This is a genomic window from Enterobacter cloacae complex sp. P27C (genome assembly GCF_014895705.1).
GTDB classification, from domain to species: Bacteria; Pseudomonadota; Gammaproteobacteria; order Enterobacterales; family Enterobacteriaceae; genus Enterobacter; species Enterobacter bugandensis.
In genome coordinates this window covers 1-230,686 of record NZ_JADBQB010000002.1, presented here as the reverse complement: position 1 = coordinate 230,686, position 230,686 = coordinate 1, and the positions used below count along the sequence as shown (strand labels likewise).

The 230,686-nt window shown below is 56.3% G+C and carries 204 protein-coding genes, 9 tRNA genes and 1 riboswitch; of the genes, 104 read left to right on the top strand and 109 right to left on the bottom strand.

Features of this window, described 5'->3' with window-relative positions; all coding sequences use genetic code 11:
• Positions 1 to 93: 93 nt before the first annotated feature.
• Entirely contained in the window at positions 94 to 999 is a 906-nt protein-coding gene (locus tag IM291_RS04555; RefSeq protein ID WP_048999858.1) for a LysR substrate-binding domain-containing protein, read from the bottom strand.
• Positions 1,000 to 1,617: 618 nt separating this feature from the next.
• On the opposite strand from IM291_RS04555, the gene ahpC reads away from it, so the two are divergent.
• The 6 genes from ahpC to IM291_RS04525 all read left to right on the top strand — a co-directional run bounded on the left by ahpC (position 1,618) and on the right by IM291_RS04525 (position 8,232).
• On the top strand, positions 1,618 to 2,181 hold the full coding sequence (gene ahpC, locus IM291_RS04550) for an alkyl hydroperoxide reductase subunit C (RefSeq protein WP_192971417.1): 564 nt from the start codon (positions 1,618 to 1,620) through the stop codon (positions 2,179 to 2,181).
• A 126-nt stretch (positions 2,182 to 2,307) separates the two neighbouring features.
• On the top strand, positions 2,308 to 3,873 hold the full coding sequence (gene ahpF, locus IM291_RS04545) for an alkyl hydroperoxide reductase subunit F (protein ID WP_028012318.1): 1,566 nt from the start codon (positions 2,308 to 2,310) through the stop codon (positions 3,871 to 3,873).
• Between the two features lie 258 nt (positions 3,874 to 4,131).
• The gene (locus IM291_RS04540) at positions 4,132 to 4,638 is read left to right on the top strand and encodes a molecular chaperone (RefSeq protein WP_050590012.1); all 507 of its coding nucleotides are present in this window, start codon (positions 4,132 to 4,134) and stop codon (positions 4,636 to 4,638) included.
• The gene (locus IM291_RS04535) at positions 4,635 to 6,911 is read left to right on the top strand and encodes a molybdopterin-dependent oxidoreductase (RefSeq protein WP_063154718.1); all 2,277 of its coding nucleotides are present in this window, start codon (positions 4,635 to 4,637) and stop codon (positions 6,909 to 6,911) included. Before IM291_RS04540 ends, IM291_RS04535 begins: the two co-directional genes overlap by 4 nt.
• A complete protein-coding gene (locus IM291_RS04530) occupies positions 6,908 to 7,465 on the top strand; it encodes a 4Fe-4S dicluster domain-containing protein (protein ID WP_028012321.1) in 558 nt (185 codons plus the stop codon). Before IM291_RS04535 ends, IM291_RS04530 begins: the two co-directional genes overlap by 4 nt.
• Complete coding sequence (locus IM291_RS04525) at positions 7,465 to 8,232, top strand: DmsC/YnfH family molybdoenzyme membrane anchor subunit (RefSeq protein WP_041910926.1); 768 nt, start codon at positions 7,465 to 7,467, stop codon at positions 8,230 to 8,232. Before IM291_RS04530 ends, IM291_RS04525 begins: the two co-directional genes overlap by 1 nt.
• Positions 8,233 to 8,271: 39 nt before the next feature.
• Here the strand turns inward: IM291_RS04525 and uspG are convergent, their stop codons facing one another.
• On the bottom strand, positions 8,272 to 8,700 hold the full coding sequence (gene uspG / locus IM291_RS04520) for a universal stress protein UspG (RefSeq protein ID WP_192986224.1): 429 nt from the start codon (positions 8,698 to 8,700) through the stop codon (positions 8,272 to 8,274).
• A 181-nt stretch (positions 8,701 to 8,881) separates the two neighbouring features.
• On the opposite strand from uspG, the gene IM291_RS04515 reads away from it, so the two are divergent.
• Positions 8,882 to 10,120, top strand: coding sequence for a zinc-dependent alcohol dehydrogenase (locus IM291_RS04515; RefSeq protein WP_028012324.1), 1,239 nt, complete (start codon positions 8,882 to 8,884; stop codon positions 10,118 to 10,120).
• 123 nt (positions 10,121 to 10,243) lie between these two features.
• On the opposite strand, the gene rnk is transcribed toward IM291_RS04515, so the two are convergent.
• Positions 10,244 to 10,654: a nucleoside diphosphate kinase regulator gene (gene rnk, locus IM291_RS04510; protein WP_045261020.1), complete on the bottom strand. Its 411-nt coding sequence runs from the start codon at positions 10,652 to 10,654 to the stop codon at positions 10,244 to 10,246.
• 270 nt (positions 10,655 to 10,924) lie between these two features.
• Between rnk and IM291_RS04505 the strand changes: the two genes are divergently transcribed.
• Positions 10,925 to 11,545, top strand: coding sequence for a flavin reductase family protein (locus IM291_RS04505; protein ID WP_192971415.1), 621 nt, complete (start codon positions 10,925 to 10,927; stop codon positions 11,543 to 11,545).
• On the opposite strand, the gene rna is transcribed toward IM291_RS04505, so the two are convergent.
• Together rna and dcuC are read right to left on the bottom strand one after the other, a co-directional pair.
• Positions 11,539 to 12,348 (bottom strand): ribonuclease I, encoded by an 810-nt coding sequence (gene rna, locus IM291_RS04500; protein WP_060573635.1) that lies wholly within the window; start codon positions 12,346 to 12,348, stop codon positions 11,539 to 11,541. The two genes, IM291_RS04505 and rna, sit on opposite strands and share 7 nt — an antisense overlap.
• Positions 12,349 to 12,442: 94 nt before the next feature.
• Entirely contained in the window at positions 12,443 to 13,810 is a 1,368-nt protein-coding gene (gene dcuC, locus IM291_RS04495) for an anaerobic C4-dicarboxylate transporter DcuC (RefSeq protein ID WP_192986223.1), read from the bottom strand.
• 393 nt (positions 13,811 to 14,203) lie between these two features.
• Between dcuC and pagP the strand changes: the two genes are divergently transcribed.
• Positions 14,204 to 14,821, top strand: coding sequence for a lipid IV(A) palmitoyltransferase PagP (gene pagP / locus IM291_RS04490; RefSeq protein WP_080339189.1), 618 nt, complete (start codon positions 14,204 to 14,206; stop codon positions 14,819 to 14,821).
• Positions 14,822 to 15,010: 189 nt separating this feature from the next.
• Entirely contained in the window at positions 15,011 to 15,220 is a 210-nt protein-coding gene (cspE, locus tag IM291_RS04485) for a transcription antiterminator/RNA stability regulator CspE (protein ID WP_002439184.1), read from the top strand.
• Between the two features lie 218 nt (positions 15,221 to 15,438).
• Here cspE and crcB read toward each other — a convergent pair whose 3' ends face one another.
• Positions 15,439 to 15,822, bottom strand: coding sequence for a fluoride efflux transporter CrcB (gene crcB / locus IM291_RS04480; protein ID WP_041910922.1), 384 nt, complete (start codon positions 15,820 to 15,822; stop codon positions 15,439 to 15,441).
• A gap of 67 nt (positions 15,823 to 15,889) precedes the next feature.
• Between crcB and IM291_RS04475 the strand changes: the two genes are divergently transcribed.
• Positions 15,890 to 16,678 carry a deaminated glutathione amidase gene (locus IM291_RS04475; protein WP_192971412.1) on the top strand — a complete coding sequence of 263 codons (789 nt, stop codon included), beginning with the start codon at positions 15,890 to 15,892 and terminating at the stop codon, positions 16,676 to 16,678.
• 125 nt (positions 16,679 to 16,803) lie between these two features.
• Positions 16,804 to 17,004 (top strand): twin-arginine translocase subunit TatE, encoded by a 201-nt coding sequence (gene tatE, locus IM291_RS04470; RefSeq protein WP_028012332.1) that lies wholly within the window; start codon positions 16,804 to 16,806, stop codon positions 17,002 to 17,004.
• A gap of 81 nt (positions 17,005 to 17,085) precedes the next feature.
• Here tatE and lipA read toward each other — a convergent pair whose 3' ends face one another.
• From lipA to leuS, 14 genes are all read right to left on the bottom strand, one after another.
• Positions 17,086 to 18,051, bottom strand: coding sequence for a lipoyl synthase (lipA, locus tag IM291_RS04465; protein ID WP_028012333.1), 966 nt, complete (start codon positions 18,049 to 18,051; stop codon positions 17,086 to 17,088).
• Positions 18,052 to 18,258: 207 nt separating this feature from the next.
• Positions 18,259 to 19,212, bottom strand: coding sequence for a YbeF family transcriptional regulator (locus IM291_RS04460; RefSeq protein WP_032644843.1), 954 nt, complete (start codon positions 19,210 to 19,212; stop codon positions 18,259 to 18,261).
• Positions 19,213 to 19,503: 291 nt separating this feature from the next.
• Positions 19,504 to 20,145: a lipoyl(octanoyl) transferase LipB gene (lipB, locus tag IM291_RS04455; RefSeq protein WP_028012335.1), complete on the bottom strand. Its 642-nt coding sequence runs from the start codon at positions 20,143 to 20,145 to the stop codon at positions 19,504 to 19,506.
• 91 nt (positions 20,146 to 20,236) lie between these two features.
• The gene (ybeD, locus tag IM291_RS04450) at positions 20,237 to 20,500 is read right to left on the bottom strand and encodes a DUF493 family protein YbeD (RefSeq protein WP_003858718.1); all 264 of its coding nucleotides are present in this window, start codon (positions 20,498 to 20,500) and stop codon (positions 20,237 to 20,239) included.
• Between the two features lie 105 nt (positions 20,501 to 20,605).
• Positions 20,606 to 21,817 (bottom strand): D-alanyl-D-alanine carboxypeptidase DacA, encoded by a 1,212-nt coding sequence (gene dacA, locus IM291_RS04445; RefSeq protein ID WP_028012336.1) that lies wholly within the window; start codon positions 21,815 to 21,817, stop codon positions 20,606 to 20,608.
• 139 nt (positions 21,818 to 21,956) lie between these two features.
• Positions 21,957 to 23,066 (bottom strand): endolytic peptidoglycan transglycosylase RlpA, encoded by a 1,110-nt coding sequence (gene rlpA, locus IM291_RS04440; protein ID WP_192986221.1) that lies wholly within the window; start codon positions 23,064 to 23,066, stop codon positions 21,957 to 21,959.
• A 16-nt stretch (positions 23,067 to 23,082) separates the two neighbouring features.
• Positions 23,083 to 24,195: a peptidoglycan glycosyltransferase MrdB gene (gene mrdB / locus IM291_RS04435; protein WP_013097590.1), complete on the bottom strand. Its 1,113-nt coding sequence runs from the start codon at positions 24,193 to 24,195 to the stop codon at positions 23,083 to 23,085.
• A 2-nt stretch (positions 24,196 to 24,197) separates the two neighbouring features.
• On the bottom strand, positions 24,198 to 26,099 hold the full coding sequence (gene mrdA / locus IM291_RS04430) for a peptidoglycan DD-transpeptidase MrdA (protein WP_192971411.1): 1,902 nt from the start codon (positions 26,097 to 26,099) through the stop codon (positions 24,198 to 24,200).
• Positions 26,100 to 26,127: 28 nt separating this feature from the next.
• Positions 26,128 to 26,595, bottom strand: a complete 468-nt coding sequence (rlmH, locus tag IM291_RS04425) for a 23S rRNA (pseudouridine(1915)-N(3))-methyltransferase RlmH (RefSeq protein ID WP_003858701.1) — start codon at positions 26,593 to 26,595, stop codon at positions 26,128 to 26,130.
• A 3-nt stretch (positions 26,596 to 26,598) separates the two neighbouring features.
• A complete protein-coding gene (rsfS, locus tag IM291_RS04420; protein ID WP_003858696.1) occupies positions 26,599 to 26,916 on the bottom strand; it encodes a ribosome silencing factor in 318 nt (105 codons plus the stop codon).
• A gap of 268 nt (positions 26,917 to 27,184) precedes the next feature.
• The gene (gene nadD, locus IM291_RS04415; RefSeq protein ID WP_028012339.1) at positions 27,185 to 27,850 is read right to left on the bottom strand and encodes a nicotinate-nucleotide adenylyltransferase; all 666 of its coding nucleotides are present in this window, start codon (positions 27,848 to 27,850) and stop codon (positions 27,185 to 27,187) included.
• Positions 27,843 to 28,874 carry a DNA polymerase III subunit delta gene (gene holA / locus IM291_RS04410; RefSeq protein WP_126345157.1) on the bottom strand — a complete coding sequence of 344 codons (1,032 nt, stop codon included), beginning with the start codon at positions 28,872 to 28,874 and terminating at the stop codon, positions 27,843 to 27,845. Before holA ends, nadD begins: the two co-directional genes overlap by 8 nt.
• The gene (lptE, locus tag IM291_RS04405) at positions 28,874 to 29,443 is read right to left on the bottom strand and encodes an LPS assembly lipoprotein LptE (RefSeq protein ID WP_041910796.1); all 570 of its coding nucleotides are present in this window, start codon (positions 29,441 to 29,443) and stop codon (positions 28,874 to 28,876) included. The genes holA and lptE overlap by 1 nt, the downstream gene beginning before the upstream one ends.
• Before the next feature lie 14 nt (positions 29,444 to 29,457).
• Positions 29,458 to 32,040 carry a leucine--tRNA ligase gene (leuS, locus tag IM291_RS04400; protein ID WP_048338851.1) on the bottom strand — a complete coding sequence of 861 codons (2,583 nt, stop codon included), beginning with the start codon at positions 32,038 to 32,040 and terminating at the stop codon, positions 29,458 to 29,460.
• 216 nt (positions 32,041 to 32,256) lie between these two features.
• On the opposite strand from leuS, the gene IM291_RS04395 reads away from it, so the two are divergent.
• Positions 32,257 to 32,739, top strand: coding sequence for a zinc ribbon-containing protein (locus IM291_RS04395; protein ID WP_028012343.1), 483 nt, complete (start codon positions 32,257 to 32,259; stop codon positions 32,737 to 32,739).
• A 54-nt stretch (positions 32,740 to 32,793) separates the two neighbouring features.
• On the opposite strand, the gene rihA is transcribed toward IM291_RS04395, so the two are convergent.
• From rihA to miaB, 10 genes are all read right to left on the bottom strand, one after another.
• Positions 32,794 to 33,735 (bottom strand): pyrimidine-specific ribonucleoside hydrolase RihA, encoded by a 942-nt coding sequence (rihA, locus tag IM291_RS04390; protein ID WP_192971409.1) that lies wholly within the window; start codon positions 33,733 to 33,735, stop codon positions 32,794 to 32,796.
• A gap of 120 nt (positions 33,736 to 33,855) precedes the next feature.
• Positions 33,856 to 34,581: an amino acid ABC transporter ATP-binding protein gene (locus IM291_RS04385; RefSeq protein WP_014883001.1), complete on the bottom strand. Its 726-nt coding sequence runs from the start codon at positions 34,579 to 34,581 to the stop codon at positions 33,856 to 33,858.
• Positions 34,581 to 35,255 (bottom strand): glutamate/aspartate ABC transporter permease GltK, encoded by a 675-nt coding sequence (gltK, locus tag IM291_RS04380; RefSeq protein ID WP_028012346.1) that lies wholly within the window; start codon positions 35,253 to 35,255, stop codon positions 34,581 to 34,583. Before gltK ends, IM291_RS04385 begins: the two co-directional genes overlap by 1 nt.
• The gene (locus IM291_RS04375) at positions 35,255 to 35,995 is read right to left on the bottom strand and encodes an amino acid ABC transporter permease (protein ID WP_028012347.1); all 741 of its coding nucleotides are present in this window, start codon (positions 35,993 to 35,995) and stop codon (positions 35,255 to 35,257) included. The genes gltK and IM291_RS04375 overlap by 1 nt, the downstream gene beginning before the upstream one ends.
• A 156-nt stretch (positions 35,996 to 36,151) precedes the next feature.
• Entirely contained in the window at positions 36,152 to 37,057 is a 906-nt protein-coding gene (locus IM291_RS04370; protein WP_014831086.1) for an amino acid ABC transporter substrate-binding protein, read from the bottom strand.
• Positions 37,058 to 37,412: 355 nt separating this feature from the next.
• On the bottom strand, positions 37,413 to 38,951 hold the full coding sequence (gene lnt / locus IM291_RS04365; RefSeq protein ID WP_045630864.1) for an apolipoprotein N-acyltransferase: 1,539 nt from the start codon (positions 38,949 to 38,951) through the stop codon (positions 37,413 to 37,415).
• Between the two features lie 5 nt (positions 38,952 to 38,956).
• A complete protein-coding gene (gene corC / locus IM291_RS04360) occupies positions 38,957 to 39,835 on the bottom strand; it encodes a CNNM family magnesium/cobalt transport protein CorC (RefSeq protein ID WP_021242574.1) in 879 nt (292 codons plus the stop codon).
• Between the two features lie 84 nt (positions 39,836 to 39,919).
• Complete coding sequence (gene ybeY, locus IM291_RS04355; protein WP_003858677.1) at positions 39,920 to 40,387, bottom strand: rRNA maturation RNase YbeY; 468 nt, start codon at positions 40,385 to 40,387, stop codon at positions 39,920 to 39,922.
• Positions 40,384 to 41,430 carry a PhoH family protein gene (locus tag IM291_RS04350; RefSeq protein WP_028012349.1) on the bottom strand — a complete coding sequence of 349 codons (1,047 nt, stop codon included), beginning with the start codon at positions 41,428 to 41,430 and terminating at the stop codon, positions 40,384 to 40,386. The genes ybeY and IM291_RS04350 overlap by 4 nt, the downstream gene beginning before the upstream one ends.
• 163 nt (positions 41,431 to 41,593) lie before the next feature.
• Positions 41,594 to 43,018 carry a tRNA (N6-isopentenyl adenosine(37)-C2)-methylthiotransferase MiaB gene (gene miaB, locus IM291_RS04345; protein ID WP_028012350.1) on the bottom strand — a complete coding sequence of 475 codons (1,425 nt, stop codon included), beginning with the start codon at positions 43,016 to 43,018 and terminating at the stop codon, positions 41,594 to 41,596.
• A 135-nt stretch (positions 43,019 to 43,153) separates the two neighbouring features.
• Between miaB and ubiF the strand changes: the two genes are divergently transcribed.
• Entirely contained in the window at positions 43,154 to 44,329 is a 1,176-nt protein-coding gene (gene ubiF, locus IM291_RS04340) for a 3-demethoxyubiquinol 3-hydroxylase (RefSeq protein WP_192986219.1), read from the top strand.
• Between the two features lie 108 nt (positions 44,330 to 44,437).
• On the opposite strand, the gene IM291_RS04335 is transcribed toward ubiF, so the two are convergent.
• The 11 genes from IM291_RS04335 to nagB all read right to left on the bottom strand — a co-directional run bounded on the left by IM291_RS04335 (position 44,438) and on the right by nagB (position 51,196).
• Positions 44,438 to 44,512, bottom strand: a tRNA-Gln gene (locus tag IM291_RS04335).
• Between the two features lie 35 nt (positions 44,513 to 44,547).
• Positions 44,548 to 44,622: transfer RNA gene (locus IM291_RS04330), tRNA-Gln, on the bottom strand.
• A gap of 39 nt (positions 44,623 to 44,661) precedes the next feature.
• Positions 44,662 to 44,738: transfer RNA gene (locus IM291_RS04325), tRNA-Met, on the bottom strand.
• A 17-nt stretch (positions 44,739 to 44,755) separates the two neighbouring features.
• A tRNA-Gln gene (locus IM291_RS04320) sits at positions 44,756 to 44,830 on the bottom strand.
• A gap of 23 nt (positions 44,831 to 44,853) precedes the next feature.
• Positions 44,854 to 44,938 (bottom strand) — tRNA-Leu (locus IM291_RS04315).
• A 7-nt stretch (positions 44,939 to 44,945) separates the two neighbouring features.
• Positions 44,946 to 45,022, bottom strand: a tRNA-Met gene (locus IM291_RS04310).
• Positions 45,023 to 45,249: 227 nt separating this feature from the next.
• Positions 45,250 to 46,914, bottom strand: a complete 1,665-nt coding sequence (asnB, locus tag IM291_RS04305) for an asparagine synthase B (protein ID WP_048999768.1) — start codon at positions 46,912 to 46,914, stop codon at positions 45,250 to 45,252.
• 250 nt (positions 46,915 to 47,164) lie between these two features.
• A complete protein-coding gene (nagD, locus tag IM291_RS04300; RefSeq protein WP_003858667.1) occupies positions 47,165 to 47,917 on the bottom strand; it encodes a ribonucleotide monophosphatase NagD in 753 nt (250 codons plus the stop codon).
• Positions 47,918 to 47,962: 45 nt separating this feature from the next.
• Entirely contained in the window at positions 47,963 to 49,183 is a 1,221-nt protein-coding gene (locus IM291_RS04295; protein ID WP_028012354.1) for an N-acetylglucosamine repressor, read from the bottom strand.
• Positions 49,184 to 49,191: 8 nt separating this feature from the next.
• Positions 49,192 to 50,340 (bottom strand): N-acetylglucosamine-6-phosphate deacetylase, encoded by a 1,149-nt coding sequence (gene nagA / locus IM291_RS04290; RefSeq protein WP_192971407.1) that lies wholly within the window; start codon positions 50,338 to 50,340, stop codon positions 49,192 to 49,194.
• Positions 50,341 to 50,395: 55 nt separating this feature from the next.
• Positions 50,396 to 51,196 (bottom strand): glucosamine-6-phosphate deaminase, encoded by an 801-nt coding sequence (gene nagB / locus IM291_RS04285; RefSeq protein WP_028012356.1) that lies wholly within the window; start codon positions 51,194 to 51,196, stop codon positions 50,396 to 50,398.
• A gap of 328 nt (positions 51,197 to 51,524) precedes the next feature.
• Between nagB and nagE the strand changes: the two genes are divergently transcribed.
• From nagE to chiQ, 4 genes are all read left to right on the top strand, one after another.
• Complete coding sequence (nagE, locus tag IM291_RS04280) at positions 51,525 to 53,477, top strand: PTS N-acetyl glucosamine transporter subunit IIABC (protein ID WP_028012357.1); 1,953 nt, start codon at positions 51,525 to 51,527, stop codon at positions 53,475 to 53,477.
• A 179-nt stretch (positions 53,478 to 53,656) separates the two neighbouring features.
• Positions 53,657 to 55,324 carry a glutamine--tRNA ligase gene (glnS, locus tag IM291_RS04275; RefSeq protein ID WP_041910779.1) on the top strand — a complete coding sequence of 556 codons (1,668 nt, stop codon included), beginning with the start codon at positions 53,657 to 53,659 and terminating at the stop codon, positions 55,322 to 55,324.
• Positions 55,325 to 55,771: 447 nt separating this feature from the next.
• Positions 55,772 to 57,169: a chitoporin gene (gene chiP, locus IM291_RS04270; protein WP_028012359.1), complete on the top strand. Its 1,398-nt coding sequence runs from the start codon at positions 55,772 to 55,774 to the stop codon at positions 57,167 to 57,169.
• Between the two features lie 47 nt (positions 57,170 to 57,216).
• Positions 57,217 to 57,543, top strand: coding sequence for a ChiQ/YbfN family lipoprotein (chiQ, locus tag IM291_RS04265; RefSeq protein ID WP_028012360.1), 327 nt, complete (start codon positions 57,217 to 57,219; stop codon positions 57,541 to 57,543).
• A gap of 91 nt (positions 57,544 to 57,634) precedes the next feature.
• Here chiQ and fur read toward each other — a convergent pair whose 3' ends face one another.
• The 4 genes from fur to ybfF form a co-directional block, all read right to left on the bottom strand.
• Positions 57,635 to 58,081, bottom strand: coding sequence for a ferric iron uptake transcriptional regulator (fur, locus tag IM291_RS04260; protein ID WP_028012361.1), 447 nt, complete (start codon positions 58,079 to 58,081; stop codon positions 57,635 to 57,637).
• A gap of 288 nt (positions 58,082 to 58,369) precedes the next feature.
• Positions 58,370 to 58,900 (bottom strand): flavodoxin FldA, encoded by a 531-nt coding sequence (gene fldA, locus IM291_RS04255; RefSeq protein ID WP_008501067.1) that lies wholly within the window; start codon positions 58,898 to 58,900, stop codon positions 58,370 to 58,372.
• A gap of 155 nt (positions 58,901 to 59,055) precedes the next feature.
• Positions 59,056 to 59,343, bottom strand: coding sequence for a LexA regulated protein (ybfE, locus tag IM291_RS04250; protein WP_014883017.1), 288 nt, complete (start codon positions 59,341 to 59,343; stop codon positions 59,056 to 59,058).
• Between the two features lie 128 nt (positions 59,344 to 59,471).
• Complete coding sequence (ybfF, locus tag IM291_RS04245) at positions 59,472 to 60,245, bottom strand: esterase (protein ID WP_045261091.1); 774 nt, start codon at positions 60,243 to 60,245, stop codon at positions 59,472 to 59,474.
• A 183-nt stretch (positions 60,246 to 60,428) separates the two neighbouring features.
• Here ybfF and seqA point away from each other — a divergent pair, with 183 nt between their 5' ends.
• Both seqA and pgm read left to right on the top strand, forming a co-directional pair.
• Entirely contained in the window at positions 60,429 to 60,977 is a 549-nt protein-coding gene (seqA, locus tag IM291_RS04240) for a replication initiation negative regulator SeqA (protein WP_041910775.1), read from the top strand.
• Between the two features lie 24 nt (positions 60,978 to 61,001).
• Entirely contained in the window at positions 61,002 to 62,642 is a 1,641-nt protein-coding gene (gene pgm / locus IM291_RS04235; protein WP_028012364.1) for a phosphoglucomutase (alpha-D-glucose-1,6-bisphosphate-dependent), read from the top strand.
• 104 nt (positions 62,643 to 62,746) lie between these two features.
• Here the strand turns inward: pgm and potE are convergent, their stop codons facing one another.
• The 9 genes from potE to kdpF all read right to left on the bottom strand — a co-directional run bounded on the left by potE (position 62,747) and on the right by kdpF (position 74,678).
• Complete coding sequence (gene potE, locus IM291_RS04230; RefSeq protein WP_045630860.1) at positions 62,747 to 64,060, bottom strand: putrescine-ornithine antiporter; 1,314 nt, start codon at positions 64,058 to 64,060, stop codon at positions 62,747 to 62,749.
• Positions 64,057 to 66,255, bottom strand: a complete 2,199-nt coding sequence (speF, locus tag IM291_RS04225) for an ornithine decarboxylase SpeF (RefSeq protein ID WP_192971405.1) — start codon at positions 66,253 to 66,255, stop codon at positions 64,057 to 64,059. Before speF ends, potE begins: the two co-directional genes overlap by 4 nt.
• Before the next feature lie 254 nt (positions 66,256 to 66,509).
• Positions 66,510 to 66,614, bottom strand: coding sequence for a leader peptide SpeFL (gene speFL, locus IM291_RS04220; protein ID WP_003858645.1), 105 nt, complete (start codon positions 66,612 to 66,614; stop codon positions 66,510 to 66,512).
• 278 nt (positions 66,615 to 66,892) lie between these two features.
• On the bottom strand, positions 66,893 to 67,570 hold the full coding sequence (gene kdpE / locus IM291_RS04215; protein ID WP_192986218.1) for a two-component system response regulator KdpE: 678 nt from the start codon (positions 67,568 to 67,570) through the stop codon (positions 66,893 to 66,895).
• Positions 67,567 to 70,254: a two-component system sensor histidine kinase KdpD gene (gene kdpD / locus IM291_RS04210; protein WP_192971403.1), complete on the bottom strand. Its 2,688-nt coding sequence runs from the start codon at positions 70,252 to 70,254 to the stop codon at positions 67,567 to 67,569. Before kdpD ends, kdpE begins: the two co-directional genes overlap by 4 nt.
• A complete protein-coding gene (gene kdpC, locus IM291_RS04205) occupies positions 70,255 to 70,830 on the bottom strand; it encodes a potassium-transporting ATPase subunit KdpC (protein WP_192986217.1) in 576 nt (191 codons plus the stop codon). It abuts the gene before it with no gap.
• 12 nt (positions 70,831 to 70,842) lie between these two features.
• Positions 70,843 to 72,891: a potassium-transporting ATPase subunit KdpB gene (kdpB, locus tag IM291_RS04200; protein ID WP_028012370.1), complete on the bottom strand. Its 2,049-nt coding sequence runs from the start codon at positions 72,889 to 72,891 to the stop codon at positions 70,843 to 70,845.
• Between the two features lie 18 nt (positions 72,892 to 72,909).
• Complete coding sequence (kdpA, locus tag IM291_RS04195) at positions 72,910 to 74,589, bottom strand: potassium-transporting ATPase subunit KdpA (protein ID WP_048999779.1); 1,680 nt, start codon at positions 74,587 to 74,589, stop codon at positions 72,910 to 72,912.
• Positions 74,589 to 74,678, bottom strand: a complete 90-nt coding sequence (kdpF, locus tag IM291_RS04190) for a K(+)-transporting ATPase subunit F (RefSeq protein WP_014069365.1) — start codon at positions 74,676 to 74,678, stop codon at positions 74,589 to 74,591. The genes kdpA and kdpF overlap by 1 nt, the downstream gene beginning before the upstream one ends.
• Positions 74,679 to 74,987: 309 nt before the next feature.
• Here kdpF and IM291_RS04185 point away from each other — a divergent pair, with 309 nt between their 5' ends.
• From IM291_RS04185 to nei, 7 genes are all read left to right on the top strand, one after another.
• On the top strand, positions 74,988 to 75,194 hold the full coding sequence (locus IM291_RS04185) for a YbfA family protein (protein ID WP_014069366.1): 207 nt from the start codon (positions 74,988 to 74,990) through the stop codon (positions 75,192 to 75,194).
• 597 nt (positions 75,195 to 75,791) lie between these two features.
• Positions 75,792 to 77,204, top strand: a complete 1,413-nt coding sequence (gene phrB, locus IM291_RS04180; RefSeq protein ID WP_192986216.1) for a deoxyribodipyrimidine photo-lyase — start codon at positions 75,792 to 75,794, stop codon at positions 77,202 to 77,204.
• Positions 77,205 to 77,214: 10 nt separating this feature from the next.
• Positions 77,215 to 77,958 (top strand): type 2 GTP cyclohydrolase I, encoded by a 744-nt coding sequence (locus IM291_RS04175; RefSeq protein WP_028012373.1) that lies wholly within the window; start codon positions 77,215 to 77,217, stop codon positions 77,956 to 77,958.
• A gap of 14 nt (positions 77,959 to 77,972) precedes the next feature.
• On the top strand, positions 77,973 to 78,629 hold the full coding sequence (gene pxpB, locus IM291_RS04170; protein WP_048999786.1) for a 5-oxoprolinase subunit PxpB: 657 nt from the start codon (positions 77,973 to 77,975) through the stop codon (positions 78,627 to 78,629).
• Positions 78,623 to 79,555: a 5-oxoprolinase subunit PxpC gene (gene pxpC, locus IM291_RS04165; RefSeq protein ID WP_048999788.1), complete on the top strand. Its 933-nt coding sequence runs from the start codon at positions 78,623 to 78,625 to the stop codon at positions 79,553 to 79,555. The genes pxpB and pxpC overlap by 7 nt, the downstream gene beginning before the upstream one ends.
• Complete coding sequence (pxpA, locus tag IM291_RS04160; RefSeq protein WP_192986215.1) at positions 79,542 to 80,282, top strand: 5-oxoprolinase subunit PxpA; 741 nt, start codon at positions 79,542 to 79,544, stop codon at positions 80,280 to 80,282. Before pxpC ends, pxpA begins: the two co-directional genes overlap by 14 nt.
• Before the next feature lie 18 nt (positions 80,283 to 80,300).
• Positions 80,301 to 81,092 carry an endonuclease VIII gene (gene nei, locus IM291_RS04155; protein ID WP_192986214.1) on the top strand — a complete coding sequence of 264 codons (792 nt, stop codon included), beginning with the start codon at positions 80,301 to 80,303 and terminating at the stop codon, positions 81,090 to 81,092.
• A 99-nt stretch (positions 81,093 to 81,191) separates the two neighbouring features.
• On the opposite strand, the gene IM291_RS04150 is transcribed toward nei, so the two are convergent.
• A complete protein-coding gene (locus IM291_RS04150; RefSeq protein WP_028012378.1) occupies positions 81,192 to 82,475 on the bottom strand; it encodes a citrate synthase in 1,284 nt (427 codons plus the stop codon).
• A gap of 638 nt (positions 82,476 to 83,113) precedes the next feature.
• Here IM291_RS04150 and sdhC point away from each other — a divergent pair.
• From sdhC to sucD, 8 genes are all read left to right on the top strand, one after another.
• A complete protein-coding gene (gene sdhC, locus IM291_RS04145; RefSeq protein ID WP_026080740.1) occupies positions 83,114 to 83,518 on the top strand; it encodes a succinate dehydrogenase cytochrome b556 subunit in 405 nt (134 codons plus the stop codon).
• Entirely contained in the window at positions 83,512 to 83,859 is a 348-nt protein-coding gene (gene sdhD / locus IM291_RS04140) for a succinate dehydrogenase membrane anchor subunit (RefSeq protein ID WP_003858621.1), read from the top strand. The genes sdhC and sdhD overlap by 7 nt, the downstream gene beginning before the upstream one ends.
• Positions 83,859 to 85,625 carry a succinate dehydrogenase flavoprotein subunit gene (gene sdhA / locus IM291_RS04135; RefSeq protein WP_041910764.1) on the top strand — a complete coding sequence of 589 codons (1,767 nt, stop codon included), beginning with the start codon at positions 83,859 to 83,861 and terminating at the stop codon, positions 85,623 to 85,625. The genes sdhD and sdhA overlap by 1 nt, the downstream gene beginning before the upstream one ends.
• A 15-nt stretch (positions 85,626 to 85,640) precedes the next feature.
• A complete protein-coding gene (gene sdhB, locus IM291_RS04130; protein ID WP_008501090.1) occupies positions 85,641 to 86,357 on the top strand; it encodes a succinate dehydrogenase iron-sulfur subunit SdhB in 717 nt (238 codons plus the stop codon).
• 223 nt (positions 86,358 to 86,580) lie between these two features.
• A complete protein-coding gene (sucA, locus tag IM291_RS04125) occupies positions 86,581 to 89,388 on the top strand; it encodes a 2-oxoglutarate dehydrogenase E1 component (RefSeq protein ID WP_045261080.1) in 2,808 nt (935 codons plus the stop codon).
• A 14-nt stretch (positions 89,389 to 89,402) separates the two neighbouring features.
• Positions 89,403 to 90,623, top strand: a complete 1,221-nt coding sequence (odhB, locus tag IM291_RS04120; RefSeq protein ID WP_041910762.1) for a 2-oxoglutarate dehydrogenase complex dihydrolipoyllysine-residue succinyltransferase — start codon at positions 89,403 to 89,405, stop codon at positions 90,621 to 90,623.
• A gap of 95 nt (positions 90,624 to 90,718) precedes the next feature.
• Positions 90,719 to 91,885: an ADP-forming succinate--CoA ligase subunit beta gene (sucC, locus tag IM291_RS04115; protein WP_006809579.1), complete on the top strand. Its 1,167-nt coding sequence runs from the start codon at positions 90,719 to 90,721 to the stop codon at positions 91,883 to 91,885.
• A complete protein-coding gene (gene sucD, locus IM291_RS04110) occupies positions 91,885 to 92,754 on the top strand; it encodes a succinate--CoA ligase subunit alpha (RefSeq protein WP_008501094.1) in 870 nt (289 codons plus the stop codon). Before sucC ends, sucD begins: the two co-directional genes overlap by 1 nt.
• A gap of 83 nt (positions 92,755 to 92,837) precedes the next feature.
• On the opposite strand, the gene IM291_RS04105 is transcribed toward sucD, so the two are convergent.
• Positions 92,838 to 93,557 (bottom strand): GntR family transcriptional regulator, encoded by a 720-nt coding sequence (locus tag IM291_RS04105; RefSeq protein ID WP_028012382.1) that lies wholly within the window; start codon positions 93,555 to 93,557, stop codon positions 92,838 to 92,840.
• Positions 93,558 to 93,728: 171 nt separating this feature from the next.
• On the opposite strand from IM291_RS04105, the gene mngA reads away from it, so the two are divergent.
• The 18 genes from mngA (at position 93,729) to pnuC (ending at position 110,363) form a co-directional block, all read left to right on the top strand.
• Entirely contained in the window at positions 93,729 to 95,645 is a 1,917-nt protein-coding gene (gene mngA, locus IM291_RS04100; RefSeq protein ID WP_048999149.1) for a PTS 2-O-a-mannosyl-D-glycerate transporter subunit IIABC, read from the top strand.
• A 24-nt stretch (positions 95,646 to 95,669) separates the two neighbouring features.
• Positions 95,670 to 98,300 (top strand): mannosylglycerate hydrolase, encoded by a 2,631-nt coding sequence (mngB, locus tag IM291_RS04095; protein WP_192986213.1) that lies wholly within the window; start codon positions 95,670 to 95,672, stop codon positions 98,298 to 98,300.
• 680 nt (positions 98,301 to 98,980) lie between these two features.
• Positions 98,981 to 100,549 carry a cytochrome ubiquinol oxidase subunit I gene (cydA, locus tag IM291_RS04090; RefSeq protein WP_028012385.1) on the top strand — a complete coding sequence of 523 codons (1,569 nt, stop codon included), beginning with the start codon at positions 98,981 to 98,983 and terminating at the stop codon, positions 100,547 to 100,549.
• 15 nt (positions 100,550 to 100,564) lie between these two features.
• Positions 100,565 to 101,704, top strand: coding sequence for a cytochrome d ubiquinol oxidase subunit II (gene cydB / locus IM291_RS04085; protein ID WP_028012386.1), 1,140 nt, complete (start codon positions 100,565 to 100,567; stop codon positions 101,702 to 101,704).
• 14 nt (positions 101,705 to 101,718) lie between these two features.
• On the top strand, positions 101,719 to 101,832 hold the full coding sequence (gene cydX, locus IM291_RS04080) for a cytochrome bd-I oxidase subunit CydX (protein ID WP_003858598.1): 114 nt from the start codon (positions 101,719 to 101,721) through the stop codon (positions 101,830 to 101,832).
• Complete coding sequence (ybgE, locus tag IM291_RS04075; RefSeq protein ID WP_008501100.1) at positions 101,832 to 102,122, top strand: cyd operon protein YbgE; 291 nt, start codon at positions 101,832 to 101,834, stop codon at positions 102,120 to 102,122. The genes cydX and ybgE overlap by 1 nt, the downstream gene beginning before the upstream one ends.
• Before the next feature lie 148 nt (positions 102,123 to 102,270).
• Complete coding sequence (gene ybgC, locus IM291_RS04070) at positions 102,271 to 102,675, top strand: tol-pal system-associated acyl-CoA thioesterase (RefSeq protein WP_003858593.1); 405 nt, start codon at positions 102,271 to 102,273, stop codon at positions 102,673 to 102,675.
• The gene (gene tolQ / locus IM291_RS04065; RefSeq protein ID WP_008501101.1) at positions 102,672 to 103,364 is read left to right on the top strand and encodes a Tol-Pal system protein TolQ; all 693 of its coding nucleotides are present in this window, start codon (positions 102,672 to 102,674) and stop codon (positions 103,362 to 103,364) included. Before ybgC ends, tolQ begins: the two co-directional genes overlap by 4 nt.
• Before the next feature lie 3 nt (positions 103,365 to 103,367).
• Positions 103,368 to 103,796 carry a colicin uptake protein TolR gene (gene tolR / locus IM291_RS04060; protein WP_003858589.1) on the top strand — a complete coding sequence of 143 codons (429 nt, stop codon included), beginning with the start codon at positions 103,368 to 103,370 and terminating at the stop codon, positions 103,794 to 103,796.
• A 28-nt stretch (positions 103,797 to 103,824) separates the two neighbouring features.
• Positions 103,825 to 105,078 carry a cell envelope integrity protein TolA gene (gene tolA / locus IM291_RS04055; protein WP_028012388.1) on the top strand — a complete coding sequence of 418 codons (1,254 nt, stop codon included), beginning with the start codon at positions 103,825 to 103,827 and terminating at the stop codon, positions 105,076 to 105,078.
• A 134-nt stretch (positions 105,079 to 105,212) separates the two neighbouring features.
• Positions 105,213 to 106,505, top strand: a complete 1,293-nt coding sequence (gene tolB / locus IM291_RS04050; protein WP_048999144.1) for a Tol-Pal system beta propeller repeat protein TolB — start codon at positions 105,213 to 105,215, stop codon at positions 106,503 to 106,505.
• Positions 106,506 to 106,540: 35 nt separating this feature from the next.
• Positions 106,541 to 107,062: a peptidoglycan-associated lipoprotein Pal gene (gene pal / locus IM291_RS04045; RefSeq protein ID WP_003858578.1), complete on the top strand. Its 522-nt coding sequence runs from the start codon at positions 106,541 to 106,543 to the stop codon at positions 107,060 to 107,062.
• Positions 107,063 to 107,071: 9 nt separating this feature from the next.
• Complete coding sequence (cpoB, locus tag IM291_RS04040; RefSeq protein WP_028012389.1) at positions 107,072 to 107,866, top strand: cell division protein CpoB; 795 nt, start codon at positions 107,072 to 107,074, stop codon at positions 107,864 to 107,866.
• Between the two features lie 161 nt (positions 107,867 to 108,027).
• Positions 108,028 to 108,103: transfer RNA gene (locus IM291_RS04035), tRNA-Lys, on the top strand.
• 127 nt (positions 108,104 to 108,230) lie between these two features.
• Positions 108,231 to 108,306, top strand: a tRNA-Val gene (locus IM291_RS04030).
• A 3-nt stretch (positions 108,307 to 108,309) separates the two neighbouring features.
• Positions 108,310 to 108,385 (top strand) — tRNA-Lys (locus IM291_RS04025).
• Positions 108,386 to 108,576: 191 nt separating this feature from the next.
• Positions 108,577 to 109,620, top strand: coding sequence for a quinolinate synthase NadA (gene nadA / locus IM291_RS04020; RefSeq protein ID WP_049001182.1), 1,044 nt, complete (start codon positions 108,577 to 108,579; stop codon positions 109,618 to 109,620).
• A gap of 23 nt (positions 109,621 to 109,643) precedes the next feature.
• Complete coding sequence (gene pnuC / locus IM291_RS04015; protein WP_049001180.1) at positions 109,644 to 110,363, top strand: nicotinamide riboside transporter PnuC; 720 nt, start codon at positions 109,644 to 109,646, stop codon at positions 110,361 to 110,363.
• Here the strand turns inward: pnuC and zitB are convergent.
• Positions 110,360 to 111,295 carry a CDF family zinc transporter ZitB gene (gene zitB / locus IM291_RS04010; protein WP_049001179.1) on the bottom strand — a complete coding sequence of 312 codons (936 nt, stop codon included), beginning with the start codon at positions 111,293 to 111,295 and terminating at the stop codon, positions 110,360 to 110,362. The genes pnuC and zitB overlap by 4 nt on opposite strands.
• A gap of 105 nt (positions 111,296 to 111,400) precedes the next feature.
• Entirely contained in the window at positions 111,401 to 111,781 is a 381-nt protein-coding gene (locus IM291_RS04005) for a protein YbgS (RefSeq protein ID WP_045259933.1), read from the bottom strand.
• A gap of 303 nt (positions 111,782 to 112,084) precedes the next feature.
• Between IM291_RS04005 and aroG the strand changes: the two genes are divergently transcribed.
• Entirely contained in the window at positions 112,085 to 113,137 is a 1,053-nt protein-coding gene (gene aroG / locus IM291_RS04000) for a 3-deoxy-7-phosphoheptulonate synthase AroG (RefSeq protein WP_028012394.1), read from the top strand.
• Positions 113,138 to 113,199: 62 nt separating this feature from the next.
• Here aroG and gpmA read toward each other — a convergent pair whose 3' ends face one another.
• From gpmA to modE, 7 genes are all read right to left on the bottom strand, one after another.
• Positions 113,200 to 113,952, bottom strand: coding sequence for a 2,3-diphosphoglycerate-dependent phosphoglycerate mutase (gpmA, locus tag IM291_RS03995; RefSeq protein ID WP_008501111.1), 753 nt, complete (start codon positions 113,950 to 113,952; stop codon positions 113,200 to 113,202).
• 206 nt (positions 113,953 to 114,158) lie between these two features.
• Complete coding sequence (galM, locus tag IM291_RS03990) at positions 114,159 to 115,199, bottom strand: galactose-1-epimerase (RefSeq protein ID WP_059357964.1); 1,041 nt, start codon at positions 115,197 to 115,199, stop codon at positions 114,159 to 114,161.
• Entirely contained in the window at positions 115,193 to 116,341 is a 1,149-nt protein-coding gene (galK, locus tag IM291_RS03985; RefSeq protein WP_192986211.1) for a galactokinase, read from the bottom strand. Before galK ends, galM begins: the two co-directional genes overlap by 7 nt.
• 2 nt (positions 116,342 to 116,343) lie before the next feature.
• Positions 116,344 to 117,390 (bottom strand): galactose-1-phosphate uridylyltransferase, encoded by a 1,047-nt coding sequence (gene galT / locus IM291_RS03980; protein ID WP_045630843.1) that lies wholly within the window; start codon positions 117,388 to 117,390, stop codon positions 116,344 to 116,346.
• 9 nt (positions 117,391 to 117,399) lie between these two features.
• Positions 117,400 to 118,416, bottom strand: a complete 1,017-nt coding sequence (gene galE / locus IM291_RS03975; protein WP_041910754.1) for a UDP-glucose 4-epimerase GalE — start codon at positions 118,414 to 118,416, stop codon at positions 117,400 to 117,402.
• Between the two features lie 200 nt (positions 118,417 to 118,616).
• Entirely contained in the window at positions 118,617 to 120,089 is a 1,473-nt protein-coding gene (gene modF / locus IM291_RS03970) for a molybdate ABC transporter ATP-binding protein ModF (RefSeq protein WP_192986209.1), read from the bottom strand.
• A 67-nt stretch (positions 120,090 to 120,156) separates the two neighbouring features.
• Positions 120,157 to 120,945: a molybdenum-dependent transcriptional regulator gene (gene modE, locus IM291_RS03965; RefSeq protein WP_192986207.1), complete on the bottom strand. Its 789-nt coding sequence runs from the start codon at positions 120,943 to 120,945 to the stop codon at positions 120,157 to 120,159.
• Positions 120,946 to 121,072: 127 nt separating this feature from the next.
• Between modE and IM291_RS03960 the strand changes: the two genes are divergently transcribed.
• The 4 genes from IM291_RS03960 (at position 121,073) to modC (ending at position 123,924) form a co-directional block, all read left to right on the top strand.
• The gene (locus tag IM291_RS03960; protein WP_041910751.1) at positions 121,073 to 121,222 is read left to right on the top strand and encodes an AcrZ family multidrug efflux pump-associated protein; all 150 of its coding nucleotides are present in this window, start codon (positions 121,073 to 121,075) and stop codon (positions 121,220 to 121,222) included.
• Between the two features lie 178 nt (positions 121,223 to 121,400).
• Complete coding sequence (gene modA, locus IM291_RS03955; RefSeq protein WP_041910750.1) at positions 121,401 to 122,174, top strand: molybdate ABC transporter substrate-binding protein; 774 nt, start codon at positions 121,401 to 121,403, stop codon at positions 122,172 to 122,174.
• Positions 122,174 to 122,863, top strand: a complete 690-nt coding sequence (modB, locus tag IM291_RS03950) for a molybdate ABC transporter permease subunit (protein ID WP_041910749.1) — start codon at positions 122,174 to 122,176, stop codon at positions 122,861 to 122,863. The genes modA and modB overlap by 1 nt, the downstream gene beginning before the upstream one ends.
• 2 nt (positions 122,864 to 122,865) lie before the next feature.
• Positions 122,866 to 123,924, top strand: a complete 1,059-nt coding sequence (gene modC, locus IM291_RS03945; RefSeq protein ID WP_192986205.1) for a molybdenum ABC transporter ATP-binding protein ModC — start codon at positions 122,866 to 122,868, stop codon at positions 123,922 to 123,924.
• Here the strand turns inward: modC and IM291_RS03940 are convergent, their stop codons facing one another.
• Positions 123,925 to 124,743, bottom strand: a complete 819-nt coding sequence (locus IM291_RS03940) for a pyridoxal phosphatase (RefSeq protein WP_192986204.1) — start codon at positions 124,741 to 124,743, stop codon at positions 123,925 to 123,927. It lies immediately after the preceding gene.
• A 140-nt stretch (positions 124,744 to 124,883) separates the two neighbouring features.
• Between IM291_RS03940 and pgl the strand changes: the two genes are divergently transcribed.
• Together pgl and tisB are read left to right on the top strand one after the other, a co-directional pair.
• A complete protein-coding gene (gene pgl, locus IM291_RS03935; protein ID WP_041910746.1) occupies positions 124,884 to 125,879 on the top strand; it encodes a 6-phosphogluconolactonase in 996 nt (331 codons plus the stop codon).
• 443 nt (positions 125,880 to 126,322) lie between these two features.
• On the top strand, positions 126,323 to 126,412 hold the full coding sequence (gene tisB / locus IM291_RS03930) for a type I toxin-antitoxin system toxin TisB (RefSeq protein ID WP_023332440.1): 90 nt from the start codon (positions 126,323 to 126,325) through the stop codon (positions 126,410 to 126,412).
• A gap of 55 nt (positions 126,413 to 126,467) precedes the next feature.
• Here tisB and IM291_RS03925 read toward each other — a convergent pair whose 3' ends face one another.
• Complete coding sequence (locus IM291_RS03925) at positions 126,468 to 127,751, bottom strand: putative acyl-CoA thioester hydrolase (protein WP_192971390.1); 1,284 nt, start codon at positions 127,749 to 127,751, stop codon at positions 126,468 to 126,470.
• 224 nt (positions 127,752 to 127,975) lie between these two features.
• Here IM291_RS03925 and hutI point away from each other — a divergent pair, with 224 nt between their 5' ends.
• The 5 genes from hutI to hutH all read left to right on the top strand — a co-directional run bounded on the left by hutI (position 127,976) and on the right by hutH (position 134,218).
• Entirely contained in the window at positions 127,976 to 129,196 is a 1,221-nt protein-coding gene (gene hutI / locus IM291_RS03920; protein ID WP_226840260.1) for an imidazolonepropionase, read from the top strand.
• Positions 129,193 to 130,131, top strand: a complete 939-nt coding sequence (hutG, locus tag IM291_RS03915) for a formimidoylglutamase (RefSeq protein ID WP_192986202.1) — start codon at positions 129,193 to 129,195, stop codon at positions 130,129 to 130,131. The genes hutI and hutG overlap by 4 nt, the downstream gene beginning before the upstream one ends.
• A gap of 19 nt (positions 130,132 to 130,150) precedes the next feature.
• On the top strand, positions 130,151 to 130,885 hold the full coding sequence (locus tag IM291_RS03910) for a histidine utilization repressor (RefSeq protein WP_192986378.1): 735 nt from the start codon (positions 130,151 to 130,153) through the stop codon (positions 130,883 to 130,885).
• Positions 130,886 to 131,012: 127 nt separating this feature from the next.
• Positions 131,013 to 132,701 carry a urocanate hydratase gene (gene hutU / locus IM291_RS03905; RefSeq protein ID WP_028012410.1) on the top strand — a complete coding sequence of 563 codons (1,689 nt, stop codon included), beginning with the start codon at positions 131,013 to 131,015 and terminating at the stop codon, positions 132,699 to 132,701.
• Positions 132,698 to 134,218 (top strand): histidine ammonia-lyase, encoded by a 1,521-nt coding sequence (gene hutH, locus IM291_RS03900; RefSeq protein WP_192986201.1) that lies wholly within the window; start codon positions 132,698 to 132,700, stop codon positions 134,216 to 134,218. The genes hutU and hutH overlap by 4 nt, the downstream gene beginning before the upstream one ends.
• An 84-nt stretch (positions 134,219 to 134,302) precedes the next feature.
• On the opposite strand, the gene IM291_RS03895 is transcribed toward hutH, so the two are convergent.
• Positions 134,303 to 134,779, bottom strand: coding sequence for a kinase inhibitor (locus IM291_RS03895; RefSeq protein ID WP_192986200.1), 477 nt, complete (start codon positions 134,777 to 134,779; stop codon positions 134,303 to 134,305).
• Positions 134,780 to 134,827: 48 nt separating this feature from the next.
• Positions 134,828 to 136,135, bottom strand: a complete 1,308-nt coding sequence (bioA, locus tag IM291_RS03890) for an adenosylmethionine--8-amino-7-oxononanoate transaminase (protein WP_192986199.1) — start codon at positions 136,133 to 136,135, stop codon at positions 134,828 to 134,830.
• A 68-nt stretch (positions 136,136 to 136,203) separates the two neighbouring features.
• On the opposite strand from bioA, the gene bioB reads away from it, so the two are divergent.
• Genes bioB through bioD form a run of 4 tightly spaced genes read left to right on the top strand, consistent with a single transcriptional unit; the run spans position 136,204 to position 139,831 of the window.
• Complete coding sequence (gene bioB, locus IM291_RS03885) at positions 136,204 to 137,244, top strand: biotin synthase BioB (RefSeq protein WP_192971386.1); 1,041 nt, start codon at positions 136,204 to 136,206, stop codon at positions 137,242 to 137,244.
• The gene (gene bioF / locus IM291_RS03880; RefSeq protein WP_192986197.1) at positions 137,241 to 138,398 is read left to right on the top strand and encodes an 8-amino-7-oxononanoate synthase; all 1,158 of its coding nucleotides are present in this window, start codon (positions 137,241 to 137,243) and stop codon (positions 138,396 to 138,398) included. Before bioB ends, bioF begins: the two co-directional genes overlap by 4 nt.
• Entirely contained in the window at positions 138,382 to 139,137 is a 756-nt protein-coding gene (gene bioC, locus IM291_RS03875; protein ID WP_045259949.1) for a malonyl-ACP O-methyltransferase BioC, read from the top strand. Before bioF ends, bioC begins: the two co-directional genes overlap by 17 nt.
• Positions 139,130 to 139,831 (top strand): dethiobiotin synthase, encoded by a 702-nt coding sequence (gene bioD, locus IM291_RS03870; RefSeq protein ID WP_041910735.1) that lies wholly within the window; start codon positions 139,130 to 139,132, stop codon positions 139,829 to 139,831. The genes bioC and bioD overlap by 8 nt, the downstream gene beginning before the upstream one ends.
• Here bioD and IM291_RS03865 read toward each other — a convergent pair.
• Positions 139,794 to 140,516: an ABC transporter ATP-binding protein gene (locus tag IM291_RS03865; protein WP_047363785.1), complete on the bottom strand. Its 723-nt coding sequence runs from the start codon at positions 140,514 to 140,516 to the stop codon at positions 139,794 to 139,796. The two genes, bioD and IM291_RS03865, sit on opposite strands and share 38 nt — an antisense overlap.
• A 749-nt stretch (positions 140,517 to 141,265) precedes the next feature.
• On the opposite strand from IM291_RS03865, the gene uvrB reads away from it, so the two are divergent.
• On the top strand, positions 141,266 to 143,281 hold the full coding sequence (uvrB, locus tag IM291_RS03860; protein WP_028012419.1) for an excinuclease ABC subunit UvrB: 2,016 nt from the start codon (positions 141,266 to 141,268) through the stop codon (positions 143,279 to 143,281).
• A gap of 74 nt (positions 143,282 to 143,355) precedes the next feature.
• Here the strand turns inward: uvrB and yvcK are convergent, their stop codons facing one another.
• On the bottom strand, positions 143,356 to 144,264 hold the full coding sequence (gene yvcK, locus IM291_RS03855; protein ID WP_028012420.1) for a uridine diphosphate-N-acetylglucosamine-binding protein YvcK: 909 nt from the start codon (positions 144,262 to 144,264) through the stop codon (positions 143,356 to 143,358).
• Positions 144,265 to 144,489: 225 nt separating this feature from the next.
• A riboswitch (molybdenum cofactor riboswitch) is annotated at positions 144,490 to 144,623 on the top strand.
• Here yvcK and moaA point away from each other — a divergent pair.
• From moaA to IM291_RS03825, 6 genes are all read left to right on the top strand, one after another.
• On the top strand, positions 144,611 to 145,600 hold the full coding sequence (gene moaA, locus IM291_RS03850; protein ID WP_192986195.1) for a GTP 3',8-cyclase MoaA: 990 nt from the start codon (positions 144,611 to 144,613) through the stop codon (positions 145,598 to 145,600). It overlaps the preceding riboswitch by 13 nt.
• A gap of 24 nt (positions 145,601 to 145,624) precedes the next feature.
• Positions 145,625 to 146,137 carry a molybdenum cofactor biosynthesis protein B gene (moaB, locus tag IM291_RS03845; RefSeq protein WP_028012422.1) on the top strand — a complete coding sequence of 171 codons (513 nt, stop codon included), beginning with the start codon at positions 145,625 to 145,627 and terminating at the stop codon, positions 146,135 to 146,137.
• A 3-nt stretch (positions 146,138 to 146,140) separates the two neighbouring features.
• On the top strand, positions 146,141 to 146,626 hold the full coding sequence (moaC, locus tag IM291_RS03840; protein ID WP_008501142.1) for a cyclic pyranopterin monophosphate synthase MoaC: 486 nt from the start codon (positions 146,141 to 146,143) through the stop codon (positions 146,624 to 146,626).
• Positions 146,619 to 146,864, top strand: a complete 246-nt coding sequence (gene moaD / locus IM291_RS03835) for a molybdopterin synthase sulfur carrier subunit (protein WP_126300424.1) — start codon at positions 146,619 to 146,621, stop codon at positions 146,862 to 146,864. The genes moaC and moaD overlap by 8 nt, the downstream gene beginning before the upstream one ends.
• Before the next feature lies 1 nt (position 146,865).
• Entirely contained in the window at positions 146,866 to 147,318 is a 453-nt protein-coding gene (gene moaE, locus IM291_RS03830) for a molybdopterin synthase catalytic subunit MoaE (RefSeq protein WP_028012424.1), read from the top strand.
• A gap of 64 nt (positions 147,319 to 147,382) precedes the next feature.
• Positions 147,383 to 148,090 carry a Bax inhibitor-1/YccA family protein gene (locus tag IM291_RS03825; protein ID WP_010428846.1) on the top strand — a complete coding sequence of 236 codons (708 nt, stop codon included), beginning with the start codon at positions 147,383 to 147,385 and terminating at the stop codon, positions 148,088 to 148,090.
• A 105-nt stretch (positions 148,091 to 148,195) separates the two neighbouring features.
• On the opposite strand, the gene IM291_RS03820 is transcribed toward IM291_RS03825, so the two are convergent.
• The 3 genes from IM291_RS03820 to IM291_RS03810 are packed head-to-tail and all read right to left on the bottom strand — an operon-like array spanning position 148,196 to position 151,154.
• Positions 148,196 to 149,158, bottom strand: coding sequence for a YbhN family protein (locus IM291_RS03820; RefSeq protein WP_028012425.1), 963 nt, complete (start codon positions 149,156 to 149,158; stop codon positions 148,196 to 148,198).
• The gene (clsB, locus tag IM291_RS03815) at positions 149,158 to 150,396 is read right to left on the bottom strand and encodes a cardiolipin synthase ClsB (RefSeq protein WP_045259955.1); all 1,239 of its coding nucleotides are present in this window, start codon (positions 150,394 to 150,396) and stop codon (positions 149,158 to 149,160) included. Before clsB ends, IM291_RS03820 begins: the two co-directional genes overlap by 1 nt.
• Positions 150,393 to 151,154, bottom strand: a complete 762-nt coding sequence (locus IM291_RS03810) for an endonuclease/exonuclease/phosphatase family protein (protein WP_041910727.1) — start codon at positions 151,152 to 151,154, stop codon at positions 150,393 to 150,395. Before IM291_RS03810 ends, clsB begins: the two co-directional genes overlap by 4 nt.
• 133 nt (positions 151,155 to 151,287) lie before the next feature.
• On the opposite strand from IM291_RS03810, the gene IM291_RS03805 reads away from it, so the two are divergent.
• Complete coding sequence (locus tag IM291_RS03805) at positions 151,288 to 151,698, top strand: YbhQ family protein (RefSeq protein WP_028012428.1); 411 nt, start codon at positions 151,288 to 151,290, stop codon at positions 151,696 to 151,698.
• Here IM291_RS03805 and IM291_RS03800 read toward each other — a convergent pair.
• Genes IM291_RS03800 through cecR form a run of 5 tightly spaced genes read right to left on the bottom strand, consistent with a single transcriptional unit; the run spans position 151,660 to position 157,300 of the window.
• Positions 151,660 to 152,766: an ABC transporter permease gene (locus IM291_RS03800; protein WP_041910726.1), complete on the bottom strand. Its 1,107-nt coding sequence runs from the start codon at positions 152,764 to 152,766 to the stop codon at positions 151,660 to 151,662. The two genes, IM291_RS03805 and IM291_RS03800, sit on opposite strands and share 39 nt — an antisense overlap.
• Before the next feature lie 9 nt (positions 152,767 to 152,775).
• Positions 152,776 to 153,909, bottom strand: coding sequence for an ABC transporter permease (locus IM291_RS03795; RefSeq protein ID WP_192986193.1), 1,134 nt, complete (start codon positions 153,907 to 153,909; stop codon positions 152,776 to 152,778).
• Positions 153,899 to 155,638: an ATP-binding cassette domain-containing protein gene (locus IM291_RS03790; RefSeq protein ID WP_192986191.1), complete on the bottom strand. Its 1,740-nt coding sequence runs from the start codon at positions 155,636 to 155,638 to the stop codon at positions 153,899 to 153,901. Before IM291_RS03790 ends, IM291_RS03795 begins: the two co-directional genes overlap by 11 nt.
• Positions 155,631 to 156,626 (bottom strand): secretion protein HlyD, encoded by a 996-nt coding sequence (hlyD, locus tag IM291_RS03785; protein WP_048999197.1) that lies wholly within the window; start codon positions 156,624 to 156,626, stop codon positions 155,631 to 155,633. Before hlyD ends, IM291_RS03790 begins: the two co-directional genes overlap by 8 nt.
• On the bottom strand, positions 156,626 to 157,300 hold the full coding sequence (cecR, locus tag IM291_RS03780; protein ID WP_028012433.1) for a transcriptional regulator CecR: 675 nt from the start codon (positions 157,298 to 157,300) through the stop codon (positions 156,626 to 156,628). The genes hlyD and cecR overlap by 1 nt, the downstream gene beginning before the upstream one ends.
• 205 nt (positions 157,301 to 157,505) lie before the next feature.
• On the opposite strand from cecR, the gene rhlE reads away from it, so the two are divergent.
• Both rhlE and dinG read left to right on the top strand, forming a co-directional pair.
• The gene (gene rhlE / locus IM291_RS03775; protein WP_028012434.1) at positions 157,506 to 158,888 is read left to right on the top strand and encodes an ATP-dependent RNA helicase RhlE; all 1,383 of its coding nucleotides are present in this window, start codon (positions 157,506 to 157,508) and stop codon (positions 158,886 to 158,888) included.
• Between the two features lie 97 nt (positions 158,889 to 158,985).
• On the top strand, positions 158,986 to 161,163 hold the full coding sequence (gene dinG, locus IM291_RS03770; RefSeq protein WP_192986189.1) for an ATP-dependent DNA helicase DinG: 2,178 nt from the start codon (positions 158,986 to 158,988) through the stop codon (positions 161,161 to 161,163).
• Here the strand turns inward: dinG and IM291_RS03765 are convergent.
• From IM291_RS03765 to IM291_RS03745, 5 genes are all read right to left on the bottom strand, one after another.
• The gene (locus IM291_RS03765) at positions 161,150 to 161,653 is read right to left on the bottom strand and encodes a fimbrial protein (protein ID WP_047368144.1); all 504 of its coding nucleotides are present in this window, start codon (positions 161,651 to 161,653) and stop codon (positions 161,150 to 161,152) included. The genes dinG and IM291_RS03765 overlap by 14 nt on opposite strands.
• A 5-nt stretch (positions 161,654 to 161,658) precedes the next feature.
• Positions 161,659 to 162,648 (bottom strand): fimbrial protein, encoded by a 990-nt coding sequence (locus IM291_RS03760; RefSeq protein WP_192986187.1) that lies wholly within the window; start codon positions 162,646 to 162,648, stop codon positions 161,659 to 161,661.
• A 22-nt stretch (positions 162,649 to 162,670) separates the two neighbouring features.
• On the bottom strand, positions 162,671 to 165,214 hold the full coding sequence (locus IM291_RS03755; RefSeq protein ID WP_192986185.1) for a fimbria/pilus outer membrane usher protein: 2,544 nt from the start codon (positions 165,212 to 165,214) through the stop codon (positions 162,671 to 162,673).
• A gap of 25 nt (positions 165,215 to 165,239) precedes the next feature.
• Positions 165,240 to 165,914 carry a molecular chaperone gene (locus IM291_RS03750; RefSeq protein ID WP_048999193.1) on the bottom strand — a complete coding sequence of 225 codons (675 nt, stop codon included), beginning with the start codon at positions 165,912 to 165,914 and terminating at the stop codon, positions 165,240 to 165,242.
• A 69-nt stretch (positions 165,915 to 165,983) separates the two neighbouring features.
• The gene (locus IM291_RS03745; protein ID WP_028012440.1) at positions 165,984 to 166,520 is read right to left on the bottom strand and encodes a fimbrial protein; all 537 of its coding nucleotides are present in this window, start codon (positions 166,518 to 166,520) and stop codon (positions 165,984 to 165,986) included.
• A 255-nt stretch (positions 166,521 to 166,775) separates the two neighbouring features.
• Between IM291_RS03745 and ybiB the strand changes: the two genes are divergently transcribed.
• Positions 166,776 to 167,738, top strand: a complete 963-nt coding sequence (ybiB, locus tag IM291_RS03740; protein WP_048999192.1) for a DNA-binding protein YbiB — start codon at positions 166,776 to 166,778, stop codon at positions 167,736 to 167,738.
• 119 nt (positions 167,739 to 167,857) lie between these two features.
• Here the strand turns inward: ybiB and ybiJ are convergent, their stop codons facing one another.
• The 3 genes from ybiJ to mcbA form a co-directional block, all read right to left on the bottom strand.
• Positions 167,858 to 168,118: a DUF1471 family protein YbiJ gene (ybiJ, locus tag IM291_RS03735; protein WP_014883102.1), complete on the bottom strand. Its 261-nt coding sequence runs from the start codon at positions 168,116 to 168,118 to the stop codon at positions 167,858 to 167,860.
• Positions 168,119 to 168,404: 286 nt separating this feature from the next.
• Positions 168,405 to 168,671, bottom strand: coding sequence for a DksA/TraR family C4-type zinc finger protein (locus IM291_RS03730; protein ID WP_028012442.1), 267 nt, complete (start codon positions 168,669 to 168,671; stop codon positions 168,405 to 168,407).
• A 124-nt stretch (positions 168,672 to 168,795) separates the two neighbouring features.
• Complete coding sequence (gene mcbA, locus IM291_RS03725) at positions 168,796 to 169,062, bottom strand: DUF1471 family periplasmic protein McbA (protein WP_028012443.1); 267 nt, start codon at positions 169,060 to 169,062, stop codon at positions 168,796 to 168,798.
• 243 nt (positions 169,063 to 169,305) lie between these two features.
• Between mcbA and rlmF the strand changes: the two genes are divergently transcribed.
• Positions 169,306 to 170,217 carry a 23S rRNA (adenine(1618)-N(6))-methyltransferase RlmF gene (rlmF, locus tag IM291_RS03720; RefSeq protein WP_041910718.1) on the top strand — a complete coding sequence of 304 codons (912 nt, stop codon included), beginning with the start codon at positions 169,306 to 169,308 and terminating at the stop codon, positions 170,215 to 170,217.
• A gap of 45 nt (positions 170,218 to 170,262) precedes the next feature.
• On the opposite strand, the gene ybiO is transcribed toward rlmF, so the two are convergent.
• The 6 genes from ybiO to rhtA form a co-directional block, all read right to left on the bottom strand.
• Positions 170,263 to 172,476, bottom strand: a complete 2,214-nt coding sequence (ybiO, locus tag IM291_RS03715; RefSeq protein ID WP_192986377.1) for a mechanosensitive channel protein — start codon at positions 172,474 to 172,476, stop codon at positions 170,263 to 170,265.
• Positions 172,477 to 172,600: 124 nt separating this feature from the next.
• Positions 172,601 to 173,323, bottom strand: coding sequence for a glutamine ABC transporter ATP-binding protein GlnQ (glnQ, locus tag IM291_RS03710; RefSeq protein WP_192986184.1), 723 nt, complete (start codon positions 173,321 to 173,323; stop codon positions 172,601 to 172,603).
• Positions 173,320 to 173,979: a glutamine ABC transporter permease GlnP gene (gene glnP / locus IM291_RS03705; RefSeq protein ID WP_003858462.1), complete on the bottom strand. Its 660-nt coding sequence runs from the start codon at positions 173,977 to 173,979 to the stop codon at positions 173,320 to 173,322. Before glnP ends, glnQ begins: the two co-directional genes overlap by 4 nt.
• 93 nt (positions 173,980 to 174,072) lie before the next feature.
• Positions 174,073 to 174,816, bottom strand: coding sequence for a glutamine ABC transporter substrate-binding protein GlnH (glnH, locus tag IM291_RS03700; protein WP_014831177.1), 744 nt, complete (start codon positions 174,814 to 174,816; stop codon positions 174,073 to 174,075).
• A gap of 361 nt (positions 174,817 to 175,177) precedes the next feature.
• Positions 175,178 to 175,681: a DNA starvation/stationary phase protection protein Dps gene (dps, locus tag IM291_RS03695; RefSeq protein ID WP_008501171.1), complete on the bottom strand. Its 504-nt coding sequence runs from the start codon at positions 175,679 to 175,681 to the stop codon at positions 175,178 to 175,180.
• A 299-nt stretch (positions 175,682 to 175,980) separates the two neighbouring features.
• Entirely contained in the window at positions 175,981 to 176,868 is an 888-nt protein-coding gene (gene rhtA, locus IM291_RS03690) for a threonine/homoserine exporter RhtA (protein ID WP_041910716.1), read from the bottom strand.
• A gap of 355 nt (positions 176,869 to 177,223) precedes the next feature.
• On the opposite strand from rhtA, the gene ompX reads away from it, so the two are divergent.
• Positions 177,224 to 177,742 carry an outer membrane protein OmpX gene (ompX, locus tag IM291_RS03685; RefSeq protein ID WP_028012448.1) on the top strand — a complete coding sequence of 173 codons (519 nt, stop codon included), beginning with the start codon at positions 177,224 to 177,226 and terminating at the stop codon, positions 177,740 to 177,742.
• 117 nt (positions 177,743 to 177,859) lie between these two features.
• Here ompX and IM291_RS03680 read toward each other — a convergent pair whose 3' ends face one another.
• On the bottom strand, positions 177,860 to 179,443 hold the full coding sequence (locus IM291_RS03680) for a phosphoethanolamine transferase (protein WP_192986182.1): 1,584 nt from the start codon (positions 179,441 to 179,443) through the stop codon (positions 177,860 to 177,862).
• A gap of 269 nt (positions 179,444 to 179,712) precedes the next feature.
• Positions 179,713 to 179,841: a manganase accumulation protein MntS gene (mntS, locus tag IM291_RS03675; protein WP_014831181.1), complete on the bottom strand. Its 129-nt coding sequence runs from the start codon at positions 179,839 to 179,841 to the stop codon at positions 179,713 to 179,715.
• 183 nt (positions 179,842 to 180,024) lie between these two features.
• Between mntS and mntR the strand changes: the two genes are divergently transcribed.
• The 7 genes from mntR to iroN all read left to right on the top strand — a co-directional run bounded on the left by mntR (position 180,025) and on the right by iroN (position 189,557).
• Entirely contained in the window at positions 180,025 to 180,498 is a 474-nt protein-coding gene (gene mntR, locus IM291_RS03670) for a manganese-binding transcriptional regulator MntR (protein ID WP_028012450.1), read from the top strand.
• Positions 180,495 to 181,604: an anion transporter gene (locus IM291_RS03665; RefSeq protein ID WP_028012451.1), complete on the top strand. Its 1,110-nt coding sequence runs from the start codon at positions 180,495 to 180,497 to the stop codon at positions 181,602 to 181,604. The genes mntR and IM291_RS03665 overlap by 4 nt, the downstream gene beginning before the upstream one ends.
• Positions 181,605 to 181,705: 101 nt before the next feature.
• Positions 181,706 to 182,800, top strand: coding sequence for an HlyD family secretion protein (locus tag IM291_RS03660; RefSeq protein WP_041910714.1), 1,095 nt, complete (start codon positions 181,706 to 181,708; stop codon positions 182,798 to 182,800).
• On the top strand, positions 182,797 to 184,368 hold the full coding sequence (locus IM291_RS03655; protein WP_028012453.1) for a DHA2 family efflux MFS transporter permease subunit: 1,572 nt from the start codon (positions 182,797 to 182,799) through the stop codon (positions 184,366 to 184,368). Before IM291_RS03660 ends, IM291_RS03655 begins: the two co-directional genes overlap by 4 nt.
• On the top strand, positions 184,368 to 185,891 hold the full coding sequence (locus IM291_RS03650; protein WP_192986180.1) for an efflux transporter outer membrane subunit: 1,524 nt from the start codon (positions 184,368 to 184,370) through the stop codon (positions 185,889 to 185,891). The genes IM291_RS03655 and IM291_RS03650 overlap by 1 nt, the downstream gene beginning before the upstream one ends.
• 104 nt (positions 185,892 to 185,995) lie before the next feature.
• Positions 185,996 to 187,036 carry an aldo/keto reductase gene (locus IM291_RS03645; protein WP_192986178.1) on the top strand — a complete coding sequence of 347 codons (1,041 nt, stop codon included), beginning with the start codon at positions 185,996 to 185,998 and terminating at the stop codon, positions 187,034 to 187,036.
• A gap of 346 nt (positions 187,037 to 187,382) precedes the next feature.
• Positions 187,383 to 189,557 carry a siderophore salmochelin receptor IroN gene (gene iroN / locus IM291_RS03640; protein WP_192972092.1) on the top strand — a complete coding sequence of 725 codons (2,175 nt, stop codon included), beginning with the start codon at positions 187,383 to 187,385 and terminating at the stop codon, positions 189,555 to 189,557.
• A gap of 44 nt (positions 189,558 to 189,601) precedes the next feature.
• Here the strand turns inward: iroN and IM291_RS03635 are convergent, their stop codons facing one another.
• The 4 genes from IM291_RS03635 to iroB form a co-directional block, all read right to left on the bottom strand.
• Positions 189,602 to 190,558, bottom strand: coding sequence for an alpha/beta hydrolase (locus IM291_RS03635; RefSeq protein ID WP_028012457.1), 957 nt, complete (start codon positions 190,556 to 190,558; stop codon positions 189,602 to 189,604).
• Positions 190,559 to 190,641: 83 nt separating this feature from the next.
• Entirely contained in the window at positions 190,642 to 191,871 is a 1,230-nt protein-coding gene (locus IM291_RS03630) for an esterase family protein (RefSeq protein WP_032102662.1), read from the bottom strand.
• 101 nt (positions 191,872 to 191,972) lie between these two features.
• A complete protein-coding gene (gene iroC, locus IM291_RS03625) occupies positions 191,973 to 195,632 on the bottom strand; it encodes a salmochelin/enterobactin export ABC transporter IroC (protein WP_192986176.1) in 3,660 nt (1,219 codons plus the stop codon).
• A gap of 141 nt (positions 195,633 to 195,773) precedes the next feature.
• Positions 195,774 to 196,889 carry a salmochelin biosynthesis C-glycosyltransferase IroB gene (iroB, locus tag IM291_RS03620; RefSeq protein ID WP_017384908.1) on the bottom strand — a complete coding sequence of 372 codons (1,116 nt, stop codon included), beginning with the start codon at positions 196,887 to 196,889 and terminating at the stop codon, positions 195,774 to 195,776.
• A gap of 670 nt (positions 196,890 to 197,559) precedes the next feature.
• On the opposite strand from iroB, the gene IM291_RS03615 reads away from it, so the two are divergent.
• From IM291_RS03615 to IM291_RS03590, 6 genes are all read left to right on the top strand, one after another.
• The gene (locus tag IM291_RS03615; RefSeq protein ID WP_023303343.1) at positions 197,560 to 198,747 is read left to right on the top strand and encodes an efflux RND transporter periplasmic adaptor subunit; all 1,188 of its coding nucleotides are present in this window, start codon (positions 197,560 to 197,562) and stop codon (positions 198,745 to 198,747) included.
• Positions 198,744 to 200,684, top strand: a complete 1,941-nt coding sequence (locus IM291_RS03610; RefSeq protein WP_192972089.1) for a MacB family efflux pump subunit — start codon at positions 198,744 to 198,746, stop codon at positions 200,682 to 200,684. The genes IM291_RS03615 and IM291_RS03610 overlap by 4 nt, the downstream gene beginning before the upstream one ends.
• Before the next feature lie 3 nt (positions 200,685 to 200,687).
• A complete protein-coding gene (locus tag IM291_RS03605; RefSeq protein WP_192972088.1) occupies positions 200,688 to 202,058 on the top strand; it encodes an efflux transporter outer membrane subunit in 1,371 nt (456 codons plus the stop codon).
• A 184-nt stretch (positions 202,059 to 202,242) separates the two neighbouring features.
• Positions 202,243 to 203,619, top strand: coding sequence for a glycoside hydrolase family 1 protein (locus IM291_RS03600; RefSeq protein WP_192972087.1), 1,377 nt, complete (start codon positions 202,243 to 202,245; stop codon positions 203,617 to 203,619).
• A gap of 51 nt (positions 203,620 to 203,670) precedes the next feature.
• Complete coding sequence (locus tag IM291_RS03595; RefSeq protein WP_048999183.1) at positions 203,671 to 204,993, top strand: PTS sugar transporter subunit IIC; 1,323 nt, start codon at positions 203,671 to 203,673, stop codon at positions 204,991 to 204,993.
• 15 nt (positions 204,994 to 205,008) lie between these two features.
• Positions 205,009 to 205,725, top strand: coding sequence for a GntR family transcriptional regulator (locus tag IM291_RS03590; RefSeq protein WP_025912880.1), 717 nt, complete (start codon positions 205,009 to 205,011; stop codon positions 205,723 to 205,725).
• Between the two features lie 41 nt (positions 205,726 to 205,766).
• Here the strand turns inward: IM291_RS03590 and ldtB are convergent, their stop codons facing one another.
• On the bottom strand, positions 205,767 to 206,687 hold the full coding sequence (ldtB, locus tag IM291_RS03585) for a L,D-transpeptidase (RefSeq protein ID WP_008501186.1): 921 nt from the start codon (positions 206,685 to 206,687) through the stop codon (positions 205,767 to 205,769).
• Positions 206,688 to 206,909: 222 nt separating this feature from the next.
• Here ldtB and IM291_RS03580 point away from each other — a divergent pair, with 222 nt between their 5' ends.
• Positions 206,910 to 208,505 (top strand): ABC-F family ATPase, encoded by a 1,596-nt coding sequence (locus tag IM291_RS03580; protein WP_047368156.1) that lies wholly within the window; start codon positions 206,910 to 206,912, stop codon positions 208,503 to 208,505.
• Positions 208,506 to 208,692: 187 nt separating this feature from the next.
• On the opposite strand, the gene IM291_RS03575 is transcribed toward IM291_RS03580, so the two are convergent.
• Positions 208,693 to 211,056 (bottom strand): TIM-barrel domain-containing protein, encoded by a 2,364-nt coding sequence (locus tag IM291_RS03575; RefSeq protein WP_192986174.1) that lies wholly within the window; start codon positions 211,054 to 211,056, stop codon positions 208,693 to 208,695.
• 17 nt (positions 211,057 to 211,073) lie between these two features.
• Positions 211,074 to 212,375 (bottom strand): MFS transporter, encoded by a 1,302-nt coding sequence (locus IM291_RS03570; protein ID WP_028012467.1) that lies wholly within the window; start codon positions 212,373 to 212,375, stop codon positions 211,074 to 211,076.
• Between the two features lie 288 nt (positions 212,376 to 212,663).
• Between IM291_RS03570 and IM291_RS03565 the strand changes: the two genes are divergently transcribed.
• Positions 212,664 to 213,737, top strand: coding sequence for a LacI family DNA-binding transcriptional regulator (locus IM291_RS03565; RefSeq protein ID WP_047368158.1), 1,074 nt, complete (start codon positions 212,664 to 212,666; stop codon positions 213,735 to 213,737).
• Here the strand turns inward: IM291_RS03565 and IM291_RS03560 are convergent.
• The 4 genes from IM291_RS03560 to IM291_RS03545 form a co-directional block, all read right to left on the bottom strand.
• Positions 213,734 to 214,990: a DUF1479 domain-containing protein gene (locus tag IM291_RS03560; RefSeq protein ID WP_048957029.1), complete on the bottom strand. Its 1,257-nt coding sequence runs from the start codon at positions 214,988 to 214,990 to the stop codon at positions 213,734 to 213,736. The two genes, IM291_RS03565 and IM291_RS03560, sit on opposite strands and share 4 nt — an antisense overlap.
• 149 nt (positions 214,991 to 215,139) lie before the next feature.
• A complete protein-coding gene (locus IM291_RS03555) occupies positions 215,140 to 215,955 on the bottom strand; it encodes a Cof-type HAD-IIB family hydrolase (protein ID WP_192986172.1) in 816 nt (271 codons plus the stop codon).
• A gap of 119 nt (positions 215,956 to 216,074) precedes the next feature.
• Entirely contained in the window at positions 216,075 to 218,507 is a 2,433-nt protein-coding gene (locus IM291_RS03550) for a formate C-acetyltransferase/glycerol dehydratase family glycyl radical enzyme (protein ID WP_163332971.1), read from the bottom strand.
• Positions 218,508 to 218,511: 4 nt separating this feature from the next.
• The gene (locus IM291_RS03545) at positions 218,512 to 219,411 is read right to left on the bottom strand and encodes a glycyl-radical enzyme activating protein (RefSeq protein ID WP_192986170.1); all 900 of its coding nucleotides are present in this window, start codon (positions 219,409 to 219,411) and stop codon (positions 218,512 to 218,514) included.
• Between the two features lie 127 nt (positions 219,412 to 219,538).
• Here IM291_RS03545 and fsa point away from each other — a divergent pair, with 127 nt between their 5' ends.
• Positions 219,539 to 220,201, top strand: a complete 663-nt coding sequence (gene fsa / locus IM291_RS03540) for a fructose-6-phosphate aldolase (RefSeq protein WP_048999332.1) — start codon at positions 219,539 to 219,541, stop codon at positions 220,199 to 220,201.
• Positions 220,202 to 220,290: 89 nt separating this feature from the next.
• Here the strand turns inward: fsa and moeB are convergent, their stop codons facing one another.
• Positions 220,291 to 221,043, bottom strand: coding sequence for a molybdopterin-synthase adenylyltransferase MoeB (gene moeB, locus IM291_RS03535; RefSeq protein WP_048999333.1), 753 nt, complete (start codon positions 221,041 to 221,043; stop codon positions 220,291 to 220,293).
• Position 221,044: 1 nt separating this feature from the next.
• Positions 221,045 to 222,277 carry a molybdopterin molybdotransferase MoeA gene (moeA, locus tag IM291_RS03530; RefSeq protein ID WP_192986168.1) on the bottom strand — a complete coding sequence of 411 codons (1,233 nt, stop codon included), beginning with the start codon at positions 222,275 to 222,277 and terminating at the stop codon, positions 221,045 to 221,047.
• A 188-nt stretch (positions 222,278 to 222,465) separates the two neighbouring features.
• On the opposite strand from moeA, the gene iaaA reads away from it, so the two are divergent.
• From iaaA to gsiD, 5 genes are read left to right on the top strand one after another with little or no spacing between them, the layout of a single operon-like run.
• Positions 222,466 to 223,404: a beta-aspartyl-peptidase gene (gene iaaA, locus IM291_RS03525; protein WP_048999392.1), complete on the top strand. Its 939-nt coding sequence runs from the start codon at positions 222,466 to 222,468 to the stop codon at positions 223,402 to 223,404.
• Between the two features lie 11 nt (positions 223,405 to 223,415).
• A complete protein-coding gene (gsiA, locus tag IM291_RS03520) occupies positions 223,416 to 225,287 on the top strand; it encodes a glutathione ABC transporter ATP-binding protein GsiA (protein ID WP_048999335.1) in 1,872 nt (623 codons plus the stop codon).
• A 23-nt stretch (positions 225,288 to 225,310) separates the two neighbouring features.
• Positions 225,311 to 226,849, top strand: coding sequence for a glutathione ABC transporter substrate-binding protein GsiB (gene gsiB, locus IM291_RS03515; RefSeq protein ID WP_047362754.1), 1,539 nt, complete (start codon positions 225,311 to 225,313; stop codon positions 226,847 to 226,849).
• Positions 226,850 to 226,854: 5 nt separating this feature from the next.
• Positions 226,855 to 227,775, top strand: coding sequence for a glutathione ABC transporter permease GsiC (gsiC, locus tag IM291_RS03510; RefSeq protein ID WP_045630942.1), 921 nt, complete (start codon positions 226,855 to 226,857; stop codon positions 227,773 to 227,775).
• 1 nt (position 227,776) lies between these two features.
• Positions 227,777 to 228,688, top strand: a complete 912-nt coding sequence (gene gsiD, locus IM291_RS03505; protein ID WP_028012480.1) for a glutathione ABC transporter permease GsiD — start codon at positions 227,777 to 227,779, stop codon at positions 228,686 to 228,688.
• Between the two features lie 63 nt (positions 228,689 to 228,751).
• Here gsiD and rimO read toward each other — a convergent pair whose 3' ends face one another.
• The gene (gene rimO / locus IM291_RS03500; protein WP_192986166.1) at positions 228,752 to 230,077 is read right to left on the bottom strand and encodes a 30S ribosomal protein S12 methylthiotransferase RimO; all 1,326 of its coding nucleotides are present in this window, start codon (positions 230,075 to 230,077) and stop codon (positions 228,752 to 228,754) included.
• Positions 230,078 to 230,298: 221 nt separating this feature from the next.
• Here rimO and IM291_RS22080 point away from each other — a divergent pair.
• Positions 230,299 to 230,686, top strand: a 388-nt coding sequence (locus tag IM291_RS22080) for a PAAR domain-containing protein (RefSeq protein WP_192986164.1), incomplete at its 3' end; no start/stop codon positions are given.

Genomic DNA, 230,686 nt, shown 5'->3' with positions numbered 1-230,686 from the left:
CCATCATGTTATTATATGTTCTCATTCTCAACTAATTATTTTACGCCTTCACTTTATTCTTGCTGGGAATACCTTCGCGATGACGCGTCCATTCTATTGAGCCAGCTTATGCATTTTTTCAATAAAGCTGGCGAATACGCTGCTGTTTAACGACGCGCGGTTGTAGACCATATAGATGTCCACTTCAGGTAATTTAAAGGGAGTGTTAACGATTTTTAATTTTAAGGCCGCTTTATAGGTTTCAAAAATGGACACAGGAATATAACCAACTAAATCAGACATGGCGATCATGGAGAGAAGCGAACTGAGGGAGTCTGACCGAAACGCGATGTTTCTTTCCGGGAACGCCTCGTTGACTTCAGCCTGACGCTCCTTCACGCCACTGTTGGTGCTTTGATACATCGTGAACTTTTCCTGGTACAACTCCTCGACGGAGACTTCTGTACCTATTCTGGGATGGTCTTCGCGGCAGATCATGACTGTGGGAATTGTGGTGAAATGCGAGCAGACAACGGAGCGATTATTAACGGGCGCCACGGTAAAAATGAGATCGGCTTTACGGTAGGCCAGTAAATCCTCTGCTGACTCCGCAGAAACAAGCATATCACGTTGTTCTACTGAGCAATTTTCCTGATTCATCAACAACTGAATAGGGTTGAGAAGGTAGCCTGGCGTCACCATCTGAGAACAATAAATGACAAAGTTTTTATTGATATCGGTGCTATGCATCAGGTTGATGGTCTGCTCAATCTGATTGAGGTTTTGCTCAAGATGCAGGTGCAGGTTAGTCCCGACGGTCGTGGGGGAGATCCCCTTGCCGGAACGGATAAACAGCGGATCGTTAAGCTGGCCACGCAGGCGTTGCAAAGACTGACTGACGGCTGAAGGGGTAATGTAAAGCGTTTCAGCGGCCTTGCTGATGCTAAGATGTTGATAGATACACTCAAAAATGACCAGTAAATTAAGGTCGAATTTTTTAAGGTCATAAAGATTTGCCATGTGTCATCCTGTTTGCCGTGAGTCTGTTGTTAACATATTGATGATAACTATAGATTAAAGCTAACCATTTACAATCCTTGTGGTTAACTAACTTAAAGTGTTATTTAAGTTATCTTAATATATCACGCCATCGGATTATTGAAATAGAATTACATGTGAGATTAAGATAATTTTATCTTTGAATGGGCTGGGTTTAATTTAATAAATGTTGACATTTATATATTGCCGTAAATTGATTACGTAAAGTTAATTTACGAGCGTAATGTATTTCTCTCAGTCAAAACCTATCACAGCCATAGGCAGGAACGCGCTTTTGATGGATTGCTCTCGATGGGTGCTGGTGGTGTAATCAACTTGCTGTTACGACCTTGATACAAGGTATGTAGAGCGCAACGCAACGCCAGCCTCGGCTGGCACTGAATGTACCTGCGGGCATTCAGGTATCAGGGCCGCCCGTTGAGGCGGCCTTTATACTTTCTGGAGTACCGCAGCAGGTTCACCTTGCTGTCTTGTTGAAGTTGTAAGGTTTGGCTGATTGATTTGATAAAGCATACGCATTAGCCCCGATGAGCAAAGTTGGTTACCTTAGCTCTCAACGAAAACACGGAGGAAGTACAGATGTCTTTGATTAACACTAAAATTAAACCTTTCAAAAACCAGGCGTTCAAAAACGGTGAGTTCATTGAAGTAACCGAGAAAGATACCGAAGGTCGCTGGAGCGTCTTCTTCTTCTATCCGGCTGACTTCACCTTCGTTTGCCCGACCGAACTGGGCGACGTGGCTGACCATTACGACGAACTGCAGAAGCTGGGCGTAGACGTTTACTCTGTGTCTACCGATACCCACTTCACCCACAAAGCGTGGCACAGCAGCTCTGAAACCATCGCGAAAATCAAATACGCGATGATCGGCGACCCGACTGGCGCCCTGACCCGTAACTTCGACAACATGCGTGAAGATGAAGGCCTGGCCGACCGTGCAACCTTCTTGGTTGACCCGCAGGGCATTATCCAGGCTATCGAAGTTACCGCTGAAGGTATCGGCCGTGATGCTTCTGACCTGCTGCGTAAAGTGAAAGCGGCTCAGTACGTGGCTTCTCACCCAGGTGAAGTGTGCCCGGCTAAATGGAAAGAAGGCGAAGCGACCCTGGCTCCATCCCTGGACCTGGTCGGTAAAATCTAAGTTTTCACCATCCGGCAATCAATGGGCGCCCCCGCGCCCATTTCATTCCAGCACCATGATGCAAGTTGCATTCAGGCCGCCCGCAAAGGCAGCTTGCATGATGACGTCTTAAGAGAGGGAAGAACTATGCTCGACACCAATATGAAAACCCAGCTCAAGGCCTACCTTGAGAAACTGACTAAACCCGTTGAGCTGATTGCCACGCTGGACGACAGCGCGAAATCGGCAGAAATCAAAGAGCTGCTGGCAGAGATCGCTGAACTGTCTCCGAAAGTGACCTTCAAAGAAGACAATTCGCTTGCGGTTCGTAAACCCTCTTTCCTGATTACTAACCCGGGCTCGGACAAGGGACCGCGTTTTGCCGGCTCCCCGCTGGGGCATGAATTTACCTCACTGGTGCTGGCGCTGCTGTGGACCGGCGGTCATCCGTCAAAAGAAGCGCAGGCGCTGCTGGAGCAGATCCGCGATATCGACGGTGATTTTGAGTTTGAAACCTATTATTCGCTCTCCTGCCACAACTGTCCGGACGTGGTGCAGGCGCTGAACCTGATGTCGGTCCTTAACCCGCGCATCAAACACACGGCGATTGACGGCGGTACCTTCCAGAATGAAATTACCGATCGCAACGTGATGGGCGTTCCGGCGGTGTATCTGAACGGCCAGGAGTTCGGCCAGGGCCGCATGACGCTGACGGAAATCGTCGCGAAAGTGGATACCGGCGCGGAAAAACGCGCGGCGGAAGAACTGAACAAACGCGATGCGTACGATGTGCTGATTGTCGGCTCTGGCCCTGCGGGCGCGGCGGCAGCGGTTTACTCTGCACGTAAAGGTATTCGTACCGGTCTTATGGGCGAACGCTTTGGCGGACAGGTGCTGGATACCGTGGACATTGAAAACTACATTTCCGTACCAAAAACCGAAGGTCAGAAGCTGGCCGGTGCGCTGAAGGCTCATGTCAGCGATTACGAGGTAGATGTGATCGACAGCCAGAGCGCCAGCAAGCTGATTCCGGCGGCGGTGGAAGGGGGCTTACACCAGATTGAAACCGCCTCTGGCGCGGTGCTGAAAGCTCGCAGCGTGATCGTTGCCACCGGGGCAAAATGGCGCAACATGAATGTGCCGGGCGAAGATCAGTACCGTACCAAAGGCGTGACCTATTGCCCGCACTGTGATGGCCCGTTATTTAAAGGCAAACGGGTGGCGGTGATCGGCGGCGGTAACTCCGGCGTGGAAGCGGCTATCGACCTGGCGGGTATTGTTGAACACGTGACGCTGCTGGAGTTTGCGCCAGAAATGAAGGCCGACCAGGTGCTGCAGGATAAAGTTCGCAGCCTGAAAAACGTCGACATCGTGCTGAACGCGCAGACCACGGAAGTGAAGGGCGACGGCAGCAAAGTGACCGGTTTGGAGTACCGTGACCGCGTAAGCGGCGACGTTCATAGCGTTCAGCTTTCGGGGATCTTCGTACAAATTGGCCTGCTGCCGAACACCACCTGGCTGGAAGGCGCGATTGAGCGCAACCGCATGGGCGAGATTATCATCGATGCGAAATGTGAAACCAGCGTGAAGGGCGTATTTGCCGCGGGTGACTGCACCACCGTGCCGTACAAGCAGATCATCATCGCGACTGGCGAAGGTGCAAAAGCGTCCCTGAGCGCGTTTGACTACCTGATCCGCACCAAAACCGCATAATAAAAGAAAGTAAGACATACCTGCAGTAGCCACCTCTTTATGAGGTGGCTTTTTTTTTGGATTTTTTTACCCTCAATTATCCTCGTTATTAACCCCTTCATGCGTTAATTACCTGCTTCGATCAAAGAAAATAATAAGCCTGCTGATAATATCTTGTCGTTTTTATAGCGATAAATATTTATATTTAATATGAATGGCAAAGATACATCTACTTCTTCAATATATGAGACGTTAACCCCATTTGAAATAAAGGGATTGATGTTTCGTGATTTCTTTAACGCGGCGGACATGGCATCGCGATGCGCTTCGTTACATCCTTTATTCCCGGAAAGTGAAACCTGGCAGCAGGATGAGGCGTTAGAGGTTGAGTATGATTTCAACGCCCTGTTTGTCGGCCCTGCAACGCTATTGGCGCCGCCTTATGCCTCGGTGTATCTGGACGAAGAGCCTCTGCTGATGGGCGCTACAACGCTGAGCGTACGCGAATTCCTGCGCAGCATCGGGCTTTTTGTGACCGGGGAAAATAGCGTTCCCGACGATCACGTCAGCTATGAAATGGAGCTGGTGGTGATGCTCTCCGCGCATGCCAGACATTCGCCGCAATATCATGACGCACTCGCCCGCTTTGTGCAGGGGCATCTTGAATTATGGCTCCCCGCATTTATCGCAAAAATAAAGGATTGCGCGAAAACATCCGCAATTAAATGTCTCGCGTTGCAGATGACTAATTGGTTTGATGAATTAAAGACGAGAGTAATATTATGAGTATTGATAAAGGGCAGCTAAATCGGCGATCCTTTTTAAAAGGACTGATTGCGCTGGGTACCGTTGCCGCATTACCCGGCGGACTCTTATCATCCCGATGTGCCATGGCACAGCCCCCCATTCCGTTTAACCCAAAAACCTACAAAATTTTCCGTAACGCTTGCCCGCGTAACTGCTACGACACCTGCAGCTTAAAAACCTGGGTCAAAGATGATGTCATCACCTTCGTTGACGGGGCAAGCGAGTCCACGTTTACACACGGTGCCCCGTGTGTGAAAGGGCTGACCTACCCGCGCCGGGTCTACTCCCCGGACCGTATTAAATACCCGATGATCCAGGATGGGCGCGGCAGCGGTAAATGGCGTCGCATCTCCTGGGATGAGGCCATGCAGCGCATTGCCAGCAAGATGCTGGAGATTAAAAAGAAAGACGGATCGATGCTCGGTCTGGCGCTGTCGAAATACTCCGGCAACCTCGGCGTGATGAGTTATGCCGTGGAGGGGATGATGTCTTCTCTCGGTTACACCACGCGGTTCGCCGGTACGCCATGCTGGCCAGCAGGGATCGATGCCCAGCACTACGATATGGGCGACATGTGGTGTAACGACCCGGAAGATTTGGTGAAAGCCAAATACATCATTATCTGGGGCGCAAACCCGGCCTGGTGCTCCATGCATACCATGAAGTACATCTATCAGGCGCGTGAGAAAGGGGCGAAAGTGGTGGTCATTGATCCGCTGTTCTCGCAAACCGCCGCGAAAGCCGATTTGTATCTGCGCGTGCGCCCGGGATCGGACGGCGCATTGGCGCTGGGAATGGCGCGGCACCTGCTGGATATTGGCCGCGTCGACCAGGAGTTTGTGAACAACTTCGCGCACGGCTTCCCGGAATTTGAACAGTATCTGCGCAGCAATATTACCGTGGAGTGGGCATCTGAAATCTGTGGCCTGTCGGCAGAGGTGATTCGCCAGCTGGCGGAAGAGTTCACCGCGGTAAAACCTGCCACCGTCTGGATCGGCTACGGGATGCAGCGCCACGTCAACGGTGGGGCGAACGTGCGCGCCATTGACGCTTTTGTTGCCATGACAGGCAACATCGGTGTGGAAGGCGGCGGTGCCCGCTACGGCCATCTGCAGACCTGGGGCTACAACTATCATGCGATGACGCAGAAGCCACCGGTCGGATCTGTTGGCATGGTGGGAGAAAGCGGCCCGGTAGGGGAGTTCGTCAGCGACAGCGGCGAAAAGAGCCACTATTCCGACCGCGCGCTGAACCTGAACCAGACCGCGCAGAGCATTCTTGATGCCAACGATCCGCCCATTCGTATGCTGTGGGTGGCGTGCAAGAACCCGTTCGCGCAGGACTTTGACCGCAACAAAATGGAAAAAGCCTTCAGCAAGCTGGAGATGGTGGTCTGCGTCGATCAGTTCTTCAACGAGACGGTGCAGCATGCCGATATTGTGCTGCCGGTGACCACCACCTTTGAGCACTGGAACCTGTCGTCGTCTTACTGGCATTACTGGCTTTCGGTGAATGAACCGGCCATTAAACCGATGTACGAGTGCAAGAGCGATTTGGATATTGCCGTGCTGCTCTCGCGTACCATCAACAAAATGGAGCCGGGCTCCTGTACCTTCCCGCAGGACATTGACCAGAAAAAATGGCTCGACCTTGAGTTCAATGAGGGCATGGCGAAGCAGTTCGGCATCCGCTCCTGGGACGATCTGCTGGATGGGCCGGTGAAAGCCAAAATGGTCAGCTCGGCGGCCTGGCACGACCGCAAGTTTAAAACGCCATCGGGCAAGTATGAGTTCCTCTCCGAGCTGTGTGAAAAGAACGGCCATAAAGCGCTGCCGGAGTATCTGCCTGCCGCGGAGGGCAAGCTGCCGTTCCATCTGTTTACTCCGCATTTGCAGTACGGCCTCCACTCTCAGTTCGTCAACCTCGACTGGATGCAGGTCTTCTGGCCGGAGCCGTTTGTCTATATCCACCCAGCCGCCGCGCACAAGAAGGGGATTCGCGAGCTGGCGAAAGTCCGCGTGTTTAACGACGTTGGCGAAGTGGAGCTGCGGGCGAAGATTACCACCAACGTGCCGGAAGATTTCCTGGTGATGTATGAGTCCTGGTTTAACAAGCTTAAGTACAACGTGCAGAACGTCGTGAAAGATACGCCAGCCGATATGGGCAAGATGGCAACCGGCGCGCCTGGCGCGGCGATCCACAGCCAGTTTGTCGACATTGCCCTTATCGCGAATGAAGGAGCAGACGCATGAGACGCGCATTTTTAGTGAACAGTGATAAATGTATTGGCTGCCGCGGATGCGCCATGGCCTGCAAGAGCTTTAACCAGCTTGAGCCGGATCGCTTCTGGCGCTATGTCTATCCGCTGGATAAAGAAATTTATCCGCATGAGGAGCGTGCGTTTTTCTCGCTGGCCTGTAACCACTGTGAAAACCCGGCCTGTCTGGCGGCATGCCCGGTGGAAGCCTACACCAAACGTGATGACGGCGTGGTGGTCCATAACCCTGAACGCTGTATCGGCTGTAAAAACTGCATCCGTAACTGCCCGTACGGCGCGCCGCGCTTCAATGAAGAGACGCAAAAGGCGGAGAAGTGCAGCATGTGCTATGAACGTCTCGATATCGGTATGGCCCCGGCCTGCGTGAACGCGTGTCCGGTCGGTGCCCTGTCGATTATCGATCTGGATGCCGATCCGCTGCCGAACAATGCCGTGCAGTATCCGCCGGGCTTCCCGAAGATGCCTCAGCTTAATCCGGGTACGCGCTTCATTCTGGCCCGTCAGCCAAAACAGCCGGGGGATAAATAATGGAAAAGTATGAATTACCGCTCGTTATCTTTACCGTGCTAAGCCAGATGTCCGTCGGGATGACGCTGCTTCTGACCTGGCGCACGCTGCGTGGTGAAGTGCATGGCACCCGCCTTCACTGGCTAATTACTGGGCTGATTCTGGGCGTTGCCTCCATTGCCGCCGTGCTGCATCTGGCGCACCCGGAACACGCATACAACGCGTTGATTAACCTGAAACATGCCTGGCTGAGCCGCGAAATTCTGGGCGCGACCCTGTACGGCGCCATGATTGGGCTGGCCTTCCTGAGTAAGGGAAACAAAGGCGCAGCGCTGCTGGCGTCCCTGTTCGGGATCCTGCTGGTGGTGGTGCAGGGAATGACCTACGCGGCACCGGCGATGCAGGCCATTGCCAACGGCATCACCATGATGCTGTTCTTTGCGACGGTCTGGGTGATGGGCTGTGCCGCAACGCCGCTGCTCGGGCTGAAAGGATCAAACGCCGCGCTGCGCCAGGGGATTATCGCCCTGATGGCGCTGCTGATTGCCGCGCCGGTGATGTGGCTCAGCGGCGGTACCATCATGAAAATGACCGCTCACGCCTGGTTAAGCTCGCCGCTCTATCTGGGCAGCCTGCTGTGCTGCGTTGTGGGTGGCGCGTTATCGCTGAAGCGCCAGCCGATGCAGAAAGCGGTGTTTGCGCTCCTGCTGGTGGGCGTGGTGCTCAGCCGCCTGACCTTCTTCGGCGATACCGTCAGCACCATCGTCAATATTGGTCACCTGTACTGATAAACAAAACCCCGCGAAAGCGGGGTTTTTTGTTGGTATTTACCGGACCACCATCACCGGAATATGGGTGTGGCGGATCACGCTGGAGGCGTTCGACCCCAGCAGGTGAGTGGTAATGGAAGGATTACGTGAACCGATCACCACCACGTCTGCATTCAGCTCCGCGGCCAGTTCATTGACGGCATCGCGCACGCTACCGAACCGGACGTGGGTTTTGATGCGGGAAGGGTCGACGCTGAAATGCCCGACCATGGTCTGCAGCCGCGTTTCGGCTTCGTGCTGTAAGTGCTCCTCAAAGCGACGCACGTCGGCGGCAAAGCGGTGCAGGCTCAGGCTGGCAGAGCCCGGTAAGACGTGTAAAAGATGAATAATTCCGTCCTGCTGCGCGAGGAATTCCGCGTGGCGAACAGCTTTGTCGCTCAGTTCCATTTCGAAAACATCAACCGGCATAATGATTGTCTTATACATAACCGTTTCTCCTTGTTTATAAACGCTGGATACATTCAACCACAAAATATGAATGGTTTCTGTAAGCGCTTCGGCACTTTTCCTCTCTCGCCAGGATAAATCTCAAAAGGCGCGTATTTCCCGGCAGACTTTCAGGGGTAGCTACCCTTTATAAACTTACCTGAAACCTTTCGGAGGTCGCATGAAAGCACTCACGTACCACGGTCCGCACCATGTTCGCGTTGAGAATGTCCCCGATCCCATCATTGAACAGCCCGACGATATCATCCTGCGCGTCACGGCCACGGCGATTTGCGGCTCCGACCTGCATCTCTATCGTGGAAAGATCCCAAAGGTGCAGCACGGCGACATTTTTGGACATGAATTTATGGGCGAGATCGTCGAGTGCGGTCGAGAGGTGAAGGACCTGCAAAAAGGCGATCGCGTGGTGATCCCCTTTGTCATCGCCTGCGGTGACTGCTTCTTTTGCCGTCTGCAGCAGTACGCTGCCTGTGAGAATACCAATGCCGGGCAGGGCGCTGCGCTGAACAAAAAGCAAATTCCCGCGCCGGCAGCGCTGTTTGGCTATAGCCATCTCTACGGCGGCGTGCCGGGAGGGCAGGCGGAATATGTGCGCGTGCCGAAAGGCAACGTCGGACCGTTTAAGGTGCCGCAGCTGCTCTCCGATGATAAGGCCCTGTTTCTTTCTGATATTTTACCCACCGCCTGGCAGGCGGCAAAAAATGCGCAGATTGAAAAAGGCTCCAGCGTCGCCGTTTTCGGTGCCGGTCCGGTGGGGTTGTTGACGATTGCCTGCGCACGGCTGTTAGGGGCTGAGCAGATTTTTGTTATCGACCATCACCCCTATCGGCTGCGGTTTGCCGAGGCGCGCTACGGTGCTATCCCCATCAATTTTGATGATGATAACGACGCGGCGGAAAAGATAATCGAGCAAACCGCCGGGCAGCGGGGTGTCGATGCCGTCATTGATGCCGTCGGGTTCGAAGCCAAGGGCAGCACAACGGAGACGATCCTCAGCAACCTTAAAATTGAGGGCAGCAGCGGCAAAGCGCTGCGTCAGTGTATCGCTGCCGTCCGGCGCGGCGGGGTGGTCAGCGTACCCGGCGTGTATGCCGGGTTTATTCATGGCTTCCTGTTTGGGGATGCCTTCGATAAAGGGCTAACGTTTAAGATGGGCCAGACGCACGTCCACGCTTGGCTGGGCGAACTGTTACCGCTGATCGAAAAAGGGTTGCTGACGCCGGAAGAGATTGTGACGCATTATCTCCCCCTGGCGGATGCGGAACGTGCCTATAAGATTTTCGAAAAACGGGAGGAGGAGTGCCGGAAGGTGATTCTGGTGCCCGGCGCGGAAACGCCTGAGGCCGCTGAGCAAAAAGTGAAGGGCCTGGTAAATGCGTTCCCGGGCGGCGTGGTATGAGGTCACTTGTCGGTGGCGCTCAAGTTACTGTCCTGCGATGTAGCGCAATCGGGTGAAGATGTTCGGAAAGAGGATGCAGGCGCATCCTCTGTGCAACGCGGGTCGCGTTTGTTCAGAATGACATTAACGCAGGTAATCGCCCGCGGCTTCTGGCTGGTAGAGCAGCTCCAGCACTTCCAGATGGGTGGAGGCACCGCCCGGCAATTCCCAGTGGATGGTATCGCCCGTGCGCAGCCCCAGCAGTGCGGCCCCCACCGGCGCAAGAACCGAAAGTTGCGCGCTGCTGTCCGTCATCTGGGCCGGGTAAACCAGCGTGCGGGTTAGCTCTTCACCGGTGGTCAGGTTGCGGAATTTCACCTGGCTGTTCATGGTGACCACGTTATGCGGCATCGTCTCAGGCGTGCACATCTGCGCCCGGTCGAGTTCCTCATTCAGAGCATCGGCCACCGGAAGTGAGGCGAATTCTGCTTTTTCCAGCAGCCTGTCGATACGTTCTGCGTCGAGCTCGTTGATGATGATTGTAGGTCTGGACATTTTTTACTCCATGTCGTTAATGCTGCGTCTAACGCAGAAACCAATCCAAAAGAAAACCCTCGCCGTCTGGCAGCGAGGGTTTAACTCTCCCGATGATACTGGCTGAACGCGCAAGTTTGAAGTGATGAAGGTCACATTCATGTGCCATATGAATTTTCACTGAAATTTATTCAGTCTTCATTCCTGGCGGATTGCGTTACGCTGTATGTTCTGAACCCGGGCGCTGCGCGAAACATCATTCGCCGCAGCCCTTACCAACGAGAGAGCGCTATGTACTTCTACCAACCGTCTCAGGGGCATGGCCTGCCGCATGACCCGCTGAACGCCATTGTCGGCCCCCGTCCGATTGGCTGGATCTCCTCTTGCGACCAGGCCGGTCAGCTCAACCTTGCGCCGTATAGCTTCTTCAACTGCTTTAACTATCGCCCGCCGATCATTGGCTTTTCAAGCAACGGCTGGAAGGACAGCGTGCATAATATTGTTGAAACAAAGGAGTTTGTCTGGAATCTGGCAACGCGCGATCTTGCGGAAGCGATGAATCAGACCTCTGCCATGCTGCCTCACGACCAGGACGAATTTACCTTTTCCGGATTAACGCCTGCGGCAAGCCAGCTGGTGAGCGCCCCCCGCGTGGCGGAAAGCCCGGTCAACTTTGAGTGCCGCCTGTCTCAGTGCATTCAGCTTACCGGCGCCGACGGTACGCCGGTGGATACCTGGCTGGTGCTGGGAGAAGTGGTCGGGATCCATATTGCCGAAACGTTGCTGGAAGAGGGCATATACCAGACGGCGAAAGCGCAGCCCATCCTGCGCGCGGGTGGGCCGACGGCTTACTATGGCATCAGTGACGAACACCGGTTTGACATGGTGCGACCGGTGGTGGGCGATCAGTAACCGGCCTTATCAATGACAAATTGTTTTCCGCAGTTGCCTGGATGCGGCTGCGGAGCAAAGGATGTCGCAGAAAGCGGGGCGTTAATGGTGTCTGCTTTGAGTGAAATTTGCATTTCGGTCAGATACGCCGGATTACCGTTGCAGGTCAGCTTGAAGGCTTTGATATTTTCCTTGCCCCAGCTTTTGGCAACGGCGTTGTCAAAATCACTCCGGCTGACGGTTTTACCGTAATTTTCCGCAAGGAAATGACCGACGGCGCTGTTTTTCATTTCCTGATTCATTCTCACCATGGTGCCGAAATAGGCATCGGGATCAAAACCAAAGCAGACGCCATGTTTGGCATATTCGTAACGTTCCAGACAGGAGTTTCCACCCGCGCCCGGCATGACCTCGTTCAGCTTAGCCGCGCCGGAAAGCGACAGCCCGGTTTCGGCTGCTGCGCATTTGCGGCTGGCCTTCACTTCCGGCATGTTCGGGATAGGGCGCGTGGCGCAGCCAAACCGCATCCATCGACGTTCATCCACGCCGCGTGCGGCAATGGATTTCGGCAGGCCGGGCCATAGCCCGTGAACGGTCAGAAAATCGGTTTTATTGTCGCGCTCTTTTTGCAGACGACATTCATCCGGTTCATTGCGGTTACGCTCGACCATGCTTTGACAAAATCCCGTTTGCCAGGATAAAGCCAGCACATAGCGATCGAAATCGCCGTACTGCGTGGCCTTGAGGGGTTCGGCCTGTGCTGAGAAGAGACTGAGTGCAAGCGCTACTGCGCCAGACGGGATAACAATATCCTTCCTGAACATGTGATTTCCTGATTGGTTGTGCGCAATTCATTTTTGTGGGTTATTAAAGCACAAAAAGCGCCCGCAGGCGCTTTTAGGTAATCAGGAATTTCACTTAGGCGGCGCCGGGAACCAGCACTTCGGTAGCAATAATGACGATGATCAGCCCAACCAGCACCGGCACTGACGTGCGTTTCACCACTTCAAACGGCGAGAATTTGGCCATCCCGGCAACCGCCACCACCACGCCTGAGACAGGCGAGATGGTACGACCCAGGTTTGAGGCCTGGAGCATGGGAATGGAAAGATAAGCCGGGTTGATACCGGACGAGTGAGCCAGCTTAGGGATCATCTCAACGAAGGCGTAAAATGGCGCATTCCCGGAACCGGTGGTCATTGCCGCCAGCATGGTCAGTACCACCAGGACCAGCATCAGGATAATACTGGCCGAGCCAAACGAGGTGGCGATGGAGATCAGGCTCTGGATAAAGCCGATCGTGCTCAGACCCTGGGCAAAGACACCTGCTGCAACCAACAGCATCACCACGCCAGCAAACGCATCTGCCATACCGCGATACGCGACCTCAAGGCCGGAGAAGACTTTTTGGGTGTTGAAACCGCGCACTAACTCCAGCACAGCGGCTAACAGCATACAGATAACCAGGATAGTAATAATGTGCAGCTGCGGGCCCCATTTCCCGTCAAAAATGAGCACGCCGATAATTGGCGTGAACGGCAAAATGGCATAGAACGCCGGCGCGGTGGTGGTGATTTCGCTTACATCCATCATTTCATGGCTGATGTTCTCTTTCTTATCGAGATAGCGCTGCCAGAAGAAATGCGCGATACCCATTCCCACAATGGCGACAATCGAGATCGGCAGCGTGGTTTTAAAGGCGAAGTCGATAAGCGACATTTCGGCTGCTTTCGCTGCCAGCACAACGTCTCCTGACGTCGGGGAGAGAATAATGGCCGCCGGGGAGGCGCAAATTGCCGCCGCTGCCCCACGGCTGATGCCCACGTTTACCATCACCGGGAACAGCGTGGCCATTAACAGTACGCCAAGCCCGGTTGCCGATGAAACGGCCAGCGACATCAGGCAGGCGAGGAAATAGGCGGCAACCATCAACAGATACGGCGAGTTAATGTGCTGCAGGGGTTTCGAGGCAAGCTTCACAACCATGTCGTTCGCGCCGATATGGGTCATATAGGCTGCAAAACCGCACAGCATCATGATCATCATACCCAGATCGCCACCGCGGCTCATGAGCAGGATTTTAATATATTCAACAATATCCGTGGCGGTGTAGCCCGTGCTGGCTGCGCTGGCAGGTAAAACCTGATGACCCATTACTGCGCTGATTATCAGCAGCGTTAAACCACCGACAAATAAAACGCCCGTGGCTGAGTATCCTTTAATGATGTAGCGAGCTACACCCACAATGACGACGACCCCAATTAGGAGTTCGATAAACGTAAGCATGATTTCCCCTGTGTCTTTCTGCCCTGAGATATAAAAAATTAATATAAAAATGAAGGATGAAAATGTGCCGAATTAATGGCCCGCCCTTGCTGATTAAAATCAATAAACAGACGACTAACGAACAGCATAACAGCGTTTTTGCCATGGCTAAGGCATTTATGTCATAAGGATCTTGACCGGCAAAGACAGCGTAACATGTCTATGTAATGATAACAAAATGTTAAACTTTTGTGTGGTCTGGCCTGTTAGTACTGGAGACGGTTAACAGACATTAGGCGTACATGATGAGGGTTTATTCGGGATAAGCAGAACGCCGCTTTAAGAATATTCCCGAAAAGTGTCCTGATATTTAAGAGTAGGGGTGATGCCGTTAAGGCTTGGTTCAATTATTCTATGTTAAACTTTGCCTCGAATATCAAGAATGGTAATTGCATTGTGATTGTACGTAATACTTTTTTCTCTATTTTATTGTTTATTATTGGCCAGTTAACGTTTTCTTCTGTTGCACAGGCAGAGAACAACGCGACGGACAAAGGTTGGTTCTCTACTTTTACGGATAATGTTTCGCAGACCTGGTCAGCGCCTGAACATTATGATCTCTATGTCCCGGCAATAACGTGGCATGCGCGCTTTGCTTACGACAAAGAGAAAACGGATAAATACAACGAGCGTCCCTGGGGAGCGGGTTTTGGTCAGTCGCGCTGGGATGATAAAGGAAACTGGCATGGCATCTATCTGATGGCCTTCAAAGACTCCTTTAACAAGTGGGAACCGATTGGCGGCTACGGCTGGGAAAAAACCTGGCGCCCGCTGGCGGATGAGAACTTCCACGTTGGTCTGGGTTATACCGCCGGGGTGACCGCGCGCGACAACTGGAAGTACATTCCGATCCCCGTATTGCTGCCTCTGGCCTCTGTTGGATACGGCCCTGCAACGTTCCAGATGACCTACATTCCGGGAACCTATAACAACGGTAATGTTTACTTCGCCTGGATGCGTTTTCAGTTTTAACTGACAAAACATTACTGGTGGTGAAAAAACGTGCAGCCGTTGATTCGTAAGCGATAAAAATCTGTCAGTGAAAATTAACGCGACTTTAGTCACTTTTTGTCAAAGATCCGCTGGACAAAAGGTCCCACAATTGATGTACTGGTAACCGACACAGCATTTGTGTCGTTTTTTAATGTAAAGGTAATTTTGATGTCTAAGATTAAAGGTAACGTTAAGTGGTTTAATGAGTCCAAAGGATTCGGTTTCATTACTCCTGAAGATGGCAGCAAAGACGTGTTCGTACACTTCTCTGCAATCCAGTCTAATGGTTTCAAAACTCTGGCTGAAGGTCAGCGTGTAGAGTTCGAAATCACTAACGGTGCCAAAGGCCCTTCTGCTGCTAACGTAATCGCTCTGTAATTCAGACGCGTCAGCAAGAATTTCAAAACCCGCTCATTGAGCGGGTTTTTTTCGTTATGAATCAGCCAAGCAGGTAAATTTTCAGGAAGCTGGCCACGATCAGTACGCTCAACAACACCATGCCTGCGCTCATCAGACTCTGTTTCATTTGTCACCCTCGTTCAGTATTGCCTTCAGAGTGACAGAGAAAAATTAAGCCAACATTAACGCTCCGGCAGTTAATGCGTGCTTACAGAGGAAAAAAGCCAAAATGCGATCCCCGTCATCGCGAAAGATCCGATCATGTTGATCGCGATATTCACCAGCGCCCAGCCGATACGACCTTCCTGAAAGAGAAAAACCGTTTCCGCGGAAAAGGTTGAAAATGTGGTCAAACCGCCGCAGAAGCCGGTGGTAATTAAGACTTTCCACATGGGATCGATGTGCGTCATCCGGTTAAACCAGGCCAGCCCCATACCAATAATAAAAGCACCAATCAGGTTGGCGGCCAGCGTTCCTAATGGAATCGCCTGGTGCAGGGGATTAAACCGCATACTCAGTAACCACCTCGCAACGCTCCCCGTGCCTCCACCAATAAAAACAGCTAAAAGGAGTTGTAACACGCTAAATACCTGCTATTTGATGTGTAAGAGTAGCGAGTTTAACGCTGTTTATAATGAGGGGACAAATATGTATGTTGCGGTAGGGCAGTTTGCGGTCACGCCTGACTGGCGGGTTAACGCAGTGCAGTGCGTTAACCTGATGATACTGGCCCGACAGAAAGGCGCGTCGCTGCTGGTGCTTCCTGAGGCGTTGCTGGCAAGGGATGATAACGACCCGGATTTGTCCGTGAAGTCCGCACAGGCCCTTGACGGCGAATTTTTACAACAGCTGCTCGCTCAGAGCGTAGGCAGTACGATGACCACCGTCTTAACCGTGCACGTTCCCTCAACGCCGGGTCGCGCAGTGAATACGCTGGTGGCTATTCGTGACGGTGCCATTGTTGCGCGCTACGCCAAGCTTCATCTCTATGATGCGTTCAGCATCCAGGAGTCGCGACGCGTTGATCCGGGAGATGTCGTCCCACCGCTCATTGATATCGACGGGTTTAAGGTGGGGTTGATGACCTGCTATGACCTGCGTTTCCCGGAGCTGGCGGTGCATCTGGCGCTGCAGGGGGCGGAGGTGCTGGTATTGCCCGCCGCATGGGTTAAGGGGCCGCTAAAAGAGCAACACTGGGCTACGCTGCTTGCGGCACGCGCGCTGGACACGACCTGTTATGTTGTTGCCGCCGGGGAGTGCGGCAATAAAAACATCGGGCAGAGCAGGGTGGTTGATCCCCTGGGAGTGACGATTGCCGCCGCAGCGGAAGCGCCGGTTCTGCTGATGGCGGAGATAATTTTAGAAAGAGTTGCGCTTGCGCGTCAGCAATTACCTGTTCTTCGCAACCGTCGCTTTGCGCCACCGCAATTATTGTGATGTTTTTTTCAACAATGCTTGATTCACCTTGTTACAGATTGCTATTGTGTGCACGCGCCAAATGACCGTTAATACGATCGGGTTTTGGCGCTGAATGCAGCCTGTTTTAAGTAAAGAAGGTATCTATGGGTGAGATTAGTATTACCAAACTGCTGGTGGTTGCCGCACTGGTCGTCCTGCTGTTTGGTACCAAGAAGTTACGCACGCTGGGTGGTGACCTGGGGGCTGCCATCAAAGGCTTCAAGAAAGCGATGAACGACGATGACGCAGCCGCGAAGAAAAGCGCTGACGACATCCCGGCAGAGAAGCTTTCCCACAAAGAGTAACGGCAATGCCTGAGGGCTTGCGAAAAAAAACCGGCTCATGAGGCCGGTTTTTTTGCATTACTGTAAATGAATATTACGGCGTTATTTGACTTCTTCGCCTTTCGCCTGCATATCCGCATGGTAAGAAGAACGAACAAATGGACCACAAGCCGCGTGGGTAAAGCCCATCGCCAGCGCTTCGGCTTTCATCTCGTCAAATTCATCCGGGCTCACGTAGCGCTGTACCGGCAGGTGGTGACGGCTTGGCTGCAGATACTGGCCGAGCGTCAACATGGTCACACCGTGGCGGCGCAGATCGCGCATGACGTCGATGATTTCGTCATTGGTTTCACCCAGACCAACCATCAGACCTGACTTGGTCGGGATATGCGGATGTGCTTCTTTAAAGCGCTCCAGCAGCTTCAGAGACCAGTTATAGTCGGCTCCCGGACGCACCTGACGGTAAAGACGCGGAACGTTCTCCAGGTTGTGGTTAAACACATCTGGCGGCGTCGCGGTCAGGATATCCAGCGCGCGGTCCATACGGCCGCGGAAGTCAGGAACCAGCGTCTCGATTTTGATGTTCGGGCTTTTTTCGCGAATGGCAGTAATGCAGTCAGCGAAGTGCTGAGCACCGCCATCACGCAGATCGTCGCGGTCAACGGAGGTGATAACCACATAACGCAGCGCCATGTCGGCGATGGTTTGCGCCAGTTTTTGCGGCTCGTTGGCATCGGGGGCCACCGGGCGGCCATGCGCTACGTCGCAGAATGGGCAGCGGCGGGTACAGATGGCACCCAGAATCATAAACGTCGCGGTGCCGTGATTGAAACATTCAGCAAGGTTCGGGCAAGAGGCTTCTTCACAAACAGAGTGAAGGCCATTCTTACGCATCGCCGCTTTGATCCCCTGGATACGCGAAGAGTCTGCCGGAAGTTTGATTTTCATCCATTCCGGTTTTCTTAACAGCGCCTCGCGCTCTGTAGCCACGTTTTTAACCGGGATAAGGGCCATTTTATCGGCATCGCGGTATTTAACACCGCGTTCCATCACAATGGGTTTACTCATAGCGTGCGTGTTCCAGTTGCGAATATCGAAGGAAAGCGTTTCAATTCAAGGGAATGTTGTATTTATCAACTATTTTTGAACGAACGACAGGCAGTATATCATTTATAGGGGCGTTAAAGCAGCCTGCCAGGTCGCCAATTTGTAAAATAGTTGTTGTTTTGTGCCTTTTGCCCTGCGAGCGGCAGGGACGTGTACGGGTACGCTCTGTCAGAAGGCCTGACGGATAATGCGGATGACGTTTTCCAGTACCGGATCGCGCAAGCTGAGCTTGTTGTAATGCAGTGAAATCTCGATAGATTCTGCATTGAGCTGGCTTAGCGGAATACTCTCCAGCGGCCAGCATTTCCGCAGCAGGTTATACAGGCGTGAAGGCATGATGCACAGCATATCGCTGCTGCCAATCAGGGATGCGGTGGTGAACATATTGTAACTGCTGAAACTGATCTGACGTTCCGGGAAAATTTCGTCAATACGCTGACGCAGAGCGTGGTTAGACTGTCCTTCGGTCATGAAAGACGAGTGGTCGTAGTTGCGCAGGTTTTCAATGGATAACGGCTCGCTGAGGACGGGGTGCTGCCTGCGGCAAACCAGCACCAGGTTATCGGCGTAAAGCACATTTTGCCCCAGCGCTCGGGCGCTAAAGCTGCCGCTTTCGATGACCAGGTCCGTCTGGAACTGAGCAAGCTGAACGTCAGGTTCGTTAAGAGGCACATTGCGAAGCAGAAGCTGAGGCGCTTGCTCTTTCACGGCCTGGAAGATCGCGGGCATCACCAGCACGCCGACAGAAGGGGAGCAGCCGATGGTGATGGTTCTCTGTTTGTCATAGCTTCCGGTTAAATCCAGCGCACCCAGAATCGACTCCAGCCCCTGGCTGATGTATTCGTGGAGATGTGTCGCATAGGCCGTTGGCGTGACGCCCTGGCCCTTACGGATAAATAAGGGGTCGGGAAATATAGCCCGTAGCTTTTGAATTGACTGACTTATTGCCGATGGCGTGAGATTAAGAATTTTCGCAGCATTAACGATACCCTTATGGACATATACTGCCTCAAAAATAGTCAGTAAATTGAGATCAATATTACGTAAAGTCCGAAAAATTTGCGGCTTATCTTCGCCACCGGGGTCATTCAGGCGTTTGGCTGGTAAATTATTATACTCCACGCTTTCACTCCGTATACATTCACAACATGAATGATAGTTCAATTTATTTATTATGCTTGTAGAGATTCGTAAAGTGTTGCTTTTGTTCCACTTGTTTATCAAAAACAAACAGTTGTGTGATTATCACTCAAGTTACTTAGCCTGTGTATGCCGTGCTGTCCGGAGGCTAAATAATATGTAAGGGCAATATTCGGGCGCTTCGAAAATATAGAATCTGCGGATTATTGTAAAGCGTAAAAGCGGTAAATAAACAGTGGCCCGTCAAATTATCGAGCCATTCTGGATGATATATTAAGCAGGGATATATTCGTGCGGGGGATTGTTAAGTAGCGCTAACACATTCTTCAGAAGCACGGGACGTATATTTTCTGGCGTAGCGGTATCGACCCACTGGCGCATTTGCGTCATTTCCATGCCGGCGTAGCCGCAGGGGTTTATGCGCTGGAAAGGCGTAAGATCCATATTAATATTCAATGCCAGACCGTGGAAGGAACAACCTTTACGAATACGTAGCCCCAGAGAGCAGATCTTCATTTCGCCAACGTAGACGCCCGGCGCATCGGCACGCGGATGCGCGTCAATACCATACTCCGCCAGCGTGTTGACGACGGTCTGTTCCAGTAACGTCACCAGCTCACGTACGCCAAGCTTTCTGCGCTTCAGATTAAGCAGGACGTACATCACCTGCTGCCCGGGCCCATGGTACGTGACCTGACCGCCGCGGTCGCTCTGGATCACCGGGATATCGCCCGTCATTAATAAGTGTTCCGCTTTTCCCGCCTGGCCCTGCGTAAATACCGGCAGATGTTCGACCAGCCAAATCTCATCAGGTGTTGTGTCATCGCGTGAATCGGTGAACTCGTGCATAGCCTGAGAGACAGGCTCATAAGGTTGCAGCCCGAGATGACGGACCAGAATTTTATCCTGATACAAAACGCGTCTCCGAAGACGAGAAAAAGATGAGGGGGAGTATATCACAGCGGGGAAGAGGGGTTACCCGGTAAACCGGGTAACCGCAAAGGGGCTACAGCACCATACGAACGATTTCGATATTGCCGAGCTCTTCGTACAGCGTCTCAACCTGCTCGATATGTGTGGCAGTGATGGTAATAGAAACCGAGTGGTAGTTGCCCTTGCTGCTTGGTTTTACTGACGGAGAGTAGTCACCCGGCGCATGGCGCTGTACCACTTCAACCACCTGATCAACCAGCTCAGGTTTCGCCAGACCCATTACTTTGTAGGTAAACGGGGTAGGGAATTCAAGCAGTTCGTTAAGTTTGGTTTTCATGTCAGCTCCGGCGTAACGTCAAAAAGAATAACTCCCACGTCAGGTGGGAGTTATCAGGATACTTAGTATATGGGGATCAAAATCACACTTTCAAGTGTTCGATTTTTAGCCAAACCAGTGATGGAACATCAGTTTAATGTAATCAATGATTTTGCCGAAGAAATTGCCTTCAGGAATTTCTTCCAATACCACGAGTGGACGCTGGTCGATCGTTTTACCGTCCAGCTGGAAGTTGATGGTACCCACCACCTGGTTTTTATGCAGCGGGGCATGCAGTTCGGTGGTGTTGAGCACATAGCTTGCTTTCAGATCCTTCATACGACCGCGTGGAATGGTCAGGTAGAGGTCTTTATCCACGCCCAGAGAAGCACGATCGTTATCGCCGAACCAGACGGGTTCAGAAGCAAATTCTTTGCCTGCTTTCAGCGGGTTCACGGTTTCGAAGAAACGGAAGCCCCAGGTCAGCAGCTTCTTACTTTCGGTTTCGCGACCTTTAAAGGTGCGACCGCCCATCACGGCAGAGATCAGGCGCATCTGGCCTTCAGTGGCAGAGGCCACCAGGTTGTAACCGGCTTTGTCGGTGTGGCCGGTTTTGATGCCGTCAACGTTCAGGCTGTTATCCCACAGCAGGCCGTTACGGTTGGTCTGACGAATGCCGTTGAAGGTGAACTCTTTCTCTTTGTAGATAGAGTACTCGTTAGGTACGTCGCGGATCAGCGCCTGACCGATCAGCGCCATATCACGCGCGGAGCTGTACTGACCGTCTGCATCGAGACCGTGTACGGTCTGGAAGTGGCTGTTCTTCAGACCCAGGGCATTTACGTAGCTGTTCATCAGGCCCACGAACGCATCCTGACTACCGGCGGCGAAATCGGCCATGGCCACGCAGGCATCGTTACCGGACTGCAGGTTAATGCCACGAATTAACTGAGAAACCGGAACCTGCATTCCCGGTTTCAGGAACATCAGCGAGGAACCTTTGAAAACCGGGTTCCCGGTAGCCCACGCATCGTTGCCGATGGTGACCAGATCCGTCTCTTTGAACTTACCGGCTTTCATTGCCTGGCCGATGACGTAGCTGGTCATCATTTTGGTCAGGCTGGCCGGATCACGGCGGGCATCGGCATTCTGTTCTGCCAGCACTTTGCCAGAGTTGTAATCGATCAGGATGTAGGATTCCGCGTCGATTTGCGGAACGCCAGGGATCATGGTCTTGATATTCAGGTCATCAGCATGAGCTGCAGAGAGTGCAGCCGCGCAAAGGGCCGTGGTCAGCGCCATGCGCTGCACAAAACGAGCAGAAAAAGTGGTCTTCATGGTCAGAACTACGACATCCGTGATGGAATTAAAAAAAGTGCCTTACTATAGCAAATGCTATTCAGGCAGGCATCCGACTTTAAGCATGAGTTTGTGAATGTGTTTTACACAAACTGACATTTCGGATACCGCCGATTAATTACTTCGTAACAGCGATAAAGGACTGCAGCTGTGCCTCGCTCTGCAAACGCTGCTGCAGGGATGCCGCCTGCGACTTGCTGGCAAACGGCCCCATCTGAATACGCCAGACCGCGCCGTTTTGCTCAACGCGTCCTGGCACGCCAAACTGCTGGCTTAGACGCTGCTGATACTGCTGGGCACGGGCCCGATCGCTCACTGCGCCCACCTGGACGACAAAGCCGCCGCTGGCTGCTGCGGGAGCGGCAACGGCTGCGCTCTGGGTCGTGACCGGAGCCGTTACCGGGGCAGGCTGCTGCACGACGGGAGCGGCAAGAGGGGCTGGCGTCGGCTCACTGCTCTCCAGCACGCCCGAGGCTAAGTTCGTTGGTGCGCCAAGGAAGCCGCTGCTTTTTACCGGTGCGCCAGTGGCATCATCGCTTTGCAGGGTGTCATTGCTGATCGGGCGTATTTCTCCCGCCGGCTGAGAAGGCTCTGCCGGCGAGGAGACGCTTCCCATGCCGCCGTCCAGATTTGGGCGGTCGGGGAGGGCATAGGTCTGTTTCGCCACCGTGGTACACGCGGTTCCCGGCCCGGAGAGCGAACCATCCTGCGCCACGATAATTGGGTCAATGCGAACTTTGGTGTTGTTCGAGGTATTCAGGCGATCGGCAGACGCGCGGGACAGGGAAATCACCCGGTCATTACCGTACGGGCCGCGGTCATTAATACGCACGACGATCATACGGCCGTTCGCCAGATTGGTGATACGGGCGTAGCTAGGGATAGGTAGCGTCGGGTGCGCCGCAGTCAGCTGCATTGGGTCAAATGTTTCACCCGATGCCGTCAGGTTACTGCCCGGCTCAGCATCATAAATGGCGGCAAAGCCAGCCTGGCTAAAGCGGGACGGATCCTGCACAATTTTGTAGCTTTTGCCGTCGCGCTCGTAATCCTGATTCGCGCTGGCATTCAGCGGTTCATAAACGGGATCGGCACCGCTAATTTCAACGATTGGGCCATTACACACCGCAGGCTGCGGCGGCGCGACGGTTGCCTGTTGCTGACCATCATCACTTGTACAGGCCGCAAGTAAACTTGCCGCAATGCAGATACCCAGCCACTGCTTACGCATTCCGATCCCCTTATTTTTATACGCTTTTTGACAACATTTTTCTGTGGGTGTGGATCGACATCACGATACCAAACCCGGCCATCAACACGATCAGTGCCGAGCCTCCGTAACTCACCAGCGGCAGCGGTACGCCTACCACCGGCAGAATACCACTCACCATACCAATATTTACGAAGACATAAACGAATAAAATCAACATCAGTCCGCCTGCCATGACGCGGCCGAAGGTGGTCTGCGCGCGGGCCGCAATCCACAAACCTCGCATGATGAGCAGCACGTAGAGCGCCAGCAGGATCAGGATGCCAACCAGTCCCAGCTCTTCCGCCAGTACCGCAAAGATAAAGTCGGTGTGGCGCTCCGGTAAAAACTCCAGCTGCGACTGGGTACCGTGCAGCCAGCCTTTACCGCGCAGGCCGCCGGAGCCAATCGCAATCTTGGACTGAATAATATGATAGCCCGCACCGAGCGGATCGGTTTCCGGATCGAGAAGCATCATGACGCGCTGGCGCTGGTAGTCATGCATCAGGAAGAACCACAGGATAGGGATAAACGCTGCAACCAGCACCACCGCGATACCAATCAGACGCCAGCTTAAGCCCGACAGGAACAGGACAAACAGGCCGGAGAGGGCGATAAGGATCGAGGTGCCGAGGTCAGGCTGCGCCGCAACCAGCAGTGTCGGCAGGAATATCAGCACCAGGGCGATAGCGGTATTTTTCAGCGACGGCGGACAGACGTCGCGGTTGATAAAGCGCGCCACCATCAGCGGGACTGCGATTTTGGCAATCTCCGAGGGCTGGAAACGGACTACGCCGAGATCCAGCCAGCGCTGTGCCCCTTTTGAGATGGCACCGAACGCATCTACCGCCACCAGCAAAATAATACAGAAAATGTAGAGATAGGGCGCCCAGCCTTCATAGACGCGCGGCGGGATCTGCGCCATTACCACCATAATGACCAGACCCATCGCGATCTGGCCGATCTTGCGTTCCATCATGCCGATGTCCTGGCCGCTTGCGCTCCAGATAACCAGGGCGCTGTAAACCAGCAGGGCCAGCAGGATCAGCAGCATGGCTGGGTCGATGTGAATTTTATCCCACAGCGATTTTTTATTTGGATTATCCGTCATGATTATTGGTCCTCCGCCGCAGCGGCGGCCGGATTTTCAGCCGGCAGTTCGGTGTTGTTATCACCCAGCATAATGTGGTCCAGGATCTGGCGCATGATGGTCCCTACCGCCGGGCCAGCGCCGCCGTTCTCCAGAATCATTGCCACCGCCACCTGCGGGTTATCATAAGGGGCAAACGCCGTCATTAGCTTATGGTCACGCAGACGTTCGGCAATGCGGTGTGCGTTATAGGTTTCATTGGCTTTCAGGCCAAAGACCTGCGCCGTACCGGATTTCGCGGCCACTTTATATGGCGTACCGGCGAAATACTTGTGCGCGGTTCCGTTTGGACGGTTTGCCACACCGTACATACCGTCTTTCGCTATTTCCCAGAAGCCGGAATGGATGTCGCCTACCGGCGCTTCATGGGGCTGCACCCACGGCACTTTTTTGCCATCTTCAACGGTGCTTTGCAGCAGATGCGGAACTTTCACCACGCCGTCGTTAATGAGGATCATCATCGCTTTGTTCATCTGAAGCGGGGTGGCCGTCCAGTAACCCTGGCCGATACCCACCGGTATGGTATCACCCTGATACCACGGCTTCTTGAAGCGCTTTAGTTTCCACTCGCGGGTTGGCATGTTGCCTGACCGTTCCTCAGCCAGATCCACGCCGGTGTAGTGCCCGTAGCCGAATTTGCTCATCCACTCTGACAGGCGGTCAATGCCCATGTCATACGCCACCTGATAGAAGAAGGTATCCGCAGATTCTTCCAGAGATTTCGTAACGTTCAGATGGCCGTGGCCCCATTTCTTCCAGTCGCGATAGCGTTTTTCAGAGCCCGGTAGCTGCCACCAGCCCGGGTCAAACAGGCTGGTATTGCGGTTGATGACGCCCGCGCTCAGCGCTGAGACCGCCACGTACGGTTTAACCGTTGATGCCGGTGGGTAAACGCCTTGCGTGGCGCGGTTCACCAGCGGGGTGTTAGGGTCATTCAGCAGGCCGGAGTAGTCTTTGCTGGAGATGCCGTCAACAAAGAGGTTCGGGTCATAGCTTGGCATGGAAACCATGGCCAGAATGCCGCCGGTGCGTGGGTCGGTGACCACCACGGCGGCGCGGCTGCCCGCCAGCAGGGTTTCAATATACTGTTGCAGTTTGAGATCGAGCGTCAGATAGACGTCGTGCCCCGCCTGAGGCGGCACTTCCTTAAGCTGGCGGATGACGCGGCCACGGTTGTTAACCTCAACTTCTTCATAGCCGGTCTGCCCGTGCAGGACATCTTCGTAGTAGCGTTCAATCCCCAGCTTGCCGATATCGTGCGTCGCGGCGTAGTTCGCCAGCTTGCCGTCTTTATCGAGGCGCTCGACGTCTTTATCGTTAATCTTGGAAACGTAGCCAATCACATGCGTCAGCGCGGATCCGTAAGGATAGTAGCGACGCTTGTAACCCTTCACTTCCACACCGGGGAAGCGGTACTGGTTCACCGCAAAACGGGCGACCTGGACTTCCGTCAGATTGGTTTTAACCGGAATGGAGGTGAAACGGTGAGAGCGGGCGCGCTCTTTTTTGAAGGCGGCGATATCGTCGTCGTTCAGGTCGACAACGCTTTTCAGCGCTTCCAGCGTATCCTGAACGTTATCGACTTTTTCCGGCATCATCTCGACTTGATAGATGGTGCGGTTTAACGCCAGCGGGGTGCCGTTACGATCGTAAATAATGCCGCGGCTGGGTGCGATAGGGACCAGCTTGATACGGTTTTCGTTGGAACGCGTCTGGTAATCGGTAAAGCGGACAATTTGCAGATTATAAAGGTTGGCGATCAGCACGCCGGTAAGCAGCAAAATCCCGGTGAAGGCGACCAGCGCCCGGCGCACAAACAGCGCGGACTCAGCCGTATAGTCGCGAAAAGAATTCTGTAGTTTCATCCGCTGCTTAATCTACCCTGGTCAGTCATTACTCGCGGTGATAGGGGTGGTTGGTAGTAATGCTCCACGCGCGATACAGGCTTTCTGCCACCAGTACCCGAACGAGCGGGTGGGGAAGCGTCAGCGCGGAGAGGGACCAACTTTGTTCTGCTGCCGCTTTGCAGGCAGGGGACAACCCTTCGGGGCCGCCAATCAACAGACTGACGTCACGACCGTCCTGCTTCCAGCGCTCCAGTTCGTGCGCCAGCTGCGGCGTATCCCAGGGTTTTCCTGGAATATCGAGGGTGACGATGCGGTTTTTGCCTGCGGCAGCAAGCATCAGTTCGCCCTCTTTATCGAGAATACGTTTGATATCGGCGTTCTTGCCGCGCTTCCCGGCGGGGATCTCCACCAGTTCGAACGGCATGTCTTTGGGAAAACGACGCAGATATTCAGTAAAACCGGTTTGTACCCAGTCCGGCATTTTGGTGCCGACGGCGACCAGCTGCAACTTCACGCATTAACCCCAGAGTTTTTCCAGCTCATACAGGCGACGGCTCTCTTCCTGCATGACGTGGACAATCACATCGCCGAGGTCAACAACCACCCAGTCAGCGGTCGCTTCACCTTCAACGCCAAGCGGTAAGAGTCCTGCTGCGCGCGATTCCTGAACCACATGGTCGGCAATCGAAACAACATGACGCGTAGAGGTACCGGTGCAGATAATCATGCAGTCGGTAATACTGGATTTACCCTTAACGTCGATAGCGATGATGTCCTGACCTTTCAGGTCATCAATTTTGTCGATAACAAAATCCTGGAGTGCTTTACCCTGCAAGTTTTCCCCCTGGGTGAATGAGATTGTACAACTATGAATTCGTGGCCAGACAGTATACCTGAACTGACGCCCCTGTCGGGACAAATGTCACCGTCCGGGCTTTTGAAGGCGGGTATCATCCCACCCTCCGCCTGAGATTGCATCGCCATTTTTGTAAAACAATTTCTGTAAAGCAACGATCGGCGGGAAAGTCTGGCAGCGGAGGATAACAGTATGGCTTAACCTGTCAAGGCAGGATAATCAATATGCTGCTTTTTATGCCCTCCGGCTATTTATCTGCGGTTTTCTGATACAACCCGTGCGTATGAATATACGCCAGCACCGGGGCAGGCAGCAGATCGTCACAGGCTAAACCCTGCTGTAAACGTTCGCGAATAACGGTCGCAGAGATGTCGAACCACGGCGTCTCCGCCAGATAAATCTTCCCGGCGGGCTGGTTGTGAAGATCTTCAACGTTATCGGTGAGATGGTCTTCAAGCCACTGCTGATATTGCGCTTCGCGCATGGTCAGCGGGTAGCCCGGACGGCGGCAGACGAGCAGGTGGCTGTTCCCCAGAATGGTTTCATACTTGTGCCACGTGGGGAAGTTGAGCAGGGAGTCCTGACCGATGATAAAGGCGAGCGGCTGGTCAGGCCCTTGCTCGGCCCGCCACTCCTGCAGCGTTTGCGACGTCCACGAGGGGGTGTCGCGACGCAATTCCCGTTCATCCAGCCTGAAGAGCGGCTTATCCGCGATAGCCAGAGCGAGCATCTCTTTGCGCTGCTCGCTGGTTGCTTCAGGCTGGGGGCGGTGCGGCGGAACATTATTGGGCATGATGGTAACGCGCTGCAGGCCGATCAGATTTGCCAGAATTTCTACCGGCTTCAGATGCCCGTAGTGTACCGGGTCAAAGGTGCCGCCATACAGGGCCTGTAAAGAGTGCATACTATCCATCAATAAATACGTCAGCCAGCGCCTTGTGGCAAAGCAGCAGGGAAAGGCTTTCCAGCTCCGCCCACACCGACTGGCCGTAATCTTGTTTTAGGGTGAGCTCGGCGCGCATCAGAAGCTGCACCGCCTGGCGCAGCTGTTCATGGCTCAGGCGGTTGATGGCCTCGGTGGTCATTGCCCGCCGGTTTTGCCACACCCGGTGTTTATCAAACAGGGAGCGTAACGGCGTATGGGCCGACTGGCGCTTGAGCGTTATCAGCAGCAACAGCTCGCGCTGCAGCGTGCGCAGCAGGATGACGGGTTCACTGCCCTCCAGGCGCAGCTGCTGGAGAATATGCAGGGCGCGTTTGCTTTTCGCCGACAACAGAGCATCCACCCAGTGGAACGGCGTGAAGTGTGCGGCATCGTTAACGGCCTGCTCAACGCGCGGTAAAGTCAGCTTGCCGTCCGGCCAGAGCAGGGAGAGCCTGTCCAGCGCCTGTGCCAGGGCCAGCAGGTTGCCTTCATAGCAGTAGCAGAGCAGTTGGTTCGCCGCATCGTCCAGTTGAAGGTTGTGCTGCTTCGCTCTCGCGGCGACCCATTTAGGCAGATGCGCCTGCTCAGGCGTCTGGCAGGTGACCAGCACCGCGTGGGTCGCGAGCTGGGTGAACCATGCCGCGTTTTCCTGCGCTTTGGTGAGCTTGCTGCCGCGCACAATTAACAGCAGATCGCTGTGTAACAGGCTGACCAGTGTGGCGAGTTGCTCATTGATGGCCGCGTTAGGGCCGTTCTCCGGCAGCAGGATCTGGATTGTCTGGCGCGACGCAAAAAGGCTCATCGCCTGACAGAGTGAGAAGAGGGCGTTCCAGTCGGTGGCGTTATCCACCTGAAAGGTATGGTGTTCATCAAAGCCCTGAGCCGCGGCCGCATGCCGCACGGCATCCAGGCTTTCCTGAAGTAGTAACGGGTCGTTTCCGAGCAGCAGATACGCCGCGCGCAGCCCTTCATTGAGCTGCGCGCGGAGTTGTTCAGGATACAGCCTGATCATCATTTACCCAGAGAGGTAGAAACAGGAGGCGTACTGGCATCCGGTTTTTCAATAATGTCAGAGCCTTCTCGGTTAGACGCTGCAATACCCGGCAGTTTGCGGATCAGCTGTTCCGCCGCCTTGTCGTACATTTCGTTGATGATAATTTGCTGTTCGGCATCTTTTGCCAGCGCGGTTTGCGGGTTATCAAAGAACGAACGATACACTTTTGCGCTGATCGGATAGATGTCTTTACCCGGGATCAGTACAGCCGCATTGACCGACAGCACCATCTGATATTCAGCCGTGCGGCCGTCCTGGAAGATGGACGCCGTATCCTGGCCCAGCGTCATTCCCAGTACGCGCAGAGACGGTACATCCTGGCGCAGCGTACCTTTCTCAACAAGCTCAACGCCGTTCAGGCGCAGCTGATTACGAATGGCCCGGCTGAGCGGTCCGTTTGGATCCCCGGAATCAAAGATCATTGTTTTCATCTCAGCAGGCACCGCCGTGGTATTGCGCAGGTGCCAGCCACAGCCAGCGGTGACAAGCACCGCCAAAGATAAGAGTATTGTTGCCAGTTGTCGCACGTTTCCTCCCGCGCTTAGCCAACGACCAGATTGAGCAGTTTACCCGGTACGTAGATCGCTTTACGTAAGGTAACGCCCTCAAGATATTTCGCAACCAGAGGTTCCTGGCCCGCGCGCTCGCGAACCTGATCTTCAGTTGCATCGACCGCCACGGTAATTTTACCACGGACTTTGCCGTTGACCTGGACCACCACCAGCGTGGTGTTTTCCACCATCGCTGCTTCGTCAGCCACCGGCCACGGCGCGTTGTCGATATCGCCTTCGCCTTTCAGCTCCTGCCACAGGGTGAAGCTGACGTGTGGCGTGAACGGGTTAAGCATGCGAACCACGGCCAGCAGCGCTTCACGCATGATGGCACGATCCTGCTCGCCGTCCTGCGGGGCTTTCGCAAGCTTGTTCATCAGTTCCATAATAGCCGCAATTGCGGTATTGAAGGTCTGACGACGACCAATATCATCGGTCACTTTCGCGATCGTTTTATGAACATCACGACGCAGCGCCTGCTGATCTTCGCTCAGCGCAGCGGCGTTCAGTGCCGGAGCATCACCCTGTGCGGTATGTTCGTACACCAGCTTCCAGACGCGTTTCAGGAAGCGGTTCGCGCCTTCTACGCCGGATTCCTGCCACTCAAGGGTCATATCAGCCGGAGAAGCAAACATCATGAACAGACGTACGGTGTCCGCGCCGTAACGCTCAACCATCACCTGCGGGTCGATACCGTTGTTTTTAGACTTGGACATCTTGCTCATGCCGGTATAAACCAGTTCATGGCCTTCAGCGTCTGTCGCCTTCACGATACGGCCTTTCTCGTCGCGCTCAACGATCGCATCAACTGGAGAAACCCAGTTACGCTCTCCGTTCGCGCCAACGTAGTAGAAGGCGTCTGCCAGCACCATACCCTGGCACAGCAGCTGTTTAGCGGGCTCGTCAGAGTTCACCATGCCGGCATCGCGCATCAGCTTATGGAAAAAGCGGAAGTAGAGCAGGTGCATGATGGCGTGTTCGATACCACCAATATAGATATCTACCGGCAGCCAGTAGTTGGCGGCGTCAGAATCCAGCATGCCTTCTTTATACTGCGGGCAGGTGTAGCGCGCGTAGTACCAGGAGGACTCCATAAAGGTATCGAAGGTGTCGGTTTCACGCAGCGCAGGCTGGCCGTTGACGGTGGTTTTAGCCCACTCAGGATCGGCTTTGATCGGGCTGGTGATGCCGTCCATAACCACGTCTTCCGGCAGGATCACGGGCAGCTGATCTTCAGGCGTTGGCATGACGGTGCCGTCTTCCAGGGTCACCATTGGAATTGGCGCACCCCAGTAACGCTGACGGGACACGCCCCAGTCGCGCAGACGGAAGTTCACTTTACGCTCGCCCACGCCCAATGAGGCCAGCTTATCGGCGATGGCGTTGAAGCCCTCTTCGAAGCTGAGGCCGCTGAACTCACCGGAGTTGAACAGGGTGCCTTTTTCGGTCAACGCCTGCTCGGACAGGTCAGGTTCAGAACCATCGGCGGCCAGAATAACGGCTTTAATCGGCAGGTTGTATTTGGTGGCAAACTCGTAGTCGCGCTGATCGTGGCCCGGAACGGCCATGACAGCACCAGTACCGTACTCCATCAGAACGAAGTTTGCAGCCCAGACCGGGATCGCTTCGCCCGTCAGCGGGTGCTTAGCATAGAAGCCCGTCGCAACGCCTTTTTTCTCCATCGTCGCCATGTCGGCTTCGGCCACTTTCGTGTTGCGGCATTCGTCGATGAAGGTCGCCAGTTCCGGGTTGTTCTCTGCCGCTTTCTGCGCCAGCGGGTGACCTGCGGCCACGGCCAGATAGGTCGCACCCATGAAGGTATCCGGACGGGTGGTGTAGACGGTCAGGGTCTGGTCGTAGTTCTCAACGTTGAAGGTAATTTCCACGCCTTCAGAACGGCCGATCCAGTTGCGCTGCATGGTCTTAACGGTGTCAGGCCAGTGATCCAGTGTATCCAGATCGTTCAGCAGTTCGTCAGCGTAAGCGGTGATTTTGATAAACCACTGCGGGATCTCTTTACGCTCAACTTTGGTGTCGCAGCGCCAGCAGCAGCCGTCGATAACCTGCTCGTTCGCCAGAACGGTCTGGTCATTCGGGCACCAGTTAACGGCAGAGGTCTTCTTGTACACCAGGCCTTTTTTGTACAGCTCGGTGAAGAACTTCTGCTCCCAGCGGTAGTATTCCGGGGTGCAGGTCGCCAGCTCGCGGCTCCAGTCATAGCCGAAGCCCAGCATTTTGAGCTGGTTTTTCATGTACGCGATGTTGTCGTACGTCCACGGTGCCGGAGCGGTATTGTTTTTTACCGCTGCGCCTTCTGCAGGCAGGCCGAACGCATCCCAGCCGATTGGCTGCAGAACGTTTTTGCCCAGCATGCGCTGGTAACGGGCGATCACATCACCGATGGTGTAGTTACGCACGTGGCCCATGTGTAGTCGACCAGAAGGATAGGGAAGCATCGACAGGCAGTAATACTTCTCTTTGCTCTCGTCTTCGGTTACTTCAAAGGTGCGCTTCTCGTCCCAGTGTTGCTGGACTTTTGATTCTATCTCTTCCGGGCGGTATTGCTCTTGCATGGCAGCCAGTGGTCCTGTGTTCAATACAGCTACAAAAATGTAGCCAATGGATGTGGTAATTCAGATCCGCATAGCATAGCCCAAACGCCCGCGTCAAAACAGCCTTTCGCGCAATTGCACTTTGCAGGAATTTACCGGGTCTGTGCTTCACCTGACAAAGCGGCGGCGAAATAAGGTCTATTATTAGAAATAGTTACTTACCCGGGAGGCAAAATGATGAACAAGGTTGCTCAATTTTACCGCGAACTGGTGGCGACACTGACGGAACGGCTGCGTAACGGCGAGCGCGATATTGACGCGCTGGTCGAACAGGCGCGTGAACGGGTGACGCAAACGGGTGAGTTAACGCGAACCGAAGTGGAAGAGGTGACGCGCGCCGTACGCCGCGATCTGGAAGAGTTCGCGCGCAGCTACGAAGAGAGCCAGGATGAGATCGCCGACAGCGTCTTTATGCGGGTGATCAAAGAGAGCCTGTGGCAGGAGCTGGCGGATATTACCGATAAAACCCAGCTGGAGTGGCGCGAGGTGTTCCAGGATTTAAATCATCACGGCGTGTACCAGAGCGGTGAAGTGGTGGGGCTGGGGAATCTGGTGTGCGAGAAGTGCCATCACCATATTGCGGTATATACGCCGGATGTGTTGCCGCTGTGCCCGAAGTGCGGGCACGATCAGTTCCAGCGTCGCCCGTTTGAGCCATAAGTAAAAGCGCAGTTTAGTTCCCTCTCCCCGTGGGAGAGGGCCAGGGTGAGGGCGTCAGGCCGCACAATAGTAAGCAAGTCTTTCCGCCAGCAAATCCACAAACGCCGCCCGGTCGATATCCACCATCAGCGTCGTATTCGGTTTATTTCCCGTCAGCGAATAGTAATCCACCACCGTCATCCCCTGGGTATATTTCCCCTGCGTCTCCACGCCAACCCATCTGTCCACCGTGGTAAACATTTCAGGCTTCAGCAGCCAGGCGATGGTGCACGGGTCATGCAGCGGCGCGCCGTGAAAGCCCCATTTCTCGGCTTTGTGATACTCCATAAAGAAGTCGAGCAGCTCGGCTACGGTTGTCGCAACCGGGTTGCCCACGGCGCGGAAGCGGTCAATATCGTCTGCCATAATCTGTGCCCGATGCGTCACGTCCAGCCCCGCCATCACAATCGGCAGGCCCGACTGGAAGACGATCTCCGCAGCCTCCGGATCAACAAAGATGTTGAATTCGGCCGCAGGCGTCCAGTTCCCCAGCCCCATTGATCCGCCCATGATGACGATACGGGCGATGTTGCTGTGCAGTTCAGGATGGCTGTTCAGCAGAAGCGCAACGTTGGTCTGCGGGCCGGTAGCCACCAGCGTCACGGGCTCTGCGCTTTCACGCAGCACCTTCGCCATTAGCTCGACGGCGGTGCAGTCTTGCGGTGTGAAACCTGGCTCCGGCAGCGCCGGGCCATCCAGCCCGCTTTCACCGTGAACGTTGTCGGCAATGATCAGCTCGCGCATCAGCGGCTTAACGGCGCCGCCTGCGACAGGAATATCGGTGCGTTTCAGCAGCGTCAGCATTCGTAAAACGTTGCGCAGGGTTTTGTCCGGCGTCTGATTTCCGGCGGACGAGGTGACCGCTTTCACGTCCAGTTCAGGTGAGGCAAGCGCGAGGACGAGCGCGATCGCGTCATCATGACCCGGATCGCAGTCGAGAATTATAGGGTGTGCCATAGCGTTCTCCATTCTTAGCATTATTTTGTGACAAGGTTAACGCTGCGATGTGACGCCGAATAGAAAAAGAGATCTAAAGCGTGAAGCAGTGCGCAATCCGCAGATTGCGCACCGAGAAGATTAGTGCAGAATTTTCGCGAGGAAATCTTTGGCGCGTTCGGATTTCGGATTGGCGAAGAACTCTTCTTTCGGTGAGTCTTCGACAATTTTCCCTTCGTCCATGAAGATCACGCGGTTGGCCACTTTACGGGCGAAGCCCATTTCGTGCGTCACCACCATCATGGTCATCCCTTCGTGCGCCAGCTCGACCATCACGTCCAGCACTTCGTTGATCATTTCAGGATCGAGCGCTGACGTGGGCTCATCGAACAGCATCGCCACCGGATCCATGCACAGCGCGCGCGCAATCGCCACACGCTGCTGCTGGCCGCCGGAAAGCTGTGCCGGGAACTTATCGGCATGTGCAGAAAGCCCCACGCGTTCCAGAAGCTTGAGCCCCTTTTCGCGCGACGCTTTTTTATCACGCTTGAGCACTTTGACCTGAGCCAGCGTCAGGTTCTCAATAATGGACAGATGAGGGAACAGCTCAAAATGCTGGAACACCATGCCGACGTGAGAGCGAAGCTGGGCCAGGTTGGTTTTCTTGTCGTTCACTTTCGTGCCGTTAACAACAATTTCGCCCTGCTGCACAGGCTCCAGACCATTAACCGTTTTGATCAGCGTAGACTTACCGGAACCGGACGGCCCGCACACCACCACCACATCGCCTTTTTTGACTTCGGTGGAGCAGTCGGTCAGCACCTGAAAGTGCCCATACCATTTAGAAACATTTTTCAGGGAAATCATTATACCGTCCTTTTCTTCAGCCAGCTGACCAACAGCGACGCGCTTAAACTAATCACAAAATAGACCGCACCCGCGAAGAGTACCATCTCGACCTGCGTACCATCACGTTCACCTATGGTCGACGCGGTACGGAAGAAGTCCGCCAGACTCAGAACGTAAACCAGAGAGGTATCCTGGAACAGCACGATACCTTGGGTCAGCAGGAGCGGAACCATGGCGCGAAACGCCTGAGGCAGAATGATGAGCTGCATGGACTGCCAGTGCGTCATTCCCAGCGCCAGCGCGGCGCTGGACTGCCCACGGGAGATACTCTGGATACCCGCACGGATAATCTCTGAATAGTAAGCGGCCTCAAACATCGAGAACGCCACCATCGCAGAGATCAGGCGGATGTCGGTTTTCGGCGACAGTCCCAGCACATTCTGTAAGAAGCCTGGAACAATCAGGTAAAACCACAGCAGCACCATCACCAGCGGGATGGAGCGGAAGACGTTAACGTAGGCAGTCGCAAACCAGGCGAGCGGCTTAAAGCTCGACAGGCGCATGACGGCCAGCAGGGTGCCCCAGACGATACCCACGACGATAGCGATCGCGGTGATCTTTAGGGTAATCACCAGGCCATCGAGCAGGTAAGGCATGGATGGAACAATAGAACTCCAGTCAAATTCGTACATTATTTGCCTCCCAGATTGCCCGGCAGGCGTACTTTGCGTTCAACCAGGTTCATCACCAGCATGATGAAAGCGTTAATCAGAACATACGCGAGCGTGATCGCGGTGAAGGATTCCCACGCGTGAGCGGAGTAATCCAGCAGCTTGCCCGCCTGTGCAGCCATATCCACCAGGCCGATGGTTGAGGCGATGGCCGAGTTTTTCACCAGGTTCATCATCTCAGAGGTCATCGGTGGAACGATAACGCGGTAGGCGTTAGGCAGCAGCACGTAGCGGTAGGTTTGTGGCAGGGTCAGGCCCATCGCCAGGCCCGCATTTTTTTGTCCGCGTGGCAATGACTGAATGGCGGCACGCACCTGCTCGCAAACGCGCGCAGCGGTAAACAGCCCCAGACACATCATGGAGGAGACAAAGAACTGCACGTTCGGATCCAGCTCCGACTTGAACCACATGCCAATATTTTCCGGCAGCAGTTCCGGGATGACCAGATACCAGGTAAAGAACTGCACGATGAGCGGAACGTTACGGAACAGTTCCACATACAGTGTGCCAATTGTTGAAAGAAAACGGTTAGGGACGGTGCGCAGAATACCGAACAGCGAACCGACAAGAAACGCGATGATCCACGCCGTTATCGATAATGCCACGGTAACCTGAAAGCCGCTCCACAGCCAGCCAAGATAGGTGGTGTTGCCGAACGGGGCTTGTTGCAGGAAGATGCCCCAGTTCCAGTCTATTGACATAATAAACTCCAGAAAAAAGAGGGTAGCAGCGCTACCCTCGAAGATTGGTGAGAAGCTCTTTTTTCGCGCTGAGTGGGGAACGACCACTCAGCGTATATGTCTGTCCATGCTTCCCGACAATCGAGAGGGCAGGAGATCCCGCCCCTGTTGTTCTAATTAGTTAAGAGCCTTGTCATTTGGAGATTTGAACAGCGCTTTCATGTCGTCAGACAGTTCAAAGTTCATATTGAGATTTTTTGGTGGAATCGGGTTCTTAAACCACTTGTCGAACCATTTTTCCGCTTCGCCGGAGGTCTGCACCTGGGCGATAGTGTCATCGATCAGCTTTTTGAACTGCGGATCGTCTTTACGCAGCATACAGCCGTAGGCTTCTTTGGACTGCGCGGTACCGACGATATCCCAGTTGTCTGGTTTCTTCGCCTTCGCACGTTCGCCCGCCAGCAGGGCGTCATCCATCATAAACGCGACGGCACGACCGCTTTCCAGCGTACGGAAGGAGTCGCCATGGTCTTTCGCGCTGATGATGCGCATATCCATTTTCTTCTCGTCGTTCAGCTTGTGCAGCAGGACTTCAGAAGTGGTACCGGAGGTCACAACGACCGCCTTGCCTTTCAGGTCCGCAAAATCCTTGATCGCGCCGCCTTTCTTGGTCAGCAGACGGGTGCCTACGACAAAGATGGTGTCAGAGAAGGCCGCCTGTTTTTGACGCTCGAGGTTGTTGGTGGTGGAACCACACTCGAAGTCAAAGGTGCCGTTTTGCAGCAGTGGAATACGGTTCTGTGAAGTGATTGGGATCAGCTTCACCTGCAGGTCAGGTTTGTTCAGCTTTTTCTTCACAGCTTCAACGATAGCGTTGGAGTAATCCTGTGAATAGCCCACGACTTTTTGCGTGTTGTCGTAGTAAGAGAACGGGACGGAAGATTCACGGTGGCCGACCACGATGACGCCGTTTTTGGCAATCTTGTCGAGAGTGCTGCCTGCTGCCGGAGCGTCTTCAGCGTGAACCACGCCTGCGGACATTCCCATAACCAGCATTGCTGTGGCCAGTTTACGTAATTGCATACCCAACTCCTTTCTTATCAGCGCCAGTGACGCATAGATACCCATTGTGATGTTGTTATATCTCGCGCAATGCGAGTGCAGTGTTATGCAAGCTTGTTAACATTTAGTCTGGCTTAATGTAAAGATTTTGCTGCGTTATTGTTTATTTTTGCGAAGCGCGCCGCACCATTCAGAGGCAATAATCTCCCGTTGCACCGTTTCGGTGCTAGCGACGATCTACACTGGTGCGACAAGGTTGCACGTTAAGCCAGTCAGCGTTTACGTGAATAAATAAAGCAACAGGCGTGCCAGAATTGAAGATTGGGAGGAAATTGCCGGGTAAGGCGCAGCCGCCACCCGGCATCAGAAGGCAAGATTATTTATGACGCTGACGCAGGCTCATCAGCACGGCGCCAAAGCCGAACAGCGCGGTCAGGATCCACAGCGGCCAGTTGCCGGTGCGGGCATACGGCGTCAGGCCCGTGGTTGGCGTGACTTTGGTTGTCAGCACTTCACGGGTGAACTGCGGGATCATGGCCTGGATTTCGCCCTGCGGGCCAATCACGGCGGTGATGCCGTTATTGGTGCTACGCAGCAGCGGACGCGCCAGCTCCAGAGAACGCATGCGTGCCATCTGGAAGTGCTGCCACGGGCCGATTGATTTACCGAACCACGCATCATTGGAGATGGTCAGCAGATAGTCGGTGTCCGGGCGGAAGTTATCGCGCACCTGCTCGCCGAGGATGATTTCGTAGCAGATGGCGGCCGTCAGGGCCAGACCGTGCGCGTGAAGCTGGGGCTGAACGTACGGACCGCGGCTGAAGGAGGACATCGGCAGGTCAAAGAACGGTGCCAGTGGACGCAAAATAGACTCCAGCGGCACAAATTCACCGAACGGCACGAGGTGGTTCTTGTTGTACCGGTCGGTGGAGTGGTAGCTATATTCGCTGTCTTTGCCGAGCGTAATAATGGTGTTGTAGGTGTCGTAGCGGTTCTGCTGATTCAGTCGCGCATCAACAATGCCGGTAATCAGGGTGCTGCCGCGCGCCACCAGCAGATCGTTCATCATGTTGAGGAACGGCTGCTGGTTAATTTCCAGATCGGGAATAGCGGATTCTGGCCAGATAATCAGCTGCGATTTGCCCATCACCTCTTCGGTGGCGTTGGCGTAGATCTTCAGCGTGTTCAGCAGCTCTTTTTCGTCCCACTTCATGGACTGCGGGATATTCCCCTGCACCATGGAAACCTGCATGGCGCGCTCGGGCTCGGGCGTGAACCACTGGATGTAGCGCAGCGGGAAGGGCAGAGCGAACAGCACCAGCGCCACAGCCAGCGGCTTCCAGCCGCGCGTGACCAGCGCCAGTACCAGCAGGCCGCTCACCACCATCAGCAGGAAGTTAATGGCTTCAACGCCCATTACCGGTGCCAGACCTTTCAACGGGCCGTCAATCTGGCTGTAGCCGAACTGCAGCCACGGGAAGCCGGTCAGCACCCAGCCGCGGAGGAACTCGGTAATCTGCCAGACCACCGGCGCGGCAATGGCGACACGCAGCCAGGTGGTTTTAGGCCACAGGCGAGAGAGAATCCCGGCGAACAGACCGGTATAGAGCGAGAGATAGGCGGCGAGCAGGACGACCAGGAAGACGTTAACCGGCCCCGGCATCCCGCCAAACTGTGCGATGCTGACGTAGACCCAGTTAATGCCGGAGCCAAATAGCCCCAGCCCCCAGAAGTAGCCGATCGCAGCGGCCTGTACCGGACGACGATTCAGGGTTAACCCCTGAAGCCCCATCAGGGAGAGAATGGCCGCGGGCCAGATATCGTAAGGAGAAAAAGCCAGCGTACCGCTGGCTCCGAGTAACAGCGCCAGCAGCAAACGGACGCGCTGGCGTTCAAGCAATGGGGCAAATGCCATTTACATTAATCTTCCAGTTTTGGCACCGGTGAATCGTCCGGCGTTCTGACGTGAACCTGTATAATACGTCGGCTGTCGGCCATTGCCACTTTGAACTGGTAACCGTCGATGTCAACGGTCTCACCGCGCGCCGGAAGATGGCCAAAGGCCTGCATCACCAGCCCGCCAATGGTATCGACCTCTTCATCGCTGAAGTGGGTACCGAAGGCGTCGTTGAAATCTTCAATCGAGGCCAGCGCGCGCACGGTCCAGGTGTGTCGGCTAAGCTGACGGAAGTCGATATCTTCTTCTTCGTCGTACTCGTCTTCGATTTCGCCCACGATCAGCTCAAGAATATCTTCGATCGTGACAAGACCTGAGACACCGCCGAATTCATCAATAACAATCGCCATGTGGTAACGCTGAGAGCGAAACTCTTTCAGCATTCGATCCACACGTTTACTTTCCGGCACGACCACGGCCTGGCGTAACACTTTTTCCATGCTAAAGGCTTCGGCATCGCTGCGCATAAACGGCAGCAGATCTTTGGCCATCAAAATCCCTTCGATGTGATCTTTATCTTCGCTGATGACCGGGAAACGCGAGTGGGCGGATTCGATGATCACATCGAGGCACTCGTCCAGCGTCTGGTTACGTTTCAGGGTGATCATCTGCGAGCGGGGGATCATGATGTCGCGGACGCGCTGGTCGGCAATGTCCATGACCCCTTCGAGCATTTCGCGCGTATCTTCGTCGATAAGGTCGTTCTGCCCGGAATCACGAATCAGCTCCAGCAGTTCATCACGGTTTTTCGGCTCGCCGTGGAAAAGCTGGTTCAGAATGAGGGAGAAAAATCCCTTTTTACTGGTTGTCGTGTCGCTACTGTGTGAATTGTCGTCGCTCATGGCGTTTGTTAAGGGTTCTCTTGTTAGTTCAATGTTAACCGCCGCGCTATGTCCCTGCGCGGCGGCATGGTAGTCAGTAACTGACTATTCTTTCTCGGCAATGTACGGATCCTCATAGCCCAGAGCAAGCATTATCTCTGTCTCAAGGGACTCCATCTCTTCCGCTTCGTCATCTTCAATGTGGTCGTAGCCCAGCAGGTGCAGGCTGCCGTGTACCACCATATGCGCCCAGTGGGCTTCCAGCGGTTTCTGCTGCTCTTTGGCTTCCTGCTCAACCACCTGACGGCAGATGATCAGATCGCCCAGCAGCGGCATCTCAATACCCGGCGGCGCTTCGAACGGGAAAGAGAGCACGTTGGTTGGCTTATCTTTCCCGCGGTAGGTCAGGTTAAGCTCATGGCTTTCCGCTTCATCCACCAGGCGAATCGTGACTTCTGATTCTTCCTGAAACTGGGGGATTACCGCATCCAGCCATTTCTGAAACTGTGCCTCTTCTGGCATGCCGGAATTGTCTTCACATGCCAGCTGTAAATCGAGGATCACCTGACTCATTTCTGTTCTTGCTCCTGCGCTTCGCGCTTACGTTCCGCGGCCTGTTCGGCCCTGCGTTTTTGATCCGCCTCTTCCCAGGCTTCATAGGCGTTAACGATGCGCGCGACCACCGGGTGGCGAACGACGTCTTCACTGTGGAAGAAGTTAAAGCTAATTTCGTCTACCTCTGACAGCACCTCAATGGCGTGGCGCAGGCCTGATTTAGTGCTGCGCGGCAGGTCGATCTGGGTGACGTCACCGGTGATCACCGCTTTCGAGTTGAAGCCGATACGCGTCAGGAACATTTTCATCTGTTCGATGGTGGTGTTCTGGCTTTCATCGAGAATGATGAACGCATCGTTGAGCGTGCGGCCGCGCATGTAGGCGAGCGGGGCCACTTCGATCACGTTACGTTCGATTAGCTTCTCCACTTTCTCGAAGCCGAGCATCTCGAACAGCGCGTCGTACAGCGGGCGCAGGTAAGGGTCGACCTTCTGGCTCAGATCGCCGGGCAGGAAGCCGAGTTTTTCACCCGCTTCAACGGCAGGACGGGTCAGCAGGATACGACGGATCTCCTGACGCTCCAGCGCATCCACCGCAGCGGCAACCGCCAGATAGGTTTTACCTGTACCCGCGGGACCCACGCCGAAGGTGATGTCATGGTCAAGAATATTGGCGATGTACTGCGCCTGGTTCGGCGTACGCGGCTTGATGACGCCACGCTTGGTCTTGATATTGATCGCCTTGCCGTAGTCCGGCACGCTTTCCGCGCTCTGCTCAAGCACGCGCGCCTCTTTAATGGCGAGGTGGATCTGTTCCGGCTCGATATCCTGAATTTCGCCGCGCATCGGGGCGGTATCGACATACAGGCTGCGCAGAATATCTGCTGCCGCGTTGACGCAGATAGGGCGTCCGGTGAGTTTGAAATGGTTATCGCGACGATTGATTTCGATACCCAGACGTCGCTCCAGTTGTTTGATGTTGTCATCAAACGGCCCGCACAGGCTCAGCAGGCGAGCGTTGTCTGCGGGCTCAAGGCTAATTTCACGCGTATCTATGTTCAAACTGTTCCTCTTTAATTGGTTAACTGACCCGCTGCCACACGGCGCAATAGAACGGTCATTACCGAAATTATTCACGCCACAGAATAAAGGCGCAAGCGTTGCGGTAGATATTGGGGGTGATGAGAGGAAATACAAGGCCTGCCGAAGAGGCAGGCCTGAAGGATCAAGGCTGGTAAATCCCAACGCCAGAATCGTTTTCTTTGCGGGTACGAGAAATAACGGATTCCGGTGACTCGGCAATACGCAGGCCCATTTCGTCCTCGGTGCGTACCACCTTCGCGCGCAGCGAGTTGGTCAGCACTTCGACAATTTCGACGTCCACAAATTTACCAATCATGTCCGGGGTGCCTTCGAAGTTCACCACGCGGTTGTTCTCGGTACGACCGGACAGCTCCATGATGCTCTTGCGGGAGGTGCCTTCCACCAGAATGCGCTGGACGGTGCCGAGCATGCGGCGGCTCCAGGCGTTGGCCTGCTGGTTGATGCGTTCCTGAAGAATATACAGACGCTGCTTTTTCTCTTCTTCCGGCACGTCGTCAACCATGTCGGCCGCAGGCGTGCCAGGACGCGCTGAGAAGATGAAGCTGTAGCTGACGTCAAAGTTCACTTCACCGATGAGCTTCATGGTGCGCTCGAAGTCATCAGCGGTTTCGCCAGGGAAACCGACGATAAAGTCAGAGCTAATCTGGATATCCGGGCGCGCTTCGCGCAGCTTGCGGATGGTGGATTTGTACTCCAGCACCGTATGCGGGCGGCCCATCAGGTTCAGCACGCGGTCAGATCCGCACTGAATAGGCAGGTGCAGGAAGCTCACCAGCTCTGGCGTATCGCGATAGACGTCAATAATGTCGTCGGTAAACTCCATCGGATGGCTGGTGGTAAAACGAATACGGTCGATGCCGTCAATCGCGGCCACCAGGCGCAGCAGTTCGGCAAAGCTGCCGGTGGTGCCGTCGTAGTTCTCGCCGCGCCAGGCGTTAACGTTCTGGCCCAGCAGGTTCACTTCGCGAACGCCCTGCGCGGCAAGCTGGGCAATTTCAAACAGAATGTCGTCCGCCGGGCGGCTGACCTCTTCACCGCGGGTGTAAGGCACCACGCAGTAGGTACAGTATTTGTTGCAGCCTTCCATGATCGAGACGAAGGCGGTCGGGCCATCGGCGCGCGGCTCTGGCAGACGGTCAAATTTCTCGATCTCCGGGAAGCTGACGTCAACGACCGGGCTACGGTTACCGCGAACCTGATTGATCATCTCCGGCAGGCGGTGCAGGGTCTGAGGACCAAAGACGATATCCACATACGGGGCTCTCTGACGGATCAGCTTACCTTCCTGCGAGGCGACGCAGCCACCGACGCCAATGATCAGGTCCGGATTTTTCCGTTTGAGAAGCTTCCAGCGGCCTAACACATGAAAGACTTTTTCCTGCGCTTTTTCACGAATTGAACAGGTGTTCAGCAGCAGCACATCGGCTTCTTTCGCATTTTCAGTCAGCTGGTATCCGTGGGTGGTATCCAGCAGATCGGCCATCTTGGATGAATCGTATTCGTTCATCTGACAGCCCCAGGTTTTTATATGGAGTTTTTTAGTCATCGACTTGCTCAGCTCAGGATTGCAAGCCGCGTATTGTAATGCTTTGGTGGGGTTGTGACCAGTATGAAGGTTGTGTGTCTCAGGACCGCAAAAATCCGGTAAACTTAAGGGATTCTCCAATAAGGAAAATTGACCATGACACTCCAACACACCGAAGTTGCCGTTGTCGGCGGCGGTATGGTCGGCGGCGCGCTGGCGCTGGGGCTGGCGCAGCAGGGATTTGATGTAACCGTTATTGAACAGGCGGCTCCCCCGGCATTCGATCCCGCCAGCAAACCGGACGTGCGCATTTCCGCCATCAGCGCAGCGTCCGTCGATCTGCTGCGCGGCCTGGGCGTCTGGGAGGCGGTGCAGGCGATGCGCGCACACCCTTACAGCCGCCTTGAAACCTGGGAGTGGGAAAATGCCCACGTGTCGTTTGACGCCGCCGAGCTGAAGCTGCCGCGCCTGGGCTATATGGTGGAAAACAACGTGCTCCAGCTGGCGCTCTGGCAGGCGCTGGAGGCACATCCGAAGGTGACGCTGCGTATGCCTGCGTCACTTAAGGCACTGCATCCTCATGAAAGCGGCTATTTGCTGACGCTCGACAGCGGCGATGAACTGGCCGTGAAGCTGGTCGTCGGGGCCGATGGCGCTAACTCGCAGGTCAGGGAGATGGCGGGTATTGGGGTTCATGCCAGGCAATATCAGCAATCCTGCATGTTAATCACCGTTCAGTGTGAGAATGCGCCGGGCGAAAGCACCTGGCAGCACTTTACGCCGAACGGCCCGCATGCATTCTTGCCGCTGTTTGATAACTGGGCTTCGCTGGTGTGGTACGACAAACCGGCGCGCATTCGCCAGCTGCAGGGGCTGTCGATGGAGCAGCTGCAGCGCGAGATCCTGCTTCACTTCCCGAGCCGCCTTGGCAACGTGACGCCAGTCACCGCAGGTGCATTCCCGCTCACGCGCCGTCATGCTTTACAGTATGCCCGAGAAGGGCTGGCGCTGGTGGGCGATGCGGCACACACCATCCACCCGCTGGCGGGGCAGGGAGTCAATCTTGGATACCGTGACGTCGATGCGTTACTGGACGTGCTGGGCAACGCACGCGCTCACGCGGAAGCCTGGGCCAGCCATCAGGTACTGAAGCGCTACCAGACGCGCCGTATGGCGGATAACTTCATCATGCAGTCAGGGATGGATCTGTTCTATGCCGGTTTCAGCAATGATCTGGCCCCGGTGCGCATTCTGCGTAACATTGGCTTAATGGCGGCAGAGCGTGCCGGTGGGCTGAAGCGTCAGGCGCTGAAATACGCCCTCGGACTCTAATCTTAATTCCCTCTCCCCGTGGGAGAGGGGTAGGGTGAGGGCATCAGGCCGCACTATTCTGAGCAACAAAAACAAAAAAGCCCGCAGAGCGGGCTTGTTTGTTTTAAGTGGCTGGGGTGCAGGGATTCGAACCCCGGAATGCTGGTATCAGAAACCAGAGCCTTACCGCTTGGCGACACCCCAATTGCGTTAAACAGACTGCTTAACGACTTTTAAATTGGCTGGGGTACGAGGATTCGAACCTCGGAATGCCGGAATCAGAATCCGGTGCCTTACCGCTTGGCGATACCCCAACAATTTTTTATTACCGAAACAAATCGATAATCTTAATTTGGTGGCTACGACGGGATTCGAACCTGTGACCCCATCATTATGAGTGATGTGCTCTAACCAACTGAGCTACGTAGCCAGTACTGCAGTCTTCGATGGCTGGGGTACCTGGATTCGAACCAGGGAATGCCGGTATCAAAAACCGGTGCCTTACCGCTTGGCGATACCCCATCCGTGCAACGCTTACCCGGGAATGGTGCGGGAGGCGAGACTTGAACTCGCACACCTTGCGGCGCCAGAACCTAAATCTGGTGCGTCTACCAATTTCGCCACTCCCGCAAAAAGATGGTGGCTACGACGGGATTCGAACCTGTGACCCCATCATTATGAGTGATGTGCTCTAACCAACTGAGCTACGTAGCCATCTTTTTTTCGCGTTACCTTATCGGCGTTGCGGGGCGCATTATGCGTATAGACCCTTGCAGCGTCAACACCTTTTTCAACGAAAATAGCCGGAATGTGACTGTTTGGTTAGGTTGCGAACAGCGTGGCCGAATATTCGGCAATTATTGGTTATTAATCGGTTTTTGGTGGTGAAATGTGAGGCAAAAAAAACAGGCCCCTGAGGGGCCTGTTTGAAATCGTTGTGATTATTTGTAGGCGGACTGGTGAACGCCTACCGCACGCCCCGATGGATCGTTCATCGCCTTGAAAGATTCATCCCATTCAATGGCTTTTGCGGATGAACAGGCCACTGACGGACCGCCAGGAACACACTCGGCAGCGCTCGGCACCGGGAACAGCTCTTCAAAGATCTCACGGTAGAGGTACGCTTCTTTCGAGCCCGGCGTGTTGTACGGGAAGCGGAAGCTTGCGGTTTCCAGCTGTTGGTCAGAAACCTGCTTCGCTGCCACCTCTTTCAGGGTGTCGATCCAGCTGTAGCCAACGCCATCAGAGAACTGCTCTTTCTGACGCCATGCCACGCTCGCCGGCAGGTAAGATTCAAAACATTCACGCAGGATATGTTTTTCCATTTTGCCGTTGCCGCACATTTTATCCTGCGGGTTGATGCGCATCGCCACGTCGAGGAATTTCTTATCCAGGAACGGCACGCGCGCTTCCACGCCCCAGGCCGACATCGCTTTGTTGGCACGGGCACAGTCGAACATATGCAGCGCCTGCAGCTTACGCACGGTCTCTTCATGCAGCTCTTTGGCGTTTGGCGCTTTATGGAAGTACAGGTAGCCGCCAAACACTTCGTCAGAACCTTCGCCGGAGAGCACCATCTTGATGCCCATCGCCTTGATCTTACGCGACATCAGGTACATCGGCGTGGAGGCGCGAATGGTGGTCACGTCATAGGTTTCAATGTGATAGATCACATCGCGGATCGCATCCAGGCCTTCCTGCACGGTGAAGTGAATTTCATGGTGCACGGTGCCGAGGTGGTTTGCCACTTCCTGCGCGGCTTTCAGATCCGGTGCCCCTTCCAGGCCCACGGCAAAGGAGTGCAGCTGCGGCCACCAGGCCTCGGAGCGCTCCTGATCTTCCACGCGACGAGCCGCGAACTTCTTGGTGATCGCGGAGATCACGGAGGAGTCCAGACCGCCGGAGAGCAGTACGCCGTAAGGCACGTCTGACATCAGGTGGCTTTTCACGGAATCTTCCAGCGCCTGACGCAGCTCGGCTTTATCCGTCACGTTGTCTTTCACCGCGTCATAGTCAAACCAGTCGCGCTGGTAGTACGGACGAATTTCACCGTCTTTGCTCCACAGATAGCTGCCCGCCGGGAACTCTTTAATGGTGCGGCAGACCGGAACCAGGGCTTTCATTTCGGACGCGACATAGAAGTTGCCGTGTTCATCGTGCCCCATGTACAGCGGGATAATACCGATATGGTCACGGCCAATCAGGTAAGCGTCTTTTTCGCTGTCGTACAGGGCGAAGGCAAACATGCCTTGCAGCTCGTCGAGGAACTCCGGGCCTTTCTCCTGATACAGCGCCAGGATCACTTCACAGTCAGAGCCGGTCTGGAAGGCGTAGCGGTCGCCGTACTCGGCGCGCAGCGCCTGATGGTTGTAGATCTCACCGTTGACAGCCAGCGCGTGCGTTTTTTTCTCGTTATACAGCGGCTGTGCACCGGCGTTGACGTCAACAATAGACAGACGTTCGTGAGCCAGAATCGCTTTGTCGCTGGCGTAAACGCCTGACCAGTCCGGGCCGCGATGGCGCATCAGGCGGGACAATTCGAGTGCTTTTTTACGCAGTTCGCCCGCGTCAGTTTTAATATCCAGTACGCCAAAAATTGAACACATAACCTTCTCCGTTAACCCTGTTGCATTGTGATGTTGCTTGCTTATGAAAATGCCGCAAAAGGGGGGAGGGGCGCAAGGGTTTTACGGGCCAAAACGGAAATAGTGCAATAGTGATTGCGGAATAGTGAAAAAAGAGTACGTCACACATCCTTTTATTGATGATTATGCAATGAAAATGGTTTTTTGTTAGATGGTGTTTTGTTTGTATAAGCTGAAAATGAAAAACCACGCCCTGGCACGTGGTTCAGAATCAAATAACGTCGATTTCGTCGACAGAGGGGTAAATCCAGCTTGGTCGGAAGGGCATCGTATCGATGTCATCAAGCTGCGAGACGCCAGAAAGTACCAGGATGGTTTCAAGCCCCGCCTGGAAGCCAGCCAGAATATCGGTGCGCAGGTTGTCGCCAACAATGACGGTTTCTTCTGAGTGTGCCTGCATCGTATTCAGCGCGGCGCGGATGATCCACGGGCTCGGTTTGCCGACAACAAAAGGCTTACGGCCGGAGATTTTTTCAATACCGGCGCACAGCGCGCCGCAGGCCGGATAGAAACCACGGCCGTGCGTATCCGGGTTGGTGGCAATAAAGCGCGCACCGTTGGCGACAAAGTAGGCTGCTTTATGCATCATCTCCCAGTTAAAGGAACGCGTTTCTCCCACGATCACAAAGTCCGGGTTCACATCGGTAATGGTAAAGCCTGCTTTATACAGCTCGTGGATCAGCGCGCCTTCACCGACCACGTAGGCTTTTTTTCCTTCCTGACGCTTCAGGAAATCCGCCGTTGCCATTGCGGAGGTATAAAACACGCTGTCCGGCACGTTGACGCCTGCGGTGGCAAAGCGGTTCGCCAGATCCTGACCGGTTTGGGAAGGGTAGTTCGTGAGTAGAACCAGTGGCATTCCTTTGTCGATGATGCGGTGAAGAAACTCCGCAGCACCCGGCACGGCAACGTTGTCGTGCATCAGCACGCCGTCGATATCACAAATTACATTCTTAATGGTCATGGACATTCCGACATCAAAAAAAGAAGGCGTTACTATAAGGTCCGATCAGGATTCCAGCAAATGCTGGAGCAGGATCCCGTTGAGCATGGCGCGCTTGACCAGCGCAAACGCGCCAATCGCCGAGCGATGGTCAAGCTTCGAACGAACCACCGGGAGGTTCTGTCGGAATGCTTTCAGCGCCTGGGTGTTGATACAGCCTTCGATGGCGGGCAGCAGCACCTTTTCCGCTTCAACAATCTCTCCGGCGATCACCACTTTCTGCGGGTTAAACAGGTTAATGGCGATGGCGATGGTTTTCCCCAGATGGCGACCTACCTGCTCGATCACCTCACAGGCCAGCGCGTCGCCTTTATTGGCGGCTTTGCAGATGGTGCCTATCTTGCAATCGTCCAGCGTGACGCGGCTTTGATAGCCCTGCTCAAGCAGGTGGCGAACGCGCTGCTCGATGGCCGTGTTGGCGGCGATGGTTTCAAGGCAGCCGAAGTTGCCGCAGTGGCAGCGTTCGCCGAGCGGTTCAACCTGGATGTGGCCGATCTCGCCAACGTTACCGTTACGACCAATAAAAATACGGCCATTGGAGATAATGCCTGCGCCCGTACCGCGGTGTACGCGCACCAGAATAGAGTCTTCACAGTCCTGACTCGCACCAAAGTAGTGCTCAGCCAGCGCTAAAGATCGAATATCATGGCCGACAAAGCAGGTCACCTTAAAGCGTTTTTCCAGCGCGTCGACCAGCGCCCAGTTCTCAACCTGAATATGCGGCATGTATCGGATCACACCGCTTTCCGGGTCGACCAGGCCCGGCAGAATGACGGAGATGGCGATCAGTTCGCGGATCTTGCGCTGACAGCTTTCAATAAAGTGCGCGATAGTATTCAGCAGCGCGTGTTCCAGCGTCTCCTGAGTGCGCTCGGGCAGCGGATAGTGCTCTTCCGCAATGGCTTTGCTGCTCAAATCGTACAGCGTGAGCGTGGTGTCATGACGACCAAGCCGGACGCCAATGGCCTGAAAGTTGCGGGTTTCGGTAATGATGGAGATGGCGCGGCGGCCCCCGGTGGAGGCCTGCTGATCGACTTCTTTGATCAAACCGCGCTCAATGAGCTGGCGGGTAATTTTTGTCACGCTGGCGGGAGCAAGCTGGCTTTGTTCGGCTATCTGGATCCGCGAGATTGGACCATGTTGGTCAATCAGGCGATAAACCGCCGCACTGTTAAGTTGTTTAACGAGATCGACATTACCGATTTGAGCTTGTCCGCCTGGTGTCATACTTTTACTTACTCAGTGACGACCTCGTTACCATTAACGATGGTCTTAATAATTTTATAATCGTGTGTGAATGCCGTCAGGTTTGCAACCATACCTGGTGCAATTCCGCCGAGCTGTTTATCCACGCCGATAGCGCGAGCTGGATAAAGGGTGGCCATACGCAGGACTTCATCAAGCGCAATCCCACAATGCTCCACCAGATTACGCACCCCTTCAATCATGGTCAAAGAGGAGCCACTCAGCGTACCGTTTTCATCCACACACAGTCCATTGCGGTAGTATATTGTTTTACCAGCAAAAATGAACTGCTCAATATTTGCACCTGCTGGCGCGGTGGCATCGGTGACCAGGCAGAGCTTGTCACCTTTCAGCCGTTTGGCGTTGCGAATGTTGGTGTAATCAACGTGCATGCCATCAGCGATAATGCCGCAGTAGACGTCTGGTTCGTCGAGAATCGCCCCGACTAGACCCGGTTCACGGCCGGTAATATACGGCATGGCGTTGTAAAGGTGGGTCGCAAAGGTAATGCCGGCACGGAAGCCCGCTTTGGCTTCTTTCAGTGTGGCGTTTGAGTGACCTGCTGAAACCACAATCCCGGCGGCAGCCAGTTTGCTGATGACCTCAGTACCGGTCATTTCTGGCGCCAGCGTCACTTTAGCGATCACATCAGCATTGGCACACATGTAGTCGACCAGTTCAGCATCCGGCTTGCGCACGTAATCCGGGTTATGCGTGCCTTTTTTCACTATGTTCAGCCATGGCCCTTCCAGATGCAGACCCAGCGCCTGATTCGGGTGTTTGGCCAGGTATTCGCGCATCACGCGGATACCCTGTTTCATCAGGTCATCACTGCTGGTGATGAGCGTCGGCAGATAGCTGGTGCAGCCTGATTTCTCGTTAGCTTTCTGCATGATTTCCAGCGTTTCAACCGTCACCGCCTCGGCGGAGTCATTGAACTGCACACCGCCGCAGCCGTTAAGCTGTACGTCGATGAAACCGGGGGAGATTACTGCTCCATTGAGTGAGCGCTGTTCTATCTCCGGCGGCAGTTCCGCCAGCGGGCAAACACGTTCAATCAGGCCATTGGCGATAACAATCGCATGGTCATCCAGAATTTCATGGCCGGTATAAATCCGACCGTGGGTTAAAGCGTACATATCGACCCCCGGTTAAAAAAAGCGACCGCCTCTGACAGAAGAGGCGGTTATTCAATTACAGACCTTTGATGTTCTCAGCTTCTAACTCGTTGAAGTATTTCAGCGTTTTCACCTTCAGCTCCATCGTGGACGGTTCGTCGCAGACGATGACTGATTTTGGATGCAGCTGCAGGCAGCTGATGGTCCACATGTGGTTAACGTTGCCTTCAACGGCTGCCTGGAGCGCCTGCGCTTTCACGCCGCCCAGTACCAGAATCATCACCTCTTCGGCATCCAGCAGGGTGCCTACGCCAACGGTCAGGGCGTATTTTGGAACCTGGTTCACATCACCGTCAAAGAAGCGGGAGTTTGCCACGCGGGTGTCATGGGTCAGCGTTTTAATACGGGTACGGGAAGCCAGAGAAGAGGCTGGTTCGTTGAACGCGATATGACCATCGTTGCCCACGCCACCCATGAACAGGTGGATTTTACCGTAAGAACGGATTTTTTCTTCGTACTGACGGCATTCTGCGTCAATATCAGGCGCATTTCCATTCAGCAGGTTAATATTTTCAGCTGGGATATCAACGTGATCAAAGAAATTGCGGTGCATGAAGCTATGGTAGCTTTCAGGATGCTCCTTTGGCAGGCCGACATATTCGTCCATGTTGAAGGTCACAACGTGTTTAAAGCTAACCTGGCCCGCTTTATGCATTTCAACCAGCGCTTTGTACGCGGTCAGTGGGGTACCACCCGTTGGAAGGCCAAGAACGAAGGGACGATCGGCAGTAGGCTTGAAGGCATTAATACGGTTAACGATATGGCGAGCGGCCCATTTACCGACTTGTTCAGCAGTTGCCAGGGGAATCAGTCTCATTGTTCACCTCAAAGTTTAAGTAGAAGAGTGGGCGGATGGGTATCGGAACCTGATGCTTAAGCGTAACCTGGAACCTTTCAGGCCGGATCAATCCGTCTTGATTTTTTGAATGATAAAATAAGTTTTGGCTGTTAGCCAGTGAAAGGGAGGAGGGAATACGATATTTGGTGACAATAATCACAAAAAATAGGTGTTTAATTTGCGATACGAATTAATTTTTCACACACTCACACTGCCAGTGAATCATCAACTGTATCTATCGTTCGTGACACAATAAAAACATAGTTTATGCGCGAGTCTTAATAATGGGTCTCGTAGGGGGAATAGGATGAATATTTTAGGTTTTTTCCAGCGCCTCGGTAGGGCTTTGCAGCTCCCTATCGCCGTGCTACCGGTTGCAGCGTTGCTGCTGCGATTCGGGCAACCCGATCTTCTTAACGTGCCGTTTATTGCCCAGGCAGGCGGCGCCATTTTTGACAACCTTGCGCTGATTTTCGCCATCGGCGTGGCGTCAAGCTGGTCAAAAGACAGCGCCGGTGCTGCGGCACTGGCAGGGGCGGTAGGTTACTTCATCCTCACGAAAGCGATGGTAACCATCAACCCGGAAATCAACATGGGTGTACTGGCGGGTATCATTACCGGTCTGGTCGGTGGTGCCGTGTACAACCGCTGGGCGGGTATCAAACTGCCTGACTTCCTGAGCTTCTTCGGCGGTAAACGTTTTGTGCCAATTGCGACGGGCTTTTTCTGTCTGATCCTGGCAGCTATCTTTGGCTACGTCTGGCCGCCGGTGCAGCATGCTATCCATGCGGGCGGCGAGTGGATTGTTTCAGCGGGTGCAGTGGGCTCAGGTATCTTTGGTTTTATCAACCGTCTGCTGATCCCAACCGGTCTGCATCAGGTGCTGAACACCATCGCCTGGTTCCAGATTGGTGAGTTCACCAATGCTGCGGGCACCGTATTCCACGGCGACATCAACCGCTTCTATGCGGGTGACGGCACCGCGGGTATGTTCATGTCTGGCTTCTTCCCAATCATGATGTTTGGTCTGCCGGGCGCTGCACTGGCAATGTACCTGGCTGCGCCAAAAGCGCGTCGCCCAATGGTTGGCGGCATGCTGCTGTCCGTTGCGATTACCGCGTTCCTGACCGGTGTAACCGAGCCGCTGGAATTCCTGTTCATGTTCCTGGCGCCGGTGCTGTACCTCATGCATGCGGTCCTGACCGGTATCAGCCTGTTTGTGGCGACCCTGCTGGGCATCCATGCTGGCTTCTCCTTCTCTGCAGGCGCGATCGACTACGTGTTGATGTACAACCTGCCGGCGGCAAGCAAGAACGTCTGGATGCTGGTGGTAATGGGTCTGGTCTTCTTCGTCATCTACTTCGTGCTGTTCACTGCGGTTATTCGTATGTTTAACCTCAAAACACCAGGCCGCGAAGATACCAAAGACGAAGTGGTCACCAACGAAGCCAACAGCAATACCGAAGAGGGTCTGACTCAGCTGGCGACCAGCTATATCGCTGCCGTCGGTGGGACTGACAACCTGAAAGCGATTGATGCCTGTATCACCCGTCTGCGTCTGACGGTGGGTGACTCGGCGCGCGTAAGCGACGCAATGTGTAAACGCCTTGGTGCATCGGGCGTGGTTAAACTGAACAAACAAACTATCCAGGTTATCGTAGGCGCCAAAGCGGAATCCATTGGCGACGAAATGAAGAAAGTGGTTGCCCGTGGCCCGGTCGCGGCGGCATCAGCCGACAGCGCACCTGCGTCGACGGCTGCCCCGGTAGCGAAGCCGCAGGCCGTGCCTAACGCCGTGACGGTGGCCGCGCTGGTCTCTCCGGTAACGGGTGACGTGGTTGACCTTGAGCAGGTGCCTGACGAAGCGTTCGCCAGCAAAGCGGTCGGTGACGGCGTGGCGGTGAAACCAACGGACAAAACCGTTGTGTCTCCGGCGGCAGGCACCATCGTGAAAATCTTCAACACCAATCACGCGTTCTGCCTCGAAACCGAAAAAGGCGCGGAGATCGTTGTCCATATGGGGATCGATACCGTAGCGCTGAACGGTCAGGGCTTTACTCGCCTGGTGGAAGAGGGGGCCGAAGTGGTGGCAGGTCAGCCGATTCTGGAAATGGATCTGGACTTCCTGAACGCTAACGCGCGCTCGATGATTAGTCCGGTCGTGTGCAGCAACATCGACGACTTTAGCGGTCTGGTACTCCAGGCGAAAGGTCAGGTGGTTGCGGGTCAGACACCGCTGTATGAGATTAAAGGCAAGTAATCGCTCCTGAGTAGAGTCATGCCTTAAGCGGCGGGGGATATCCTCCGCCGCTTTTTTTTGCAGCAAACGCCCCCATTATTTTCATCTGATACGTATTTTCCGTAACTAAGGGTTGTCACTACGTCCGGCTTATAAGATCATACGCCGTTATACGTTGTTTACGCTTTGAGGAATCCACGATGAGTGAGGCAGAAGCCCGCCCGAGTAACTTTATTCGTCAGATCATCGATGAAGATCTGGCCAGTGGTAAGCACACCACGGTACATACGCGTTTCCCGCCGGAGCCGAACGGCTACCTGCACATTGGTCACGCGAAATCGATCTGCCTGAACTTTGGCATTGCGCAAGACTACCAGGGGCAGTGCAACCTGCGTTTCGATGACACCAACCCAGTAAAAGAAGACATCGAATACGTTGAGTCCATTAAAAACGACGTGCAATGGCTGGGCTTCAACTGGTCTGGCGATATCTGCTACTCCTCTGACTATTTTGATCAGCTGTATGCCTACGCGGTGGAGCTGATCAACAAAGGTCTGGCATACGTTGACGAGCTGTCTGCGGACGAAATCCGCGAGTATCGCGGTACGCTGACTGCACCAGGCAAAAACAGCCCGTTCCGCGATCGCAGCGTGGAAGAGAACCTGGCGCTGTTTGAAAAAATGCGTGCCGGTGGCTTCGAAGAAGGTAAAGCGTGCCTGCGTGCCAAAATCGATATGGCGTCGCCGTTTATCGTGATGCGCGATCCGGTGCTGTACCGCATTAAGTTCGCAGAACACCACCAGACCGGCAACAAGTGGTGCATCTACCCGATGTACGACTTCACCCACTGCATCAGTGATGCGCTGGAAGGCATCACCCACTCGCTGTGTACGCTGGAGTTCCAGGATAACCGTCGTCTGTACGACTGGGTGCTGGATAACATCACCATTCCTGTGCATCCGCGTCAGTACGAGTTCTCTCGTCTGAATCTGGAATACACCGTGATGTCCAAGCGTAAGCTGAACCTGCTGGTGACCGACAAGCACGTTGAAGGCTGGGACGACCCGCGCATGCCGACCATCTCCGGCCTGCGTCGTCGTGGTTACACTGCCGCTTCTATTCGTGAGTTCTGCAAACGTATCGGCGTGACCAAGCAGGACAACACCATCGAAATGGCGTCTCTGGAATCCTGCATTCGTGAAGATCTTAACGAAAACGCCCCGCGCGCGATGGCTGTTATCGATCCGGTGAAACTGGTTATTGAAAATTACCCGCAGGGTGGAAGCGAGCTGGTCTCTATGCCTAACCATCCGAATAAACCGGAAATGGGAAGCCGCGACGTGCCGTTCAGCGGTGAGATCTGGATCGACCGTGCTGACTTCCGTGAAGAAGCCAATAAGCAGTACAAGCGTCTGGTGTTGGGTAAAGAAGTTCGTCTGCGTAACGCCTACGTCATCAAAGCCGAGCGCGTAGAGAAGGATGCTGAAGGTAACATTACCACCATCTTCTGTTCGTACGATGCTGAGACGCTGAGCAAAGATCCGGCAGACGGCCGCAAGGTGAAAGGCGTGATCCACTGGGTGAGCGCTTCCCACGCGCTGCCGGTAGAAATTCGTCTGTACGATCGTCTGTTTAGCGTACCTAACCCGGGTGCGGCTGAAGACTTCCTGGCGACCATCAACCCGGAATCTTTGGTGATCAAGCAAGGTTATGCGGAGCCATCGCTGAAAGCCGCTGAAGCGGGCAAAGCGTTCCAGTTCGAACGTGAAGGTTACTTCTGCCTGGACAGCCGTTACAGCACGGCAGAAAAACCGGTATTTAACCGTACCGTAGGTCTGCGTGATACCTGGACCAAGATCGGCGAATAATAACGTTGCACTGGTCAATGAGAAACAAACGCCGCTTTTAGCGGCGTTTTTTTATTTAATGATCATATCGTTAAAGTAGGCCCGTAATTAGGCCAGATAAAATTTTTGGTCAATGCGGTGCTACTTATTTTTCTAAAAAAAGTTTGTCTGTTTCATAAAATGGAGAATAAAGACAAATACGGGTTTTATTACAATCTAAGACGCCGAAATTACCTGCTCTACCCCCGCCACACCTCGCATCCGGCCAAATGTTACAAAGCACTACCAATTATGTGCACTTCGTCATAATCCTGACTTTTGCCCACTGAAAAGCATTGATAATTCGCGTCGCGAAAAATAACCTAAAGACGGTAGTTAATTCGAGGGTATTTATAACTACCCCTGGCCTTTTGGTCTTTTATATTTTCGCCGTTTAAGGCGTTTTAATTCGTCAAAGAGGAATAATCTATGCGTACGTTCAGTGGCAAACGTAGTGCGCTGGCGCTGGCTATTGCCGGTGTGACAGCAATGTCGGGCCTGGTGGTGACACCAGAGGCAAAAGCAGCAGGTTTCATCGAAGATTCTACCCTCACTGGCGGTATTTATTACTGGCAGCGTGAACGTGACCGTAAAGATGTCACAGAAGATAAATACAAAACCAACCTCTCTCACTCCACCTGGAACGCCAACCTGGACTTCCAGTCAGGCTACGCCGCCGATATGTTCGGTCTGGATATTGCCGCGTTTACGGCGATTGAAATGGCTGAAAATGGCGACAGCGGCCACCCGAACGAAATTGCCTTCTCCTCCAGCAATAAAGCCTATGACGAAGACTGGTCAGGGGATAAAAGCGGTATCAGCCTTTATAAGGCCGCAGCGAAATTCAAATACGGCCCGGTATGGGCGCGTGGGGGCTATATTCAGCCAACCGGCCAGACGCTGTTAGCGCCGCACTGGAGCTTTATGCCTGGTACCTATCAGGGGGCAGAAGCCGGGGCTAACTTTGACTATGGTGATGCAGGTGCGTTGAGCTTCTCCTATATGTGGACCAACGAGTACAAAGCGCCGTGGCACATTGAGATGGACAAGTTCTACCAGAACGATAAGAAAACCAAAGTCGATTACCTCCACTCGCTGGGCGCGAAGTACGATTTCAAAAACGATCTGGTTCTGGAAGCCGCATTTGGTCAGGCGGAAGGCTATATCGATCAGTATTTTGCTAAAGCCAGCTACAAATTTGATATCGCCGGTAGTCCGCTGAGCACCAGCTACCAGTTCTACGGTACGCGCGATAAGGTCAGCGATGGCAGCGTAAATGACATTTATAACGGTACCGCGTGGCTGCAGGCGTTAACCTTCGGCTACAAGGTTGGCCAGGTTGATTTGCGCCTGGAAGGGACATGGGTGAAGGCGGAAGGGCAGCAGGGCTACTTCCTGCAGCGTATGACGCCGACCTATGCCTCATCCAACGGTCGTCTGGATATCTGGTGGGATAACCGCTCAGACTTCAACGCCGACGGCGAGAAAGCGGTCTTCTTCGGCGCCATGTATGACCTGAAAAACTGGAACCTGCCGGGCTGGGCGGTGGGCGCTTCTTACGCTTACGCCTGGGATGCAAAACCAGCAGACATGGCGACGCCGGATGCGTACTACGATCCAAACTATCGCCTGAAAGAGTCCTCCTACAGCCTGGATGCTATCTACACCCTGCAGGATGGCCGCGCGAAAGGCACGATGTTCAAGCTGCACTTTACGCAGTATGACAACCACTCCGATATCCCAAGCTATGCGGGCGGTTACGGCAACATCTTCCAGGATGAACGTGACGTCAAATTCATGGTTATCGCCCCATTCACCATCTTCTGATGAGCACACCGGCGGGCTGAGTCCCGCCGGTCTGGAGACTGCATATGATGAAAAAAATCGTAATCGTCGCGCTGATGGCATCAGGGCTGGTGGCGTGTGTTCAGACTCAGGCACCGAAAGAGGACGCCCGTCTGAAGGAGGCGTATAGCGCCTGTATTAATACCGCGGAAGGATCGCCTGAGAAAATTGAAGCCTGCCAGAGCGTGCTAAATGTGTTAAAGAAAGAGAAAGCGCATGAGGCGTTCGCGACGCAGGAGAATGTTCGCGTGATGGATTATCAGGCCTGCATTCAGGCACGTAAAACCGGTAACGATCAGGAAGTGGCGAAGCGTTGCGATAAAATCTGGAACGAGATACGCAATAACAACAAATAAGTTGCTCTACGCCCGGTGCACTTTGCTTACCGGGCTTTTTTCAGGCAAAAAAAAGCCAACCTTACGGCTGGCTCAGAGTATGAACGCTAACTTATTTTGTGTCGTGAGCGTGTTCATTCTCGCGGCAATCCCCTTCAGCGCAGTGACCGTAAAGGTACAGGCTGTGGTTGGTCAGGCGAATGCCATGACGAGCTGCGATTTCACGCTGACGCGCTTCGATGGAATCATCGCTAAATTCAATGACCTTGCCGCAATCGAGGCAGATCAGGTGATCGTGGTGATGCTGCTGGGTCAGTTCGAATACAGATTTACCGCCTTCGAAATTATGACGGGTAACAATGCCCGCGTCATCAAACTGGTTCAGCACGCGATATACGGTGGCCAGCCCAATCTCTTCACCCATGTCGATAAGACGTTTATAAAGGTCTTCCGCACTGACATGGTGATTGTCTGGACCCTGAAGCACTTCCAGGATTTTTAACCGAGGAAGCGTTACTTTCAGGCCAGCCTTCTTTAATGCGGTGTTGTTGTCAGTCATGCGGAATCTGTCCTGTTGCTAAACGATTCACTTCTCTGGGAAGTGACAGAAAATGCACCTGGGATAATGCGTCTCATTATAGAACTGCCATGCCTAAATGAAAACTGCAAGTCTCAGGCAAAGTATGCTTATAAAAACGTGGTATCACCTACAAACTTGCTCAATGGAAACCACATTTTGCCAGGGAGACATTGTACAGGTCTGGGCGAAAAAGTTAAAAGTTTGTAGCAATTAATTTAATCGGTTTTACCTGGAAAAGGGGCGCAACCCGCGTTGCGCCGTAAAAAATCAGGCGTTGAGAATATCGTCCAGATGCAGTTCTTCGCGGATCTGCTTAACCCACTTCTCTACACGCTCTGCGGTCAGTTCTGGCTGACGGTCTTCGTCAATGGCAAGTCCGACAAAATGATCGTCATCGGCCAGGCCTTTAGAGGCTTCGAAGTGGTAACCGGCAGTCGGCCAGTGGCCAACAATAACCGCCCCATTAGGCTCAATGATGTCGCGAATCGTCCCCAGCGCATCACAGAAGTACTCGGCGTAATCTTCCTGATCGCCACAACCGAACAGGGCAACCAGCTTGCCGTTGAAGTCCACCTCTTCCAGCGTCGGGAAGAAATCGTCCCAGTCGCACTGGGCTTCACCATAGTACCAGGTTGGAATACCCAGCAGCAGAATGTCATAGCCCTCGAGATCTTCTTTGCTGCTCTTGGCGATGTCATGCACATCAGCAACGTCTTTACCGAGCTGTTTCTGAATGTTTTTTGCGATATTTTCGGTATTGCCGGTATCACTGCCGAAGAAAATGCCGATGATTGCCATGAGTAAAATAACCTCTTGAAACTTAATGGTATGGTGGCGCAATTCGGCCACGGATAAGGGCAATAATAGCAGAACTGGCAACCCTGCGGAAACCGCTATCGCGCAGGACTGCACTCTGTGCTACATGAAAAGGGCGATAAAGGGGTTTTTCAGACTTATGCCTGGCTGCGCAGCGTCTCAAGTTGGGCGATGAGCATCTCTTCAATAAGCTCGCTGCGGCTGATATTACGCGCCTCTGCCAGCTCGTTAAGCGCATCGACCGCGTCGGCGTTGAGCTTCAGTTCGACACGCTTAAGCCCACGATTTTTATCGCGTTTAAGCTGATTGCGTTTATTGATACGCAGCTGTTCATCGCGCGAAAGCGGATTCGTTTTCGGTCGTCCCGGTCGACGCTCATTCGCGAACAGATCTAGTGTCGTACGGTCCGTTTGTTCTTTGGCCATGATTATGAGACTTCGGGGGAAACACGCCGCCCTGCTAAAGCCCGGGCGATAAGCGCGCCATCATACATCACCAAAAACGGCACGCCAACGACTGGAAGCCCGTCATCTTCCAGTCGCTCTCTTTTTAATCAATTTGCAGTATCAGCGAGATAGCGGCGAATGGCGCGCAGTACAGCATCCGGTTTTTCCGCATGCACCCAGTGTCCGGCACCGGCAATGACGTGGGCGCGCGCCTGCGGGAATTGTGCCAGCAGCGTGTCGCGGTACGCGTCGGTAATATAAGGAGAGTTACCGCCGCGAATAAAGAGGGCAGGGTGCGGCCAGGAGGGAACGGTTTCCCAGCCCACGATGTTGTTGTACTGGTCCCACAGCACCGGCACGTTAAAACGCCACTGCCCGTCAACAAACGACTTCAAAAGGAACTGCACCACGCCTTCTTCATCAAGATGCTCACGCATAACCGCTGCCGCCTGCTGACGAGTGGAAACGCCAGCTTCGGTTACAGCATTGATCGCCGCGAAAATCTCATCGTGACGGCGAACGTCGTAATCCACAGGCGCAACGTCAATCACCACAAGCCCGGAAATTCGCTCTGGCGCCAGCGCGGTGAGCGCCATAACCGCTTTACCGCCCATTGAATGCCCGATGAGGGTCACCTTCTGCAGGTTGTGCGCGTCCAGCGTATCCAGCAGATCCTGCGCCATTGCCGCATAGGTCATCTCGTCTGAGCGGCCGGAAAGCCCGTGGTTGCGCATATCGACCTGTAAAATATCGTGATCGGTAACCAAATCGCGGGCCAGCACGCCCAGGTTATCCAGGCTGCCAAAAAGTCCATGAACCAGCACGATGGGGGAATTATTGTTCGGCGATTGTGCAGTTTGCGCTCGGGTATTCAATTTCATGGCAAAGTTCTTTTTTTACGTATGTCAGGTTAGGGTATCATGTTGACCATTCTGCCGCCCGGCTGCAAGGTTCCAGTTTAATCTGACTTTTGCCGCCAACCTGGTTTGACGCTATCCGCTGTTGGGATTTGACCTTATAATCCCAATGACTTGTATTCAGATAAGATATCGCACTGGATTAAGATGAAAACAATCGAAGTTGATGACGAACTCTATCAGTATATTGCCAGCCAGACGCGGCATATCGGGGAGAGCGCGTCCGACATTTTACGGCGCATGCTTAAAATTTCCGCCGCTTCACAGCCTGCCACCCCAGTTACCAAAGATGTCGTGTCTCAGCCGAGCGTTGCTGTACAAGCAAAACCTGCCGTGACGCCGGTAAAAGATAAAGTGCGCGCGATGCGCGAACTGCTGCTCTCCGACGAATATGCGGAGCAGAAAAAGGCGGTTAACCGTTTTATGCTGGTGCTGTCTACACTTTACTCCCTGGATAACAAAGCGTTTGCTGAAGCGACCGAGTCGCTGCACGGCCGTACCCGCGTCTATTTCGCGGGCGACGAGCAGACGCTGCTGCAAAATGGCAATCAAACCAAACCTAAACATGTCCCTGGCACTCCGTACTGGGTGATCACCAATACCAATACGGGCCGCAAGTGCAGCATGATTGAACACATCATGCAGTCCATGCAGTTCCCGGCGGAATTGATTGAAAAGGTTTGCGGTACAATTTAACCCTTGCATCATAAGGACCCGGTAATGGCAAATCACAGCCGTGCAGGCCAACCTGCACAACAAAGCGATTTGATTAACGTCGCTCAGCTGACCGCGCAGTATTACGTGCTGAAACCGGTCGTGGGCAACGCAGAACACGCAGTGAAGTTTGGTACATCTGGTCACCGCGGTAGCGCGGCGCGCCACAGCTTTAACGAACCGCACATTCTGGCCATTGCTCAGGCCATTGCGGAAGAGCGCGCTAAAAACGGCGTTACCGGTCCGTGCTACGTGGGCAAAGATACCCATGCGCTGTCTGAACCGGCGTTTATTTCCGTGCTGGAAGTGCTTGCGGCGAACGGTGTGGACGTGATTGTTCAGGAGAATAATGGGTTTACTCCAACACCGGCGGTATCAAACGCGATCCTTGTGCACAACAAAAAAGGTGGCGCGCAGGCTGACGGTATCGTCATCACGCCATCCCACAACCCGCCGGAAGACGGTGGTATCAAATACAACCCGCCTAACGGCGGCCCGGCTGACACTAACGTCACCAAAGTGGTGGAAGATCGTGCAAACGCGCTGCTGGCCGACGGTCTGAAAGGCGTTAAACGTATTTCTCTTGATGAGGCGATGGCCTCCGGCCACGTGAAAGAGCAGGATCTGGTTCAGCCGTTTGTGGAAGGGCTGGCGGATATCGTCGATATGGCGGCGATTCAGAAAGCCGGCCTGAAGCTGGGCGTGGATCCGCTGGGCGGCTCCGGTATTGAGTACTGGAAGCGCATCGCCGAGCACTACAAGCTGGATCTGACCATCGTGAACGATCACGTCGATCAGACCTTCCGCTTTATGCACCTGGACAAAGACGGCGCGATCCGTATGGACTGCTCCTCCGAATGCGCGATGGCGGGCCTGCTGGCGCTGCGCGATAAATTCGACCTGGCGTTTGCTAACGACCCGGACTATGACCGTCACGGCATCGTCACCCCTGCCGGGCTGATGAACCCGAACCACTATCTGGCTGTTGCGATCAACTACCTGTTCCAGCACCGTCCGCAGTGGGGCAAAGAGGTGGCTGTCGGTAAAACGCTGGTCTCTTCTGCGATGATCGACCGCGTGGTGGACGCGCTGGGCCGCAAGCTGGTGGAAGTGCCGGTAGGCTTCAAGTGGTTCGTTGACGGTCTGCACGACGGCAGCTTTGGCTTCGGCGGCGAAGAGAGCGCAGGCGCGTCCTTCCTGCGTTTCGATGGCACCCCGTGGTCAACCGATAAAGACGGCATCATCATGTGCCTGCTGGCGGCGGAAATCACCGCGGTTACCGGTAAAAACCCGCAGGAACATTACAACGAGCTGGCTGCACGCTTTGGTGCACCAAGCTATAACCGTATTCAGGCTGGCGCGACCTCTGCGCAAAAAGCGGCTTTGTCCAAACTCTCTCCGGAGATGGTGAGCGCAAGCACTCTGGCAGGCGATCCGATCACCGCGCGTCTGACGGCGGCACCGGGTAACGGTGCGTCTATCGGCGGCCTGAAAGTGATGACCGAAAATGGCTGGTTCGCCGCGCGTCCGTCCGGTACGGAAGATGCGTACAAGATCTATTGCGAAAGCTTCCTCGGCGCTGAGCATCGCCAGCAGATTGAGAAAGAAGCGGTAGAGATTGTCAGCGAAGTGCTGAAAAACGCATAAGTCGTGTTCTGGTGCGGGCTGATGCCCTCACCCCGGCCCTCTCCCACGGGGAGAGGGAGAAAACACTAAAAACGGCAACCTCAGGGTTGCCGTTTTGCTTTTACCTAACTGTGTTTGTTCTTCAATTCAAATCTCGGCGACACCAGACCGTACAGCGTCCAGCCCATAAAGGTCACTATCGCCCCGTACAGCATCGCTTCCTGGCCGGACGAGTAGAGCGCATAGAAGCTGTATATCGCCCCAACCAGTGCCACGATATTCGCTACTCGCGCTTTGTGCGGATCCACCTTCGCCACCTTCTGAATGATCGCCAGCGCCGCCATCGACAGAATATACGGGATGATGTTCGTCACCACCGCCAGATTGACCAGCACGTTGAACTGGCTGTTCAGCGACGGGCTGATGGTCATTAGGGATAATCCGCTCTGGAAGATGACAATTGCCAGCATACCCTGCACCGGCGCATCGGCTTTGGTCACGCGGGAGAAGATTTTCGGGAAATAGCCTTCATCTGCCGACGATTTAAAAACCTGTGCAATGGTGAACTGCCAGCCAAGCAGCGATCCGCAGCAGGACATCACCATCAACCCCATGATCACTTTCCCGACCTCCGGGGTGAACATCTGCGCAAAGGCCAGTCCGAACGGTGCCGTGGAGTTAGCCAGATCCATGTTTGGCACGATCCCCGCTATCACGTTGGTTGAAACGATATAGATCACCGCCGCGCCCAGCGTCCCGCCGAGAACCGCAATCGGCACGTTCTTCTCCGGATTTTCCACCACTTCCGCATTTGCGCAGGCGGATTCCAGGCCCAGGAAAGCCCAGAGCGTCATGGCGATAGACGAGCCCACGGCGGTGAAGAACGGCACATGGTGCGGGTTCCAGGAGTTGGCGTACAGCGTCGGGCTAAACCAGAACCAGCCGATGATGCACAGGCCGACCACCGGGATGATCACGCCCCAGACGGTGATGCTGCTGAGCTGTCCGGTGATGCGCGCGCCGCCAAAGTTGGCGACGGTACAGATCCACAGCACGCCGATGGTCGCCAGCCCAATTTGCACCGGGCTGAGCGTCGCGCCAAACAGCTCCGTACCGTAGCCCACGGCGGAGATGGCAATCGCCACGTTGGCGATCAGCAGCGACACCCCATAGGTATAGTTCGCCATAAAGTTTCCGGACTTGCCGAAGGCGTACTCGGCATAGCCGCCCATGCCGCCTGACTTGCGGCTGAACATCCCGCACTTGGCAAACGCCCACGCCAGCGCCATCGATCCGACAGCCGTCACCAGCCAGGAGATGATAGAGATGGTCCCCACCTCGGCAAGCTTGGTGGGCAGCATGATAATCCCGGAGCCCATCATGTTAACCATGGTGAGGATAGTCAGCTGCACCACGCCCATCTTATTGGACTTGCTCATAATTTTTCTCCTTTCAGCAGCGATGGCTGAGCAGCGGATTGTTTGATGACGTAGCAGCGAACCTGTTTGCGACCTTCACACTCCTCGACGTACACGCCCTGCAGCTCCGGTGCGAAGCCCGGCAGCAGGTTGATGCCTTCTTCCAGCGCGGCAAAGTAGCGCAGCACGGAACCGCCCCAGACTTCCCCTGGAACCACGCACAGTACCCCCGGTGGGTAAGGGAGAGCGCCTTCGGCGGCGATGCGGCCTTCCGCGTCGCGCAGGGAGACCAGCTCCACTTCTCCGCGCAGGTAGGCGTAGTTCGCGTCCTGCGGGTTCATCATCACCCGCGGGAAGTGAGACTTGCGGAACATCTCTTTTTGCAGCTGCTTCACGTTATGGCGGGCGTACAGATCGTGCATTTCCTGGCAGATCTGGCGCAGGGTGTAACCCGCGTAACGTTCCGGATGCTGTTTGTAGAGGGAGGGCAGGACGTCTTTCAGCGGCACATCGCTCTCAAGCAGTTTTTCGAAGCGCACCAGCTGGGCGACCAGCTGCTGCAGCTTGCCCATGTCCTCCGCAGGGGTGAGCAGGAACAGGATCGAGTTGAGATCGCATTTTTCCGGCACGATGCCGTTTTCACGCAGGAAGTTGGCGAGAATGGTGGCGGGCACGCCGAAGTCGTCATACTCCCCGGTGCGGGCGTTAATGCCCGGCGTGGTCAGCAGCAGCTTGCACGGGTCGATAAAATACTGGTGCTCAGCATAACCTTCAAAGGCGTGCCAGCGTTCACCCGGTACGAAATGGAAGAAGCGCAGATCGGTTGCAATCTCTGCCGTGTCCCAGCTTTCCCACGCGCGGCCATCCACCGTCTCGGGCACAAATGGACGAATAAATCGGCAGTTCTCCAGGATCAGCTTGCGCGCCTCAATGCCCGTCACCACGCAGTCCATCCACATGTTGCGGCCGCTTTGCCCCTCATGCATGCGGGCGTTAATGTCCAGCGCGGCAAACAGCGGATAAAACGGGCTGGTGGAGGCGTGCATCATAAAGGCATTGTTGAGCCGCTTATGTGGGACATAGCGCTGCTGGCCTTTGATGTGTCTGTCCTTCTTGTGAATTTGCGAGGTCTGCGAGAAGCCAGCCTGCTGTTTATGCACGGACTGGGTGACCAGAATCCCCGGATCGTTTTCGTTCAGCTCCAGCAGCAGCGGCGAGCAGTCGGCCATCATCGGAATAAACTGCTCGTAACCCACCCAGGCCGAGTCAAACAGGATGTAGTCGCACAGGTGCCCAATCTTATCCACCACCTGACGGGCGTTGTAGATGGTGCCATCGTAGGTGCCCAGCTGGATCACCGCCAGGCGGAACGGACGCGCATCGCGTGCACGGCCAGGCGCCACCTCTGCCACCTGTTCACGCAGGTAGCTCTCCTCAAAGCAGTGCGCGTCAATGCCGCCGATAAAGCCGTACGGGTTGCGCGCGGTTTCCAGATAGACCGGCGTTGCGCCAGCCTGGAGGAGGGCGCCGTGATGGTTAGATTTGTGATTGTTACGGTCGAACAGCACCAGATCGCCTGGGGTGAGCAGGGCGTTAAGCACCACTTTGTTGGACGACGAGGTGCCATTCAGCACGAAGTAGGTCTTATCGGCGTTAAAGACTTTTGCCGCATGCTGCTGGGCAATGCACGGTGCGCCTTCGTGGATCAGCAGATCCCCCATCGCCACGTCGGCGTTGCACAGATCGGAGCGGAATAACGTCTCGCCAAAGAAATCGACAAACTGATTGCCGGCAGGATGACGGCGGAAAAACTGCCCGCCCTGATGCCCCGGGCAGTCAAACGCGCTGTTGCCCTGCTTCACGTAGTCGACAAGGGCGCGGAAAAACGGCGGGCGCAGCTGGGTTTCATACTTCTGCGCGGCCGCTTCCAGCTGGCATCCATAAAAGTCTTTGCTGGTGTCTGAATGCTCAAATACGCCGTGAATGCGCGATAAATAATCTGCCGGGATGATCTCTTCTTTGTGCGTCGCCACAAATACGGGAATGCCAAAACCGGTAGCTTCTATTTCTTCCAGGATACCGCTGGCAATATCCGTGACCGCCAGAACAATGGCGGCAACATCAATATAATCAGAAGCGCGGACATCCACCACTTCACGCTGGGTAGTAAAGCAGTCCGGACATGCACGGCTGGCTGCGATTTTTAAATTTTTCATCTTTCTCTCTTTATTTTAGGTAATAAGCGTCCCTCGATTTCTTGCAAGAAAGAAATCGATAATTTTCCGGAAAAAAAGCAATGGGTAGCCGCTGATTAAAATCAGTGAATTGCTTTTTTGATGATTGAAATTCAGTCCGCCCGGTGCGGATGAGTCTGAATCAAGATGAATGAGCGCACGAGCTCACAGGCAATTGCCTGTAAGTTAAGGTTTTTCAGGATAACCTGTAAGCGAGTGCGCCAGAAGTCGAAGGACTACCGGGCATTAAAGAGATGAAAGTCAAAGCAGTTTCGGTGGGCAAACATCATAATATGCGTTGTCCGCCTTATATGGGGCATTAAGCGATTGTTGTTTTCCATGTTTCATTTTCCTTTCAGTAATTGAAAGCATGGTCATTTTATCCAGGCAAAGACGATTAACCGTGAAGCAGATCACCATTAACCGATCATTTCAGAAATAATTAGTCGTTTTTGATGAATAATGCAGATCAAAATTCTGAATTGTTAGTGTCTCGTTAATAGATTGTGTTGTGAATGTTTGATGTGAGCGTAGATAATCAAAAAAATAACGGTTGGGATATTTGTGAAATATTTTCTGAGAGGTTTCGTTTTTATTTAAAAATAAATTGAATAGTTATTCAAAGCATAAACCGATAACCGATACCGGTTTCAGTTAATAAATGACGGGGGCGCGCGGGGTCAACTTCAAGTTTCTGGCGAAGATGTCCCATATATATGCGTAAATAGTGACTATGCTCCACCGCGTTGGGTCCCCACACCTGACTTAACAGCTGGCGCTGGGTGAGTACTTTACCTTGATTATTAAGCAGCACGGCGAGCAGGCGAAACTCGATTGGCGTGAGATGGATTTCTTCTTCACCGCGCACAATACGCCGCGCGGCCAGATCAACCCGGATATCCCCAAACGTATAGGTTGGGTCAGCAGGCGTGGTTGCGCTGTGGCGACGCAGGGCCACGCGCAGGCGAGCCTGTAGCTCGCCGATACCAAAAGGTTTTATCAGATAGTCGTCCGCCCCGGCATCCAGCGCGGCGATTTTATCCGTCTCTTCAGTACGGGCGGAGAGCACCAGAATCGGCATCTGGCTCCACTGACGTACCTCGCGGATAAAATCGATGCCGTCACCGTCCGGCAGGCCAAGATCGAGGATTACCAGGTCCGGCTTGCGGGTCGCGGCTTCAATTAGCCCCCGCTGAAGCGTACCCGCATCATGAACGCGCAGACCATCGCCTTCCAGCGCTGCGCGCAGAAACCGGCTAATGGCGATCTCATCTTCAACAATCAGAACGTTGATCACAAATCCTCTGGTAATTCATTCAGTTCCGGCGGGGTTTCCAGAGGAAGTGTAACACAAAAACGCGCGCCGCCTTCCGGACGATTCTCCGCGAAAATGGTTCCGCCATGAACATCAATTATTGCCTGACAAATCGCCAGCCCCAGCCCCACGCCCGGGATGGCAGACTCCTTATTGCCGCGTGCGAATTTTTCGAAAATAGCTATCTCCTGTCCGGCAGGAATGCCCGGCCCGGTATCCCAGACGTCAAGACGAAGCGTGCCATCGACCACCGTCGCATCCACCCCAATCCGGGCGCTGGCACCCGCATATTTGCCGGCGTTTTCCAGCAGGTTAATCAACACTCGTTCAAACAGCGGACCGTCAACGTGAATTAACGTCAGGGGCTCGGGCATGTTCAGCGCAATATGCCGCCCACCGAGGCCGGGTTCGAGCATTTTCAGCGCGCTGCCCACCACCTCTTCAAGCGTGAGCCACTCTTTTTTGAGGTTAAAACCGCCTGACTGGATCCGCGCCATATCGAGCAGGTTATTCACCAGACGCGTGGTATTGAGCACGTGCTGACGGATTTCGCTGGCCTGCATGGCGTGTTTTGAACCTTCCGCTGCCAGGTCCAGCGTCAGGATTTCCGACTGGCCAAACAGGACGGTAAGAGGTGTGCGCAGGTCGTGAGACAGCGCCGCCAGCAGCGAGTTACGAATGCTTTCGCGCTCGCTTGCCAGCCGGGCCTGCTCTTCGCTGGCGGTGAGGGCCAGCCGTTCCAGCGCGCTGGCAACCAGCAGCGTAAAGGTCTCCAGCAGTCGCTGCTGTTCGGGGATCATCAGCTGGCGCAGATTGGAGGGCTCCACGATAACCAGCCCCAGGTTTTTATCGGCGCTGCGCAGGGGCAGAATTTGATAGGGCACGCCGGGCAGGGTGTCGGTCCCTGCACCCGCCGGTAGCCCTTTATCAAAGCTCCAGCGGGTGATGGCTTCGTCCCAGGGCGTCATGCCCGAGGCCGACGTCAGCGGGCGCAGCTTGCCGTGATCGTCCGGGAGTAAAATCAGGTTGCTGGCATGAAAGGTCGAGCGAATAAACTGCTCGCTGGTCTGCACAATATCCAGCGGCGTGCGGCCCACCGCCAGCGATTTCGACATCTCATAAAGATGCCGCGTGCGCTGTTCGCGATAGCGGGCGATACGCGCCTGGTAGCGCACGCCTGCCGTTAAGTTACCTATCACCAGCCCGACGGTGAGCATCACGGCGAAGGTGAGGATGTACTGTACGTCCGAGACGGCGAGCGTCCCGCGGGGGGCAATGAAGAACAGATCGAAGCTGATGACGTTAATAACCGTCGCCAGTACCGACGGCCAGCGTCCGTAAAAGAGCGCCACCACTACCACGCCCAGCAGGTAGATCATCACCAGGTTGGCCGCGTCGAAGGCAATCAGCCATTTGCTGGCGATTATAGTGATCAGGGCGCAGAGCACGACGGCGACAAGGCAGCCGCGGAGCTGAATGCGCCATTTATCGCTGAAGGCCCGGCTGTCCGGCGCGCGGCTGGGGAGGGGAGCAGGTTTATCATCCAGCGCCACGATCACCAGGTCCAGATCCGGCGCGCGGCGGGCCAGCTTGTCGGCAAAGGATTCGCGGCTAAACCAGCGGCGATGCTGGCGGCGGCCAATGACAATTTTCCCCAGGTTATGCTCCCGCGCGTAGCGTAGAATGGCCTTATCTTCCTGCGGATCGGAAAGGGTAGCGGTTTCGGCACCCAGCTCCTGCGCAAGGCGCAGCGAGCTCAGGATCGCGCGGCGCTGGTTTTCGGGCAGAGCGTGCAGCTGCGGCGTTTCGACATACACCGCATGCCAGACGCTGCCAAATTTGGCCGCCAGGCGCGCGGCGGTGCGGACCAGCTTTTCATTGCCGCTGCCGTGGCCCACGCACAGCAGAATAGCATCCCGCGTGTGCCAGACGCGCTCCTGTCCCTGCAGGTCGCGCCAGGCGCGCATCTGATCGTCAACGCGATCGGCAGTACGCCGCAGGGCCAGCTCGCGCAGGGCAATCAGGTTACCTTTGCGGAAGAAATGTTCGATGGCGCGCTCGGCCTGGCCGGCAATATAAACCTTTCCTTCGTGCAGGCGCTGGCGCAAATCGTCAGGAGGCAGGTCAACCAGCACCACCTCATCGGCAGAATCAAAGAACGGGTCGGGCACCGTCTCGCGCACCTGAATGCCGGTCACGCCGCTGACCACGTCGTTCAGGCTTTCAAGATGCTGAACGTTAACCGTTGTGAACACATCAATGCCGGCCTCGAGCAGCTCTTCAACATCCTGCCAGCGTTTGGGATGGCGTGAGCCTGGCGCATTGCTGTGCGCCAGTTCGTCCATCAGGATAAGGGCGGGACGGCGGGCGAGGGCGGCATCAATATCAAACTCCGTAACTAAACGACCACGGTGGCTGATGCGGCGGGGCGGCTGGGTAGCCAGCCCCTTCAGCAGCGACGCCGTCTCTTTGCGTCCGTGGGTTTCAACCACGCCGATCAGAATATCGAGCCCCTGCGCCCGAAGCCGCTGGGCTTCCGTTAGCATGGCGAAGGTTTTCCCGACGCCCGCGCAGGCACCAAAGAAAATTTTCAGTTTGCCGCGATGGGCTTCAGCCGTCTGTTCAAGCAGCCTGTCCGGATCCGGGCGCATGGGCTCGTCGGTCATTTAGTTTTTCCTTAGCGCGTCCAGCGCCAGATTCAGCTCAACAATATTTACCACGGGCATGCCGATGAAGCTGACCAGCGGCTTTTGCGTGTGCTCTGCCACCAGCTTGCTCACCTGTTCCACGGTCAACTGACGGGCGGCGGCGACGCGCGGGATCTGCCAGTCCACCGCTGCCGGCGTCAGGCTGTAGTCCAGCCCGCTGGCCGAGGCGGTCACCAGCTCTACGGGCACCTCGCGGCTGGCCTGAGGATTGGCGGCACGCAGGGTTGCCACGCGTTCAGCGACGGCTTTGTCCAGCTCCGGGTTGCTGCCCGCCAGGTTACTGCCGCCGGATGCCATCGGATTATACGGGCTTTCGGCAGTGGCGGAAGGGCGTCCCTGGAAGTAGCGAGAATCCGTAAAGTTCTGACCAATCAGCCGTGAACCGCGGTTTTCGCCGTTTTGTATAATCAGCGAGCCGTTGGCCTGATCCTTAAACCACCACTGGCTCAGCGCGGTGGTTACCAGCGGGTACAGCCCGCCGGTAATGAGAGACAGCAGAATAAACAAAAGTATAGCGGGGCGTAACATCGTCATTTGATTCACCTTTTAAACCAGCCCGAACAGGGTCAACAGCAGGTCGATAGCCTTGATACCGATGAAAGGCACCACCAGCCCGCCCAGGCCGTAAATCCACAGGTTGCGGCGCAGCATGGCGGCGGCGGTCAGCGGCTTATAGCTCACGCCCTTTAGCGCCAGCGGAATAAGAAAGACAATGATCAGGGCGTTGAAAATCACCGCGCTCAGAATGGCTGATGCCGGAGAGTGCAGGTGCATCACGTTCAGCGCATTGAGCTGCGGATAGGTGGCCGCAAAGGCTGCCGGGATAATGGCAAAATACTTCGCCACGTCGTTGGCGATACTGAAGGTGGTCAGCGAACCGCGCGTCATCAGCATCTGCTTGCCGATGTGCACCACCTCAATCAGCTTGGTCGGGTTAGAGTCGAGGTCGACCATGTTGCCCGCCTCTTTTGCCGCCTGGGTACCGGAGTTCATCGCCACCGCCACGTCGGCCTGCGCGAGGGCAGGAGCATCGTTGGTACCGTCACCCGTCATCGCCACCAGACGACCTTCCGCCTGATACTGACGAATCAACGCCAGTTTCGCTTCCGGCGTGGCTTCGGAAAGGAAATCATCCACGCCCGCTTCGGCGGCAATCGCCGCGGCGGTAAGACGGTTATCCCCGGTGATCATCACCGTTTTAATGCCCATTTTACGCAGCTGGGCAAAGCGCTCTTTAATACCGCCTTTGACGATATCCTTCAGGGCAATTACCCCCAGCACGTTCGCGCCTTCTGCCACCACCAGCGGCGTGGCCCCCTGACGGGCTACGCTTTCGACCAGGTTGTCCACTTCAGGCGGGAAGTGGCCATTGTTGGCCTCAATGTGGCGACGGATGGCGTCAACAGAGCCTTTACGGATCATGCGATCCTGAATGTTAATCCCGCTCATTCGGGTTTGCGCCGTAAACGGCACGAAGGTGGCATGCAGGCTCTGAACGTCGCGCTGGCGCAGGTTAAAGCGCTGCTTGGCGAGAACAACAATGCTTCGGCCTTCCGGGGTTTCATCGGCAAGCGAGGAGAGTTGTGCCGCATCCGCCAGCGTTTTTTCATCCACGCCCGGGGCGGGTAAGAATTCGGACGCCTGGCGGTTACCGAGGGTAATGGTCCCGGTTTTATCCAGCAGCAAGACATCCACGTCACCGGCGGCTTCAACCGCACGTCCGCTGGTGGCGATGACGTTAGCACCGAGCATACGGCTCATGCCGGCCACGCCGATGGCCGACAGCAGGCCGCCGATGGTGGTAGGGATCAGGCAGACCAGCAGCGCCACCAGTACGGTGATGGTGACCGGAGTGCCGCCATAGGCGGAAAATGGCCACAGCGTCGCGGTTGCCAGCAGGAAGACGATGGTCAAGGCTATCAGCAGGATGGTCAGGGCAATTTCGTTCGGTGTTTTACGGCGTTGAGCGCCTTCCACCATGGCGATCATCCGGTCGAGGAAGGTTTCGCCCGGGTTGACGCTGCACTGGATCACCAGCCAGTCGGAAAGAATGCGCGTCCCACCCGTTACGGAGGCAAAATCACCGCCGGATTCACGGATCACAGGTGCGGATTCCCCGGTAATGGCGCTTTCATCTACCGATGCGCCACCTTCAATGACTTCTCCGTCGCACGGGATGATGTCGCCAGCTTCCACCAGCACCACATCACCTTTACGTAGTTCATCCGCCGGAACGTGGTCCATCTGCGCGCCGTATTTCGGTTCACGTAATTTCCGCGCAAACGCCGTTTTTTTCACCCCTTTCAGGCTGTTGGCCTGCGCTTTACTCCGGCCTTCCGCCAGCGCTTCGGCAAAGTTGGCGAATAGCACGGTAAACCACAGCCACAGGCTGATGGCCCCAGTGAACATCGCGTTTCCCGGCATGTGACCCGTCCCCATGGCAATCGCCAGTGCGGTGGTCAGGACGCTGCCGGCCCAGACGATAAACATCACCGGGTTGTGCCATTGCACGCGCGGGCTCAGCTTTTTGACCGCATCCATAAGCGCCTGACGAACTAACGTCGGTTCGAGCAGGGCCAGTTGTTTACGACTCATGACAAATACTCCGCAAAATCAGCGTAAAGAGAGAGTTTCCGCGACCGGGCCTAACGCGAGGGCGGGGATAAAGGTCAGGGCGCCGACCAGCAACACGGTGCCCGTCAGCAGGCCGATAAACAGCGCGCCGTGGGTCGGTAACGTCCCGGTGGTGGTCGGTTGGATTTTTTTATTCACCAGCGATCCGGCAATCGCCATTACCGGCACAATGATCCCGAAGCGGCCCACGAACATGCAGAACGCCAGCAGACAGTTCCAGAACGGAGAGTTGGCGCTTAAGCCTGCAAAGGCGCTACCGTTGTTGTTGGCGGCCGAGGAGACGGCATACAGCACTTCGCTAAAGCCGTGAATGCCCGGGTTAAAGATGCCGCTGCGTCCTGCTTCGGTCATCAGCGCCAGCGCGGTGCCGAGCAGCACAAGCGCCGGGGTGACCAGAATCGCCAGCGCGGTTAGTTTCATCTCGCTAACGTCGATTTTTTTACCGAGATATTCCGGGGTGCGGCCAATCATCAGACCGGCAATAAACACCGCCAGCAGCACGAACAGGAGCATGCCGTAAAGACCGGAGCCCACGCCGCCAAACACCACCTCGCCGATCTGCATCAGCCACATCGGGATCATGCCGCCCAGCGCGGTGAAAGAGTCATGCATGGCGTTCACCGCCCCGCACGAGGCTGCTGTGGTGACGACAGCATAAAGGCTGCTGGCAAGAATGCCGAAGCGGCTTTCTTTGCCTTCCATATTAATAGTGCTGTTCGCCCCAAGCTGCATGAAATGGGGGTTGCCGCTCCATTCAGCCCACATCACCAGCGCCACGCAGACCACGAAGATCAGCGACATGGTCCAGAGCAGTGTGCGGCCCTGACGGCGATCGTTGACCACATCACCAAAGGCGAAACAGAGCGCGGCGGGGATCAGGAAGATCGCCAGCATCTGTACAAAATTGGTCAGGGCGGTAGGGTTTTCAAACGGATGCGACGAGTTGGCGTTGAAGAATCCGCCGCCGTTGGTGCCGAGCATCTTGATAGCTTCCTGCGACGCCACTGGTCCCATCGGCAGGATCTGTTTTGCTCCTTCAAGCGAAGTATACGGGGCGTAAGGCAGCAGGTTTTGCAGGGTGCCCTGCTGAATAAAGAACAGCGCGATAAGCAGCGCAATCGGCAGCAGGATCCACAGCGTAATGCGCGTCAGATCCACCCAGGCGTTACCCAGGGTACCGATTTTCTGACGTGCAAACGCGCGCGTCAGCGCGAAAATTACCGCGATACCGCTGGCTGCAGAGAGGAAGTTCTGCACGGTTAATCCAGCCATCTGGCTGAAATAGCTGAGCGTGGTTTCACCGGCATAGGACTGCCAGTTGGTGTTGGTAACAAAACTGACCGCCGTGTTCAGCGCAAGATGCCAGGACAGGCCCGGTAACCGTTGCGGATTCAGCGGCAGGATGCCCTGCAGCATCAGCATGGCAAAAAGCGCAATGAGCCCAACGATATTCAGCAGCAGAATGGCGATCAGATATTCACGCCAGTTCATCTCCCGATCGACTATCCCCAGTACGCGCCAGATCCCTTTTTCAACGCTTCCCGTGCCGGGCAGGGGGACGTTGTTGATCAATCGCGCCAGTCCCGAGCCCAGTGGTCTTGCCAAAACGAACAATACCACTAAGAAGCTGGCAATAAGCAAAAACGCCTGAGCAGCCATCAGAATGCCTCCGCGTTAATCAGGGCATAGACCAGATAACCCAATAACAGGAACACCAGCACGATGCCGGCAATAAGACCTGCACTCACAATCCACCTCCGGGTGACTTTTGTTGTTGTGCTAACGGTAGGATTTATGGCGCAAAGATTTCGCAAAAATCAGAAGGGTGGGTGTAAAAAAAGTATAAAAATGGCAAAGCCCACAATTTAACTATTGATAAGTAAATCTTTAACTTTTTTGTAACTTAATTACGGCGTGAATGTAAATATTCGCTAAATGAATAAAAATAAGTGGTCGGATGAGTAGTAAAATTACACGCAAAGCGATATTATTTTATCCAGGTCACAGATTTCACATTTTCCGGAGAAGGTTTCCGGCCAACTACAGGGGAGAAAAATATGGATCTTTATAAAGAGTATCCGGCTCATATCGTGTTCATGCGTCGCACTTTCGCCGTAGTGGCTGGCGTGCTGGCCCTGCCGGTGATGCTGTTCTGGAAAGATCGCGCGCGTTTTTACAGCTATCTGCACCGCGTCTGGGCGAAAACCAGCGAGAAGCCGGTGTGGATGGATCAGGCAGAGAAAGCGACCTGCGATTTCTATTGATACAACGCTGACGCGTAGCCATAAAAAAACCGCCAATAGCAATATGGCGGTTTTTTTATCCCTCGGGATTCGCGGTCCGTTGGGTGGTCTTGCAGCCCCTACCCGGGATTTTTATCATACCCTTCTGTAAGAAGATGGCAATCCCTCGAAGTCTTTATAAATTCCTAATTTATTCGGGTATCTTACCTTTGTAGCGGATAGTAATTATGATGCTGCGTCCCTTTCCGCCATCTCGCAAATGGGCATCGGTCCTGGGAAAGGTGTATTTTCAGCCGTAAAGCAGCCCGCCTACCCGGGCTTGTGTCCACCGACTTATCACCGGTGGTGAACGGTGGAGCGGTTAGCAGCAGGGACCGCATAGTGAAACGCTATATATGCATCGCGTTCATTGTCGCCAGCGTACTCGTTGTAAAGAGTGATGAACCTAATGCGTTTGTTGCTTTAACCACGATAGCGCAGGACAAGTAGCTTTAAGGCCGCCCCGGGCGGCCTTTTTTATTTCATCCCGTCTACACTTCATGGCAAAGTAGTTCTATGCATGCTTTTTCCTTGTACGGCATGCCCTTATGGACATAATGGACAATAGCCTGGAGTTTTATGCCCACCCATCTGGTTTGGTTTCGCGCGGATTTGCGCGTACATGACAACATCGCTCTCGCGGCAGCCTGCCGCTCTGATGACGCCAGTGTACTGGCGCTATTTATCGCCACGCCTGAGCAGTGGCAGCAGCATGATATGGCTCCACGGCAGGCGGCTTACCTCAAATCACACCTGAACGAACTGCAGCACGCGCTTGCCGAGAAAGGCATTCCGCTGATCTACAAAGAGGTCAGCGATTTTACCGCGCAGCTTCAAATGCTGCAGGAGATATGCCAGCAGAACGGCGTCACGCATCTTTTTTATAACTACCAGTACGAACTGAACGAACAGCAGCGGGACCGCCAGCTGGAGAAAATGCTGGGAGAGGTGGTATGTGAGGGATTTGATGACAGCGTGATGCTGGCACCGGGCAGCGTTATGACCGGCGGTCACGAAATGTATAAAGTGTTTACGCCGTTTAAAAATGCTTTTGTTAAGCGCCTGAAAGAGGCGCTGCCGGAGTGCGTACCCGCGCCCGCCGCCAGAGGAGAGGCTATAACCGATCTCCCCGAATTAACGTTCAACTATCCCCAACGGGCATTTGATGAACTTCTGTTCCCTGCCAGTGAGAAGGCCGCTATTGCGAAGCTGCGCCAGTTTTGCAAGCAGGGCGCGGGAGAATACGACGCGCGCAGGGATTTCCCGGCAATTGAAGGGACAAGCCGGTTATCGGCCTGCCTGGCCCTGGGCGTGCTCTCTCCTCGCCAGTGTTTGCATCGTCTTCTGGCCGAACAGCCGCAGGCGCTGGACGGTGGTGCGGGCTCGGTGTGGCTGAACGAACTTATCTGGCGTGAATTCTACCGCCATCTGATGACGTACCACCCCAATCTCTGTAAGCATCGTCCGTTCATTCCGTGGACCGACAGCGTAAAATGGCAGCACGATGAGGCACTTTTACAGGCCTGGCAAAAAGGGGAGACGGGCTATCCGATAGTGGACGCCGCTATGCGCCAGCTAAATGAAACCGGGTGGATGCACAATCGTCTGCGAATGATTACCGCGAGCTTCCTGGTGAAAGATCTGCTTATCGACTGGCGAATCGGAGAGCGCTATTTTATTTCTCAGCTGATCGATGGCGATCTGGCTGCGAATAACGGTGGCTGGCAGTGGGCGGCCTCTACCGGCACCGATGCGGCTCCCTATTTCAGGATTTTTAATCCGACCACTCAGGGGCAAAAATTTGATGCCAACGGCGACTTTATTCGCCGCTGGTTGCCCGCGCTCAGGAACGTTCCTGAAAAAGCGATCCATGACCCGTGGGCATGGGCGGATAAACAGGGCGTAAAGCTCGATTATCCCCGCCCGATTGTCGACCATAAACAGGCGCGCGTCGCCACGCTGGCGGCGTACGAAGCCGCCCGAAAAGTTTGAGAGAATGATGATGAAAAACAGTGAACTGGAACGCCTGATTAACGAAAAACTTAATACCGCCTCCTTTAGCGACTATGGCCCGAATGGCCTGCAGGTCGAAGGGCGCGAAACGGTGCAGAAAATCATCACCGGCGTGACGGCAAGCCAGGCGCTGCTGGATGAGGCGGTGCGTCAGGAAGCCGACGCGGTGATTGTCCATCACGGTTACTTCTGGAAAAACGAATCGCCGATTATCCGCGGCATGAAGCGCAACCGCCTCAAAACGCTGCTGTCGAATGATATCAACCTGTACGGTTACCATCTGCCGCTGGATGCGCATCCTGAACTGGGAAATAACGTCCAGCTGGCACAGCTGTTAGGGATTACCGTGATGGGTGAAATCGAGCCGCTGGTGCCGTGGGGCGAACTGTCGATGCCGGTACCGGGGCTGGAGCTGGCATCGTGGATCGAAGCGCGGCTGGGGCGTCGTCCGCTGTGGTGCGGAGATACCGGGCCGGATACCGTGAAGCGCGTGGCGTGGTGTACCGGCGGCGGCCAGGGCTTTATCGACAGCGCCGCGCGCTTTGGTGTTGATGCGTTTATTACCGGCGAAGTCTCCGAACAGACGGTTCACTCTGCCCGCGAGCAGGGGCTGCATTTTTACGCGGCAGGCCACCACGCTACCGAGCGCGGCGGTATTCGCGCCCTCAGCGAGTGGCTGACGGAAAATACCGATCTGGATGTGACCTTTATTGATATCCCTAATCCGGCCTGATGAGAGGTAGTTAAGTGCAGCGAGCGCGTTGTTATCTTCTGGGTGAAACCGCGGTAGTTCTGGAGCTTGAGCCTCCCGTGACGCTTGCCACGCAAAAGCGTATCTGGCGCCTGGCTCAGCGACTGCCCGAGCTACCCGGCGTGGTTGAAGCTATTCCGGGTATGAATAATATCACCGTGGTGCTACGCGATCCGCACTCCGGGGCGCTGGATGCCATTGAGCGTCTGCAGCGCTGGTGGGAAGAGAGCGAGGCGCTGGAGCCAGAATCGCGGACGATTGAGATCCCGGTTGTCTATGGCGGCAAAGGTGGCCCTGACCTTGGCGTGGTGGCCGAACACTGTGGATTAACAGTAAAGCAGGTTGTGGAGTTGCACAGCTCGGTGGATTACGTCGTCTGGTTTCTGGGTTTTCAGCCGGGCTTTCCGTATCTGGGCGGATTATCTCCCCGGCTGCATACCCCGCGTCGGGCTGAGCCGCGCCTGAGCGTTCCCGCAGGAACGGTGGCAATTGGCGGTGAACAAACCGGAGTTTATCCGCTTACTTCACCGGGCGGCTGGCAGCTTATCGGGCACACCTCTATGCCACTATTTAAACCGGGGCAGGAGGCACCGATCCTCCTGCGTCCGGGTGATACTCTGCGCTTTATCCCGCAGAAGGAGGGGGTATGTTAACGCTTATTCGCGCGGGGCTTTATACCTCCGTTCAGGATGCCGGACGCTTTGGCATGCGCCAGTCCGGCGTGAGCTACTGCGGTGCGCTCGATCGTCCTTCGCTGGAGATTGCCAACCTGCTGGTAGGCAACGCGGGCAGCACGGCGGCGTTAGAAATTACGCTGGGTCAGTGCGTTATTGAATTTGGTGAGGAGACCTGGTTCGCCTTAACCGGCGCGGGCTGTGACGCGACGCTGGACGGCAAAGCGGTGTGGACCGGCTGGCGATTGCGGGCGAAAGCCGGGCAGCGTCTGACGCTTAAGCGTCCTCTGCACGGCGTGCGCAGCTATCTTGCCGTGGCGGGGGGCATCGACGTGCCGGAGGTGTTGGGGTCGTCCAGCACCGACCAGAAAGCGGGAATGGGCGGCCATGAGGGACGGCTGCTGCGCGACGGCGATCGTATTGCGATTAAGCCATCAGCGCGCCATTTCACCACCACGCAGGGCGTGAAGCAGCTGCTGTGGGGGAACGTGATCCGCGCCTTGCCGGGACCGGAATATCAGGAGTTTGATGAAGCCTCAAAAGAGTCTTTCTGGCGTTCGCCGTGGAAAATCAGCCCGCAGAGTAACCGTATGGGTTACCGGCTTCAGGGGCAGCCGCTGACCCGCACGACTGACCGGGAGCTGCTTTCCCACGGGCTGCTGCCAGGGGTGATTCAGGTGCCGGGCAACGGGCAGCCCATCGTACTGATGAACGACGCGCAAACTACCGGCGGCTATCCGCGTATTGCCTGCATTATTGAAGCGGATCGCTACCATCTGGCTCAAATCCCTCTCGGTCAGCCGATTCATTTTGTGCAGTGTACGCTGGAGGAGGCGCTAAAGGCCCGGCAGGATCGGCAGCGCTATCTCGAACAGCTGGCGTGGAGGCTTGATGGTAAAGATTGATTTAAACGCCGATTTGGGGGAAGGCAGCAGCGCCGATGCGGAACTGATGACCCTGGTCTCCTCGGTCAATATCGCCTGCGGTTTTCACGCGGGCGATGCGCAAACCATGCTGGAGAGCGTGCGTAATGCCATTAAAAACGGCGTGGCGATTGGCGCTCACCCGAGCTTCCCGGACCGGGAGAACTTTGGCCGTACGGCGATGGATCTGCCCCCTGAGACGGTCTACGCTCAGGTGCTCTACCAAATCGGCGCGCTGGAGGCGATAGCGCGCGCTGAGCATGGCGTGCTGCGTCACGTCAAACCGCACGGCATGCTCTATAACCAGGCAGCGAAAGATCCGGCGCTGGCGGAGGCGATTGCCCGCGCGGTGCGGGACTGCAATCCGCAGCTGATTCTGGTTGGCCTGGCGGGTAGCGAGCTTATTCGTGCCGGAGAACGGCTGGGGCTGACGACGCGGCAGGAAGTCTTTGCCGATCGGGGATACATGCCGGACGGCAGCCTGGTGCCGCGCACGCAGGCCGATGCGCTGATTACTGACGAAAATAAAGCGCTGGCGCAGACGCTGGAGATGGTGCGCGCCGGGCGGGTGACCGCCGTGGATGGAACATCCGCAAATGTTCAGGCCGATACGGTGTGTTTACACGGCGACGGGGAGCATGCGCTCCAGTTTGCGCGACGCCTGCGGGCGGCGTTCTCTGAAGAGGGCATTCTCGTCAGCGCAGATTGATTATAAAAGGACAATGACATGCCTGAAGGTCCGGAGATCCGCCGCGCGGCGGATAGCCTGGAGGAGGCGATAAAGGGCAAACCGCTGACCTATGTCTGGTTTGCCTTTCCTCAACTTAAGCCGTTTGAAACAGAGCTGGTGGGACAGACGGTGACCCATATTGAAACGCGCGGCAAAGCGTTGCTCACGCATTTTTCCCATAACCTGACGTTATATAGCCATAACCAGCTCTACGGTGTGTGGCGCGTCGTCGATGCGGACGAGCAGCCGCAAACGACGCGCGTGCTGCGCGTCCGGTTACAAACGACGGATAAGGCGATCCTGCTCTATAGCGCCTCTGATATCGAAATGTTAACGCCGGAGCAGCTGCTGACGCATCCGTTCTTACAGCGCGTCGGGCCGGACGTGCTGGACATGCGCCTGACGGCGAGCGACGTGAAGGCCCGACTGTTATCGCCCAAATTCCGCAACCGCCAGTTTTCCGGATTGTTGCTCGATCAGGCTTTTCTTGCGGGATTAGGCAACTATCTGCGGGTGGAAATCCTTTGGCAAGTGGGGCTGGCGCCTCAGCGCAAGGCCTCTCAGCTTAGCGAGGAACAGCTGGACGCGCTGTCTCACGCGCTGCTGGACATTCCACGGCTGTCGTACAACACGCGCGGCCTGGTGGATGAGAACAAGCATCACGGGGCGCTGTTCCGGTTCAAAGTGTTTCATCGGGCGGGAAAAAAGTGCGAGCGGTGCGGCGGGATTATCGACAGGATTATGCTCTCTTCCAGACCTTTTTACTGGTGCCCGCACTGCCAGAAATAAAAGTAAAACGGTAACCCAAGGGTTACCGTTTTTAAGGTTTTCTCCCTCTCCATGTGGGAGAGGGCCGGGGTGAGGGCATCAGGCCGCACCCAACGTTTTTTAGCGCTTCAGGTCAGACTTAAAATCACGCTGCTCGTAGCCGGTGTACAGCTGACGAGGACGGGCGATTTTCATGCCTTCGCTGTGCATTTCGTTCCAGTGCGCAATCCAGCCCACGGTACGCGCCATGGCGAAGATCACGGTGAACATGGAAGACGGAATGCCCATCGCTTTCAGAATAATGCCAGAGTAGAAATCGACGTTCGGGTAGAGTTTCTTCTCGATGAAGTACGGGTCGTTCAGCGCGATGTGTTCCAGCTCCATCGCCACTTCCAGCAGATCGTCTTTGGTGCCCAGCTCTTTCAGCACTTCATGGCAGGTCTCACGCATAACGGTTGCGCGCGGGTCGTAGTTTTTGTAAACACGGTGACCGAAGCCCATCAGGCGGAAGGAGTCATTCTTGTCTTTCGCACGACGCACGAACTCTGGAATGTGTTCAACGGTGCTGATCTCTTCCAGCATCTTCAGCGCCGCTTCGTTCGCGCCGCCGTGCGCCGGTCCCCACAGGGAGGCGATGCCCGCAGCGATACAGGCGAACGGGTTCGCGCCTGAAGAGCCTGCGGTACGGACAGTAGAGGTAGAGGCGTTCTGCTCGTGGTCAGCGTGCAGGATCAAAATACGGTCCATCGCGCGTTCCAGCACCGGATTCACTTCATACTCTTCGCACGGCGTGGAGAACATCATGCGCAGGAAGTTGCCGGCGTAGGAGAGGTCGTTACGTGGGTACACAAACGGCTGGCCGATGGAGTATTTGTAGCACATCGCCGCCATGGTCGGCATTTTGGACAGCAGGCGGAACGCCGCGATATCACGGTGACGCGGGTTATTCACGTCCAGAGAATCGTGGTAGAACGCCGCCAGCGCACCGGTGATACCGCACATGACCGCCATCGGGTGAGAGTCACGACGGAACGCATGGAACAGACGGGTAATCTGCTCATGGATCATGGTGTGACGGGTCACGGTGGTTTTGAATTCATCGTACTGCGCCTGCGTCGGCTTTTCGCCGTTCAGCAGGATGTAGCACACTTCCAGGTAGTTGGATTCGGTGGCTAACTGATCGATGGGGAAGCCGCGATGGAGCAGGATACCTTCGTCACCGTCAATGTAGGTGATTTTGGATTCGCAAGATGCGGTAGAGGTAAATCCAGGGTCAAAGGTAAATACTCCTTTGGAACCCAGCGTACGGATATCAATAACATCCTGACCGAGCGTGCCTTTTAGCACATCCAGTTCAATAGCATCATCACCATTTAGGGTGAGTTTTGCCTTTGTATCAGCCATTTACGGTCTCCTTAGCGCCTTATGCTTAAGACTGCTTTTACCGGATTTGCCTTCAGCTGTTAATCACCGTTACCAGATTGTTATTTGGCTTACCGCTCAGCTCACGAGGAGTAACCAGGGTACAGAGCTATGGCGCCTTGCAGGTAAACGAATGAAATATCAGTGAAACAACAGCAAATCAGCGTTTTTGCAGTCCGAATTATTCAAACCTGTATATCACTAATAACTGTCCTGATAACTTCGGTCAATACCATCACACTGTTACATAACTATTTGTCAGGTGAAAGAGAGACCTCATAACTTTTGCGCATTATATGCCTTTTCTGATGACGTTTGTAACAATATTGTTTAACATTTGTCAAATCAGATGATTAAAAATTAAAAAGATGTTGTTATCGTGACCCTGATCACTGTTCCAGAGAAAACCCAACAAACTGTATGTAGGTTAATTGTAATGATTTTGTGAACGGCCTATACTGCCGCCAGGTCTCCGGAACACCCTGCAATCCCGAGCCACCCAGCGTTGTAACGTGTCGTTTTAGCATTTGGAAGCAATGTTTTGCATGACGCGCAGTTATAGAAAAGGAACGCTGCTTGACCCGCATCGCAGTCCGGAGGAAGGAAACAATAAGAACAGCATGTGGGCGTTATTCATGATAAGAAATGTGAAAAAACAAAGACCTGTCAATCTGGATCTCAAAACGATCCGGTTCCCCGTAACAGCAATAGCGTCCATTCTGCACCGTGTTTCTGGTGTGATTACGTTTGTGGCGGTCGGTATTTTGCTGTGGTTACTGGGCACCAGCCTCTCTTCCCCTGAAGGATTCCTCCAGGCCTCGGCCATCATGAATAGCTTCTTCGTGAAATTTATCATGTGGGGCATTCTCACCGCGCTGGCCTATCACGTTGTTGGCGGCGTACGCCACATGCTGATGGACTTTGGCTATCTGGAAGAGACGTTCGAGGCCGGGAAACGTACCGCGAACATTTCATTTGTGATCACTGTCGTGCTTTCACTTCTCGCAGGAGTTCTCGTATGGTAAGCAACGCCTCCGCATTAGGACGCAACGGCGTACATGACTTCATTCTGGTCCGTGCTACCGCCATCGTTCTCACCCTTTACATCATCTATATGATCGGTTTCTTCGCGACCAGCGGCACGCTGACGTGGGAAATCTGGAGTGGTTTCTTCGGATCGGCCTTCACCAAAGTGTTCACCCTGCTGGCCCTGTTCTCCATCCTTATCCATGCCTGGATCGGCATGTGGCAGGTGTTGACCGATTACGTTAAACCGCTGGCGATTCGCCTTCCGCTGCAACTGATTATTGTTGTTGCGCTGCTGGTTTACGTCATTTATGGATTTGTTGTGGTGTGGGGTGTGTAATGAAACTGCCAGTCAGAGAATTTGATGCTGTTGTGATTGGTGCGGGTGGTGCAGGTATGCGCGCCGCACTGCAAATTTCCCAGAGCGGCCAGACCTGTGCGCTGCTCTCTAAAGTGTTCCCGACCCGTTCCCACACTGTGTCCGCGCAGGGCGGTATTACCGTTGCGCTGGGTAACTCCCATGAAGATAACTGGGAATGGCACATGTACGACACGGTAAAAGGTTCCGATTACATCGGCGACCAGGATGCCATCGAATATATGTGTAAAACCGGCCCGGAAGCGATTCTGGAGCTGGATCACATGGGTCTGCCGTTCTCCCGTCTGGAAAATGGCACCATCTATCAGCGTCCGTTTGGCGGCCAGTCGAAAAACTTCGGCGGCGAGCAGGCGGCACGCACCGCGGCGGCGGCTGACCGTACTGGTCACGCGCTGCTGCACACCCTGTATCAGCAGAACCTGAAAAACCATACCACCATCTTCTCCGAGTGGTATGCGCTGGATCTGGTGAAAAACGCCGATGGCGCAATTGTTGGCTGTACCGCGCTGTGCATCGAAACCGGTGAAGTGGTTTACTTCAAAGCCCGCGCGACCGTGCTGGCGACCGGCGGCGCAGGCCGTATTTATCAGTCCACCACTAACGCCCACATCAACACCGGTGACGGCGTCGGTATGGCTATTCGCGCCGGCGTACCGGTGCAGGACATGGAGATGTGGCAGTTCCACCCAACCGGTATCGCCGGTGCGGGCGTGCTGGTCACCGAAGGCTGCCGCGGTGAAGGTGGCTACCTGCTGAACAAACACGGCGAGCGCTTCATGGAGCGTTATGCCCCGAATGCGAAAGACCTGGCGGGTCGTGACGTGGTGGCGCGTTCCATCATGATCGAAATCCGTGAAGGCCGCGGCTGCGATGGCCCATGGGGTCCACACGCGAAGCTGAAGCTCGACCATCTGGGTAAAGAAGTGCTGGAATCCCGTCTGCCGGGCATCCTGGAACTGTCCCGTACCTTCGCGCACGTCGATCCGGTGAAAGAGCCGATTCCGGTTATCCCAACCTGCCACTATATGATGGGCGGTATTCCGACCAAAGTGACCGGTCAGGCGCTGACCGTGAACGAGCAGGGCGAAGACGTGGTCATTCCTGGCCTGTTCGCGGTAGGCGAAATCGCCTGCGTATCCGTACACGGTGCCAACCGTCTGGGCGGTAACTCGCTGCTGGACCTGGTGGTATTTGGTCGTGCGGTGGGTCTGCATCTGCAGGAGTCCATTGCCGAGCAGGGCGCGCTGCGTGATGCAACCGACGACGAAATCGACGCCTCTCTTGAACGCCTCAACCGCTGGAACGGTAACCGTAACGGCGAAGATCCGGTGGAAATCCGTAAAGCGCTGCAGGAGTGCATGCAGCACAACTTCTCGGTATTCCGCGAAGGCGATGCGATGGCCAAAGGCCTTGAGCAGCTGAAGGCGATCCGCGAGCGTCTGAAAAATGCCCGTCTGGACGACACCTCCAGCGAGTTCAACACCCAGCGCGTTGAGTGCCTGGAGCTGGATAACCTGATGGAAACCGCATTCGCAACCGCGATGTCGGCAAACTTCCGTACCGAAAGCCGTGGCGCCCATAGCCGCTTCGACTTCCCGGATCGTGACGATGAAAACTGGCTGTGCCATTCCCTGTATCTGCCAGAGTCGGAAACCATGACGCGTCGTAACGTCAACATGGAACCGAAACTGCGTCCGGCGTTCCCGCCGAAGATTCGTACTTACTAATGCGGAGACAGGATAATGAAACTCGAATTCTCAGTTTATCGTTATAACCCGGATGTTGATGACGCTCCGCGCATGCAGGACTACACCCTCGAAGCGGAAGAAGGTCGTGACATGATGCTGCTGGATGCCTTAATCCAGCTGAAAGAGAAAGATCCTACGCTGTCGTTCCGCCGCTCCTGCCGTGAAGGGGTATGTGGCTCTGACGGTGTGAACATGAACGGCAAAAACGGCCTGGCCTGCATCACGCCAATTTCAGCGCTGCAGCGTCCTGGTCAGAAAATTGTTATCCGTCCTCTGCCAGGCCTGCCGGTCGTGCGTGATTTGGTGGTAGACATGGGGCAATTCTATGCACAATATGAGAAGATTAAGCCTTACTTATTGAATAATGGGCAAAATCCACCCGCTCGCGAGCACTTACAGTCTCCTGAGCAGCGTGAAAAACTCGATGGTCTGTACGAGTGTATTCTCTGCGCATGCTGTTCAACGTCCTGCCCGTCGTTCTGGTGGAACCCGGACAAGTTTATCGGCCCTGCGGGTCTGCTGGCTGCCTATCGCTTCCTTATCGACAGCCGCGACACCGAAACCGACAGCCGTCTGGAAGGATTAAGTGACGCTTTCAGCGTATTCCGCTGCCATAGCATCATGAACTGCGTCAGTGTGTGTCCGAAGGGGCTGAACCCGACGCGCGCCATCGGCCATATTAAGTCGATGCTGCTGCAGCGCAGTGCGTAAGTAGTGAGAGGGGAGCGCTGTTCCCCTCACCCTAACCCTCTCCCAAAGGGAGAGGGAATAAATTGCAGAAACCTTTAAAAACTGCCCTGAAGTCTAGACAGTTTCTAAAGGTTCCTTCGCGGGCCAAATGAAAAGAGCTCGCAGGTGAACCCCGGCACGTACACGCGGTGTGCGTGGTAGTTTCTACGGCGAAAGTAAGCATAAAAATGCTTAAGGGATCACGATGCAGAACGGCGCAATGAAAGCCTGGCTGGACTCTTCTTACCTCTCTGGTGCCAACCAGAGCTGGATAGAACAGCTCTATGAAGACTTCTTAACCGATCCTGACTCAGTGGACGCAAACTGGCGTTCCATGTTCCAGCAGTTGCCTGGTACAGGGGTCAAACCGGATCAATTCCATTCCAAAACACGTGATTATTTCCGTCGTCTGGCGAAGGATGCCTCACGTTACTCTTCTGCGATTTCCGACCCTGACACCAATGCGAAGCAGGTTAAAGTCCTGCAGCTTATCAACGCTTATCGCTTCCGCGGTCACCAGCATGCGAATCTCGATCCGCTGGGACTGTGGCAGCAGGAACGTGTGGCCGATCTCGATCCGGCGTATCACGATCTGACCGAGGCCGATTTCCAGGAAAGCTTTAACGTAGGTTCCTTTGCCATCGGCAAAGACACGATGAAGCTGGGCGATCTGATTGACGCGCTCAAGCAAACCTACTGCGGCTCCATCGGCGCGGAATATATGCACATTACCTCTACCGAAGAGAAACGCTGGATCCAGCAGCGCATCGAATCCGTAGCGGGCCACGCGACCTTCTCGGCCGACGAGAAGAAACGCTTCCTCAGCGAACTGACCGCAGCGGAAGGGCTTGAGCGCTATCTGGGCGCGAAGTTCCCGGGCGCAAAACGCTTCTCGCTGGAAGGCGGCGACGCGCTGGTGCCGATGCTGAAAGAGCTGATTCGCCACGCAGGCAAGAGCGGCACCCGTGAAGTGGTGCTCGGCATGGCGCACCGTGGTCGTCTGAACGTGCTGGTCAACGTGCTGGGTAAAAAACCGCAGGACCTGTTCGACGAATTCGCGGGCAAACATAAAGAACACCTCGGCACCGGCGACGTGAAGTACCACATGGGCTTCTCGTCAGATATCGAAACCGAAGGCGGTCTGGTTCACCTGGCGCTGGCGTTTAACCCGTCACACCTGGAAATCGTCAGCCCGGTGGTTATCGGTTCCGTGCGCGCGCGTCTGGATCGTCTGGACGAGCCGAGCAGCAATAAAGTGCTGCCAATCACCATCCACGGTGATGCGGCGGTCACAGGGCAGGGCGTGGTTCAGGAAACCCTGAACATGTCGAAAGCGCGTGGTTATGAAGTGGGCGGTACCGTTCGCATCGTGATCAACAACCAGGTGGGCTTCACCACCTCTAACCCGCTGGATGCCCGTTCTACCCCGTACTGCACCGACATCGGTAAGATGGTACAGGCGCCAATCTTCCACGTTAATGCGGATGACCCGGAAGCCGTTGCTTTCGTTACTCGTCTGGCGCTGGACTTCCGTAATACCTTTAAGCGCGATGTGTTCATTGACCTCTTCTGCTACCGCCGTCACGGCCACAACGAAGCGGATGAGCCAAGTGCAACCCAGCCGCTGATGTACCAGAAAATCAAAAAACACCCGACGCCGCGCAAAATCTATGCTGACAAGCTGGAAAGCGACAAGGTGGCGACGCTGGAAGATGCGACCGAAATGGTCAACCTCTACCGCGACGCGCTGGACGCGGGTGAATGCGTGGTGAAAGAGCTGCGTCCGATGAACATGCACTCCTTTACCTGGTCGCCGTACCTCAACCACGAGTGGGATGAGAGCTACCCGAACAAGGTTGAGATGAAGCGCCTGCAGGAGCTGGCTAAACGCATCAGCACCGTGCCGGACGCTATCGAGATGCAGTCTCGCGTGGCGAAAATTTACGCCGACCGTCAGTCCATGGCGGCAGGCGAGAAGCTGTTCGACTGGGGCGGGGCGGAAACGCTGGCCTACGCAACGCTGGTTGACGAAGGCATTCCTGTTCGTCTGTCCGGTGAAGATGCGGGCCGTGGGACCTTCTTCCACCGTCACGCAGTGGTTCACAACCAGTCTAACGGTTCAACCTACACTCCGCTGCAGCACGTGCATAACGGTCAGGGCCAGTTCAAGGTCTGGGACTCCGTGCTGTCTGAAGAAGCGGTACTGGCCTTCGAATACGGCTACGCAACTGCGGAACCGCGCACCCTGACCATCTGGGAAGCGCAGTTCGGTGACTTCGCCAACGGTGCGCAGGTCGTTATCGACCAGTTCATCTCCTCCGGCGAGCAGAAGTGGGGCCGCATGTGTGGCCTGGTGATGCTCCTGCCGCACGGTTATGAAGGCCAGGGTCCGGAGCACTCCTCCGCGCGTCTGGAACGTTATCTGCAGCTCTGCGCCGAGCAGAACATGCAGGTCTGCGTGCCGTCCACCCCGGCTCAGGTGTACCACATGCTGCGTCGTCAGGCGCTGCGCGGTATGCGCCGTCCGCTGGTGGTGATGTCGCCGAAATCCCTGCTGCGTCACCCGCTGGCGGTCTCCAGCCTGGAAGAGCTGGCGAACGGTACCTTCCTGCCGGCCATCGGTGAAATTGACGAGCTGGATCCGCAGGCCGTTAAGCGTGTCGTAATGTGTTCTGGTAAGGTTTATTACGACCTGCTGGAACAGCGCCGTAAGAACGATCAGAAAGATGTCGCCATCGTGCGTATCGAACAGCTTTATCCGTTCCCGCATCAGGCGATGCAGGAAGTGCTGAAACAGTACGCTCACGTACATGATTTTGTCTGGTGCCAGGAAGAGCCGCTCAACCAGGGCGCATGGTACTGCAGCCAGCATCATTTCCGTGAAGTGATTCCATTTGGGTCAGCCCTGCGCTATGCAGGTCGCCCGGCCTCCGCCTCTCCGGCGGTAGGGTATATGTCCGTTCACCAGAAGCAGCAACAAGATCTGGTCAATGACGCGCTGAACGTCGATTAATTAAAGGATACATAATGAGTAGCGTAGATATTCTTGTTCCCGACCTGCCTGAATCCGTAGCAGATGCGACCGTCGCTACCTGGCACAAAAAACCAGGCGATGCCGTTAAGCGCGATGAAGTGCTGGTAGAAATCGAAACTGACAAAGTGGTACTGGAAGTACCGGCTTCGGCGGATGGCGTTCTGGACGCGGTGCTGGAAGATGAAGGCACCACCGTCACCTCTCGTCAGATCCTGGGGCGCCTGCGTGAAGGCAACAGCGCGGGCAAAGAGTCCAGCGCGAAGTCTGAAGAGAAAGCTTCTACGCCGGCTCAGCGCCAGCAGGCTTCTCTGGAAGAACAGTCTAACGACGCCCTCAGCCCGGCGATCCGTCGCCTGCTGGCTGAACACAGCCTTGACCCGGCAGCCATCAAAGGCACCGGTGTGGGCGGTCGTCTGACCCGCGAAGACATCGACAAGCACCTGGCGAAAGCGCCTGCTCAGGCGGAAGCGAAAGCCCCTGTGGCCGCGCCGGCAGCTCAGCCTGCTCTGGGTGCCCGCAGCGAAAAACGCGTACCGATGACGCGCCTGCGTAAGCGCGTGGCCGAGCGTCTGCTGGAAGCGAAAAACTCCACCGCGATGCTGACCACCTTCAACGAAGTGAACATGAAGCCAATCATGGATCTGCGTAAGCAGTACGGTGACGCGTTTGAAAAACGTCACGGTATCCGTCTGGGCTTCATGTCCTTCTACGTGAAGGCGGTGGTTGAAGCGCTGAAACGCTACCCGGAAGTGAACGCGTCTATCGATGGCGATGACGTGGTTTACCACAACTACTTCGACGTCAGCATGGCGGTTTCTACCCCACGCGGCCTGGTGACCCCGGTTCTGCGTGATGTGGATACCCTGGGTATGGCTGACATCGAGAAGAACATTAAAGAGCTGGCCGTGAAAGGCCGCGACGGCAAGCTGACCGTAGACGATCTGACCGGCGGTAACTTCACCATTACCAACGGCGGCGTATTCGGCTCGCTGATGTCTACCCCGATCATTAACCCGCCGCAGAGCGCGATCCTGGGTATGCATGCCATTAAAGATCGCCCGATGGCGGTAGACGGTAAAGTTGAGATCCTGCCGATGATGTACCTGGCGCTCTCTTACGACCACCGCCTGATCGACGGCCGCGAGTCCGTGGGCTTCCTGGTAGCTATTAAAGAGCTGCTGGAAGATCCAACGCGTCTGCTGCTGGACGTCTAGTAACGATTTAGCATCACCTGCCCCGTGGACCGGCACACGCTGCGCCGGTCTACAGGTTTGAAGATAACGATTACCCTGAAGGATGGATAGAACACATGAACTTACATGAATATCAGGCCAAACAGCTGTTTGCCCGGTATGGCTTACCGGCTCCGGTGGGTTATGCCTGTACTACCCCGCGTGAAGCAGAAGAAGCCGCATCTAAAATCGGTTCCGGCCCGTGGGTAGTTAAATGTCAGGTTCACGCTGGTGGCCGTGGTAAAGCGGGCGGTGTGAAGGTTGTTAAGAGCAAAGAAGAGATTCGTGCGTTTGCTGAACATTGGCTCGGCAAGCGTCTGGTGACCTACCAGACAGATGCGAACGGCCAGCCGGTTAACCAGATCCTGGTCGAAGCGGCGACCGACATCGCGAAAGAGCTGTACCTGGGCGCGGTGGTTGACCGTAGCTCCCGTCGCGTGGTGTTCATGGCGTCTACCGAAGGCGGCGTGGAAATTGAAAAAGTGGCGGAAGAGACCCCGCACCTGATCCACAAAGTGGCTATCGATCCGCTGGCGGGCCCAATGCCTTATCAGGGTCGCGAGCTGGCGTTCAAGCTGGGTCTGGAAGGCAAGCTGGTTCAGCAGTTCACCAAGATCTTCATGGGCCTGGCGACTATCTTCCTTGAGCGCGATCTGGCGCTGATTGAGATCAACCCGCTGGTGATCACCACCCAGGGCGACCTGATCTGCCTCGACGGCAAGCTGGGCGCTGACGGCAACGCGCTGTTCCGCCAGCCGGATCTGCGCGAAATGCGCGACCAGTCTCAGGAAGATCCGCGTGAAGCACAGGCTGCTCAGTGGGAGCTGAACTACGTGGCGCTGGATGGCAACATCGGCTGCATGGTTAACGGTGCGGGCCTGGCGATGGGCACCATGGACATCGTTAAGCTGCACGGCGGTGAGCCGGCAAACTTCCTCGACGTGGGCGGTGGCGCAACCAAAGAGCGCGTAACCGAAGCGTTCAAAATCATCCTCTCTGACGACAACGTTAAAGCGGTACTGGTTAACATCTTCGGCGGCATCGTCCGTTGCGACCTGATTGCAGACGGCATCATCGGTGCGGTAGAAGAAGTGGGTGTTAACGTTCCGGTGGTTGTGCGTCTGGAAGGTAACAACGCTGAACTCGGCGCGAAAAAACTGGCTGACAGCGGCCTGAATATTATTGCAGCGAAAAGTCTGACGGATGCAGCTCAGCAGGTTGTTGCCGCAGTGGAGGGGAAATAATGTCAGTTTTAATTAATAAAGATACCAAGGTTATCTGCCAGGGCTTCACCGGTAGCCAGGGGACTTTCCACTCCGAACAGGCGATTGCCTACGGCACGCAGATGGTTGGCGGCGTAACGCCAGGTAAAGGCGGCACCACGCACCTGGGCCTGCCGGTGTTCAACACCGTGCGTGAAGCGGTAGAAGCGACGGGCGCAACCGCGACCGTGATCTACGTTCCGGCACCGTTCTGCAAAGACTCCATTCTGGAAGCGATCGACGCAGGCATCAAGCTGATCATCACCATCACCGAAGGCATCCCGACCCTGGATATGCTGACCGTGAAGGTGAAGCTGGACGAAGCAGGCGTGCGCATGATCGGCCCGAACTGCCCAGGCGTGATCACTCCGGGCGAATGCAAAATCGGCATCATGCCTGGCCACATTCACAAGCCGGGCAAAGTGGGCATCGTTTCCCGTTCCGGTACTCTGACCTATGAAGCGGTTAAGCAGACCACCGACTACGGCTTCGGCCAGTCCACCTGCGTGGGCATCGGCGGTGACCCAATCCCGGGATCTAACTTCATCGACATCCTGAAGCTGTTCCAGGAAGATCCGCAGACCGAAGCGATCGTGATGATCGGTGAGATCGGCGGTAGCGCGGAAGAAGAAGCGGCTGCTTATATCAAAGAACACGTAACCAAGCCTGTTGTCGGCTACATCGCGGGTGTGACTGCGCCGAAAGGCAAGCGTATGGGCCACGCGGGCGCGATCATCGCCGGTGGTAAAGGTACGGCTGATGAGAAGTTTGCTGCGCTGGAAGCCGCAGGCGTGAAGACCGTTCGCAGCCTGGCGGATATCGGCGAAGCACTGAAATCCATCATTAAGTAAGTCCTCTCTGCTCCCCGAACGGGGAGCGATGAAGTATAAAAATGTCCGTTTCGACATGGTTGGCCGCTGTAAAGCGGCCTTTTTTATTGCCTGCGTCTGGCGACGAGAGTGAACTTGTAGTCGTCGGTATTGAACACGTTGCGGCTGTATTCAAACACCCGTCCGTCCTTCAGGAACCCGCGGGAGACTTTTTCCAGGATCGGCTTTGCCGGATCGAGCGACAGCGCGGCGATCGCCTCCTCTGACGGCATGATCGGCATCAGCTCCTGCTCGCTGCGATCGATAACCAGCTTTTTGATCTGCTCAACGTAGTGATATTTCGAATTCTCCATCACTTCCCAGGTGAGGTCGGGAAACATGGCCAGCGGCATCCATGTCTCCTCCAGGTTCACCGGCTTCTGCTTGATGAAACGCACGCGCTTAACGTGCCAGACCTTATCTTCCACGCCAACCGCTAATGTTGCCGCCAGCCGCGCATCGGCTTTCACCACTTCAAAGATTTTGACATCACTGTGCGTATCGACATGACGATCCGCCAGCTTTTCGTAAAAGCCGGTGAGCTGATAAATATCGTAATTGACGCGCTCCTCTTTTTTTACATAAGAGCCGCTGCCCTGAATACTTTCGATGATCTGCTCGTCGGCGAGCAGTTTCAGGGCCTGCCGCACGGTGACGCGGCTGACGCGAAACGCCTCCTGAAGACTGGACTCCGTCGGCAGCGCGTCTCCGGGTTTTAATTCCCCGGCGTTGATTTTCTCGCGGAACGCATCGGCTATTTGCCGATACATCGGTTTGTTGCCCATTTTATCGCGCCTGCTTAATACCTTTTCAGGGAATTATGCATTCAACTGATGATTTGTAAATAATACAATTAAAATACAAATTTGGCTTTTAGTGAAAGTGATCACATAAATGTATTATCAGGTCTGCCAGAATCCTCCCCAGACAATAACTCTGTATAGGTGAGGATCTTTATGAACCTGACGACTCTGACCGATCCGCGTGCTGTTTGCGTTCAGGCGCAGTTTACCCGCCGGGATGAGGCAATCCGTCAGCTTACGGCGCGGCTGGTGGCGCTGGGCAAAATCGCTGATGCCGATGCGTTTCTGGAGGAGGTGTTTCATCGGGAATCGCTTGGGCCGACCGCGCTGGGTGAAGGACTGGCCGTTCCTCACGGTAAATCAACCGTCGTGAAGGAGGCGGCTTTTGCCGTGGCAACTCTGCGAGAACCGCTTGCATGGGAAGGCGTGGACGGGCCGGAAGAGGTTGAGCTGGTTTTTCTGCTCGCCATTCCGCCAGCAGAAGCGGGTTCGACCCATATTCAGGTGCTGACGGAGCTGACGTCTCGCCTGGCGGATGACGATCTCAGGGCGCGCGTGATGGCTGCTACCACGGCGGAAGACGTGCTTGCTGCGCTTGAAGCTGTCCCTGACACGGAAGAGGCAGGCGTCGCGCTGAATGCCCCGACAATCGTCTGCGTGACCGCCTGTCCGGCCGGGATCGCGCATACCTATATGGCCGCAGAGTACCTGGAAAAAGCGGGACGCAAGCTTGGCGTCAACGTGGTGGTCGAAAAGCAGGGGGCGAACGGCATTGAGGGGCGCATCACCGCGCAGCAGCTTCGTGAGGCCAAAGCGTGCATTTTTGCCGCAGAAGTGGCGATCAAAGAGAGCGAGCGTTTTCAGGGGATCCCCGCCATCTCCGTGCCCGTCGCGGAGCCTCTGCGCCATGCTGAAGCGCTGATTGAGCGCGCGCTGGCGCTGCAGCCTGCATCCGATGCGCGTCCTGCGCATGTCGATACCGAAACGAAAAAGAGCGTTAAAACTGAACTCAAGCAGGCACTTCTCAGCGGTATCTCTTTTGCGGTGCCGCTGATCGTCGCTGGCGGTACGGTGCTGGCCGTGTCGGTACTGCTGGCGCAAATCCTGGGTCTGCAGCACCTGTTTGACCAGGAAAACTCGTGGCTGTGGATGTACCGCAAGCTTGGCGGTGGCATGCTCGGCATTCTGATGGTACCTGTTCTGGCGGCCTATACCGCGTATTCGCTGGCGGATAAACCTGCGCTGACGCCGGGCTTTGCGGCCGGTCTGGCTGCCAATATGATCGGCTCCGGTTTTCTGGGCGCTATCGTCGGTGGGCTGATCGCGGGCTATCTGATGCGCTGGGTGAAAAACCACATCCGGCTCAGTAGCCGCTACAACGGCTTTCTGACCTTTTATCTCTATCCGGTGATTGGCGTGCTCGGCGCGGGCAGCCTGATGCTGTTTGTGATTGGCGAACCGGTGGCCTGGCTCAATAACACGCTCACCGTCTGGCTTAACGGTCTCTCTGGCGCGAATGCGCTGCTTCTGGGGGCAATCCTCGGGTTTATGTGCTCATTCGATTTGGGTGGCCCGGTCAACAAAGCCTCTTACGCGTTTTGCCTGGGGGCGATGGCGAACGGCGTTTATGGTCCTTACGCAATCTTTGCCTCCGTCAAAATGGTCTCAGCTTTCACCGTCACGGCGTCGACGATGCTGGCGCCGAAGCTGTTTAAACCGTTTGAAATTGAAACCGGTAAATCAACGTGGCTGCTCGGCCTGGCGGGCATTACCGAAGGGGCGATCCCGATGGCGATTGAAGATCCGCTTCGCGTCATTGGCTCATTTGTGCTCGGCTCCATGGTAACAGGCGCGGCTGTCGGTGCGATGGGGATCGGGTTGTCTACCCCGGGGGCCGGGATTTTCTCTCTCTTTTTACTTCACGATGCCGGGTTGGGCGGTGTGGTTGCGGCGGCGGGCTGGTTTGGCGCGGCGCTGGCGGGGACCGCTGTCTCCACGTTTGTTCTGCTGCTCTGGCGACGTCAGGCAGTAAAAAAGGGCAAGTACCTCACAGAAGACGCCATACCGTAAAAACTCACAAAACAGGAAACGAAGATGAAAGCTGTATCTCGCGTTCATATCACGCCGCATATGCACTGGGACCGTGAGTGGTACTTCACCACTGAAGAGTCGCGCATTCTTCTGGTCAATAATATGGAAGAGATCCTGACCCGCCTGGAGCAGGACGACGAGTATAAATATTACGTCCTTGATGGCCAGACGGCGGTGCTGGAAGATTATTTTGCCGTCGTGCCCGAAAACCGCGCGCGGGTAAAGGCGCTTGTGGAGCGCGGAAAACTGATTATCGGCCCCTGGTATACCCAGACCGATACCACGATTGTCAGCGGCGAGTCGATTGTCCGCAACCTGATGTACGGCATCCGGGACTGTATGGCGTTCGGCGAGCCGATGAAGATCGGCTATCTGCCGGATTCGTTTGGTATGTCCGGCCAGCTTCCGCATATCTATAACGGATTTGGCATTACCCGGACGATGTTCTGGCGCGGCTGCTCGGAACGACACGGGACCGATAAAACCGAATTTCTCTGGCAGAGCCAGGACGGCAGTGAAGTCACGGCGCAGGTGCTGCCGCTGGGCTACGCGATTGGTAAGTACTTACCGGAGGACGAAGCCGGGCTGCGAAAACGGCTCGACAGCTATTTCGACGTTCTGGAAAAGGCCTCCGTCACCAAAGAGATTTTGCTGCCCAACGGTCACGATCAGATGCCGCTGCAGCAGAACATTTTCTTCGTGATGGATAAGCTGCGTGAAATCTATCCGCAGCGTCAATTTGTAATGAGCCGCTTTGAAGAGGTGTTTGACCACATTGAGGCACGCCGCGATGAACTGGCGACCCTGAAAGGGGAGTTTATCGACGGGAAATACATGCGCGTGCACCGGACAATCGGCTCCACGCGCATGGATATCAAAATTGCCCATGCGCGTATTGAGAACAAACTTGTCAACATCCTCGAACCGCTGGCAACGCTTGCATGGACGCTGGGCTTCGATTATCACCACGGCCTGCTGGAGAAGATGTGGAAAGAGATCCTTAAAAACCACGCTCACGACAGCATCGGCTGCTGCTGCAGCGACAAGGTGCATCGTGAGATTGTCTCTCGTTCTGAACTGGCTGAAGACATGGCAGATAACCTGGTGCGTTTCTATATGCGCAAGATTGTCGACAACATGCCGCAAAGCGACGCCGACAAACTGGTGATGTTCAACCTGATGCCCTGGCCGCGTGAAGAGGTGATGAACACCACGATTCGACTGCGCGCCAGCCAGTTCCGTCTGTTGGATGATAAAGGCAACGAGATCCCGTATTTCATTCGCAGCGCGCGCGAGCTGGACCCTGGTCTCATTGACCGGCAGATTGTCCATTACGGTAATTATGAGCCGTTTATGGAGTTTGATATTCAGCTCAGCCAGATACTGCCGTCGATGGGCTACCGTACGCTGTTTATCGAGCCAAACGTGGCCGGGAAGGTGGTCTCTCCGGTGATAAACACCGAATCCTTGCTCGAAAACGCCTTCTGGCAGATTGATTTAAATAACGACGGTACGCTGCGCCTGCGCGACAAAGAAACCGGGCTGATTTATGACCGGGTGCTGGAAATCGAAGAGAGTTCGGATGATGGCGATGAGTACGACTACTCGCCTTCGCGGGAAGAGTGGAGACTCACTTCAGCGCAGGGCGAGCATCAGGTCGAGGTTATACACGAAGGCTGGCAGAGCAGGGCGGTGATTCGCCATCAGATCGCGGTACCGGCTAATCTGGCCGAACGCGCGGCGCGTCAGCGAAGCGGGTCTCTCGGCGCTGAGGTTGAAATCACGCTTAGCCACCACAGCAGACGTATTGATGTGGCGGTGCGTCTGGATAATCAGGCTGACGACCACCGCGTCCGCGTGCTGATCCCTACGCCGTTTATGACAGAGGACGTGTTAGCGGATACCCAGTTTGGCACCCTCACTCGTCCGGTGCAGGACGCGGCGATGGAAAACTGGCAGGAGGAGGGGTGGAAAGAAGCGCCCGTTCCCGTCTGGAATTTACTCAACTATGCCGTCCTGCAGGAAAAACGAAACGGGCTTGCGCTGTTCACCGAAGGACTACGCGAGTTTGAAGTAGTAGGTGAGGATAAAAAAGCCTTTGCCCTGACCCTGCTGCGCGGCGTGGGGTTACTCGGCAAAGAAGATTTGCTGTTGCGCCCCGGTAGGCCTTCAGGAATCAAAATGCCTGTTCCTGACTCCCAGGTGCGCGGTTCGTTAAGCTGTCGCTTTAGCCTCTTCAGCTTCAGTGGAACGCCGGAAAACGCGGGCGTCGCGCAGCAGGCTAAATCGTGGTTAACGCCGGTGCAGTGCTATAACAAAATTCCCTGGGACGCGATGAAGCTCAATCGCTCGTCGTTTACCACGCCGGAAAGTTACAGCCTGCTGGCGCTTTCGCCCACGGGATGCGTACTCAGTACGCTCAAAAAGGCTGAAGATCGAGACGAGCTCATTCTTCGTCTGTTCAACCCTTCCGAGTCCAGCGCATGTGACGCGACGTTATCCGTGGGTCCGACCGTGAAACGGTGCTGCGAAACGGACATGAATGAACGGATAATAGACAATCGTGAAGAAGAGGGCATCGTCGGGGCGTTCAGACCGGGACAGTCACGAACCTTCAGCATTCTTCTTGCCTGAAAACCGCTGACACGATCAAAAGGCCGCAGAGTTTGCGGCCTTTTTTCATTAAATAGTCACGCTTCGGTGTTAACTTCCAGGATAATAAAAGTAAATTAAATGTAATTTCTAAGGGTTGCAAAAACAGAATGGAAAAATAAACTGGCCCAGCTACGCTTATTGTTTGTCCCGCTTCGACAGGGCATTTTTCTCTCGCGTTAATTAAAATCACTTCTGTTTATATTTTTTTTGGTCTTCGATAACCAATCGCATCTTTGCATGCACATATCATTAACATGGTTTTTACCATTCTCACCGCAGCTAAACATGATTAACATCAAGAATGGTTTTTGATTTAAATCAAAGTTTAATGCTTGGAAAAAGATGCCGAAAAGCGCTAAATTGTCCCCGATCAAAATGGCCGAAAAGTGGTAATTTTGCTATAAATTGATCGCCGTCGAAAAACGTAAATGTGATTCAATAAAAACCTGTTTATTGTAAGGGTTTTGCAGCGTATTATATTTGCGGGATCAATTTGAGTTTTTTATTAACCTATTTGTAACCTGTCGTCATCGTTTTTATCCTTCTCCAGGGTAATAACGACGACCAGGATGCGAATAATTTGTATTGGGGCATGCGTGTGAATCTCTTTCTGACGGGGTTCACTCTCGGAGTCTTCATGCGATGAGCAAGGAGTCATAATGTTAGACGTAGTCGAACTGTCGCGCTTACAGTTTGCCTTGACCGCGATGTACCACTTCCTGTTTGTGCCGCTGACGCTCGGTATGGCGTTCCTGCTGGCAATTATGGAAACGGTTTACGTCCTCTCCGGCAAACAGATTTATAAAGATATGACCAAGTTCTGGGGCAAGTTGTTCGGTATCAACTTCGCGCTGGGCGTGGCAACCGGTTTGACCATGGAGTTCCAGTTCGGGACTAACTGGTCTTACTATTCCCACTATGTAGGGGATATCTTCGGTGCGCCGCTGGCCATTGAAGGCCTGATGGCCTTCTTCCTCGAATCCACCTTTGTAGGTCTGTTCTTCTTCGGTTGGGACCGTCTGGGTAAAGTCCAGCACATGGCCGTAACCTGGCTGGTGGCATTAGGTTCGAACCTGTCCGCGCTGTGGATCCTGGTGGCGAACGGCTGGATGCAGAACCCGATCGCGTCTGACTTCAACTTCGAAACCATGCGTATGGAGATGGTCAGCTTTGCCGAGCTGGTCCTGAACCCGGTTGCTCAGGTTAAATTTGTTCACACCGTGGCATCTGGCTACGTGTGCGGCGCGATGTTCGTGTTGGGTATCAGCTCCTACTATATGCTGCGCGGTCGTGACTTCGCGTTTGCCAAGCGCTCCTTTGCTATCGCTGCAAGCTTCGGTATGGCTGCAATCCTCTCCGTTATCGTTCTGGGTGATGAATCCGGTTACGAAATGGGTGACGTGCAGAAAACCAAACTGGCCGCTATCGAAGCCGAATGGGAAACCCAGCCGGCACCTGCTGCCTTTACGCTGTTCGGTATTCCCGATCAGGACGCGCAGGAAAACCGCTTCGCCATCCAAATTCCTTACGCGCTGGGTATCATCGCAACCCGTTCTGTCGATAAGCAGGTAACGGGTCTGAAGGAGCTGATGGTTCAGCACGAAGAGCGTATCCGTAACGGTATGAAGGCTTACTCGCTGCTGGAACAGCTGCGTGCCGGCTCTACCGATCAGGCCGTTCGCGATCAATTTAACGACGTGAAGAAAGACCTGGGCTACGGTTTGTTGCTGAAACGTTATACCCCGAACGTTTCTGATGCGACGGAAGCACAGATTCAGATGGCGACCAAAGACTCGATTCCACGCGTTGCGCCACTGTACTTCGCATTCCGTATCATGGTGGGCTGCGGCATCATCATGCTACTGATCATTGCGGCGTCCTTCTGGTCCGTGATTCGTAACCGCATCGGCGAGAAAAAATGGCTGCTGCGCACCGCGCTGTACGGTATTCCACTGCCGTGGATCGCGATTGAATCCGGCTGGTTTGTAGCGGAGTATGGCCGTCAGCCATGGGCGATTGGTGAGGTACTGCCAACGGCGGTAGCGAACTCTTCCCTGACGGCAGGCGACCTGATCTTCTCCATGCTGCTGATCTGTGGTCTGTACACCCTGTTCCTGGTGGCTGAACTGTTCCTGATGTTCAAGTTCGCGCGCCTTGGCCCAAGCAGCCTGAAAACCGGTCGCTATCACTACGAGCAGTCCACTGTGACTACTCAGCCGGCACGCTAAGACAGGAGTCATCAAATGATCGATTATGAAGTATTGCGTTTTATCTGGTGGCTGCTGGTTGGCGTTCTGCTGATCGGTTTCGCCGTCACGGATGGTTTCGACATGGGGGTGGGGATGCTCACCCGTTTCCTCGGTCGTAATGACACCGAGCGTCGAATCATGATTAACTCCATCGCCCCTCACTGGGACGGTAACCAGGTGTGGCTGATCACCGCAGGCGGCGCGCTGTTCGCTGCCTGGCCGATGGTCTACGCGGCTGCGTTCTCCGGCTTCTATGTGGCGATGATTCTGGTGCTGGCCTCTTTATTCTTCCGTCCGGTCGGTTTCGACTACCGTTCCAAGATTGAAGATACCCGCTGGCGCAACATGTGGGACTGGGGCATCTTCATTGGTAGCTTCGTTCCACCGCTGGTGATTGGCGTGGCATTCGGTAACCTGCTGCAGGGCGTACCGTTCCACCTCGATGAATACATGCGTCTTTACTACACCGGTAACTTCTTCCAGCTGCTGAATCCGTTTGGCCTGCTGGCCGGTGTGGTGAGCGTGGCGATGATCATCACTCAGGGCGCAACTTACCTGCAGATGCGTACTGTGGGTGAACTGCACCTGCGTTCCCGTGCTACTGCTCAGGTGGCGGCACTGGTGACCCTGGTTTGCTTCGCTCTGGCAGGCGTGTGGGTGGTGTACGGTATTGATGGCTACGTGGTGACGTCTGCGATTAACCACTCGGCACCGTCTAACCCGCTGACCAAAGAAGTGGCGCGTCAGGCTGGTGCATGGCTGGTGAACTTCAACAATACCCCTGCGCTGTGGGCGATCCCGGCTCTGGGCGTGCTGCTGCCGCTGCTGACCGTGCTGACGTCTCGTCTGGAGAAAGGTGCTCTGGCGTTCGTGTTCTCTTCACTGACGCTGGCGTGCATCATCCTGACGGCGGGTATTGCCATGTTCCCATTCGTCATGCCATCCAGCACCATGCTGAATGCTAGCCTGACCATGTGGGATGCAACCTCCAGCCATATGACGCTGAACTTAATGACTTACGTTGCTTGCGTGTTCGTTCCGATTGTTCTGGCATACACCATCTGGTGTTACTGGAAAATGTTCGGTCGTATCACCAAAGAACATATCGAAAGCAACACCCACTCTATGTACTAAGTAAGGAGCTGAATATGTGGTATTTCGCATGGATTTTAGGGACGCTTCTTGCCTGTGCTTTTGGTGTCATCACTGCCCTAGCGCTTGAGCACGTCGAAGCGACCAAAGCGGGTGAAGAAAAACACTGATGAATATTATCGCGAAGCTTTACGCGGTAATGGATAAGCGCCCGTTACGGGCGCTTTCTTTAGTGATGGCATTACTGCTGGCAGGCTGTATCTTCTGGGACCCGTCGCGCTTTGCGGCAAAGACCAGCGAGCTTGAGATCTGGCACGGCTTCCTCATCATGTGGGCAGTGTGTGCCGGGGTGATCCACGGCGTGGGCTTTCGTCCGAAAGCCGTTCACTGGCAGGGAATTTTTTGCCCGCTGATTGCCGATCTGGTGCTTCTCGCCGGTTTGATTTTCTTCTTCTTCTGAATAAGAAATGTCCGTTAACGTTATGGGCTTACCCGAGCCCATAAAAATTTACTCTCCGTTTACTTTCCCCCATTCCAAACCATCTTTCCCGCGCGTATAGTAGCGAAGTTTAAAAGCTCTAACTTTTGTTGCATTACTGGGATGTAAAGTGAATACAACGCTGTTTCGATGGCCGGTTCGTGTCTATTACGAAGATACCGATGCCGGTGGTGTGGTTTACCACGCCAGCTACGTTGCTTTTTATGAACGGGCACGCACAGAGATGCTGCGCCATCATCACTTTAGTCAACAGGTGCTGTTGGCTGAGCGAGTTGCCTTCGTGGTACGCAAGATGACGCTTGAGTATTTTGCGCCTGCCAGACTCGACGATATGCTCGAAGTCCAAACTGAAATTACATCAATGCGCGGGACCTCACTGGTTTTCACGCAGCGGATAGTCAACGCAGAGAACACCGTACTGAACTCAGCTGAAGTACTGATTGTTTGTGTTGATCCAACCATAATGAAGCCTCGTGCGCTTCCTAAGTCTATTGTCGCGGAGTTTAAGCAGTGACTGACATGAATATCCTTGATTTGTTCCTGAAGGCAAGCCTTCTGGTTAAACTTATCATGTTGATTTTGATTGGTTTTTCAATCGCATCCTGGGCCATCATTATCCAGAGAACGCGTATCCTCAATGCTGCTGGCCGTGAAGCGGAAGCATTTGAAGATAAGTTCTGGTCGGGTATTGAACTTTCTCGCCTGTATCAGGAGAGTCAGGGACGCCGTGAAAACCTGACCGGCTCCGAACAAATTTTCTATAGCGGATTCAAAGAGTTCGCTCGTCTGCATCGGGCAAACAATCATGCGCCGGAAGCCGTCGTGGAAGGGGCATCGCGTGCGATGCGTATCTCCATGAACCGCGAGCTGGAAAATCTTGAAACGCACATTCCTTTCCTCGGCACCGTGGGTTCTATCAGCCCGTATATCGGTCTGTTTGGTACCGTGTGGGGGATCATGCACGCCTTTATCGCGCTTGGCGCGGTGAAGCAGGCGACGTTGCAGATGGTTGCACCGGGTATCGCTGAAGCACTGATTGCGACCGCTATCGGTCTGTTTGCGGCAATTCCGGCGGTAATGGCTTACAACCGTCTGAACCAGCGCGTGAACAAACTGGAACTGAACTACGACAACTTTATGGAAGAGTTCACTGCGATTCTGCACCGTCAGGCGTTTACCAGCACCGAGAGCAACAAGGGGTAAACCATGGCCAGATCGCGTGGACGAGGTCGTCGCGAGCTCAAGTCCGAAATCAATATCGTGCCACTGCTGGACGTTCTGCTGGTACTGCTGCTGATCTTCATGGCAACAGCGCCCATCATTACCCAGAGTGTGGAAGTCGATCTACCGGATGCGACAGAATCACAGGCGGTGAGCACCAATGACGATCCTCCGGTTATCATTGAGGTTTCCGGCGTAGGGCAGTACAGCGTGGTGGTAGAAAAAGATCGTATGGATCAGCTGCCACCTGAGCAGGTTATTGCCGAAGCGCAGCGTCGCCTGGAGTCAAATCCGAAAACGGTCTTCTTAATCGGTGGCGCGAAAGACGTACCCTACGATGAAATTATTAAAGCGCTGAACTTGCTACATAGTGCGGGTGTTAAGTCAGTTGGCTTAATGACTCAACCTATTTGATCATCCGCGTAGTTTTTGGGAACCGATAGTGTCAAAGGCAACCGAACAGAACGACAAGCTTAAGCGAGCGATAATCGTCTCCGCAGTGCTGCACGTTATTCTTTTTGCAGCGCTGATCTGGAGTTCGTTCGACGAGCATATTGATGCATCAGCAGGCGGCGGTGGAGGGTCTTCCATTGACGCCGTAATGGTGGATCCCGGTGCGGTAGTGCAAAACTATAATCGCGAACAACAGCAGAAGGCGAGTGCCAAACGGGCTGAAGAGCAGCGTGAAAAACAGGCGCAACAGCAGGCGGAAGAGCTGCGTGAAAAGCAGGCCGCCGAGCAGGAGCGTTTGAAGCAGCTTGAGAAAGAACGTTTGCAGGCGCAGGAAGCCGCGAAAGCGCAGGCGGAACAGCAGAAGCAAGCCGAAGAGGCCGCGAAGAAAGCGCAGGAACAGCAAAAGCAGGCGGAAGAGGCGGCAGCAAAAGCCGCAGCGGATGCCAAAGCGCAGGCTGATGCCCAGGCAAAATTAGCGGCAGAAGCGGCGAAGAAAGCGGCTGCCGATGCCCAGAAGAAAGCTGAGGCCGAAGCCGCGAAGAAAGCCGCTGCGGATGCCCAGAAGAAAGCCGAAGCGGAAGCCGCGAAGAAAGCCGCTGCTGACGCACAGAAGAAAGCTGAAGCCGAAGCCGCGAAGAAAGCCGCTCAGGACGCAGAGAAGAAAGCGGCTGCCGAGGCTGCGAAGAAAGCCGCTGCGGCTGAGAAGGCTGCTGCCGAAAAAGCTGCCGCCGCTGAAAAAGCCGCTGCTGATAAAAAAGCTGCAGCTGAGAAGGCCGCTGCCGATAAGAAAGCAGCTGCTGAAAAAGCGGCTGCTAAAAAGGCTGCTGCCGCTGAGAAAGCCGCGGCCGCTGCAGGGGTTGACGATCTGCTGGGGGATTTAAGCTCCGGTAAGAATGCACCGAAAACGGGCGGTGGCGCGAAAGGAAACAACGCAGCGCCGACCGGAAGTGGTAACACTAAGAGTAACGGTGCGACAGGGGCTGAAATCAACGGCTATGCCGCGCAGATTAAATCGGCGATTGAAAGCCGGTTCTACGATGCGTCTTCCTATGCCGGTAAAACGTGTACGCTGCGTATAAAACTGGCTCCGGACGGCATGCTGCTTGATATTAAGTCTGAAGGTGGCGACCCGGCTTTATGTACTGCGGCTCTGGCTGCAGCGCGTCAGGCGAAGATGCCTAAACCGCCTTCTCAGGCAGTCTACGAAGTCTTCAAAAATGCGCCGCTGGACTTCAAACCTTAAGTTACATTTTCCCCGTGCAAACGGGGAAAAATAGACCAGGTTTAGTCACAGGGTTCTGGTAGTTTTGTCTATTTGAGTTTGTTAACATTCTGCTAAATTATCGTGGGTAAGGTTACCCGGATAAGGGAGATATGATGAAGCAGGCATTACGTGTAGCATTTAGTTTTTTAATGCTGTGGGCAGCAGTCCTGCACGCAGAAGTACGTATCGAGATCACCCAGGGGGTGGACTCGGCACGCCCAATCGGTGTTGTTCCGTTCCAGTGGGCCGGTCCTGGCGCTGCACCTGAAGATGCCGGTGGCATCGTGGCGGCTGACCTGCGTAACAGCGGTAAATTCAACCCGTTAGATCGTTCTCGTCTGCCGCAGCAGCCGGGCAGTGCGCAGGAAGTCCAGCCTGCTGCATGGTCTGCGCTGGGTATTGATGCCGTTGTGGTGGGGCAGGTTACGCCTAACCCGGACGGTTCTTACAACGTGGCCTGGCAGCTGGTGGATACCGGCGGTGCACCGGGTACCGTTCTGGCACAGAACTCTTACAAGGTCACTAAACAGTACCTGCGCTACGCGGCACACGCGGCCAGCGACGCGGTATTCGAAAAGCTGACCGGTATTAAAGGTGCGTTCCGTACCCGTATCGCATATGTGGTACAGACCAACGGCGGTCAGTTCCCGTACGAGCTGCGCGTCTCTGACTACGACGGTTACAACCAGTTCCTGGTGAAACGCTCTGCACAGCCGCTAATGTCTCCAGCCTGGTCTCCGGACGGTTCTAAGCTGGCCTATGTGACCTTCGAAAGTGGTCGTTCTGCGCTGGTTATCCAGACGCTGGCTAACGGTGCGGTGCGTCAGGTAGCGTCGTTCCCACGTCACAACGGTGCGCCTTCCTTCTCTCCAGATGGGTCTAAACTGGCGTTTGCGCTGTCTAAAACCGGTAGCCTGAACCTGTACGTGATGGACATTGGCTCCGGCCAGATCCGTCAGGTGACCGACGGTCGCAGCAACAATACTGAACCATCATGGTTCCCGGACAGCCAAAACCTGGCGTTTACCTCTGACCAGGCTGGCCGTCCACAAATCTATAAAGTGAACATCAACGGCGGTGCTCCGCAGCGTATCACCTGGGAAGGCTCTCAGAACCAGAACGCAGACGTGAGCAGCGACGGTAAATTCATGGTAATGGTCAGCTCCAACGGTGGGCAGCAGCACATTGCCAAACAAGATCTGGTAGCGGGTGGCGTTCAAGTTCTGTCGTCAACGTTCCTGGATGAAACGCCAAGTCTGGCACCTAACGGCACTATGGTAATCTACAGCTCTTCTCAGGGGATGGGATCTGTGCTGAATCTGGTTTCTACAGATGGGCGTTTCAAAGCGCGTATTCCGGCCACTGATGGACAGGTAAAATCACCTGCCTGGTCGCCGTATCTGTAAATAATAATTAATTGATTACTAAAGGAATCATAGAAATGCAACTGAACAAAGTGCTGAAGGGGCTGATGATCGCTCTGCCTGTAATGGCAATCGCAGCGTGTTCTTCTAACAAGAACGCCAGCAATGACCAGAGCGGCGAAGGCATGATGGGTGCCGGTACCGGTATGGACGCGAACGGCAATGGCAACATGTCTTCTGAAGAGCAAGCGCGTCTTCAGATGCAGCAGCTGCAGCAGAACAACATCGTTTACTTCGATCTGGATAAATACGACATCCGTTCTGACTTCGCTGCGATGCTGGATGCTCACGCTAACTTCCTGCGTAGCAACCCATCTTACAAAGTCACCGTAGAAGGTCACGCGGACGAACGTGGTACTCCAGAGTACAACATCTCCCTGGGTGAACGTCGTGCTAACGCCGTTAAGATGTACCTGCAGGGTAAAGGCGTTTCTGCTGACCAGATCTCCATCGTTTCTTACGGTAAAGAAAAACCTGCAGTACTGGGTCACGACGAAGCGGCTTACTCCAAAAACCGTCGTGCCGTACTGGTTTACTAAGAGAATTGCATGAGCAGTAACTTCAGACATCATCTGTTGAGTCTGTCGTTACTGGTTGGAATAGCGGCCCCCTGGGCCGCTTTTGCTCAGGCACCAATCAGTAGTGTCGGCTCAGGCTCGGTAGAAGACCGGGTCACTCAGCTCGAGCGTATTTCTAACGCTCACAGTCAGCTTTTAACCCAACTCCAGCAGCAACTTTCCGATAACCAAAACGATATTGACTCTCTCCGCGGTCAGATTCAGGAAAGTCAGTATCAGCTTAACCAGGTTGTGGAACGTCAGAAGCAAATTTTATTGCAGATAGATAGCCTCAGCAGTGGCGGTGCAGCAGCACAACCCGCAGCGGGCGATCAAAGCGGCGCGGCAACCTCAGCGCCTGCGCCGTCTGCTGATGCTTCAGCCTCAACAGGAGCGCCTGTACAGAGCGGTGACGCGAATACGGATTACAATGCGGCCATTGCCCTGGTGCAGGATAAATCTCGTCAGGATGACGCGCTCGCTGCGTTTCAGAACTTTATCAAGAAATACCCTGACTCAACCTATCAGCCAAATGCGAATTACTGGCTCGGTCAGTTGAATTACAACAAGGGTAAAAAGGACGATGCGGCGTTTTATTTTGCCTCCGTGGTAAAAAATTACCCGAAATCGCCGAAAGCGCCAGATGCGATGTTTAAGGTTGGCGTGATCATGCAGGACAAAGGCGACACGGCGAAAGCCAAAGCGGTTTATCAGCAGGTGGTCGCAAAATTCCCGGGCACCGAAGGTGCTAAGCAGGCGCAAAAACGCCTGAATTCGATGGGATGATTATCGCATGACCAGAAATCGCGTTATTTCTGGTCGTGCAGCATGATTACTAAGCAGTTAAGTGATCTTCATCGAAATTTTTGTTGCGCTGAATTCTTAAATCAGTAATATATGCCGCCGTTGCCACGGGATATCAAACAACGTGAAAGCAGCATAAAAGTGGGTCGTTAGCTCAGTTGGTAGAGCAGTTGACTTTTAATCAATTGGTCGCAGGTTCGAATCCTGCACGACCCACCACTAAGTCAGGTGGAATTAGTAGTAAAACGTGAAGGATAACGTTGCGTCAGCAACGGCCCGTAGGGCGAGGCGAAGCCGAGTCATCCTGCACGACCCACCACTTAACGCAGTTCCGGCAGTACAGAGTGGGTGATTAGCTCAGTTGGTAGAGCATCTCCTTTACACGGAGGGGGTCGGCGGTTCGAGCCCGTCATCACCCACCACTCGGGTCGTTAGCTCAGTTGGTAGAGCAGTTGACTTTTAATCAATTGGTCGCAGGTTCGAATCCTGCACGACCCACCAGTGTAGAAAGGCGCCCTAAAGGCGCCTTTTTGCTATCTGCCGTACAACAAATGCTCCGCCCATCTATTCCCGGTGACTTTTCACTCCAGATTCGCTATCTTGTTTAGTATATAAAACACAATTGCCCTGCGTTTTGCTTTGTCAGGCAAAAGAAAGGCAATATTGTTAAGCCAGTAAAACGAGAAGCCATAATGAGCGTGATGTTCGATCCTGAAGCCGCAATCTATCCGTTTCCGCCAAAGCCTGTGCCATTAAGCCAGGATGAAAAACAATTCTACCGCGAGAAGATCAAACGGCTTCTCAAAGAGCGCGATGCGGTGATGGTGGCCCATTACTACACCGATCCGGAAATCCAGCAGCTGGCGGAAGAGACCGGGGGCTGTATTTCTGATTCACTGGAGATGGCCCGCTTCGGTGCAAAACATCCCGCTTCCACGCTGCTGGTTGCAGGCGTGCGCTTTATGGGCGAAACGGCAAAGATCCTCAGTCCGGAAAAAACCATTCTGATGCCGACGCTCAATGCGGAGTGTTCGCTCGATCTCGGCTGCCCGATTGACGAATTCACCGCCTTCTGCGACGCCCATCCTGACCGGACCGTGGTTGTTTACGCCAACACCTCTGCGGCGGTAAAAGCGCGCGCAGACTGGGTGGTCACGTCGAGCATCGCCGTTGAGCTGATTGAGCATCTGGACAGCCTGGGTGAGAAAATTATCTGGGCCCCGGACCGCCATCTTGGCAATTACGTTCAGAAGCAGACCGGCGCTGACGTTCTCTGCTGGCAGGGCGCCTGCATTGTGCACGACGAATTCAAGACCCAGGCGCTGTCCCGTATGAAGGCGCTTTATCCTGACGCGGCCATTCTTGTGCACCCTGAATCACCGCAGTCGATTGTTGATATGGCCGATGCGGTTGGCTCAACCAGCCAGCTTATCAACGCGGCCAGGATGCTGCCGCACAAGCAGCTCATCGTCGCGACCGATCGCGGTATCTTCTATAAGATGCAGCAGGCCGTACCGGAGAAAGAGCTGCTGGAAGCCCCAACGGCAGGTGAGGGCGCGACGTGCCGCAGCTGCGCGCATTGCCCGTGGATGGCGATGAACGGCCTGAAGGCCATTGCCGAAGGGCTCGAGACAGGCGGTGCAGCGCATGAAATTCATGTGGACGCCGCTCTGCGTGAAGGTGCGTTAATTCCGCTTAACCGCATGCTGGATTTTGCGGCTACACTACGTACTTAATTCAAAAACGCCCTGGGGAAAAGATGGATTTTTTTAGCACGCAAAACATTCTGGTTCATATACCGATTGGTGCAGGTGGCTATGACCTGTCATGGATTGAAGCCGTAGGCACGCTGGCGGGGTTGCTGTGTATCTGGCTGGCAAGCCTGGAGAAGATCAGCAACTACGCGTTCGGGCTGATTAACGTCACGCTGTTTGCGATTATCTTCTTCCAGATCCAGCTGTACGCCAGCCTGCTTTTACAGCTGTTTTTCTTCGCCGCCAATATTTACGGCTGGTACGCCTGGTCCCGGCAGAACAGCCAGCAGGAGGCTGAACTGCAGATCCGCTGGCTGCCCTTACCGAAAGCCATCGCCTGGTTTGTCGCCTGCATCTTCGCCATTGGTTTGATGACCGTCTACATCAACCCGGTGTTTGCGTTCCTGACCCGCGTTGCCGTTTCGGTCATGTCCGCGATTGGCCTCAACGTGACGATGCCGGAGCTTCAGCCGGATGCCTTCCCGTTCTGGGATTCCTGCATGATGGTGCTGTCGATCGCGGCGATGGTCCTGATGACCCGTAAATACGTTGAGAACTGGCTGCTGTGGGTCATCATCAACGTCATCAGCGTGGTGATTTTTGCCCTTCAGGGCGTCTATGCCATGTCGCTGGAGTATCTGCTGCTGACCTTCATTGCCCTGAACGGCAGCCGGATGTGGATCAAGAGCGCGCGTGAGCGTGGCTCACACGCGCTTTCAAGCTAGTGGTGATGATGTGAATGGTCGGGCTGCGCCTCGTTAAGGTGGCAGTCCGGCCCGCTACAGGGCTGATACTCCATCTGGATGGTGGCGTGACCTATCTCATAGTGATGTTCAAGAAAGTGCTGGATGCGTTCAAGCAGCGCGTCGTGGTCGTGGGGCGGGATGACCTGGACGTGCAGCGTCATGACAGGCTTCTCGCCTACCAGCCAGACGTGCACGTGATGAACGTTACGCACTTCCGGGACAGTACGGCGCAGGTTTCGTTTCAGCTCGTCAATGTCCACTGATGCCGGCGCTCCTTCCAGCAGTTCATTGACGCTCTCCTTCAGTAGCCGCCAGGCGCTGCGCAAGACCAGACACGATACCAGCACGGAGAGAATGGGGTCGACAGGCGTCCAGCCGGTATAGAGGATCACCAGCGCGGCGACAATCGCCCCGACTGAGCCGAGCAAATCCCCCAGCACATGCAGAGCCGCAGCGCGAACGTTGAGGTTCTTTTCCCCGCTGCCGCGATGCAAAATCCAGAACGCCAGAATATTTGCCAGCAACCCCGCCACGGCAATCACCATCATTGTCGTCCCGGCGATGGGCTGCGGGTGCCTGAAACGCTGTACGGCCTCCCAGACGATTAGAACAGTAATAACCACCAGCGCGATGGCGTTAACAAACGCGGCAAGGGTGGTCAGCCTCAGCCAGCCGAAGGTATGACGCGCGTTGGGCGGGCGGCGAGCAAACTGCACCGCCAGCAGGGCGAAAAGCAGCGCTGCGGCATCGGTCAGCATATGTCCGGCATCAGCCAGCAGCGCCAGCGAGCCGGAAACCAGGCCGCCAATGACCTCGATAACCATAAACGTGGCCGTAACGCCAAAGGCCAGCATAAGTCGTTTTGCATTGTCGTTGCCGGGAGAAGATGGGGGTGAGTGGGTGTGCGCCATGTCTGCTTTCCTGATTCGTTATTATTTTAGTGTAGCGTTTTTAACACGTTACTCCAAAAAGAAAGGAGAGCCTGGGCTCTCCTTTCGCATTTGAAGCATCAAGAATTACTGGGTTGTGCCATCAGTTTTGGTATTGGCGTCGTTACCCACTTTGTCGTTCGGATCGGGACATTTGCCGTCCTTGCACATCGAGTTCTTATGAACCTCATCCGAGCTCATGTTGTCATGATTCATGGTGTCGGAAGCACTACCGTTCGGATGCAGCATAGTGCCGCCGGTGTTGGTATTGCCGGTATTGATCTGGCTGTTATCGACATTATTCGGGGCGATATTCTGTTTCGCATCAGGCGCAACCTGGCCTGCCGCTGCTGCCGCATTGGCATCACCGTTGCTGTCTGAAGCCCCCGTTTCTGCGGCCAGGACGCTGCCGCTGGCAAGGGTGAGTGTGGCAGTCAGGAAGAGGGTAGTCAGTTTTGTCATTTTCATGATGGTGCTCCTGTTCTTGTCGTTACGCTGGATAACATTCTCCAACAGTGCATCTTTTTAGAGGCGAAAGATTCCGCCTTACGGACTTACGTCAGTAGGGAATCGCGTTTAAGCGTTTAAAAATGGTTGTTACAGTTAAAAAGCTTAGGTTAGATCTCATTTTTCGCTATTTTGTGGCGATTTTTAGGCGAATTCCAGGAATTATCTGCGTGAAGTGTAAAACCGTGTTTACACTTCCTGGTCGACAAGATAGATTGAAAGGATTGCTTTCATTACTAAAGATATGGCAGAGCTGGAAAGAAGATGAATTATCAGAACGACGATTTACGCATCAAAGAGATCAATGAGTTATTACCTCCTGTAGCACTCCTTGAGAAATTCCCCGCCACTGAAAATGCCGCAAATACGGTTTCTCATGCTCGTAAAGCGATCCACAAGATCCTGAAAGGTAATGACGATCGTCTTCTGGTGGTGATTGGCCCGTGCTCCATTCACGATCCTGCCGCTGCGAAAGAGTATGCGGCGCGTCTGCTCACCCTGCGTGAAGAGTTAAAGGATGAGCTGGAAATCGTCATGCGCGTCTATTTTGAAAAACCGCGCACGACCGTGGGCTGGAAAGGGCTGATTAACGATCCGCACATGGATAACAGTTTCCAGATCAACGACGGCCTGCGCATTGCGCGCAAGCTGCTGCTGGAGATCAACGACAGCGGCCTGCCTGCTGCCGGCGAGTTCCTGGATATGATTACGCCACAATACCTGGCAGACCTGATGAGCTGGGGCGCCATTGGTGCCCGTACCACTGAATCTCAGGTTCACCGCGAGCTGGCTTCCGGTCTCTCATGTCCGGTGGGCTTCAAAAACGGTACTGATGGCACCATCAAAGTGGCTATCGATGCCATCAACGCCGCGGGTGCGCCGCACTGCTTCCTGTCCGTGACCAAATGGGGTCACTCCGCCATCGTCAACACCAGCGGTAACGGTGATTGCCACATCATTCTGCGTGGCGGTAAAGAGCCAAACTACAGTGCAAAACACGTGGCAGAGGTGAAGGCCGGGCTGGAAAAAGCCGGGCTGCCACCGCAGGTGATGATCGACTTTAGCCACGCCAACTCCAGCAAGCAGTTCAAAAAGCAGATGGAAGTGGGGGCAGACGTCTGTCAGCAGATCGCCAACGGTGAGAAGGCGGTAATTGGGGTGATGATCGAAAGCCATCTGGTTGAAGGTAACCAGAACCTGGAAGGCAGCGAGCCGCTGGTGTATGGCAAAAGCGTCACCGATGCCTGCATTGGCTGGGACGATACCGATGCCATCCTGCGTCAGCTGGCGAATGCGGTAAAAGCGCGCCGCGGCTGAGTCCTCACGCACAAATAAAAAAGCGCGGAAGGCTCCGCGCTTTTTTTTATGTCCGGCGAAAATTACTTCGCTTTACCCTGGTTCGCGACAGCCGCTGCTTTCGCTGCGATCTCGTCCGCGTTACCCAGGTAGTAATGTTTGATTGGCTTAAAGTTTTCGTCGAACTCATATACCAGCGGTACGCCAGTTGGGATGTTCAGTTCGAGGATCTCGTCTTCGCCCATGTTGTCCAGATATTTCACCAGCGCGCGCAGGGAGTTACCGTGAGCAGCGATGATCACGCGCTCACCGCTTTTCAGGCGTGGCAGAATGGTTTCGTTCCAGTAAGGCACAACGCGGTCGATGGTCAGCGCCAGGCTCTCGGTGGTTGGCAGCTCAGCGTCGGTCAGTTTCGCGTAGCGCGGGTCGTGGCCCGGATAGCGCTCGTCATCTTTGGTCAGCTCTGGTGGGGTGACCGCGAAGCCGCGACGCCACTGTTTAACCTGCTCGTCACCGTATTTCTCAGCGGTTTCCGCTTTGTTCAGACCCTGCAGCGCACCGTAGTGACGCTCGTTCAGTTTCCAGGATTTCTCAACCGGCAGCCAGGCCTGATCCAGTTCGTCCAGCACGTTCCACAGGGTGTGGATGGCACGTTTCAGCACAGAGGTGTAAGCAAAATCAAAGCTGAAGCCTTCTTCCTTCAGCAGTTTACCTGCTGCTTTTGCTTCGCTTACGCCTTTCTCGGACAGATCAACGTCGTACCAACCGGTAAAGCGGTTTTCGTTGTTCCACTGGCTTTCGCCGTGACGCACCAGGACCAGCTTAGTAATAGCCATCTCTTACTCCTCAAGCATTTTTAGAATGATAACAATTCTCATTATATTGCTGTGGCCGTGCCAGCAGCAACGCTTAACCCTAACCATAGCGAAAATAGTCTCTGAGTGTAAGATGCTTGTGAATCCAGGGTTAGGATTTTGTCAGCGATCGGCGCTATTTTCAGCAAGACGCGCAGAAAAAAGCCCTCCGATGGGAGGGCTGGAAATCATTTCGGAATAAAATGGTATTCCGTCACGCTAATGTACTCTTCACCGGGGCGCAGCACGCAGTCCGGCTGCGGCCATTCAGGATGATTGGGGCTGTCCGGCAGGAACTCGCTCTCAAGCGCAAGTCCTTGCCAGTCGCTGTACTCATTGTGTTCGCGCGCCGTCGTGCCGCCGAGGTAGTTGCCCGAGTAGAATTGCAGGGCTGGGGCGGTGGTATACACCGTCATCTGCAGTTTCTCATCGCTGGACCAGACCTGTGCGGCAGGCTGCTTCACATCACCTTTGGCGTGCAGCAGGAACGCGTGATCGTAGCCTTTCACCTTGCGCTGATCGTCATCGCTCAGGAAATCCTGGGCGATAACTTTCGCGCTGCGGAAGTCAAAGCTGGTCCCGCTCACGTCTTTCAGGCCCTGATACGGAATGCCCATCTCGTCAACCGGCAGATACGCGTCCGCCAGGATCTGCAGCTTGTGGTTACGCACGTCGCACTGGTTGCCGTCGAGATTGAAGTAGGCATGGTTAGTCAGGTTAACCGGACACGGCTTGTCGACCGTCGCACGGTATTCAATAGCGATACGGTTGTCGTCCGTCAGCGTAAAGCGCGCGGACGCGGTAAGGTTCCCCGGGAAGCCCTGATCGCCATCAAGCGAATCCAGCGAGAACAGCACTTCGCCGTCGTTTTGACGAACAATTTTCCAGCGGCGTTTATCAAACCCGTCCGGACCGCCGTGAAGCTGGTTCTCGCCCTGGCTTGGCAGCAGCGGGTACTGCACGCCGTCGAGCTCAAAACGGCTTTTCGCGATGCGGTTGGCATAGCGCCCGACGGACGCGCCCAGATAGGCAGACTGATTAACGTACTGCTCGGGTGAGGCGCAGCCCAGCAGGGTTTCGCGCACGCTGCCGTCCGGCATCGGTACGCGGGCAGAAAGCAGGGTCGCACCCCAGTCCATCAGCGTAACCACCATCCCCGCGCTGTTGCGCAGGGTTAACAGGCGATACGGCAGACCATCCGGTGCGAGGGTAGGTGTTTCGTTTAGCACTGTCCGGCTCCTTGTGATGCTTTACATACATAGAACGTTTCTTTGATGCCCGTTTGCGCTTCGTACTGCTTCGCCACGGCGTCCTGGACGGCAGGGACCAGCTCTTCCGGCACCAGCGCGACGATGCAGCCGCCAAAGCCGCCGCCCGTCATGCGCACGCCGCCTTTATCGTCAATAACCGCTTTGACGATGTCCACCAGGGTGTCGATCTGCGGTACGGTGATTTCAAAATCATCGCGCATGGAGGCGTGAGATTCCGCCATCAGCTCACCCATGCGCTTCAGGTCGCCTTTCGCCAGCGCGGAGGCGGCTTCAACGGTACGGGCGTTTTCGGTCAGCACGTGACGCACGCGTCTGGCGACGACAGGATCCAGCTCGTGCGCCACTTTGTTAAATTCATCGAGCGTCACGTCGCGCAGGGCAGGCTGCTGGAAGAAGCGCGCGCCGGTTTCGCACTGTTCGCGGCGGGTGTTGTACTCGCTGCCCACCAGCGTGCGTTTAAAGTTACTGTTGATAATCACGACGGCCGCGCCTTTTGGCAGGGGAACGGCTTTGGTACCAAGCGAGCGGCAGTCGATCAGCAGCGCATGCTCTTTTTTGCCCAGCGCGGAGATCAGCTGGTCCATAATGCCGCAGTTGCAGCCCACGAACTGGTTTTCCGCTTCCTGACCGTTCAGGGCAATTTGCGCCCCGTCCAGCGGCAGATGATACAGTTGCTGGAAGACGGTTCCCACGGCCACTTCGAGCGAGGCCGACGAGCTTAAGCCCGCACCCTGCGGCACGTTGCCGCTGATGACTAAATCGGCACCGCCGAAATTCTTGTTGCGCTTCTGCAGATGCTTCACTACGCCGCGCATGTAGTTAGACCACTGCTGGCTGTCGTGCGTCACAATCGGGGCATCAAGGGAAAACTCGTCCGTCTCATTACCGTAATCCGCCGCAATGACGCGGACTTTACGGTCGTCGCGCTTCGCACAGCTGATAACCGTCTGGTAATCGATGGCGCACGGCAGCACGAAGCCGTCGTTGTAGTCGGTGTGCTCGCCGATCAGGTTGACGCGACCAGGCGCCTGAATTACGTGGGTGGCAGGGTAGCCAAATTTCTCAGCAAACAGGGATTGTGTTTTATCTTTCAGACTCATTTTTAGACTCCTGATTCGCGATAGTGGACGTCGCTGACGGCACGCAGACGCTCTGCCGCCTGTTCCGCCGTCAGGTCACGCTGGGTTTCCGCCAGCATTTCATAGCCCACCATAAATTTACGCACCGTTGCAGAGCGCAGCAGCGGCGGATAGAAATGGGCGTGCAGCTGCCAGTGCTGATTATCTTCGCCGTTAAACGGCGCGCCGTGCCAGCCCATGGAGTACGGGAAGGAGCACTGGAACAGGTTGTCGTAACGGCTGGTCAGCTTTTTCAGCGCCAGCGCCAGGTCGTCGCGCTGCGCGTCGCTGAGATCGGTAATGCGCTGAACGTGCGCTTTCGGCAGCAGCAGCGTCTCAAACGGCCAGGCGGCCCAGTAAGGCACGACCGCCAGCCAGTGTTCGGTTTCCACTACGGTACGGCTGCCGTCGGCCAGCTCGCGCTGGGTGTAGTCCACCAGCATGGGTGAGCCGTTTTCTGCGAAATAGTCCTTCTGCAGACGGTCTTCACGCTCGGCTTCGTTGGGCAGGAAGCTGTTCGCCCAGATCTGGCCGTGCGGATGCGGGTTAGAGCAGCCCATCGCCGCGCCTTTGTTTTCGAACACCTGCACCCACGGATAGCTCTGCCCCAGCTCAGCGGTTTGCGCCTGCCAGGTGCTGACCACCTCTTTCAGCGCGTCCACGCTCAGCTCCGGCAGCGTTTTGCTGTGATCGGGCGAGAAGCAGATCACGCGGCTGGTACCGCGCGCGCTTTCGCAGCGCATCAGCGGGTCGTGGCTCGCGGGGGCATCCGGGGTGTCGGTCATCAGGGCGGCAAAATCGTTGGTAAACACGAAGGTGCCTTTGTAGTCCGGGTTTTTATCCCCGGTCACGCGCGTGTTGCCCGGACAGAGGAAGCAATCCGGGTCGTGCTGCGGCAGGGTCTGTTTTGCAGGCGTCTCCTGCGCCCCCTGCCAGGGACGCTTGGCGCGATGCGGAGAGACCAAAATCCATTGCCCGCTTAGCGGGTTAAAACGACGATGCGGATGATCGACGGGATTAAACGAAGTCATGACGGATCCTTAGTCCGGATAACCCTGCGGGTGGCGTGACTGCCAGTGCCAGGTATCCTGTGCCATTTCATCAAGCGTGCGGGTGACACGCCAGTTAAGTTCTTTATCGGCCTTGGTGGCATCGGCCCAGTAAGCAGGCAGGTCGCCATCACGACGCGGAGCGAAGTGGTAGTTCACCGGCTTACCGCAGGCTTTGCTGAAGGCGTTAACCACGTCCAGCACGCTGCTGCCGACCCCGGCACCGAGGTTATAAATATGCACGCCCGGTTTGTCAGCCAGCTGCTGCATGGCTGCAACGTGGCCGTCTGCTAAATCCATCACGTGGATATAGTCACGCACGCCGGTGCCGTCTTCGGTCGGGTAGTCATTGCCAAAAATGGCCAGCGACTCGCGACGGCCTACCGCCACCTGGGCGATGTACGGCATCAGGTTGTTCGGAATGCCCTGCGGATCTTCACCCATATCGCCAGACGGATGGGCACCGACCGGGTTGAAGTAGCGCAGCAATGCGATGCTCCACTCCGGCTGGGCTTTTTGCAGGTCGGTCAGGATCTGCTCTACCATCAGCTTGCTTTTGCCGTATGGGCTTTGCGGCGTACCGGTCGGGAAGCTTTCAACGTAAGGAATTTTTGGCTGATCGCCATAGACGGTGGCGGAGGAGCTAAAGATAAAGTTTTTGACGTTTGCCGCGCGCATGGCGGAGATCAGACGCAGGGTACCGTTGACGTTGTTGTCGTAATACTCAAGCGGTTTCGCAACGGATTCACCGACCGCTTTCAGACCCGCGAAGTGGATCACCGCTTCGATGGCGTGGTCGTGAAGGATCTCGGTCATCAGCGCTTCGTTGCGGATGTCGCCTTCCACGAAAGTCGGCTGTTTACCGCCAAGACGTTCAATCACCGGCAGCACGCTGCGCTTACTATTGCACAGGTTGTCGAGGATGATCACATCGTGACCATTTTGCAGCAGCTGCACACAGGTATGACTTCCGATGTAACCGCTACCACCTGTTACCAGAACTCGCATAATTCGCTCCATTGGGCCTATGGTATGTAATAACCATAGCATAACAGAGACGCGAAAAGTGTGACATGGGATAAAATAGTGGAATCGTTTACACTCGTTTTCACACTCACTTTTTCGATGACGTAGAGCATTCTAGATCAAAGAGATAGCGATGTATTGATGCAAGTTATCTGAAAAGAGGAGGGCGGTGCCCTCCGCGGTTAATCTACGTTGCTGAGAAGGTAGCGATAACCCTCGCCGTCCGCGACAAACTCGAGGCGGTGGGTGATGCAGGAGGGGGCATCTTCGGCATGGTGTGAAACGAACAGCAGCTGCGTTTCACCTTCGCTAATCAGCACGTCCACAAAGCGGCGGACCAGCTGTCGGTTAAGCGGATCCAGCCCCTGCAGCGGCTCGTCGAGGATCAGGAGCGTAGGGTGTTTTACCAGCGCGCGAACGATCAGTGCCAGGCGCTGCTGCCCCCATGAAAGGCTATGAAACGGCGCGTCAGCCACCCGGTTATCCATCCCCAGAATATCCAGCCACCGCTGGGCCAGCTTGTGCTGTTTATCTGACACCGCCTGATAAATGCCGATGGAATCAAAATAGCCGGAAAGGATCACGTTGCGTACCGTGGTACTGACCCGGTAATCCAGATGCAGGCTGCTGCTAACGTAGCCAATGTGCTTTTTGATATCCCAGATGGTTTCGCCGCTGCCGCGACGGCGGCCAAACAGCGTCAGATCGTTACTGTAGCCCTGCGGGTGATCGCCGGTTATCAAGCTCAGTAGCGTGGATTTCCCCGCGCCGTTGGGACCGACAATCTGCCAGTGTTCGCCAGGATTAACCGTCCAACTGAGGTGATTCAGGATCGGTCGTTCGTCATAGGAGACTACGCCATCGCGCAGGACGATAAGCGGCTGCCGGGGATCGAGACCGTGGCGTGCTGCCGGCGCGTCGGGATCAGGCAGCGCAATGCCCGCCAGCTTTTCGCTGTGCGCAAGCTGGGCAATCAGCGCCTGTCGGAGCAGCGCGGATTTTTCTCCGGTTTCGATCAGGTTACAGTCTGCCAGCACGCCCGCGTTCTGCACGAAGTCAGGAATTTCATCAAAGCGGTTCAGCACCAGTACGATCGTATAGCCTTCCTGATTCAGAGAGCCCAGCAGGGCAGCCAGCTGGGCGCGGGAGTGGACATCCAGCCCGTCAAAGGGCTCATCCAGAATCAGCAGCTCCGGCTGGCTCATGAGCGCCTGGCACAGCAACGTTTTCCGCGTCTCGCCGGTAGAGAGGTACTTAAAGCGCCGGTTCAGCAGCGCGGAAATGCCAAACTGTTCCGCCAGATGCTGACAGCGGGCGGGATCTTTCACCTCATCCTGAATAATTTCCGCCGCCGTGCGGCCGGTATCTTCTTCGCCAGGACTGAGTAAATCGGTATTGTTGCGCTGCCACTCGTCGCTGACCAGCTTCTGCAGCTGTTCAAAGGACAGGCGCGTCAGGCGCGTGAAATCGCTCCGGCATTCGCCTTTGAGAAGGGTAAGCTCTCCGGCCAGCGCGCGGGCCAGCGCGGATTTACCGCTGCCGTTAGTGCCGACAAACGCCCAGCTTTCACCCGCGCGTATTGTCAGATCGGCAATCGACAGCGTTCGGGTATCGCTAAGACGAAACGTACCTTGCGAAATATGCAATGATGACATGATATATCCCATTTTTTGCAGCAATAGATATCAGGGATACGCACTGTCGTCACGATTGTCAATGCGCTCAGCACAATGTGGCGATAATCACCCGGTCCGCGTTGAAATATGCGGTGACGACAGCACCTTCTTCTAAATCGTTCGCCTCGCTGAGCGGGACCGTGGCGCAAAGCGCTTGTCCGTCTGCCAGGGGCATCAGCACTTCGCACTGCTCCTTGCCGCGTTCGATATAGCTGATGGTGCCCCGCAGCTGGTTATCAGCCGCCTTTGCCTTGTCCGGGTCGCGTGTGATATTGACCCAAGGTGCTTTCAGCAACACCAGCACCTCTTTACCTTCATCCAGGTCAAGCCGCTCTGCGCTCTGGGCCGTTATCGCCGCTTTCAGACGGGTGACACCATCGGCAAGCAGGATCTCAACATGCTGCTGTACCTGGAGATTATCGCGCGCCGTCACCGTACCAAACCACTGGTTGCGGGCGCTGGTCTGCAACGAGAAGCGGGAAATGGCTGCCAGCAAGCTGTCCAGCGGAACGTTGTCGTCGTCACTCAATACATCGAACGCTTTTTGCTGAATCTGGCCCAGGAGATCGTAGAGCTGAATCAGGCGCAGGCCGTAGCGTGTGACAACAGCACCTCCACCGCCTTTGCCCCCTGTGGCTCTGTCCACCAGCGGATGCTCGCTCAGGGTGTTCATGTCATTGATGGCATCCCAGGCGCTTTTATAGCTAATCCCAGCGTTCTTAGCGCCCTGGCTAATTGAGCCGGTTTGTTCTATCTGTTTAAGCAGGGCAATACGTCGGGGATCGGCGAAAAGCTTTTGCTGAAGTCGGAGAGTAAGAAGAATTTCGGCCTGCATAACAGTGTCCTGGCAAAAAGAATATTGTGACCCAAATGGTGCAGGGCGCAAAGGGCACCGCACAAAAGGGGATGTTTTTCTTACTTTTCAGGGTAGAATAGCCCATTCACAAAATCTGGAGAAAACCATGTTAGAGTTGTTGAAAAGTCTGGTATTCGCCGTGATCATGGTACCAGTAGTGATGGCCATCATCCTCGGTGCCATCTACGGCCTGGGTGAAGTGTTCAACATCTTTTCGAATATCGGTCACAGAGACCGTGCGAAAAAGCAGCATTAATTTCCCACAAAACGCCCGGCTTGCCCGGGCGTTTTGCTCTCAAGCTTTTCTTACTTTCGCCGATATTATTTAACGTAACACACCGTGTTACCCCTTGAGCGGTACGAATTACCGCTGGGATCTCCCTGACGATACCGTTATATTAATATGTATATAACGATACTCACAGGAGTTACAGATGGCACGTTCATGGGTACGCCTTTTCGCAGGGGCAACGTTGACGCTTTCACTTACCGGACACGCGCTGGCGGACGAAGGTAAAATCACGGTCTTTGCGGCAGCGTCGTTGACCAACGCGCTGCAGGATATTGCGGCGGCGTATAAAAAAGAGAAAAACGTCGAGGTAGTCTCCTCTTTTGCCTCTTCCTCTACGCTGGCACGGCAGATAGAAGCGGGCGCTCCGGCAGATCTGTTTATCTCTGCTGACCAGAAGTGGATGGACTACGCGGTGGAGAAGAAATCGATTGATGCGGCGACCCGCGAAACGCTGCTGGGCAATAGCCTGGTTGTGGTTGCACCGAAGGCCAGCGCGCAGGGTGAAATCACCATCAACAAAGAGACAAACTGGACCCGCCTGCTGAACGGTGGCCGTCTGGCGGTGGGTGACCCGGAACACGTTCCGGCCGGGATTTACGCCAAAGAAGCGCTGCAAAAGCTGGGCGCGTGGGAGACCCTGTCACCAAAACTGGCCCCGGCGGAAGATGTGCGCGGCGCGCTGGCGCTGGTGGAGCGTAACGAAGCTCCGCTGGGCATTGTGTATGGTTCCGATGCCGTTGCCAGCAAGGGTGTAAAAGTGGTTGGCACCTTCCCGGAAGACTCCCACAAGAAAGTGGAATATCCTGTGGCGATTGTTGATGGACATAAAAATGCGACCGTAACGGCCTTCCGCGATTATCTGAAGGGGCCGGAGGCGTCCGCAATCTTTAAACGTTATGGATTTACGACTCACTGATGATACTGACCGATCCTGAATGGCAGGCTGTTCTGCTGAGCCTTAAAGTCTCTTCCCTGGCGGTTGCGCTGAGTTTGCCCTTTGGGATCTTTTTTGCCTGGCTACTGGTTCGCTGTCGGTTCCCCGGCAAAGCGCTGCTCGACAGCGTCCTTCATCTTCCCCTGGTTTTACCGCCGGTGGTGGTCGGTTATCTGCTGCTGATTTCGATGGGGCGACGCGGTTTTATCGGCGAAAAGCTCTACGACTGGTTCGGAATCACCTTTGCCTTTAGCTGGCGCGGTGCGGTACTGGCGGCGGCGGTGATGTCATTCCCGCTGATGGTCAGAGCGATCCGCCTCGCGCTGGAAGGCGTGGATATGAAGCTCGAACAGGCAGCCCGCACGCTCGGTGCCGGGCGCTGGCGCGTCTTTTTTACCATCACGCTTCCGCTTACGCTGCCGGGCATCATTGTCGGGACGGTGCTGGCGTTCGCCCGCTCGCTGGGCGAGTTTGGTGCGACCATCACCTTTGTGTCGAACATTCCCGGCGAGACGCGGACCATCCCATCGGCCATGTATACCCTGATTCAGACGCCAGGGGGAGAGAGTGCCGCAGCGCGGCTGTGCATCATCTCTATCGTATTAGCCCTGGTTTCGCTGCTGGTTTCTGAATGGCTGGCACGGCTAAGTCGCGAACGGATGGGGAAATAACGATGCTGGAACTGAATTTCACCCAGACGCTGGGAAACCATACTCTGACGCTTAACGAGACGCTGCCTGCATGCGGCATCACTGCCGTCTTCGGCGTGTCGGGCGCGGGTAAAACGTCTCTGATTAACGCCATCAGCGGCCTGACGCGCCCGCAGTCAGGGCGCATTGTCCTGAACAACCGCGTCCTGAATGACGTGGAGAACAAGATTTACCTTTCGCCGGATAAGCGCCGCATCGGTTATGTTTTTCAGGACGCGCGCTTATTCCCGCATTACAGCGTGCGCGGCAACCTGCGCTACGGTATGGCGAAAAGCATGGCCGGGCAGTTTGATAAGCTGGTGACGCTTTTAGGCATTGAACCCCTGCTCGACAGGCTGCCGTCCTCGCTCTCCGGCGGGGAGAAACAGCGTGTGGCTATAGGCCGCGCGTTGCTGACCGCCCCCGAACTGCTGCTGCTCGACGAGCCGCTGGCTTCGCTGGATATACCGCGTAAGCGCGAGCTTTTGCCTTACCTGCAGCGTCTGACCCGCGAAATTAATATTCCGATGCTCTACGTCAGCCATTCGCTGGATGAGATCCTGCATCTGGCCGACAAAGTGCTGGTGCTGGAAGAGGGCAGCGTGAAGGCCTTCGGCAACCTGGAAGAGGTGTGGGGCAGTAGCGTGATGCACCCCTGGTTACCCAGGGAGCAGCAGAGCAGCATCCTGAAGGTGAGCGTTCTGGAGCATCATCCGCACTACGCGATGACCGCCCTGGCGCTGGGCGACCAGCATCTTTGGGTCAATAAGATCGACAAACCGTTGCAGTCCGCGCTGCGGATCCGCATCCAGGCGTCGGACGTCTCGCTGGTGCTGCAGCCGCCGCTGCAAACCAGTATTCGAAATATTCTGCGCGCCAAAGTGGCGGAATGTTTTGATGATAACGGGCAGGTAGAGGTGAAGCTCGACGTGGGCAGCAGGACGCTCTGGGCGCGCATCAGCCCGTGGGCCAGGGATGAGTTGGCAATCAAGCCCGGCCTGTGGCTTTACGCGCAAATCAAGAGCGTTTCGATCACCGCCTGATTACAGCAGGTGGGTATAGATGTACTGCGCGATGCTGTCGGTGGTGTTGTCGCCAATCACCACGTTAGCGCGCGCTTTTACCGCGTCGTCGGCATTGCCCATCGCCACGCCCGTACCGACGGCTTCCAGCATGCTGATGTCGTTGTAGTTGTCGCCGAAGGCGATCGCGTCCTGCATTGACCAGCCCTGCGATTCCACGTACTGCGTCAGGCGCTTGCCTTTGCTGTTGCCTTTGCGGGCAATATCCACCTGATCGCGCCAGGACCATTCGCACTCCAGCCCCAGCGTGTCCTCGACGTGTTTCGCGAAGGTATTCAGTTTGGTGGTGTCTTCATCCGTCAGGGCAAACTTCCAGATAGCCTCAACGTCCTGGGCCGCCTGACGCAGAGAGGAAACCAGGGTAAAGACCGGACGCTGCGCTTCTGGCAGGGACAATGCCCAGTTGCTGGTGCGTACCACATGGCCGGTTGGGCGCTCGTACACCATCGCGTTATCCACATACATCAGGCCGTGAACGTTATGCTCATCCAGCAGATCGATCAGCTGCAGCGCCTGGGGAACCGGCAGCGGGTCGGAGGCTAAAACCTTTTTTGCCTGATAATCATACAAATAAGTGCCATTACAACAAATTGCAGGTGTATCCAGCGCCAGTGCCTGATAAAAAGGGTGAATGGCAACGTGATGTCGACCCGTTACGATAAGGAGTTGATATCCCACTTCCTGCGCGCGTTTAAGCGCTTCAAGGGAGGAGGGGAGCAGGGTTTTCTGAGGGGTAAGTAATGTTCCGTCTAAATCCAGTGCAATCACACGCGAGGTCATTTGTTCTTCCGGGTTAATGTTGAATTTTAGGTCTCAGGGGATGTTACACCGAGAGTAAATCGCTGCAAAATTCCTGGCTAAAATTCAGCATTCACCGTTAAAAATAATCACTTTCACGTGCAGTGAGGAAAGGAGTATTCATGAAACAAACCGTTTATACCGCCAGTCCTGAAAGTCAGCAGATCCACGTCTGGCGCTTGAATGCAGAAGGTTCGCTCACGCTGGTTCAGGTTGTTGATGTGCCGGGCCAGGTGCAACCGATGGTCGTCAGCCCGGATAAACGTTTCTTATACGTGGGTGTGCGCCCGGAGTTTCGCGTGCTGGCCTACCGCATCTCTCCTGACGACGGCGCGCTGACCTACACCGCTGAAGCGCCACTGCCGGGCAGCCCAACCCACATCTCGACCGATCGTAAAGGACGCTTCATTTTTAGCGGTTCTTACAATGCCGGTTGCGTCAGCGTGACCCGTCTTGACGATGGTATTCCGGTAGAAACTGTCGACGTGGTGGAAGGGCTGGAAGGCTGCCATTCGGCGAATATCTCCCCGGACAACCGCACGCTGTGGGTGCCTGCGCTGAAGCAGGATCGAATCTGCCTGTTCACCCTGAGCGACGATGGTCACCTGGTGGCGCAGAATCCTGCGGAAGTCACCACCGTTGAGGGCGCAGGTCCTCGCCATATGGTCTTCCACCCGAACCAGCAATATGCCTACGTCGTTAACGAACTGAACAGCTCGGTGGACGTATGGGAGCTGAAAGATCCAAACGGCCAGATTGAGTGCGTGCAGACGCTGGATATGATGCCATCTGACTTCTCTGACACTCGCTGGGCGGCAGATATTCACATCACGCCGGATGGTCGTCATCTCTACGCCTGCGACCGCACCTCCAGTCTGATTACCGTCTTCAGCGTCTCCGAAGATGGCAGCGTGCTGGCTATTGAGGGCTTCCAGCCAACGGAAACCCAGCCGCGCGGCTTTAATATCGATCACAGCGGTAAATACCTGATTGCGGCGGGGCAGAAATCCCACCACATCGCGCTGTATGAAATCAAAGGCGAGCAGGGCCTGCTGGAAGAGAAAGGACGCTATGCGGTAGGTCAGGGGCCGATGTGGGTGGTGGTTAACGCGCACTAAGCGGCTTAAAACAAAAAACCTCGCGAATGCGAGGTTTTTTTATGCCCGGTGGTAGCCGGGTGAGCACATCAAAACGTAACCAACAGGGTCATCATAATGTCGACTCAAGGCGATGTAAATTCATCGTCAACGAACAAAGGAGAACACGGAATGATCAGTGAATAGTATATAAATAATAATCAGACACTTAAGTGCTTTTGCTTTATAAATTCCTAAATTGGTTTTAACTGTTTTTATGTACAGTAGTGATTTGATATCATTCTGTGCGTTGGTTCGATGTGTTGCAGTTCCGCAATTCAGGATCCTTTTTAAGTCCTGGCTGTCGGGTGGTGCAGACGGTACCTAAACTGCGGAGCACATCAAAACATAACCAACACACCTCTGGTGACAGGCAGCGGAAAGGTAAACCAGAGGAGAAGTGCTCTATACCAAAGGAGTGGCGTATGAGCGGTGTGGAATGGGCAATTCTGTTCCTGCAACTCATGGTTGCGATTATGCAACTATTGGATGCGTATCTTAAGTTTGGAGCCTGACGCATTCAGTCGCAGTAAAAAGGGGGATTAAACTCCCCCTTTTACTCTCATCTCGTTACTGCTTCGGCTCAGCAACCACGTTGCTGCCCAGACCGCGGTTGTTGTATTCCCACATGCGGTTGAAGTTCGCGTCGTTCAGGTTGCGCTGCACGTTTCCTTTATCGTCCACCGCACCGGTGTTGCCGGAGAACGGACGTTTGGAGACAGCCGCATCAGCCCACGGCTTCGCCACGTTAAAGCCTTCGTTGATCACGCTGTCGCGAATAACGACCTGGCCGTTGGTCGCAGAGTCCACGTCCAGGGAGCGGCCCAGCTGCGCCACGCCGTCACCGGCCGCGTTAAAGCGGCTGTTCACGGCCAGGAAGCCGTAAAACAGGTTAGACTGGGTTGCCGGAGCAAACACATAGCCTTCCTGCTGGGTACGGGAATTCACCACGCGGAAATCGGTGTTATCAAACACCACCGCGCCGCGACCGGACACCAGATCCACGTCACCTTCAACGTAGCTGTTGGTCACCAGCGTACGGGTCAGACGGTTGTTCTGCAGCGTGTTCTGTACGCCGCTGTTGGTCACGAAGAAGGTGTTCTGACGGCCCAGAATATTGACGTTGTTAATCTGCACCTTATCGCCGTCGCTACGCAGCGCCACGGCCTGATGGTTACCGGCATCCACGCTGTCACCCAGGGTATTCTGAATGGTCAGGTTCTGCAGCTGCAGACCGTTGTTTTGAGACCAAAATACCGCTGAGCACATCACGCCAACGGTGGCGGAACGCTTGCTCTGGCAGTTATCAAACATATACCACGCCGGTTTGCCCGGCATATATTTGCCTGCCGGGTTCACCAGGTGACGCCAGGCGGTGCTGTCGATTTCGGAATCAATCGCCAGGCCAATTTTTACGTCGATGGCTTTTTCACCCAGACCGTAAATCGTAATGCTGCCAGGAGCCGCCGGAACATACACGGTGCCTTCGTATTCACCCGGCAGGATCGCGATGTACTGGCGAGACGCGCTGTGTTTAGTGATTGCCGCGTCAACCGCTGCCTGGATAGAGGTATGCGTTACGCCCTGCGCGCCAGCCGGGCCAACAACGAAGTCAGGCTGTTTAGGCAGGTTAATAGAAGACGGTGTCCACGGCGCGGCGTTAGGATCCATCGCCGAGAAGTAATGGGCGCGGTCGAAATTCTTCGCTTCATCCGCGGACAAAATCGGGCGGGAGGCGGTACCGGGCGCTACCTGCTCAGAAGGACGCTGATCCGGTGGTGTAGAACTGCATGCGGATAATGTCACGCCAAAGGCGAGCGCTAACGCCAGACGGGAAATCCTGGAAATGTTCAAGGTGAAGCTCCTGGGTATGCAAGTCTTTACGGGATAGACGAAATAGCCTGCTTTTTTATACTAAGTTGAGCGAAACGGGAAGATAAAAAGGGTAAAAGTTGCATTTTTTGCCCGGAGGTGACGGGAAAGTCATCACAAATAAATAACATTTTCCCTTAAGGCGGTTGACAGCAGACGATGGATGCAAATAAATGTCTATACAACCCATGACAAGTGGAATGCCCATGCAGCTTCAACCTGACGATGTTATATGGCGAAATGCGCGCCTGGCAACAATGGTTCCCGATACATCCGCGCCTTATGGCCTGAAAGAGCAGCACGCGCTGGTCGTGCGCGGCCAAACTATCCTTGGCGTGCTTCCTGAATCTGACCTTCCTTCCGGACACCGTCACGTCATCGATCTTGAGGGACGTCTGGTCACGCCTGGCCTGATTGACTGCCATACCCATCTGGTATTTGGCGGCGACCGCGCGGCGGAGTGGGAACAGCGTCTGAACGGCGTCTCTTACCAGACCATCAGCGCTCAGGGGGGCGGGATTAACGCCACCGTGACGGCAACGCGCAGCAGTTCCCTGGAAACCCTGCTGAAACTTGCGCAGCAGCGGCTCCAGCGTCTGATGAATGAAGGTGTAACGACCGTTGAAATCAAATCGGGATACGGACTCAACGCCGAGGCCGAAGAGAAGATGCTGCAGGTTGCCCGCCAGCTGAGCCTCGATAATCCGATCGATATCAGCCCAACGCTGCTGGCGGCCCATGCGGTGCCGGCAGAATATCGACAGGATCCGGATGCGTACCTCGCGCTGGTTTGCGAGCAGATCCTGCCCACGCTGTGGCAAAAAGAGTTGTTTGAAGCAGTAGACGTGTTTTGTGAAAACGTCGGCTTTACCCCGTCGCAAACCGAGCGCCTCTTCCAGGCCGCTGCCGCGCTCGGTATCCCGGTGAAAGGGCATGTTGAACAGCTGTCGAATCAGGGCGGAGCTGCGCTGGTCAGCCAATATAACGGACTGTCGGCCGATCATATCGAATATCTCGACGACGCGGGCGTTCAGGCGATGGCGCAAAGCGGTACGGTTGCGGTACTGCTCCCCGGCGCGTTCTATTTTCTGCAGGAGCGCCAGCGTCCGCCGGTTGATCAGCTCAGAAAACGTGGTGTGCCGATGGCCGTCGCCACCGACTATAACCCCGGCACCAGCCCGTTTGCCAGCCTGCACCTGGCGATGAATATGGCCTGCGTCCAGTTTGGCCTGACGCCCGAAGAGGCCTGGGCTGGCGTCACGCGGCATGCGGCGCAGGCGCTGGGCCGCGGCGCAACGCACGGGCAGTTGCAGTCGGAGTTTGTCGCTGATTTTATCGTCTGGGATGCTCACCATCCTGTAGAGATGGTCTACGAGCCGGGACGCAATCCGCTGTATCAACGTATTTTCCGTGGGGAGGCAGTATGAAGTTATGGCGGCCCGTCGCCGAAACGGTCTGGCAGGGGCGAGACGACAGCGCCGAAGCCAGCAATGCAACGCGCATTTTCCAGACGATACAACAGCAGGCGCAGTTCACGCCGCTTTCATCCGGCATCGCGCTGATAGGCTTTGAATGCGATGCAGGGGTTAAACGCAATCAGGGCAGGCCCGGCGCCGCGCAGGCCCCTGATATTCTGCGCAAAGCGCTGGCGAATATGGCAAGCCATCAGGGACACGAACGGCTGACGGATATGGGCTCGGTGTACGTTGAAGGCGATGAGCTTGAACCCGCGCAGCGGGCGCTAAGCGATGCCGTGACGGCCTGCCAGCAGTCCGGGATGCGCACGCTGGTGTTTGGCGGCGGGCATGAAACTGCCTGGGCGCATGGACGGGGTGTTCTGGATGCGTTCCCCGGCGAGCGCGTGGCGGTGATAAACCTGGATGCGCATCTCGACCTGCGCAAGGCCGACCGGGCGACGTCCGGTACGCCGTTTCGTCAGCTGGCTCAATACTGCGATGAATACGGGCGCGAGTTTCGCTACGCCTGCTTTGGCGTCAGCCGCGCGGCGAACACCCAGGCACTGTGGGATGAGGCCGAACGCCTGAACGTCACGCTGGTGGAGGATCTTCATTTCAGACGCGAGGCATTATCGGCGCTGGAAAAGGTGCTGGCGCAGGCAGATCGTGTCTATCTGACGATCGATCTGGACGTCCTGCCTGCGGGAGAAATGCCTGCCGTTTCCGCTCCGGCCGCGTTAGGCATACCGGCACTGGATCTGCTGCCGGTCATCGAACAAATCTGCCGCAGCGGTAAGCTGCAGGCCGCCGATCTGGTAGAGTTTAACCCGCAGTACGATCGGGACGGACAGGGCGCAAAGCTCGCCGCCCGTCTGGCCTGGCAAATTGCTCACTGGTGGGCATAACACTATTAAAGGAGTCATGATGTTTTCACGCTCGTCCCTGCCGCAACCGAGCCCGCCCGCGCCTTTCTATGAAAAGGTGAAGCAGGCGATCAGCGAAAAAATCGCCACCGGCGTCTGGCGCCCGCACGATCGCATTCCGTCGGAGGCCGAGCTGGTGGCGCAGTTCGGTTTTAGCCGGATGACCGTCAACCGGGCGCTGCGCGAGCTCACCGACGAAGGACTTCTGGTGCGCCTGCAGGGCGTGGGGACGTTTGTGGCGGAACCGAAAGGGCAATCTGCCCTGTTTGAAATCCGCAGCATTGCCGATGAGATAACCTCGCGTAATCATCAGCACCGCTGCGAAGTGTTGGTGCTGGAAGAGACCCAGGCCAGCGCCGAGCAGGCCGCTGAGCTAAATGTCAAAGAGGGTAGCCGCATCTTCCACTCTGTGATGGTGCATTTTGAAAACGACATTCCGGTGCAGATTGAAGATCGCTGCGTCAACGCAGAGCGGATACCGGAATACCTGAACCAGGATTACACCCACACCACGCCGCACGCGTATCTCTCGCTCGTTGCACCGCTCACGGAAGGGGAGCACATTGTGGAGGCCGTACGCGCGACGCCGCAGGAGTGCGAGCTGTTGCGCATTAAAGAACACGATCCGTGCCTGCTGATCCGCCGTCGTACCTGGTCATCATCGCATATCGTGTCGCATGCCCGACTGCTTTTCCCGGGGAACCGTTACCGGCTGCAGGGCCACTTTATGTCATAAGTTTTATAAGCGTGATCGCTAACGCAATATAACAAAATTGTATCTTTTTTGTTAAATCCGACCTTGTGTGTGCTTGTCTATACAAGTATATCTAAATGCATCATCTGTCCCTTATGAGGAGCACACAATGTCGTCAGGTAAATACCGCCAGCAGGACGTCCGCGCCGCGCGCGGCACCACGCTTACTGCCAAAAGCTGGCTCACCGAAGCCCCGCTGCGCATGTTGATGAACAACCTTGATCCTGAGGTGGCGGAAAACCCCCACGAACTGGTGGTCTACGGCGGCATAGGCCGCGCCGCACGCAACTGGGAATGCTATGACGCAATTGTAAAATCCCTGACCGAACTCGAACACGACGAAACCCTGCTGGTGCAGTCCGGCAAGCCGGTTGGCGTATTTAAAACCCATAAGAACGCGCCGCGCGTGCTGATCGCCAACTCTAACCTCGTGCCGCACTGGGCCACCTGGGAACACTTCAACGAGCTGGACGCGAAAGGGCTGGCGATGTATGGCCAGATGACCGCCGGGAGCTGGATCTACATCGGCAGCCAGGGGATTGTGCAGGGCACCTACGAAACCTTCGTGGAAGCGGGGCGCCAGCACTATAACGGCTCGCTGAAGGGCCGCTGGGTGCTTACCGCCGGTCTGGGCGGGATGGGTGGCGCGCAGCCGCTGGCCGCCACGCTGGCCGGCGCGTGCTCGCTGAACATTGAATGCCAGCAGAGCCGCATTGATTTCCGTCTGCGTACCCGCTACGTCGACGAACAGGCCGAGAATCTTGATGACGCGCTGGCGCGCATCAAAAAATACACGTCCGAAGGCAAAGCGGTGTCGATTGCCCTGTGCGGCAACGCGGCGGATATTCTGCCGGAGCTGGTTGCCCGCGGCGTGCGTCCGGATCTCGTTACCGACCAGACCAGCGCCCATGACCCGCTGCACGGTTACCTGCCAAAAGGCTGGACGTGGGAAGACTACCAGCAAAAAGCGGAAACCGACCCTGAAGGCACGGTACTGGCGGCTAAGCGTTCGATGGCGGAACACGTCTCCGCGATGCTGGCCTTCAGCCAGTTGGGCATTCCAACCTTTGACTACGGCAACAACATCCGCCAGATGGCGAAAGAGATGGGCGTGAATAACGCCTTCGACTTCCCCGGCTTCGTGCCTGCCTATATCCGTCCGCTGTTCTGCCGCGGCATCGGCCCGTTCCGCTGGGTGGCCTTGTCCGGCGATCCGCAGGATATCTACAAAACTGACGCTAAAGTGAAGGAGATCGTCGCAGACGACGAACACCTGCACCACTGGCTGGATATGGCTCGCGAACGCATCAGCTTCCAGGGCTTGCCGGCGCGCATCTGCTGGGTAGGGCTGGAGTGGCGGCAAAAGCTGGGTCTGGCCTTCAACGAAATGGTGCGCAGCGGTGAAGTCTCCGCGCCTATCGTCATTGGCCGCGACCATCTGGACTCCGGCTCCGTCGCCAGCCCAAACCGTGAAACCGAAGCCATGCGCGACGGATCTGACGCGGTCTCCGACTGGCCATTGCTTAATGCCCTGCTGAATACCGCCAGCGGCGCCACCTGGGTCTCGCTGCACCACGGCGGCGGCGTCGGGATGGGCTTCTCCCAGCACTCAGGGATGGTCATCGTCTGTGATGGAACCGATGAAGCGGCCGCGCGCATCGCCCGTGTGCTGCACAACGACCCGGCAACCGGCGTGATGCGTCACGCGGATGCGGGTTACGAGATTGCCATTGACTGTGCCAAAGAGCAGGGACTGAACCTGCCGATGATCCCTGCCACACAAGGAAAGCATGCATGAACGCGTTAACACTCACTCCCGGCTCGCTGACGCTCAAACAGCTGCGTAACGTCTGGCGCCAGCCGGTCACCCTTTCACTTGATGAAAGCGCCCACGCCGCGATAAACGACAGCGTCGCCTGCGTAGAAGCGATTGTTGCCGAAGGGCGCACTGCCTACGGGATTAACACCGGCTTTGGCCTGCTGGCGCAGACCCGCATCGCCACGCACGATCTGGAAAACTTACAGCGTTCGCTGGTGCTGTCGCACGCGGCGGGCGTCGGCCAGCCGCTTGACGATGAGATGGTCCGTCTGATGATGGTGCTCAAAATCAACAGCCTGGCGCGCGGTTTCTCGGGCATTCGCCTGAGCGTGATCCAGGCGCTGATGGCCCTGGTGAATGCAGAAGTCTATCCGTGGATCCCGGCAAAAGGCTCCGTCGGCGCCTCCGGCGATCTCGCCCCGCTGGCGCACATGTCGCTGCTGCTGCTGGGTGAGGGCAAAGCGCGCTGGCAGGGCGAGTGGCTCCCTGCGAAAGAGGCGCTGGCAAAAGCCGGCTTAACGCCAATCACTCTCGCGGCAAAAGAGGGGCTGGCGCTGCTCAACGGCACGCAGGCGTCGACGGCCTTCGCGCTGCGCGGCCTGTTTGAAGCGGAAGATCTCTTTGCCTCGGCGGTAGTGTGCGGTGCGCTGACCACCGAGGCGGTGCTCGGCTCGCGTCGTCCGTTTGACGCGCGTATTCACGCGGTGCGCGGCCAGCGCGGGCAGATTGATGCCGCCGCCATGTACCGCCACGTGCTCACCGACACGAGTGAGATTGCGGATTCACACCATAACTGCGAGAAGGTGCAGGATCCGTATTCCCTGCGCTGTCAGCCGCAGGTGATGGGCGCGTGCCTGACGCAGCTGCGCCAGGCGGCAGAGGTGCTGCTGGTGGAGGCCAACGCGGTCTCCGACAACCCACTGGTGTTCGCCGAAGAAAACGAGGTGGTCTCCGGGGGCAACTTCCACGCCGAGCCGGTGGCGATGGCGGCGGACAATATCGCGCTGGCGATTGCCGAAGTCGGGGCGTTATCCGAGCGCCGTATCGCGCTGATGATGGATAAACACATGTCCCAGCTGCCACCGTTCCTGGTGCGTAACGGTGGGGTTAACTCAGGCTTTATGATCGCTCAGGTGACGGCCGCAGCACTGGCAAGCGAGAACAAAGCCCTGTCGCACCCGCACAGCGTGGACAGCCTGCCCACCTCGGCGAATCAGGAAGATCACGTGTCGATGGCCCCGGCTGCCGGGCGTCGTCTGTGGGAAATGGCCTCCAACACCCGCGGCGTGCTGGCGGTGGAGTGGCTGGCGGCGTGTCAGGGTATCGATCTGCGCGAAGGGCTTAAATCCAGCCCGCTGCTGGAGCAGGCGCGCCATGTGCTGCGCGAGCACGTCACGCATTACGATGACGACCGCTTCTTCGCGCCGGATATTGATAAGGCGATGCAGCTTCTGGAAGAGGGACACCTTGTAGGACTGCTACCTTCGGTGCTGTGATGTTTTGCCCGGTGGCGCTGCGCTTACCGGGCCTACGAATGCGAAATCCAGGCCGGGTAAGGCGTAGCCGCTACCCGGCTTTTTTCAGGAATACATCGCCGTAATCGACGCGCTCCCCAGGGAATGGAAATGCACGTTAAACCCGACCATCGCGCCGCTCGCGCCTTCATCGACCTCAATCTTCTCCACATCCAGCGCGTGCACCGTGAAGATATAGCGGTGGGTTTCCCCTTTTGGTGGCGCCGCGCCGCCGTAGCCCGCTTTACCAAAGTCAGTGCGCGTCTGAATGGCACCTTCAGGCAGGGCAACCAGGTCTGAACCGGAACCCTGCGGCAGCACGCGCGTGTCGGCGGGCAGGTTCGCCACAACCCAGTGCCACCAGCCCGAGCCGGTCGGCGCGTCCGGGTCGTAGCAGGTCACGACAAAGCTTTTGGTTCCTGCAGGAACGTCGTCCCACGCCAGGTGCGGGGAGATATTATCCCCCTGATAGCCCATGCCGATGAAAACGTGGCGTTCGGGGAGTTTTTCACCGTCGCGCAGATCTTTACTGATGATTTTCATACGGTTTACCCTCGTTATTCACTCGTTCAGGAAGTGTAACGCATGGGATTAAATCGCGAAATGCGCGGGAATGTTAACGGCTGTTACGACCGCGTCGGTTAATTTACGCAGCTGCTCCGGCGTGATGCTGTACGGCGGCATCAGGTAGATAAGCTTGGCGAAAGGCCGCACCCAGACGCCCTGCTCAACGAAAAAGCGCTGCAGCGCCGCCATGTTCACCGGGCGGGTGGTTTCAATCACCCCGATGGCACCCAGCACGCGCACGTCCGCCACAAAATTCGCCCCCGAGGCGGCGCTCAGCTCTCCTTTCAGCTGTGCCTCAATCGCCGCGACCTGCGTCTGCCACTCGCCGCTCTCCAGAATGGCGAGGCTTTCGCTTGCCACGGCGCAGGCCAGCGGGTTGCCCATAAACGTCGGGCCGTGCATAAAGCAGCCCGCCTCGCCGTCGCTGATAGTGTCGGCAACCTGACGAGTGGTGAGGGTGGCGGAGAGCGTCATGGTGCCGCCGGTCAGCGCTTTACCCAGACACAGAATATCCGGGGCGATACCCGCATGTTCGCAGGCAAACAGCTTGCCGGTGCGGCCAAAGCCGGTGGCAATTTCATCGGCAATCAGCAGAATGCCCTCGCGGTCGCAGATCTTGCGAATGCGCCTCAGCCATTCCGGATGGTACATCCGCATTCCGCCCGCGCCCTGCACGATCGGTTCGAGAATAACGGCGGCGATTTCATGGCGATGGGCCGCCATCAGCCGCGCGAAGCCCACCATGTCCGTCTCGTTCCACTCGCCGTCGAATCGGCTTTGCGGCGCAGGGGCAAACAGGTTTTCTGGCAGATACCCCTTCCACAGGCTGTGCATGGAGTTGTCCGGATCGCAGACCGACATCGCCCCGAAGGTATCCCCGTGATAGCCGTTGCGGAAGGTGAGGAACCGCTGGCGCGTTTCGCCCTTCGCATGCCAGTACTGCAGCGCCATCTTCATCGCCACTTCCACCGCCACCGAGCCGGAATCGGCCAGGAAAACGCACTCCAGCGAGTCAGGCGTCATCGCCACCAGGCGACGGCATAAATCCACCGCGGGCTGATGGGTGATTCCGCCAAACATCACGTGCGACATCTGGTCAATCTGAGCCTTCATCGCCGCGTTCAGGCGCGGGTGGTTATACCCGTGAATCGCCGCCCACCAGGAGGACATTCCGTCAACCAGCCGCTCGCCGCTGGCGAGATGCAGCTCGCAGCCGTGGGCAGAGGCCACCGGATAGACGGGAAGGGGGCGGGTAGTAGAGGTGTAAGGGTGCCAGATATGCTGCTTGTCGAAGGCGAGATCGTCCTGGGTCATAATCGACTTGTAAACCATTTTGAAAAGTTTTAGGTTTACGAGTATAAACCGAACCGAAAATTAACAAAACCCTTTGGAGAAGCCCAATGGCTCACCACGCACGCTGGACGATGTCGCAAGTTACTGAATTATTCAACAAACCTTTCCTTGAGCTGATGTTTGAAGCGCAACAGGTGCATCGTCAGCACTTCGATCCTCGCCATGTTCAGGTCAGCACGCTGCTGTCGATCAAGACCGGCGCCTGTCCTGAAGACTGCAAATATTGCCCGCAGAGCGCGCGCTACAAAACCGGTCTCGAATCCGAGCGTCTGATGGAAGTGGAGCAGGTGCTCGACTCCGCGCGCAAGGCGAAAAACGCCGGCTCAACCCGCTTCTGCATGGGCGCGGCGTGGAAGAACCCGCACGATCGCGATATGCCGTATCTGGAGCAGATGGTGAAAGGCGTGAAGGAGATGGGGCTTGAGGCCTGCATGACCCTCGGAACGCTGAACGAGGAGCAGGCGCAGCGTCTCTCTGCCGCGGGGCTGGACTACTACAACCACAACCTCGACACCTCGCCGGAATTTTACGGCAACATCATCACCACGCGCACCTACCAGGAGCGTCTGGATACGCTGGATAAAGTGCGTGACGCGGGGATCAGGGTCTGCTCCGGCGGCATCGTGGGCTTAGGTGAAACGGTGAAAGACCGTGCGGGCCTGCTGCTGCAGCTGGCGAACCTGCCGACCCCGCCGGAAAGCGTGCCGATCAACATGCTGGTGAAGGTCAAGGGCACGCCGCTGGCGGATAACGAGGACGTGGATGCGTTTGATTTTATTCGCACCATCGCGGTGGCGCGCATCATGATGCCAACGTCTTACGTTCGCCTCTCTGCGGGCCGCGAGCAGATGAGCGAGCAGACCCAGGCGATGTGCTTTATGGCCGGCGCCAACTCCATCTTCTACGGCTGCAAGCTGCTGACCACGCCGAACCCGGAAGAGGACAAAGACGTCCAGCTGTTCCGCAAGCTGGGGCTGAACCCGCACCAGACCGGGGTGCTGACGGGCGATAACGAGCAACAGCAGCAGCTGGAGCAGCAGATTCTCAACGCCGATACCGACCAGTTCTACAACGCGGCAGCCGTATGACCTGGCAGGTACGGATTAATGCCGCGCTGGAAGAACGCCGGGCGGCAGAGGCGTTTCGCGTTCGCAGGGTGGTGGAAAACGGCGCGGGCCGTTTTCTGACCCGCGAGGGACGGCAGTTTTGTAATTTCTCCAGCAATGACTATCTCGGACTGAGCCAGCATCCGGCCATCGTCCGCGCCTGGCAGCAGGGCGCGGAGCGGTTTGGCGTGGGCAGCGGTGGCTCGGGGCACGTCAGCGGATACACCACGGCGCATCAGGCGCTGGAGGAAGAGCTGGCCGACTGGCTGGGCTATCCGCGCGCGCTGCTGTTTATCTCCGGCTTTGCCGCCAATCAGGCGGTCATCACGGCCATGATGGGGAAAGAGGACCGCATTGTCGCCGACCGTTTAAGCCACGCCTCGCTGCTGGAAGCGGCAAACTTAAGTCCGGCGCAGCTGCGGCGTTTTGCCCATAACGATGCGTCACAGCTCGCCTCGCTGCTGGACAGACCCTGCGACGGGCAACAGCTGGCGGTCACGGAAGGGGTGTTCAGCATGGACGGCGACAGTGCGCCGCTTGCCGCGCTTCACGAGGCCGCAAAGCGGCAAAATGCCTGGCTGCTGGTCGATGATGCTCACGGCACCGGCGTGATGGGCGATGAAGGACGCGGCAGCGCCCATCAACAAAACGTGAAGCCGGAACTGCTGGTGGTCACCTTTGGCAAAGGCTTTGGCGTCAGCGGCGCCGCCGTGCTGTGCAGCGAATCCGTCGCTGACTATCTGCTGCAGTTTGCCCGTCACCTCATCTACAGCACCAGCATGCCCCCGGCGCAGGCCGTGGCGCTGTCGGCGTCGCTGGCGGTGATCCGCAGCGCAGAAGGGGATGAACGCCGTCAGCAGCTGGCAGAGCACATCTCCTGCTTCCGTCAGGGACTGGCGGCGCTTCCCTTCCAGAGTCCCGATTCGCAGAGCGCCATCCAGCCCGTGATTGTCGGCGAAAACGGCCGCGCGCTGGCGCTGGCCCAGGCGCTGCGCGAGCGGGGGATGTGGGTTACGGCCATTCGTCCGCCAACAGTTCCGCCGGGCACCGCGCGTCTGCGCTTAACCCTGACGGCGGCGCATGAGGCGCAGGATATCCAGACGCTGCTGGAGGCGCTTCATGATGCCGGTGAATAAGCAGGCCGTTGCGGCGGCGTTTGGCCGGGCCGCGCGGAGCTATTCACAGCACGATGAACTCCAGCGCCAGAGCGCGCAGGGGCTTCTGGCCGCGCTTGGCGAGAACCGCTTCCCGCAGGTGCTGGACGCCGGCTGTGGTCCCGGCAGCAACAGCCGCTACTGGCGCGAGGCGGGGAGCGAGGTGACGGCCATCGACCTGTCGCCCGCTATGCTGGACGAGGCGCGCCAGCAGCAGGCGGCGCACCACTATGTCGTGGCGGATATCGAGGCGATCCCGCTGGCGGACGCGCAGTTCGATCTGGTCTGGAGCCATCTGGCGGTGCAGTGGTGCAGCAGCCTGCCGCAGGCGTTACGCGAGCTTTATCGCGTCGCACGCCCGGGCGGAAAGGTGGCCTTTACCACTTTGCTGGAAAGTTCGCTGCCGGAGCTGAATCAGGCGTGGAAAGCGGTGGATGAGCAGCCGCACGCGAACCGCTTTTTATCGTATGAGCAGGTGACGCAGGCGCTGGCTGGCTGGCGCTGTCGCAGCACGGTGCAAACCATCACGCTTAATTTTAGCGACGCGTTCAGCGCCATGCGCTCTCTGAAGGGCATCGGCGCCACGCACCTGCACGCCGGGCGGGAGAAAAAACCGCTGACCCGGGGGCAGCTGCAACGCCTGGAGCTGGCCTGGCCGCAGCAGCGGGGCCTTTTCCCGCTCTCTTATCAACTTTTTCATGGGATTATCGAACGTGACTGAACGTTATTTTGTTACCGGCACGGATACGGAAGTGGGCAAAACGGTTGCCAGCGCTGCGCTGCTGCAGGCGGCACGACTGCTCGGAAAAAACACCGCCGGATATAAGCCCGTGGCTTCCGGCAGCGAGATGACGGCGGAAGGGTTACGCAACACCGACGCGCTGGCGCTCCAGCGTAACAGTAGCCTTGAGCTTGCCTATTCGGCGGTGAATCCCTATACCTTTGCCGAGCCGACGTCGCCACACATTATCAGCGCTGACGAAGGCCGTCCGATTGATTTCGCCGTGCTGTCTGCCGGGTTACGGACGCTGGAAAGCCAGGCCGACTGGGTGCTGGTGGAAGGCGCGGGAGGCTGGTTTACGCCGCTTTCGGACACGCAGACCTTTGCTGACTGGGTGCAGGCCGAGCGGCTTCCGGTCATTCTGGTCGTCGGCGTGAAGCTGGGCTGCATCAATCACGCCATGCTGACGGCGCAGGCCGTTCAGCAGGCAGGGCTGACGCTGGCAGGCTGGATAGCCAACGACGTGGTTGCGCCGGGCAGGCGGCATCAGGAGTATCTGGCGACCCTCAAGCGCGTGCTCCCGGCACCGTTCCTCGGGGAAATCCCCTGGATTGCTGGCGATGCTGAGCAGGCCGAAACCGGGCGTTATCTCGACCTCAGCGTCTTGCTTCCCGCGACATCCAGTGGGCGATAAGCTCATCGTTCAGCTCGCTAACGTGGCCCTGAGCCACGTTACGCCCGCGATAAAGCATGCAAAACCGATCCGCCACCCGGCGGATAAACGACAGCTGCTGCTCCGCCAGCAGCACCGTCATGCCTAACTCCCGGTTTAAGCGCACCAGCAGCTGCGCCAGCTTCTGGGCAAATCCATGTCCTGCCCCATGCGTAGGCTCATCCAGAATCAGCATCCGCGGGCGGTTGACCAGTGCATTCGCCAGGGCAAGCTGATACTGATCCTCTGGCGAAAGGGCATTGCCCCGCGTCTGACGTCGCGCGTAGAGTTCCGGGAACAGATCGTATACGTCGCTTTTCGCCGCCGGGTCGGGTTTCCCCATCGCCCGCATGGCAATATGCAGATTCTCCTCAATCGTCAGTTGAGAGAAAATACGCCTGTCCTGCGGCACATAGCCTATTCCCGGCTCTGAACGTTGTTCCGGTGCCGGGCTGAGCAAATCACGCGGCGGTGCGCCCGCTTCATGCCAGATAATCGTGCCGCTTTCGACGGGGATGTTTCCGGTAATGCAGTTCATCAGGGTGGTTTTGCCCATCCCCGGCAGGCCTATGACGCCTGTACACATCCCTTGCGGAAAATCCAAATCCACGTTCCATAGCGTATGTTGGCTTCCGTAAAACTGATTCACTGCACGCAGACTCAACATCTTTCTCTCCTTAAAATGCGTAGGGATAGGCCTGACGTGAAGCTGCAAAACGCTTGCCAGAAACCTGAAATCGATTAAAAAAACGACTTTTTTAGGAATAAGCCACAGGAGAGCAGGGTAAAAACGCGTGGCTTGCACATCGACGGTGCCGGGAATGGTGAGTTGTGGTGCAGGACGAAAAATGGCTGAAATGTGAGCAGGATCGCATCTGTTGGTTATGAATGACTCAACTGTTTATCGTCAAAAAAGAGCTATAAAAATTTTTTGTTGCCGCCTCGTGGGAAAATCCGGGAATTTGCTGAGCGGCGGTCTACACGGGCTGGAAGCAGTTATCCACTATTCCTGTGGATAACCATGTGCATTAGAGTTAGAAAACACGCGATAAGCGAGAGAAGACGCGGCTTTCGCCCAAATTGACGCGAAACGCGGCTTTAGAAAATATCGTTTAAAATTTAATTGCTTAGATAAAAGCAATTACCGTAATGAAAGTGTCACTCGTTGCCATAAAACTATCATTACCTGGCTTGACAAATGTTAAAAAAGAAAAAGTTCTGGGGATAACCCAACCTGGCTGGTTTTTTATCTCGTCAGAGCCTAAATTTTGTCCGCTAACGCGCTAATGACTCCGCCGCTACGCTAAATATCCTGACACGCTACTGGTTTTTCATCCAGTGTTTTTTACTGGCATTCCTGGCAACAACGAGTAAAATTACTCACCTGCCGCTTATAACGTCATCAGGTCGTCGCCCATGAGTAAACCGTTCAAACTGAATTCTGCTTTCCGCCCCTCTGGCGATCAGCCTGAGGCGATCCGTCGTCTTAAAGAGGGGCTGGAAGACGGGCTGGCGCACCAGACGCTGCTGGGGGTAACCGGCTCGGGCAAAACGTTTACTGTCGCCAACGTGATCGCTGACCTGCAGCGCCCCACGATGGTGCTTGCACCCAATAAAACCCTCGCGGCACAGCTTTACGGCGAGATGAAAGAGTTCTTCCCGGAAAACGCGGTGGAGTATTTTGTCTCCTACTACGATTACTACCAGCCGGAAGCCTATGTGCCGAGCTCTGATACCTTCATCGAGAAAGATGCTTCGGTGAACGAACACATCGAACAGATGCGACTGTCTGCGACCAAGGCGCTGCTTGAGCGTCGCGATGTGGTTGTGGTCGCGTCTGTTTCGGCGATTTACGGCCTGGGCGATCCGGATCTCTATCTCAAGATGATGCTGCACCTGACGCAGGGGATGATCATCGATCAGCGCGCAATTTTGCGCCGTCTGGCCGAGCTGCAGTACACCCGTAATGACCAGGCCTTCCAGCGCGGGACGTTCCGCGTGCGCGGTGAGGTGATCGACATCTTCCCGGCGGAATCGGACGATATGGCGCTGCGCGTCGAGCTGTTTGACGAAGAGGTCGAGCGTTTGTCACTGTTCGACCCGCTGACCGGCCACGTTGAGTCGGTGATACAGCGTTTTACCATCTACCCTAAAACGCACTACGTGACGCCACGAGAGCGTATCGTGCAGGCGATGGAAGAGATCAAAGAGGAGCTTGCAGAGCGCCGTAAGGTGCTTCTGGCTAACAATAAGCTGCTGGAAGAGCAGCGCCTGAGCCAGCGCACCCAGTTCGATCTGGAGATGATGAACGAGCTGGGCTACTGCTCGGGTATCGAAAACTACTCGCGCTTCCTCTCCGGGCGCGGGCCGGGCGAGCCACCGCCGACGCTGTTTGACTACCTTCCGGCCGACGGTCTGCTGGTGATCGACGAATCCCACGTCACGATCCCGCAGATCGGCGGGATGTACCGCGGTGACCGCGCGCGTAAAGAGACGCTGGTGGAGTACGGCTTCCGCCTGCCGTCAGCGCTGGATAACCGTCCGATGAAGTTTGAAGAGTTTGAGGCGCTGGCACCGCAGACCATCTACGTGTCGGCCACGCCGGGCAACTACGAGCTGGAAAAATCCGGCGATGAGGTGATCGACCAGGTGGTCCGTCCGACCGGGCTGCTGGACCCGATTATCGAAGTGCGCCCGGTGGCGACCCAGGTGGACGATCTGCTCTCTGAGATCCGCGCCCGTTCCGCCATCAACGAGCGCGTGCTGGTGACGACGCTCACCAAGCGCATGGCGGAAGACCTGACCGAGTATCTTGAAGAACATGGTGAGAAGGTGCGCTATCTGCACTCGGATATCGACACCGTGGAGCGCATGGAGATTATCCGCGATCTGCGTCTGGGCGAGTTTGACGTGCTGGTGGGGATCAACCTGTTGCGAGAAGGTCTGGATATGCCGGAAGTTTCGCTGGTGGCGATTCTGGACGCCGATAAAGAGGGCTTCCTGCGCTCTGAACGCTCCCTGATCCAGACCATTGGCCGCGCCGCGCGTAACGTCAACGGGAAAGCGATTCTGTACGGCGACAAAATCACCCCGTCGATGGCGAAAGCGATTGGCGAAACGGAACGCCGACGCGAGAAGCAGCAGCGCTACAACGAAGAGCACGGCATTACGCCGCAGGGGCTGAACAAGAAGGTGGTGGATATTCTGGCGCTGGGTCAGAACATTGCGAAGACCAAAGCGAAAGGCCGCGGCAAGGCACGTTCAGTGGTGGAAGAAGATACCGTCGTACTGACACCGAAGGCGCTGCAGCAGAAAATCCACGAGCTGGAAGGGCAAATGATGCAGCACGCCCAGAACCTGGAGTTCGAAGAGGCGGCACAGATCCGCGACCAGCTGCATCAGCTGCGGGATCTGTTTATCGCGGCATCATAGATAAAGCGGCGTGTATTCCCCCTCTCCCCGTGGGAGAGGGCTGGGGTGAGGGCATCAGGCCGCACAAAGCGAACCTAACCCAACGCCTGAATCGCTTTCTCCAGCGCCTCGCGCAGCAGGTGGCGGTCGTGACGATATTTAATATCGCTGGCTTCCAGCGGCTCCTGCACCACCACGCGATCGCCAATCCCTGTCACATCCACTTTTGGCCCAACCACGACACCGTCGATAATTTTCTTACCGACGTACTGCTCCATCAGGTCCAGCTTGTCCGCCAGCGACAGGCTCGCCGCTGCCGGGCTCAGCTCACGGCCCAGGTTACCGATATAGACCATCGGGGCAGGGGTGCGACGTAGCGCCTGCGCCAGCTCTTTTACCAGCAGAATGGGCATCAGGCTGGTATAAAAACTGCCTGGACCGATCAGGATAAGATCCGCTTCACCAATGGCCTCCACCGCTTCCCGCGTGGCGGGCACGCTCGGATAGGTCATTAACTCCGTGGGGGGCAGGAGGAGCTGGTCAATATTCACCTCGCCGTAAACTTCATGCCCTTCGGCATCGATTGCCATTAAGTCAACCGGTTGTTCAGACATGGGGATCAGGAATGCGTCCACCTTGAGCAGATTACGGATTAAGTTGATGGCTTCCAGAGGCCGTACGCTCAAGTGATCCAGCGCCTTTAACATCAGATTTCCGAGGTTATGCCCGGAAAGTTCGCCATTGCCGCCAAAACGGTACTCAAACATCGCCGACGCGACGCTCGGCTCGGTAATTAACTGGTTCAGGCAGTTGCGCATATCTCCCCAGGCAATGCCGCCTTCAGCCCGCCTGATCCGCCCGGTTGAGCCGCCGTTGTCGGTGGTTGTCACTATCCCTGTCAGCCGTGAGCCCAGTGACGACAAAGAAGACATGACGCGGCCCAGGCCGTGGCCTCCGCCAAGAGCGACCACTCGGTCAAGATCCGCAAAAGTGCGATTGCGCATACGTATTCCTTATCACGTTCGATCGCGTAACAGTAACCTAACTACCCCCAAAAGACGATGCCTCACCCAATGCAAAATGACGTATATCAATGCGAAAATGCGGTTTTTAGGTATTCTGTAGCGAAAATGCAGGACTGAATCGCTATATACATAATTATATAGCGAAAAGCGACAATGGCGGAGTGTCGATTTCCACGCTACTATCGCCATAACCACGTTTTCAAAACTGAAAACATACACTCTAGCCCTGGCGCCTGTGTCGAATGATATGGCGCCCTGGCCGTGGCGGATTTGCCACCAGGGTACAGAAAGAAATGACTGTGCCTCCCGATCTGGAAAGGTGTACATGGCTTCACAACTTACTGATGCTTTCGCGCGTAAGTTTTACTACTTACGTCTGTCGATTACCGATGTGTGCAACTTCCGTTGCACCTACTGCCTGCCCGATGGCTACAAGCCGGGCAGCGTCACCAATAATGGCTTTCTCTCCGTGGATGAAGTGCGCCGCGTCACGCGTGCGTTCTCTGAGCTCGGTACCGAAAAAGTCCGTCTGACGGGTGGCGAACCCTCCCTGCGCCGCGATTTCCCCGACATCATTGCCGCCGTACGCGAAAACGAACGCATCCGCCAGATCGCGGTGACCACCAACGGTTACCGCATGGCGCGTGACGTGGCCACCTGGCGCGACGCTGGCCTAACCGCGATCAACGTCAGCGTGGACAGCCTTGATGCCCGGCAGTTTCACGCCATTACCGGTCAGGACAAGTTCCGCCAGGTGATGGACGGCATCGATGCGGCGTTTACCGCCGGGTTCGAAAAGGTCAAAGTCAACACGGTGCTGATGCGCGACGTAAACCACCATCAGCTGGACACCTTCCTGGCGTGGATTAAATCCCGTCCCATTCAACTGCGTTTTATCGAGCTGATGGAAACGGGCGAGGGCAGCGAACTGTTCCGCCGCCACCATATTTCCGGCATGGTGTTGCGCGACGAGCTGCTGAAACGCGGCTGGATCCACCAGATCCGCCAGCGCAGCGACGGCCCGGCACAGGTCTTTTGTCACCCCGATTACGAAGGCGAGATTGGGCTTATCATGCCCTATGAAAAAGACTTCTGCGCCAGCTGTAACCGCCTGCGCGTATCGTCGGTGGGCAAGCTTCATCTCTGCCTGTTTGGCTACGGCGGCGTGGATCTTCGCGATCTGCTGGAAGATGATGCCCAACAGGTCGCACTTCAAGCACGCATTTCCGAGGCGCTGACGCACAAAAAGCAGACCCACTTCCTGCATCAGGGCAATACCGGCATTACTCAGAACCTGTCCTACATCGGCGGGTAATCAGTCTTTAGAAGGAACCAGAAGATGAGTCAGGTCAGCGCAGAATTTATCCCGACACGCATTGCTATTCTTACCGTTTCCGACCGCCGTGGAGAAGAAGATGATACCTCCGGCCACTGGCTGCGTGAGGCGGCCCATGACGCGGGGCATACCATCGTCGATAAAGCGATTGTGAAAGAGAACCGCTACGCCATTCGCGCGCAGGTCTCTCAGTGGATCGCCAGTGCTGAGGTGCAGGTGGTGCTGATCACCGGCGGCACCGGCTTTACCGCGGGCGATCAGGCCCCCGAGGCGCTAATCCCGCTGTTTGACCGCGAGGTGGAAGGCTTCGGCGAAGTGTTCCGCATGCTCTCCTTTGAAGAGATTGGCACCTCCACGCTGCAGTCGCGCGCGGTGGCCGGCGTGGCAAACAACACGCTGATTTTCGCCATGCCGGGCTCGACCAAAGCCTGCCGCACCGCGTGGGAAAATATTATTGCCCCGCAGCTGGATGCCCGTACCCGTCCGTGTAATTTTCATCCCCATTTGAAGAAGTAAACTATGTCACAACTGACCCACATTAACGCCGCTGGCGAAGCGCATATGGTGGATGTCTCCGCCAAGGCCGAAACGGTGCGCGAGGCGCGTGCTGAGGCATTCGTCACCATGCTGCCGGAGACGCTGGCGATGATTATCGACGGCAGTCACCATAAGGGTGACGTATTTGCCACCGCCCGCATCGCCGGTATTCAGGCTGCAAAACGGACCTGGGACCTCATCCCGCTCTGCCATCCGCTGATGCTGAGCAAGGTGGAGGTGAACCTGCAGGCGCAGCCGGAGCACAACCGCGTGCGTATTGAGTCCCTCTGCCGCTTAACCGGCAAAACCGGCGTGGAGATGGAAGCCCTGACGGCGGCCTCCGTCGCCGCGCTGACCATCTACGACATGTGCAAAGCGGTGCAGAAAGATATGGTGATTGGCCCGGTTCGTCTGCTGGCAAAAAGCGGCGGCAAATCCGGTGATTTTAAGGTGGACAGCCATGATTAAGGTGCTCTTTTTCGCCCAGGTGCGCGAGCTGGTCAATACCGACAGACTGACGCTGGACGCCTCTTTTGAAAACGTCGCCGCCCTGCGCGCGCACCTGGCGGCACAAAGCGACCGCTGGGCGCTGGCGCTCGACGAAGGCAAGCTGCTGGCGGCCGTTAACCAGACGCTGGTGGAGTTCACCCACCCGCTGACTGAAGGGGATGAAGTGGCCTTCTTCCCGCCGGTCACAGGGGGCTAAGATGGCTGAAACCCGAATTCTGGTCGGTCCCGAGCGCTTTAACGTCGGTACAGAATATGACTGGCTGGCGGAGCGCGATGAAGACGGCGCGGTCGTTACGTTCACCGGTAAAGTGCGTAACCACAATCTCGGCGACAGCGTAAAAGCGCTGACGCTGGAGCACTATCCGGGCATGACGGAGAAATCGCTGGCGGCAATTGTGGATGAAGCGCGAGGCCGCTGGCCGCTCGGGCGGGTCACGGTGATCCACCGCATCGGCGAGATGTGGCCCGGCGAAGAGATTGTCTTTGTCGGCGTGACCAGCGCGCACCGCGGTAGCGCCTTTGCGGCAGGGGAGTTCATTATGGATTACCTCAAAACCAAAGCGCCGTTCTGGAAGCGCGAAGCCACGCCGGAAGGCGACCGCTGGGTGGAATCTCGTGACAGCGATAAACAGGCCGCCAGCCGTTGGTAGTCGGTTTACGTGAATGTGTTACTCTTAACGTGTGTGTCTTCTTAACCTTAATCAGGAGTGAATCATGGACCGATTTCCGCGTTCCGATTCAATAGTACAGCAGACCCGTAGCGGCCTGCAGACGTATATGGCGCAGGTGTACGGCTGGATGACGGTCGGCCTGCTGCTTACCGCGTTTATCGCGTGGTATGCGGCGAACACGCCTGAGCTGATGATGTTTATCTTCTCCAGCAAAATCACCTTCTTTGGGCTGATTATCGCACAGCTGGCGCTGGTGTTTGTGCTTTCCGGCCTGGTGCAGAAACTCAGTGCCGGAATGGCGACCACGCTGTTTATGCTCTATTCGGCGCTGACCGGTTTGACGCTCTCCAGCATTTTCATCGTCTACACCTACTCCTCCATCGCCAGCACCTTCGTGGTGACCGGCGGGATGTTCGGCGTGATGAGCCTGTACGGTTACACCACCAAACGTGACCTGAGCGGCTTAGGTAATATGCTGTTTATGGGGCTGATCGGGATTGTGCTGGCATCGCTGGTGAACCTGTGGCTGAAGAGCGACGCGCTGATGTGGGCCGTGACCTATATCGGGGTGGTGGTCTTCGTTGGCTTGACGGCCTACGACACTCAGAAGCTGAAAAACATCGGCGAGCAGATCGACGTGCGCGACAGTTCCAACCTGCGCAAATACTCGATTCTGGGTGCGCTGACGCTCTATCTGGACTTTATCAACCTGTTCCTGATGCTGCTGCGGATTTTCGGCAACCGTCGCTGAGGTTGCTTTACCGGGTGGCGGTGCGGTCTGGTGCCCTCACCTTGACCCTCTCCCACGGGAGAGGGAACAAACACTAAAAACGGCAACAAAGTTGCCGTTTTGCTTTTATTTCGCCATTGCCTTCTCATTTTTCGCCCGTAACTTTTTCGCCCGGCTCTCCAGCACCAGATAACAGACCGTTGCCAGCGCCAGCGGCAGGAAGTAATAGAGCATGCGGTAGGCGAGCAGGGCGGCAATAATCGTCCCCTGTGAAACATGTTCTCCGGCCAGCAGCGCGATAAACACCGCCTCCAGCACACCAATTCCCGCCGGAATATGCACGATAACCCCGGCGATACTGCTCACCAGCAGCACGCCCAGCACGAAGAAGTAGTTCACGTCCTCGCCAATCAACAGCCAGATGATTGCACCCATCGCCATCCAGTTGGCGCTGGATACCGCCATCTGCAGCACCGCGAACTTCCACGACGGCAGTACCAGTTTCTGCCCTTTAATGGTCATATGGCGGCGTTTGGCAAAGGCGCAGGCCCACAGATACACGGCGATGATCAGCAGCAGCACGATGCCGAGAATGCGCAGCGTGGCCTCGTCGATATACCAGTGCGCGGGCAGCTGCACCACGCCGATGGTGAAAATCACTCCACCCAGCAGGATATACCCCAGCCAGTTGGTGGTAATACTCAGCGAGAAAATGCGGGTGATGGTTCCGCCCGGTAATCCGAGACGCGAGTACAGGCGATAGCGCATGCCGATGCCGCCCACCCAGGTGCTCAGCGTCAGGTTGAAGGCGTAGCAGATAAACGACACCAGCATCACCTGACGTTTAGCCAGCTTGTGGCCGCAGTAGGCGCGACCGAGCAGGTCGTAGCAGCCGTACATCAGGTAGCTGACGATAACCAGCCCTACGGCACCGAGCAGCACCAGCCGGTTATAGTTGCGGATAACCTTCCACACCTCTTCCCAGTCCACTTTCTGCGCGTAGACCACCAGCAGTACCGCGACCGCAATAAAAAATACCCAGGTGAGGATTTTTTTCGCCAGCCGCCAGCGAGGATGAGATTTTGACATCAGGGTTTGCCTCCATCTTCCGCTTCAACGCGGTCCTGGGTTTCCATTTCAGGCTGTACCGGCGGATCAACCTGCGCCAGCTTCGGCGTATGCGCCGGCAGCCAGCCGACCATCGCCGGGAAGTGGCGCAGGAAGTGGAACACCACCACGCCGATGCCAACGTTCCACCAGCTCCGTTTCGGCACCATGGACTCATCCACCCGCACACAGTCCTTATGGATAAGTCCCTGAAGGTTATCCCGCAGGGTCTGGTTAAACTGACGGTCGTGGATGATCAGGTTCGCTTCCAGGTTAAGCGACAGGCTCAGCGGATCGAGGTTACTGGAGCCGACGGTTGCCCAGTGGTCATCCATGACGGCCACTTTGCCGTGCAGCGGGCGGCGGCGGTATTCATATATCTGCACGCCGCTTTTCACCAGGTAGCGGTAGAGCAGGCGCGCGCCCACCTTCACAATCGGCATATCCGGCTCGCCCTGCACAATCAGTTTAACGCTCACGCCGCGTCGGGCCGCGTTGCGCATGGCGTGCAGAATACGGTAGCCGGGGAAGAAATAGGCGTTGGCGATAATCACTTCGCGCTTCGCATTGGCCAGCATCTTCAGGTAATGACGTTCTATATCGTCCCGATGCTCCTCATTGTCCCGCCAGACAAACAGCGCCTGCGCTTCGCCGGGCTTGCGGTTCTCTTCCGGGCGATGACGGCGTCGCCACCAGCGGCGAGCGGCCTCTTTACCGGGCAAGTTTTCCAGCACGAACAGCTGGATGTCCTGAACCACCGGACCCTCAATGCGGATCGCGTAGTCCTGCTTGGCCTCCGGGCCGTAATCCGACATATGCTCGGCGGAGTAGTTAATGCCGCCCACGAACGCCACCGTTTCGTCCACTACGACGATTTTGCGGTGCATGCGGCGGAACAGGTTGGTGCGCATGCCGAACAGACGCGGACCGGGATCGTAATAGCGGAACACCACGCCGGCGGCGGTGAGCTCGTTAACAAATTCATCGCTAAGATCCGGCGAGCCATATCCATCGAGCAGGGCCTCGATTTTTATCCCGCGCCGGGCGGCATGCAGCAGTACGCTGTGCAGCTGCCTGCCAACGTCGTCTTCAAACCAGATAAACGTTTCAAGGTAGACTTTCTGCTGTGCGTGGCTAATCGCCTCAAAGACCGCCGGATAAAAGTTATCGCCGTTTTCCAGCAGCGTAATACGGTTACCTTCCTGCCAGGTGCATTTCATAAGTGGATCTCCGCGCTCAGCGGGGCATGGTCGGAAAGATGTCGCCAGTTCAGTAACGCCAGCGCCGTCGGGCTGCTGGCATGCGCATTTTTCACGTAGATGCGGTCCAGGCGCAGCAGGGGGAAGCGCACCGGAAACGTCCGTGCGGGACGACCATGTGCCCTGGTGAAAATTTCCTCCAGTCCCGCTTTGACCTTCAGCGGATGGTTGGCGCGCTGCCGCCAGTCGTTAAAATCCCCGGCGACCACCACGGGTTCGCCTTCCGGCAGCGCATTGGTCCAGTCCGCCAGCATCTGCAGCTGCGCCTGGCGGTGGGCTTCACGCAGTCCGAGGTGAACGCAGCCCACGTGAACCGGAACGTCAAGTTCTGGCGGCGTGATGCGGCAGTAAAGCAGCCCGCGCTTTTCGCTCTCCCCGACGGAAACGTCCCGGTTCTCATAATGTTCTATAGGAAAACGCGACAGCACCGCATTACCGTGATGGCCTTCCGGATAGACCGCGTTGCGGCCGTAAGCGTAATCGCTCCACATGGTGTCGGCCAGGAATTCATAGTGCGGCGTATCGGGCCAGTTTTCGAAATGCATGGGGTGTACCTCGTGCGCGCCCATCACCTCCTGCAGGCAGACAATGTCCGCGCTGACGGTGCGTACCGCGTCGCGCAGCTCCGGTAAAATGAAGCGGCGGTTAAATGCTGTGAAGCCCTTATGAATGTTTATCGTCAGCACCTTAAGCGAGAAATGCTGCGTTTTTTTGCTCATAAACACCTTCCTGGGTGACTATCCCGATGAAAATAAAGTGTAGTCGGCGTCACAAAAAGATGCGGCGTTACGGAATTTTCCGTAAAGTGCGGTAGTCTGATTAAGCAGAGAAAAATCCTTCAGGAGAGAAGCCATGAAGTGGCAACAACGTGTTCGTGTCGCAACGGGTTTAAGTTGCTGGCAGATAATGTTGCATTTACTGGTCGTGGCCGTACTGGTGATGGGCTTAATGAGCGGCACGCTGGTGCGTGTTGGCTTAGGGCTATGCGTCCTCTATGGCGTCACCGTGCTGTCGATGCTGTTCTTACAGCGCCACCATGACGCGCGCTGGCGCGAGGTGGGTGATGTGCTCGAAGAGCTCACCACCACCTGGTACTTTGGTGCCGCGATGATCGTGCTGTGGCTGCTTTCACGCGTGCTGCAAAACAACCTGCTGCTGGCCCTCGCGGGTCTGGCAATCCTTGCAGGGCCAGCGGTAGTGTCGCTGCTCACTAAAGAGAAAAAGCTACGCAATGTTGCGTCTAAACATCGCATAGGCCACTGACCCCGTCGTGGCCGCTATGACCAGTAGCGGCCACAAACTTCCCCACACAATGTCCAGACTCGCATCCTTCAGATAGATCTGCTTGGTGATATCCGTAAAGTGTCGAATCGGGTTTATCCATGTTAAATCCTGCAGCCACACCGGCATGTTCTCGACGGGCGACACGTACCCGGAGAGCAGAATCGCCGGCATCATAAAGACGAATACCCCGATAAACGCCTGCTGCTGCGTGGAGCAGAGCGCTGAAATCAGCAGCCCAAACCCCACCAGCGACAGCCCGTAAATCACCATCGTGAAGTAAAACAGCGCCAGCGATCCGGCGAACGGGATCTCGTAGGCCCAAATTCCCACTCCCAGCACGATGGTGGCCTGGAAGGTGGCGACGATCAGCGCCGGCACCGCTTTGCCGACGAAAATCTGCCAGGTGGCGAGCGGGGAAACCAGCAGCTGATCCAGCGTGCCCTGTTCGCGCTCGCGGGCCACGGACAGAGAGGTCACGATCATCACCCCGATGGTGGTGATCATGGCGATCAGCGACGGCACCACAAACCACTTGTAGTCCAGATTCGGGTTGTACCAGTTGCGCACCACCAGTTCGCTGTTATTGGGCTTCGGTTTGCCCTCCATCAGCTCCTGCTGATACTCCTTCACTATCTGCTGCAGGTAGTTGGCCGCTATCTGGGCGCTGTTGGAGTTGCGACCGTCGAGGATCAGCTGCATCGGCGCGGTCTGGAAGGTATCCAGATTGCGAGAGAAATCCGCCGGGAAACGCACCAGCAGCAGCGCTTTTTGCGTGTCGATAGTGGGCTGGATCTCCTGCGGGCTTTTCAGCAGCAGGATGTGGGTAAAGGCCTTCGCCCGGGCAAAACGCTGCGTCAGCTCGACGGCGTGTTTGCCGTTGTCTTCATTATAAATGGCAATGGTGGCGTTAGTTACCTCAAGGGTGGCGGCAAACGGGAACAATAAAACCTGAAGCAGCACCGGCAGCACCAGAATGGCGCGGGTTTGCGGCTCGCGCAGCAGGGACTGCAGCTCTTTGCGGATCAATGTCCATAAGCGGTGAAACATGTGCGCTCCTTAATCCAGTCGCCGTTTGGTTTTCAGCCACGTCAACCCGATAAACATCACCGCCGACGCCAGCAAAAACAGGGTATTGATAATCAGCACCACCGGAATATTCCCAGCCAGGAACAGGCTCTGCAGCGTGCTCACGAAGTAGCGCGCCGGAATGATGTAGGTCACAGCGCGGATCACCGCCGGCATGCTGTCTATCTGGAAGATAAAACCGGAGAGCATAATCGATGGCAGGAAGGCGGCGTTGAGCGCCACCTGCGCGGCGTTAAACTGGTTGCGGGTGACGGTGGAGATGAGCAGCCCCATCCCCAGCGTGCTGAGTAAAAACAGGCTGGTGATAAAGAACAGCACCACCAGCGAGCCGCGATACGGCACGCCAAGAATAAAGACCGCGACCAGCATGCAGAGCAGCATCGCCAGCATGCCGAGGAAGTAGTAGGGGATGAGCTTGCACAGCAGCAGCTCAACCCGCGTCACCTCGGTGGAGAGCAGCGCCTCCATAGTGCCGCGCTCCCACTCGCGGGCGATGACCAGCGAGGTGAGGATCGCGCCAATCACCGTCATAATGATGGTCACCGCCCCCGGAATAATAAAGTGCTGGCTGATGGCGGCGGGGTTAAACCAGTAGCGCGTCTGCACATCGATGAGCGGTTCAAACGTTTCGCCCCGGTCTTCGGCGCGCTGCATTTGCCAGAGCTGCCAGATCCCCTCCGCATAGCCCTGCACGAAGTTGGCGGTGTTCGGCTCGCTGCCGTCGGTAATCACCTGAATCGGCGCATCGGCACCCGGGCGCGCCATGTTGGCAGCGAAATCCACCGGGATGACGATCAGGCCGCGAATTTTCCCGGCCTGCATTTTCTGGATCAGTTCCTGCCGGTTGTCGCTGACGGTAGCGTCAATGTAGGGTGAGCCGGTCATGGCATGGGTGAAGTCCAGCGCCTCTTCGCTCTGCTGCTCCAGCAAAATCCCGACCCGCAGCTTGCTGGAGTCGAGGTTAATGCCGTAGCCAAAGATAAACAGCAGCAGCAGGGGGATCACCACCGCAATCAGCCAACTGCTGGGATCGCGCACGATCTGCCGCGTCTCTTTGATGCACAGGGCGCGCACCCGGCGCCAGGAAAGGACGTTACTGCGCATGAGCATTCTCCTTATCCCAGTCGTGGATGAGGGTGATAAACGCCTGCTCCATGGTCGGGTCTGGCTGTGCGTCGTCGGCGGCCTGCGCTTTCAGGTCGTCCGGCGTGCCGTGGGCAATCAGCTTGCCGCGATAGACCAGCCCGATGCGGTCACAGTATTCCGCCTCATCCATAAAGTGGGTGGTGACCATCACGGTCACGCCTTTTTCCACCATGCTGTTGATATGCAGCCAGAACTCGCGGCGGGTGAGGGGATCCACGCCTGACGTGGGTTCATCAAGAAACAGGATATCCGGCTCGTGCATCAGCGAGCAGGCCAGCGCCAGCCGCTGCTTAAAGCCGAGCGGCAGCTCGTCGGTGGCGTGGGACGCAATATTCGTTAACCCGAAGGCGTCGCTCATGCGGCGGATTTTTTCATTCTGCGCCCGCCCGCGCAGGCCGTACACGCCGGAGAAAAAGCGCAGATTCTGCTCGACCGTCAGGTTGCCGTACAGGGAGAACTTCTGCGCCATATAGCCGAGATGCTGGCGCGCTTTGCCGGAACTGACCTTGAGATCCATGTCCAGCACCAGCGCCTTGCCGGACGTCGGGACCAGCAGGCCGCACATCATCTTAAAGGTGGTCGATTTTCCCGCGCCGTTCGGCCCGAGCAGGCCAAATATCTCGCCGCGCTTCACCGCAAAGTTGACGTTGTCGGTGGCGGCGAAATCGCCGAATTTTTTGGTGAGCGATTTCGCTTCAATAACCGTTTCGCCCGGCGTGCCTTCCACCGTGTGCAGGATTGCGCCAAGGGGCGATTCCGATGTGCCTGCACCGCCCAGAAGATCGATAAACGCATCTTCAAAGCGCGGGGCGGTCTCGTCCATTTCAATCTCAGGCATGCCCGGCGCACGGCGAATATCGTCGACGGTGGCCTCTTTTTTGAGGATCACGCGTACCGAGCGGCCCTGAATCATCCCGTCACTCACCTGCGGCAGCTTCAGCACCCGCTGCAGCAGCCTGCGGTTGGACTCCTGCGGGCTGTGCAGCAGAAAACTGCGCCCGGCCATGGTGTGCGTCAGCTCGGTCGGTTCGCCCTGATAGAGCAGTTCGCCTTCGTTCATCAGCAGCACGTCCCGGCACTGCTCGGCCTCGTCGAGGTAGGAGGTGCTCCAGAGGATCAGCATTCCGTCGCCCGCCAGCTCGTGCACCATCTGCCACAGCTCGCGGCGGGAAATCGGGTCTACACCGACGCCGGGTTCATCGAGCAACAGCACATTTGGTTCGCCCACCAGCGTACAGGCCAGCCCCAGTTTCTGCTTCATCCCGCCGGAAAGCTTGCCCGCCAGCCGGTCGGTGAACGGGCCGAGGGAGGTAAATTCGAGCAGTCGGGCGAAGGTTTTCTGCCGGGTTTCACCGGTGACGCTGCGCAGGTCAGCGTACAGATTGAGGTTCTCCATCACCGTCAGATCTTCGTACAGGCCAAACTTCTGCGGCATATAGCCGAGCATGGCGTGGAGCGCGCCGTCGTCCTTTATCGGGTCAAGGCCAAGCACGCTGGCCGAGCCTTCATCCGGCTTCAGCAGCCCCGCCAGCATCCGCATCAGCGTGGTTTTGCCCGCGCCGTCCGGGCCCACCAGTCCGGTCACGTAGCCTTTCTGAATGGTGCAGTTCAGCGGCGCGACCGCCGGTTTATCCATTCCGGGGAAGCGTTTGACCAGATTATTGAGCTGGATAACCGCATCATTCATGTCGTTCCCCGTCGTTTAAGGTCACGGTAACAGGCATGCCCTGACGCAGCGCGTCGTCCGCGTCGGTGACGATGATGCGCAGGCGGTACACGAGGTCGGTACGCAGATCCGGCGTTTCTACCGTTTTCGGCGTGAATTCGGCGGTAGGGGAGACAAAGCCCACTTTGCCGTGATACGGCTTGTCCGGGCGACCGTCGGTATAGAGCAGCAGCTCGCGGCCCGGCTGCATCTGGCCGAGATTCGGCTCATCAATGTAGGCCCGCACCCATACCGGACGGGTTAAGGACAGCGTCAAGACGGTGCTGCCCGCGCTGAGCATGCTGCCCGGCTCTACCGCGCGGGTCATCAGCGTGCCGTCAGACGGGGCGGTTAAGATAGTGTCGTGCAGATCCAGCTCCGCCTGAGCCAGCTGCGCCTGCGCCTGCTCGAGGCTAGCCTTCGCCTGGGCGATGTCCTGCTCGCGGTTACCGGAGCGGTACTGGCTTAATTTATCCTGCGCGGATTTCAGCGTCGCCTGCGCCTGGTCGCGGGATGACCGCGCGTTTTCCAGATCGTTGGCGGAAATGGTGCGGCTTTTCCACAGTCCCTGCTGGCGGTTATAGAAATTCTGCGCGTAGTCGTAGGCGGCTTTGGCCTGCTTAACGGCGGCAGCGGCCTGGGCAATCTCCTCATCGCGATAGCCTGCCAGCATCAGGTCATACTGCGCCTGGGCGACGGAGACGCCGGCTTTTGCCTGCATCAGCGCGTTCTCAAAGGGGGCTTTATCCAGCACGCCGAGCGTCTGCCCGGCTTTGATGGCATCGCCTTCGTCAACGCTCAGCGAGGCGAGACGTCCGCCGACGCGGAAGCTCATATTCACCGTGCGAATATCCACGTTACCGTACAGCGTCAGGCCCCGACCCTGCTGGCTCTGATACCACAGCCAGCCACCGATTCCCGCGGCAAGCAAAACAACAACCACCAGAACGATGGCGACAGGTTTTTTCATCACTTCAGGCTCCTTTGCGTTAAGCCTTGCAGGATCAGATCGAGATGACAGGTGATGACCTGGCTAATCTGCGCGGCTTTATCCTCATCGAATTGTGCCCAGCCCGTGCGTAACAGGATGGTTTCACGCCCCAGACGGAAGGCGAGAATTTCGCCCAGCAGGGCGTGGGTATGCAAAATGGTGTCGGTATCGCTGGCGTCCCGCCCGGTGTAGGCGGCAATCAGCCGGGTCAGATGGGTGTGCATCGGGGCAATCACCTGATCGTGTACCAGCTGATAAGCGGCAGTGGGGGAGAGTTGCTCGCGGGAGATAAATTTGCTCAGGTTGAGCGTATCGTCGTGCGTCAGCAGGCGGATCATATTGTGGCAGGCATTGAGGATAAGTTGCCTGATAGCGGTACGATCCGGCGTCGGCTGGCTCAGCAGCGCGGTGGCCTCCTCAACGTGCGGGCGAAAATTGTTGCCAATAAAATCGGCAATCCACTGGGCGCAGGCGAGGTATAAATCCTCTTTTGAGCCAAAATAGTAGGTAATGGCCGCGATGTTTTGTCCGGCCTGGGCGGCGATATCCCGCGTGGTGGCATGCAGGCCATACTCGCCAAACTGCGCCAGCGCGGCGGCGATAAGCTGGCTTTTGGCCTGTTCACCTTTGGTTGTCGTCGGTGTCGTATTCATGTCGGCATTAAAAATTAATCAATCGATTGATTAAAATTATACCTGAATCGCTAAATCGTCGAGGGATACGACAGGGATATTTTATGCGCCACGTCACAAAAGCTGCTACACTCCGCACCTTCGCGACATTGTGGTTTTTGTCCTTCTATTCGTGATATCTCCCTGAAAACTACACCTGTGATGGTCGGGGCGGTTCGGAGTTTTTATGTCTTTTGATTCCCTTGGCCTGAACCCGGAAATTCTGCGCGCGATCGCAGAGCAGGGCTACGTTGAGCCAACCCCTATCCAGCAGCAGGCTATTCCGGCCGTGCTTCAGGGCCGTGACCTGATGGCCAGCGCCCAGACCGGCACCGGTAAAACCGCGGGCTTTACCCTGCCGCTGTTAGAGCTGCTGGTAAAAAACCAGCCGCACGCCAAAGGCCGTCGTCCGGTGCGCGCGCTGATCCTCACCCCAACCCGCGAGCTGGCAGCCCAGATTGGCGAGAACGTGCGTGAGTACAGCCGCTATCTCAACATTCGCTCGCTGGTGGTGTTCGGTGGCGTGAGCATTAACCCGCAGATGATGAAGCTGCGCGGCGGCGTGGACGTGCTGGTGGCAACGCCGGGCCGTCTGCTGGATCTGGAACACCAGAACGCGGTGAAGCTCGACAGCATTGAAATTCTGGTGCTGGACGAAGCCGACCGCATGCTCGATATGGGCTTCATTCATGATATTCGTCGCGTGCTGGCGAAGCTGCCGCCGCGTCGCCAGAACCTGCTCTTCTCCGCGACCTTCTCCGATGAGATCAAGGCGCTGGCCGAAAAGCTGCTGCATAACCCGCTGGAAGTGGAAGTGGCGCGCCGCAACACCGCTTCCGAGCAGGTGACGCAGCACGTTCACTTTGTGGATAAAAAGCGCAAGCGGGAGCTGCTCTCCCAGATGATCGGTCAGGGCAACTGGCAGCAGGTGCTGGTCTTTACCCGCACCAAGCACGGTGCCAACCACCTGGCGGAACAGCTGAATAAAGACGGCATCCGCAGCGCGGCGATCCACGGTAACAAGAGCCAGGGCGCGCGTACCCGCGCGCTGGCGGACTTCAAGTCCGGCGACATCCGCGTGCTGGTGGCGACCGACATCGCTGCCCGTGGCCTCGATATTGAAGAGCTGCCGCACGTGGTGAACTACGAGCTGCCAAACGTGCCGGAAGATTACGTTCACCGTATCGGTCGTACCGGCCGTGCGGCAGCAACAGGTGAGGCGCTCTCTCTGGTCTGCGTGGACGAGCACAAGCTGCTGCGCGATATCGAACGCCTGCTGAAGAAAGAGATCCCGCGCATCGAAACCCCGGGCTATGAAGTGGACCCGTCCATCAAAGCCGAGCCGATTCAGAACGGTCGTCAGGGTGGTGGTCGCGGTCAGGGTGGCGGTGGTCGCGGCCAGCAGCCGCGTCGTGCTGAAGGTGGCGCGCCGAAGTCATCCGGCAAACCGCCGCGTCGTAATAACGACGGCAAGCCGGCCGGTGAAAGCCCGTGGCGCAGCGGCGAAGGGAAACCGGCAGGCGAGGGGCAGCGCCGACGCCGCCCGCGCAAGCCTGCTAACCCGCAGTAATCTGGAAGCCCGGTCGTAAAGCCGGGCTTTTCTTTTTGCGACGGCGAAGAGAAAGTGCCACAATAGTGGCTGTTTATACAGTATTTCAGGTTTTCCAATGGCTTTAACCGCGGCGCTGAAAGCGCAAATAGGCGCCTGGTATAAGGCGCTTCAGCAGCAGATCCCCGATTTTATCCCCCGAGCGCCGCAGCGGCAGATGATTGCCGACGTGGCAAAAACGCTCGCCGGGGACGACGGGCGACATCTGGCGATTGAAGCCCCGACCGGCGTCGGGAAAACCCTGTCGTATCTCATTCCCGGCATCGCTATTGCGCGGGAAGAGGACAAAACGCTGGTGGTCAGCACTGCGAACGTGGCCTTGCAGGATCAGATCTTCAGCAAAGATTTGCCGCTGCTGCGCAAAATCATCCCCGATCTCCGCTTCACCGCCGCCTTTGGGCGCGGGCGCTACGTCTGTCCGCGTAACCTGGCGGCGCTGGCCAGCAGCGAGCCCTCGCAGCAGGATCTGCTCGCCTTTCTGGATGACGAGCTGACGCCAAACAACAAAGCCGAGCAGGAGCAGTGCGCAAAGCTGAAAGCCGAGCTCGACGGCTATAAGTGGGACGGCCTGCGGGATCACACCAGCCTGGCGATTAGCGACGACCTGTGGCGCAGGCTCAGTACCGATAAAGCAAGCTGCCTGAACCGCAACTGTCACTACTACCGGGAATGCCCGTTCTTCGTCGCCCGGCGCGAGATCCAGGAGGCGGAGGTGGTTGTCGCCAACCACGCGCTGGTGATGGCGGCGCTGGAGAGCGAAGCGGTGCTGCCGGAGCCGAAAAACCTGTTGCTGGTGCTCGACGAAGGCCACCACCTGCCTGACGTGGCGCGGGACGCGCTGGAGATGAGCGCGGAAATCACCGCTCCGTGGTTCCGACTTCAGCTGGATCTGTTCTGCAAACTGGTGGCGACCTGCATGGAGCAGTTTCGCCCGAAAACCACGCCGCCGCTGGCGGTCCCCGAGCGTCTGAGCGACCACTGCGAAGAGGTTTACAGCCTTATCTCGTCTCTGAACAACATCCTCAATCTTTATCTTCCGGCAGCCCAGGAGGCAGAACACCGCTTCGCGATGGGCGAGTTGCCGGACGAGGTGATGGAGATCTGCCAGCAGCTGGCGAAGCATCTGGAAAAGCTGCGCGGGCTGGCGGAGATGTTCCTGAACGACCTCAGCGAGAAAACTGGCTCGCACGACGTGGTGCGGCTGCACCGCATCCTGCTGCAGATGAACCGCGCGCTGGGGATGTTTGAGGCGCAGAGCAAGCTCTGGCGGCTGGCCTCGATGGCGCAGGCGTCGGGCGCGCCGGTCACCAAATGGGCCACCCGCGAAGTGCGCGACGGGCAGGTGCATCTCTTTTTCCACTGCGTGGGCATCCGCGTGGCCGATCAGCTGGAAAAGCTGATCTGGCGCAGCGTGCCGCACGTGGTCGTTACCTCTGCGACGCTGCGCTCTCTGAACAGCTTTTCACGGTTGCAGGAGATGAGTGGCCTGAAGGAGAAAGCGGGCGATCGTTTTGTGGCGCTGGACTCGCCGTTCAACCACTGCGAGCAGGGCAAGCTGGTCATTCCACGCATGAAATACGAGCCGCTTATCGACAACGAAGAGCTGCACATTGCGGAGATGGCGGCCTACTTCCGCGAGCAGGTCGAAAGTAAAAAATATCCCGGCATGCTGGTGCTGTTTGCCAGCGGGCGGGCGATGCAGCGCTTCCTGGAGCACGTCACCGACCTGCGTTTACTCCTGCTGGTGCAGGGCGACCAGCCCCGTTACCGGCTGGTGGAAACGCACCGCAAACGTATTGATAACGGCGAGCGCAGCGTGCTGGTGGGGCTACAGTCCTTTGCCGAAGGGCTGGATTTGAAGGGGGATTACCTGACGCAGGTGCATATCCATAAGATCGCCTTTCCGCCTATCGACAGCCCGGTGGTGATCACCGAGGGCGAGTGGCTGAAAAGCCTCAACCGCTATCCGTTTGAGGTGCAGAGCCTGCCTGCGGCGTCGTTTAACCTGATTCAGCAGGTGGGGCGTCTTATTCGTAGCCACGGCTGCTGGGGTGAGGTAGTGATTTACGACAAGCGTTTGCTCACCAAAAACTACGGTCAGCGGCTGCTGAACGCACTGCCGATCTTTCCGATTGAGCAGCCGGAGGTGCCTGAAGTAAAAAAACGCCCGGCAAAACTGGCCGCCGGGCGCAGGAAAAGCATCCGTGCTAAGGGGCGTGGTCCTACTGGTAAGTAAAGGTCACCTGAATCACGCTGCTGAACGTGCCTGCAGAGACGGGCATAGACGTGGCGTAATAGCGGGCGGAGAGCGGAAACGTGGCCGTGTGGTCAGCCGGGTTAATCGGCACGTTAAACGCCGCCTGCGGGGCGATCAGGATCTTGTCCTGTCGGTCGGCCAGCTCCAGCGCCAGCCCCTTCGCGCTGCCGGTGTTGGCGAATTTGGTCGGGTGCACGCTGTCTGCCTGGCCGTAGAAATAGGCCGTGGCAAGCGCCAGCGTGGCGGGACAGTGCGATACCGAGAGCGAAAAATCTTTCCATTCGCCGGTATCCCCTACATCTTTAAAATTACCTGATACTGCCTGGCCTAAATCTACCGTCAGGTTGCGGCTGGCGCTGTCAATGACGCAGGTGTTGGCGTAAATATTCCCCGTCATCTGGATCTGAATATCATCGGCGTGGGCCTGGGCTATCAGGCCCAGCGCCAGCATCAGAGCTGTCTTTTTCATGAGCGTCACTTATAAGCGAGGGTAACGGTGGCGACGGTGTTGGCCGGGCCTGGCGTCACGACGTTGCTGGTTTGTTCGTAGCGAACCTCAAACGGGATCGCCAGCGTCTGGTTGGCGATTGCCTGTCTTTGGGTGTTCACGTAGGTATCAAAGGTGGCGAGATGGTCGTCAAACAGCATTCTGACCCCGACGCCGGTAGCCATGCCGGGCTGCTGGGTGAGTTTGATCACCCCTTCGAACGCGGTTTCGTAGCCGTTCGAACTGGTGACCTTCACCTCAGGCTGCACGTTGCTGTTGCAGTTCACCGTCACGTCAAAGTTTTGCGCCGGGCTGGATAGCATCCCCACGCTGACAAAATCGCTGACCGGAAAGTCGCCCAGATTGATGGTCAGGTTTTTTGGGGAGACGGAGCAGGTGACGTTCTGGAAGTTAACGTTTCCTGCGTAGGCGATAACATTGGGTGAACCAATGCCGTCGTTGCCATATACGCCAATACCGAACTCTGTTTGCGCCTGAAGCAGCGTGCCGGACTGTACCGCATCACTGGTTTTAACCAGTTCAAGCGTGACGTTAAAATCAAAGGACTGAGATCCATCGGTCGATACATAGCCGATGGGCGTACTGCGGGAATCGCAGGCGACCTTTCCCCCGCCTGAAATGCGCTGGCCCTGGTCGTTCCTTAAGGCAATGCCGACTCCAGGCACGCCTGTGTCATAAACGCCGGTCAACCCGGGTATCTCCGAACCACTTCCGTAATAGCAGGAGATGATTTCCATCCCGCTCTCGTAAGAATGGTTGCACTTACCCGCGACGTGTACAGTCTGCTCCGTACCGGGAATGGTAGCGCCTACTGCCAGCGTCGTCGGGACCGAAATGGTGGCAACGTTGATCATTTTCGGCATATCGGGCGTAGTGCAGTCAGCCTTCGCATGCGGCATAAATAATGCCGCGGTGCCCAGAATCATTAAGAAAAAGCACTGTTTTATCATTTGCATAGTCGTTAGCCTGTACGGTGAATCAGTGACACTGCGCGGCAGCGTTAATGATGCTGGTTTTCTCTTTCTCATCCGTTAGCGCATAGTCAGCGATGCAGTGCTCGCTCGCGTCCTGTCCCCAGGAAACGGCGAGATGCCCCTGCTGCGGCAGACCCGAAAGATAGGTCTGGCCGTCATTACCCACAATAAACTCGCTGTCCTTATCCTCGGTGGTAACCGTCGCGCCGAACGGCAGCGGTTTGCCGTTGTGCGTCAGCGTCATCAGCACGCGGTTGCCCACGCGGGTGTTAAAGCTGGCGCGCACCACGGCCCCGCGAGTTGGGGTGACGACCTGAGCGGCGTGGGTGACGTCGGCATTGTCCGGCAGCGTTTCGGTATCCAGCGCAATGGTGTTGTGGCGATACGCGGTCACAAACGGGACGACGGTGTAGCCGCGGAAGTCGGTTTCAACGCCGGTCTGGTTAGTGATGTGCGTTCCGTGCGTGCCCGGCGCCTTCACCAGCGCGATGGTCTCACCGAGCGGCTGGCTCAGGGTGATGCCGTTCGCATGGGCAACCACGCCGCCCTGCAGGCCAACGTTCACGGTCTGCTGATATTTGTCCTGGCTGACGCCGCCGCTCAGTTCGCCGTACGTTGCTTTGTAATCGGCGTTGAGGCTGGTGGAGTTGCCGCTGCCGGTACTGCTCACCCCCTCCTGAATATTCCAGTTGAGGTTATCTTCTTTCAGCGCCGTGCCGTTCAGACCGATATTCTGCGTGGTGCCATCTTTGGTGTTGTTCAGGTTGTAGGTGGCCCAGGTGTTATGCATCCAGTGGTCCAGCGGCACCGAGACGCTCAGCGCGAACTGGTTGTCGTTCGTCACCTCATTGCCGTCTTCGTCGCTGTCGCGGGTGTTTTTGTTCATGCTATAGCTGAGGCTGTAGCTCATGCCGTGCCAGCTGTTGTTGTAGCTGACGCTCACCGATGTCATGTCCTGGCTCTGGGTCCAGTAGGTCTCTTTCACCAGGCTCAGGGTTACGGAACCCCAGCCTTCCGGCAGCGTCTGGTCGACGGTGGCTTCGGTACGGGCGCGGCGCTGCTGCGGTTCAGACCAGTCGTCAGAGCGGGTATACGACTCCATGGTGTCTTCCAGGGTGTAAAACCCTTTGCTGTTATAGCGGTAGCCGGCCAGTGAGAAGTTGGTGCCTGACTGGGCGATATCTTTGCTGTAGCGCACGCGCCACGACTGGCCTTTGCTGGCCTGCTGTTTTTTCAGCAGGGCTTTGGCGCGAGTGACGTCAATGGAGAAGGCGCCTAAATCGCCCATGTTTTTCCCGACGCCCACCGCCTGAGACTGATAATGGCTGCTCTGCTGAACGCCGCCGTAGGCGGTGATACCGTAGGGTAAACCGTAGATGGCGCTGCCCTGGGCAAACGGAGTCTTTTCGACATCGTTGTCATAGGAACGATAACGCCCGGCGGTCACGCTGTAGCGCAGGTTTTTTTCACGCTGCAAGACCGGCACGGAGGCAAACGGCACGACAAAATGGCTTTCGCTGCCGTCGGTCTCTTTCACGGTAACCTGCAGGTCGCCGCTGCTGCCGGTGGGGTAGAGATCGTTAATTTCGAACGCGCCCGGCGCGACCGTGTTCTGATAAATGACGTAGCCGTTCTGGCGAACCACCACCAGCGCGTTGCTGTGGGCCGTGCCGCGGATAATCGGCGCGTAGCCTTTCTCGCTGTCCGGCAGCATGTCGCTGTCGGATTTCAGCTCCACCCCGGTGTAGGGAACGCTGTCAAACACGTCGGCAGGGGACGAACTCTGGCCGACGGTGATGTCGCTTTTCATTGCCACAATATCGCGTTGCGCATAGGTATAAACGGAGGTGAATTTCTGCTCCTCCTCATGGCCCGTGGTGCTGCGATTCCAGGTGGAATAGTTGCGAATGCGCCATGCGCCAACGTTCAGGCCTGGGCGCAGGTTTACGTACTGGCTGCTGTTGTCCTCTTCACCGTGCTGTCGTGCGCGGCTGTGGCTGGCATTGGCGCTGTAATTAAGCAGGCCCGCAGTGATCCCTTCGTCAAACTCTTTCGGGTCAATGTAACCGCGAGGCACCTGGCCCAGCGCCGTTTGAGGGATGCTCATCAGCAGCTGCTGGTTGCGAACGCGAAAGGTGGCGGATGCCGAAGGAATGACATGTAAATCAGCACACTGGCCTTTGGCCATCAGCTGCGGAAATTTTTTGGTTTTGATGCCGAGGCTTTTTAATTCCTCAAGGCTAAAGCAAGGCTGCAGCGTGCTGTTGCCCTGCGAATCTTTCTGAAGCGTAAAGGTCACGTTGCGGGTATCAATTTTATTATTATTGATAAATACCGCGACCTCATATTTCCCCGGCGCCTGACCTGGTCCTTTTTCATAGATGGACAAATCGGTTTTACCCTGCTGGGGATTATCAATATCCAGCAGGGCAGGGTTAAAATAATCATCAGCCATAACCTGCTGCGCAAAGATCGCCATTGCCAGGCCACAGAGAATGACCAGCAATGAAGACAATCGGCAGGTGAACGGCTTTTTATGGCTGTACATAATTATTTTATTACCGGGAAAAAAATTAATGAACGGATTTCGACCAGGTATGGCTGATGCTGCCGTAGTCGGTAATAATGGAATACGTCACGTCCGCACCCCCGACATTACCCGGTAAGGCAAAATGCGTTTCCGTTTTCGGAACAGCCCAGGTGGCTTTCGCGACTTTATGACCATTCAGCGTAACGGTCTGGAAATTCATATAGAACGGCGTGGGGTTATTCACCACCAGATCGTTCCCTTCACGGCGCCATTCAAGTTTATCCGCCACATCTTCTGGTCTGCCTTTTACCGTAGACGGGCGATACAGTAATTTGATTCGAGTATTAATGGCGATTTGCAGCGTATTTACCCCCTCAACGTGTTTTGAGGAAGGGATTGCTTTAATGTTCAACCAGTACAGGGATTCCCTGTCTTCCGGTAAATTTCCGCCCGTACGCACCACGCGCAGAACGTTATCTTCGTGCGCATCCAGACGGAAAAGCGGCGGGGTGATCAGGAACGGGGCTTTGGCCAGGTTTTTACCGCCGGAATCAACCCAGGACTGCACCAGATAATCCGTCGCATCTGGATTTGAAAGACCAAGAGAAGATTCCTTTTTATCTCCCTGATAGACCAGTCGGGTGCCGTTAATAATGACCCCAGCATGTGAAGCAGTTGCTACCAGTAAAAGTGTGCTCAGTAAATAACCGTGGCGCATAAAGATTTCTCAATGAATAGAGAAGATATTAATGCTCGCGAAAGCATTAATATCCCCGGATTGATAAGATCAGTTATAAATAACGGTGAAGGTTGAAACGGAGTTAGCAGGGCCTGCGGTAATTGCCGGGCCGGTTTGGATATAGCGTGCGCCGAACTCCAGATCGTTAACTGCCGTGCCGGAGGTTAACTGATACTGCTGAGACGGCGTATACAGGCTGACAGGCTGCTGCGAGGCATCCACCAGCTGAATCGCCACCCCTGTCGCCGCATCGGTATCTGGCGTTAAGGCAAGCGTTGAATTGTTATTCGCATCCGGTGTTCCGCCAAAGTTAATGGCGGCGGAGGTGACCGTGTCAGGACAATTCGTTAACTGAATATCAAACTTCGTTAAGGTGCTGGTAGAGCCTGCACCGGTAAATACCGTTTTAGACACTTTCCCCAGCTGTACATTTAATGGATTACTTAATCCATTTACGACCTGACAAGCAGAATCGATAATTTCGCCGGTGAAGTTTATTTGCCCTTCACCGTTCGTTGCCGCAAACGTGGATGCAGAACATCCCACCGCTGCGGCGATGATTAAACCTAAAGCAACCTTGTTCATAGCAAATCCTGATATGTTTCGGGTGAGAGCGTTGCCTGGACGTTTTCACCGTTGACCCTTAATGACTTTCCGCTTGTTATTTAATCAAAAAATGTATGAATACGAATCTGCTATAGAAATCACAAATAATTGAAAAAAAGCTTGTGTTTATTTTTTTCTATTAAAACAGAAGGTTGTCTTAAGGGATAAAAAACTAACGGATAGCCATTCATCAGGGCTATAGTGTTAACAAGATAGGCTATCAGGAGGAATGTCGTGGATTATCGCAAAATTATCAAAGAGGTAGGACGTGGGAAAAACCACGCCCGCGACCTGGACCATGAAACCGCTCGCGCGCTTTACACCCGTATGCTCAACGGCGAGGTACCGGACCTGGAAATGGGCGGCATCCTGATTGCGCTACGTATCAAAGGCGAAGGCGAAGCGGAGATGCGTGGTTTCTACGAGGCGATGCAGGCGCAAACGCTGCGCTTAACACCGCCGGTGGCAAAACCGATGCCGATTGTGATCCCGAGCTATAACGGGGCGCGCAAGCAGGCAAACCTGACGCCGCTGCTGGCGATATTGTTACATAAGCTGGGGTTCCCGGTGGTGGTTCATGGGGTCAGCGAAGATCCCACGCGCGTACTGACAGAAACCATCTTTGAACTGCTGGGCATTGAACCGACTCTCCATGCCGGCCAGGCGCAGGCAAAGCTGGAGGGGAACCAGCCGGTCTATATTCCCGTTCGTGCGCTCTGCCCGCCTTTGGAAAAGCAGCTGGACATGCGCTGGCGCATGGGCGTGCGTAACAGTGCGCACACCCTGGCGAAGCTGGCAACGCCGTTTGCTGAGGATGCCGCGCTGCGCCTTTCCAGTGTTTCTCATCCGGAGTACGTGACGCGCGTCGGTCAGTTCTTTGCCGAAATCGGTGGACGCGCACTGCTGATGCACGGAACAGAAGGGGAGGTGTACGCCAATCCGCAGCGTTGCCCACAGCTGATGCTGATCGATTCTGCCGGTACGCGCGTTGTGCTTGAACGCGGGGAAGAAAACAGCGATGTGATTCTGCCGGAGTCAAAAGATCCGCAGGTTACCGCGCACTGGATTACGCAGTGCCTGGCCGGAAATGTGCCGGTCCCACAGTCGATCAAATTGCAAATGGCCTGCTGCTTGCTGGCGACAGGGGAGGTAGAGACGGTGGAAGCGGGGTTACAGCGGGTGGCACAGTCGTTTTAAGCAAAAAAAAGCCCGTCCAGTGGCGGACGGGCAAGCAAGGGTAACAAACAACAGGGTCAATGAGGGTTGGAGCAGCTCACCAGAGGGTTTGGCGAGGGTACAGCATTCATTTCAGGCGATTATTTGTAGATAACCGCAGTACCGCTCAGCTTGTTATTGGTGTTAGCGGAGGTGATGGTGTATCCGCTTGCACCGGCAGCAGCGGCTTTCTCAGCCAGCTTGGCTTCCAGGCCGTCCAGCGTGGTCGCGCCTTCTGCACTTACCACACCGATTTTATTCATGCTCTGGGCCTGAGTGGATGAAACAGGCTCTACGGCGAATGCGCCGAAAGACAGAGCGGACAGGGCAACAGCAGCTACAGCATATTTGATGGTTTTCATAATTAATCTCTCGCAGGTGTTTTCTGTTAAGGGGACGATGTTCCGTCGATGTGATAAGTATCACGTTTTTTCCTGAGGGATAAAATCGAAGAGAATTGACGTGGTCAGTCAAAAAAATTGAATGACAAATAACTTATTGAATATTAATAAATTCAAACCAGCGCTTTACACTTCTTGTGGATGCGCTTTACAGAAGAAAGATGAAGGGCACATTTTGCTACGCGGTTCGCTAAAAACCGTGAGCGTAAAGGTAAGTGCAGGCAGGGTTAACTTAGGTAAAGGAGAGTCAGCGTAACTGGCTATCTTTCGATCCTCTGCGATTATAACCTGAATGTGAGGCATTTTTTGAATCTTTATCCTGCTGGCAGGTAATGCATAACCTTACGCCTGGAATGGCTTTACGCCGCGCCTCCGGGATCGGCTCTCCGCATTCTTCGCACTCCTTCAAACTTTCGCCGCGCGGAATCTCACCGCGAGCGCGCGCAACCGCATCTTCAATGGTACTGTTGATCTGTTCGTTAACGGCGTCGTCATTCGCCCAACCGGAAGCCATGGCATCCTCCTGAAATCGGTTTATACCCTGCTTTTAATATGGGGTTAAAAAATGAACAATCAAGATAAAGCGGAAATGAACTGCATCCGGCGGGCAGATGCAGTCTTGTTGTGGAGGAAAAAAATTATTTATAGATGGTTGCTGTGCCGTACATATGGTTATCTCCGCCAGCGGAGTTCACGACAAAGCCTTTCGCACCTTCCTGGCGGGCTTTTTCGGCCAGTTTATTCTGCAGATCGTCCAGGTTACTTGCGCGACTTACCGAGACGGTGCCCGCCGGACGTAGTTGGCTAGTATCGGTACTTTCATTCAGTGACTGAACGGCCATCGCAGAAAATGAAGCCGTTGCCAGGGCGCCGGCGATAACAGCAAGGGTCAGGTACTTTTTCATAATCACATCCTCATGAGGAAACAACAGGTGATTCCCTTTAAGTTTAGAAGCCTGACGAGTGTGACTTAGCGCAAATATTTGATGATGATCTGCTTATTTTTTGAACGATAAAAACTGACAATTCGCTGACAGATCATAGACGTAGAGGTGTTTGATTTACGGTGTTTTTTTAAGCGCCGCAGAGAAAGATTTACCGCTGGGCCAGCACAGGGTATCTTACCCCGCTGTTTAAAGGAGAACGCCATGACTTCCCAAAAGCCGGGATTGCACCCACGAAATCGCCACCGCAGCCGCTACGACATGAACGCCCTGTGCCAGAGCTGCCCTGCGCTGCAGGACTATATTGTCCAAACCCCAGCGGGTGAGCCGACCGTCAACTTTGCCGATCCGCAGGCGGTGAAAACGCTGAACAAAGCCCTGCTGGCGCATTTTTACGGTGTGGCTCACTGGGATATTCCGGAAGGCTTTCTCTGCCCCCCTGTGCCGGGCCGTGCTGATTACGTTCATCACCTTGCCGATCTGCTTGCCGAAGATCGTGACGGCGCTGTACCGCAGCAGGCTTCCATCCTGGATATAGGCACCGGGGCAAACCTGATTTACCCGCTGATTGGCGTACATGAATATCACTGGCGCTTTACCGGGAGCGAAATCGGCGCCGAGGCCTTTGCCAGCGCGCAGGCGATTATCAGCGCGAACCCTGGCCTGAGCCGTTCCATTCGTCTGCGTCGTCAGAAAGAGGCGGCTTCCATCTTCAACGGCATAATTCATAAAAACGAAAGCTATGACGCTACGATGTGCAACCCGCCGTTTCATGATTCGGCGGCAGCGGCTCGCGCGGGCAGCGAGCGTAAACGCCGCAACCTCGGTCAGGCGGAAGACGCCGCGCTGAACTTCGGCGGGCAGCAGCAGGAGCTGTGGTGCGAGGGCGGTGAAGTTGCCTTCATCCTGCGCATGATTGCGGAAAGCCAACAGTTTGGCCGTCAGGTGAAGTGGTTCACGACGCTGGTTTCCCGTGGGGATAACCTGCCGCCGCTCTACCGCGCGCTGAGCGAAGCGGGTGCCGTAAAAGTGGTGAAAAAAGAGATGGCGCAGGGCCAGAAGCAGAGCCGCTTTATCGCCTGGTCGTTTATGGACGATAACAAACGTCGCAAATAGTATCCCGCCGTAGGCCGGGTAGGGCAAAGCCGCCACCCGGCTCGGTTACAGCGTCGGCTCCTGCGGAGGGAGCGGCGAGGCGGGCGGCGACAATACCTGATACGTCTGCACCGGCGTTCGCACGTTCGCCAGATCGAAGTGCTTTTTTACCATGCTGTCGAGGGCAAAGCGCACCGTCCACTGCTTCAGCGGCTGGGTGGTGAACGACACGCGCAGGGTGAACGCCGTGTTGGTCAGCCCAACGATGCCGGCAAACGACGGCTCGCCAATCACCAGCCCGCGAATATCCTCCATTTCCATCAGTTCACTGACCGCATCCCGCAGCGCCTGCTTCGCTTTGTCGGCATCTTCATGACGATCCACATCGTAGTTGGCCACAACGGAGCCAATGCCGCGCACAAAGTTGGCGAAGGTAGTGATCGATGACCAGGGAATGATGTGATATGCCCCGGTATCCTGACGCACGCCTACCGAGCGAATCGACATCCGCTCCACGGTACCGGTCAGCGGCCCGATGGTCACCAGATCCCCTGTGTTCATCCCGTTCTCAAACTGGATAAAGATGCCGGTAATAATATCCTTCACCAGCGTTTGCGAGCCGAAGGAGATCGCCAGCCCCAGCGCGCCTGCACCCGCCAGCAGCGGGGCGATATTCACGCCGATTTCTGATAGCACAATCATGATGGTGATGGTGCTGATGATCACCGCCAGCGCATTGCGGAACAGGGTCAACAGCGTGCGCGCGCGGGCGCTGGGGAGCGGTCTGCCGTGAATATCCGATACCAGACGGTTCTCGATAAGGCTCGCCAGCAGCGTCCAGCCGACGGCGGAGAAGAACAGAATCAGCGCGATACGAATTAAAATATCGACGGTCTTCTCGCCTGCGCCGTTATGCAGCCAGTTCCAGAAATCAAACAGGCTCCACGCGTTCAGCAGCAGCATGATGGCCACGCAGACGGTCAGAATGCGCGCCACCTTAAGCGATACCGACATCCAGCCGTTCACCCGTTTTTGCAGTTCCGGGTAATTACGCTGCACCTGCGGCGACAGGGTGATGGTTTTCGAGATCCAGCGGGACAGCAGCCCGGACACAAACGCCGCGATGCCGATAATCGCCAGGCTTTTAAACGTCGCCCCCATCATAAATTTCAGGCTGTTTCCCGGGTCGAACAGCGAGAAGAAGCACAGCACAATAAAATACGCGCTTGCCAGCCAGTGCCACACCAGTGCGAAGGCGCGGATAAACAGGCTAAAGAAAGAGAGGGAACGGTCGGCCAGATGCAGCAGACTCTCGGTGATCGCCCTTTTATTGTGAAAGATAAGGTACAGAGACCAGACGGTTATACAGAGCATAATCAGCACGTTCGCCAGCGCGCCAAACTGCACGTTAACCTGGTTGGAGATAATCGGCACGGCTACCAGCAGGCCGTATCCTATCAGCCCGCTGAGCACGCTTAGCCGCACGGCCCAGTATTTCGCGCTATCGTCGTTGATATTGAAAGGGCGAAGTTCAGGCACGCGCGGGCAAAAGATGACGCGCAGCACCGCTTTAAAAAATTCGATGAGCGCAAACGCATTCAGGAAGAGCGCCTGCTGGAAGGCAATGGTTTTGTTGCCCGTATTGAGGCGGTCCGCCAGCACCTGACCGACAAACAGCGTCAGGGCCAGCAGCAGTAAATCGATGATAAACGCTCCGGTAATCATGGCCGGGAGGTGCAGCCAGCTGCTTTTATGCTGATTTTTTTTCCGTCCCCAGTGGCCCATCTTCCGGTACAGCGGCCAGGCGCACAGGCGCAGCAGCCAGTAAAAAATGAATACGGCACCCGCCAGAATCGCAAACTGCGTGGCGGCTGCGGTGAAGGTGTGGGGATTAAAAGGTTTATGCGAGGTGCCAACAAGATTTCGATAGAGCTGGGCAAAACGCGACGACAGGGCTTCCCCGTAGCGGCGGCTGATGTCGGTGACGTTTTCCAGTACCGTCTTTTCCTCTTCGACCTGCGGTGGCGTAATGGTCGGAACCGGATCCTGAGGCGGCGTGGCGGCCACCTTCCTCAACTGATCGATCAGCTCCTGCCGGGAGGTGTCATTCTCAAGGACGTCGGCAAGTGCGCTATAGGCCGCTTTTTTTTGTTCTGCATCCGGCTCCGGAGGCGGCGTATTTTGCTGAGTAGCAGTTGCTCCGGTGGTGATGCCGGGGATTGCCACGGCGAGCGATGGCGCACTAAACAGGCTTATCAACAGCAGCAGGATCCACGGCACGGCGTCCTCCGACAAAAATATCGTGCAAAATGATAAGTATAGAGGGCGAGAGGCGGAGGGGAGTTTTTGGGAACAATCTGGCGTAAAAAAGCCGGGCAAGCCCGGCTCGGTATGTAGCGAGGGATCAGGAGACGTGCTGCAGGAACTCCTGCAGACGCTGGCTAGGCGGATTCGCGATCAATTCCTGCGGGTTACCGTCTTCGGCGATGCGGCCTTTATCAATAAAGATCAGGCGGGAAGCCACTTTCTCAGCAAAGCCGATTTCGTGGGTCACGATCACCATCGTCATCCCTTCTTCCGCCAGATCCTGCATGACTTTCAGCACCTCGTGGCGCAGCTCCGGGTCGAGTGCGGACGTCGGCTCATCAAACAGCATCATCTTCGGTTTTACCGCCAGCGCTCGGGCAATCGCCACGCGCTGCTGCTGGCCACCGGAGAGCTCGGAAGGGTAGTGGTGCGCACGCTCCGCCAGGCCAACCTTCGCCAGCAGATCTTTTGCCAGCGCTTCCGCTGCCGCTTTGTTGGCACCGCGCACGCGCAGTGGGCCAAACATCACGTTTTCCAGCGCCGTCAGGTGCGGGAACAGGTAGAACTGCTGGAACACCATGCCCGCTTCCTGACGAATCAGACGCTCGTCCACTTTCGGGTCGTTTACCTTCAGACCGTCAACGATCAGATCGCCGCTGGTGATCTCTTCCAGCTTGTTGATGCAGCGCAGCAGGGTCGATTTACCGGAACCGGAAGGCCCGATAATCACCACCACTTCACCCTGCTTGATATTCAGAGCGATATTGTGCAGCACCTGGGTTGGGCCAAAGTGCTTGGAGACGTTTTTAAATTCAATCACAGGATTTTCATCCTTCTTTCAAGACGGCGCAGAACGAAGCTCAGTACCAGCGTAATGATCAGATAAACAACGGCGACCGCACTCCAGATTTCCAGCGCGCGGAAGTTGCCCGCAATAATTTCCTGGCCCTGACGGGTCAGTTCGGCCACGCCGATAACGATGAACAGCGATGTATCTTTAATGCTGATGATCCACTGGTTACCCAGCGGCGGCAGCATGCGGCGCAGCGCCAGCGGGAGAATAACGTGACGGATCGTTTCGCGACGAGAAAGACCTAATGCCAGACCGGCTTCGCTGAAACCTTTATGAATCGACAGCACCGCCCCGCGGGTGATTTCCGCGATGTAGGCGCCCGAGTTGATCATAATGGTCACGACGGCCGCGCTGAACGGATCGATGCGCAGGTCGGTAAAGGCCATTGGCAGGGCGAAGTAGATAAACATGACCTGCACGACAATCGGCGTGCCGCGGATCACTTCGATGAAAACCAGTGCGATGTGGTTTGCAATCCAGCCACCGTAGGTGCGGGCGAAACCGGCGACAAGACCGATAATCAACCCACCTACCAGACCCAGGACCGAAATCCACAGGGTCATTTTAGCGCCTTCAAGCAAGAGTGGAATGGCAGGCCAGATGGCGCTCCAGTCAAACTGCATGATGTATTCCTGTATACCGTGGTGAAAAACGAAAAATGTAGGCCCGGCCAGCGTGAGCGCCGCCGGGCGCTATAAACCTGAATTCAGGTAAAATTATTTAGGCTCAGTACCGAACCATTTTTTATAGATTTCGTTGTAAGTGCCGTTCTCTTTCAGCGTTTTCAGCGCGCCGTTAACTTTCGTGCGCAGATCGTCGCTGCCTTTCGGGAACGCGATACCGTACTGCTGAGCTTCCAGAGAGTCGCCCACGGCTTTGAACTTGCCGTTACCAGCCGTTTTAATGAAGTACAGGATGTTCGGCGTGTCGTGCAGAACAGCGTCAGCACGGTTAGTGCCGAGTTCCATATACGCGTTGTCAATGTTCGGGAACTGGCGCAGGTCTTTGGTTTTGATGTTCGCTTTCGCGTAATCCACGGAACCGGTGCCGCTCTTCACTGCCACCACTTTACCGTCGAGGTCTTTCACGCTTTTTACGTCGTTATTATCCGCTTTGACCATCACCAGCAGGCCGCTTTTGTAGTAGCCGTCAGAGAAGTCGATCGCTTTTTTACGTTCTTCGGTAATGGTGATGCCCGCCAGCGCCAGATCGACGTTTTTGGTTTGCAGCGCCGGGATGATGCCGCTGAAGTCCATCGGCTTCAGGGTGTAGTCCAGTTTGAGTTCTTTGGCGATAGCGGCCCACAGATCAACATCAAAACCAACGTATTTGTCACCCTGTTTGAATTCAAACGGAACGAACGCCGTGTCGGTCGCCACAACCAGTTTGTCGGCAGCCTGAGAGGACACCGCAAAAGCCAGGGTAAGTGCAGCCAGTGAAACTTTTAATACAGACTTCATAGCATTTCCTTTTATATCCACGGGGCGATCCCCTGCGAGAACGACTGGCACAATGAAAAAATCGTGCCAACTTTACAAGCTGTTGTTTTACAAAGGGGATGAAATCATACATTGCACAAAAAGCGTGGCAATGATGTCGTGTTGCACCAGTATGGAGCACCATTTTGGTGCGCTTCGTTTGGGTCAACTGACGGGGAGATATTAAGCGTAAATTCTGACGAAAAAACAATCTTCCATTAACGGTTGTGTGAGGTGATTATTACAATTTATTCACTTTTGCACCGTCTCAGGCAAAAACTGTGCACCATAAATGTGCAAAACCCTCACCAGAGGCGAGGGTTTGACAGGAAAGTCTTATGGATTACTCGATGTTAGATTCGATAAACCACAGGAACTGATCCAGGTCGCGGGACGCGGCGGTGAAGATGTCTGCGGTATCTTCATCTTTGGCTTCGCTAATCGCTTTGCGCACGTCATTGGCCACAATCGCGTAGCGGTCCGCCAGCTCTTTCAGGTGATCCTGAACGGTGTGGATATCCAGCGGGTAGCTTTTCAGCGGCGTTTTGCTGTTGATCACCTGCGTGGTCCCAAGCGCGACACCACCCAGTTGAACGGCACGTTCAGCCATCGTATCGAGGTGTGTCACCAGTGCTGTGCGGAAGCCATCCAGCATTTCATGGACGGCAATAAAGTTTGCACCGCGCATATTCCAGTGGGCCTGTTTGGTGATCAGCGAAAGATCGATGAACTGGATCACCTGGCGATTCAGCAACTCAATGGTCGCTTTTTTGTCGCTATCCGATACATCGTTACGGGTATAAAGCAGATTAGACGCTTTCGTTTTCACCAGTTTAGCGGTACTCATAATCTCATATCCTCTTGATGTTTATGTCCCAGGTAATTACGGAACTAAGTATAGCACCGGATTTTTTCTCTGCGGTCTGGCTGTGCCTATCGGTTTAATAGCAAGAAGGAGGTTGATAATCTAATTTGTTGAAATTAGTAGATAATTTTAAAATTGATGCGGATCAATCTTAATTCGCATAGAGGATAATGGGTGCGGGAGGATATTTCGGTAATATGACAAACTATGTAAGAAATTATAACGGATGATGTTCTGGCCTTTATTCTGCATGGCCGTGAAGCCATGCAGAATATATGGCGTTAGCCGATGTCGATTTTCTCAACTTTAGGTTCAGGGCGCATGGTGAGCGTTGACCCCATTGACGCCGCGATAATTGAGCAGAGCGCCAGCGTCTGGGTAAACGTCAGCGTTTCGCCCAGGAACACCATCCCGGAGATCGCCGCAAGGGCGGGCTCCATGCTCATCAGAGTGCCAAATATACGCGTCGGCAGACGCGTCAGGGCAATCATCTCCAGAGAATAGGGGAGTGCCGTTGAAAGAATAGCGACCGCCAGCCCGATGGGCATGACTGACCATTGCCAGATAGACTCCGTGGCCTGCGCCATACCGATCGGGACAAAAACGATAGCCGCAATCACGGAACCCAGGGCGACCGTTGCCGGGCCATGCTCTTCACCCGCTCGCTGCCCGGTGAGTATATAGACAGCCCAGCAGGCTCCTGCTCCCAGCGCCAGCGCTGCGCCCGTGAGATCAATCTCAGAGACATTCTGGCCGAGCGGCAGCAGGAACCATAAGCCCAGAACGGCCAGCACGACCCAGATAAAATCCACCGGACGACGTGACGAGAAAAGCGCGACCGCCAGCGGGCCGGTAAACTCCAGCGCGACGGCAATCCCCAGCGGGATAGTCTGGATGGAGAGGTAGAACATATAGTTCATTGCCCCGAGGGACAGACCATAAAAAAGCAGGGGGAGACGTTGCTCTTTTTTGAAGCGCAGACGCCAGGGTTTGAAGATGACGACCAGTATCGCCGTTCCCAGCACGATACGCAGGGCTGTTACCCCGGGCGCACCCACCAATGGAAAAAGCGATTTTGCCAGCGAAGCACCGCTTTGGATGGACAACATGGCAATAAGTATGACGGCTACCGGCAACCAGACCGACGACGTGCGGGATAACCCAGGCATCCTTTCTCCTGTCAGCTAATGTCAAGTGGAGTAAAGGTTGCAGTGTAAAGGAAATATACAGCTACGGTTGAGACTACGTTGAAAAAAAAGAGCCGTAAAATCCGTAAAATGGTTAAGCGCTGGTGGATTTATCACCTGAAAGATTAGGAATAATCTGGATGAATGTAACGGCGCAGACGCGCAATATGGGCGTTTAGTAGGAAAAATCGCATGTGATTTGAAAGAGTTAGCTGAGGTTGGAAACGTTCTGTTACAGGAAAGGCCTCGTTAGACATCGCGAATCACAAAGAGTTTCGCAAAATTTTTTGATATATTTAAAACTTACGGACTTACTTGAAGCACATTTGAGGTGGTTATGAAAAAAATTGCATGTCTTTCAGCACTGGCCGCTGTACTGGCTGTTTCCGCAGGTACCGCTGTAGCTGCTACTTCTACTGTAACTGGTGGTTACGCTCAGAGCGATATGCAGGGCGTGATGAACAAAACCAACGGTTTCAACCTGAAGTATCGTTACGAGCAGGATAACAACCCGCTGGGCGTGATCGGTTCTTTCACCTACACCGAGAAAGATCGTACTGAAAACGGCGCATACAACAAAGGCCAGTACTACGGTATCACTGCTGGTCCAGCTTACCGTCTGAACGACTGGGCGAGCATCTACGGTGTTGTAGGTGTTGGCTACGGTAAATTCCAGCAGACCGAAAACCAGGGTCTGAACCGCACTGCAAGCAACAGCGACTACGGCTTCTCCTATGGCGCAGGCCTGCAGTTCAACCCAATCCAGGACGTGGCGCTGGACTTCTCCTATGAGCAGAGCCGTATCCGCAACGTTGACGTTGGCACCTGGATCGCGGGCGTAGGTTACCGCTTCTAATCACTTCGGTGAGCTAATAAAAAATCCGCCCAATGTGGCGGATTTTTTTTAGCTTTTTCCCTCTCCTTGTGGGAGAGGGTCAGGGTGAGGGTATCAGACCGCACGAGATCGCACAGCTTACTTACTCTTAATATCAAAAATATCGGTACCCAGATGGTTATAGTCAACTTTCTGTAACTTGAAGTTGGTAACGTACACTGGGGGCGCTTTCTTGTTGGAGATAAACGGGTAACCATTTTTTATCTCTTTGGCCTTAATCCCCGTCCACTGCGAGAAGAACTGCAGGAAATCATTCGCCGAGCGCCGCGCTTTGATAATGCGATGCGTTTTATCATCACTCGACAGCACCATAAACGGCACCTGGAAATTCTGCTGGAACTGGTCGTCGTGCGCCAGATACTGCACTTCTTTGCCGCGCTCTTTAAACGCCAGCCCGTGATCTGAGAAATAGACCACAGAGAAGCTTTCGCCCGTATTGCGCAGCTGATCGTAAAGCTTGCTGAGCAGCTCGTCGGTTTGCGTCATGGTATAGAGATAGCAAGAGGTCTCTTTCGACTGCACAAACTCCGCGTATTTACCGCCAGTGCGATCGCAGGCCTGCGGGTGCGATCCCATCAGGTGCAGAACAATCAGCTGCGGCTGGGTGCGCGGGGTAGCAAAGACCTGCGCCGTCATCTTCAGCAGCGCCTCGTCTTTGGTGTTTTTGTCGGCTTCAAAATCGCCGCTCTTCAGGAACTGCACTTCGTCAGCACGCTTAGCAATACTGGCGATGGCGGTGTCGTATTCGCCAATTTGCCCCTGATTGGAGAACCACCAGGTCTGAAAACCGGCGCGGTTGGCCAGCGTGACAAAATTATCCTGAAACTGAGGTTTGCCATCCACTACGCGGTTCAGCGTCAGGCCGAGCGATTTCTGCGTCGAGCCGCTGGCCGCCACATAATCGGTAAACAGGGTGCCGTTGACAGAGCTGGCAAACGGTGTGTTATTCCAGTGCCCGCCGAATGCGCCCAGCGCGTCGCGACGTGCGCTCTCGCCAATCACCACCACATAGGTATGGTATTTCGGCTTAACCGCCAGCACGTTCCAGGTGTCTTTCATATTGGAAAGTTCAGCCATGCGCGCCTGCTCGTCGAGAACCTCTTTATTGTTCACGACGACGTCTTTAACGAAACGGAACACCGGATAGCCCGTATCTTTTAGCTTGAACACGCCGCCCCAGGCCAGGTTTTGCACCGGCGCAACGAAAAACGTCCCCACGCTAAACGCCAGGCACAGAGACTCCATTTTTCCCCATGATCTCTTCGCGTCTGCTTTGCGACGAACCGCGATGACGCCAAGCGCAAAGATAAAGAGGCCGACGACGTAGCTGTACCAGGGGAAGATCGTCAGGATCTCCGTCGACTCTTCCATATTGGTGGAGTGCAGCGCCAGCAGGGTGTTGAAGTTTGGCGCGCCGTAGGCCTGGCCAAACGGGAAATACATCGCAGCTATCAGCGAACAGACCCCTACCAACGCTTTTTGCGCGCGCGGGGCTGCTCGCCACAGCACATGCAGGATGCAGGTGAAAGCCACTGCATAAAGCAGGCTGAAGGGATAGCCGAGCGCAAAGTTAATCAGCAGCGACTGCAAAAAGTAAAATCCCGTCCACGGGCTTAAGGCCCGGCTGCGGGTAACGATGGTATCTATCAGGGTTACATTCATAGGTCACTATCACAAAAACGCCATGTGCTCACCCTGGCGCCAAGGGTCAAAGCCTGCCGGACAGTGCGTGGAAAGGGAATGAGAGGTCCGCTTCAGCGAGCCGCAAATTGTGCAGGGCTGCAAGAAGATAGTGCGAGCGTGAATTAAGGTCAACAGTTGCTAAACAGATGTTTTGCGAAGGGGGCTACAAATCCGCAAAAATTATCGGGAATTGGTCAGTTTACAGCGGAAGTGTGACAGAAAAATGAAGCGGCGTACCGCAACGCCGCTTAGTGGGAAGGTTTGTCGTCCTGATGCGGTTTGTTGTTAAACATATCGCACAGCATGTTCAACAGCATTAAGCGCACTTTAAAAGGAGAGTGGGTAAACACGGTCATGCACCTCTTGAATTCGTTCATGAGACCTCCTGATGTTTGATCCCTTCGATCCGTGAAGGGTGACTGCATTACATACAGATATAGCACAGGCTATATTGTATAGCTATGGCTATTTCGTTAATTTTTTGTGCTTGTGGAGGGATGGTTTACAATGTGCGCTCTCGATACCGGGCGCTGGAAGCGTCACCCCAATGAGGAAGTACAATGAACCGTCGCGCAGGTAAGCCAGCCATTAAAAAAACGACGCAACTGGTGAATGTTGAAGAACATGTCGAAGGTTTTCGCCAGGTCCGTGAAGCGCACCGGCGTGAACTGATTGATGATTATGTTGAACTGATTTCCGATCTGATCCGCGAGGTTGGGGAAGCGCGTCAGGTCGATATGGCCGCCAGGCTCGGGGTTTCGCAGCCGACGGTCGCTAAAATGTTAAAACGTCTGGCCTCGGTAGGCCTGATCGAAATGATCCCCTGGCGCGGCGTGTTTCTGACGCCGGAAGGGGAGAAGCTTGCGCAGGAGAGCCGCGAGCGCCATCAGCTTGTCGAGAACTTTTTGCTGGTGCTGGGCGTCAGCCCGGAAATTGCCCGTCGGGATGCGGAAGGAATGGAGCACCACGTTAGCGAAGAGACGCTGGTAAAGTTTCGCGAATTTACCCTTAAATATGGTCCCTCCGCTGAATGAAAATCCCTGGACTGCAGGCCCTCTCACGCGATCGTTTCTTCCATCTCTTATTAATCATTGGCGCCGGGTTAAGCCTGTTTGTGCCGTTTGCGCCACAGGCCTGGTCTGCGGCGATTGACTGGCGCACCATCATCACCCTGAGCGGGTTAATGATGCTGACCAAAGGGGTCGAGCTGAGCGGCTATTTTGACGTCCTGGGGCGTAAAATGGTGCGCCGTTTTGCCACCGAGCGCAGGCTGGCCCTGTTTATGGTCTTCTCCGCCGCGGTGCTGTCGACGTTTCTGACCAATGATGTGGCGCTGTTTATCATCGTGCCCCTCACGCTCACCCTGCGTAAGCTTTGCGAGATCCCGGTCAGCAGACTGATCATCTTTGAAGCGCTCGCCGTTAACGCCGGTTCTCTGTTGACGCCCATCGGCAACCCGCAAAATATTCTTCTCTGGGGACGTTCCGGTCTGTCATTCGCCGCCTTTACCTGGCAGATGGCGCCTCTGGCGCTGGTGATGATGCTGTCGCTGCTGGCGGTCTGCTGGTTCGCGTTTCCGGATAAAAAGCTGCAATACCATAGCGGGACCACGGGCCCGCAGTGGCAGCCGCGGCTGGTCTGGAGCTGCCTCGGGCTGTATATCGTCTTTCTGTTCGCCCTGGAGCTGAGGTATGAGCTGGCTGGCGTCCTGCTCGTCGCCGCGGGCTTTGTCGTGCTGGCGCGGCGCGTGCTGGTGAGCGTGGACTGGACGCTGCTGCTGGTCTTTATGGCGATGTTCATCGACGTGCATCTGCTTATTCAGCTTCCGGTGCTGCAAAACGTTCTGCACAGCGTCAGCACGCTGTCGCAGCCGGGGCTGTGGCTGACGGCGATTGGCCTGTCGCAGTTTATCAGCAACGTGCCTGCCACCATTCTGCTGCTCAACTACGTTCCGCCGGATACGCTGCTGGCCTGGGCGGTGAACATCGGTGGGTTTGGGCTGCTGCCCGGCTCGCTGGCAAACCTGATCGCCCTGCGCATGGCCAACGACCGTCGCATCTGGTGGCGCTTCCACCTCTGGTCGATCCCGATGCTGCTCTGGGCTGCGGCGATCGGTTTCGGACTATTCCTTCTCATATAGTGCGCAATTTGTCAGTTTTTCCTGGCAAATGTATAGCAACGTCCTAGCTTTAGTGAACGGCATAGTGTGATGCCGCTCACTGACAGGACCGTTGCTGAATTATGGCAGAAGAACAAAATCCACCTGCTGACGAGCAGGATAAAAACAATAACGAGCGTAAACGCCCGGGCAAAAAACCGTTAATTATCCTTGGCATCGTGGTCATCGTGATGGTGATCGTGGCGCTGGTCTGGTGGTTTTTAACCCGCAACGAAGAGACGACCGACGACGCCTTTACCGACGGCGACGTGGTGACGATTGCCCCTAAAACGGCGGGCTACGTTACCGAGCTTCGCGTACGGGATAACCAGCGCGTGAAGAAAGGGGACGTGCTGGTGGTGATCGATCCGCGTGATACCACCGCCCAGCGCGATCAGGCTCAGGCTCAGCTTGGGCTGGCTATCGCGCAGCTGCATCAGGCCCAGGCGCAGCTGGCGCTCTCAAAAGTGCAGTATCCCGCCCAGCGTGACGAAGCCAAAGCGCAGGTGCTGAAAGCGCAGGCCGATCTGGCGAACGCGCAGGCAGAGTACCGGCGCCAGCGCGGCGTCGACCCGCGCGCGACCACCCAGCAAAGTATTGATTCTGCGAACGCTCAGCTGCGCAGTGCCCAGGCTGGCCTTGCCAGCGCACAGGCGCAGCTGGAAGTGGCGGAGCAGGTACAGCTGCAAATCCGCCAACAGGAGACCAACGTCGAAGCCCGCGAGCGTCAGGTCGAACAGGCCAAAGCGCAGCTGGAAACCGCGAATCTGAACCTCTCTTACACCGAAGTCCGCGCCCCGTTCGACGGCTTTGTCACCAAACGCAACGTGCAGCCCGGCACGCTGGTTCAGGCGGGCACCGCGCTGTTCTCGCTGGTCTCCCCGAACGTGTGGGTGGTGGCGAACTTTAAAGAGTCCCAGCTTGAGCGCATGAAGCCCGGCGATAAGGTCAGCGTCTCCGTGGATGCCTGGCCGGATATGGAGCTTGAAGGCCATATCGACAGCATCCAGCAGGGCAGCGGCTCGCGCTTCTCCGCCTTCCCGTCGGAAAACGCCACCGGTAACTTCGTGAAGATTGTTCAGCGCGTACCGGTAAAAATCGTCATTGATAAAGGTCTGGATCCGAACAAGCCGCTGCCGCTGGGGCTGTCGGTTGAACCGAAGGTCACCGTGGAATGACGGATCATAGCCACGATAACTGGAAGCCCGCCAGTAACCCGTGGGCGGTGGCGATTGTCGTCACCCTGGCGGTGTTCATGGAAATTCTGGACACCACCATCGTCAACGTCGCGCTGCCGCACGTGGCGGGGTCGCTCTCGGCCAGCTACGACGAATCCACCTGGGTACTGACAAGCTACCTGGTGGCGAACGGCATCGTGCTGCCCATCTCGGCGTTCCTGAGCCGGCTGTTTGGCCGCAAGCAGTTCTTCCTCATTTGCATCGTGATGTTCACCATCTGCTCGTTTCTGTGCGGCATCGCCACCGAGCTGTGGCAAATCATCCTGTTCCGCGTGATGCAGGGCTTCTTTGGCGGCGGGCTACAGCCCACCCAGCAGTCGGTGCTGCTCGACTACTTCAAGCCGGAGGACAGGGGCAAAGCGTTTGGGCTTTCCTCCATTGCGATTATCGTCGCGCCGGTGCTCGGCCCGACGCTGGGGGGCTGGATCACCGACAACTACTCCTGGCGCTGGGTGTTCTTTATCAACATCCCGGTGGGGATTGTGACGGTGCTGGCGATCTACCAGCTGCTGGAAGATCCGCCGTGGGAGAGCAAATCAAAAGAGAAGCTGACCATCGACTGGACGGGGATCGGCCTGATCGCCCTCGGTCTCGGTTGTTTGCAGGTGATGCTCGACCGGGGCGAGGATGACGACTGGTTCTACTCGAACTTTATCCGCACCTTCGCGGTGCTGACGCTGGTCGGCATTATCGGCGCAATCTACTGGCTGATGTATGCCAAAAAGCCGGTGGTGGATCTGCACTGCATGAAGGACCGCAACTTCGCGATCTCCAGCCTGCTGATGGCGGGGATGGCGATGATCCTCTACGGCAGCTCGGTGGTGATCCCGCAGCTGGCGCAGCAGGATCTGGGCTATACCGCCACCTGGTCCGGGCTGGTGCTCTCGCCCGGCGCGGTGCTGATCGTGCTGACCATCCCGCTGGTGCTGAAGCTGATGCCGGTGGTGCAGACGCGCTGGATCATCGCCTTTGGCTTTACCTGCCTGGCGGTGTCGTTCTTCTGGTCGCGCACGCTGACGCCGGATATTGACTTCGAAACCCTGGTGCTGTTCCGCAGCGCCCAGTCGATTGGTCTGGGGTTCCTGTTTGTGCCGCTCACCACCATCGCCTTCATCTCGATACCGAGACGGCTCAACGCCGATGCGGCGGCGCTGTTTACCATGTTCCGCAACGTGGCGGGGTCCATCGGGATTTCTCTCTCGACGGCGGCCATCACCGAGCGCGCGCAGGCGCACAGCGCGCACCTTGCCTACCACGCCTCGCCGTTTAACGAGCAGTTCCAGCTGGCGATTCGCGAAAGCGCCCAGGCGATCCAGAACTTCACCACCCAGGTGGGCGATCCGACCGGGATTGCCACCGGGCGGATGTACCAGACGATGATCGAGCAGTCCCGCTTCCTGGCCTACATCGACGTCTTCACCATTCTGAGCGCCGTGGCCTTGCTATTGATTCCGTTTTGTTTGTTGCTCTCGCCGGTTAAGAGCGAGGGGAGTGCAGGAGCACACTGATGATACACAGACGTTTACACCCCCTGATGATAATGATGCTGCTGGTGGGCTGCGCCGTCGGGCCGGACTACCAGCAGCCTGCGCCACCCGCCGTTACGCACTGGAACGATAAGGGCGACAGCGCGGTAAAATCGCAAACCACCTCCGCCGCGACCAATCCGCGCTGGTGGAAAACCTTCGGCTCGCCGCAGCTCGACAGTCTGGTTGAACGCGCCATCGCCGGTAACCTGACGCTGCAGCAAACGGTGCTGCGCATTGCCGAGGCGCGTGAACAGATTAACCAGGCGGGCGGGGCATTTTTCCCGTCGGTGAACGGCAATCTGCAGGCGACGCGCCAGCAGCTCGGGCTGGAAGGGGAGCTAAAATCTCACGGCGTGTACGACCAGCTGGATAATGTCGACCCTGAACTCAGAGGCGCGCTGGGACCGCTGACGCAGCCGATTAACCTTTATCAGGGCAGCTTCGACGCCCAGTGGGAAATCGACCTGTGGGGCAAGGTGCGCCGTCAGGTAGAAGCGGCTGAGGCGCAGCAGAAGGCCGCCATCGAACAGCGTAACGATGCGCTGGTGTCGCTGGAAGCGGAAGTGGCGCGGGCGTGGCTCCAGCTGCGCGGGGCGCAGAGCATTATCGCTACCCTGAACACCCAGATTAAAAGCGCGCAGCAGACGCTGGATCTGACCGAAAGCCGCCAGCGCGGCGGGCTGTCGCCGCAGATGGACGTGGAAAACGCCCGGGCGCAGCTGGGTAATCTTGAAGCCCAGCTGCCGCAGTATCAGGCCCAGGAACGCCAGGCGATGAACGGACTGGCTATTCTGCTCGGCAAGCCGCCGGGGGCGCTGGATAGCGAGCTGCAATCCGCGCAGCCAATGCCCGCGCTGCCGGATATCGTGCAGACTGGTATACCGTCCACGCTGGCGCGCCGCCGTCCGGACGTGCGCGAAGCGGAGGCCAACCTTCATGCCGCCACGGCGCAGATTGGCGTCTCGGTGGCCGAGCTGTTCCCGAGTTTTACCCTCTCCGGACAGTTTGGCCTGCGCAACAGCGAATCCGGCTGGCTGACCGACTGGAGCAGCCACTTCTACAGCTTCGGCCCGCAGGTTTCCATACCGATTTTCCAGGGTGGTCGGCTGGTCTCCAGCGTTAAGGTGGCGCGCGCGCAGCAGGGTGCTGCGGTACTGGACTATCGCCAGACGGTGCTGACCGCGCTCGGCGATGTCGAAAACGCGCTGGTGAGCTATCGCACCGACCAGCAGCGTGAAGCGGGTCTCGCGAAAACCATTGATGCCCTGCAAAACGCCTTTGACCTGGCGAGCGACAGCTATCGCCAGGGGATCGCCAGCTTTATTGACGTGCTGGACGCCCAGCGTCAGCTGGCGCAGGCCGAACAGCAGCGCGCGCAGGCGCAGGTACAAAGCGCCCTCGATCTGGTGGCGCTCTACAAGGCGCTCGGCGGCGGCTGGGAGCCGTATCAGCAGGTGCAGCTGCCGGACTACAGCGTCTTTGGCGACGCCCCGCGCGGATAAATATTCAGAGGATTGGGCAAGAAACGGACAGGAACGCCACATTCGCGATGGCTGAGGGGCGGGTATAACTATCGGGTACCCAATCGACATGCGAGGATTATCTTATGCGTTATCAAAAACTGGGCAACACCGGTCTGTTCGTTTCTGAACTGTGCCTCGGCACCATGACCTTCGGCGGAGAAGGCGGCATGTGGGGCAAGATTGGTCAGCTCCAGCAGAGCGAAGCAGAACAGCTGGTGGGCCGTGCGCTGGATGCCGGGATCAACTTTATCGATACCGCGGACGTTTACTCGGAAGGGCGCTCGGAGGTGATCCTCGGGCAGGCGCTGAAAAATCTCAACGTCCCGCGCGAGAACGTGGTGGTCGCGACTAAAGTATTTGGCGAAACCGGGACGGCGGGAGTGAACTCGCGCGGCAGCTCGCGCTATCACATCATCAGCAGCGTGAAGGAGAGCCTGCGCCGCCTGCAGCTCGATCATATCGATCTCTATCAGCTTCACGGTTTCGATCCGGTCACGCCGATTGAGGAGACGCTGTATGCGCTGGATAACCTGGTGCAGCACGGCCACGTGCGCTACATCGGCGTCTCGAACTGGGCGGCGTGGCAGATAGCCAAAGCGCTGGGCATTTCCGAGCGACTCGGGCTGGCGCGTTTTGCGTCATTGCAGGCGTACTACACCATCGCCGGGCGTGACCTTGAGCGCGAGCTGGTGCCGATGATGCAGAGCGAAGGCGTCGGGCTGATGGTCTGGAGCCCGCTGGCGGGCGGCCTGCTGAGTGGAAAATATGGTCGCGACGGGCAGAGCGAAGCCGGTAGCCGCCGTCTGGCGTTCGACTTCCCGCCGGTGGACAAAGAGCGCGCCTTTGACTGCGTGGACGTGATGCGCGTGATTGCCGAAAGTAAGGGCGCCTCCGTGGCGCAAATCGCGCTGGCGTGGCTGCTGCACCAGAAAGCGGTGACCAGCGTCATCATCGGGGCGAAACGGGTCGATCAGTTGGATGACAACATTGCCGCAACCGGCATTCAGCTGAGCGATGATGAGCTGAAACAGCTGGATGCGGTCAGCGCGCTGCCGCGCGAGTATCCTGGCTGGATGCTGGAGCGCCAGGGCGAGTACCGTCGCAATCAGTTAGCGCAACAATAACCTTTCTTTCCCCGGTGGCGCTTGCGCTTACCGGGGCTGCGTTCCCTTGTAATGACATATTAACGTTATGTCACTACACGAAATACCAATGGGCTGTTCTCTTCTTCCGCTGTTTCAGTATGCCAGCTTTACGAACGCACAGGGCGGTACCCGGGAAGAATCACTCCGGGCCAATGCGTGCGTTTCATTAATGCGCGCATCCGTGTATTAAGGATTGCCTTAATCCTCTCCAAATGATATTAATTATCATTCTTATTATAAAAATAATGGCAGTTTAAAATATCTGGCAAGGATGTGAGCTTAACGATCGATCACTTTTACGTTAGGCATGTATTAGGGAATGGGTATGAGAATTATCAAGATCTTCTGGCCGCTCACTGCGCTCCTGGCAGGGTTGAACAGTCAGGTATCACTGGCAAAATCCTCCGATGATAACGACGAGACCCTGGTGGTGGAAGCCACCGCTGAGCAGGTACTCAAACAGCAGCCGGGCGTGTCGATTATTACCAGCGAAGATATTAAAAAGAACCCTCCGGTCAACGATCTCTCCGATATTATTCGCAAAATGCCCGGTGTCAATCTGACCGGCAACAGCGCCTCGGGTACACGTGGTAATAACCGCCAGATCGACATTCGCGGCATGGGGCCGGAGAACACCTTAATTTTAATTGATGGTATACCGGTGACGTCGCGCAACGCCGTGCGTTATAGCTGGCGTGGAGAGCGTGATACCCGCGGCGACACCAACTGGGTGCCACCGGAACAGGTTGAGCGTATTGAAGTGATCCGCGGCCCTGCGGCGGCACGCTACGGTTCGGGCGCAGCGGGCGGGGTGGTGAACATCATTACCAAACGCCCTACCAACGACTGGCACGGTTCGCTGTCGTTATACACCAACCAGCCGGAAAGCAGCGACGAAGGCGCTACGCGTCGCGCCAACTTCAGCCTTAGCGGGCCGCTGGCTGGCGATGCGCTGGCCATGCGCCTGTACGGAAACCTGAATAAAACCGATGCCGACAGCTGGGATATTAACTCCTCGGCCGGTACGAAAAACGCGGCCGGGCATGAAGGGGTGCGCAACAAAGATATTAACGGCGTTGTCTCGTGGAAATTAAATCCGCAGCAAATTATCGATTTCGAAGCCGGATATAGCCGCCAGGGGAATATCTATGCAGGCGATACGCAAAACAGTTCTTCCAGTGCCGTCACTGAAAGCCTGGCGAAATCCGGCGAAGAGACGAACCGCCTGTACCGGCAGAATTATGGCATTACACATAATGGTATCTGGGACTGGGGTCAAAGCCGTTTTGGTGTCTATTACGAGAAAACCAATAACACCCGCATGAATGAAGGATTATCCGGCGGCGGTGAAGGGCGTATTTCGGCGGATGAAAAGTTCACGACCAATCGCCTGAGCTCCTGGCGAACCAGCGGCGAGCTTAATATTCCGCTGAATGCGCTGGTCGATCAAACGCTGACCGTGGGTGCGGAGTGGAGCCGAGATGAGCTCGACGATCCTTCCTCTACCAGCCTGACCGTGGATGACAGTGATATCGGCGGCATTTCTGGCTCGGCTGCGGATCGCAGCAGTAAAAACCATTCCCAAATCAGTGCGCTGTATATTGAAGATAATATTGAGCCGGTTCCCGGCACGAATATCATTCCCGGCCTGCGCTTTGATTATCTCAACGAGTCCGGCGGTAACTTCAGCCCCAGCCTGAACCTCTCGCAGGAATTGGGCGATTACTTCAAAGTCAAAGCGGGGATTGCCAGAACCTTTAAAGCACCAAACCTGTACCAATCCAGCGAAGGTTATCTGCTCTACTCGAAAGGCAACGGTTGTCCAAAAGATATTACATCGGGCGGCTGCTACCTGATCGGTAATAAAGATCTCGATCCGGAAATCAGCATCAATAAAGAAATTGGGCTGGAGTTCGCCTGGGAAGATTACCATGCCAGCGTGACCTACTTCCGCAATGACTACCAGAATAAGATCGTGGCCGGCGATAATGTTATCGGGCAAACCGCTTCCGGCGCATATATTCTCCAGTGGCAGAACGGCGGGAAAGCACTGGTGGACGGTATCGAAGCCAGCATGGCGTTCCCGCTGGTGAAAGATCGTCTGAACTGGAATACCAATGCCACCTGGATGATCACCTCGGAGCAAAAAGACACCGGTAACCCGCTGTCGATCATCCCGAAATACACCATTAATAACTCGCTTGACTGGACCATCACCCAGGCGTTCTCTGCCAGCGTCAACTGGACGTTATACGGCAGACAAAAACCGCGTACTCATTCGGAAACTCGTAGTGAAGATACTGGCGGTCTGTCAGGTAAAGAGCTGGGCGCTTATTCGCTGGTGGGGACGAACTTCAATTACGATATTAATAAAAATCTGCGTCTTAACATTGGTGTCAGCAATATCTTAGATAAACAGATCTACCGATCTTCCGAAGGGGCGAATACCTATAACGAGCCTGGCCGGGCTTATTATGCCGGTGTTACCGCGTCATTTTGATCGTAGTGTTACAGGTATACTGCCCGCATCAAGGCGGGCAGTGTTTAGCGGCTTAATGAATGACAGCCTGCTGTGTTACCTGCGTTTTCACCACTGATATCTAACAGCGCTCCGCGGAAGGAGGCGTTGAACATCGGCCCGTGTCCCTGGTTTGGGAAATCCCAAAAGGCGGCATTGACGCCTTTATCTTCCAGCGTGGCGAGGGTGGCATGAATTTTCGTCAGCACTCCGGCAGCATGCGTTTCCCGGTTATCGCCCGGTGTCGCCGAACCTTCCATTATCATCAGGCGCCTGGCGCAGTGTTGCGACGGCTCAACCGCCGTGATGCGGCTCAGTAGCGCATCATGGCCTCTGCCCAACGACGGGCTGGCGCTGTAATACGTCCGGAAATAAGGGGAAGACAGCCATGCATCCAGCACGAACAGGCCGCCGTAGGAGTGCCCCCACAGGCCGCGACGCTGCCGATCGATATTCAATCCCTGTTCCACCTTTGGCGCTATACGCGTTTCCAGTAACTGGCGGAAGTCGTTGCTACCCCCACTCTTACGGTTAAAACGCCCGTTGCGGGTATCCGTTTTGCCGCTTTCTTCTGCTGGCGTATAGTCGTAGGCCCTGCCGTTGAGATCGAAGGGGAGGTTGGTCTGATACCCGACAGCCACAATCACCGGCGGTGATTTTTCTGCCAGCTGTTTGAGCAGGTCGTCGTTCAGGCGGTCCATAACTGCGTTGCCGTCGAGCATATATAAAATCGGGTAGCCCGACGCCGGTGCGGCTTTATTTGGCACGGCCGTCCATACCCGATAATGGCGGCTGCCATCGGCGGAGTCGAACGAGTTGACGCTGAAATGGTAAAACGCAGAGCCTTTATCGGCGATATTCGGCCCCAGTGGCTGCATATCCGGCTTTGCGAAAGCGTGCGCATTCCAGATAAGGGTGAGACCAGAAAGAAGAGTGACAAGCGCCTTGCGTGAGCGTGTTGGGCGATACTTGCGGGCATACATCTGATGTTTATTCCTTTTCCGCAGGTGACATTTTCTTTATTCAGGAAGCCTGTACAGTTGCCTGAAAGTGTTCGCGGGTCAAGTCAACCCTGGAGTAAACCAAGCCCGTCAATCAGTGCGCCGCGCCACCATGCGTAATCGTGACCTCCGGTATACATTGCGCAATGGCTGTCGACGCCAGCGGTAAGCAACTGCTGATGCAGCCGCTGAACGTGGGGTACCGTCGAACCTTCCAGCGATCCCACGCACAGGCGGATGCGCACGCCCTGCGGCGGGGCAGAAAGCAGATGTTCGCTCACCCATGACGAATCGGTTTCGCTGAACACGTTTGGCCGGCTGGCACCCTCTGGCGTCCACCACATCGAAGGGGAGTGGCTGAGCGCCAGCCCGAACGTTTCCGGTGCGTAACGAGCGGCCATGAGCGCGCTGACCCCGCCGAGGCTCTGTCCGGCCAGCACGGTGCGCGAACGGTCTGCCCACCGCCGCTGTGGGTGTTCGGCGCGGATCGTCGGCAACAACTGGCCGGCGATATCCTTTATCAGCTCGCTGCGCCCGCCGAGTATCGCAGTTCGCTCGTGTTCATCGATATTGTCGATGCCAAGTACAGCCACAGGCACGATGCGTCCGTTGTTTATGGCGGCGTCAATTGCCGCGCATACGCCAAGGTGATCGAACCAGGTTTCACCATCGGGCAGTACCACCAGGCCGAGGGGCTGCGAAACATCAACGTCCGGCAGATAGAGCCGAACCCGGCGCGATTCCCCGGCGAGAGTGCGCGCCGAGGTAAGCAATTGCCCGCTGGGTGACCCGCCGCGCCATTCGGACTGGGCGGGGGCTTTATCAAGCGCCAGCACCGACTCCTGTGTGCTTCCCCGAACGTTGATCCCCGGCGTTTTGTTTAGCGGATCGGCGTGCCCGACGAGGGTAGCAAAGCGGCCTCCGGACTGTGCAATCGTCTCGGCCGGGGTGCCGGGGGGGATTTCCACCAGCGAATAGGAGCCGCAGTAGCTTGCGGGTAAACGCAGTGTCAGAGTCCAGATATCCGTCGCGGGAAGGGCGGTCATCATCCCTTTCGCCACGTGCTCTTTATCCGTCACCCGATTCAGACGCAGATAAACGCCCTGTAGAGGGTGCCTGGCGCGCCATAGAAATGTCACATCACGCTCGTCTTTCGCTCCGTCGACTGGCGTCACCAGCGGTACATTTAGCGACTCAGCGTCTCGCCAGAAGTCAGAAAGGTTAGCAATGTGGCCTGCTGCCAGCTGGCTGCGCAGCCTGGCGATAGCAGAGGGATGTTGTTGCATGTTCAGCATTCACTCTCTTTGAATATGAAGGGTGTCAGTATAAATAGCTAAAGCGGCTATTCCGGGAACAGCCGCTTTAGCGCGTGTTTTGTAATGTCTTACGTGCGCAATTACTCTTCCACGATTTCCCCCGTGATGTCGTGCTGGCGATGGGGAACAGAGCTGCCGACGCTGTCATGCCACAAGCGGGTGTAGAGGCCGCCGGCCGCTAACAGCTGTTCGTGGGTGCCGTATTCCGCAAGCTGCCCCTTATCGATAACGGCAATCAGATCGCAGCGCTGCGCGGTGGTCAGACGGTGCGCCACAATCAGCGCCAGGTGCTTCCCGGTGTGCGCGACGTCTGTTAACGATGACATCAATCGCTCTTCGGATGTGCGATCCAGGCGTGACGTGGCTTCATCGAGCAGCAGGATGTGAGCATTCGCCAGTTGTGCGCGGGCCAGCGCAATCAGCTGGCGCTGACCTGCGGACAGATCGGCACCGCCGTTATTCACCGGTGTCCGGAATCCCTGCGGCAGATTGCGCACCGTCTCATACAGCCCTGCCTGTTGAGAGGCAATCTCAACGTCGTCATTGGTACTGGATGGCCGTGAATAACGAATGTTTTCCGCGATATCACCACTAAACAACGCCACATCCTGATCGACCAGCCCAATCTGGCGACGGTAATCGGAAAGCGAGGCATCATCAATTATCCGATCGCCAATGCTGATCCTGCCGTGGGTGGGGGAATACAATCCGGCGATCAGCTTAATCAGCGTTGACTTACCCGCACCGCTGCGACCAACGACCGCGACGACCCTTCCCTCAGGGATTGTCAGGGTAAGTTTGTTCAGCGCGGGTTCAGGGCTGTCGGGATAACTGAACGTGACCTCATCAAGATGCAGCGCGCCGGTGGCGGGCGGTGCGGAAGAGGGCTCGATGTTCTCTGTGCCTTCGGTCGCCAGCAGTTCATTGATATGTTTGCCGCTGGCCGTCGCCTGCTGCCAGGCGTCGACAATTCCTGATAACTGCTGCACTGGCCCATAGAATTGCCCCAGCAGCAGGAAGAAAGCCGCCAGCACCCCGGCGGTCATTTCGCCTTCGGCGACCCGCGATGCACCCACCAGAAGAACGGCGGCATAGGAGGCCTCGGTGCAGAAGGTCAGGAACGGGAAATAGACGGCAAGGTATTTTTGCGCACGTACGCGGGTCGCACGGAACCGATCCGATAACGCGCGCAGCCGGGCGGCTTCCTGTTCCTGCTGGCCATGCGATTGCACAACGCGCAAGCCGGAGACTTTCTCCTGCAGGGTGCTGTTGACTTTGCCTATTTCCAGCCGCGCCTGCGCATAAGCAGGGGAGCTGAGGCGGCGATAAATCCAGGTTGCCAGTGCGACCACTGGCACCGCGCTTAATGCCGTCAGCGCCAGGAGCGGGTCGAGCCAGAACATGGCGGCGGCGATGGCGAACATTGTCACCAGGCTGGTGGCTGCACCGGCAAGGCCGTTTTGCAGAAAGCGGGCGAGAGAGTCCACATCTACGGTCATGCGGGTCAGACGCGAATCGACATGCTTTTCATGCCAGGGGAGACCAAGACGCAGCATATGGCCGAAGCTGCGCAAGCGCACCGTATGCTGGACTGACTCTGCCGCTCTGGCGGCGAAGACTGTCTGTAGTGAATAACAGCACCAGCTCACGGCCACCAGGCACAGGGCGAATAGGGCACAGAGGCCGATAGTCGAGATATCGCCTGTGGCAACGCCGGAGTCAATGCCGCGCTGCAGCAGTATAAGTACCCCGACGCCTGCCGCCGAATCGAGGGCGATCAGCAGGGCGGCGATGACGAACATCCACGCCACGGGCTTCAGCAGCGACGTGACTTTGCGGCCTTTACCGGCCAGCGCCTGCTGTACTGCATTTTCCGGCACGCGCGTCATACGGGCGACAAAGCCTTTATCCCCCGTCTGCGCCGCATCGTCTTGTGCCGCTGGTACGGTCGGCCACAATCCGTTAGGCCCACTGTGGGAAGGCGTGAGGAAATCGCCGTCGCCGGTCATCAGCGCGCGGAACGCCGGACAGCGCGCTTCAAGTTCTGCCTGGGTTCCGGTGTCCACCACCCGGCCCTTATCCAGCACCACAATCCGGCTGGCTAACTGAAGCGTCGAACGGCGTCGGGCAATCACCAGCAGCATATGCTTTTCGTCAGCATAGCGACTCAGCGCGGTGTTGATCTCCGCTTCAGTACCGGCATCGACCGCCGAGGTGGTGTCATCGAGGATCAACACTTCCGGCGCGGTAATGAGCGCCCGTGCCAGCGCGATTCGCTGCCTCTGTCCGCCGGAAAGATTCGTACCGCGTTCGGTTAATTGGGTATCGAAACCTTTCGGCAGGGCGTTGATAAAATCGCTGGCTCCTGCTGCCCTCGCCGCGAGGCGAATGTCGTCCGCCGTTGCCTGAGGGTGCCCGTAGGCGATATTTTCCGCCACCGAACCGGCAAACAGAAAAGCATCCTCAAACACAACGCCTACCCGACGACGAAGCGCCTCCAGCCTGAGATCGCGGAGGTTCTGTCGGCCTGCGCTGGTGTTGAGCCATATCTCTCCGGCGCTGGGATCGTAAAAACGCGCCAGCAGCATCAGCAGCGTGGATTTCCCGGAACCCGATGCGCCCACTACCGCCACCGTTTCACCGGCGTGCAGGGAAAAGGAGACATCGCTGAGGATGCGTCTGCCGCCACGGTACTCGAAGCTCATATTCTCCAGTTGCAGCCCGATAACCTGACCGTTAACCGCCTCCGTCCCGTCTTCCATCTGCGAACGGGTGTCGATCAGAGCAAACACGCGCTCCACGGACGCCTGGGTGCGCTGGGCGATAACCAGAAACGATGCCAGTACACGGGTTGGCCCGGTCAGCATCGCGAGGAAGCTGGCAAACGCCACGAAGGTGCCGAGATCGATGCGACCGTGCATAACCGACCAGCCGCCGTAGCACAGCAGGACGATTTGCCCGAGCACCGGTAGCGCCAGCATGGTGGCACCTGGCATCGCCTGCGAGATGGCCGCGCCGATGCGTACCCGCACCATCTGCCGCGACTGGCGATCCAGCCAGCGCGTTTCACGCAGCTCCGCCACGCAGGATTTTACCACTGAGATCTGCGCCAGCACCTCGCGCATATGTTCGGTGAGATTTGCCAGTCGGTCCGAGGCCAGCCCGGTTTGCGCGAAGACCCGGCGACGCGCGCGCAGCGCAGTGATAGCCAGGCATGCCAGTACGCACACGACGATGAGCGTCATGGCGGGTGACATCCACAGCATCACGGCAATGCCGGCAATGTAATAAGTGAACACCGCCAGCGGCACCGGGCACATCTGTAGCAGGGTATGCACCTGCTGCAGATCGCTGTTGGTCCGTGAAATCACCTGCCCGGTGCGCAGTGCGTCCTGGCCTGCGCCGTCAAGTTTTTGAATACTGTCGAATGCCCGTCCTCGCAGGGTGTGCTGCACCCAGAGCGAGAGCTCCCCGGCATAACCGCGGCGCACGTAGTTACCGATGAAATCAAAAAAGGCAATCAGCAATAGCCCGCAGGCCAGCCACGGCAGACGAGTCGGATTGCCCGCCAGCGCGTCGTTCACCGCTTGCCTTGTCAGCAACGGCGTCAGCGCGGCCAGCAGAATGGTCGAGACCGACGCTACCACTACGATGATGCTAAGTTTCTTACGTTCCCAGCACACGCGTGCCAGGCGAACTATCCAGGACCGCGCAGGAGTGGGAGAGTGAGTCGCAGGCATTAAGCCTCCTCCGTCTGTAAAAAATAGGATCCAAGTCGGATCGCTGTGCAAAAAAAAGCGCCAGCCCGATCCGGTCCCGCATTGTTACGGGCGTATCTCCTGGATGTGTGCTGGCGTATGATCGTCATGACGGCGTAGTGGCTACCCTTTCTGTACCCTCGCGATCAGGCTTTTCGCCACCTCGCTCGGACAGGGTTGCGCTGCCATTTCCGCCGCTACCTCTTCAGAGGCGTCGCGAAGCGCGCGATTGTCGAGGAAAGCATTGATCATGCTGCTCGACAGGCCGTCGTCGCCGGGGATGATCCCGCAGCCGCGTTCGACAACAGCGCGGGCATTTACCGGGCGATCGGCACCCTGGCCGAAGACGATCTGTGGAATACCGGCGTGCAGCGCCGTCAGGGTATTGCCCGCGCCACCATGATGAATGAAGCCATCTGCGCCGTTCAGGAAGGCTCCCATGGGTATCCAGTCGACCAGGCGAACATTTGAGGGCAGTGAGCGCAGATCCGACCGCGCATTGGCCGAAAGATGCAGGATGATCTCGGCATCGACTTCACTGGCGGAATCCATCACCCAGGCGATCAGGTCAAGGCCGTCGACCATCGGTTTGACGGTACCGAGACTCACCAGCAGACGTTTACGGTCGGGCGTCCTCTCCCACCACGGTTCCCACACCGCGCCGCCGTTGTACGGGACGTACTGCATGGGAATAATGGGTTCTCCGTCGTTTTCAAGAATGCTCATGCTCGGTGGTGTTACGTCGATCCAGGCCATATCGCGCGGTGCGGCCCCAACGCCGTGGCGATGATAGGCGTCCGCGAGCGAACGCGTTACGCCTTTGATATGCCAGGGCGTATGGCCGAAGCCGACGGTTTGCATTACGACCGGTATATCGTATTTGGCGGCAATCAGAGGCCCGATGACCCCGAGCGGCGGGTAGATGATGAGATCGGGCCGCCAGTGTCCGGCAAACTCCACCAGGTGGTCGGCCATCTCTTCGCTGAAGAATGAGAAGTTGCCCATTTTTGTGCCGATGTTGCTTTCTTTTCGCTGTGCCTCGCGGCGGCGATAGTCAGCTTCAGAATCAAAACCGGGTGCGGCGTCAAATACCACCAGCCCTGCTTCTGCCGCTTTTTGGGCGAATTTTCCTCCGCTGGCGATCAGCACTTCATGGCCGTTAACGCGAAACGCCTGTGCCAGAGACAGCACAGGATACAGCAGCCCATAGAGAGGCGGGCCTACAAACAAAATACGCATGAGAAAATCCCTCTCCGCTTGACGAACTAAATCAGGAAGTCGACGCAGTCATATGCCAGCAGCATGACGTTAATTTTCGTTAAGCCTGCTTTGACAGACGCTGCGTCCTTTTTGAGTTTCATCAGCCTTACGAACGGTCCTGTCGCTGACTATTCCGTGACGTAGGCTGGTGAATCGGGAATTCCTTGTCCCGGCTTCCATTAACGCTTACGCGCCGTTGTCCTTTTGAACAGCCCAGGCGGCGTCGTGCTGCCACGCCGCGGTGTTCAGATGCATTTGTTGAGTGTGAGACCGTTCAACAAACCTGGAGAGGCTTGTTTCCTGAGACCTCTGTATACCTTGCCAGATAAACCATCAGTGCAAATGCTAATGATAATAATTACTATTATCATATGTGAGTTGCAACTATAATTAAGCACTTAATGCACAATGAATCGATTATGGGAAAAATCGCAGGTGGGGCTCAGCAAAAGGGGACTCTGTGGATTTAGGCACAAAATCCCACGCTTGCGGCGGTTTACAGGCGGACCTGGTGATTCTGTGTAATTGATGGCGGGGGTCTACGATGACGCTACTTCACCAAATTGCGCGGGTTTACCTCCCGTAAATACTGGCGATGTTACTATGATGCCTGATTCACTGCTGTTTATCGTTATGGAAAACCTGCGTAATGTTAACAAAATTCCCTCCCCGACGCGTAATGACCTGTGCTGCGGCTCTGCTAATTATTTTTAGCATCGCCTTGTTCTTCTTCCTGAGAAGCCCCGAGGTTCCTGAGTATGTTACCGCTCCAGTACGCATCGGCGATATTGAAAACGCCGTACTTGCTACCGGTCGAATTGATGCGATTGAGCGGGTCAACGTTGGGGCACAGGTTTCTGGCCAGGTTAAGTCGCTGAAGGTGAAGTTAGGCGATCGTGTCACTAAAGGGCAGCTCATCGCTGAAATTGATGACGTGCCGCAGCGGAATGATTTACGCAACGCAGAAGCTGCTCTCAACGTGGTAAAAGCGGACCTTCAGGCTAAGCAGGCGCAGTTGAAGCAAGCCTCATTGCGTTTTAAGCGCCAGCGCCAGATGTTAAATGAGGATGCCAGCTCGAGAGAAGATTTCGAAACGGCTGAAACCACGCTGGCCAGTACCCGCGCTGAGCTATCGGCACTGAACGCCAAACTCGTCCAGGCGCAAATTGATGTCGACAAGAAAAAGGTCGATTTGGGTTATACAAAAGTTGTTGCTCCCATGGACGGCATTGTTATTGCCGTTGTCACCCAACAGGGCCAAACGGTTAACTCCAGCCAAAGTGCGCCGACCATTATCAAACTCGCACGTCTGGACGTGATGACAATTAAAGCCCAGATCTCTGAGGCGGATATCACGCGAATTTCACCGGGACAGAAAGCCAGATTCACCATTTTCTCTGAGCCGGATAAGCATTATGACGCCACGTTACGTACCGTTGAACTGGCACCTGAGTCGGTTATGAAAGATGATAGCCTTGCCAGCAGTAGCTCAGCCTCAGGGTCAGGCACGTCAAATGCTTCGGTGTACTACAACGCGCTGCTGGATGTCCCTAATCCAGAAAATCGGCTGCGAATTGCCATGACAGCACAGGTGACCTTGCTGGCTGGAGAAGCTAAAAATACGTTACTGGTGCCGATTCAGGCTGTGCACAAGGTGAGTGGCAACAAACAGCAGGTGCAGATATTGACCAGTGATAACCGGCTGGAAACCCGTGAGGTCAAAACCGGCATTACTAACAGTGTGGATATCCAGATCCTGGACGGTGTAAAAGTCGGGGAACATGTTGTGTTATCGCAGCCGGGTGAAAAAGCGCCCGGGGAAGGGTTTGTATCTTGAGTAATATCATAGAACTCAAGGGCATCAGCCGCACTTACAGGAACGGTGGACAGGATCTCACCGTGCTTAAAGGGATTGATTTGACTATCGCTGCTGGGGAGATGGTCGCGATCATCGGCGCCTCCGGTTCCGGTAAGTCAACCCTGATGAATATTATGGGCTGTCTCGATGTCCCTGATTGTGGCGATTACTTTATCAGCGGTCAAAATGCCGCCCAGCTTTCACCTGACGATCTGGCAAGGATCCGCCGTGAGCACATCGGTTTTATCTTCCAGCGTTATCATTTAATGCCCGACCTGAGCGCGTTAAGTAACGTTGAAATTCCGGCGATTTATGCCAACAGTGAGCGCGAAAAGCGCCGTCTGCGCGCGGCGACATTGCTTGGAAGACTCGGGCTGGAAGGTCGTGAACATCATAAGCCGGGAGAGCTTTCAGGCGGCCAGCAGCAGCGTGTGAGTATTGCCCGCTCGCTGATTAACGGCGGTGAAATCATTCTGGCGGATGAACCCACCGGCGCGCTGGATACGCAGTCCGGTCAGGAGGTACTGTCAATACTCAGTGAACTGAATCAGCGTGGCCATACCGTGGTTATGGTGACACATGATATGAAGGTAGCGCAGCATGCTAACCGTATTATTGAGCTGCGTGACGGTGAAATTATTTCTGATACCGGCAGTCGTGTTACCTCCGGGGTTGCCCTTAAACGACCTGACAGCGTTCAGCAAAGCTGGTGGCAAAGTATTGTTGACCGTACCCGTGAATCCCTGCACATGGCGTTAAAAGCGATGAATGCGCATCGCCTGCGCACGACGTTAACCATGACGGGCATTATTTTTGGTATCGCCGCGGTTGTTACGGTGGTGGCACTGGGAGAAGGCGCGAAACAGCGAACCCTTGATAATATCAAGGAGCTTGGAACCAACGTGGTGAGCATCTACCCGGGAAGGGATTTCTTTGACGACAGCACTGAAGCCATTCGTACACTGGTCCCGGCAGACGCCGAAGCATTAGCAAAGCAGGGGTTTGTTGACAGCGTCAGCCCCGAAGTTAACGCTTCCGACAACATTCGCTTTCTGGGTAAATCCGCTACCGCCACGATCAATGGCGTTGGGCGCGATCATTTTCGCGTAAACGGTATTGAACTGTTGCAGGGATCAACTTTCCAGGACGATCGAAATGCCTCGCAGGAAGTCATCATTGATGAAAACGCCCGCAAGGCGTTATTTGACGATGCGGGACTCAAGGCACTTGGGCAAATCGTTTTTCTGGGTTCCGTGCCTGCACGGGTTGTCGGCATCGCCAAAGGGAACAGCCGAAGCTATGCGCCTAATCGCATTAACGTCTGGATGCCTTACAGCACGGTGATGTATCGAATGACAGGAAAACCGGTGTTGACCAGCATCAGCGTAAGGCTTAAGGATGATGTTGCCAACGAGGCAGCGGTCAGCGCTATTTCTCAGCTTCTCACTCAACGCCACGGCGTGAAAGACTTCCAGCTTTATAATTTCGAGCAGATTCGACAATCAATCGAACGGACCTCAATGACCTTTAGCATCCTGATTCTGATGGTGGCCTGCATCTCGCTGATGATCGGCAGCATTGGGGTGATGAATATCATGCTGGTGTCGGTCACGGAACGGACCCATGAGATTGGCGTACGAATGGCGGTCGGTGCGCGTCAGGGCGATATCATGCAGCAGTTTATGATTGAGGCTGTGCTGGTATGTCTAATAGGCGGAGTGTTAGGTATTGCACTGTCGTATGCCGCCGGAGGGCTGTTCACCGCGCTGGCAGGGGGCATTTTCACCGCCATTTATTCGTGGCAGGCCGCTGCTGCCGCATTCTTCTGCTCAACTTTAATCGGCATGATCTTTGGTTATCTCCCTGCCCGCAAGGCAGCAAGGATGGATCCGGTCGTTTCACTGGCCAGCGAGTAACCCATGAAAATATTATCCCCTTTAACGGTATGCCTTGCTGTCCTGCTTAGTGCTGGCTGCGCCGACTCTCTGAAAAGCGACTATCAGCCTCCTGAGGTGAAATACCCTGCCAACTGGTATCAGGCGGATGCTGCGGAGGAGAGGATGCCGTTCGACTGGCAGGCCTTTAACGATCCAGACCTCGACGGCTGGCTGCGGCAGGTGATGGTGCGCAATAACGATGTCGCTGGAGCAGTATTGCGTGTTTATCGCGCCCGCCTGGAAGAAGAGCGGATTGGCATCACAAACGATCCGGGACTAAAAGGTTCGCTCGCGCTTGACGGTAAAAAACAGCTGAACAGCTCAGCCAACTGGAGCAGGGGCAGCGTTGCCAGTATTAATACCAGCTATGAGCTGGATCTGTGGGGCAAAATAGCGCGGCAGCGCGATGCGAAGGCGTGGGCACGTTTTGCCTCGGAAGAGGATCTGCGTTCTGCACGCCTGACGCTGCTTTCAAATGCCAGTAATAATTACTGGCGCTTAGGCTTTATTAACCAGCAGCTGTCTGTCCTGCAACAAAGCATCAACTATGCAAAAGAGACGCTGCGCCTGGCTAACGCGCGTTATGCCGCGGGCGGTGCCTCCTCTCTGGATGTTGTGGATGCTCAGCAGGGCGTGCTTTCGCAGGAAAACAGGCTGGCGGCGTTGAAGAATGAACGTTTACAGGCGCTCAATCAGCAAGCCGTTTTGCTTGGAACCGCGCCGGGCAGCGCGATAGTCGAACCGAAAGCGTTACCAATGGGACCACTGCCGCAGGTCAGTGGAAAGATCCCGGTCAACGTGCTGCGGCATCGACCCGATATCAGCGCTAAAGAGTGGCGGGTACGGGAAGCATTGGCCACCGTTGATGTCCAGCGTACTGCATTTTATCCAGCGTTTAGTCTGACCGGCTCGCTTGGCACCAGCAGCAGCAGCCTTATGGCCTTCCTGGAAAATCCTGTAGGCTCTGTTGGAGCAAACCTGACCCTGCCGTTCCTGGAATGGAGAGAAAGGGGCATGGACGTGAAGATTGCCCGCAACGACTACGAGCAACGGGTTCTGGAGTTTAAACAGGAACTTTACAAGGCGATGAGTAGCATAGAAGATGCGCTTGCTTTGCGTCATCAACTCCTGGAACAGGAGACGCTTCTACGTGAAGGCCTGGAACTGGCGAAAAAATCAGAGAGGCTAAACGAAGTTCGCTATCGCCAGGGCGCGGTGCGAATTTCTTTCTGGCTTGATGCTCAGGAGAAACGCCGTCAGGCTGAACTGGCACTGTATGAAAATCGCTTTAACCAGTTAAATAATCTGGCAAAAATCTATATGGAGTTCGGCGGTTCGGTATCTTTTCCCTGAATTGCGCAGACTCATTTACGTCTGGCAGCAATAGGACTTGCTGCCAGGGCGCAGTTCGCAAGACATCCCTCGTCATTATTCAAACCCATCTCACAAAAATCGTTCCTCCCCTTTGATCGAAATTTCATCTCCGACTATATGACTAGTCATATCATTTAAATGACTAGTCATATAGGAGGCAACCATGAATCAATCACTGCCAGCCAACTTCTTATGGGGCAACTCGGTGTCGAGCATGCAGACGGAAGGGGCCTGGAATGAGGGCGGAAAGGGGATGTCGGTGTACGACATTCGCGAAGCTGGAGAAAACATCTCCGACTGGAAAGTGGCCACCGACTCCTACCACCGCTACCGGGAAGATTTCGACCTGATGCAGGATCTGGGCATGAACTGCTACCGCTTCCAGATATCCTGGAGCCGCGTCTGCCCGCAGGGCGACGGCGCGTTCAACGACGAGGGCATCGCCTTTTACGACCGCTTTATTGACGATCTCATCGCCCGCGGCATCGAGCCGATGGTCTGCCTCTACCACTTCGACATGCCGCTGGCGCTGGCGCAGGAGTACAACGGCTTCAACGATCGCCGCGTGGTGGAGGCTTTTATCCGCTACGGCAAAAAGATGATCGACTGCTTCGGCGACCGGGTAAAGTACTGGCTGACCTTTAACGAGCAGAACATCTTCCATATGCCGGAAGCGTTCCGCATTTCCGGCTATATGAAAGGCGAGAAAACCCTGCGCGAGCTGTATGAGCTTCAGCACCATGCGATGATGGCGCACATGTCGCTGACCGAATACCTGCACCAGACTAAGCCAGGCCAGCTAATGGGCGGCATGCTGGCGCACCAGCTGATCTATCCGGCCACCTGCAAGCCGCGCGATATCTTCTGCGCCCAGCAGTATGACGAATTCCTCAACCAGAACCTGCTGCGCGTCTTTGCAGGCCAGGGCTACAGCCCGGCGGTGATGGCGGTGGTAGAGCAGGAGGGCTTCGGTGATATCTATCGCGCCGACGATCTCGCTCTGTTTGCCCGCACGAAAAACGACTTTATGGCCTTCAGCTACTATGCCAGCAAAACGCTGGACAGCGATGCGATCCCGGAAGGCACGCCGGTCAACTATTACCTGCTGCACGGTGAGAAAAATAACCCCTACCTGAAAGCCACCGAGTGGAACTGGCAGATTGACCCGCTCGGTTTTCGCACCATCATCACGCGTTATGCCAACGACTGGCGCATGCCGGTCTTCCCAATTGAAAACGGTATTGGGGTGATTGAGTCCTGGGACGGGGTTAACCCGATTGAGGACACCTACCGCATCGACTACCACCGGGCGCATATCGAGGCCATGAAGGAAGCCATGTTCGAGGATGGCGCAGAGGTCATTGGCTATCTCGGCTGGGGGTTAATTGACATTCTCAGCTCTCAGGGTGACATGCGTAAGCGCTACGGCGTGGTCTACGTCAACCGCGAGAATCATGACCTGAAAGACCTTAAGCGCGTGCCGAAGAAGAGCTACGCGTGGTTAAAACAGGTTATCCATACCAACGGACGCGAGATGTAAGCCGTACGCTGCCGGGCCGTTTTTGTGACTGATTGATGGGAACACTCCGCTATGTCTGAAACAAAAATCACACCGCACATGCAGTCCTTTGTCGATAAATTTGTTGAGTTCTCGGCGCGCCTGGCAAACCAGGTGCACCTGCGATCCCTGCGCGACGCCTTCGCCACGGTGATGCCGATTTTCATCCTCGCCGGTCTGGCGGTGCTGGTGAACAACGTGGTGTTCCCGTGGATTTTTGAGGGCGACACGCTCACACAGTTTAAGGTGTGGGGCGAGGCGATTATTAACGGCACGCTGAACATCGCCGCGCTGCTGCTGGCGCCGATGATTGCCTGGTCGCTGGCGCGCAACAAAGATTTCGACAATCCGGTCTCGGCAGTGGTTATCGCCGTCAGCAGCTTTATCATCATGATGCCGATGCGCTTACAGGTTACGCCCGTTGGCAGCGACGCTGCGGTCAGCGTGACGCAGGTGCTGACGTTCGCCAATATCGGCTCCACCGGGATTTTCGCCGGGGTGCTGATTGGCCTGCTCTCCACCGAGCTGTTCATCGCCATTTCGCGGCTGAAGGCGCTGCACATTTCGCTGGGGGAAAACGTACCCCCGGCGGTGAGCAAATCCTTTACCGCGCTGATCCCAACCATTCTTACCTTGTCGGTGTTCGCCGTGCTGGCGGCGCTGCTGGCAAACGTGCTGCATACGGATCTGATCCATCTCATCACGACCTTTATCCAGCAGCCGCTGCGGCTGATCAACACCAGCCTGCCGGGGACGATTTTCATCTACAGCTTCGGCAACTTCCTGTTCACGCTCGGCATTCATCAGTCGGTGGTCAACAGCGTGGTGCTGGAGCCGTTTCTACTGATTAACACCAACGAGAACATGCTGGCCTTCGCCAACGGACAGCCCATCCCGCACATCATCAACAACATCTTTGTGCCGACGTTTGGCATGGTGGGCGGTACGGGCAGCACGATCTCGCTGCTGATCGCCATCTTTATCTTCTCGCGGCAACAATCGGCGAAGCAGGTGGCGCGTCTGTCGCTGGCACCGGGCCTGTTTAATATCAACGAGCCGGTGATTTTCGGCCTGCCGATCGTCTTTAACCTGCCGCTGATGATCCCGTTTGTGCTGCTGCCCGCCATCGGCATTTACTTCGCCTGGCTCTGCACCACGCTGGGGTTAATGTCCCGCTGCGTGGTGATGATCCCCTGGACCACGCCGCCGATCCTCAGCGCCTGGCTGGCGACGGCGGGGGACTGGCGCGCCGTGGTGGTCCAGTTGGCAATCATCGTATTTGGTGTATTCTTCTACCTGCCTTTCCTCAAAATTGCCGAGCGAGTGGCCTTGAAAAACAGCGGGATAGAAAACTAACAGAAAGGAAGGACGATGGCGGCGAAGTACATCACCATAGCGCGGGAAATTAAGAAACGCATTATCAGCCAGCAGTACGCCGCCAACGAACCCCTGCCGGATCAGTTTGCACTGGCGGCGGAGTTCAGTACCAGCCGGATGACTATTCAGCAGGCGATGCGCCAGCTGATCGTCGAAGGGCTGGTCTACACCCGCCAGGGGCAGGGGACGTTCATCCGCAAAAACTTCCTCCAGCTCTCGCAGTGGGATCTCTCCGGCAGCGACTACTTTGGCGCGACCAAAACCTGGGCGCATCTGGGTACGGTGACGAGCCAGGTGGTGCATTTCGAACTGCGCTTCCCGAACGAAAAAGAGCAGGCGTCGCTGATGATTAACGCCGATGCGCCGATCTACGACTTCATTCGCCTGCGTTTACTGAACGGCGAACCGATGTCGCTGGATTCCACGGTGATGCCGATGAATCTGGTGCCGGGCCTGACGAAAAACCACCTTGAAGGGTCAGTGTTTCAGTACGTTCAGGAAACCCTGGGGCTGAAAATTATGGGGTCATACCGGGTCGTGCGGGCGCTAAAGCCCAGCGCGCTGGACAGAGAGCATCTGGTCTGTGAGGAAACCGATCCGGTGCTGGAGGTGGAGCAGGTCATTTATCTGGAAGATGGCACGCCGCTGGAGTATGCCCACTGCCACTATCGCTACGACCACGGCGGGATTGTGATAGTGAATAACGGATAAAAAAAAGCGGGCCTCGAGGCCCGCTTTTTTGATGCGCGTAATTAGTTCAGACGCACCGGCATACCGGAACGGTTCTGAATCGCCTGGTCGACGATGGTGGTTTCCACGTCTGGCTGAGAGGTCACTGACTGCACCGCGCTGTTCAGCGTAATCGGCACGATCTCGTTGTTGTTGATCTGGTCTTCGCTGGTGGAGAGCGGGTTGTGCACTTCGATGTAGCGGCTGCCGTCTGGCTCAGACGTCGCTTTCACCGGTTCGTTGATGAACTGCACGCGCGTACCGACCGGCACGTTTTCGAACAGGAACTTGATGTCGTCGTTACGCAGGCGCACGCAGCCGTGGCTCACGCGCAGGCCGATACCGAAGTTGGCGTTGGTGCCGTGGATGGCGTACAGACGACCAATGTACAGCGCGTACAGGCCCATCGGGTTATCCGGGCCGGCTGGCACAACGGCGGGCAGCGGCTCGCCCGCAGCGATGTATTCCGCGTGCATTTTTGCCGTCGGCGTCCAGGTTGGGCCTGCTTTCTTACGCTCTACTTTGGTGGTCCAGTTCAGCGGGGTGTCTTTACCCAACTGGCCGATACCGATTGGCAGCACGATAACGGTGTTGGTGCCTTTCGGGTAGTAATACAGACGCATTTCGGCGCTGTTAATCACGATGCCTTCATGAACGGTATCCGGCAGGATCAGCTGCTGAGGAATATTCAGCACGGTACCTGCTTTTGGCAGATACGGGTCAACGCCCGGGTTCGCTTCCAGCATGTTGGACAGGCCCAGCTGGTACTGCGCGGCGAAATACTCCAGCGGCTGAGAGTTACCCTCAGGCACCGTCACCACCTGGTTTTGACCCACCAGACGGCTTCCGTCTGTCGGCAGGGGATACGTCACCGCAGACGCGGTCTTACAAAAACCTACTACGGCTAACGCCGCCGCAAAAAGCGTTGTTAATTTCATGTTCATGTTGTGCGAGGTATCTAAGCCATTCAGGCGATGAGTTGATAAGTCTGAATCTGTGATGGGAGCGCATTATATGTGCATTCCCGCTAACAGGGAATTCAGATGTGTACGAAATCACATTTTTTTCGATTTTGTTAAAGTTTAGTGGATTGCCGCAACACGGGATCTCAATTCGGAATTGTGGCATAATGCCGTGTTTATCACACTTTTCGCAGGAATCTCTCCGTGTTAGTTACCAGCAACGTCACTATGCAGTTTGGCAGTAAGCCGCTGTTCGAAAACATTTCCGTCAAATTTGGCGGCGGCAACCGTTACGGCCTGATTGGTGCCAACGGTAGCGGAAAATCCACCTTTATGAAGATCCTCGGCGGCGATTTAGAGCCGACGCTGGGCAACGTGTCGCTCGATCCGAACGAGCGTATCGGTAAGCTGCGTCAGGATCAGTTCGCCTTCGAAGAGTTCACCGTGCTCGACACCGTGATCATGGGGCACGCGGAGCTGTGGGAAGTGAAGCAGGAGCGCGATCGTATCTACGGTCTCGCCGAAATGAGCGAAGAAGACGGCTATAAAGTGGCCGATCTGGAAACCCAGTACGGCGAAATGGATGGCTACTCTGCGGAAGCGCGTGCGGGCGAGCTGCTGCTGGGCGTGGGTATTCCGGTTGAACAGCATTACGGCCCGATGAGCGAAGTCGCGCCAGGCTGGAAGCTGCGCGTGCTGCTGGCGCAGGCGCTGTTCTCTAACCCGGACATCCTGCTGCTCGACGAACCAACGAACAACCTGGACATCGATACCATCCGCTGGCTGGAGCAGACGCTGAACGACCGCGACAGCACCATGATCATCATCTCGCACGACCGTCACTTCCTGAACATGGTCTGTACGCACATGGCGGATCTGGACTACGGCGAGCTGCGCGTTTATCCGGGCAACTACGACGAGTACATGACGGCAGCCACCCAGGCGCGTGAACGTCTGCTTGCCGACAACGCCAAGAAGAAAGCGCAGATTGCGGACCTGCAGTCCTTCGTGAGCCGCTTCAGCGCTAACGCCTCTAAATCCCGTCAGGCGACCTCGCGTGCCCGTCAGATCGACAAAATCAAGCTGGAAGAGGTTAAAGCCTCCAGCCGTCAGAACCCGTTCATTCGCTTTGAGCAGGACAAGAAGCTGTTCCGTAACGCGCTGGAAGTTGAGGCGCTTACCAAAGGCTTTGATGAAGGCCCGCTGTTTAAAAACTTCAACCTGCTGCTGGAAGTGGGTGAGAAGATTGCCATTCTGGGCGCCAACGGCGTGGGTAAATCTACCCTGCTGAAAACCCTGGTGGGTGAACTGCAGCCGGACAACGGCACCGTGAAGTGGTCCGAGAACGCGCAGATTGGCTACTACGCGCAGGATCATGAGTACGAGTTCGAAAATGACCTGACCGTCTTCGACTGGATGAGCCAGTGGAAGCAGGAAGGTGACGACGAGCAGGCGGTGCGCAGCATTCTGGGTCGTCTGCTGTTCAGCCAGGACGACATCAAAAAGCCGGCCAAAGTGCTCTCCGGTGGTGAAAAAGGCCGCATGCTGTTTGGCAAGCTGATGATGGAAAAACCGAACATTCTGGTGATGGACGAACCGACCAACCACCTGGACATGGAATCGATCGAATCGCTGAACATGGCGCTGGAGATGTATCAGGGCACCCTGATCTTCGTCTCTCACGACCGTGAGTTCGTCAGCTCCCTGGCGACCCGCGTGATCGAAATTACGCCAGAGCGCGTGGTGGACTTCAGCGGTAACTACGAAGATTACCTGCGCAGCAAAGGTATCGACGGCTAATTTCCCGTCGTCTTTCACGCTGCAGATGCGTTGGCTGCACCTGTTCACCCCAGTCACTTACTTATGTAAGCTCCCGGGGATTCACAGGTTTGCCGCCTTCCTGCAGCGCGAAATACTTAGGGAAAGGCGTCGTGCCTTTATCCCCTCTCCCCGTGGGAGAGGGTTAGGGTGAGGGCATCTGGCCGCACTACACCACCCACTCGCTCCCTTCAACCCCGTTCACCCGCAGCGTACGTTTTTCCCCCGCCGGTAACGACACCTTCAGCGCCTTCCACGCCGGACGATAATCCCCGCGCGCGTTGACCTTCAGGTTGATGGTTGCGCCATCACACTCCATTTCCCATTCCACCCACAGCGCATTGCCCTTTTGATAGCCCCAGCTTTCACCGTCGTCCTCAAACAGCAGCCCCGTGGTTGTGCCGACGCCTTTAACCGGGAACAGCTTCAGCTCGCGGGTCGTATCTTTTTCAGCACTCACATGCGTGATGCGCTCGCTAAGCGGCAGACCGGCCCCGGCGCGCACCAGCAGCGGCAGTTTTTCCAGCGGCGCATCAAGGACGATGGATTGCCCGCCCGCATACCACGCGTGGGTGTAAAAATCGTACCAGCCCGTTTCGTTATCCGGCAGCCAGACGCGGCGCTCGCGCTGCCCGGCTTCGACGACGCTGGCGACCAGCAGGTCGCGGCCCAGCAGGAAGTCATCGCACTCTTCGAAGGTCTGCGCGTCGTGCTCGTGGTCGAGGAAGGTCGGGCGCAGCATCGGCTCGTCGTCGGCGTGCGCCTGCCAGAGCAGGGTGTAGAGATACGGCAGCAGGCGGTAGCGCAGCTCAATGGCGCTGCGGATCGCAGGGGTCACGCCTGGGTACATCCACGGCTCGTTCACGGTGCGATCGTCATTCCAGGAATGGATGGTAAAGCGCGGGTGCATTACGCCGTTCTGCACCCAGCGCACGAACAGCTCGGCGTCCGGCTTGTCGCCGGAGAAACCGCCCACGTCGTGACCGACGTTGAATAATCCGGACAGGCTCATGCCCAGCCCCATGCGGATGTTATAGCGCAGCGTGTCCCAGTTGGTGCGGTTGTCGCCGCTCCAGGTCTGAACGTAGCGCTGCATCCCGGCGCAGCCGGAGCGGGAGATGAGATACGGGCGTTTTTCCGGCGCAAAGCGCTGCTGCGCTTCCAGCGAGGCGCGCATCATCAGCAGCGGCATCACCGGGCGAATATGCTTGATGGCGATCTCCTTGCCGAAGCCAAAGCAGCGGGCTTCCCCGTCCCACACTTCATACTCGTTGTTGTCGTTCCAGGTGGAGTCGATGCCCATCTCCAGCAACTGCGTGGTCACGCCGTTCTGCCACCACTGCACCGTCTGCGGGTTGGTGAAGTCGAGGTGCGAGCCTTCGTCATCCCAGAAGCTGGAACGTTCAGGCGCGTCGGTTTCTGAATCGCGAATGAACAGGCCGCGTTCCGCCACTTCGTTATAGCGGGGATGATCCTGCAGCAGGCACGGCTTGATATTGGCCGCAAGCTTCAGTCCCGCGTCGTGGAAGGCCTGGCTCATCGCCTTCGGCTGCGGCACTTTGTCGTAGTTCCAGTTGAAGACGTAGCGCTTGCCGTTGATGGAGGTATAGCCGGACGAGAGCTGGAACGAATCGCACGGAATGGCGTGCTCTTCGCACAGGCGGATGAAGTTCATCAGCTGATTCTGCGCGTCCGGTGCGTCGGTGTAGTGCATGGTCGAGCCGCTGTAGCCCAGGCTCCACTTCGGCCCAAACAGCGTTTTCCCGGTCAGGCGCACGAAGGCTTTGGTGACGTCCAGCGCGTGCTTGCCGGTAAAGAGGTAGTAATCAATATCACCCGCTTCCGCCTGCCAGCGGCGATAGGCGGTGTGATAGTTGTCGATCTCGTTGCCCAGATCCAGCCAGCAGCTGCTCAGGTTGTCGTAAAACAGACCGTAGCTCACGTCGTCGCGGCGGGTAAGGGTGAACGGAATGTGCTTGTAGAGCGGGTCGGTGCTGACGGCGTTATAGCCCATGGCGTCCAGGTTGCGCATCTCGTAGCGTTTGCCGTTGCGCTGCAGATCGCCCGCTTTCTCACCCAGGCCGTAGAAACGCTCATCCTTGCGACGGCTGAGATAGTGCGCCACGCCATCGCCGTGGGCGTTCAGCAGGTAGGCGCTGGTCGGGCGATCCTGGACCAGCGGCTGCCATTCGCCCGCATCATTACGGTAGTGCCACTCCAGCCACAGGGGCTGGTGGACGGTCACGCGCAGCTGCTCGGTTGCCACCGTCACTACGTCATCCTGCTGCGTCAGGGTCCAGGCCGGGCAGGAGAAACCGCTCAAGTCGTCACGACGGCGGCCTTCCCACGGCACGTCTTGTTCCGGCGCGATGCTCCAGGTGCGGTCCAGCGCCAGCTCGCCTTTGCGCTTAATCAGCACGCGGAACAGGTTCTGTTCCAGCACGTACAGGCACAGGCGGTGCTGATTATCGACCAGCAGCTCCAGATGATTCGCAGACTGCTTATCAACGGTCCAGTTTTTCAGGGTTTTCATATGCAATACATCCACTATCAGGCGCGCTTGGCGCGACGTTCAGCAATAAATGCCACCAGGAAGAGAGCGCCAATCAGGTCAAAAAAGCCCATGGCAATAAAGAGCGGGTTGAAGCCGATTTTGTCGGCGGTCACCCCGATTAACAGGGAGAACAGGAAGCTGGCGATCCACGCCGCCGAGCCGCGCATGCCGTTGACGGTCGCCATCTGGCCCTTATCGAAGGACTCCACCACCAGCGCGCTCAGCATGCAGGAGATAATCTGGTGCCCGAAGCCGCCGATGGAGATCAGTACGATGGTGATATACGGGTCGCGAGTCACGGCGACGATGGCCAGCGAAATCATCAGAAACGCGCCGGTGACGGAGCTTGCCACCACCGAGTTCACGCGGGAGCAGCCGAACCAGCGGGTGTAGAGCCGGGTGAGGTAGCCGCTCGCCACGCTGCCGAGGTCGGCGGCCAGGAACGGCAGCCAGGCGAACATCGCGATCTGTTTCAAATCCATGCCGTGCTCTTTAGCGAGGTACAGCGGCACCCAGAAGCTCAGCACCGCCCAGGCGGGTTCTGCCATAAAGGCCGGGATGGCGATACCGTAGAAGCGTTTGTTTTTCGAGACGGTTTTCAGCGCGGTCAGGAAGGGCAGCTTGACCGGTGCGGGTTCGTTATCCTGTTTGATAAACGCCAGCTCGTCGCGGCTCAGGTTCGGGTGCTGTTCCGGGTTGTGGTAGAAAGCCCACCAGAGGATCACCCACAGCAGCGCCAGCACGCCGGTAAACATAAACGCGCCCTGCCAGCCGAACGAGGCGTGAGCAAAGTAGATGATAGGCGGGGCCAGCATCGCGCCGATGGAGAAGCCCACGCCCGCCCAGCCGGCGGCAACGGGACGTTCCGATTTAGGGAACCATTCGCCGATGGTTTTGGCATTCGCTGGCGTGGCGGCAGCTTCGGAAGCACCCATAAAGAAGCGCAGAATGGCCAGGTGCAGCCAGCTTCCGGCGCCCGCGTGGAAGATACACATCAGCGCCCAGATCCCGGCGCAGACCATAAAGCCAATCTTCAGGCCGATGACGTCAATCAGCCAGCCGCACAGGGGCTGGAAAATGGTGTAGGCGATCTGAAACGCGCCGACTATCCAGGAGTACTGCTCGGTGGTGATCCCGAGGCTCTCTTTCAGTTCCGGGGCGAGGATCCCCAGCGAGTTACGGGTGATGTAGTTAACGGTGACGCCAAGTAAAAACAGCACCAGCACGTACCAGCGCAAATTCTTAATGACGCGACGGGTTTTGCTTGTCGCAACGGTGTTATTGATGTCCTGACTCATTTTACTCTCCACAAGACGGACGGTAAGGGGACGGAGGTTCAGGTGTCACACAGATTGTTATGCCTTTGATTTCTATCCGCTTAGAATGCTTAAGTTGCTATACAACTAGTATGGAAGCTGTGTGACAAGTTCACCTTAGGGAAGAAAATGAGAGGGCAAAAGTGGATTTTGTGCAAAATTTCTCATAACTGACGTAAACCCTCTGGCATGATGGTCTTTATGTCAGTTATTGCCTGATGAACACGCTATGAAAATTTTTTCATTTCGCAAATGGAGCCAGATCACAAAATGGACAAAAGGCTAAAAATCACCGAAATCGCCGCCCGTACCCAGCTCTCCATCAGTACGGTTTCCCGTGTGCTGGCAGGCAAAGCGAATACCAGCGAAAAGGCGCGGGCTAAGGTGCTGGCGTGCGCGCGGGAGCTGGGGGTGATGGACGGCATGGCGGCGGGGCGTCTGCTGCTTAACAGCCTGGTGGTTTTTGCCCCTCAGCGTGCCTTCGACGAGCGGTCCGACATCTTTTACTACCGCGTGATCCAGAGCGTGAGCAAAGGGCTTGCCTCGCACGAGGTTCGGCTGCGCTACTGCGCGCTGGAGGAGAACGACAGCGACGCCCAGATTTTTCTGGCACGCATGAACGAGCCGGATACCCAGGCGGCCATTCTGCTCGGTATCGACGATCCGCATATCCACGATCTGGCGGTGGATGTGGGGAAACCCTGCATGCTGATTAACTGCCGGGACCGCCGCATGCGCCTGCCTGCCGTTGCCCCGGATCATCGCGCCATCGGCGAGCGGGCGGCGGAGTACCTGTTCGAGATGGGGCACCGCGAGGTGATGAACGTGCTGTGCCTGCGTCGCTACACCATGGAGCTGCGCCTGGCGGGGATCCGCGACGCGTGGCACGCTCATAATCTCAGGTTTAACGACAGGCGCGATCTGCTGGTGGTGCCAAGCTTCAGCGCCAGAGAGACGGAGCAACTGGTGAGCGAGTGGCTTAACCAACAGAAGGGAAAAGACCTGCCGACGGCGTTCCTGGTAGGCGGGGACTTTATGGCGGCAGGCACCATCAGCGCGCTGCAAAATCACGGTCTGCGCGTGCCGCAGGACGTCTCGGTGATGAGCATTGACGGCTTTAATCTGGCGGCGATTCAGGATGTGCCCTTAACGGCGGTGCATGTTCCCCGCGACGAGCTGGGAACGGAAGCGGTGCATATGCTCCAGCAGCGGCTGATGCGCCCGGACGCGCCGGTAGGAACATTGCTGCTGAACGGCACGCTGGCCGTGCGGGAATCGGTACGGCGGATACGTCAGGGGAAACGACGCACCGCCGTGGAGCGGGAAGGGCTGTACGACAGTTAAGCCATGCCCAGCGCACGCTTGCCGTGGATATTGAGATCGTTCACGGTAAAACGGTCCTGCCAGCTTTTTTCATAATCCTCGCGCGGGAAGTCTCCCGGCGACGCGCCGGTTTCCAGCGCTTCCTTGACCTTTTTCGCATAGGCGAGGTTCTTCTCGCACATTGGCGCGGCGGGGATGTACATCACGTTGCCCCAGCCCTGCTGATTTTCCACCGGCGCGACAGAGTGGATCACGTCGCAGTGCCACCACACGGAATCGCCGGCTTCCAGCGCCGGAATACTGGTTAATGCTTCGACAAGCAGCGGGTGCCACTTCTCGGAAATCGGCAGCACGCGCCCCGGCGCCACGCCGCAGAGTTCGTCTTCCGGCACGTCGTCCAGCAGCGGACGCAGCAGAATGTAGGCCATTGCTTCCGGGATCGGCACCACGTGCAGCAGCCCCTGGCCGGGGATCATGTCCGACAGCGCCGTCCAGCCCTGGAAGGTGCGGAACACCGAGCATTTGGTGGTGTTATCCACGGTGTATTCTTCCACTTCAGTACGGTGCGCGGCGTTCCACGGATCGTATTTCTCGACGTTGCCGTCAAACACGCGGGCAAACACCTGCTGGTAAGCCGGCAGCAGCCAGCGCTCCAGCGCGCCGGAATCGGTATGCGCCCCCAGCCCTTTGGAGGTGGTTCCCGGCGGACGGCGGCGAATGCGGTCCGGGTAAATCACGCTCACGTCAGGGTCGAACCACTGCTTGCCGTTGCTCTCGAATGTCCATAAACGGTTCAGGAACGACTGCACCTGCGCCATCGCTTCACTCTGGCGCGCCTGCATTTGTGCCTGGGACCAGTAGATCGGGTAAATCTCCGGGCGGGAGGCGGTTAAGGTGCCGAAGAAGTTGTCGCCCGGCCCTTTGTACACCTCGTCAAACTTGTTCAGATCGAGGTAGTCGAGCATCGACCGATCCCACGCCAGCGCCTGCTCGCGGGGGAAGTGACCTTTAATCACCGCGCAGCCGCGGCGCTTAACGGCCTCGCGCTGAGCGTCGGTAATCGTGCCGTTTTTCACATCTGCAAACGGAATCACCGGCCAGACGGATTCGCCTTTATTTTTCAGGGCGTTGATCTCCGCCACGCGGGTGGCGATTTTATCGCTGAGCTTGTCGAACACCGCCTGCACGTCGCCGATCTGCGCGCGTAACTCACGTTTTAACTGACGGATTGCCGCTTTGTGGTCCGCTGGCAAGGTTTCACTGGTAAAGGTCATAACTGCCTCGCATCTTTCATTCGAAAGTAAAAATATCTACAAGTGATACTTTAAGTTAAAAATAAGTTAATGCAAGTTTAAAAACTTGACGCAAGCCACAGGACGGAAAAAGAGTGAGAGGCCGGAGCGGGGCTCCGGCGAGGAAAGGATCAGACGTCGAAAGGAGAGTGGTTGTCGAGCACGGCCTGAATCACGTTCAGCGCGCCCTGATGGTTGTTATCGTCGGTGCTGTAGCGGCTAATGTCTTTAATGCTCTGCGCCGCGTTGCCCATCGCAAAAGAGTATTTCACCAGCTTCAGCATTTCCGCGTCGTTGCCGCTGTCGCCAATGCCGACGCACTCCTGCGGGGAGATTTTCCAGCGTTTCAGCAGGCGGCTAATGCCGTTGGCTTTGTGCAGGCCGGGGATAATCAAATCGACAAAACCGAAACCGCTGGTGACCGGCTTCATGATGCCGTCCAGGGAGACGTGCAGTTTATCGACCAGGTTCGGGATATCGCTGTCCGGCAGGTTCAGGGAGAACTTAAACAGCACGTCATCGATTTCGCGGTAATCGCTGATGCGTTTTAAGCGGTGATAGTGCTTTGACATCAGCGCCACGAAGGCGTCCGGGGCTTTGTCGCTGACGTAGGCGCTCTCCAGCCCGCAGGCTACAAAGTTCAGCCCTTTGTCTTTCAGCAGTTCGCCAATAACGATCTGCGACTCATGGTGGGTCAGCTCGCCGTGGAAAACCTGCTCGCCGTGATCGAACACCAGCGCGCCGTTCTCCGCCACGAAGGAGATCTGCTCTTTCAGCTCGGGGAAGAAGGAGATGAGCTGGTAATACTGGTTGCCGCTGGCGACAACGAATTCAATATCGCGGGCTTTAAGCTGTTCAAACTGTGCCTGGAAGCGGTCACGATCGTACTGCTTGGCATCATCAAGGAAAGTTCCGTCCATATCGGTGACGATAACTTTAACGGTCATACTGTGCTCCTGGGTCACTGCGTTTTGAAACATTCTAATAACAAGGTGACGGGGAGCACAAATTTAATTTCGAATGAAAGTCAGAATGCCCGGTAAGCGCAGCGCCACCGGGCGTTTTCTTACAGCGTATGCTCAGTACGGGCGATAATATCGTCCTGCGCATCCGGCGACAGGGCGGTGAAGAACGCCGAGTAACCCGCAACGCGTACCACCAGGTCTCGATACTGGTCAGGGTGTTTCTTCGCCTCCAGCAGCGTTTCGCGCGAGACAATGTTGTACTGAATATGCCAGCCCTTGTGCACCTCGAAGAAGGTGCGCAGCAGCACCATCAGCTTCTGGCGATCGCTGTCGTTTTCCAGCGTCGACGGGTTCAGCTTCTGGTTAAGCAGCACGCCGCCCAGGATCGCCTCGGTAGGCAGTTTACCGACCGAGCCGATCACCGCGGTCGGGCCGAGGTGGTCGGTACCGGAAGCCGGGCTTGCCCCTTCCGCCAGCGGGGTGTGGGCCTTACGTCCGTCCGGCGTCGCCATCGTTGCCGCGCCGAACGGTACGTTAGCGGAGATAGACGACGTGCCCGCGTAGTAGTTACCGCCAATCGGGCCGCGGCCGTAGCGGGGGTTGTGGTACTGCTTCAGCTCCTCAATGTAGGTTTCGTAAGCACGGGTCAGCAGCATGTCCACGCTATCGTCATCGTTGCCGTATTTCGGCGCACCGTTGATCAGGCGCTGGCGCAGCTGCTCGTGGGTCAGCCCGTCGAAGTCATCCGCCAGCGCCGCCGCCAGCTGCTGCTGGCCGATGACGCCCTGCTCAAAGACCAGCTTTTTCACCGCTGCCAGGCTGTTGCCGAGGTTGGCGATACCCACCTGCAGGCCGGAGACCCAGTCATACTTCGCGCCGCCCTGCTTGATGCTTTTCGCGCGTTCGATGCAGTCGTCCACCAGCGCCGAGCAGAGAATGTCGTGGACGTTCTCTTCCAGCATGGTATCCACCACGTACTCGATCTCGATGGATTTGCGGGTGTAGTAGCGGATCTGGGTATCCCACGCCGCCATCACCTCCTCGAAGTTATCGAAGTTGCCGGCAGAGAGCGCTTTTTCCTGCGGCAGGAACACCTTGCCGCTGGTGGCGTCGCGGCCGCCTTCCAGCGCGGCGAGCATCACGCGGGCAAAGTTGATAAAGCTCATGCCGGTGCAGCGGTAACCCCACTTGCCGCCCACCGCGGTTTCGATACAGCCGATGGCCGCGTAGTCATACGCATCGTCGCGCTCCACGCCAAGCTTGATAAATTCCGGGATCACGATTTCATCGTTGTTAAATGCCGGCATCCCGAAGCCGCAGCGGATCACCTGCACGCAGGCGTCGAGGAAGTCGTTGCTCATGCCCGCGTGGTAGCGCACGCTCAGGTTTGGCTGGGTGGAGCGCAGGCGACCGCAGGACTCCAGAATCGCGTAGGAGAGGGGGTTCACCGCGTCCATCGGCTCGCCGTTGACCAGCTTCTGACCACCAATGGTGACGTTCTGGTACAGCGGGCTACCGGCGGAGGCCTTGGAGTGCGAGCCGGAGCGGATTTTGTTCACTTCCAACAGCTTCAGCCAGCAGCTGTGCAGCAGCTCGATGGCGTGCTCGCGATCCAGGCTCTGGTCCAGCTCCACGTCGCGGCGGTAGTACGGATAGAGATACTGGTCCATACGCGCGAAGGAGACGGAGTGGCCGTTGGACTCAATCTGCAGGATCAGCTGAATGAAGTAGCACAGCTGCAGCGCCTGCCAGAAGGTTTTTGGCGGCTCGTGGGCAATCACGTCGCAGTTTTCCGCCATCGCCAGCAGCTCGTCGCGGCGGCTTTCGCGGGTTTCCGTAGACGCCATCTCACGCGCCAGGTCGGCGAAGCGTTTGATGTGCAGGCTGACGGCTTCCAGCACGATATCAATTGCCTTCAGGAACTGATCGCCGTGCAGGTCTTCCAGCACCGTCAGGTTGATGCGCGAGCGGCGCTCGTCCACTTTGGCGCGCAGGCCGTCGAGACCTTTCTCCAGCACCAGCGGGAAGTTTACCGCCAGGTGGGCGTCGCCGGAGGTCATGTTGCCTTCGGCTTTGATGATGCCGGTTTCCAGCAGGCCTTTCTGCTCGTCGGTGAACATGCCGTAGCAGCGGTCCTGCACCGTCTGGCCGCGCCACCACGGGCAGATTTCATGCAGCACACGCTTGTTCTCTTCGCTCACCGCGAAGCCCGCACCCGGACGGTCCGCCAGATCGTCAATCTCTTTCTCAATCCAGGAGACGGTATATTCCGGGAAGATCGGCGCGGCGCGCACTTCGCTTGCCTGGTTGCCGATAATCAGCTCGTCGTGCTTGATCCAGATGGTGCGTTCCGCCAGGTGATGTGCCAGCGCCAGGGCGCGACGCACCGGGATCGGCTTGTCCATGTGCTGCTGGTACATTTCGGTGTAATGCTGCGCGCGCTCGGTACAGACCGGCGGCTTGACGATATGCACCAGCGCCATTTTATGCGCTTTAATACGTTCGCTGAGGGTGTTGAGATTCAGGGTGGTCATAGGTTTATCCTCGTAAGGTCGCGGTTAACCCTTTCTGGCAGGCATACTGCTGCGCGAAATCCAGCAGGGCAGGGTTATCCAGCGGTTTGTCAGGGGCAGAGTAGGGTTGGCCGAGCAGGGTGTATTTGTTCATGCCCAGCGTGTGATACGGCAAAAAATGAATATCATCGACGCCGAGTTCGTCGGCAGCGAAGTTGGTAATGGCGGTGATGGAGGCTTCATCCGCGTTGAAGCCCTGGATCAGCGGCACGCGGATGGTCATCTTTTTCCCGGCCGCGGCCAGGCGCTTCAGGTTGTCCAGGATCCGTTTGGCCGAACCGTCGGTCCACTGTTTGAACACCGCTCCGTCGACGTGCTTAAGGTCGGCGAGGAACAGATCGACGTACGGTAATGACGGCTCGATATAGTGCCACGGCACGTGAAGGCAGGTTTCGACGGCGGTGTGGATACCCTGTTCGTGGCTGGCCTTGAACAGGGCGTGCGCCAGCTCCGGGTTCATAAACGGCTCGCCGCCGGAGAGGGTGATCCCGCCGCCGCTGCGGTCATAAAAGGGTTTGTCACGCAGTACGGTGGCCATGATCTCCTCGACCTGCTTCTCTTCACCGCAGACGGTAAGCGCCTGCGTCGGGCAGCAGTCGGTGAGGGCGTTGAGCGTCTCTTCACTCAGCTTTTCGCGGTGGATGACCAGGCCATTGAGCGCGCGTTCGATACAGCCCGGTGCCACCAGCTGGCACAGGTCGCAGCCTTCCAGACAGAGGCGCGCGTCAAACAGCACGTCCCGGCTGCGCGAGCGGCTTTCCGGGTTCTGACACCAGCGACAGCCCAGCGAGCAGCCTTTCAGGAACACCACGGTTCGAATACCGGGGCCGTCGTGGGTGGAATAACGCTGAATATTGAAGATCATATTTTTGCCCTCAAGTTGCATATGAAGATTAAATGACTTTCGAATGAAAGTTATCTTGATTCAGGTCAACTCTTGAGCAGGTTTTATCGTGATAGGGTAAGTGCAGGCTAATTTTGAGGGTGACATCATGGAACTTTATCTCGACACATCTGACGTTGCGGCAGTCAAAAAGCTGGCGCGTATCTTCCCGCTGGCGGGCGTGACCACCAACCCAAGCATTGTGGCGGCAGGAAAAACGCCGCTTGACGAGCTGCTGCCCGCGCTGCACGACGCGCTGGACGGTAAGGGCCGTCTGTTTGTGCAGGTAATGGCAACCACCGCCGAAGGGATGGTGGAAGACGCGCGCAAGCTGCGCGCTATCATTAACGACCTGGTGGTGAAGGTGCCGGTGACCGCGGAAGGGCTGGCGGCCATTAAGATGCTGAAAGCGGAAGGGATCCCGACGCTGGGCACGGCGGTGTATGGCGCCGCGCAGGGGATGCTGTCCGCCCTGGCCGGAGCTGAGTATGTGGCCCCTTACGTTAACCGCGTGGACGCGCAGGGCGGGGACGGGATCCAGACCGTTGTGGAATTACAGCAACTGCTGACGCTGCATGCCCCGCAGTCCAAAGTGCTGGCCGCGAGCTTTAAAACCCCGCGTCAGGCGCTGGACTGCCTGCTGGCAGGGTGCGAGTCCATCACGCTGCCGCTGGACGTGGCGCAGCAGTTTATTACTTCCCCTGCGGTGGATGCGGCGATCGTGAAGTTTGAGCAGGACTGGCAGGGGGCGTTTGGACGGACGTCTATCTGACGGGTGCGGCCTGATGCCCTCACCCCAACCCTCTCCCACAGGGAGAGGGAGCAAACACTAAAACGGCAACCTGAAGGTTGCCGTTTGCTTTAACCTCCGCACACCTCACACCCCGGATTACGCATCAGCTTCATCTCGCGGAACTGACAGGTCATCGCGTCATACATCACGATTTTCCCCGCGGCAGGCGTGCCGTAGTGCGCCAGCACTTTAATCGCTTCCATTGCCTGCAATGAGCCAATCACGCCGACGAGTGGTGCCATCACGCCCGCCTCGACGCAGGTCAGCGCATTCTCGCCAAACAGACGGCTCAGGCAGCGGTAGCAGGGTTCACCATCCGCGTACGTGAAGACGCTGATTTGCCCCTCCATGCGGATTGCCGCGCCGGAGACCAGTGGGGTTTTGTGGGCAAAACAGCCCGCGTTCAGCTGGTTACGGACGGCGACGTTATCGGTGCAGTCGAGCACCAGATCGTGCTGCGCAATCTGCGCGAACAGCGCGTCGTCATCCAGCATCGCGTCAATCAGTGTGAACTGAACGTTGGGGTTGATGCGCGCCAGCGCCGTGCGGGCAGAGTCTACTTTCGGCTGGCCAACCGTCGCGTCGCTGTGCAGCGTCTGGCGCTGCAGGTTGGACACCGAGACGGTATCGAAATCCAACAGCGTCATCCTGCCCACGCCCGCCGCCGCAAGATACTGCGCGGCGGCGCAGCCCAGCCCGCCGAGACCGACGACCAGCACTTTGGCTGCCTTAAGCGCTTCCTGGCCCTCAAAGTCAAACCCGCGCAGCACGATCTGGCGGTTGTAGCGCATCATCTCCTGGTCGCTCAGCTCCACCGTCATGTCAGCCTCCGAACAGGTGGTTAAAGCGCTCAACCTCAACCCATTCGCCGGCTTCCACGTTGCCGCGCTCGCGCTCCAGCACGATAAAGCAGTTGCCCTGGCTGAAGGAGCTGAAAATGTGAGAGCCCTGGTGCCCGGTGGTGCTCACTTCCATTTCGCCGTCGGCGTTGCGCGCCAGAATGCCGCGCTGGAAATCGAGACGACCCGGTGATTTTTTCAGGCGCGTAGCGGCACGCACGCGCAGGCGTTCCGGCAGCGGGCTGGCCTTGTTGCCGGAAAGCTTCGCCAGCAGCGGGATCGCCAGCTGGTAGAAGGTGAGTGCCGCAGAGACCGGGTTACCCGGCAGGCCGCAGAACCAGCTGTGCGGAAGCTTGCCAAACGCGAACGGTTTGCCCGGCTTAATCGCCAGCTTCCAGAAGGCGATTTCGCCCAGCTCTTCAAGCAGGGTTTTGGTGTAATCCGCTTCGCCCACGGAGACGCCGCCGGAGCTGATGACCACGTCGGCGGATTTGTCCGCCTCGATAAACGCCGCGCGCAGTTTTTCCGGGTCGTCTGGAATGATGCCGAGGTTAATCACCTCGCAGCCCAGCTGTTCCAGCATCAGGTGTACCGCCAGGCGGTTGGTGTCATAAATCTGGCCGTCCTGCAGCGGCTGGCCCGGAAGCTGCAGCTCGTCGCCGGTGGAGAAGACCGCCACGCGCACCTTGCGGACAACGTCAACTTCGGCGATGCCGAGCGACGCCAGCACCGGCAGTTCACCTACCGTCAATTTCTGCCCGGCGGCAAAAACGGTCGCGCCGAGGGTGATGTCTTCGCCCGTGCGGCGGATGTTCTGGCCCGCTTTAACGTTCGCGGTAAAACGCACCCCGCCGTCGGTCTGCTCGGTCTCTTCCTGCATCACCACGGCATCGCAGCCCTGCGGAACCGGCGCGCCAGTCATAATGCGCACGCAGGTGCCCGCAGGCCATTCGCCGCCAAACGGCTGGCCCGCAAAGGCTTTACCCGCCACCGGCAGGGCGTTACCCGTCTGGAGATCCGCCAGGCGCACCGCGTAACCGTCCATCGCGGAGTTATCGAACCCCGGCACGTTCATCGGCGAGACGATATCGCGCGCGGCAATACGACCAAAACAGCGCACAAGCGGCAGCGTCTCAACGTCATGCAGCGGAGAAATACGGTCAAGCATCTGCGAGAGTGCCGTTTCAAGCGGCATCAGTCCGGCGGTAAAATCCATGGTGGGCTCCTGCGGAGTAACAACGAAAGCGCCCATTATGGCAGAAAAGTGCGGCTAACTGTATGACCCGATGGGTGTACGCTTTACATCACTGTTGCGTCTTTCTATATTCAAAAATCATCTGAAGTTTCATCGACGATAATGATATTTATAGAAAAAGCCGCGAATCAGGCTAACGGGTGATGCGAATGGTTAATGCGGTAATCGCAATTCATGGCGGCGCAGGGGCAATCACCCGTGCACAGCTCAGTCCCGAGCAGGAAAAGCGCTACATTGACGCGCTGTACGCCATTGTGGAAACGGGCCAGAAAATGCTGGAAGCGGGCGAGAGCGCGCTGGATGTGGTCACCGAGGCGGTGCGCCTGCTGGAAGAGTGTCCGCTCTTTAATGCCGGAATAGGTTCGGTTTTTACCCGGGATGAAACCCACGAGCTGGACGCCTGCGTGATGGACGGCGTCACCCTGAAGGCGGGCGCCGTGGCGGGCGTGAGCCATCTGCGAAATCCGGTGCTGGCGGCGCGTCTGGTGATGGAGGAGAGCCCGCACGTTCTGCTGGCGGGCGCCGGGGCGGAAAAATTTGCCTTTGAGCACGGAATGGAACTGGTATCGCCGGATCTGTTTTCCACGGAAGAACGCTATCAGCAGCTGCTGGAAGCCCGTACGGCGGGCATAACGCAGCTTGACCATACTGCGCCGCTGGATGAAACCACCAAAATGGGCACGGTCGGCGCGGTGGCGCTCGATAAAGCCGGTAACCTCGCGGCGGCGACGTCAACGGGCGGCATGACCAACAAGCTGCCGGGACGCGTCGGCGACAGCCCGCTGCCCGGCGCGGGCTGCTATGCCAATAACGCCACGGCGGCGGTGTCGTGTACCGGCACCGGGGAAGTGTTTATTCGCGCCCTCGCGGCCTACGACATCACCGCGCTGATGGATTACGGCGGTTTAAGCCTGAGCGAGGCCTGCGAGCGCGTGGTGATGGAAAAATTACCTGCCCTGGGCGGCGTCGGCGGGCTGATTGCGGTCGATCGTGAGGGCAACGTGGCCCTGCCGTTCAACAGCGAAGGCATGTACCGCGCCTGGGGTTATGCCGGTGATGAGCCGAGCACGGGCATCTATCGTGAATAAGGGGGCAGCGCGTGCCGCACACTGAAGAACTGGACAACCGCGAGGTGCTGGCTGTCCATCAGCTGAATATTGCGTTTCAGGAAGAGCGGCAGTTCATCCCCGCAGTACAGAATTTATCGTTCTCGCTCAGGCGCGGCGAGACGCTGGCGATTGTTGGCGAATCCGGCTCCGGTAAATCGGTCACCGCGCTGGCGCTGATGCGCCTGCTGGAACAGACGGGCGGGCAAATCAGCAGCGAGAAAATGCTCCTGCGCCGCCGTAACCGTCAGGTCATCGATTTAAACGAGCTGAGCGGCGCGCAGATGCAGGGCGTGCGCGGGGCGGATATCGCGATGATCTTCCAGGAGCCGATGACCTCCCTGAACCCGGTGTTCCCGGTCGGGGAGCAAATTGCCGAGTCCATCCGGCTGCATCAGGGGCTGAGCGGCGATGAGGCGCTCAGGGAAGCGAGACGCATGCTGGAGCTGGTGCGCATTCCGGAGGCGCAGGCCATTCTGGGGCGCTACCCGCATCAGCTTTCCGGCGGCATGCGCCAGCGGGTGATGATTGCCATGGCGCTCTCCTGCCGTCCGGCGGTGCTGATCGCCGATGAGCCGACGACGGCGCTGGACGTGACGATTCAGGCGCAGATCCTGCAGCTCATCAAAGTGCTGCAGCAGGAGATGGAGATGGGGGTGATTTTCATCACCCACGATATGGGCGTGGTGGCTGACATCGCCGATCGGGTGCTGGTGATGCACAAGGGCAATGCTGTGGAAACCGGTGCGGTCGAGCAGATTTTTCATGCCCCCGAGCATCCTTACACCAAAGCGCTGCTGGCGGCGGTGCCGCGGCTTGGGGCAATGAACGGCAGCGATTTGCCGCGCCGTTTTCCGCTGATTTCCCTGGAGGCGACAGAGCCGCAGGAGGATGAAGGCGAGCAGGACACCGTGGTGTCGGGTAAACCGATACTCGAAGTGCGCAATCTGGTGACCCGCTTTCCGCTGCGCAGCGGAATTTTCAACCGCCTGAAGCGCGAAGTGCATGCGGTGGAAAACGTCAGTTTTGATCTCTGGCCGGGTGAAACGCTGGCGCTGGTAGGAGAGTCCGGCTGCGGGAAATCCACCACCGGGCGGGCGCTGCTCAGGCTCGTGGAGACCCAGGAGGGGACGATAACCTTTAACGGTGAACGTATCGACACCCTGCCAGATAATAAATTACAGGCGATACGGCGAGATATTCAGTTTATCTTCCAGGATCCGTATGCCTCTCTCGACCCGCGCCATACGGTAGGGTACTCAATTATGGAGCCGCTGCGGGTGCATAACCTGCTCGACGGCGAGGCGGCGCAGCGTCGCGTGGCCTGGCTGCTGGAGCGCGTTGGCCTGAAGCCGGAACACGCCTGGCGTTATCCGCACGAGTTTTCCGGCGGGCAGCGGCAGCGTATCTGCATCGCCCGCGCGCTGGCGCTGAACCCGAAGGTGGTGATTGCGGATGAGTCCGTCTCGGCGCTGGATGTCTCGATCCGGGCGCAAATTATCAACTTACTGCTGGATTTACAGCGGGATATGGGCATTGCCTTCCTGTTTATCTCGCACGATATGGCGGTGGTAGAGCGTATCAGCCACCGCGTGGCGGTGATGTTTATGGGGCAAATCGTGGAGATTGGCCCGCGAAGGGCGGTGTTTGAGAACCCGCAGCACCCGTACACCCGCAAGCTTATTGCGGCGGTGCCGGTTGCCGATCCCGCGCACCGCCACGGCCAGCGCGTGCTGCTGCAGGATGAGATGCCGAGCAACATTCGTAAACGCGGCGAAGCCGTGGAGCGCGTCACGCTGCGTGAGGTTGGTCCGGGCCACTTCGTGGCTCCGCCGCGCCAGGACAATGCCTTCTCACGGTTATAACTTACAACAGGCAGGAGAACATAATGGTTACATTTGTAGCGCGTAAATGGTTGTTAGCCGCGAGCGTGACGGCAGCCCTGGCCGCTGCCCCCGCGTTCGCCGCCAAAGACGTGGTGGTTGCCGTCGGCTCCAACTTCACCACGCTCGATCCGTACGACGCCAACGACACGCTCTCCCAGGCGGTGGCGAAATCGTTCTATCAGGGGCTGTTTGGTCTCGACAGAGAGATGAAGCTGAAAAATGTGCTGGCGGAGGGGTACACCGTATCCGACGACGGGCTGGTCTATACCATCAAGCTCCGTTCCGGCGTGAAATTCCAGGACGGGACTGATTTCAATGCGGAGGCGGTAAAGGTCAACCTCGACCGTGCCAGCAATCCTCAAAACAGCCTCAAGCGCTATAACCTGTATAAAAATATCGCCAGCACCGAGGTAGTCGACCCGGCAACGGTAAAAATCACCCTGAAAGAGCCATTCTCCGCGTTTATCAATATTCTGGCGCATCCGGCGACGGCGATGATCTCGCCCGCCGCGCTGAAAAAGTACGGTAAAGAGATCGGCTTCCACCCGGTGGGAACCGGGCCGTACGAGCTGCTCACCTGGAACCAGACCGATTTCGTGAAGGTGAAAAAATTCGCGGGATACTGGCAGCAGGGGCTGCCGAAGCTGGACACCATCACCTGGCGCCCGGTGGTGGATAACAACACCCGCGCGGCAATGCTCCAAACCGGCGAGGCGCAGTTTGCCTTCCCCATCCCGTATGAGCAGGCCGCCATTCTGCAGAAAAACAGCAAGCTGGAGCTGGTTGCCAGCCCGTCTATCATGCAGCGCTACATCAGCATGAACGTCACGCAGAAGCCGTTCGATAACCCGAAGGTGCGTGAAGCCATCAACTATGCCATTAACCGTCAGGCGCTGGTGAAGGTCGCTTTTGCGGGCTATGCCACCCCGGCCACCGGCGTGCTGCCGCCGTCTATCGCGTATGCGCAAAGCTATCAGCCGTGGCCGTACGATCCGGCTAAAGCGCGCGAGCTGCTGAAAGAGGCGGGTTTCCCGAACGGCTTCAGCACCACGCTGTGGTCGTCGCACAATCACAGCACCGCGCAGAAGGTGCTGCAGTTCACCCAGCAGCAGCTGGCGCAGGTGGGGATTAAGGCGCAGGTCACCGCGATGGATGCCGGGCAGCGTGCGGCAGAAGTGGAGGGGAAAGGGCAGAAAGAGAGCGGCGTGCGGATGTTCTACACCGGCTGGACGGCCTCGACCGGTGAAGCCGACTGGGCGCTGTCGCCGCTGTTCGCCTCGCAGAACTGGCCGCCAACCCTGTTCAACACCGCGTTTTACAGCAATCCGCAGGTGGACAAAGACCTGGCCGATGCCCTGAAAACCACCAAACCGGAAGAGAAAGCCCGCCTCTACAAGGACGCGCAGGACATTATCTGGAAAGAGTCGCCGTGGGTACCGCTGGTGGTGGAGAAACTGGTCTCAGCCCATAACAAAGCGCTGACCGGGTTCTACATCATGCCGGACACCGGCTTTAGCTTTGACGATGCGGATTTAAAATAAACCTCATGCTGAATTATGTTTGTAAACGTCTGCTGGGGCTTATCCCGACGCTGCTGATAGTGGCGGTGCTGGTGTTTTTGTTTGTCCATATGCTGCCGGGCGATCCGGCGCGTCTGGTAGCCGGGCCCGAAGCGGATGCCACCGTCATTGAGCTGGTGCGTAAACAGCTGGGCCTCGACCAGCCGCTGTATATGCAGTTTCTGCACTATATGTGCAACGTTCTGCAGGGCGATTTTGGTATCTCGATGGTGTCGAGGCGTCCGGTGTCGGAGGAGATTGCCAGCCGCTTTATGCCCACGTTCTGGTTAACGATTGCCAGCATGGGCTGGGCGGTGGCGTTTGGGCTGGGCGCGGGGATTATTGCGGCCGTCTGGCGCAACCGCTGGCCGGACAAGCTCGGCATGGCCCTGGCGGTGACCGGCATCTCCTTCCCGGCGTTCGCGCTGGGGATGCTGCTGATGCAGATCTTCTCCGTTGAACTGGGCTGGCTGCCGACCGTCGGGGCCGATACCTGGAAGCATTACATTCTGCCCTCCATGACGCTGGGCGCTGCCGTGTCGGCGGTGATGGCCCGCTTTACCCGCGCCTCGTTCGTGGACGTGCTGAGCGAAGATTATATTCGCACCGCGCGGGCGAAAGGAGTCAGCGAGAAGTGGGTCATTCTCAAGCACGGGTTCCGCAATGCGATGATTCCGGTGGTGACGATGATGGGGCTGCAGTTTGGTTTCCTGCTGGGTGGCTCTATCGTCGTGGAAAAGGTCTTCAACTGGCCGGGGCTGGGGCGCCTGCTGGTCGATTCCGTCGAGATGCGCGACTACCCGGTGATTCAGGCAGAAGTCCTGCTTTTCTCGCTGGAGTTTATTCTTATCAACTTAGTGGTGGACGTGCTCTACGCCGCCATTAACCCGGCCATCAGGTATAAGTAAGATGCGATTGTTGAACTGGCGGCGTCAGGCCGTTTTGAACGCGATGCCGGGGCTGAAACCGGAGCATGTCCGCACCCCGTGGTCCGAATTCTGGCGACGTTTTCGCCGTCAGCCGGTCGCAATGGCGGCGGGGCTGTTCGTGCTGGTGCTAATTGCCGTGGCGATCGTTGCGCCGTGGGTAGCGCCGTTTGATGCGGAAAACTACTTTGACTACGACCGCCTGAACGACGGCCCCTCAATGCTGCACTGGTTCGGCGTGGACTCGCTTGGCCGCGATATCTTCAGCCGCGTGCTGGTGGGGGCGCAAATTTCTCTCGCCGCCGGGGTAGTCGCGGTGCTGATCGGCGCGGCTATCGGTACCGTGCTGGGGCTCGTCGCCGGGTATTATGAAGGCTGGTGGGACCGCATCATCATGCGCATCTGCGACGTGCTGTTTGCTTTCCCCGGCATTCTGCTGGCGATTGCCGTGGTGGCGATCATGGGCAGCGGCATGGCCAACGTTATTATCGCGGTGGCGGTCTTTTCGATTCCGGCCTTTGCCCGCCTGGTGCGCGGCAACACGCTGGTGCTGAAGCAGCAGACGTTTATTGAATCCGCCCGCAGCATGGGGGCCAGCGATACCACCATTCTGTTCAGCCATATTCTGCCCGGAACGGTGTCGTCCATCGTGGTCTATTTTACCATGCGTATCGGCGTGTCGATTATCTCGGCGGCCAGCCTGTCGTTTCTGGGGTTAGGGGCACAGCCGCCGACGCCGGAGTGGGGCGCAATGCTGAACGAGGCGAGGGCCGATATGGTGATTGCGCCACACGTGGCGATCTTCCCGAGCCTGGCGATTTTCCTGACCGTGCTGGCGTTTAACCTGCTGGGGGATGGACTGCGCGACGCGCTGGATCCGAGGATAAAGGGGTAGTGCAGTGAAATGTGCCGGGTGGCGGCTACGCCTTACCCGGCCTGTAAAAGATGTGCAGTGAGATTAAACCCGGCTACCCCACAGGTCATACTCATCCGCGTTTTCAACCTTCACGCGAATAATATCACCCGGCTTAACGTTGGTTTCGCCGTTCAGGTACACCGCGCCGTCGATTTCAGGGGCGTCCGCCATGCTGCGGCCAATCGCGCCTTCTTCGTCCACTTCGTCGATGATAACCATGATCTCGCGGCCCACTTTTTCCTGCAGACGCTCGGCAGAGATCTGCTGCTGCAGCTGCATGAAGCGGTTCCAGCGCTCTTCCTTAACCTCTTCCGGCACCTGATCCGCCAGCTCGTTGGCGGTTGCGCCTTCCACCGGGCTGTATTTGAAGCAGCCGACGCGGTCCAGGCGCGCTTCTTTCAGGAAGTCGAGCAGCATCTGGAAGTCTTCTTCGGTTTCACCCGGGAAGCCGACGATAAAGGTGGAGCGCAAGGTCAGATCCGGACACATTTCACGCCACTGCTTGATGCGCGCCAGCTGGCGGTCAACGGAGCCAGGGCGTTTCATCAGCTTGAGGATACGCGGGCTGGCGTGCTGCAGCGGGATATCCAGGTACGGCAGAATTTTGCCTTCCGCCATCAGCGGGATCACGTCGTCAACGTGCGGGTACGGGTAGACGTAGTGCAGACGCGTCCAGATACCGAGTTTGGACAGCTGCTCGCACAGGCCCACCATGCTGGTTTTCACCGGCTCGCCGTTGTGGAAACCGGAGCGGTGTTTAACGTCTACGCCGTAAGCCGAGGTGTCCTGGGAAATCACCAGCAGCTCCTTCACGCCCGCATCGGCCAGACGTTTGGCTTCCGCCAGCACTTCGCCAATCGGACGGCTCACCAGATCGCCACGCATCGACGGGATGATGCAGAAGGTGCAGCGATGGTTGCAGCCTTCTGAAATTTTCAGGTAGGCGTAGTGACGCGGCGTCAGCTTCACGCCCTGTTCCGGCACCAGGCTCAGGAACGGGTTGTGCTTTGGTTTTGGCACGTAGTGATGAACATGTTCCAGCACCTGCTCGTAGCTGTGCGGGCCGGTGATCTCCAGCACCTTCGGGTGCACTTCGCGGATTTGGTCCACTTTCGCGCCCAGGCAGCCGGTCACGATCACTTTGCCGTTTTCGGTCAGCGCTTCACCGATCGCTTCCAGTGACTCCTGCACCGCGCTGTCGATAAACCCGCAGGTGTTAACGATCACCATATCGGCGTTGTCGTAGCTTGGCACCACGTCATAGCCCTCGGTGCGCAGTTCGGTCAGGATGCGTTCTGAATCCACCAGGTTTTTCGGGCAGCCCAGGGAGACGAAGCCGATTTTCGGCTGGTGCGTAACATTGCTCATAGGTTAAAAATTGTTCGATTTTTGGAATGGTCAGGGCAGGAATTCTACAGAGGTTGGCGGGAAAATTGTACTGAAGAATTGCGGTTAGCGCGGCTTTTCGATATTACCTGATTTTTCTTGTTTTGAAACGGTGTTTTACTTAGAAATAGTGCTTATTGATAGTGTGGTTATTGCATGTAAAATGGCCTGTTGGATTATTTTTATAATAAGTAGAAGGACTTATGGCAAGAGGATACATTTTGCATATGTATGGCCCCACCACTTGTGGTGGTCGTGTGCTGGAAGGAGCATCAAACAGAAGAACCAACGGCATATCAGTTGCCCGAATGGGTGACCGGGTATCATGTGGTAAAGATGGCAATACTTACCGCATCGTCGGTGGCATTGGATGGATTAAAACGGATGGTCGCCTTGTTGCAGGCAGTCTGGACAGTTTCAGCAGTTGTCCCTGTAATGCAAAAATCATCCCGCAGATAACCGTTCAAACCTATGAATCTCGCGGCGAATCCAGAACGTCGGCACCGATAACGGCAACCACACCGCCGACAATTTTTTCCTCAAATTCATCACCAGCGGCTGGCCCTGCTGTACTGCGGCCTGTCCCTGTCT

Excerpts from the sequence above, each read along its gene's own strand:
- IM291_RS04555 (WP_048999858.1), bottom strand. The coding sequence starts at position 999 with ATGGCAAATCTTTATGACCTTAAAAAATTCGACCTTAATTTACTGGTC.
- ahpC (WP_192971417.1), top strand. The coding sequence starts at position 1,618 with ATGTCTTTGATTAACACTAAAATTAAACCTTTCAAAAACCAGGCGTTC.
- ahpF (WP_028012318.1), top strand. The coding sequence starts at position 2,308 with ATGCTCGACACCAATATGAAAACCCAGCTCAAGGCCTACCTTGAGAAA.
- IM291_RS04540 (WP_050590012.1), top strand. The coding sequence starts at position 4,132 with ATGTTTCGTGATTTCTTTAACGCGGCGGACATGGCATCGCGATGCGCT.
- IM291_RS04535 (WP_063154718.1), top strand. The coding sequence starts at position 4,635 with ATGAGTATTGATAAAGGGCAGCTAAATCGGCGATCCTTTTTAAAAGGA.
- IM291_RS04530 (WP_028012321.1), top strand. The coding sequence starts at position 6,908 with ATGAGACGCGCATTTTTAGTGAACAGTGATAAATGTATTGGCTGCCGC.
- IM291_RS04525 (WP_041910926.1), top strand. The coding sequence starts at position 7,465 with ATGGAAAAGTATGAATTACCGCTCGTTATCTTTACCGTGCTAAGCCAG.
- uspG (WP_192986224.1), bottom strand. The coding sequence starts at position 8,700 with ATGTATAAGACAATCATTATGCCGGTTGATGTTTTCGAAATGGAACTG.
- IM291_RS04515 (WP_028012324.1), top strand. The coding sequence starts at position 8,882 with ATGAAAGCACTCACGTACCACGGTCCGCACCATGTTCGCGTTGAGAAT.
- rnk (WP_045261020.1), bottom strand. The coding sequence starts at position 10,654 with ATGTCCAGACCTACAATCATCATCAACGAGCTCGACGCAGAACGTATC.
- IM291_RS04505 (WP_192971415.1), top strand. The coding sequence starts at position 10,925 with ATGTACTTCTACCAACCGTCTCAGGGGCATGGCCTGCCGCATGACCCG.
- rna (WP_060573635.1), bottom strand. The coding sequence starts at position 12,348 with ATGTTCAGGAAGGATATTGTTATCCCGTCTGGCGCAGTAGCGCTTGCA.
- dcuC (WP_192986223.1), bottom strand. The coding sequence starts at position 13,810 with ATGCTTACGTTTATCGAACTCCTAATTGGGGTCGTCGTCATTGTGGGT.
- pagP (WP_080339189.1), top strand. The coding sequence starts at position 14,204 with ATGTTAAACTTTGCCTCGAATATCAAGAATGGTAATTGCATTGTGATT.
- cspE (WP_002439184.1), top strand. The coding sequence starts at position 15,011 with ATGTCTAAGATTAAAGGTAACGTTAAGTGGTTTAATGAGTCCAAAGGA.
- IM291_RS04475 (WP_192971412.1), top strand. The coding sequence starts at position 15,890 with ATGTATGTTGCGGTAGGGCAGTTTGCGGTCACGCCTGACTGGCGGGTT.
- tatE (WP_028012332.1), top strand. The coding sequence starts at position 16,804 with ATGGGTGAGATTAGTATTACCAAACTGCTGGTGGTTGCCGCACTGGTC.
- lipA (WP_028012333.1), bottom strand. The coding sequence starts at position 18,051 with ATGAGTAAACCCATTGTGATGGAACGCGGTGTTAAATACCGCGATGCC.
- ybeD (WP_003858718.1), bottom strand. The coding sequence starts at position 20,500 with ATGAAAACCAAACTTAACGAACTGCTTGAATTCCCTACCCCGTTTACC.
- dacA (WP_028012336.1), bottom strand. The coding sequence starts at position 21,817 with ATGAAGACCACTTTTTCTGCTCGTTTTGTGCAGCGCATGGCGCTGACC.
- rlpA (WP_192986221.1), bottom strand. The coding sequence starts at position 23,066 with ATGCGTAAGCAGTGGCTGGGTATCTGCATTGCGGCAAGTTTACTTGCG.
- mrdB (WP_013097590.1), bottom strand. The coding sequence starts at position 24,195 with ATGACGGATAATCCAAATAAAAAATCGCTGTGGGATAAAATTCACATC.
- mrdA (WP_192971411.1), bottom strand. The coding sequence starts at position 26,099 with ATGAAACTACAGAATTCTTTTCGCGACTATACGGCTGAGTCCGCGCTG.
- nadD (WP_028012339.1), bottom strand. The coding sequence starts at position 27,850 with ATGGATAGTATGCACTCTTTACAGGCCCTGTATGGCGGCACCTTTGAC.
- holA (WP_126345157.1), bottom strand. The coding sequence starts at position 28,874 with ATGATCAGGCTGTATCCTGAACAACTCCGCGCGCAGCTCAATGAAGGG.
- leuS (WP_048338851.1), bottom strand. The coding sequence starts at position 32,040 with ATGCAAGAGCAATACCGCCCGGAAGAGATAGAATCAAAAGTCCAGCAA.
- IM291_RS04395 (WP_028012343.1), top strand. The coding sequence starts at position 32,257 with ATGAACAAGGTTGCTCAATTTTACCGCGAACTGGTGGCGACACTGACG.
- rihA (WP_192971409.1), bottom strand. The coding sequence starts at position 33,735 with ATGGCACACCCTATAATTCTCGACTGCGATCCGGGTCATGATGACGCG.
- IM291_RS04385 (WP_014883001.1), bottom strand. The coding sequence starts at position 34,581 with ATGATTTCCCTGAAAAATGTTTCTAAATGGTATGGGCACTTTCAGGTG.
- gltK (WP_028012346.1), bottom strand. The coding sequence starts at position 35,255 with ATGTACGAATTTGACTGGAGTTCTATTGTTCCATCCATGCCTTACCTG.
- IM291_RS04375 (WP_028012347.1), bottom strand. The coding sequence starts at position 35,995 with ATGTCAATAGACTGGAACTGGGGCATCTTCCTGCAACAAGCCCCGTTC.
- IM291_RS04370 (WP_014831086.1), bottom strand. The coding sequence starts at position 37,057 with ATGCAATTACGTAAACTGGCCACAGCAATGCTGGTTATGGGAATGTCC.
- lnt (WP_045630864.1), bottom strand. The coding sequence starts at position 38,951 with ATGGCATTTGCCCCATTGCTTGAACGCCAGCGCGTCCGTTTGCTGCTG.
- corC (WP_021242574.1), bottom strand. The coding sequence starts at position 39,835 with ATGAGCGACGACAATTCACACAGTAGCGACACGACAACCAGTAAAAAG.
- ybeY (WP_003858677.1), bottom strand. The coding sequence starts at position 40,387 with ATGAGTCAGGTGATCCTCGATTTACAGCTGGCATGTGAAGACAATTCC.
- miaB (WP_028012350.1), bottom strand. The coding sequence starts at position 43,018 with ATGACTAAAAAACTCCATATAAAAACCTGGGGCTGTCAGATGAACGAA.
- ubiF (WP_192986219.1), top strand. The coding sequence starts at position 43,154 with ATGACACTCCAACACACCGAAGTTGCCGTTGTCGGCGGCGGTATGGTC.
- asnB (WP_048999768.1), bottom strand. The coding sequence starts at position 46,914 with ATGTGTTCAATTTTTGGCGTACTGGATATTAAAACTGACGCGGGCGAA.
- nagD (WP_003858667.1), bottom strand. The coding sequence starts at position 47,917 with ATGACCATTAAGAATGTAATTTGTGATATCGACGGCGTGCTGATGCAC.
- IM291_RS04295 (WP_028012354.1), bottom strand. The coding sequence starts at position 49,183 with ATGACACCAGGCGGACAAGCTCAAATCGGTAATGTCGATCTCGTTAAA.
- nagA (WP_192971407.1), bottom strand. The coding sequence starts at position 50,340 with ATGTACGCTTTAACCCACGGTCGGATTTATACCGGCCATGAAATTCTG.
- nagB (WP_028012356.1), bottom strand. The coding sequence starts at position 51,196 with ATGAGACTGATTCCCCTGGCAACTGCTGAACAAGTCGGTAAATGGGCC.
- nagE (WP_028012357.1), top strand. The coding sequence starts at position 51,525 with ATGAATATTTTAGGTTTTTTCCAGCGCCTCGGTAGGGCTTTGCAGCTC.
- glnS (WP_041910779.1), top strand. The coding sequence starts at position 53,657 with ATGAGTGAGGCAGAAGCCCGCCCGAGTAACTTTATTCGTCAGATCATC.
- chiP (WP_028012359.1), top strand. The coding sequence starts at position 55,772 with ATGCGTACGTTCAGTGGCAAACGTAGTGCGCTGGCGCTGGCTATTGCC.
- chiQ (WP_028012360.1), top strand. The coding sequence starts at position 57,217 with ATGAAAAAAATCGTAATCGTCGCGCTGATGGCATCAGGGCTGGTGGCG.
- fur (WP_028012361.1), bottom strand. The coding sequence starts at position 58,081 with ATGACTGACAACAACACCGCATTAAAGAAGGCTGGCCTGAAAGTAACG.
- fldA (WP_008501067.1), bottom strand. The coding sequence starts at position 58,900 with ATGGCAATCATCGGCATTTTCTTCGGCAGTGATACCGGCAATACCGAA.
- ybfE (WP_014883017.1), bottom strand. The coding sequence starts at position 59,343 with ATGGCCAAAGAACAAACGGACCGTACGACACTAGATCTGTTCGCGAAT.
- ybfF (WP_045261091.1), bottom strand. The coding sequence starts at position 60,245 with ATGAAATTGAATACCCGAGCGCAAACTGCACAATCGCCGAACAATAAT.
- seqA (WP_041910775.1), top strand. The coding sequence starts at position 60,429 with ATGAAAACAATCGAAGTTGATGACGAACTCTATCAGTATATTGCCAGC.
- pgm (WP_028012364.1), top strand. The coding sequence starts at position 61,002 with ATGGCAAATCACAGCCGTGCAGGCCAACCTGCACAACAAAGCGATTTG.
- potE (WP_045630860.1), bottom strand. The coding sequence starts at position 64,060 with ATGAGCAAGTCCAATAAGATGGGCGTGGTGCAGCTGACTATCCTCACC.
- speF (WP_192971405.1), bottom strand. The coding sequence starts at position 66,255 with ATGAAAAATTTAAAAATCGCAGCCAGCCGTGCATGTCCGGACTGCTTT.
- speFL (WP_003858645.1), bottom strand. The coding sequence starts at position 66,614 with ATGGAAAACAACAATCGCTTAATGCCCCATATAAGGCGGACAACGCAT.
- kdpD (WP_192971403.1), bottom strand. The coding sequence starts at position 70,254 with ATGACCGACGAGCCCATGCGCCCGGATCCGGACAGGCTGCTTGAACAG.
- kdpC (WP_192986217.1), bottom strand. The coding sequence starts at position 70,830 with ATGACGATGTTACGCCCCGCTATACTTTTGTTTATTCTGCTGTCTCTC.
- kdpB (WP_028012370.1), bottom strand. The coding sequence starts at position 72,891 with ATGAGTCGTAAACAACTGGCCCTGCTCGAACCGACGTTAGTTCGTCAG.
- kdpA (WP_048999779.1), bottom strand. The coding sequence starts at position 74,589 with ATGGCTGCTCAGGCGTTTTTGCTTATTGCCAGCTTCTTAGTGGTATTG.
- IM291_RS04185 (WP_014069366.1), top strand. The coding sequence starts at position 74,988 with ATGGATCTTTATAAAGAGTATCCGGCTCATATCGTGTTCATGCGTCGC.
- phrB (WP_192986216.1), top strand. The coding sequence starts at position 75,792 with ATGCCCACCCATCTGGTTTGGTTTCGCGCGGATTTGCGCGTACATGAC.
- IM291_RS04175 (WP_028012373.1), top strand. The coding sequence starts at position 77,215 with ATGAAAAACAGTGAACTGGAACGCCTGATTAACGAAAAACTTAATACC.
- pxpC (WP_048999788.1), top strand. The coding sequence starts at position 78,623 with ATGTTAACGCTTATTCGCGCGGGGCTTTATACCTCCGTTCAGGATGCC.
- pxpA (WP_192986215.1), top strand. The coding sequence starts at position 79,542 with ATGGTAAAGATTGATTTAAACGCCGATTTGGGGGAAGGCAGCAGCGCC.
- nei (WP_192986214.1), top strand. The coding sequence starts at position 80,301 with ATGCCTGAAGGTCCGGAGATCCGCCGCGCGGCGGATAGCCTGGAGGAG.
- IM291_RS04150 (WP_028012378.1), bottom strand. The coding sequence starts at position 82,475 with ATGGCTGATACAAAGGCAAAACTCACCCTAAATGGTGATGATGCTATT.
- sdhC (WP_026080740.1), top strand. The coding sequence starts at position 83,114 with ATGTGGGCGTTATTCATGATAAGAAATGTGAAAAAACAAAGACCTGTC.
- sdhD (WP_003858621.1), top strand. The coding sequence starts at position 83,512 with ATGGTAAGCAACGCCTCCGCATTAGGACGCAACGGCGTACATGACTTC.
- sdhA (WP_041910764.1), top strand. The coding sequence starts at position 83,859 with ATGAAACTGCCAGTCAGAGAATTTGATGCTGTTGTGATTGGTGCGGGT.
- sdhB (WP_008501090.1), top strand. The coding sequence starts at position 85,641 with ATGAAACTCGAATTCTCAGTTTATCGTTATAACCCGGATGTTGATGAC.
- sucA (WP_045261080.1), top strand. The coding sequence starts at position 86,581 with ATGCAGAACGGCGCAATGAAAGCCTGGCTGGACTCTTCTTACCTCTCT.
- odhB (WP_041910762.1), top strand. The coding sequence starts at position 89,403 with ATGAGTAGCGTAGATATTCTTGTTCCCGACCTGCCTGAATCCGTAGCA.
- sucC (WP_006809579.1), top strand. The coding sequence starts at position 90,719 with ATGAACTTACATGAATATCAGGCCAAACAGCTGTTTGCCCGGTATGGC.
- sucD (WP_008501094.1), top strand. The coding sequence starts at position 91,885 with ATGTCAGTTTTAATTAATAAAGATACCAAGGTTATCTGCCAGGGCTTC.
- IM291_RS04105 (WP_028012382.1), bottom strand. The coding sequence starts at position 93,557 with ATGGGCAACAAACCGATGTATCGGCAAATAGCCGATGCGTTCCGCGAG.
- mngA (WP_048999149.1), top strand. The coding sequence starts at position 93,729 with ATGAACCTGACGACTCTGACCGATCCGCGTGCTGTTTGCGTTCAGGCG.
- mngB (WP_192986213.1), top strand. The coding sequence starts at position 95,670 with ATGAAAGCTGTATCTCGCGTTCATATCACGCCGCATATGCACTGGGAC.
- cydA (WP_028012385.1), top strand. The coding sequence starts at position 98,981 with ATGTTAGACGTAGTCGAACTGTCGCGCTTACAGTTTGCCTTGACCGCG.
- cydB (WP_028012386.1), top strand. The coding sequence starts at position 100,565 with ATGATCGATTATGAAGTATTGCGTTTTATCTGGTGGCTGCTGGTTGGC.
- cydX (WP_003858598.1), top strand. The coding sequence starts at position 101,719 with ATGTGGTATTTCGCATGGATTTTAGGGACGCTTCTTGCCTGTGCTTTT.
- ybgE (WP_008501100.1), top strand. The coding sequence starts at position 101,832 with ATGAATATTATCGCGAAGCTTTACGCGGTAATGGATAAGCGCCCGTTA.
- tolR (WP_003858589.1), top strand. The coding sequence starts at position 103,368 with ATGGCCAGATCGCGTGGACGAGGTCGTCGCGAGCTCAAGTCCGAAATC.
- tolB (WP_048999144.1), top strand. The coding sequence starts at position 105,213 with ATGAAGCAGGCATTACGTGTAGCATTTAGTTTTTTAATGCTGTGGGCA.
- pal (WP_003858578.1), top strand. The coding sequence starts at position 106,541 with ATGCAACTGAACAAAGTGCTGAAGGGGCTGATGATCGCTCTGCCTGTA.
- cpoB (WP_028012389.1), top strand. The coding sequence starts at position 107,072 with ATGAGCAGTAACTTCAGACATCATCTGTTGAGTCTGTCGTTACTGGTT.
- nadA (WP_049001182.1), top strand. The coding sequence starts at position 108,577 with ATGAGCGTGATGTTCGATCCTGAAGCCGCAATCTATCCGTTTCCGCCA.
- pnuC (WP_049001180.1), top strand. The coding sequence starts at position 109,644 with ATGGATTTTTTTAGCACGCAAAACATTCTGGTTCATATACCGATTGGT.
- zitB (WP_049001179.1), bottom strand. The coding sequence starts at position 111,295 with ATGGCGCACACCCACTCACCCCCATCTTCTCCCGGCAACGACAATGCA.
- IM291_RS04005 (WP_045259933.1), bottom strand. The coding sequence starts at position 111,781 with ATGAAAATGACAAAACTGACTACCCTCTTCCTGACTGCCACACTCACC.
- aroG (WP_028012394.1), top strand. The coding sequence starts at position 112,085 with ATGAATTATCAGAACGACGATTTACGCATCAAAGAGATCAATGAGTTA.
- gpmA (WP_008501111.1), bottom strand. The coding sequence starts at position 113,952 with ATGGCTATTACTAAGCTGGTCCTGGTGCGTCACGGCGAAAGCCAGTGG.
- galK (WP_192986211.1), bottom strand. The coding sequence starts at position 116,341 with ATGAGTCTGAAAGATAAAACACAATCCCTGTTTGCTGAGAAATTTGGC.
- galT (WP_045630843.1), bottom strand. The coding sequence starts at position 117,390 with ATGACTTCGTTTAATCCCGTCGATCATCCGCATCGTCGTTTTAACCCG.
- galE (WP_041910754.1), bottom strand. The coding sequence starts at position 118,416 with ATGCGAGTTCTGGTAACAGGTGGTAGCGGTTACATCGGAAGTCATACC.
- modF (WP_192986209.1), bottom strand. The coding sequence starts at position 120,089 with ATGTCATCATTGCATATTTCGCAAGGTACGTTTCGTCTTAGCGATACC.
- modE (WP_192986207.1), bottom strand. The coding sequence starts at position 120,945 with ATGCAGGCCGAAATTCTTCTTACTCTCCGACTTCAGCAAAAGCTTTTC.
- IM291_RS03960 (WP_041910751.1), top strand. The coding sequence starts at position 121,073 with ATGTTAGAGTTGTTGAAAAGTCTGGTATTCGCCGTGATCATGGTACCA.
- modA (WP_041910750.1), top strand. The coding sequence starts at position 121,401 with ATGGCACGTTCATGGGTACGCCTTTTCGCAGGGGCAACGTTGACGCTT.
- modB (WP_041910749.1), top strand. The coding sequence starts at position 122,174 with ATGATACTGACCGATCCTGAATGGCAGGCTGTTCTGCTGAGCCTTAAA.
- modC (WP_192986205.1), top strand. The coding sequence starts at position 122,866 with ATGCTGGAACTGAATTTCACCCAGACGCTGGGAAACCATACTCTGACG.
- IM291_RS03940 (WP_192986204.1), bottom strand. The coding sequence starts at position 124,743 with ATGACCTCGCGTGTGATTGCACTGGATTTAGACGGAACATTACTTACC.
- pgl (WP_041910746.1), top strand. The coding sequence starts at position 124,884 with ATGAAACAAACCGTTTATACCGCCAGTCCTGAAAGTCAGCAGATCCAC.
- tisB (WP_023332440.1), top strand. The coding sequence starts at position 126,323 with ATGAGCGGTGTGGAATGGGCAATTCTGTTCCTGCAACTCATGGTTGCG.
- hutI (WP_226840260.1), top strand. The coding sequence starts at position 127,976 with ATGCAGCTTCAACCTGACGATGTTATATGGCGAAATGCGCGCCTGGCA.
- hutG (WP_192986202.1), top strand. The coding sequence starts at position 129,193 with ATGAAGTTATGGCGGCCCGTCGCCGAAACGGTCTGGCAGGGGCGAGAC.
- IM291_RS03910 (WP_192986378.1), top strand. The coding sequence starts at position 130,151 with ATGTTTTCACGCTCGTCCCTGCCGCAACCGAGCCCGCCCGCGCCTTTC.
- hutU (WP_028012410.1), top strand. The coding sequence starts at position 131,013 with ATGTCGTCAGGTAAATACCGCCAGCAGGACGTCCGCGCCGCGCGCGGC.
- hutH (WP_192986201.1), top strand. The coding sequence starts at position 132,698 with ATGAACGCGTTAACACTCACTCCCGGCTCGCTGACGCTCAAACAGCTG.
- IM291_RS03895 (WP_192986200.1), bottom strand. The coding sequence starts at position 134,779 with ATGAAAATCATCAGTAAAGATCTGCGCGACGGTGAAAAACTCCCCGAA.
- bioA (WP_192986199.1), bottom strand. The coding sequence starts at position 136,135 with ATGGTTTACAAGTCGATTATGACCCAGGACGATCTCGCCTTCGACAAG.
- bioB (WP_192971386.1), top strand. The coding sequence starts at position 136,204 with ATGGCTCACCACGCACGCTGGACGATGTCGCAAGTTACTGAATTATTC.
- bioF (WP_192986197.1), top strand. The coding sequence starts at position 137,241 with ATGACCTGGCAGGTACGGATTAATGCCGCGCTGGAAGAACGCCGGGCG.
- bioC (WP_045259949.1), top strand. The coding sequence starts at position 138,382 with ATGATGCCGGTGAATAAGCAGGCCGTTGCGGCGGCGTTTGGCCGGGCC.
- IM291_RS03865 (WP_047363785.1), bottom strand. The coding sequence starts at position 140,516 with ATGTTGAGTCTGCGTGCAGTGAATCAGTTTTACGGAAGCCAACATACG.
- uvrB (WP_028012419.1), top strand. The coding sequence starts at position 141,266 with ATGAGTAAACCGTTCAAACTGAATTCTGCTTTCCGCCCCTCTGGCGAT.
- yvcK (WP_028012420.1), bottom strand. The coding sequence starts at position 144,264 with ATGCGCAATCGCACTTTTGCGGATCTTGACCGAGTGGTCGCTCTTGGC.
- moaA (WP_192986195.1), top strand. The coding sequence starts at position 144,611 with ATGGCTTCACAACTTACTGATGCTTTCGCGCGTAAGTTTTACTACTTA.
- moaB (WP_028012422.1), top strand. The coding sequence starts at position 145,625 with ATGAGTCAGGTCAGCGCAGAATTTATCCCGACACGCATTGCTATTCTT.
- moaC (WP_008501142.1), top strand. The coding sequence starts at position 146,141 with ATGTCACAACTGACCCACATTAACGCCGCTGGCGAAGCGCATATGGTG.
- moaD (WP_126300424.1), top strand. The coding sequence starts at position 146,619 with ATGATTAAGGTGCTCTTTTTCGCCCAGGTGCGCGAGCTGGTCAATACC.
- moaE (WP_028012424.1), top strand. The coding sequence starts at position 146,866 with ATGGCTGAAACCCGAATTCTGGTCGGTCCCGAGCGCTTTAACGTCGGT.
- IM291_RS03825 (WP_010428846.1), top strand. The coding sequence starts at position 147,383 with ATGGACCGATTTCCGCGTTCCGATTCAATAGTACAGCAGACCCGTAGC.
- IM291_RS03820 (WP_028012425.1), bottom strand. The coding sequence starts at position 149,158 with ATGTCAAAATCTCATCCTCGCTGGCGGCTGGCGAAAAAAATCCTCACC.
- clsB (WP_045259955.1), bottom strand. The coding sequence starts at position 150,396 with ATGAAATGCACCTGGCAGGAAGGTAACCGTATTACGCTGCTGGAAAAC.
- IM291_RS03810 (WP_041910727.1), bottom strand. The coding sequence starts at position 151,154 with ATGAGCAAAAAAACGCAGCATTTCTCGCTTAAGGTGCTGACGATAAAC.
- IM291_RS03805 (WP_028012428.1), top strand. The coding sequence starts at position 151,288 with ATGAAGTGGCAACAACGTGTTCGTGTCGCAACGGGTTTAAGTTGCTGG.
- IM291_RS03800 (WP_041910726.1), bottom strand. The coding sequence starts at position 152,766 with ATGTTTCACCGCTTATGGACATTGATCCGCAAAGAGCTGCAGTCCCTG.
- IM291_RS03795 (WP_192986193.1), bottom strand. The coding sequence starts at position 153,909 with ATGCGCAGTAACGTCCTTTCCTGGCGCCGGGTGCGCGCCCTGTGCATC.
- IM291_RS03790 (WP_192986191.1), bottom strand. The coding sequence starts at position 155,638 with ATGAATGATGCGGTTATCCAGCTCAATAATCTGGTCAAACGCTTCCCC.
- hlyD (WP_048999197.1), bottom strand. The coding sequence starts at position 156,626 with ATGAAAAAACCTGTCGCCATCGTTCTGGTGGTTGTTGTTTTGCTTGCC.
- cecR (WP_028012433.1), bottom strand. The coding sequence starts at position 157,300 with ATGAATACGACACCGACGACAACCAAAGGTGAACAGGCCAAAAGCCAG.
- rhlE (WP_028012434.1), top strand. The coding sequence starts at position 157,506 with ATGTCTTTTGATTCCCTTGGCCTGAACCCGGAAATTCTGCGCGCGATC.
- dinG (WP_192986189.1), top strand. The coding sequence starts at position 158,986 with ATGGCTTTAACCGCGGCGCTGAAAGCGCAAATAGGCGCCTGGTATAAG.
- IM291_RS03765 (WP_047368144.1), bottom strand. The coding sequence starts at position 161,653 with ATGAAAAAGACAGCTCTGATGCTGGCGCTGGGCCTGATAGCCCAGGCC.
- IM291_RS03760 (WP_192986187.1), bottom strand. The coding sequence starts at position 162,648 with ATGCAAATGATAAAACAGTGCTTTTTCTTAATGATTCTGGGCACCGCG.
- IM291_RS03755 (WP_192986185.1), bottom strand. The coding sequence starts at position 165,214 with ATGTACAGCCATAAAAAGCCGTTCACCTGCCGATTGTCTTCATTGCTG.
- IM291_RS03750 (WP_048999193.1), bottom strand. The coding sequence starts at position 165,914 with ATGCGCCACGGTTATTTACTGAGCACACTTTTACTGGTAGCAACTGCT.
- IM291_RS03745 (WP_028012440.1), bottom strand. The coding sequence starts at position 166,520 with ATGAACAAGGTTGCTTTAGGTTTAATCATCGCCGCAGCGGTGGGATGT.
- ybiJ (WP_014883102.1), bottom strand. The coding sequence starts at position 168,118 with ATGAAAACCATCAAATATGCTGTAGCTGCTGTTGCCCTGTCCGCTCTG.
- IM291_RS03730 (WP_028012442.1), bottom strand. The coding sequence starts at position 168,671 with ATGGCTTCCGGTTGGGCGAATGACGACGCCGTTAACGAACAGATCAAC.
- mcbA (WP_028012443.1), bottom strand. The coding sequence starts at position 169,062 with ATGAAAAAGTACCTGACCCTTGCTGTTATCGCCGGCGCCCTGGCAACG.
- rlmF (WP_041910718.1), top strand. The coding sequence starts at position 169,306 with ATGACTTCCCAAAAGCCGGGATTGCACCCACGAAATCGCCACCGCAGC.
- glnP (WP_003858462.1), bottom strand. The coding sequence starts at position 173,979 with ATGCAGTTTGACTGGAGCGCCATCTGGCCTGCCATTCCACTCTTGCTT.
- glnH (WP_014831177.1), bottom strand. The coding sequence starts at position 174,816 with ATGAAGTCTGTATTAAAAGTTTCACTGGCTGCACTTACCCTGGCTTTT.
- dps (WP_008501171.1), bottom strand. The coding sequence starts at position 175,681 with ATGAGTACCGCTAAACTGGTGAAAACGAAAGCGTCTAATCTGCTTTAT.
- rhtA (WP_041910716.1), bottom strand. The coding sequence starts at position 176,868 with ATGCCTGGGTTATCCCGCACGTCGTCGGTCTGGTTGCCGGTAGCCGTC.
- ompX (WP_028012448.1), top strand. The coding sequence starts at position 177,224 with ATGAAAAAAATTGCATGTCTTTCAGCACTGGCCGCTGTACTGGCTGTT.
- IM291_RS03680 (WP_192986182.1), bottom strand. The coding sequence starts at position 179,443 with ATGAATGTAACCCTGATAGATACCATCGTTACCCGCAGCCGGGCCTTA.
- mntS (WP_014831181.1), bottom strand. The coding sequence starts at position 179,841 with ATGAACGAATTCAAGAGGTGCATGACCGTGTTTACCCACTCTCCTTTT.
- mntR (WP_028012450.1), top strand. The coding sequence starts at position 180,025 with ATGAACCGTCGCGCAGGTAAGCCAGCCATTAAAAAAACGACGCAACTG.
- IM291_RS03665 (WP_028012451.1), top strand. The coding sequence starts at position 180,495 with ATGAAAATCCCTGGACTGCAGGCCCTCTCACGCGATCGTTTCTTCCAT.
- IM291_RS03660 (WP_041910714.1), top strand. The coding sequence starts at position 181,706 with ATGGCAGAAGAACAAAATCCACCTGCTGACGAGCAGGATAAAAACAAT.
- IM291_RS03655 (WP_028012453.1), top strand. The coding sequence starts at position 182,797 with ATGACGGATCATAGCCACGATAACTGGAAGCCCGCCAGTAACCCGTGG.
- IM291_RS03650 (WP_192986180.1), top strand. The coding sequence starts at position 184,368 with ATGATACACAGACGTTTACACCCCCTGATGATAATGATGCTGCTGGTG.
- IM291_RS03645 (WP_192986178.1), top strand. The coding sequence starts at position 185,996 with ATGCGTTATCAAAAACTGGGCAACACCGGTCTGTTCGTTTCTGAACTG.
- iroN (WP_192972092.1), top strand. The coding sequence starts at position 187,383 with ATGAGAATTATCAAGATCTTCTGGCCGCTCACTGCGCTCCTGGCAGGG.
- IM291_RS03635 (WP_028012457.1), bottom strand. The coding sequence starts at position 190,558 with ATGTATGCCCGCAAGTATCGCCCAACACGCTCACGCAAGGCGCTTGTC.
- IM291_RS03630 (WP_032102662.1), bottom strand. The coding sequence starts at position 191,871 with ATGCTGAACATGCAACAACATCCCTCTGCTATCGCCAGGCTGCGCAGC.
- iroC (WP_192986176.1), bottom strand. The coding sequence starts at position 195,632 with ATGCCTGCGACTCACTCTCCCACTCCTGCGCGGTCCTGGATAGTTCGC.
- iroB (WP_017384908.1), bottom strand. The coding sequence starts at position 196,889 with ATGCGTATTTTGTTTGTAGGCCCGCCTCTCTATGGGCTGCTGTATCCT.
- IM291_RS03615 (WP_023303343.1), top strand. The coding sequence starts at position 197,560 with ATGTTAACAAAATTCCCTCCCCGACGCGTAATGACCTGTGCTGCGGCT.
- IM291_RS03605 (WP_192972088.1), top strand. The coding sequence starts at position 200,688 with ATGAAAATATTATCCCCTTTAACGGTATGCCTTGCTGTCCTGCTTAGT.
- IM291_RS03600 (WP_192972087.1), top strand. The coding sequence starts at position 202,243 with ATGAATCAATCACTGCCAGCCAACTTCTTATGGGGCAACTCGGTGTCG.
- IM291_RS03595 (WP_048999183.1), top strand. The coding sequence starts at position 203,671 with ATGTCTGAAACAAAAATCACACCGCACATGCAGTCCTTTGTCGATAAA.
- IM291_RS03590 (WP_025912880.1), top strand. The coding sequence starts at position 205,009 with ATGGCGGCGAAGTACATCACCATAGCGCGGGAAATTAAGAAACGCATT.
- ldtB (WP_008501186.1), bottom strand. The coding sequence starts at position 206,687 with ATGAACATGAAATTAACAACGCTTTTTGCGGCGGCGTTAGCCGTAGTA.
- IM291_RS03575 (WP_192986174.1), bottom strand. The coding sequence starts at position 211,056 with ATGAAAACCCTGAAAAACTGGACCGTTGATAAGCAGTCTGCGAATCAT.
- IM291_RS03570 (WP_028012467.1), bottom strand. The coding sequence starts at position 212,375 with ATGAGTCAGGACATCAATAACACCGTTGCGACAAGCAAAACCCGTCGC.
- IM291_RS03565 (WP_047368158.1), top strand. The coding sequence starts at position 212,664 with ATGGACAAAAGGCTAAAAATCACCGAAATCGCCGCCCGTACCCAGCTC.
- IM291_RS03560 (WP_048957029.1), bottom strand. The coding sequence starts at position 214,990 with ATGACCTTTACCAGTGAAACCTTGCCAGCGGACCACAAAGCGGCAATC.
- IM291_RS03555 (WP_192986172.1), bottom strand. The coding sequence starts at position 215,955 with ATGACCGTTAAAGTTATCGTCACCGATATGGACGGAACTTTCCTTGAT.
- IM291_RS03550 (WP_163332971.1), bottom strand. The coding sequence starts at position 218,507 with ATGACCACCCTGAATCTCAACACCCTCAGCGAACGTATTAAAGCGCAT.
- IM291_RS03545 (WP_192986170.1), bottom strand. The coding sequence starts at position 219,411 with ATGATCTTCAATATTCAGCGTTATTCCACCCACGACGGCCCCGGTATT.
- fsa (WP_048999332.1), top strand. The coding sequence starts at position 219,539 with ATGGAACTTTATCTCGACACATCTGACGTTGCGGCAGTCAAAAAGCTG.
- moeB (WP_048999333.1), bottom strand. The coding sequence starts at position 221,043 with ATGACGGTGGAGCTGAGCGACCAGGAGATGATGCGCTACAACCGCCAG.
- moeA (WP_192986168.1), bottom strand. The coding sequence starts at position 222,277 with ATGGATTTTACCGCCGGACTGATGCCGCTTGAAACGGCACTCTCGCAG.
- iaaA (WP_048999392.1), top strand. The coding sequence starts at position 222,466 with ATGGTTAATGCGGTAATCGCAATTCATGGCGGCGCAGGGGCAATCACC.
- gsiB (WP_047362754.1), top strand. The coding sequence starts at position 225,311 with ATGGTTACATTTGTAGCGCGTAAATGGTTGTTAGCCGCGAGCGTGACG.
- gsiC (WP_045630942.1), top strand. The coding sequence starts at position 226,855 with ATGCTGAATTATGTTTGTAAACGTCTGCTGGGGCTTATCCCGACGCTG.
- gsiD (WP_028012480.1), top strand. The coding sequence starts at position 227,777 with ATGCGATTGTTGAACTGGCGGCGTCAGGCCGTTTTGAACGCGATGCCG.
- rimO (WP_192986166.1), bottom strand. The coding sequence starts at position 230,077 with ATGAGCAATGTTACGCACCAGCCGAAAATCGGCTTCGTCTCCCTGGGC.